A 220,518-nucleotide genomic window follows, 5' to 3' on the forward strand; every position below is an offset into this window, starting at 1 on the left:
TCGAGGAAGGCGGCCGCGACGCGCAGCTCGTCCGGGCTGAAGCGCCGCAGCGCGTTGTCCGTGCCGCGGCCGAGCGGCCGGAAGAAGGCCGCGGCGAACTCCTTGGCCGCGTCGAGGTAGTGCAGGTGGATCACGCGCCGGTCGTGCACGTCGCGGACCCGGCGGATGTGCCCGGCCCGTTCCAGCCTGTCCAGGCACGCGGTGACCGCGCCCGAGGTCAGGTTCAGCTCCTGCCGTAGCCGGCTCGGGGTGATCGGCGACGGGGAGTCGAAGATCGTGACGAGGGCCTGGACGTCGGTGATGTGCAGCCCGTGCTCGTGGGCGAACTCGTGGGCGATGCGGTTGAACTCGGTGTTCATCCGGCGCAGCCGTACCGCGAAGGAGTGCAGGTCGATGCCTTCCCCGCTGTCGCCGGTCATGAGGCCATGCTACATTAACTCAATCATTGGCTATCTCAATCATTGAGTTATATGGCGTCACGAAAGGACGGTCTCATGGCGCGGCGATCGATCCGCCTGCTCGTACCGGCACTGCTGGTGCTGGTCTGGCTGGCCGTCGGCGGGGGGCTCGGCCCGTTCGCCGGCAGGCTCGCCGAGGTGTCCACCGACGACCAGGCCGCGTTCCTGCCCCAGAGCGCGGAGTCGACGCGCGTGCTGGAGACGCAGGAGCGCTTCCGCGAGGGCATCGCACAGCCGCTCATCGTGGTGTGGACGGCCGAGGGGAACGTCACCCCCGGGCAGACCACCGAGGCGACCCGGGCGCTCGCCTCGCTGCGCGGGACGGCGGGCGTCGTCGGGACGCCCACGCCCGCCATCGGGTCCGACGACGGCCGGGCGCTGCAGGGCGTGGTCCAGCTCAGCCCCGACCTCGGCGACTCGCTCGAACAGACCCTGGACCGGATCGGCTCGGCGGTGGCGGTCGACGGCCTGCAGGCCAGGCTCGCGGGACCGGCGGCCACCCGGGCCGACCTGTCCGACGCCTTCGCCGGGATCGACGGCCTGCTGCTCGGGGTGGCACTGATCACCGTGCTGGTCATCCTGCTGGCGGTGTACCGGAGCGTGCTGCTGCCCCTGATCATCATCGCCGGTGCGGTCTTCGCCCTGGGCCTGGCGTGCGCCCTGGTGTACGTCCTGGCCGACCGCGACATCGTCCGGGTCGACGGCCAGGTACAGGGCATCCTGTTCATCCTGGTCATCGGCGCGGCCACCGACTACGCGTTGCTGCTGACCGCCCGCTTCCGGGAGGAACTGGCCGCGACCGGCGACCGTGTCGCCGCGGGCCGCGTCGCGCTGCGGCGCTCGTTCGAACCGATCGTCGCCAGCGCCGCCACGGTGGCCCTGGCCCTGCTCGCGCTGCTGCTCAGCGGCCTGACCAACAACCGCGCGCTCGGCCCGGTGGGCGCCATCGGCATCGTGTGCGCCGCCCTCAGCGCCCTCACCTTCCTGCCCGCCGCGCTCGTCCTGCTGGGCCGAGTCGCCCTGTGGCCGACGAAGCCGCGCCCGGCCGACCTCCCTGCCGGCTTCTCCACGGACCACCCGGACGCCCCTTCTGCTTCTGCGGACCACTCGGACGACCGTTCGGTGGAGCACCCGGACGGCGTCCCTGCGCGCCACCCGGACGGCTCCCCGGCGGGCCACCGGGCCCGTCGATCGGCCGGGGGCGGGGCCCGCGGGATCTGGGGCCGGGTGGCCGGCCTGGTCGACCGCCGTCCGCGCCGGCTCTGGATCGCGACCGTCCTGCCCCTGATCGGCCTCGCCCTCTTCGCGCCGCAGCTGAACGCCGCGGGCGTACCGCTGGACGAGACCTTCGTGAACGACGCGCCGTCGGTGGCGGCGCAGGCGGCGCTGAGCGAGCACTTCCCCGGAGGCTCGGGACAGCCCGCGGTCATCGTCGTCCCGGCCGAGCGCGCCACGGCCGTACGGGACGCGGCCCGCGGCGTCGAGGGCGTGTCCGACGCCTCGGTGGTGAGCCGGAGCGGGCGCCCGGGCGATGACTCCCCCAAGGTCGTCGACGGGCTCGCGCTGGTGGAGGCGACGCTGAAGGACGCGCCGGACGGCGACGCCGCCCAGGACACGGTCAGGCGGCTGCGCACCGCGCTCTCCGCCGAGAACGGCGTCCTGGTCGGCGGGTACAGCGCCCAGCGGTACGACACGACCGAGACCGCGGAGAAGGACACGCTGCTCATCGTCCCGGTCGTGCTGGCGATCATCCTGCTCATCCTGATCGTCCTGCTGCGCTCGCTGGTGACGCCCGTGCTCCTGGTGGTCACCGTGGCGCTGAACTTCCTGGCCACCCTCGGCGTCTCCACCCTGGTCTTCACGCACCTGTTCGGCTTCACCGGCGTCGACGCGTCCGTGCCGCTGTACGGCTTCGTCTTCCTGGTCGCGCTGGGGGTGGACTACAACATCTTCCTCATGTCCAGGGTGCGCGAGGAGACCGCGAACCACGGGGCGCGTCAGGGCGTGCTGCGCGGGCTGGTCACCACCGGCGGAGTGATCACCTCCGCGGGCGTCGTGCTCGCCGCCACCTTCGCCGCGCTGGTGGTGATCCCCCTGGCCTTCCTCGCCCAGATCGCCTTCATCGTGGCCTTCGGCGTCCTGCTCGACACCCTGGTGGTGCGGTCCCTGCTGGTACCGGCACTGGTCCGGGACCTGGGCCCCCGAGCCTGGTGGCCCAGCCGCCTGGGCCGTACCGGGACACGGCAGGAGTCCAGGGAACCGGCCGGGGTGTCGGGGTGAGTGCCGGTCCGTGCGACGGCGGCGTCCCCCGTGGACGCCGTCCCGCCCGATGAACCGCCCTGGACGCGTCCCCGGAAGGCGTCCAGGGCGGACATCTCGTCCCGTCGACCGCTGGCGGGCGGAGGGCGGCGGACGGTAGAACGAGATCATGGACAGTCGCACGCTCACCGACCGCCTCGCCCGCGCCGTCGAACAGGACCGGGTGCCCGGCCTGCACGCCGTCGTCGTCGCCCACCGCGGCAGGGTGGTCCTGGAGCACTACGGCGAGGGCGAGGACTTCAGGCTCGGCGAGCCGCTCGGCCACGTGCGCTTCACGCCGGACACCCTCCATGACGTCCGCTCGATCTCCAAGAGCGTCGTCGGCCTCCTGTACGGCGTCGCCCTGGCCGACGGCCACGTACCCGAACCGCGCGAGCCGCTGCTCCGGCACTTCCCCGAGTACCCCGACCTCGCCGAGGACCCCCGGCGCGCCGCGCTGACGGTCGAGCACGCGCTCACGATGACCCTCGGCCTGGAGTGGGACGAGAACGTCCCCTACACGAGCCCGGCCAACAGCGAGCTCGCGATGGAGCTCGCCCCCGACCGCTACCGCTACGTCCTGGAACGGCCGATCGTGGACGAGCCCGGCGTCCGCCGCTCCTACTGCGGGGGCGCCACGGCGCTGCTGGCGCGGCTCATCGAGAAGGGCACGGGGTCGGCGCTGGCGGACTACGCCCGCGAAAGGCTGTTCGAGCCGCTGGGGATCACGCGCTTCGCGTGGACGACCGGCACGGACGGGACGGCCATGGCCGCGGCCGGTCTGCGGCTGACCCCCCGCGGCCTCCTGGCGATCGGAGGGCTCGTCCTCGACGGGGGCAGGGACCTCGTACCCGCGTCCTGGCTGGCGGCGGCACTGCACCCGCACGTACGGCGCGACGAGAACTCCTGCTACGGCTACCACTGGTACACCGGTGAGGGATGGGTGGGCGCGTTCGGCAACGGCGGCCAGCGGATCCACGTGGCGCCCCCGCTGGACCTCGTGGTCGCCATCACCGCCGGAGAGTACGACCACCCCGACCAGCGGACCGCCCCGGCCGTGCTCGACGAGGTGATCCTCCCGGGAGTCGAGCGCTGAACCGCACCGGCGACGCCACCGTCCCACCTCGCCCGGCCGCAGCGAAACGTGGTCGCGGCCCCCTCGTTCACCAGGGTGCGAACCTGCCGCGCGGTCCGGCCCTGTGGTGCGACCCCCGGTGACGGAATCCGAGGCCTTCACCCGCCCCTCGCCGGGTGGGTCCGGCCCGGCTGGACTCTCCCACCGTGGGAGACCCCATGCTGTCTCCAGCGGTCCTCGGCAGTTGATCATGCAGGTGTCAGGGGTGAGGACGGTGTGACCATCCGCGCGTCGGCCGAGGAGAGCGACCCATGACCATCGTGAAGGGCGTCGAGGCCCGCGGCACGCACCACTGCGAGACCACGGCGCTGGGGGTGCTGCTACGGCACGAGGGACTCGACCTGTCCGAGCCCATGCTGTTCGGGCTGGGCTCGGGGCTGTCCTTCGTCTACTGGGACCGCAAGGACATGCCACTCCCCTTCGTCGGGGGCCGCGTCAAGCCCTTCGACCTCACCAGGAACCTGGCCGCCAGGCTGGGGCTGAGGTTGACGGTCGAGGAGACCACCTCACCGCGCAAGGCGTGGGAGAACGTGGCCGCCCCCATCGACGCCGGCCGGCCGGTCGGCCTTCAGCTCGACTGCTACCACCTGGACTACTTCCGCTCCAAGGTGCACTTCGGCGGCCATGTCGTCGCCATGTACGGCTACGGCGAGCACGACGCCTACCTCGTGGACACCGAGCAGCAGGGAGGAGCCGTGCGCACCTCCCTGGCCGGCCTCGCCATGGCGCGCGCCGAACGCGGCCCGATGACCGCCAGGAACCGATCCTTCACCGTCACCCTGCCGACCCGCCCGCTCTCCTGGCAGGACCGGATCATCCCCGCCGTCAAGGACTGCGCCGACGCCTTCCTCGCCGCTCCCATCGCGAACCTGGGCCACCGCGGCATCGAGAAGGCCGCCGGGCTGGTGCCCGGATGGCTGCTGCGCGCCGGCGAACCGCGACAGGACCTGCCGCAGGCCGCTCTCCTCATGGAGAGGGGCGGCACCGGCGGCGCCCTGTTCCGCGTCCTCTACCGTGACTTCCTCGACGAGTGCACCCGGCTGATCGACGACGACGGCCTCCGCACCGGTCACCGGCTGTACGCCGAGGCCGCCACCCTGTGGACGGACGTGTCCGCCCTGATCGAGAAGGCCGGGGAGAGCGGCGACGCGGAGTACCTCACGCGGGCCGGCGTCATCCTCCACGATCTCTCACGCATCGAGAGGGAGGCCATGCAGGTGCTGAGCCGGTTGTAGGCCGGAGGACGGCCGTGGCCGAGGGCCGTGAGCCGGTCCGTGCGGGACGGCGCCGGCCGGTGGAGGTGCCGGCGGGATGGTCGGCACCTCCGCCGGTTCGTCGTCGAGCACGGCGCGTGTCCCATCTCCGAGGAGACCGGGATCAGAAGGAGCGGCGGTGGTAGGTGCCCCAGTCGAAGTCGCCGGAGCGGCCCTCGCCGATGCGGACGCGGAAGCCGTCGAAGCCGCCCTTGGCGCTGTAGCTGAACTTCCACTCGCGGTGGCCGCCGGTGCTGAAGCGGCGGTTGTGCCAGCCACGGTCGTCGTGGTGGGAGAAGTCGATGAAGGTGTTCTCCCGGTCGCGGTCGCGGTCCCAGGTCTTGATGTCGAAGTGGTAGCGGCCGTTGGAGTAGTACCAGTAGCCCTTGTAGTAGGAGCGCTCGCCGCGCGACTCGCCGCCGCCGAAGCCGGAGTAGCCGGAGAACCAGTGCTTGGTGTACTGGGCCTGGGCGACCGCAGCCGTACCCGCCGTGGCGGTGGTGGCGGCCTGGGCGGGGGCGGCGGCGACACCGGTGGCCAGCGCGCCGGCCAGAGCCGTGCCGACAAGGATGCTGCGAAGCTTACGCATGAGGGATTTCCTTCGGGTGAGCGATCCGTGTTGTCTGCGCCCGGTGCGCTTTCTCGGTGCTGCGCGTTCCGGACAGCACCGACATTAGGCAGGAGAGAAGTCCCGTTCTGCGTACAAACGCACACACAAGAGCGAGCGTGCACTACGACACAAACGGCCCCACTCTTCCCCTGAGCAACACCCCGCACGACCGGACGCCCTCCGGCGAAGCCGGAAGTCCCCGCACGATCCCCGCCCGGTATGTCTGTTCTCGGCCTGGAGCCGTAAGCGGAGGGGACTTCGGGAAGAAATCCGGCGGATCCTGTCGAGGACCGGTGCCCGCCGTTCGTCACACGGACGAAGCATCCCTTCCACCCATGAGGAGCGACGATGAGGTACGCGATGCTGATCTGCGGTGACGACCGCGAGTGGGCCACGCTGTCCCCGGCCGACGAGGAGGACGTGATGAAGCAGGTCTACGCGTGGTTCGAGCGGTGGCAGCCGACCGGCAAGATCATCGATGGTGGTGCCGAGCTGCAGGCCCGGCAGACGGCCAAGACGGTACGCGCCGACGCGGACGGCCGGCCGGTGATCACCGACGGGCCGTACCTGGAACTCAAGGAGGTCATCGGCGCGATCGTCCTGCTGGAGTGCGACGACGTCGACGAGGCCACGCGGATCGCGGCCACCTGGCCGTTCGCCGCCGGGATGAGCGCGCTGGAGGTCCGCCCGGTGATGAGCCACGAATAACGGTGCGGTGGGATCCGTCCGGTCGTGAGCCGCGAACAGCGGTGGAGACCCGTCCGATGGTGAGCCGCGAACAGCGGTGACGCTGAGGCGCCGGTCTCACGACCGGCGTCTCAGCTCACCCACCCGGCGCGACATCAGCTCCCGTTCGGCCGGGTTCGTCGCCAGCTCCAGAGCCCGCTCCGCCGCCGTCAGCGCCTCTGCCGGACGGCCGAGCGCGGCCAGCAGGTCGGCCCGGGCCGCGTGCCACAGGTGGTAGCCGGCGAGCCGGTCCCCGAGCGCGTCGACCTCGTCCAGCGCCGGGGCCGGGCCCACCGCGAACCGCGTGGCCACCGCCCGGTTCAGCAGCACCACCGGCGACGGGTCCAGCGCGTACAGCCGGTCGTACAGCGCCCGCACGTCGGTCCAGCCGGTGGCCTCGTACGAGGTGGCGAGGGCGTGCAGCGCGGCGATGCCGGCCTGCAGCTGGTACGGCCCGGTCCGGCCCTGGCGCACCGCCGCCCGCAGCCGCAGCGCGGCCCGTTCGATCGCCGCCCTGTCCCACAGGCGCCGGTCCTGCCGGTCGAGCAGGACGATGCGGCCCCACGAGTCGAACCGCGCGCCGGCACGGGCGTGGTGCAGCTCCAGCAACGCCGCGAGGCCCGCGGCCTCCGGCTCACCGGGCAGCAGTCCGGCGAGCCGGCGCGCCAGCTCGACCCCCTCGAGGGCCAGCTCGCGCCGCTGGGCGGACCGGCTCGCGGACAGATACCCCTCGTTGAACACCAGGTAGATCACCGAGAGCACGGCCGGCAACCGGTCGCCGTACTCGTGCGGCTGTGGCACCTCGAACCGGACGCCGCGCTCCCGCAGCCGGCGCTTGGCCCGGGAAAGCCGCTGCGCCATCGTCGTCGGCGGCACCAGGAACGCGGCGGCGATCTCGGCCGTGCTCAGGCCACCGGCGGCGTACAGCGTCAGCGCGACCCGGGCCGGCTCGGCGAGGTCCGGGTGGCAGCACGCGAAGATCATGGCCAGCCGATCGTCCACGCCCGGTTCCGGCGGCGGTTCCGCGGCCAGCCGTGCCACCTTCTCGCGGCCGACGGCGTCGCGGCGCAGCCGGTCCAGCGCCTTGCGCCAGCCCGTGGTGACCAGCCAGCCGGTGGGGCTGTCGGGCACCCCCTCACCGGGCCAGCGCTTGAGCGCCTCGGCCAGCGCGTCCGACAGCGCCTCCTCGGCCCGGTCGAAGTCGCCGAGACGCCTGCTGAGCGCGCCGAGCATGCCGGCCGCGTCCGTCCGCCAGATCCGGTCCAGCAGTTCCGCCACATCACCCACCCCACCAGGGTGCAGCACCCGCGGGACCGAGACGTCCCTTCCCCGCCCGTGACCCTCCGCCCGGGGCCGCGCTCTCGGCTCACCGCGGTGACCTCGCGCGGCTCGGCGCTGCTCCGACGCCACCCGGCCGACGGCGGAGAGGCTCATGCGTTCCGCGCCAGCCGGGCGGCCCGGCCGTGGAGGTAGCGCTGCTGCGGGATGCTGGTGCTCCGCCGGGCGGCCTCGGCGTACGCGGTCCGGGCGGCCTCGACGTCCCCGGCCATCTCCAGCAGGTGGGCCGACACGGCGTGAAACCGCGGGTGGTCGGCGATCCGCGGGTCGGCGGCGACCTCGGTCAGCCGTGCCCTGGCCACGTCGGCGCCGTCGGCCATGGCCATGGCGACGACATGGTTCAGCGCGACCACCGGATTGTCCGACACCCGCAGCAGCGCCTCGTACAGCGCCCGGATCTGGGCCCAGTCGGTGGCCTCGGCCGTCGGGGCCTCGTCGTGCAGGGCCGCGATGGCGGCCTGGATCTGGTACGGCCCGGGGTTGTGGTGGGCCACGGCGGCGGTGAGCAGGGCGACGCCCTCGCGGATGTACGCGGCGTTCCACCGGCCGCGGTCCTGTTCGTTCATCGGCACCAGGTCGCCGTGCTCGTCGGTCCGGGCCGGCCGGCGCGCGTCGGTCAGCAGCATCAGCGCCAGCAGGCCCGTGACCTCGTCGTCGTCCGGCAGGCTCCGGTGCACCATCCGGGTCAGCCGGATGGCCTCCGCGGTCAGGTCGCCGCGCTGCAGGTTCTCCCCGGCGGTGGTCGCGTAGCCCTCGTTGAAGATCAGGTAGAGCACCTGCAGGACGACCCCCAGGCGCTGGGCGTAGGCGTCGCCACCGGGCATCGAGAAGCGCGCGCCGCTGTCCCGGACGGCCTTCTTCGCCCGGGTGATCCGGCGGGTCATCGTCGCCTCGGACACCAGGAAGGCCCGGGCGATCTCGGCGGTGGTCAGCCCGCCGACCGCTCGGAGGGTGAGGGCGATCTGGGCCGCCGGGTCCAGCGCGGGGTGGCAGCACAGGAAGAGCAGGACCAGGCTGTCGTCCTTGTCCGCCGGGACGGCCTCGTCGACCGCGGCCGTCTCCAGGGGATAGGTCCACGCGGCCGCGGTCTCCTCCCGCCGCCGCCGGGCCAGCTCGGCCCGTAGCAGGTCGGTCATCCGGCGCGAGGCGACCGTGGTCAGCCAGGCGCGCGGGTTGTCCGGTACGCCGGAGCGGCTCCACTCCGCGGCGGCCTGCAACAGCGCCTCCTGGGTGGCGTCCTCGGCCACCGCGAACTGCCCGTACCTCCGGACGAGCGTGCCGAGCACCTGGGGCGCCAGCCGGCGCCACAGGTCCTCGGTCACTTCGGTCCCGGTCATCGCCTCAGACGTCGTCGGCGACGTACTCGTCGATCGGGCGGACGTCGGCGAACGCCGCGGCCCGGACGTGCTCCGGTACCGGGCAGTTGGCGAACTCGGCCGCGATCTCGGTGGCTCGGTCGAAGCTGTCGCACTGAACGATCCAGTAGCCGGCCAGCACCTCCTGGGTCTCGGCGTACGGGCCGTCGGTGACGATCGGCGCACCGGCGGAGCCGTTCTGCACCCGGCGGGTGTGCACCGGCGCAGCCAGGGCCCGGGTCTCCACCAGTTCGCCGGACTCGGTGAGCCGCCGGTTGAGTTCGCCCATGAAGGCGCCCATGGCGGCGAAGTCCTCCGGGGTCCACGCGGGAAGGCCCGTGTCCTGGCCGGCCATGCCGTCGTAGTCCTGCTGCGAACCGTAGGTCAAGATCATGTACTTCATCGTCCGTGGTCCTCTCGTGTCGTCGCGGTGGTCAGCGGGTCGGAGTGGGGCGGCCGAGCCGCCGGGCCGCCAGCCCGACGAAGCCGAGTTGGAGCACCGACGCCACGACGATGCGGATCGGGAACGAGTCGAGATGGGGAAAGGCCACCAGGGCGATGACGATCGGCACCGCCGCCACGCAGGCCCGGGCCCAGCCCCGGTCGGCCCGGCGGGCGAACCGCGTACGCAGCACGAAGCATAGGGCGATCCAGGCCGTGACCACCACCAGGTGGCCGGCCTCGTGCAGGACGCCGTGCCAGCTCAGCACCGGCGTCCCCTCCGGCGCCCCGGCCGGGAAGCCGGCTCCGGGGTCGGTCGTGAACACACCGGCCGCGATCAGGCCTCCGCCGATCACGGCGGTCAGCCGGGGGATCCAGCGGGCGCCCGGGCCGTCCTTCAGGGTCCGGCGAAGACCCGCGGCGCAGCCGATCATCAGGCCGCCGGTGACGCAGAAGGCGGCGATCTGGACCCAGCCGCCCTCGCCCAGGGCGAGCAGGCTCACGGGATGGCGGGTGAAGTCGTAGCCGTCCCTGACCAGGCCCTGAACCAGCCAGGTCAGGCCGAGCACGGGCCCGGCGAGGAGGCCGGCGGTCAGCAGCCGGTCGGTTCGGGTGCCGTCCGCGGTGGACGGAGTGGTGAGAGTGGTCATGCCTCGACTCCTCGGACGATGGACGCCGGTCGCGTCCGGTCATGGAGTAGTCGAGGCCGGATCTCGGAATCGGACAGCCAAGTCGTCACCACCTGGGGCGCTCCCCGGTCTGCTCAAGCGCGTGATGGTGGATGCCGACGTAAGGGGTTGCGCGGCCCTGTTGCCATGCTTCCGTGCTGTACGGCACGCCGCCCCGGGCTACGGCACAGCCGCCCGATCACCGCTCGGCGTACAGGATCTCCAGGGCCTGTGGCACGTCAGTGACGACAAGATCAGCGTCGTGGTCGTGGTCAGGCCACCTACCTCGGTCGCCCCCCGCCCCGTGGCCCTCCGCCCGGGCCCGCGCCACGAGCCCCGAGGCGGCCCCGGTCCCCGCGGCGCCGTGCTGAGAACGATCACGAGGTGGTGAGAGGCCCGTGCCGGACGGCCGGCGCCGGCACGAGGGCCACGGTGGCGGGATGTTCAGCGAACGGTACGGAAGAAGGTGCGCAGTTCGTCCACGAACAGGTCGGGGACCTCGAGCGCGGCGAAGTGCCCGCCGCGGTCGTACTCGGCCCAGTGGGTGATGGTGTTGAGCGGTTCGGCGAATCGGCGGATCGCGACGTCCTCGGCGAAGTTGGCCACGCCGGTGGGCACCCGCGAAGGTGTGGGCCAGTCACCGGTGTGCATGGACTCGTAGTACATCTGCGCCGAGGAGGTGCCGGTGTTGGTCAGCCAGTAGATCATCGCGTGGGTGATGACGTCGTCGGGCCCGATCGAACCCGCGGGGTGGGCCCAGTCGTGGAACTTCTCGCCGATCCAGGCGAGCTGGCCGAGCGGGGAGTCGGCCAGGCCGAAACCGAGCGTGTGCGGGCGCGTGGCCTGGATCTGGAAGTAGCCGTTGCCCTCGGAGAGGAACCGGTTCATCCGATCGAGCCGGATCTGCTCGGCGTCGGTGAGCTCCGTGCCCTCCGGCACACCGCCGAACGGGATGAACCCGACGGTGGCGGCGTTGACGTGCACGCCCGCGACGTGCTCCGGATCCACCCGGCCGAGATCGGGTGCGATGAACGCGCCGAAGTCACCGCCCTGTGCCCCGTACCGGTCATGGCCGAGCCTGGCCATCAGCTCGGCGTAGGCGGTGGCGATGCGGCGTGAGTCCCAGCCCGCCGCGGCCGGTCCAGTGAACCCGAAGTTCGGGTGCGACGGGATCACGAGGTGGAAGGCGTCGTCGGGATCGCCGGGGTCGGTCAGCGGCCCGATCACCTCCAGGAACTCCGCGATCGACCCGGGCCAGCCGTGCGCGAGGAGCAGCGGGAACGCCTGCCGGTGGCGCGAGCGGACGTGCAGGAAGTGGATGTCCTGCCCGTCGATCAGGGTGGTGAACTGCGGGTACCGGTTGAGCCTCTCCTCGGTGGCACGCCAGTCGTACGTCGTCGTCCAGTACTCGATCAGATCCTTCAGGTGGTCCACCGGCACGCCACGGCTCCAGCCCACGCCGGGAATCTGGCGGGGCCAGCGAACGGCCGACAGGCGCCGCCGCAGATCGTCCAGGTCGGCCTGCGGGACGTGGACGCGGAACGGCTTGATCTCGCTGGTCATGAAACGGCTCCTTCTGGTCGGCGTGACGTGCTCGGCCTCGCGTACGGGGTCGGCGCTCTGGCCGCGCCCGGTCGTCGGCCCCGGTCGTCGGCCCCGGTCGTCGGCCCGCTCCGAGGCCGGGACGACCGTGATCGTGGGCACAGAGCGGGTCGACACCATCGTGTCGGCCAAGGAGGTCAGCCACGGTCCTCGTTGACGTGCACAATGCAGGAATGCTCGAAACATCCGCCCGCCTGCTCCGACTGTTGTCGTTGCTGCAGCAACACCGGGACTGGCCCGGTCCGCAGCTGGCCGACCGGCTGGGCGTGACGGTGCGTACCGTGCGCCGTGACGTCGACCGGCTGCGCGAACTCGGTTACCCGGTGCACGCCACGATCGGGAACGTCGGCGGGTACCGGCTGGAGGCCGGGGCCGCCATGCCCCCGCTGCTCCTCGACGACGAGGAGGCCGTCGCGGTCGTCGTGGGACTGCGCACCGCGGCGAACGGTACGGTCGCGGGGATCGAGGAGACGTCGGTGCGGGCCCTGGCGAAACTGGAACGGATCATGCCGTCACGGCTGCGGTACCGGGTCTCGGCGTTGGACGCGGCCACCGTGGCGCAGCACCGGCCGGGCGCGGTGGTCTCGGCGGAGACGCTGACCACGATCGCCGCGTCCTGCCGCGACCACCAGCGGCTGCGCATGGACTACCGCGACCACGACGGTGCCGACACCGTCCGTACGGTGGAGCCGCACAGGCTGGTCCACGCCGAGCGCCGCTGGTACCTGGTCGCCTACGACCTCGACCGGGCCGGCTGGCGGACGTTCCGGGTCGACCGGCTACGGCCGCGGACCCGGGCCGGTCCGCGCTTCACACCGCGCGAGCCGCCGTCCGGCGACATCGGCGGGTACGCGTCCTGGGCCGTGGGGGTCGACCGCTACCGCTACCGGGCGCGGTTCACCATGTACGCCGCGGCCACGCAGGTGGCCGAAAGGGTGCCGTCCGACGCGGGGACGGTCGAAGCCGTCGACGAGCACACCTGCACCCTGCGGGCCGGCTCGAACTCCCTGGACGGGCTCGCCCTGTACGTGACCCTGCTCGGCTTCGACTTCACCGTCCACGAACCGGCCGAGCTCGTCGAGCACTTCGGGACGTTGCACGCGCGCATCGGCAACGCGATCGGGAAGCGGGGTGAGGGCGGCCCACCGGCCGGATGACCGGGCGGCCCGGCCTGCGTCGCCGACAGCGCCGTCCCCTGCTTGTCACCCGATCAGGACGGTGGCATCACGCCGTCGGGCCGTGTCGGTGGCGTACGTTCCGTCGAGATCGTAGGTGCGTCCCGGTGGGTGATCGAGGCGACCTGTCCGCCGGCGGCCGTTGTGGAGGCCGTTCTTCTCCGCCCGTCCCCACGTAGTCGGTCCGTTGATTCATCGGTCGGGTCCGGCCGCACGCCGGCCCTCCCGGACATGCCGCGTACGCGGGGAGGGGACGTCATTCCACAGCGGACGGCCAGGCCCACCCGTTCACGGCCGACCGGTGAGGATCACCAGGCAAGATCGTCGTCGGTCCTCAACGGGGAACGACCTGCGCCCGGACCCCGGGCAGGTCGTCGAACGCGGCGGACGAATCCATCGCGATCACGACTCTGGCGGTGGTGGCCGCCGTCGCGGCGATCAGCAGATCGTACGCTCCCCGCGTCTTTCCCGACCGGCGCACATGCGCCATGAGACGAGCGTGAACCCTGGCGACGTCCACCGTGTACTCCTCGACCGGGATCAACGCCAGAACCTCGTCCACGAAAGCCTGTCGCCCGGGACGGCGCGCCTCATCCGCCAGCTCCACGCCGACGAGCAGCTCGGCCACGGTGATCGCGGCGACCGCCACATCGTCGGTATCCCCGATCACCGCGTCCACGGAGGCCTTGCCCCGCTCCGCCGCGATCAGTACGCCGGTGTCCAGGATCAGACGTCGGGCCACGTGCTCCTCATCTCGTCGTCGACGGCCTCCCGGGCCGCCGCGACATCGGCCTCGAAATCGGCGTCCAGCGTCTCCGCGGCTCTGGCCAGGAAGGCTTTGACCACACGTCCCGGCGCCGTGGGCGCGGGACCGATCACCGCGATCCGCTTACCTCCCCGAGTGACCACGATCGTCTCCCCTCGCTCTGCCTCGTCTAGAACGACCGCGAAGCTTCGGGACGCCTCGGTGGCAGTCATCACCTTCATGAAATCAGATTATCTGATTCTCGGTGAGGATTCGCTGATTGTTCTTACCGGCTGTTGAACACCTTGGACCACAGTGAACAGGGCATGTGATTGAGAAATTAAAAAAGCCCCGAACGATAGTCGCTCGGGGCGTTCGTGCTGCTCAGTTGCTGTGGTCAGGGGCGGGGTCGAACCGCCGACCTTCCGCTTTTCAGGCGGACGCTCGTACCGACTGAGCTACCTGACCTCGGTGGTGGATCGAACACCTACCAGAGCGGTCCTGACGGGACTTGAACCCGCGACCTCCACCTTGACAGGGTGGCGAGCACTCCAAACTGCTCTACAGGACCTTGCTTGCCGGGGCTTTGCCCCGTCCTTCTTGCCGTGCTTAGCCTACCAGTTTTCCGGAGGTCTTCGACCTGCCGTTTCCCCGGTGAGCCTTGGCCCGGCCGTGCCCCCAACGGGATTCGAACCCGTGTCGCCGCCTTGAAAGGGCGGTGTCCTAGGCCACTAGACGATGGGGGCTCGGGACTCGCGTCCCGTTCCTTCGCCGTGCTCCGCTGGAGACCTCTGAAGCATAGGGGACTTTTGCCTCGATGCCAAAGCGGTTTGCGGTCACGGTGTCGGTGTGACGCTGACGGACCCCGTTGGAGACGGAGCGGTCGTCGGCACAGGAGAAATTGTACGGCCAGGGTCGGCCTCGACGTGACGCTGGATCTGAACCGACTGCTCGCCCAGCCCCCCGAGGGTGATGTCGTCCCAGGCCCGCAGGCGGTGCGTCTGCGCGTCGAAGTAGAGGACCGAGGCCTCCACCGGGGTCGGCTCGTCGTGTTCGAGGGCCCGCAGGCCGGCTCCGCCGGTGGATCCCTGGACCAGGACCCGGGTCCCGGAGGGCAGCAGCTCGGTGGAGCGCTGGTGCGAGTGACCGGTGAGGACCAGCGAGGCCGAGCCGGAGAACCCCCTGGCGATCGTGGGGTCGTGCACGGCGACCAGGTCGACCTGTTTGGGCAGCCGCGCCAGCCTGGCGGCGTGCGTACGTCCCAGGGCCGCCAGGGATTCCAGGTTGGAGTCGACCGGGACGGTCTTGTCGGGGGTGAAGCGGGGGTCGCCGAGGCCGTAGACGCGCAGCCCGGCCACGGTCGCGGCCTGGCCGTCGAGGACGACCGCCCCCTTCTGCCGGGCCACGGCCCGCTGGGTGGTCGCGGAGTCGTGGTTGCCCCTGACGAAGACGTACGGGACGCCGAAGGTGCCGATCTCCTCGACGAACCTGTCCTCGGGGCCGGTGCCGTGGTCGGTCAGGTCACCGGTGTCGACGATCGCGTCGATCTTGAACTGGGCGGTGACCGAGCGGATGAGGTTCCACGCGATGGGGCTGAGGTGGATGTCGGAGACGTGCAGCACCCGGATCGAGGTGGGGTCGGCGTCGTAGACGGGCAGGGCCGAGACCACGTCGTAGAGCTGGGAGACGTTGTTGACCAGCTTGGCCAGCTGCACCCGGTAGGACTCGAACCTGGTCACGATCGACTCGGCGTCGCCGACCAGGGAGGGCGCCCCGGCCAGCAGCCCGGTGTACTTGGGCTCCACCACCGAGTCGGGCCGGAAGGTCAGGGCGACGGCCGCGCCCGTACCGGCGATCGCCACGGCGACGCCCGTCAGTCCGGCCAGGGCCGGTCCGGGCCTGCGGAAGACGATCAGGGACGCGACCAGGGCGCCCGCCAGGCCGCAGAACGCGGCGCGCGCGACCAGCGTCCTGACCCCGGCCCCCAGCTCCTCCTCCAGGAGCGCGGGAAGCCGGTCCGCGGAGAACCTGGGGTCGTCCAGGAAGCCCCGCGCCCGGTCGGGGTTGATGTTCTCCAGGGTCACCCGCAGGCCCACCGGGGCGTTGTGGGTGTCGAACAGCAGCGTGCCGAACGGGTGGGCGTCCACGACGGTCTCGCCGCTCCAGGAGGGCTCGGCCGACATGCCCAGCTCCACCGGGCCGACGTTGGACCGTACGGTCCCGCCGAGCATGATGCCGAGCCAGGTGCCGGCCAGGGCGACGGCGGCGACGGCCACGGCGCGCGCGACGCCGCGGGCGATCCGCCCGCCGGCGAGACGGCGGGCCCGGGGGGCCAGATCAGTGAGTTTCATTCGCCTCCACCTCTACCCCGGAATACGCGGGCAGAATGACATGTGTGATCGAGATCTCGCGGGAGAAGTTCGAGGAACTCGTGGCCGAGGCTCTGGACAGCATTCCCCCCGAGCTGACGAAGGTCATGGACAACGTGGTGCTGGTCGTCGTGGACGATCCCCCCGAACCAGGACTCCTAGGTCTGTACACCGGCATTCCGCTCACAGAGCGCGGCGACTGGTACGCGGGAGTGCTACCCGACCGGATCGAGATCTACCGGGGGCCGATCTGCGCGATGTGCGAGACGGAGGACCAGGTCGTCGAGGAGGTACAGATAACCGTCGTTCACGAGATCGCTCACCATTTCGGGATCGATGATGACCGGCTGCACGAGCTGGGTTGGTAGGTACCCCCGGAACACGCACCAAATGCCACCGTTCTCGAAATGTCGTCGCTTATCGTTACGGTTTGCATGCGTTTGATTGCTTTAGGTTGCGCGCGGGCCTCACAGAAGGCACCGTAGGTCACACGGTGAACACCCACAGTCAGTGTGCCTGCGAACTCAGCGGAGTCCTATGGCGGCCACCAAGTCCGGCCGACTACCCGGTCGGCACCGCCGTCCGGCGGAACGCCGAGCGACCTACGGCGAGGTCATCGCCATCAGGGAGTTCCGCGCGCTCTGGATCGGCCAGGGGCTCTCCCTGCTCGGCGACCAGCTCTCGCGGGTCGCGCTGTCCGTCCTCGTCTTCGAGCGGACGGACTCGCCCCTGGCGACGGCGTCGGTCTACGCCCTGACCTACCTGCCGCCGATCGTCGGCGGGCCGCTGCTCGCGGGCCTCGCCGACCGCTACGCCCGCCGGCGCGTCATGATCACCTGTGACCTGCTCCGGGCCGCCCTGGTCGCGCTCATGGCGGTCCCCGGCACCTCGTTCTCGGCGCTGTGCGTCCTGGTCTTCTGCGTGGTGCTGCTCAGCGCGCCGTTCTCCGCGGCGCGGGCGGCCCTGCTGCCGGAACTCCTGGAGGGCGACCGCTACGTCGCGGGCTCGGCCCTGCAGAACATGACCAACCAGGGCGCGCAGATGCTGGGCTTCACCCTCGGCGGCATCCTGATCATGGGGATGGGCCCGTACCGGGCGCTGGCGCTGGACTCGGCCACCTACCTGGCCTCCGCGCTCATCCTCGTCGCGGGCGTACGGCGGCGTCCCGCTCCCGGCTCCCCCGACGAGAACCGGCCCTCGATGTGGAAGATGACCCGCGCCGGCGCCGTGCTGGTCTTCGGCGACCCCCGGCTGCGGACGCTGGTGCTGTTCGCCTGGCTCTGCGGTTTCTACGTGCTGCCCGAGGGGATCGCGACCCCGTACGCCGACGAGCTGACCGGTGATCCGCGGCAGCTCTCCCTGGTGACCGGCCTGCTCATGGCGGCCATGCCCACCGGGACGGTGGTGGGTGCGTTCCTGTTCAGCCGTTACGTCAGTCCGTCGAACCGGTTGCGGTCGATGGGCTGGATGGCGATGCTGACCTGCGCGCCCCTGATGCTCTGCGCGGCCAGGCCGCCGCTCGTCGTGGTCCTGCTGCTCTGGTTCACCTCGGGGCTGGGCGGGGCGTACCAGCTCGCGGCCAACGCCGCGTTCGTGCAGTACGTACCGGCCGGGCAGCGAGGTCAGGCCTTCGGGCTCGTCCAGTCCGGCCTGCTGGCCTCCCAGGGCATCGGCATCCTGATCGGCGGGGTCGCGGCCGACCACCTCGGCCCGGAGATCGTGGTGGCACTGGCCGGCGCGGCCGGGCTGGTGACCGCGGCCGCGCTGGCCGTGCTCTGGAGGCGGTCCCGCAGGGAGGTCATCGAGAGGGTTCGCGTGGAGGCGAACACCTAACTCAGCCCTGGGGACGGAGGTCGTCGCCCTGCCTGGGCGCCTGGTACGGCGCCGGGGTGACGACGGGCTCGGGGGCCGGCGGGAAGGGTTCCTGGTGGGTGGGGTGGTCCGGGGCCGTCCGGTGCGGGGCGCGCTGGCTGGTGGCCTTGGCCCAGCTCTGCTCGGCCTTGGTCCTGGCGTCCACCCAGATCGGGTTGTCCTTGTTCTTGTCGATCACGTCCTGCAGGACCGACCGCTCGTGCCCCTCCTCGGGCAGGAGCACCCAGCCGATCGCGTAGACGGCCACGCCGAGCCCTCCGAAGAAGGTGGCGACGGCGAGGGCCGCGCGGATGATGTTGGGGTCGATACCGGTGTACCGTCCGAGACCGGAGGCCACACCCGCGACGATGCGCCCGTCCCTGGTCCGCTGGAGCTTCTTGACGCCTGAGAAGTCGTTTTCGTTCATGTATCGAGAATGCCCGGCCGAGGGGCGGTCCCACATCGGGATTCCCCCTGGCAGGACCCTGACATGCACCCCGTCCGGGGCCGCAATACCCTGACAGGGCCGACGAGAGAGGGACACCATGGACGATCTCCTGCGCATCGACGACGAGCTCTCCGAGGAGCAGAGGCTCATCCGCGACACCGTACGGGACCTCGTCGCGGACAAGGTGCTCCCGTACGTCGGTGACTGGTTCGAACAGGCGGCCTTCCCCGCCCGCGAGCTGGCCCCGGCGCTCGGCTCGCTCGGCCTGCTGGGCATGCACCTGGACGGGTACGGTTGCGCGGGCCTGGACGCGGTCTCGTACGGCGTGGCCTGCCGCGAGCTGGAGGCCGGGGACTCCGGGCTGCGGTCGTTCGTGTCCGTCCAGGGCTCGCTCGCGATGTTCCCGATCTGGAAGTACGGCTCGGACGAGCAGAAGGAGGAGTGGCTCCCCCGGATGGCCTCGGGCGAGGCGATCGGCTGCTTCGGGCTCACCGAGCCCGACCACGGTTCCGACCCCGCGGGCATGCGCACCCACGCCGAGCAGGACCCCTCGGGCGACTGGATCCTCAACGGCGCCAAGATGTGGATCACCAACGGCTCGATCGCCGACGTCGCCGTGGTCTGGGCGCAGACCGGGGAGGGCGTCCGCGGCTTCGTGGTACCGGCCGGCACCCCGGGGTTCACCGCCCCGGAGATCCACAAGAAGATGTCCCTGCGGGCCTCGGTGACCTCCTCCCTCTACTTCGACGACGTCCGCCTGCCCGCCTCGGCCGTCCTGCCCGGCGTACGGGGGCTGAAGGGCCCGCTGTCGTGCCTGTCGGAGGCCCGCTTCGGCATCGTCTGGGGCGTGGTCGGCGCCGCCCGCGCCTGCCTGGAGGCGGCCGTCGACTACTCCACCTCCCGCGTCCAGTTCGGCAGGCCCATCGGCGGCTTCCAGCTGACCCAGGAGAAGCTCGCCTGGATGTACGTCGGCCTGGGACAGGCACAGCTCACCGCACTGCACCTGGGCCGCCTCAAGGACGCGGGGACCCTCACGCCGCGTCAGGTGAGCTTCGGCAAGCTCGCCAACGTCCGCGCCGCCCTGGACATCGCCCGCCAGTCGCGCTCCATCCTGGGCGGCAACGGGATCACGCTGGAGTACCCGGTGATCCGGCACATGAACAACCTGGAGAGCGTGCTGACCTACGAGGGCACCCAGGAGATCCACACGCTGGTCCTCGGCGAGGCCCTGACCGGCATCGCCGCCTACCGCTGACGTCCACGCGGACCGGCGCCCGGACGGGCCGGTCCCGTCCTCGCCACCCTGGTCACCGCGGGACGGTTCCACACTCGCCCCTCAGGTCCCACGGGACGGCGACGCCCGCCCGGGGTCACCTCGGGCGGGGATGCCTCTGGGGCAGGCCGGAGGGCCGCCACTCGGGGGTCTCGGCGGCCTTGCGGAGCTCGTCCTCCCAGGAGGCTCCGCAGGCCATGAAGAAGCGGAGCAGCTCGGCGGTGGCGCGGGCGTCGGCCAGGGCGGCATGGGCACGGGTGAGCGGGATGCCCGCGCGCTCGCAGCACGCGGCCAGCGTCCACCTGCCCTCCGGCAGGAAACCGGGGGCCAGCCGCTGCGTGCACAGGGTCTCGCTCACCCACTCGCTGCCGGGAAGCGGCCGCAGGAAGCGCAGGTCGAAGGAGGCGTTGTGGGCCACCAGGACCCGGCCGGCGACCCGCCGCCAGATCTCGTTCAGCAGCTCCTCGATCATCGGCGCTCCCGCGACCATCGCGCCGGTGATCCCGTGGACGTGCACGGCTCCGGTGGGGCGGCGGGGGTCGACCAGCGAGTGCCACTCGTCGACGGTCTCGCCCCGGGCGTCCAGCGAGACGAGCGCGATCTCGCAGATCCGGTCGCCCCTCGACGGGGAGAATCCGGTGGTCTCCACGTCCACCACGACATACCCTTGCCGCGTGGAGACGGTGGAGACGTGGGCACCGCGGGCGGGCTCAGGCCCCGAGCTCGTCATGCCTGCCACTCTAGGAGCCGTCCCGACCCTCCACCTGCCGTTCCGCAAACAGGTGACCTTGAATGGGCCTGGCGACGGACGTTAGTGGACACTATCCTCGGTACGCTGTCACCTGCGGGGCGTTAGCTCAATGGTTAGAGCTGCGGACTTTTAATCCGTAGGTTCTGGGTTCGAGTCCCAGGCGCCCTACCTCAATGACCTGGGCAGACTCCCTATTTTCATGATCGGGAAGTCTGCCCGGTTGCATTTCCGGCTGCGGTCACGGCCGGTCCGTCGCCGTCAGGGGATCCACCGTGCCCGCCCCCTCCGGCCCGCCGCCTCGATCGAGGGCGTCTCGGTGATGCGGGTGTACCGCTCGGTCGCGGTGAGCGGGGAGTGGCCGAGGACCGCCTGAATCACCCGGATGTCCACTCCCAGTTCAAGGGGACGGCACTCCGCGCCACCGCAGACCCCTGCCACCCACCCCGCCGGGCACCATCGCGCAACCCGATCGGTTGCAGTTCCCCGGGATCTTCCGGTACTCGAATGGCTTCTAGACGGTGGTACTCATCCTCTGCGTTGCGTCACCGGGATTCTCGGTGCGAGTTACGGTGGCAAGAGCCAGGAGGACGCCCCACGCGACGACCGATATCGCGACCAATGAGTTCCACCAGTTCGGTGTCAGCCAGGGAAAAGAGCCGACGATGAATGCGGCTGCGGCAAAGATGCCGACGGCTCGCCCGACCGGTCCGGCGCGTGTCGACCAGCCGAGCGCGACCGCAGCAACGGCGAAACCCAGGAACGCCAGATGCAGGGCGCCGAACGCCGAACTGACGACCAGCGCTAGAGCCTCGGCTGACAGCTGAATCTCAGACACCGGGTAGACCAGACGCCCCACTGCGAGCAGCAGGACGACGAGGGCGACGAGGGCGGCCGTGAGAGCGGTCAACCCTCTGCCTCCCGCAAACGGGTCGCGTCCTCGGAGCGGTGTGAATTCCTCGACGAGGCAGGTGCCGCAGATCTCGGGCGGCCTCGGTCACGGATGCCAAGGCCGGCTCCTCGGCCGGACGAAGCTGTGCGGGTGGGTGGAGTAGTGCGCGGCGGAGGTCCTGCAGAATGCGTAGGCCCTTGCTGGTCAGGGCGAAGTCGGGCGTTCCCACCGAACGAAGCCGGTGATCTACCCTTCGCCACGACAGGGACCGCGTGCCGCGGGCGTGCCGGGCGCAAGGGGAACGAGCGGAGAACCAGGGGAGCAGCGGTGTCCTCTCGGTTCGTCTCAGCTTCCTTACAGGATCTTCCGCGTACATTGCGGGAACATGGCGAACACGCGGCGCGCCGCGGGGGTGCGGGGGCCGGGGGCGGCGGGGTGGCGTCGCGACTTCCGGTTGCTGCTCGCCGCGCGGGTCGTCTCCTCGGCGGGAACCGGCTTCGGGCCGGTCGCGCTCGCGTTCGGCGTCCTCGGCCTGCCCGGGGCCGACACCGGCACGCTGTCGCTGATCGTGGCCTGCCAGACGGTTCCCCATCTGCTCCTGGTCCTCCTCGGCGGCGTGCTGGCCGATCGCCTCCCGAGGACCGTCCTGCTGGCCGCCGCGGAGGTGACCGCCGGGCTCGCGTGGGGCGGCATGGCGGTCATGGTGGGCACCGGCGCCGCGCCCGTCCCCCTTCTGTCGGCCTGCGCGGTCGTCGCCGGTGTGGCGGCCGCCCCGGTGGGACCGGCGTTGACCGGGATGGTGGTGCACGTCGTGCCCGCATCCGAGCGGCCCCGGGCGAACTCCGTGCTGCGGTCCGCCACGTACACGGCGCGGACCGCAGGACTCGTCGCCGCCGGTCCGACGGTGGCGTGGGCCGGTGCCGGCTGGGCGCTGGCCGTCGACGCCGCCACGTACCTGCTGGCGGCCGTGCTCCTCGCCGCGCTGCGGCCGGCCGTCCCGACCTCGGCTTCGACCTCGGTCTCGGTCTCGGTCTCGACCGAGACCCCGGGGCCCGGTCTCGCCGGGGAGCTCGTCGCGGGGTGGCGGGAGTTCACCGGCCGCCAGTGGCTGTGGGTCCTCGTCACGGGCTACTCGGTCGGCTACGCCGTCACCTCCGCCGTCACCGGGGTGCTCGGGCCGTCGGCCGCCCAGTCCTACCTGGGCGGGCCGCGGGCGTGGTCCGCGGTCCTCGCAGCTCAGGCCGTCGGCACCCTGGCCGGTGCGTTCGTCGCCCGCTGGGTCCGGCCTCGTCGTCCCGCCCTCGTCGCGGCGCTGCTCCTGCCCGCCGGTGCCGTCCCCATCGCGTTGCTGGCGGCCGCGCTGCCCGCGCCGGTCGTGGTCGCCGGTGCGGTCGTCGCCGGTGTCGGCGGCGGCCTGCTGATGGTCCTCGCGGACACGGTCATCCAGCAGCACGTTCCCGCTCACGCGGTGTCGAGGGTGAGCGCCTACGACTGGTTCGGATCGCTGGCGCTCGCTCCCGTGGCGGTGGTGGCGGCCGGTATCGGGGCGCGAGAGCTTGGTCTCCGGCCCACTCTCGCGGGGTGTGCCGTGCTCGTCTGCGCGGCCGCCGCGTTCACCGTCTGCGCGCCCCAGGTACGCACCCTGAGGTCGGCTCCCCCCGGACCCGAGCAGACGGGAGGCGGTCCGGCGACCGGCGGGCCGGCCGGTTGACGCGGTGTGGGCGACGCGGGCGGACCACCCCGGACGCCAAGGACATCCCGGGAAGGCCGGTGGCCCCCCCTTGAACACAAGGACACCTACGACACCAAGAACATCCCGGACAGGCCGGACACCGGGCGGCGCGGTCTCCCCGGTGAGGAGCGGCACGACACGGCCGCTAGTCGGGCCCGGCCAGGACCATCGTCCCCGGTCCCTGCGCGGCGCCGGGGCCGGCGACGACCGTGATCGTGTCCGCGTCGGCGGGGCCACCGCAGTGCGGGCACGTCACGGTGGGCGTGAACCGCTCGCCGCAGGAGTGGACCAGCAGGGCGGGTGGCCCGCCGGGCGGCGTGGACCACCGGTCGCCCCAGGCCATCAGTGTGATCAGCGCGGGCACGATGTCGCGTCCCGCCTCGGTCAGGTGGTACTCGTGGCGGACCGGCCGTTCCTGGTAGGCCACTTTCTCCACCACGCCCGCCGCCTGCAGGCGGTCCAGGCGCTGGGTGAGCAGGTTCCGCGAGATCCCGAGGTCCTCGCTCAGCTGGTCGAAGCGGCGCAGCCCGAGGAACAGGTCCCGCAGGATCAGCGGCGTCCACGGCTCGGCCACCACGCCGACGGCCTGCGCGATCGAGCAGTGCATCTCCCCGAACCTGTTCATGACCCCAGCATAGTCAGTTGCTAAAGTGAACCCACTCAGTTCATTTTCAGGACTCACCGGAGGCTCCATGAACGCCATCACCCAGCGCTACCGCGAGGCCGGCGAGGCCAGGGACGTCGACGCCCTGATGTCGACACTCGCCCCCACGGTGGTCTTCCGCTCCCCGCTCAGCGGCAGGGCCGGCTTCGCGGGGCACGCCGAGGTCCGCCGGCTCTTCGGTGTCGCCCTCGGAACTCTGCGGGACCTTCGCTATCACACCGACGTCGGCGACGACCGCACCCGCATGCTCGCCGCCACCGCCCGTCTCGGCCACCACGAGCTGGAGGAGGCCGCCCTGGTCCGTCTCGGCGACGACGGACTGATCGAGGAGGTCACCATGTGGGTCCGGCCGTTGCCCGCGCTCACCGCGCTGATGGCCGCGCTGGGACCCGGCCTGGCCAGGGCCTCGGGCAGGCCCGCGCTGGCCGCGTTCGTCGGCGCCTCGGTGAGGCCGCTGGCCTTCATGACCGACTTCGGCGACCGTACCCTGGTCCCCCTCGTCACCCCGAAGAGCGGCTGATCTCGGCCCGGAGGCCACCGACCTGCGCCCGGGAGGCCGAGGGTCTCCGCTCGGAAAGGCCACGATCTCCGCCCGGAAGGCCGAGGGTCTCAGCACGGAAGGCCGACGGTCTCAGCATGGAAGGTCACGGTCCCCGCCCGGAGGCCGCGGGTGACGACGTCACGCTCATCCGGTCGGTCACCGGGTCCCGGCGACGGGCGAGCCCGGTCGGCCGTGGTGGCTCGACCGGGCTCGTCGGGTGGAACGGATCAGGCGGAACGGATCAGGCGAGGTCGAACCGGTCGAGCTCCATGACCTTGGTCCAGGCCGCGACGAAGTCGTTCACGAACTTGTCGGAGGCGTCCTGGCTGGCGTAGACCTCGGCGAGGGCCCGCAGCTCGGAGTTGGAGCCGAAGACGAGGTCGACCGCGGTGGCGGTCCACTTCACCTCATCGGTGTTCACGTCCCGGATCTCGTACACGTGCTCCTCGGACTCCGACGCCTTCCACCGGGTGCCCGGGGAGAGCAGGTTGGTGAAGAAGTCGTTGGTGAGCACGCCGGGCCGGTCGGTGAGGACGCCGTGCCGGCTGCCGCCGAAGTTGGCCCCGAGGGAGCGCAGGCCGCCCAGGAGGACGGTCATCTGGGGCGGGGTCAGGTTGAGCATGTAGGCACGGTCGACGAGCAGCGTCTCCGGCTGGATCTTCACGCCGTCGGCCAGGTAGTTGCGGAACCCGTCGGCGCGGGGCTCCAGGACCTGGAAGGACTCGACGTCGGTCTGCTCCTGGGTGGCGTCGGTGCGACCCGGGCGGAACGGCACCGTCACCGTCACGCCGGCGTCGCGCGCCGCCTTCTCGACGGCGGCCGAGCCGGCCAGCACGATCAGGTCGGCGAGCGAGATCTTCGCGCCGCCGGCCTCGTTGAACTCGCGCTGGATGCCCTCGAGGGTGTCCAGGACCTTTCCGAGCTGCTCGGGCTGGTTGACCTCCCAGTTCCGCTGCGGCTCCAGGCGGATCCTGGCGCCGTTGGCGCCGCCGCGCTTGTCGGTGGACCGGAAGGTCGCGGCGGAGGCCCAGGCGGTGGAGACCAGCTGGGCGGTCGTGAGACCGGACTCCAGGACCTTGGCCTTCAGGGCGGCGATGTCGTCGTCACCCACCAGCTCGTGGTCGACGGCCGGCACCGGGTCCTGCCACAGCTGGGGCTCGGGGACCCACGGTCCGCGGAAGCGGCTGACCGGACCCATGTCGCGGTGCAGCAGCTTGTACCAGGCCTTGGCGAAGGCCAGCGCGAACTCGTCGGGGTTCTCCAGGAAGCGGCGGGAGATCTTCTCGTACGCCGGGTCGACGCGCAGCGACAGGTCGGTCGTGAGCATCGTCGGCTTGTGCTTCTTCGACGGGTCGTGGGCGTCGGGGATGATCGCCTCGGCGTCCTTCGCGACCCACTGCTTCGCGCCGGCGGGGCTCGTGGTGAGCTCCCACTCGTGGCCGAAGAGGATCTCGAAGAAACGGTTGCTCCACTGCGTCGGCCGGTCGGTCCACGTCACCTCGAGACCGCTGGTGATCGTGTCCTTGCCCTTGCCGGTGCCGTAGGTGCTCAGCCAGCCCAGCCCCTGCGTCTCCAGCGGCGCGGCCTCGGGCTCCGGCCCCACGTGGCCGTCCGCGGGCCCGGCGCCGTGGGTCTTGCCGAACGTGTGGCCGCCGGCGATGAGGGCGACGGTCTCCTCGTCGTTCATCGCCATCCGCTTGAAGGTCTCGCGGATGAAGTACGCCGCCGCGAGCGGGTCCGCGCTGCCGCGGGGCCCTTCCGGGTTGACGTAGATGAGGCCCATCTCGGCCGCGCCGACGTCCGGCGCCATCTCGTTGTCGGCGACGTAGCGCTCGTCACCCAGCCAGGCGTCCTCCGGGCCCCAGAAGATCTCCTCCGGCTCCCAGATGTCCTCGCGGCCGAAACCGAAGCCGAAGGTCTTGAAGCCCATGGACTCCAGGGCGACGTTGCCGGCCAGCACGAGCAGGTCGGCCCAGGAGATCTTCTGGCCGTACTTCTGCTTGACCGGCCACAGCAGCCGGCGGGCCTTGTCGAGGTTGGCGTTGTCGGGCCAGCTGTTGAGCGGGGCGAAACGCTGGGAGCCGTCACCGGCACCGCCGCGACCGTCGTGGATGCGGTAGGTGCCCGCGGCGTGCCAGCTCATCCGGATCATCAGGCCGCCGTAGTGGCCGAAGTCGGCCGGCCACCAGTCCTGCGAGGTGGTGAGAACCTCGGCGATGTCCCGCTTGAGGGCCTCGACGTCGAGCTTCTCGAGCTCCTTGGCGTAGTCGAAGTCCTCCCCCAGCGGGGTGCTCTTGGAGGAGTGCGAGCGCAGGATCGACAGGTCGAGCTGGTTGGGCCACCAGTCCCGGTTCGTGTGCGGGCGACCGCCGGTCTTCGGGGTCGGCGAGTCGATGGCCGGGTTCTCGCTCTCGCTGCCGTGCGCGGTCACGGAGTCGTGCGCGACCGGGCAACCGCCTGCTGCACCCCCGCTCTTCGGGTCGAAGCCGGTCGCGTCGTTGTTCTCGGTCATGAAAATCCTTCCGGATCAGCTGGCGGTGGAACAGTTGAGGCACACGCCCCAGTAGATGATCTCGGCCTCGTCGATCACGAAGCCGTGATCGTCGGACGCGGTCAGGCAGGGCGCCTCACCGACCGCACAGTCGACGTCGGCGACGACACCGCACGATCGGCACACGATGTGGTGGTGGTTGTCGCCGACCCGCCCCTCGAACAGGGCCGGACTGCCCGGCGGTTCTATACGGCGGACGAGTCCCGCGGTGGTGAGCGCGTGGAGGCCTTCGTACACGGCCTGGAGGGACACCTGGCCGATACGATCACGGACTCCGGAGGTGAGCGCCTCGACACCGAGATGGTCACCGTTTCGGACGGTTTCGAGCAGCGCGACACGGGCCGCAGTCACCCGTAGGCCGGCACCTCGCAGCTCCTCGGCGATGGTCGGGGGCTGGGATGCGGTCATGACTCCAATATACCCCCACAAACATGAACAATTTAAGATATTGAGTGATTCAAGTCTTGGGAGTTCCCTGGACGTCCGGCCGACCGTCCGGGGACGTCCGGGGCGATCGGTGCTGCAGTGGGGCACGGCGCGCATGCCCGGGATCTCCGAGGCCACGGTCCCGAGGCCCGGGATCCTTGCCCCGCGCGTCGGGAAGCGCGGGGGCTCAGGACCGGCCGCAGGTCGCCGGGCAGAAGCCGGCCTCGGGGTGCCTCGGCGACGGCCCGTCCAGAAGGGGCTGTGGCCGTGATCCCAGGTGCCGGTCGAGGAAGGCCGCCACGTAGGTGCGGGTGAGCTCAGAGCCACGGGCCGCGGGCAGCATGCCGGGGAGGGGTTCGAGGCCGAGGACGCCCGCCAGCAGGGGGATGTCGGTGAAGGACTGGTGTTCGGCGCCCGACAGCACGAGCCAGCGCTTCCAGCCGGTCAGCAGCCTCCAGTCGCGGTCCCAGGAGGTGTCGCGACCGCCCGGGACGTGCTCGCGCGATCCCAGGAACATGAACGGCCGGGAGAGACCGCCCTTGGGGATGCGGGCGTAGGTGGTGCCGTCCATATTGATCCCGGCGCGTACGCGCGGGTCTTCGATCATGGCCGCCACGGTCGCGGCCCCGCCGATCGACTGGCCCGCCATCGCGATCCTTCTCCGGTCGATCAGGCCGGAATGACCCCACGTGGAGGTCAGCCGGTCGAGGACGAAGGAGACGTCGGCGGCCCGGCCCCGGACCAACCCGGCGCCGAAACCGGGGTCGGTGCTGCTGTCGCAGGCGAGACATTCGGCGACCCGGCCGCCGGACAGGGTGGTGGCGTGGCTCTCGTGGGTGTGGTCGATCCCGGCGACGACGTACCCGCGGCCGGCCAGGTCCTCGGCCAGGGAGGTGAGGGTGCTCACCGGCTTGGTGAAGCCCGGGGAGAGCACCACCAGCGGCAGCCCGCGCCCGGAGGGGGCGGCGTCCTCGACGGCGTTGGTCCGGGTCCTGCTCAGCGTGCCGGACGGCGCGGTCGAGGTCCCGGAGCCCTTCAGGAGGAGTTCCGCCTCCTTGGCCGTCATGTAGGGCGCGCGCCGCCCGTGACGCCGCCCGGCCGGATACCACAGGGTGACCTTGAGCTCCCTGGCGTCCGCGTCGGGGTTCCAGGGATCGGGGCGGGAGGTGTCGGTCAGGTGCAGGACGGTGGTGCCGACCGGATGGGGGCCGGTGGGGGCGGGCAGCGTCACGGGACCGGGCGGTTCGGCCCGCGGCGCGTCGGAGCGGGGCGGCGCGGGCGCGGAGCAGGCGGACGCGGCCAGGACGGCCAGTCCCGCGACCAGGGTCGAAAGTCTTCTCATGGCGAGGTCCCTCACGTGCGCAGCAGGGTCAGGGCCTTGGCCAGTGCGGGGTCGCGTCCGGCGGCCGCGTCCTTGGGGGTGAGGGGCACGCGGTGGTCGGGCGGCACGCCGATCCGGTCGATCACCTCGCGGTTCGGCCCGAGGTGGTGCCTGGCGGGAAGGTGCAGGAAGGTGTTGTCGGCGAGCAGGTACGTACGTGCCGGGCCGGAGATCACGCCGGCGGTCCTGGTGCCGACCAGCGGGGCGATGCGCAGGTCCTTGATCGCGGAGCTGAAGTGCTCGCACGCAGAGGCGCAGCCGCGGTCGACGAGCACCACCGACGGCAGGTGAAGCAGCTCGACGGTGTCGTCGGTCGGCGTGGCCTGGCAGGTGCCGTCGGCGGTGCACTGGTAGGCGGTGTTCCTGCCGTGGGCGAACGCGCTCAGCAGCCGGGTCGCCTCCACGGGACTGCCGCCGCCGTTGCCGCGCAGGTCCAGCACGACGCCGGACAGGGTCCGGCCGACGCGCAGCCTGGCGATCGCCCGCAGGACCCGGTTCGCTGAGTCGGGGGTGAACCCGGTCATCCGTACGTGGGCGACGCCGCCGTCGTCGCCGTCCTCCAGCAGTTCCGATCGCACCACCCGCAGGTCGGCCGGGTCCCGGGGGAAGAGGCCGGGTTCGAGCGTCACGGTCCAGCGGCGGCCGGTGGACTGCCGCAGCAGCCGCAGCCGGACCGGCCGCGCCTCCGGGTACTCGGGGTGGAGGGCGGCGACGGCGGGGGTGGCCTTCGCGTCGACGAAGGGGGCGGAGCCGTTGATCGACTCGATGACGTCCCCCGGACGCAGGCCCGCGGCCCGCGCCGCGCCGCCGAGCACGCCGGTGACGAAGAGCGGGGGAAGGGCGGTACCGGGATCGGTGTCCGCCTGCGGGCCGGTGACGTTCGCCTGCAGGCCCAGGCCGTAGCCGTCGCCGTCGTAGTGGCCGGGCGGCCGCCTGTCCTGGCGCGTCCAGCGGGCGTGGTCGTCGCCGAGGGCGGCCACGAGCGCCCGCAGGGTGACGGCGGCCAGCCTGTCGCGCAGGTCGGGCACCCGATCGACGATCTTCCGGTAGGCGGTCTCGAAGGCGGCCCAGTCGGCTCCGCGGTCGCCGGTCAGCGCGGGCATGACCGCCTCGGGCATGTCGCGCCCGTCGCGGTCGAGCTCCCGCGTCAGGGCGGCGAATCCGGCGGTCAGCAGCGAGCGGGCGTCCAGCGGCGCACCGCTGTAGTACCTGCCGAGAATGCAGAGGTACGCCTGCTCGACGACGTCGATCGTGGTGGCCTTCTCCGCCTCGACGGGACCCGAGGGCGGCGCGCAGACCGTATCGGCCGCCGTGCCCGCCTGGACGCGCGGCGGCTCCGGCGTGGTGCAGGCCGCCGCAAGAAGGAGGGCGAGCCCGCAGGCCGCGGTCCTGATGAGGGTCATGACAGGCGTCTCCGGATCCACCAGAAGGACGACCAGGCCAGACCGAGGGTGAGCAGGGCGTAGATCCCGGTCTCGATCCACTGGAAGGGCCAGAACCGCTCCAGGGGCTGGTAGCTCGCCCGCTGCCGGTAGCCGAGCCGGTTGATCTCGGCCACGCATCCCCCCGCGGGGAGTCCCTGCGGTGAGCAGGGTCCCGACGTCGTGGGGACCGGGACGGCCCGCACGATCGTCGACGACGGTCCCGAGCTCCCGTCTCCGCCGGAGATCGTACGTCCGGACGGATCGACCAGTCTGCTGGACAGCACCCAGGCGCCCGCGTGGCCGGGGACGGCCGACGTCCTCAGGAAGATCTGCAGGGATCCGCCTCTCGGCGCGCCGAGGCCGTCCATGTTCTCCCGGTTGATCTCGAAGGTGCCGGTGACCGGGGGCATCAGGTGGGGACGGACCAGCAGCGGCACGGCGAGCTGGATCACGGCGAAGACGGCCAGGGTCAGGGCCATGGCCGGCAGCGTGCGGCGCACCAGCATGCCCACGGTCACCCCCAGGACGAAGGCGAAGGCCGCGTACCCCATCGGGGCGATGCCGCGCGCGCCGAACACCAGCGGGGCCATCATCGCCAGCTCCGGCACGGCCGACCTGTCCAGCGGATCGGACCACCAGGTCACCACCAGACCGCACGCACCGGCGGCGATCACGGCCGCCAGGCCGATGAGCCCGAGCTTGACCGCCAGCCAGCGGCCGCGGGTGACGCTCTGGTTCCACACCAGCAGGTGCGTGCCCGCCTCCAGCTCACGGGTGACCAGCGGCGCCCCCCAGAACAGCCCGATCAATGCCGGCAGGACCAGCACGACGAGGGTGAGGGCCAGGAAGGGGATGTCGTACTCGCCGAAGAACCGGTCGAAGAAGTCGTGGCAGGTGCCGTCCGGGGTGCAGGCGGTGATCCCGGCGGCGTAGCGGGAGGCCAGGTCCGGGCCGGTCAGGGTCAGGACGGTGGCGAGGACGACGAGGACGGCGGCCGTCATCGCGGCCGAGCCGCGGAACTGGCGCCAGGTCAGCCAGATCATCGCCGTACCTCCGTGGCGGCCGGCCGGTTCCCCGTGGGCCGCTCGTCCATGTAGGCCAGGACGAGGTCCTCCAGGCCGAGGGGGGTGACCGTCCAGGCGGGGTCGTGGATCGGGGAGTCGGTACGGACCACGTACGTGCTCTGCCGGTCGGTGTGGCGCGCGGAGATCACGTACTGGTCGGCGGGCAGGCGGTCGGGGTCGCGGCGCGGGCCGGTGAGCCGGTGGTGGCCGACCAGCAGCCGGTCGACCTCCCCCGCCACCCGGACGTGGGAGCCGACGAGGACGACCAGGAAGTCGCAGACCTTTTCCAGGTCGGAGATCAGGTGGGAGGAGAGCACGACGCTGAGCCGGTGCTCGGCGACGGCCTCCGTCAGCTCCCGCATGAACTCGCGGCGGGCCAGCGGGTCGAGCGAGGCGACGGGCTCGTCCAGGATCAGCAGCTCGGGCCGCTTGGCCAGGCCCAGGGTGAGGGCGAGCTGGGCGCGCCGGCCGCCCGACAACCGGCCCGCCCGATGAGCGGGATCGAGGCCGAGCCGCGCGATCCGGTCCCGCGCCAGGGCCTCGTCCCAGCCGGGGTTGAGCCGGGCCCCCAGCCGCAGGTGCTCTGCCACGGTCAGCGCGGCGTAGACGGGGGTGTCCTGGGCGACGAAGCCGACCCTGGCCAGCTGCGAGGGAGTGCTCCCCGGACGGCCGCCGAGCACGCTGATGCCGCCCGCCGTCGGCTCCAGCTGACCGCTCGCGAGCTTCAGCAACGTGGTCTTGCCGGCCCCGTTGGGACCCACCAGCCCGACGACGCGACCCGCCGGGATGTCGACGGTGCACTCGCTCAGCGCCCAGCGCCTGCCGTACTTCTTGCCCAGTGCCCGGGCTTCCAGGACAGCGGTCACGCTGCGTCCTCCTGATGGGGGTCCGAAAGGTGGTCGTGTACAGCGCCGCGTGCCTTCGGTGGGATCGTGGTTCCGAAGCGGCGTGACGGTGGGAACGAAACTAGGCACCGCCCCCGCCGGTGCGCGTCGGCCGTCCTGCCGAGATCGCGTACCTCCCGGGGACCAGTGGCCGCCGGGTCATCCCTGCGATGTACTCCCCGAGACCACGGGCCCCGTCACGACGGCCGATGTGGGAGAGGCGGGCAGGCGTGACAATGTGCCGGTGGAGACCGATGAGCGACCGGCCGGACGACCGGCGTGGTGGCGGCACCTGCTGGACCCGGACGGCCGGACGGACGAGGACCGCCCGGACCGGCGCGACGCCCGGGACACGCCGGGGCCGGGTGGCGACGGCCTCCCGGGACCGTCGCGCCGGGCCCTCACCGCCGACGTGGTGGTCGCGCTCGTCCTGACGGCCGTCGCGGTGACCGTGTCGGTGAGATATCCGGTGACCGGTCCCGCCGCGGACCAGCCCGAGGTGATCGAGTACCTGCGGCTCCGGCCCACCGCCTCCCCCCTGCCGCCGACGGCCGACCTCCCCTCGATGCCCGACCTGCCGTCGATGCCCGACCTGCCACCGATGGCCGACATGCCGTCGATCCCGGATTCCCCGTCCGAAGGTCCGTCCCCGTCCTCCGGTGATCCGTCCGGCATCGTGCCCGCCTGGCTCCTGTCCCACGTCCTGCCCGTGTTCCTCGTGGCGCTGACGGCGTTGCCGCTGGCGGTGCGGCGCCGGTACCCGCTCGTCACCTTCTGGGTGGTGCTGGCCGCGGCGCTGGCCACGTACCGGGTCGCGACCTGGATCACCGTTCTGACCTGCGCCGTCGCCGCGTACGGTGCCGTCGTCCACGGCCGTAACCGGTTCCTGGCGATGGGAGGTCTCGTGCTCGCGGCCGGGCTCGCCGGGGGCGCCTTCCGGGACGTCGCGCCCGGGCTGCCGGACTGGATGGTGCCGTTCGCCGTCCTGCTGGGCGTCGGCGTCTTCGGGAGCTTCGTCCGTTCCTGGCGACGACAGCTGGGGGCCGGCCGGCGTCGGCTCGCCGAGCTGCGGCGGGAGCAGGAGAACGCCACGCGCAGGGCCGTCGCGGAGGAGCGCTCCCGGATCGCCGCCGAACTCCACGACGTGGTGACCCACAATGTCAGCGTGATGGTGATCCAGGCCGGCGCGGCCCGCAAGGTCATGGACATGGAGCCGGAGCAGTCGAAACAGGCCCTGCTCGCGATCGAGTCCGGTGGCCGGGCCGCCATGGCCGAACTGCGCAACGTCATGGGCCTGCTCGCGGGGCCGGGCGGCGAGCGCCTCGACGGCCCTTCCGGCGGGTCCTCCGACGGGCTCTCCGACGGGCTCGAACCCCAGCCCGGGCTCGACCGGCTCGACGCCCTGGTAGAACGGGTCCGCGCCGCCGGCGTGCCGGTGAGCGTCGAGGTGTCGCCGACCGGGCCGCTTCCTCCCGGGATCGACCTCGCCGCCTACCGCGTCGTGCAGGAGGCCCTCACCAACACGATCAAGCACGCGGCCGGGGCCGCCGCGTCCGTGACGATCGGTCATGACGGCGACCGGCTGGAGATCGAGGTGACCGACACCGGCGGGACACGCAGCGCCGGACCGCGTACCGATGGCGGCAGGGGGCTGATCGGGCTGCGCGAGCGGCTCGCCGTCTACGGCGGGACCCTGGACGCGGGGCGGACGGCCGGGGGCGGATTCCGGATCAGGGCCCGTATCCCGTGGAGGACGACATGACCGAGCGGTTGCGCGCCGTCATCGCCGACGACCAGGCGCTGGTACGCACGGGATTCCGCATGATCCTCGCCGCCGACGGCATCGACGTGGCGGCCGAGGCCGCCGACGGGGAGGAGGCCGTCGCCGCGGTCCGCCGTACCAGGCCCGACGTCGTGCTCATGGACATCCGGATGCCGAGGATGGACGGCCTCGAAGCCACCCGGCGGATCCTCGCGGACGGCGCCGAGGGCACCCGCGTGCTGATCCTGACCACCTACGACCTCGACCACTACGTGTACGCCGCGCTCGCCGCGGGGGCGAGCGGGTTCCTGCTCAAGGACGTCACCCCCGAGCACCTGGTGGCCGCGGTACGCCTGGTGCGCTCCGGCGACGCCCTGCTCGCGCCCACCATCACCCGCCGCCTGGTCGAACGTTTCGCCCGCCACGACACCGCGCGGCCGGACCTGCACCGTGACCTGTCCCGGCTGACGCCCCGGGAGGTGGACGTGCTGCGCCTGCTCGCCACCGGCCTGAGCAATGCCGAGCTCGCCGACCGGCTAACCCTCAGCATGGCCACGGTGAAGACCCACGTCGCGCGCATCCTGTCCAAGCTCGGCCTGCGCGACCGTGTCCAGGCCGTGGTGGTCGCCTACGAGACCGGCCTGATCTCCCCCGGCGGCTTCCCTCAGGAGCCGGGCCGGGCCCGCGGACCGGCGGATCGCTGACGGCGTCCGGGCGGTAGTTCGCCCACCGGCGCGACGGTGTGCGTCCCGCCGCCCGTGCAGCGCCACACGACGGCCCCGTCCCCCGGTTCGGCGCGCAGGCCCCGGTCGTGCACCGGGCAGACCGGCCACGTCCTCCAGAGGACCTCCATGACCACCTCCTGGGTGGCGTCGGCCACGGACCCCAGCCCCCCGTTCCGCGATCCGAGGCCGTTTCCCTGGCAGACGCCCCGGAACTCCACCCATGCCAGGCCCACGCCGTCCCAGTCGGGAAGGATCATCCGAAGCTTCCCGGTGATCCCTGCGGCGCGCACGTCGCGCTCCACGATCCTCAGCGCCTCCTCCAGCGGCGCCAGCAGGCCCGGATCCAGCGCGAAGGACGGCTCGAAGCCGACGTCGCCGAGAAGGGCCTCACCCAGCCGGGCCAGATCGGCGGCCGTCAGTTCGGCGGCGGGACGTTCGAGGAGCTCCCGCGTGACAGCGGTGGACACGCCCTGCTCCTCCACCAGGCAGGCCAGCTCGACGAGAGGCCCGGCGTCGAGCCCACCGTCGCGCAACCGCGTGTGGACGCGGGCGCCCAGCTCGTCGACGATCCGCCTGAGCTCGTCGTCCTGCTCGTAGGGATGCATGCCGCAGTGTCTCCCGCCCCCCATGTCCCGGCAAGCGGGATTCCGGGCCCGGATTCCAGGCGCCGCCTCATGACCTGCGCGCACCGTGGTCTTCGGAACGGCGGGGCGGTGAAGGCGTACGAAACATGGACTTCGGTGGGATGTGTGATCGTGGCGGGCTGCACTAGATTGCCTGCCATGGTGCTCGCCGGCATTCCCAGCCCCTCCGAAGGAGTCTGGCATCTGGGGCCTCTGCCCATTCGCGGTTACACCATCTGCATCATGCTCGGGGTCGTGGTGGCCGTCGCCGTCGCCGATCGCCGCTGGCGGAATCGCGGTGGGGCACCGGGCACCATGCTGGACCTGGCGACGTGGGGAATTCCGTTCGGCCTCGTGGGCGCGCGGCTGTACCACGTCATCACCGACTGGCAGCTGTACTTCGGGCCCGGCGCCCCCCACCGGCCGATCGACGCGGTCCTGGTCTGGAGCGACTCCGGACCGGGCTGGCGCGGTCTGAGCATCTGGGGCGCCATCGCCCTGGGCGCGGTGGGCGTGTGGATCGGCTGCCGCCGCCGGGGCATCGCGGTGAGCGCGGTCGCCGACGCCGTGGCCCCGGCCGTCGCCATCGGCCAGGCCATCGGCCGGTGGTGCAACTACTTCAACCAGGAGCTGTTCGGCGGCCCGACCGACCTGCCCTGGGGGCTGGAGATCGACGCGGGCCGTCCGGGAACCGTGCCGGGCGTCACCACCTACCACCCCACGTTCCTGTACGAGTCGCTGTGGAGCCTGGGCCTGGCGCTGGCACTGATCTGGATCGGCGGCCGCTTCGCGCTGCGGCACGGACGGCTCTTCGCCCTGTACGTGGCGGGCTACACCGCGGGCCGGTTCTGGATCGAGGGCATGCGCGTCGACCCGGCCAACGAGATCCTCGGGATGCGGCTGAACCAGTGGACGTCGGTCGCCCTGTTCCTGGGCGCGCTGGCCTACGTGTACCTGACCCGGAACAAGAGATCCGAGGAGTCCCTGGGCGACGAACGGGTTCTCACCGGGGTGAAGTGAACCCCGGCCGTCCGGGGGCCTGTCGAAGCACTCCCGCAGGACCGTGCGATGCGCCGGGCGGGGACACGGCGGGTCCGCGCTCTCCCAGCGGCGGATCCGCCGGGCGCTGAACCGTACGTCACGCGGCAGCCTGCCGTCCCTCCGCATCGCCCCGGCCGGGTCCGAGGGCTTCTCCGCCGATCCTTCCCGGGTGAGGTGAACGTCCCGCCCGCCGTCGCCGGCGTCATCACGCTGGGGACCTTGTGGTGGGAGACGATGTGGAACCTGTCCGCGGCCGTGCGTACCGGCAGGCCGTCCCTGCCGTCCCCCTACCGGTCAGGGTACGACTACCTGGCGGACGACCCCGGCGCCCAGCACCTGTTCGACCGGTTCATGACCCACCGCAGCGCCCCGATCGCCGAACGGCTCGGCGCCTGGGCCACCCCGGAGAACGTCCCCGACGGGAGCGTCGTCGTCACCGTCCCCGTCTGAGCCCGTTCCGGCGTCCCCGTCCCGCACCTCGGCCCCGGCGTTCACGGGATCACCACCGTATCGCCGGGTCCCGGTCCGGGGACCGGGGCGGGCGCGGCCGGCACCGGATCCCCCTGGAGCGGCGGTCGCCGCCCGGGCCTCGTACGTCATCGCGTCCTGTCGTCCAGGTGGACGCGGACGGGGAGCGACTCCCAGGCCCGCAGGGTGTTGTTGTGGTGGCGCCGGGGTGTCCCGGCGAGCTCGAAGCGGTCGACGCGGCGCGTCAGGGCGGCCAGCAGCGCCTCGGCCTCCAGGCGGGCGACGTGCTGGCCGACGCACTGGTGCAGGCCCATGCCGAAGCCGACGTGCCCGGAGGGGTCGCGGGACAGGTCGAAGGCGTCGGGGTCGTCCCAGCGGCGCGGGTCGCGGTTGGCCGCGGCGAGGAACAACAGGACCTTCCTGCCCTCGGGGACGACCGCGCCGCCGATCCGGACGTCGCGGTCGGCGGTGCGGAAGAAGGTCTGCACGGGCGACTGCCAGCGCACGGCCTCGTCGAACGCGACCCGTGCCAGGCCGGGGTCCTCGCGCAGCCGCCTCCACTGGCCGGGGTGGACGGCGAAGGCGTACAGCACGGCGGCCAGGCCGTGCACGGTGGTGTCGACCCCGGCCGACAGCAGGGAGCGCACCACCAGCGGGGCCTGCTCGGGGGTGATGTCGCCGCGGTCGGCCGCCGCCCAGATCCGCGCGCCGAACCCGCCGGGCGCCAGCACCTCACGGCGGCACCGGTCGTTCACCCAGGCCGACAGCTCCCCCACCCGGGCGTCGCCCCTGGCCACCAGGTCGTTGGCCGGGCCGAAGGCGTTGAAGAGGTGGTCCCCGTAGGGCAGCAGGTTCTCCCGGCCCTCGCGGGGGATGCCGACCGCGTCGGGGAACACCCGCAGCGGGAAGGCCTCGGCCAGCGACGTGACCGCGTCGAACTCGCGCTCGGCCAGCACCCGGTCCACCAGGTCCTCGGCCTCGGCGAACCAGCGCTCGCGCAGCCCGCGCAGTGCCCGCGGTCCCAGGATCCGGGTCAGGACGGCGCGCGGGGCGTCGTGCCGGGGCGGGTCGGCCTCCAGCAGCAGGCTGGGCGGGCGCCACGGCCTCTCCCGGCGGAAGTTGCTCAGCCCCACCCCGGCTCCGGAGGGGAGGTTCTGCCAGTCGGCCAGCGCGGCGTGCACGTGCTCGTGACGGGCCAGCGCGTAGACGTCGTAGCGGGGCAGGTGGACCACCGGACCGGCCGCGAGCAGGGCGGCGTGCAGGGGTGCGGGGTCCTCCAGCACCTCGTGGGCGAAGGGGTCGGCGTCGAGCACGGGCAGCGTGGGTGACGCGGGTGACGCGGGTGACGCGGGTGACGCGGGTGACGCGGGTGACGCGGGTGGCACGGGTGGCGTGGGTGGCGTGGTCATGGCGGGATCCTTCACAGGTCGAGAACGAGGCGGTCGGAGCGGGATCGGGAGACGCAGACGAGCATGCGGTCCCCGGCCGCCCGCTCGGCGTCGTCCAGCAGCGCGTCCCGGTGGTCCGGTTCGCCCTCCAGCACGTCGGTCTCGCAGGTGCCGCACAGGCCCTGCCGGCAGGAGGACAGCACGCCGGCCCCGGCGTCGTTGATCGCCTGCAGGACGGACCGGCCGGGCGTGACCGTCACCGACACCCCCGAGCGGCGCAGCACGACCTCGAAGGGCTCGTCGCGGGCGGGCGCGGCCGGCTCCCCGGTCACGAACCGTTCGGTGCGCAGCGACCCGGCGGGCCAGGCCGCTGCGCGCCGTTCCAGGGCCTCCAGCAGTCCGGCGGGTCCGCAGCAGTAGACCCTGGTGCCCGGTGGCGGCCGGTCGGGCAGGACGAGCGGGCCGCGCTCGTCCTGCGGGACGACCGTGACCCTGTCGCCGTAGCGGGCGAGCTCGCCGGTGAACGCCATCGACGCCCGGGTCCGCCCGCCGTACAGCAGGTGCCAGTCCGCGTCCAGCAGCTCGGCCTGGTGGACCATGGGCAGCAGCGGCGTGATGCCGATGCCTCCGGCGACGAACAGGTACCGCTCGGACGGCACGAGGGGGAAGGCGTTGCGCGGCCCGCCGATCGAGACCGTGTCGCCCTCGGCCAGCACGTCGTGCACGTACGCCGATCCACCCCGCCCGTCCGGTTCGCGCAGCACGCCGATCCGGTAGGTGCGCGGGTCCCAGCGGTCGCCGCACAGCGAGTACTGGCGGGTCGTCCCGTCCGGCAGGACGAGGTCGATGTGCGCGCCGGGCGTCCAGTCCGGCAGCCGTCCGCCGTCCGGGCGCTCCAGGGTCAGGGCCACGACGCCGTCGGCCACCCGCGTCTTCGCGGCGACTCTCAGGTCCAGTGAGGTCATCGGTCCTCCTCGGCCGGGATCACGGAACGGGTTCCCGTACGGAACGGTGATGGGTGGTCTATTCGGCGGAGGCGGTGTTGAGCGGCGTCGTCGGGACGGTCAGGACCGTGGCGACGAGACCGGCCAGGACCAGCGACGCCACGCCGATGACGGCCAGCGACGCGCCGAACCCCCCGGTCGCCGCGATCAGCGCGCCGACGATCAGGGGCGACAGGAACTGCCCGAGGAACAGCGCGGCCGTCCACAGGCCGGTACCGCGGCCTCGCTGGGCGAACGGCAGCCTGTTGACCGCCCAGGTGACCAGGGTCGGCAGCAGCAGGCCGGTGGCGAAGCCGGTGAGCACGGCCCCCGCCACGATCACGGGGACGGCCTCGGTGGCGAAGATCAGGAGCAGGCCGAGCCCGGCCAGGACGAACTCCACGACGAGCAGCGCCTTCGCCCCGTGGAAGGCGACCCTGGCGAACAGCCCGGCGCCGACGGCGGTCGCCAGCGACATCAGCGCGGTGATGCCGCCGATGACGGCGGTGTCGGTGACCCCCACACCGTCCAGGACGTAGGAGAGCTGGACGATCAGCGTGTAGAAGACGACGCCTCCGCCCACGGTGACCAGGCCGGGGAGGGCCAGGGCGCGCCAGGGCCATGGCCGCCGTGCCTCGCGTGCCGCGATGTCGGGCTGCCACAGCAGGAACGCCATGGGGATCGCGGCCGGCGCGGCGGCGCCGTACAGCCAGAAGGGCGTGCGCCAGTCGTCGGCTCCGAGGAGGCCGCCGAGCACGATGAAGGCGGTCGCGGCGATCGTGGTGACCAGGGTCTGCATGCCCAGGTAGCGGACGCGACGCGTGCCGGACCAGTAGTCGGCGATCAGGGTGGTGCAGCACGTCATGATGGCCGCCTCGCACACGCCGACCAGCATGCGGCTGACCAGGATGCCCTGGATCGAGTCCAGGTACAGGGGTGCGGTGCCGAAGACCGAGTAGGCGACCATGCCGGCGATCAGCAGCCGCTTGCGGTCGAACCTGTCGGCGACGGCTCCCGCGAAGGGCGCGCCCAGCGCGATGAACAGGGCGGGGACGGTCAGGATCACCGGGACCAGGACGTCGGCGCCCGGCGTGGTGGCGAAGTGCCGGCTCATCCGGGGCAGGACCGGTGACAGCAGGACGGCGCCGAGCACGGGCATGCAGCTGCCGACGAGCAGCAGGACGAGCTGGGGCAGTCCTGCCCGGCGGAGGGTGAGCGGCGGGGACATGGGGCCTCGCAGGGTGCGGGGATGTGGCACACATCACTGTGGGCACTGGACCCGGTACGCGGAAGACGGGATTTTCTGATAACCCCCATCCATCCCGTGGATCTCCCCGGGCGCCGTCACCGCGTGCGCGGCCAGGCCCGCCGGGTGACGGGCCCGGTCGCGCGTACGGGCACCGTGAGCGCCGCGGTCCCGGCGGCACCGTGCGAAGCGGCACGCGCGTCATCTAGCATCGTGCCGTGCTGGTCGTACTCGTCAACGGCCTTCCGGGCTCGGGGAAGACGACCCTGGCCAGGGATCTGGCCCGGGAGCTCGGGTTGCCGCTCTTCAGCAAGGACGGCATCAAGGAGACCCTCGCCGATGTCATCGGCGCCACCCCTCCCGAGGGGTACGGCTCGCGGCAGTGGAGCCGGATCCTGGGGGCCGCGGCCGCGGAGAGCCTGTGGACCCTGCTGTCGGACGCGGGCCGGGGCGCCGTCCTGGAGAGCCCCTGGCCGGCCGGTCTGCGGCCGGTGGTGATCTCCGGGCTGGACCGGGCGGGCGCCGGGGACGTCCACGAGGTGTGGTGCGAGGTCCCCCTCTCCGTCGCCCGGCGGCGGTACACGGAACGAATCGCCGACCGCCATGCAGTCCACCACGACGCGCACGTCGACGACGCGCAGTGGCGGGAATGGGCCAGGACGGCCGGGCCCCTGGGGCTGGGCCCGGTGTACCGGGTGGACACGACGGAGCCGGTGGACGTTCCCAGCCTGGTGGAACGGATCACCGCGCGCTCCCGCGGCCCCGCCTCCGGCAGGGGTACCGCGGGTCCTTGAGGGGCGGCCGCGAGGGTCACGAGGCCGGCCCTGCGGGATCCCGGGAGGTGCTGTGGGCCTCGGCGCGCCCGGACGGGCGGTCACGGCCCGGTTCCCGTCACCGGTGGCCGGTCAGCCGTCGTCCAGGGTGAGCAGGCCGCGGCGGAAGGCCACGGCGACGGCGGCCGCGCGGTCGTTGACGCCGAGCCTGGCGTAGATGTGCAGCACGTGGCTCTTGACCGTGGCCTCGCTGATGAAGGCGACGGCCCGCGCCGAGGCCAACGCGGAACTCGTGAGGGAACGCCCGAGGAACCGGCCCGTCCCCGTGGCCTCTCGCTGACCCGACCCGTTCCCGACCCCTTTCCGACCCGGCTCCCCGGCCCGCCTTCTCCCTGCAAGAACCGGGGCCGGGGGTGGGAGCCGGGGTCAGGGTCGGGGCCGGGGGTGGGAGCCGTACAGATTACTCGCCGGTAATGAGAATTGCACCGCCTTCTCATTCTCGGTGCCGGCCCATACGCTGCCGTCACTGAGGCGCTGCGGCCGGTGCCGTGCCCGGGACCGGAGCCCGGACGAGCCGTCGTCACGCACGCCGCCGCGCCTCACACCCCCCGCCCCGAGCCCGTCCAAGGAGTGCGCGCATGTCGCGACGCCGCTCGACCCTGCTCGTCCACCTGCTGTCGGCCGTGACCGCCACGGCCCTGGCCACCACCGTCCTCGCCGGACCCGCCGAGGCCGCCCCGGCCGCGGCCTCCCTCGCCGCTCCCGCCACAACCTCCCTCGCGGCCCCCGCCACCGTCCGGGCCGGCGCGCCCGTGGCCACGACCGGGTTCCGGTTCGTCGACGTCCCCGGCGCCGACGTCACCCTCAAGGCCAACGTCATCGCCCCGGCCGCCGCCGGGCGGTACCCGGCCGTCATCCTCCCGTCCAGCTGGGGACTGAACGACCTGGAGTACCTGGCCCAGGCCAGAGCGCTGGCCGGACGCGGCTACGTCGTCGTCTCGTACACGCCCCGGGGGTGGTGGGCCTCCGGAGGGGAGATCGACACCGCCGGTCCCCGGGACATGGCCGACCTGTCCAGGGTCGTCGACTGGACGATCGCCCAGACCGCGGCCGACCCGGCCCGCATCGGCGCGGCCGGCATCTCCTACGGGGCCGGGCTCAGCCTGCTGGGCTCGGCGTTCGACCGGCGGATCCGGGCCGTCGCCGTGATGAGCGGCTGGACCGACCTGGTCCACTCCCTCTACGGCGACTCCACCCGCCACCGGCAGTCGTCCGGGCTGCTCCGGCTCTCCGCCGACCTGCTGGGCAACGCCGGTCCGGAGCTGACCGAAAGGCTCGGCGACTTCGCCGCGGGCCGCGACCTGGACGAGATCGTCGCGTGGGCGAACGTCCGCTCCCCGGCGACGTACCTCGACGCCATCAACGCCAACCGGCCCGCGGTGCTGATCGCGAACGCCTGGAACGACTCGTTCTTCCCGCCCAACCAGCTCGCGGACTTCTACGCGCGGCTGACCACCCCCAAGCGCCTGGAGCTGCGGCCCGGGGACCACGCGATCGCCGAGTTCACCGGCGTGCTGGGCCTGGAGAACGACGTCTGGACCAGCGTGTACCGCTGGTTCGACCAGCACCTGGCCGGCATCGACACGGGCATCGGCGGGGAGCCGCCGGTCCTGGTGAAGCCGCACAACGCCGCCCGCGAGGGGTACGCCGACTGGTCCGCGCTCACCTCCGCGACCCGCCGGTACGGGCTGGGGCAGATCCGCAGGCTGGACCGCACCGGCCTGCTCGGCGGGGAGCCGCAGGCCGGCTGGAGCAAGAGCCTTCCCACCGACCTCGACACCACGGCTAACGGCGGCCAGGTGCTCGTCTCCAACGGCATCGCCGCGTTCACCGGCAGGCGTCCGCAGATCTGGCTGCCCACCGTGGACCGGGGCCGGGCCGGGGTGTGGGCGTCGGAACGGCCGTCCACGGCGCAGCGGATCCGCGGCATCCCGACGCTGCACCTGGAGCTGGGCGACACCGCGGCCCGCGGCACCGTCATGGCGTACCTGTACGACCTCGACGCGCTCGGCAACGCCCAGCTCATCACCCACGCCCCGGTGAGCTGGCTGGGCACCGAGGGCGGCGACCGCGCCGTCGACGTCCGCCTGCCCGCGACCGCCTACGACCTTCCCGCGGGCCACTCCCTGACGCTGGCCGTCGACACCGTCGACCCGCTGTACTACGACGAGAACGCGCCGGGCGGCACGGTGACCGTCAAGGGCGGGTCCTACCTCGACGTCCCGCTGAAGTAGACGCCCGGCCCCGTCGCCGGCCCCGTCGCCGGCCACGGGCCGGCGCCGGCGTCGTGTCACGCCCTCGCGCTCCCGGTGGCCGGTGGCCGGGCCGGCTCCGGCGCGCGAGCCGCGCGGTCGTCCCGGGCGTCCGTCCCGGGCGCGGGCGCGCCGCCGAGGAACAGCCCGTCCAGCATCAGCTCGATCGACCGGTGGGCGGCGGCCTGCGCCGTGGCGACGTCCCCGTCGCCCCGCAGGACGCCCTCCACCATGCCGAACAGCAGCGCCAGGTCGTGGGCGCGCAGGTCGCCGCGCACCTCGCGGCGTTCCTGGGCGCGCCGCAGCGGCCCGGTCAGCGCGACGACGATCCTGCGCTCGTACCGCTCCCGCGTGCCGGTGTCCATGCGGTACGCGAGCGTCACCAGCGAGCGCATCCTGACCTGCGCGTACAGCACCTGTCCGAGCAGGTCCCTGAAGGGCGGCCACGGTCCCGGGCCGCCGGCGCAGTCCTCCAGCCGTGACAGCTCGGACGCGATCACCGCGTCGGCGAGCGCGGTGCGGTCCGGGAAGTGGCGGTACAGCGTGGCCTGGCCGACGCCCGCCCGCCGGGCGATCTCCGGCATCAGGCCGGGCGACCCCGGGGCGCACATCATGTCCGCCGCGGCCTGGATGATCGCCAGCCGGTTCCGCCGGGCGTCCTGGCGACGCGGCCCCCGCGCACCGTAACCCATGACACGCTCCTCAACCACCGATGTTACCGACTGGTAAAGATGATGACACCGGCCCCGGGATACGGCCACCCTCTCCGGCCGGATCGGTATGCCGCGCACGCCCCGGCCCGGCCCGGCTCGTCCCGTCCCGGCTCGTCGCGGCCGGTCCGCCGGGTCTCCGCGGGTCAGCGGGACGCCGCGGCGCCGACGCCGTAGATCGCGCTCAGCAGGGGCATGGTCAGGGCGGCCATCTCGGCCGGGGACCGCGGGCACCCGCGCTGGAGCCAGTCGGTGACCACGCCGATGAGCGCCCCGGCGGTGAACGCGGCGGGGACGTCGTGCGGGATCTCCGGCGACGACCCGTCGCGCTCGGGAAGGTCGCCACCGGCGAGGGCCTGGCGCACGCGGTCGTGGACGCCCGCGGTGACGCGGCGGCGGATGTGGTCGGCGACGCGCGCGCTGCCCTGCGGTCCCAGCAGGCCGCGGTAGAGCCCGGAGTGCTCGGCGAGGCTGGCGAAGAACGCCTCCAGCGACCGGCTCGCGTCCCGCGTCACGTCCACCGTGCCGGGACCGGGGCCGGGCAGGGACCCGATCAGATCGTCGATCATCGCGGTGCAGGCGGCCTCGGCCAGCTCGTGGACGTCCCGGTAGTGGTCGTAGAAGGTCGAGCGGCTCACCCCGGCGCGTTCGGCGACGTCGGCGACGCTGATCCGGGACAGGTCCCGCTCCTCGACCAGCCGGATGAGCGCGCGTTCCAGGGCCGCCTGGGTGCGGCGCACCCGCCGGTCACCCGAGGGGGCGCCGCTCGCCCTGGTCGTGGCCACGTCCCTCACCCTACCTTCTCACTACATATGTAGGCTTTCCTACACCTGTCGGTTAACCTGACGGCAGGACGAGCCAGGGAAACGACGACATCCACCCCGTCCGTTCACGAGGAGACGCCGAATGAGTCCCAGCGAGCAGGTCCTGAGCTACCCGATCCTCGGTGACGCGGCCCTGGAGCCGCCCGCCGAGTGGGCGGAGCTGCGCCGGCGGTGCCCGGTCGCCCCCGTGACGCTGCCCAGCGGCGACCGGGCGACATTGCTGACCCGCCACGAGGACGTCAAGCGGGTGCTCGCCGACCCGCGCCTCACCCGCCAGCTCAACGCGCCCGACGCGGCCCGGCTGTCGGCCGACGGGGGCGGGGTCTTCAGCAGCGAGATGGCGCAGATCATCCCCGACGGGGGCGAGGAGCACCTGCACTGGCGGCGCCTGGTCGGCAGATGGTTCACCGCCAAGCGGATGGCCGCCCTGCGGCCCGCGATGACGGAGATCGCCGACCGGCTCGTCGACGACATGGTCGCGCAGGGCCGGTCCGGCGACCTGCGGGCCGGGCTGGGCTTCCCGCTGCCGGTGTACGTCATCTGCGACATGCTCGGCGTGCCCGCGGCCGACCGGGACCGGTTCGCCTACTGGTCCGACACCCTGCTCAACCTCACCCGCTACGGCCAGGCCGAGATCGAGGCCGCCCAGGTCGAGTTCTTCGAGTACATGGCCGGCCACGTCGCCGCCAAGCGCGCCGAGCCGGGTGAGGACCTGCTGAGCGAGCTGATCGCGGTCGGCGGCCCCGAGGACGGCGGGCTGTCGGACACGCAGATCCTGGTCACCGGCATGGCGCTGCTGGTCGCCGGGCACGAGACCACCGCCAACATGATCGGCAAGATGGTCTGCATGCTGCTGGCCGACCGCGGCCGGTGGGAGCGGCTGCTGGCCGACCCGTCGCTGGTGCGCACGGCGGTGGAGGAGTGCCTGCGGTTCGACGCCAACGCGGGCATCGGCCTGCCGCGGTACCTGCCCGAGGAGATCGAGGCCGGCGGTACGGTCCTGCCCCGCGGCACCACCCTGATCTGCAGCATGGCCGCGGCCAACCGCGACGAGGACGTCTTCGACGCCGCCTCCGAGATGGACCTCGGCCGCAGCCCGAACCCGCACCTGGCCTTCGGCACCGGCGCCCACTCCTGCCTGGGCCAGGCCCTGGCCCGTACCGAGCTGCAGGTCGTGCTGGAGGTGCTGCTGCGCAGGCTCCCCTCCCTGGAGCTGGACGTGCCCGCGCATGAGCTGGAGCGCGTGGAGGGCCTGGCCGTCGGCGGCCTGCGCACGGTCCCGGTCCGTTGGTGAGCGGGCACCGGCCGGGGCGTCGCGGACGTCACGCGCCGGGAAGCCGGGCCTCCAGGCCGTCGAGGAGGGCTTCGAGGCCGTACTCGAAGGTGCGGTCGGGGGCGGCGGCGTAGTCCAGGGCGGGCGGCGTCTCCAGGCGGGCGCGCAGCCGGGGGAACCCCATGGCGACCTCGCCCGCCCTGGTGACGGTGTCCTGGATCAGCGCCTCGGCGTCCGCGCCGTTCCGGCCGAGCCTTCGCCTCAGGGACACGGTGGCCGACGCGCCGAGGACGGCGCCCATGACGAAGGTGAAGACGGTGGCCGCGGCGCGGTCGGCCTGTGCGCCGGTGAAGCCGGCCGCCTCGTAGACGGCCAGGCTGTGGTCGTCGTGGCGCGCCTTGCCCGGCCCGTAGAACAGGTGGGAGCCGAAGGCCTGGACGAGCCACGGGTGCCGGGTGAGCATCGCGTGCAGGCCGGTCGCCATCGCCGTGGCCGCGGCGCGCCAGCCGGCCGTCCCGGGGTCGGGCAGCCCGATCTCGTCCCAGACGCGGTCGCCCGCGAGCAGGAGCAGGTCGTCCTTGTTCTTGACGTGCCAGTAGACCGCCGTCGCCGCGGCGCCGAGCCGCTTTCCCAGGGCGCGCATGTTCAGGCCGTCCAGGCCCTCCTCGTCGAGGAGCTCGATCGCGGTCCGGATGATCTGTTCCTTGGTCAGCGTGTCGCGCGGCATGCGCTCACGATAGGGCACCCGAACCGACTTGAACAAAGTTCAGGAAAGTTGTTGAACTTAGTTCAGGTGGTGGGTTACGTTCTCCTTGAACTTAGTGCAAGCCGATCGCGGCGCCACCGGGCGCCCGTTAGAGGAGACCTCTCGTGAACACTCTCATCGCCGTCATGCAGCTGCTCGTCGCCGCGGCCTTCCTGAGCATCCCGCTGGTGCGTCACCGCTACGGGGCCACCGCGACGGCCGGCGCGCAGGCGGAACTGGAGCGCCAGGGGGTACGGCCCACCGTCCTGGCCGAGAACGGGATGAGGTTCGACGCCGGTGGCCACGAGACGGCGATCCCGGCGACGGTCGCCGCGGTGATGACCGTGCTGGCCGGGCTCAACCTGGCCGGGAGCGGCCACGCCCCTCTGCTGAACGTGATCTTCCAGTCGATCGTCCTGGCCGGGAGCTGCCTCATCCTGTACAGCCAGGTGACGGCCACCCGGTCCGTACAGGCCGCCTTCCGGCGCAAGGGCGACCCGATGCTCGCCCGTATCGACGTCCCCGCCCTGCTCAAGGCGGCCGAGGACGGCTTCCCGGCCTGGACGTGGACCCTGCAGAAGGTGCGGCACGTCGTGGCGTTCGGCGCCTCGATCCTGGTGCTGGCCGCGGTGTTCGCCGCCTGACGGACGAGCGCCCCGCTCCGCCGCCCTCGTCGCCCTTCCCCCGCTCCGCCCCAGCCGTCCCCGTCGCTCCCGCCGCACCGTCGCCGGTGCGGCCCGCCCCTTCCTGGAGACCCACCGTGCCACCCTCCGTCGCCGCCGCCGTCACGCTGCAGCTCCTGCTCGCCGCGACCTTCGTCGTCATCCCGGTCACCGCCGGGGTCACCGGGGCCAGGGCCCAGCGGGCGGCCGAGGCGGAGATGGCCGGGCAGGGACACCCGGCCACGCTGCTCGCCCGGCACGGGATCAGGTTCGAGGAGAGGCCCTGGGAGTTCGCGCTCGCCCTGGGCATCGCCGCCTGCCTGGCGATCCCGGCCTGGCTCAACCTCACCGCGAACGGGACCGGCCGCGTCCTGTCGTGGATCGTCGAACCGCTCGTCCTGCTCGCCGTCGGCTCCGTCACCGCCGGGCAGGTGTTCGCCGTCCGCTACACCGAGGCCGCGCTCGCCAGGTCCGGCGACCCCGCCGCGCGGGACGTCGACGCGCGAGCCGTGCTCGCCGCAGCGAACACCGGATTCCCCTCCTGGCTGCGCCCCCTCGTCCTGGCGCGCTTCGCGCTCACGACCGTGGGCTCGCTCCTGGTCATCGTCCTGCTGGCGACACCCGAGGCCGGCGCGTACTTCCGCTGACCGGTGCACGCCCCTTCCGTGACCCACGTGACGCCATCGTGACGTCACCGCGCCCCGGCACTTCGGGTCCGTTTTTTCACAGGTGAGAGCGACATGACATGCCCTCGTACGGAGAAGCGCGCCCCGCGGACGAGTGCGGCGACCGGCGTGACGCCAGAAAAAACCGTTCGCGACTTGAAATGGCGTCACCATGACGCCATAGTGGCGTCATGGACCTCACACCATATGTCGACACCCTCCGCCGCGATCTGGCGGTCGCCGCGGAGGCGGGTGGCCCGGACGCTCGCGCGCTCGCCGAACGTCTCGTCGCACCGCTCGAATCGTCCGTCCGGCTCGCGCTGCTGGAGGCCCTGTCGGCCGCCGCGGGAGAGATCACCCGCGACCTCGCGCCGGGCTCGGTCGACGTACGGCTGCGCGGGCGCGACCTCGACTTCCTCGTGACCCCCCCGGCGGCCGACCGGGCTCCGGAGGAACCGCGGGCGAGCAGCCTCAGGAGCGCGCTGGCCGGCGCGGTGGAGGTCGCGATGGGCGTCCGGGCGCCCGTCCCGGAGGAACCGGCCGAGAGCGACGAGGGCGGCACGTCCCGGATCTCGCTCCGCGTCCCCGACCACCTCAAGCCACGCATCGAGCGGGCGGCCGGGCGGGAGGGGCTCTCGATCAACGCCTGGCTCGTCCGCGCCGTGTCCGCGGCGCTCGAACCCGGTGACGCGGGCCGCCGCCCCGGCCAGGCCGACGATCCGGGAACCGGCCGGCACTACACCGGCTGGGTACGCTGACGCGATCCGCGCACCCCACCGGCCCGTCCACACCGGCCCGTCCCCGCTCATCGCCCGTCCCCGCCGCCGGGACACCCACCACCGTTCACCGTGAGGGCACCGCCATGCCGACTTTCGACACCCCGGAACCGATCCACGCCGTCATCGAGCTCATGACCGCCGACGTCCGGATCCACGCCGGCGACCGCACCGACACGGTCGTGGAGATACGCCCGAAGGACGGTCTCGACGACACCGGCGCACAGGGCGCCGAACAGATCCGGGTGGAGTACTCCCGGGGCCGGCTGCTGGTGAAGGCGCCCGCGCCCACGCTCCGCTCGTGGTTCCGGTGGAGCGGTTCGGTCGAGGTGACGGTCGAGCTGCCGGAGGGCTCCCGCGTCGACGCGAAGACCACCGGGGACTTCCACTGCGAGGGCCGCCTCGGGGACTCCCGGTTCGAGACGGCCGACGGCGACATCTGGCTCGACCGCACGGGCAGGCTGCGGCTGAACACCGCCGACGGCGACGTCACGGTGGTCCGGTCGGCCGGGCACACCGACGTCACCACGGCCAACGGCGAGATCCGGATCCACGAGATCGACGGCGCGGCGGTGATCAGGACCGCCAACGGCTCCATCACCCTCGGCGAGGTCACCGGCGACCTGCGGCTGAAGACGGCGTACGGGGACATCACCGTCGACCGCGCGCTGGCGGGCGTCGACGCCAGGACCGCGACCGGCAACGTCCGGGTCGGCGAGGTGACGCGCGGCCCGATCGTCCTGGAGACCACCTCCGGAGAGATCGAGGCCGGCATCCGCGAGGGCACCGCCGTCCTGCTGGACGCGAGGACCGACCACGGCACCGTGAACGTCCTGCTGGACCCCAGCGACGGCCCCCGGCGCGGCGACGAGACCGCCCAGCTGCGCGCCCGCACCTCCGACGGCGACATCGTGATCCGCCGCACCCCCGGCTGACCTCCCCGTCGGGTCACCCGGTCCACAGACTTCCGACACAGGAGAAGCCATGCCCCCCGCGATAACGGCCGAAGGCCTCGTCAAGAAGTACGGCGACGTGATCGCCCTCGACCGGCTGGACCTGTCCGTCCCCGAGGGCACGGTGTTCGGGCTGCTCGGGCCGAACGGCGCCGGCAAGACCACCACGGTGCGGATCCTGACCACGCTGCTGAGGCCGGACGCCGGCCGTGCCACGGTCGCGGGGTTCGACGTCGTCCGCGACGCCCAGCGGCTGCGTTCCCACATCGGGGTCTCCGGGCAGTACGCCGCCGTCGACGACCACCTCACCGGCGCCGAGAACCTGGAGATGGTGGGACGGCTCTACCACCTGGGCACCGGGCGCAGCAGGGAGCGCGCACGCGAGCTGCTGGAGCGCTTCGACCTGGCCGGGGCCGCGGACCGTCCCGTACAGGGCTACTCCGGTGGCATGCGGCGGCGGCTCGACCTGGCCGGGGCCCTGGTCGCCGACCCGCCGGTGCTGTTCCTCGACGAGCCCACCACCGGCCTGGACCCCCGGGCCCGCGCGGCGCTGTGGGACGTCCTGTCCGAGCTCGTCGCCGCCGGCACGACGCTGCTGCTCACCACCCAGTACATGGAGGAGGCCGACCGGCTGGCCGACCGGCTCGCGGTGATCGACCATGGCCGCGTCATCGCGCTCGGCACGCCCGACGAGCTCAAGGACCGGGTCGGCGGCGACCGGATCGCGCTGACCGTGACGCGCCCGGAGGACCTGGAGAACGCCCGGCGGACGCTGGCGCCCCTGGCCGTGGGAGAGACGCAGGTCGACGCCCCCGCGCTCCAGGTGATCGTCCCGGTGGCCCACGGCGCCGCGTCGCTCGCCGACGCCCTGACCAGGCTGGCCACGGAGCGCATCGCCGTGAAGGACGCCGGCCTGCGGCGGCCGACCCTCGACGACGTGTTCCTGACCCTCACCGGACACGAGACGACGCAGAACGCGAAGGAGCACGGCCGATGAACGTCCTGCAGGTGGCGATCGCCGACGGAATGACGATCACCAAGCGCGACGCGCTCAGAGTCAAACGCGCCCCCGACCAGCTCGGGGGCGTGATCATCCTCCCGATCGTGTTCATCCTGCTGTTCGCCTACGTCTTCGGCAGCATGATCCAGATACCGGGGATGTCGTACCAGGAGTTCATGATCCCCGGGATCTTCGTGCAGACGATCGTCATGAGCGCGCAGATCACCGGGTACACCCTGACCCACGACCTGCAGAAGGGCATCTTCGACAGGTTCCGCACGCTGCCCATGGCGCCGTCGGCGGTGCTGATCGGCCAGACCGTCTCCGACGTGCTGATGAACGTGAGCAGCATCGTCGCGATGTCGGTGATGGGACTGGTCGTCGGATGGCGGATCCACTCCTCGCCGCAGGAGGCCGTGCTGGGCTTCGCAATGCTGCTGCTGTTCTCCTACGCGTTCTCCTGGGTGACGGCGACGGTCGCGCTGGCCCTGCGCACCCCCGAGACGTTCAACAACATCGCCACCGTCGTGTCGATGCCGCTGGTCTTCCTCTCCAACGCCTTCGTCGACAGCGCGCGGCTGCCCGGGCCGCTGAAGGTGATCGCCGAGTGGAACCCCGTCTCCACGATCGTCCAGGCGGCGCGCGAGCTCTTCGGCAACACCGGCCCCGGTCTCCCGGTCCCCGACGCGTGGCCGCTCCGGCACGCCGTCCCGGCGTCGCTGCTCTGGTCGGCGCTGCTGCTGGTCGTGTTCGTCCCGCTGGCCACGCGGCTCTACAAGAGGGCGGTCAGCCGGTGACGACTCCGGGGAACGACGGTCCGCGCCTGTCCGACGAGGACCGCGACAGGATCGTCCAGCGGCTCCAGCACGCGTTCGCCGAGGGGCGGCTGAGCCCCGAGGAACTGGACGAGCGCCTCGAACGGGCCCTCACCGCCATCTCCGGCGGCGACCTGATGCCGGTGACCGCCGGTCTGCCCGACCCCGTCGCGGAGGACGTGGTCCAGCTGAGGTCCACGGGCGGGCGCATCAAGCGGACGGGCGAGTGGCGGGTCCCCCGGCGGCTGCGGGTCGAGTCGGAGTACGGGGGCGTGCTGCTCGACCTGTCCCAGGCCGTCGTCGACCACCCGGAGATCGAGATCGACCTCCGGCTCGCGTACGGCTCCGCCACGATCGTCCTGCCGCCCGGCGCGACCGCGGACGTGGACGGGGTGGCGACCGAGTGGGGCGGCGTGACGTGCAAGGTGCCGGCACGTGCGCACCCGGGCAGGCCGCACGTCCGGGTCACCGGCGAGCTGGCCTACGGCAGCGTGCGCGTCCGGTACCCGCGCCCGTGGTCCTGACCGGTCGCGTCCGTCGCCGGTGGCCCCGGTCGTGCGCGTCCGTCACCCCGGTCCCGGTCGCGTCCGTCACCCGTGGCCCCGGTTTCCCCACCCCGGTTCCCCACCCGGGGCGGGGAGCCGGGGCCCGGCCCGTCCCGGGGCCGGGGAGGTCTCAGCGCCGGCCGCGGAAGGTGCGGCGCAGGTCGTCGACCCAGGCGCCGGGGATCTCCCAGGGGATGAAGTGGCCGCCGTCCTCGTGGGCGGTGAGGTTGACGTGGTGGTACCAGGCGGCGCGGTCACCGGAGAGCCAGCTCTGGATCCGCTGCTCGGGGGTGGTGACGCCCGGCGGGTTCTCGTGGCCGACGAAGGTGATGCCGGTGGGGGCCTCGACGACCGGCCACCGGTCGTGGGAGGGGGTCCAGGGGTAGCGGTTGGCGTTGGCGTAGTAGCGCATCGAGGTGCCGACGGCGTTGTTCACCCAGAAGATCATGGCGTGGGTGAGCAGGTCGTCCTTGGAGAAGACGTTCTCCACGTCGCCGCGGTTGTCGCTCCAGCGGTCCCAGCGCTCCAGCAGCCAGGCGAGCAGGCCGACCGGTGAGTCGGTGAGCCCGTAGGCGAGGGTGTCGGGATCCAGGACCTGGGCCGCCAGGTGGACGGCGAAGCGCCGCTCCAGGGAGACGAGCCGGCGGCGCGCGGGCTCGGGCAGGTCGTCGGGGATCGGCCGCCCGCCGCTGAGGTCCCAGGCCCGGTCGCCGTTGAACAAGGTGAGCTTCTGGCCGGAGCCGATGTGGACGGCGTGCAGCGCGTCGGCGTACCTGTGGCCGAGCTGGCCGGTGACCAGGGCGCCGATGTCGCATCCCGCGGCGGCGTACCTGTGATGACCGAGGACGTCGGTCATCAGGGTGTGCCAGAGGTCGGCCACCTTCCAGAAGTTCATGTCGTGGTGGTCCCGCAGCGGGGTGGAGAAGCCGAAGCCGGGCAGCGAGGGGACGATGACGTCGAACGCGTCGGCCGGGTCGCCGCCGAAGGCCGCCGGGTCGGCGAGGGGGTCGACGACCTTCGACCAGTGCCAGAACGTCCACGGCCAGCCGTGCGTGAGGATCAGCGGTACGGGGTCGGGCCCGGCCCCGGGCCTGCGCATGAAGTGGACCGGGACGCCCTGGACGTCCACCCGGTAGTGCTCGTAGGCGTTGATCGCGGCCTCGGCCTCGCGCCAGTCGTAGCGGTGGAGCCAGTGGTCGGCGAGGTCCCGCAGGTAGGCGCGGTCGACGCCGTAGCGCCCGTCGTGATCGCCCGTCCCGTCGTGATCGCCCGCGACGTCGGGCCACTCGGGCCACCGCGTGAGGCGCAGCCGTGCCCTGAGGTCGTCCAGCACGGCGTCGGGGACGTGAACGGGCGTGGGCTGCAGGGAGGAGCGTGCCGTGGCCGTCATGGGGTTCCTTTCGAGGTCGCGAGGGGACCGGCCCGGGTCAGCGCTCGTCGTCCATGAGCGCGGCCATCCGTGCCAGTGCGGGCAGGGCGGCGCCGATGGCGTGCCGTTCCTCGGGGGTCAGGGTCTCGGCCAGCCGCGCGAGCCGGTCGACGCGGTCCCGGCGCCGGGTGTGGACGATCCGCGCACCGGCCGGGGTGACCTGGACGAGCACCGCACGGCGGTCGCCGGGGTCCGGGCGGCGCTCCACCAGCCCGTCGCGTTCCAGCCGGTCGACGAGCTGGGTCACGGCGGGCTGGGTGATCTGCTCGGTCGTCGTCAGCGCGGTCAGCCGCATCGGGCCCCGGTGGGTCAGCGTGTGCAGGACCGACAGCGTGGTGAAGGTGTGCCTCTCCGCCGAGGGGAGCCGGATGAAGCTCCGGATGAACTCCTCCAGCACGGCGGCGAGGTCGCCGGCGTCGAGCTCCTGCCGTCTCCGCGGTGTCATGGGCCGAATGTATCACCGATTTATATAAGTTGCTTATATGAGCCGGTGATACGCGGACGAGACAGGAGTGCCGTGCGGCCTCACCCGTACCTGTGGACGTCTTGACCATCGTGAGTTACTTTTCCCGACATGAGGCTTAGATCGTTCATGCGCTCACTGTCGGTTCTGTCGGCACTTTCGGCGGTGTCGGTGTCCTCGCTGCTCTGCGCGACCGCCGCGACCCTGCCCGCGGGCGCGGAGACCGGTGCGCGGGCCGGCACGGAGACCGGCACAGGGACCTGGACGGAGACCTGGACGGAGACCGGTGCGGGGGCCGGTGCCTCGGCGTTCCCGCGGCTCGGCTGGGACGTGAAGCAGACCGGCGTGACCTCCCGCCTGCGCGGCCTGTCCCCCGTCAGCCGTGACGTCGTCTGGGCCTCGGGCAGCGAGGGCACGGTCCTGCGCACCGCCGACGGCGGGCGGAGCTGGTCCGACGTCGGCCCGCCCGGCACCGAGACCCTGCAGTTCCGCGACGTCGAGGCCCTCGGCCCGCGCGAGGCGGTGGTCCTGTCCATCGGCGAGGGCACCGACTCCCGCGTCTACCGCACCGACGACGCCGGACGGACCTGGGCGGAGACGTTCCGCAACGACGAGCCCCGCGCCTTCTACGACTGCATGGCCTTCTTCGACCGCGAGCACGGGCTGGCGATGAGCGACCCGGTGGACGGGAGGTTCCGCATCCTGTCCACCGGCGACGGCGGCCGGAGCTGGCGTGTGCTGCCCTCCGACGGGATGCCCGCGGCGCTCCCGGGTGAGGCCGGGTTCGCCGCGAGCGGCCAGTGCCTGACCACCTCCGGGGAACGCGACGTCTGGCTCGCCACCGGCGGCGCCGACCGTTCCCGGGTGTTCCACTCCCGCGACCGCGGCCTGACCTGGACCGTGAGCGACACCCCGATCCCGGCCGCCGACCCCGCCCGCGGCGTCTTCGCCCTCGCCTTCCGCGGTCCCCGCCACGGCATCGCGGTGGGCGGCGACTACCGGCCCGACCAGCGGTCCCCGATGGCCGCGGCGCTGACCCGGGACGGCGGGAGGACCTGGCGGCCGGCCGCCGCGGCGCCCCCCGCCTACCGGTCGGGGGTGACCTGGCTTCCGTTCCCGCCGTTCGCGGCCGTCGCGGTGGGCCCGTCCGGCAGCGACGTGACGCTCACCTCGGGGCGGACGTGGACGACCTTCGACACGGGCTCGTTCGACACCGTCTCGTGCACGCTCCGCGCGGGCTGCTGGGCGTCGGGAGAACAGGGCAGGGTGGCCCGCCTGCGGCTGGGCTGACCCCGCCCCGCTCCCCCGGCGCCCCCGGCGCCCCACCGGCCCGGCCCGGTCCGCGGTACGGGGCCGGACCGGCGGGGCCCGCCGGACGCCGGGTCAGGCGTGGCCGCTGAACCGGCCGAAGCGGCCCCGGTGGTACAGCAGCGGACGGTCCGGGCCGTTCGCGACCGCCTCGGCGACCAGGCCCACCACCAGGATGTGGTCGCCCACCTCGGCGGTCTGGTGGGGCAGGCAGATCAGGTGCGCCGAGACGTCCCGCAGCAGCGGCGCCCCCAGCGGCCCGGGGCGCCACCGGGTGGGTTCGGCGAAGCGGTCGATGCCCTTGCGGGCGAACCGCGAGGCCAGTTCCGCCTGGTCACCGTTCAGGATGTTGACCGCGAAGTGGTCGGCCGCGCGCAGCAGGGGCCAGGTGGTGGAGTGCCGGTCGACGTAGAAGGAGACCAGCGGCGGGTCCAGGCTCACCGACGAGAACGAGGTCGCGGTCAGCCCGGCGGGCACGCCCTCGGTCTGCGCGGTGATCACGACGACGCCCGCGGCGTGCGCCCCCAGGGCCAGCCGGAAGGTCTCGCCGTCCACGCCCAGGACGGGCGGATCGAGCGGATCGGACGGGACCGGGTGCGGGGTGGTGACGTTCTCCGCGGGACCGGGCGCGGCCGTACGCGGGGCTTCGGTGATGGTGTCCGTCATGCCTGCGCTCCCTGTCCGAGCGTCTCCCTGAGCGCGGCCGTCACCTGGGGGGCGACCCGGTCGGCCCAGGGGCCGAGGCGGGCGTCGAGGGCGGGGATCTCGGCCTCGGCCAGTGCCAGGCCCGGGGTGGGCACGAGCGCGCCCAGTTCGACCAGTACGGGCCGCAGGTGGATCTCGACGGCCAGGGCGTGCCGCGGATCGCCCATGACCAGCAGCGGCAGTGCCACGGTCCCGGTCAGCGCGCCCCCGGGCAGCCGGTCGAGGAACACCTTGAGCAGCCCGGTGTAGGTGGCCTTGTAGGTGGGGCTGGCCACCACGAGCACGCCGGCCCCCCTGACCAGCTCCAGCGCCACCTCCACCTGCGGGGACGCGGCCGGGGCCGGCAGGTGCGGCGCGAGCGCCGCCAGGTCCACGACCTCGGGCGGGTCGTCGTACCCGATGCGCCGTCCGAGCGTCTCGGCCGCGGCCACGGCCACGGTCCGCGTCCGGGACCCCTCGCGGGGGTTGCCGACCAGCGTCACGACGGAGCTCATGACGCCACCACCGCCTCGGGCCGCGCGGCGACCGCGGACGGCTCGTAGCGGGAGGCCGGACGCGGCAGGCCGTAGTTCTCGCGCAGCGTACGGCCCTCGTACTCGGTACGGAACAGGCCCCGCAGCTGCAGTTCGGGGACGACGTGGTCGACGAAGTCCTCCAGGCCGCCGGGCAGGATCGGCGGCATGATGTTGAAGCCGTCGGCCGCGCCCGCGGTGAACCACTCCTCGATCTGGTCGGCGATCTGTTCGGGGGTCCCGGCCACGACCCGGTGCCCGCGCCCGCCCGCCAGGCGCCCGAGGAGCTCCCGGACGGTGAGGTTCTCCCTGCGGGCCAGGTCCACGACGAGCTTGCGACGGCTCTGCGCCCCCTCGGTCTCGACGGAGACGTCGGGCAGCGGCCGGTCCAGCGCGTCATGCGTCAGCTCGATGCCCGTCAGGGTGGAGAGCTGGGCCAGGCCGTAGGCGGGGGTGATGAGATCCTGCAGCTCCCTCTCCAGCCGGTGCGCCTCCGCCTCGGTGGAACCGATGATCGGGGAGATGCCGGGCAGGATGAGCAGCTCGTCGTGACTCCTGCCGTACCGGGCCAGGCGGCTCTTGAGGTCGGTGTAGAACTCCCGGCCCTCGGCGAGGGTCTGCTGTGCGGTGAAGACCGCCTCGGCGTGCCGCGCGGCGAACTCCTTGCCCGCCTCGGAGGAGCCGGCCTGCACCAGCAGCGGGTGTCCCTGCGGCGGGCGGGAGGTGTTGAGCGGGCCGCGGACGGCGAACCGCTCCCCGGCGTGCTCGATCGGGTGGATCCTGGTCGTGTCCGCGTAGACGCCGCCGTCGCGGTCGCGGACGATCGCGTCGTCCTGCCAGCTGTCCCAGAGCTTGGTGACCACGTCGAGGAACTCGTCGGCGCGGGCGTAGCGGTCGGCGTGCGCGGGGCGTTCGATGCCGAAGTTGCGTGCCTCGGCCTCACCGGCCGAGGTGACGATGTTCCACCCGGCCCGGCCGCCGCTGATGTGGTCCAGGGAGGCGAACTTGCGGGCGACGTGGAACGGCTCGTTGTACGTGGTGGAGACGGTCGCGATCAGGCCGATGTGGTCGGTGACCGCGGCGAGCGCGGACAGCAGGGTGAGGGGTTCCAGGCCGCCGAGCGCGTTGTGGCGGACGTCGCCGTGCAGGGCCAGGCCGTCGGCCAGGAAGACCGAGTCGAGACGGCCGCGCTCGGCGACGCGCGCCAGTTGCTGGTAGTGCCGGACGTCGTTGAGCCGGGCGGGTTCGGTGCGCGGGTGGCGCCAGGCGGCCTCGTGGTGGCCGACGCCCATGAGGAAGGCGTTCAGGTGCAGCCTGCGGGTGGTCATGAGGTGGTCCTCCACGTCGAGAAGCGGCGCTCCACAGCGAGCAGGAGCAGGTTGAACAGCAGGCCCAGCGCGGAGATCGTGATGATCCCGGCGTACATGTCGGGGATGCGGAAGCTGAACTGCGAGTCCTGGACGAGGTAGCCCAGGCCGGCCTTGGCGCCGACCATCTCGGCGAACAGCAGCACCAGGATGGAGGTGGCCCCGGCCAGCCGGATGCCGGTGAAGATGGTCGGCACGGACGCCGGGAGGATCACCTTCTGGAACAGCCGCAGCGGGCTGAGCCCCATGGACCGGGCGGACTTGATCAGCAGCGGTTCCACGGTCCTGACCCCGCTGACGGTGTTGAGCAGGATCGGCCAGGAGCAGGCGTAGAACACGAAGATGATCTTCGAGGGTTCGCCCAGGCCGAGGACCAGGATGAAGACCGGGAGCAAGGCCACGGCCGAGGTGTTGCGGAACAGCTCCAGCACCGGGCTGAGGAAGTCGGCGACCGGCCGGTAGCGGCCGATGGCCAGGCCGAGCGGGACGGCGGCCAGGATCGCCAGGCCGAAGCCCGAGACGGAACGGATCAGCGACGCCTGGAAGTGGTCGACGAGCTGCCCGGAGACGAGCAGGTCGTACCAGGCGACGAGCACCTGCGAGAGCGGCGGCACGAACACCGCGTCCACCACTCCGATCCGGGGCAGCACCTCCCAGATCCCGGCCAGCAGGGCGACGGCCGACGTCCTGCGCAGCAGCAGTCCCAGCCACGAGACCGCGGACGTCCGCGCGGCGCCGGTGACCCTGAAGAAGTTCGTGGCCCGGTCCTCGGCGGTGGGCACGTCCCCCCTGACCGGCTCCCCGCCGTTCCCCGTCGCGGGCAGGACCGGCGGGGCGCTCGCCGGGCCGGTCCCGGCCGGGTCCGCGGTGACGGCGCCCGGCCGGTCCGCGGTGAGGGTCCCCGGCCGGTCCGCGGAGGCCGACCGTGCGGGGGCACCGTGTGCGGTCCCGGTCGCGGTCCCGGTCGTGGTCCCGGTCGTGGTCCCGGTCGTGGTCGTGGTCCCGGTCGTGGTCGTGGTGGGGATCTGGGATGCGGTGGCGGTCCTGGGGACCTCGGATGTGGTGAGCGCGTCAGCCAACGGTCCGCTCCTGTTCCTGAGCCGTGGCGACCTCGTCGCGCAGCAGTGTCCAGACGTGATGGCGGTACTCCCCGAAGACGGGGTCGGCGCGCAGGTCGCCCTCGCGCGAGTCGAAGGCGATGTCGACGATCCGCTTGATCCGGCCGGGCCGGGACGTCATCACCGCGACCCGCTGTCCGAGGTAGACGGCCTCGTCGATGCCGTGGGTGATGAACACCACCGTCTTCTTCGTCTTCTCCCAGATGCGCAGCAGTTCCTCCTGGAGGGACTCGCGGGTCTGCGCGTCCAGCGCGGCGAACGGCTCGTCCATCAGCAGCACGTCCGGGTCGAAGGCCAGGCTGCGGGCGATCGCGACGCGCTGGCGCATACCGCCCGACAGCTCGTGCGGGTAGCGGTGCTCGAACCCGCCCAGCCCGACCAGGTCCAGGTAGTGCCGTGCCCGCTCGCGCCGCTCCTTCCTCGGCACGGCCTTGGCCTCCAGGCCGAACTCGATGTTGCCCAGGGCGGTGCGCCAGGGGAACAGCGCGTACTGCTGGAAGACGACGCCGCGGTCGAGACCGGGGCCGTTCACGACCTCGCCGTCGATGAGGATCTCGCCGCCGGTCGGCGCGGTGAGGCCCGCGATGAGGTCCAGCAGGGTGAACTTGCCGCAGCCGCTCGGGCCGACCAGGGTGAGGAACTCGCCCTCGCGCACGTCCAGGTCGACGCCCTGGACGGCGGTGAACGGGCGGCTGGATCCCCTGATCCGGAAGACCTTGTCCACGTCCCGGATCCCGATCTTCACCGGCCGGGCGGCGGGGTCCCCGCGTCCCGCCTCGAAGGTCTCCAGGTCGGCGGGGCCCTGGCCGACGTCCCCGCCGACGTCCCCGCCGGTGCTCCTGCCGGCGGTCCTGTCCTCCGCGACGCGCGGGCTCATGACGCGCTCCCCTTCGCGAAGGGGTTGAACTCGTTGGTGTAGAGGTCGGACACCCTCACCTGGCCGGGCTTGATCTCGCCCTCGCGCTCCAGCCAGTCGACCCAGGTGGTGAACTCCTTGTCGGCGATCACGCCGCCCTTGCCGCTGATCCCGCTGCTCTTCCAGAACTCGACGGTCGTGGCGTCCTCGTTCCGCCCGCGTGCGGCGATGATCTCCTTGTACTTGGCGACCACCTCCTCGCGGGAGTGGGTCTGCGTCCACTCGACGGCCTTGGCGAAGGCGCCGACGAACGTGGCGGTGGTCTTCGGGTTCTGCTCGATGAACTTCTCGGTGAGCACGACGCTGCCCGCCGTGAAGGAGCCGAACAGGTCGATGTCCTTGAACAGGGGCTTGATGCCGCCGCGCTCCAGGGCCTTGTCGCGCAGGATGCCCGAGAGCGCGGCCACGTCGATCTGCCCCTGGCGCAGCGCCTGCTCGGTGTTGACCGGCGGCACGACCACCAGCTCGACCTTCTCGATCTCCTGCGGCGTCAGGCCGCCGCGCTTGAGGTACTCCTTGAGCACGGCCTCCAGGTGGGCGCCGAGGGTGTTGACGCCGATCTTCTTGCCGATCAGGTCCCGCGGGCCCTTGATCGGTGATCCGTCGGCGACGAAGTAGCCGATGTAGCTGCCCTCGTCGCTGCCGTAGTAGCCGACCACGGCCTTGATGGGGGCACCGGCCGCCTTGAGCTTGACGATCGCGCCGTTGAACGCGCCGCCGAAGTCGGTCTGGCCGGTGGCGGCCGACTGGATGTCCTGGGGACCGGAGATGGTGTTGCCGACCCACTTGAGCTTGACGTCGCCGAGGTAGCCCAGCGCCTGGGCGAGCTCGGGGAAGGTGACGGCGCCGACGCTGCCCTGGTAGCGCAGCTCGGTGACCTCGGAGGCACCCGTACGGGACGATCCGGCGGCGGAGCCGCAGGCGGTCAGGGACAGGGCCAGCAGTACGGGCAGGAGGGCGTGTCTGGTTCTGATCACGGAGGTTGTCCTCGGAGAGGAAGGGCATGCTCGCGCGGCGCCGTGGCACGGCGGGACATGCCGGTGGGACGGGACGGGACATGGGGAAGGCGTGGGCACCGTCGGCCACGCGAGGGGTGAGGGTCGGGAAGGCGGCGGGAGGCCGCGTCCCTCACCGGCAGGGCGATCGTCAGTGATCCGTGATCAACGACACTGCGCGCTGGCGACGTGACAGAGGTCCACGTGCGGGCGGCGGGTCAGGTGAAGCCCATTGCTCATGTCCCGAACCTACGATCCGGTGGGACAGAAGTCAACATTTCCTACTTGCTTTACATGAAATATGTCGGCCGCCTCCCCCTGCGTGCCGCGCGCGGCACGGCGGGACAGGGCCTCCGTGCCCGTGCCGGAACCGCTTGACCCTCACGTGACGTCAGTCCCTACGGTCGGCGCCATGAACGACAGAAGAATCCGGTCCCCGCTCACCCCCGAGGAGAAGCGCGAGGTGTGGGGCGAGTTCGCCGACCGCGAGGAGGAGTACCTCGACGAGGTGGAGCAGCGGTGGGGGGACTCCACCGCGCACGAGCAGTCGGCGAAGCGCGTCGCGGCCTACGGCAAGGAGCAGTGGGAGCGGATCAACCGCGACAACGCGGCGATCGAGGCGCGGATCCGCGAGCTGATGGACGCCGGTGAGGACCCGTCGGGCGAGGCGGCGATGGACGTGGCCGAGGCGCAGCGGCGGCACATCGCCCGTTGGTTCTACGACATGACGCACGAGTTCCACGTGCGCAAGAGCGACCTGTACGTCGACGACCCGCGTTTCCGGGCGGGCATCGAGGCGAACACCCGGCCGGGCGCGGCGGAGTGGCTGCGGACGGCGATCAGGGCGAACGCCGACCGCGCCTCCGGGACCGCAGGACCGTAGGGGCACCGGATCCGCCACCGGATCCGGCGGCGGGGCCGGGAGAGTCCGGGGGTGGGCACGGCGGGGGCCCGAGCCCGTCGCGGAACACCGCAGCGAGGATCGCGCCTGCGGGCCTGGTCGCGAAGTACGATCGGCCAATGACCGAAATGACCGAAACCACGCCCGGCTGGCTCTCCCCCGAGGAGCTGGAATCGGCCCGCGAGCGGATGCCGATCCTCTACGTCGACGCCGTACCGGTACGCCTCGACGAGGCGGGGGTGGTCACGCACGTCGGCCTGCTCCTGCGCATCGGGGGCGACGGCGCGGTCAGCCGCGCGCTGGTCTCGGGGCGCGTTCTCCTGCACGAACGCGTCCGGGACGCGCTCATGCGCCACCTGGAGAAGGACCTCGGTCCGACGGCGCTGCCGCAGGTCCCCGCCTCCCCGCAGCCGTTCACCATCGCCGAGTACTTCCCCTCCCCCGGGGTCACGCCCTACCACGACCCCCGGCAGCACGCCGTGTCCATGGCCTACGTCGTGCCGGTCACGGGTGACTGCCGTCCCCGCCAGGACGCCCTCGACCTCGTCTGGTTCACGCCGCGGGAGGCCTCGTCGCCGATGGTGCAGCAGGAGATGACCGGCGGCCAGGGCGTCCTGCTGAAGCAGGCCCTCGCCCACGTCGGCTGCCTGTTCTGACCGGCGTCCGGGACCGGGGACCGGCGTCCGGGGACCGGGACCGGGGACCGGGCCGGTCTCCGGCGCGGCCCCCGTTCTCACCCGGCCGGTCACTCCGGCGCGGCGGTGTCCTGGCCGGTGGCGCCGTCGCGGAGGTTGACCGGACGGTAGGCGCGGAAGTCGTCACCCGGCACCAGCCCGTGCCGGACGACGCGGTGGTCGGTGCCGTACTGGGCGCGCTGCTGGTACGCCCAGTACGAGGTGCGCCCGGAGTCGGCCCATCTGTCGAAGATGACCACCGCGCGGGCGGTGTTGCCGCCCACCGGGTCGATCACCAGGTCCCCGCGCATCAGCTCGGACATCTTGATGCGGCGGCTCAGGCCCGGTGAGGCCAGGCTGATCGTGTTCGGGCCGGGTTTTCGGAGCCCGAGCGCCATGGAGGCGTATCCCGAGCCGTCGGTCCGGTACCCGTCGTGCTTCTTGAGCTGGCTGTAGGGCACGCGCTGCTCGGTGCCCGGACGCCAGCTCTCGGCCCGCTCGATCACCGTCTCCCGGTCGATGGCCGCGGCCCTGCCCGCGGTGGTCACCGTGGCCTGGCCGGTGGCCGCGCCCGGGGGCTCGGGGTCCTCGTCCTTCCGGTTCATCAGGACCGACCCTCCGATCGCGACCCCGGCGGCCATGCCCAGGGACAGGCCCACCGCCGTCCCGATCAGGAACCGCCGTCGCGAGCGGCCCGACGGCGGCCGTGACACGGCCATGCCCAGCCCCGGCTCGGTCACGTCGAGATCCCGCACCGTCACCCCGGCACCCGTCGGGGGCGCGCCGTACCCGGGGACGGGCGTCCCGGGCCCCGGCACGACCGGGCCGCGCTCCACCAGGGTCACGCCGAGGTCCGGCCCGCTCCCCCCGTGAACGGGCACGGTCGACCCGGCCCCGGCCCCGGCCCCGGCGACGGTCACGCCGGCTCCGGGGACGGGCGCGCCGGCTCCGGAGCCGGACACGGACCCGGTCCTGGACAGGGGCGCCGCCCCGGCCTCCGGTACGGGCGCGTCCCACTCGGGCACGGTCGTCCCCGGCCCCGGTACGACCGGCCCCGGATCCGGTACGGGTGCGCCGGACGCCGACGCCGGCGCGCCCCGCTCGGCGGGGGTCGACCCGGCCCCCGGCACGGACGCTCCGGGCTCGTCCCCGGCGGTCTCGCGCACCCGTTGCCCCGTGTCGGGGAGGTCGGCCGCCCGCCGGTCCCGTTCGGCCGCCTCCCACAGCCCCCGGAACCTTCTCTCGTCCTCCCGGCAGAGCCGGGCGAGTCCCTCCACGGCGTCCAGGGGGATCCACGTCTCTCCCGAGAGCCACCGTCCCCAGGACGACCGGCTCGCGTGCGTCGCCTGTTCCAGCGCGCGCAGATCCAGCCCCGCCCGTTCCCTCAGAGCTCTCAGCTCCTGCAGAAGAACACGGGTCGGCTCAGGCAGATCGTCCGACAACGGTCGCTGCCGCCGGTTCCGGCTCGTGTTCCCGGTTCCATTCACCACGGTGATTCGTCCCAACCTTGTCTCAGCGGTCTGAGTCATTGCAGGTCACGTCGGTCCCATTAGTAGCTATTGTCCCGACTTCATCAATTTCACGATGTGTTTCAGGAATTTCCTGCCAACGTGTGTCCTCGTCCGACCGAACGATCAACGGCAGGAACAAGGAGAGCACATGTCCTCGACCCGAAACTCCTGGATCACAGCGGGATATCTGGCGCTGGCCACCGCGGTGGTCTGCGGAGGCGGTCTGGTGACGGCGACGTCCGCACAGGCGGCGCCCCTCGCCCTCGCCGAGCAGCCGGCCGTCGCGGCGACCACCCCCGCCCCGACCCCCACGCCGACCCCGACCCCGACGCCCACGAACACGACGGCGCCGGACCCCGACGACGAGACCGAGAAGCCCCCGCCCGGCACCCCGGCGGACGAGTACGGCGAGCCCGACGTGACGACGGAGGAGGAGGCGACCACCTTCGCCGCCTCCACCATCACCCGCTCGCAGATGATCGCCCGGGCCAAGACCTGGAACCCCGGTACCTCCAAGCGCGTGCCCTACAGCCAGAGCAAGACGCGCGGCGGCTACCGTACCGACTGCTCCGGCTACGTCTCCATGGCGCTCGGCCTCGGCAAGCCCGGCCCGAACACCGTCGGGCTCGCCAAGAGCACCCACACCAAGCGCATCACCATGTCACAGCTGCGCAGGGGCGACCTGGTGATCGACGCCATCGGCACCAACACCACCCGCCACGTGGTCATCTTCGACAAGTGGGTCAACACCAAGAAGACCTCCTACTGGGCCTACGAGCAGCGCGGCGGCTACGGCACGGACTACCGGACGCGCACCTACGGCCTGTCGTCGGGAAGCCAGTACAAGGCCTACCGGGCGAACAAGATCCGTGAGGACGCGCCCAAGCCGCCCGCCACGGTCACCCGCGCCCAGGTGATCACCCGGGCCAAGAGCTGGAAGCCCGCCACCGCGCAGCGCGTTCCCTACAGCCAGACCAAGCTGCAGGGCGGCTACCGGGCCGACGGCTCCGGCTACGTCTCCATGACGCTCGGCCTGGCCAAGCCCGGCCCCAACACGGTCGCCCTGGCCAAGAGCACCTACACCCGTCCCATCAAGATGACCGAGCTGCTCCAGGGCGACCTGGTCATCGACCCGGTGGGCGGCACCACCGCCCGCGCGGTGGTCATCTTCGACAAGTGGGCCGACGCCAAGAAGACCTCCTACTGGGCGTACCAGCAGCGCACCGGCTACGGCACGGACTACCGCGTGGTCAAGCACGGCCTGACCGCCGGCACCCAGTTCAAGGCCTACCGTTCGCTGAGGATCCGCTAGTGCCCCGGTCACGACCCCACGCCGCCCCGCCCGCACCTGCCGGGATCGCGGGGGCGATCCTGCTGGCGACGGCCGTGGCGGCCACGGTGGTGACCGCCTCCGGCACACCCGCGGGGGCGGCCGCCTCCGCCACGCCCCTGCCGGCCGTGCTCGGCGCTCCCGCGGAGGCGGCGTTCTCCGCCGCCCCCCTGCCCACCTCCCCGTGCGATCCGGCCGGGGTGACGGCGGACGACACGGCACTGGCCGGGGTGCTCAACACCCGGCTGACCATGAAGATGCGGGGCTACATGGACGGCTACCGCGTCTCCTGCGCCCGGGCGGTGGTCGGGGCGGTCCGCGCCCGCGGGCTTCCCCGGGAGGCCGCGGTGATCGCGATCACCACGGCCGTCATCGAGACGGGCGTGCGGAACATCAACCGGGAGGTCGACCATGACAGCCTGGGCGTGTTCCAGCAGCGGGCGTCGTGGGGAACCGCCGCCCAGCGGCTGGACGTGGCCTGGTCGACCGGGGCGTTCCTCGACAAGATGCTCCGCAAGTACCCCGACGGGTCATGGCGGACGGCCGTGGTGGGTGACGTCTGCCAGCGTGTCCAGGTGTCGAAGTACCCCGAGCGCTACCAGCCGCAGGCGGCGGACGGGCAGATGATCGTCTCGGCGCTCTGGCCGGCGAGCGGTGTGACACGGGCCGAGGTCGTCGCCCGCGCGAAGACCTGGAAGCCGGGCACCGCGCAGCGGGTGCCGTACAGCCAGACCGGGCTGCACGGCGGCTACCGGACCGACGGCTCCGGCTACGCCTCCATGGCGCTGCGGCTCGCGGCCCCCGGGCCCGACTCGCGCGGGCTGTCCTCCGCCCGCCACAGCAGGCCGATCCCGGTCGCCGAGCTGCGCTCCGGTGACCTGATCATCAGGTCCACCGGCCCGGCCACCGCACGACGGGTGATCATCTTCGATCGGTGGGCCGACGCCAGGCGCACCTCCTACTGGGCGTACCAGCAGCGCCGGGACTACGGCACCGACCACCGTCGCCTGACCGACGGCCTGTCGGCGGGGACCGGTTTCACCACCCACCGTCCCCTGACCATCCGCTGATCCCCCGCGAGAGCCCGGTCACCCCGTGACCGGGCTCTCGTCCCGTACGCGGGAGCGTCCCGCGGTCGCCGGCTCCCCGACCGGCTCGGCACCGATACCGGCACCGGCGTCAACGGCGGCCGAAGCGCTCGGCCGTCCAGGCGTCCCACGCGGCCTGCTCGTCGCGGCCCGTGAAGTTCTGGTGGCCGAGGTAGAGCACGTCACCGCGGTCGTCGCCCGAGTGGACGAACCGGTACAGGCCCTGGCCGGTCCGGACCCCCAGGCCGGCGTGCGGGATCACGTGGTAGACGACCCCGGTGGAGCCGTCCGGAAGGTGGACCTCGTCGCCCTCGCCGACGTCCGGGGTGACGCCCAGCGCCTCCGTGACGGTCTTCCACGTGGCGTCCGCGCCGCCCGCACCGGGCCGGAAGACCGTCGTGACCGACGGCGTGCGGCCGGTGAAGTGGGCGAGGTACTGCCCGAGGGTCCGCAGGTAGAGGGGCCAGCCCGCCTTCATCGCCTCGAACTCGGTCTCCCAGTCGTCGCCGAGCACGCCGCTGTGCACGATCCGCAGCACGGTCGTGCCGCTGCCGCGCCCCTCGATGAGGTACTCGGTCGCCATGAACCGGCCGTCGGGGGCCTCCTCCCCGCGCATGCCGAGACGGGCGCCCGGCTCGTACGCGGTGATCGTGGACTGCTCGGTGCGTCCCATCACCGTGAGGAAGGCGGGCTCACCGGCGGACGTGCCGAACTCGGAGTGCCCCATGAACCAGGAGTCGACGCCCGGCCCGGTCGCGATCGCGTCCCAGACCTGTTCGGGCGTGGCCGCGAGCTCGATCTCCTGGTTCAGCTCGAACGGGTGGGTCATCGAGGCTCCTTCAGGCATCGAGGCTCCTTCACGCTCGGGTGGACGGCGGCGTCACGCTCGGGTGGACGGCGACGACGATCCGGTGGTCACGGCCGCCCTCCGCGGACTCGTCGTGGTACTTGGCCACGAGGGCCGTGACGGTCCCGGCGAGCTCCCTGGCGAACGCGGCCCGGTCGGCGGCCGAGGCGAAGCGCACCTCCCCGTCGATCGCGAAGGTGGCGACGCGCTTTCGCGCCCGGGCGGCACCACCGATGAGCGCCCCGACGTCGCGGACCAGCCGGGCCGCGACGGCCAGCAGCCAGCTCGCCGAGAGCTGGTCGGGGGAACGGGCCGGATCGGGCTCGACCGACGCCAGCGCGGTCGGTGAGATCACGTACGAGGCCGCGGTCGCGCGCATGATGCGCTCGTTGACGTTGCCCTTGCGCCGCTCCTCGACCATCTCGACGAGCCCGTGCGCCTCGAGGGTCTTCAGGTGGTAGTTGACCTTCTGGCGAGGCAGGCCGACCTTGGCGGCCAGCATGGTCGCGGAGCCGGGCTCGCTCAGCTCGGCCAGCAGCCGGGCCCGGATGGGATCCAGTGAGACCTCGGCGGCGGCCGGGTCCTCGATCACGGCGATCTCCTGCATGACCGAAGACTATCCGCCGACAAAATTAATTGTCAAAGCAGCATTGTTTGCCGGTTCTCCTCGGCCCGGTTCCCCTCGTCCCGCTCTCCGTCCCGACTCCCGTCGTCCCGATTCCCGTCGTCCCGGTGTTCGGTGTCCTCGGGCCGGGTGGCGTCCGGACCGGAGCCGGGGATTCGGCCGTTGAACAATCCCGCGGCCTCACCTGTGGCCCCACCCGCGGATACGCTGCCCCCGGGGGTCCGCACAGCCGCCGCTCGAAGGGGACGTCATGGTCTGGCTCGTCACCGGAGCGAACGGCATGCTGGGCCACGAGGTCGTCGCGCGGGCGCGCGAGCGGGGGCACGACGTGGCCGCGCTGGGCCACCGGGACCTCGACATCTGCCGCCCGGACCGGATCGACGCCGCCTTCCGGGCGCTGGCCCCGAGGGTCGTGGTCAACTGCGCCGCGTGGACGGCCGTGGACGCGGCCGAGGACCACGAGCCGGAGGCGCACCGGGTCAACGCCGACGGGCCACGGTTCCTCGCCGCGGCCTGTGCCCGCCACGGCGCCCGGCTGGTCCACATCTCCACCGACTACGTCTTCCCGGGCGACGCCACCGTTCCCTACCGCGAGGACCACCCGGCGGGCTCGCGGACCGCCTACGGGCGGACCAAGCTGGCCGGGGAGGAGGCCGTGCTCGGCCTGCTGCCCTCCGCGGCGATCGTCCGGACGGCCTGGCTGTACGGCGCCCACGGATCGAACTTCGTGCGCACCATGCTCCGGCTCATGGCCGAGCGGCAGACCGTCGACGTGGTCGACGACCAGCGCGGGCAGCCGACCTGGGCGGCCGACCTCGCCGACCGGCTGGTCACGATCGGCGGCCTGGGCTCGGCGACCGGCAGGTTCCACGCCACCAACTCCGGCGACACCACCTGGTTCGAGTTCGCCCGGGAGATCTTCCGGCTGGCCGGCGCCGATCCGGACCGGGTCCGCCCGACGACGTCGGCGGCCTTCGGCAGCCCGGTCGACCGGCCCGCCTTCAGCGTCCTGGACGACACGCGGTCGCCGGAGATGGGCCTGGAACCGCTCCGTCCCTGGCGGGACGCGCTCCGCGCGGCCCGGCTGGACCCGTCGGGCCGTCTCGTCCGGCGGTGACCCGCCCGCCGGGCTACGGGTACGACCTCGACGCGTAGAAGGCCAGGCACTCCTCGTACGAGGGGAGCAGTCCGCGGTCGCGTGCCTCGGCGAGGGTGGGCGCCGCGGCGTCCTTGGGCGACAGGAGCGGTTCGACGCCCGCGGGCCAGGCGATGCCCAGCTCGGGGTCGAGCGGGTGCACGCCGTGTTCCCTGGCCGGGCGGTAACCCTCCGAGCAGAGGTAGATCACGGTCGCGTCGTCGGTCAGCGCCAGCAGGCCGTGTCCCAGCCCCTCGGACAGGAACACCCCGCGGTGGTCCTCGTCGTCCAGCCGCACCAGCTCCCAGCGGCCGAACCCCGGCGAGCCGACGCGGACGTCCACGACCACGTCCAGCACCGCTCCCCGCACGCACTTGACGTACTTCCCCTGGCCCGGCGGGACGTCGGCGAGGTGGATTCCGCGCAGGGTGCCGCGCCGCGAGACGGAACAGTTCGCCTGGGAGAGCCGCAGGTCCCTGCCGGTGGCGGTGCGGAAATCCCCCTCACGAAACCATTCATGAAGACCTCCGCGATCGTCGACGTGCATTCTCGGAGCGTCGATCCACGCGCCTTCGATCTCCATGGGTTTCATTCGGGCTGCTCCTGCTCCATGTCGTACGGCCGCGCCGCGAGGAAGGCGCCACGGCCTTTCCCGTCGCGACCCGCCGCCGTTATACGGTAACCCGGATCACGTCCCGGGCGACCGAAGTCGGAGCGCCTCATACTTTCGTCGGAGAATCCCTCCCGTACGGCCACCTTGGTCGGGCCGGAGAATCCCAACGACCGATTCCCCCTGTGACGAACACCCCTAACCTCGGAACGTGCGGAAATCCATCCAGTTCATCGGTCTGGTCCTCGCCCTCCAGGGGGTCAGCGGGACGATCGACCATCTCGTCGGCCAGCCCTTCTTCGGTCCGGTGCTCAACTTCTTCAACCGTGTCGTCGTCGGCAACGTCGCCTTCCTCGAAGGCCGCGAGATCTACGCGAATCTGATCCTGGCCGCGCTCGGCCTCATTATGATGATCGCCGCAGAAAGGGCTCCGTCATCATAGGGCGAACCCCCTCCCGGCCCGATGCCCTCCGTACCGAGGCCGTCGGTTCCGTGAACGCACGGCCGCCATTGAAAGGGGTCTTTCCGGAAGGCCGGAAAAGAACGGCGTGCCGATGCCCCCGGAAGAAAAGAACGGAAATCACGGCCGGAGGGCGGGAAAGAGGCCGATACCGAACGGGGCATGCGCCCGGCGGCCTCCCCGGAACGGTCGCCGTGTGCCGCGATGTTTTAGGGTGACGGCATGGCCGAAATCTTCGTCCCGAGCGGTTCGTGGACGTTCGACAGCGAGACCCTCCGGATCGTGCCGGGAGGGGGCGGTGACACGCACGAGCTGCGCAGGACCCTCGGCGAGGTGACGATCCCCCTGGTGGCGATCGCCGGTGTCTCGTTCGAGCCCTCGCGCAAGGGCGGCGACCTCCAGCTCCGGCTGCGACCGGGAGCCGATCCGCTGAGCGACGTGGTCGCCGGGAGGCTCTCGGGTTCCGCCGACCCCTACCGGCTGGCCGTCCCCAGGGACCGGGCCTGGACCGCCGAGTACCTGGTCGACGAGGTGCGTTCGGCGCTGGCGCTGGAAGGGGTGCCGGGCGGCCCGTGCGAGGAGTTCCTGCTCCCAGGCCCCGCCGTGCCGGTGTCGGCCTCGGCGGGCGACGGCACGGTGAGCTTCGACGGCGAGCGGGTCCGCATCGACTGGACCCTGTTCGCCACGTCGATCAAGCAGACGGCGGGTTCGCAGACGTTCCTGGTGAGCGACCTGGAGGGCGTGGAGTGGGCCCCGCAGAGCGGGGTGGGGTACGGGCGCCTCCGGTTCCGGCTCCGGCAGGCCGTTCCGGCCCGGTCACCGGAGAACGACGTCCACTGCCTGTCGTGGGGCCTGCAGCGCTACGGCGGGGCGAGCGCCCTGGTCGCCGCCGCGGTGCTGGCCAGGCTGCCGCGCCACGCCGGGACCCTGGCCGCGCTCCCGGCGGCACCGGACGACCGGCGTTCCCCGGACGGGCCGGAGGACGGGCGGGTCCCGGCGCGGGGCGCGGCCGGACTCGACGAGCACGACGCCGTGGTGCGCCGCCTGGGCGAGCTCGGCGAGCTGCACCGCTCGGGGGTGCTCACCGACGAGGAGTTCACCTCGGCCAAGCGGTCACTGCTGCGCCGTCTCGAAGAGACCTGAGCGGGGAGGGGCCCGTGCCGTCCGCCTCCCGGCGCAGCGTCCGCGACTGGCTCGTGGACATCGGCCTGTTCCTGGCCGCGGCGGCCGTCGGGGCGCTGACGCTCTCCGACCGCCTGGCCGCGCCTCCGCTGGACATACCGCTCTGGGCCTTCCGGCTCGACCAGCTGGTCGGCGCGCTGAGCTGCGTCGCGCTCTGGGCGCGCCGGCGGTGGCCGGTCGGCCTGGTCCTGGTCCTCATCGTCCTGTCGGCCTTCTTCGAGCTGACCGCGGGCGCGCTGCTGGTGGCCCTGTTCACGGTGGCGGTGCACCGGTCGACACGGACCACGGCGCTCGTCTTCGCGCTGAGCATGGTCTCCAGCGTGATCTTCGTCATGACCCGGAGCATGCCCGGCACCCCGGGCGTGGTGCTGTTCACCATAGGCTTCGTGGCCCAGAGCGCCGCCACCGGCTGGGGCCTGTTCGTGCAGCACCGGCGCCGGCTGCTCGTCTCCCTGCGGGAGAGCGCCGCCAGGGCCGAGGCCGAGGCGCAGCAGCGCGTCCGCGAGACGATCGCCAGGGAGATCCACGACGTCCTCGGGCACCGGCTCTCCCTGCTGAGCGTGCACGCCGGCGCCCTGGAGTTCAACCCGGACGCCCCGGCCGAGGACGTCGCCCGCGCCGCCGGCGTGATCAGGCAGAGCGCCCATCAGGCGCTGCAGGACCTGCGGGAGGTCATCGGCGTCCTGCGAGCCCCGGCCGGTGAGCTGCTGCAGCCGTCCCTGGCAGACATCGAGGAGCTCGTCGCCGAGTCCCGGCGGGCCGGGATGCGGGTGCACCTGAGCCGGCAGGTCGCCGAGCCCGTCCCCGCGCGGGCGGGCGGGACGGCGTACCGGATCGTCCAGGAGGCCCTGACCAACGCCCGCAAGCACGCCCGGGGCGCCGAGGTGTCGGTGCGCACGGCCGGGAGGCCCGGTGAGTGGCTCACGGTCGAGGTGCTCAACTCCGCCTCCGGGGTCCCGGCGGCCCCGCGCGGCGGGAGCCCGGGACGCGGGCTGCTCGGCCTGGCCGAGCGGGTCGACCTGGTCGGGGGGCGACTGGAGCACGGCCCCACCGCCGAAGGTGGCTGGAGGCTGTCGGCCTGGTTACCCTGGCCGACATGACCTCTCCACCACCGCCGCAGGTCACCGTGCTCATCGCCGACGACGATCCCCTGGTACGGGCCGGGCTGGCGATGATGCTGGGCGGCGCCCCGGACCTGCGGGTCGTCGCGCAGGCGGGAGACGGCAGGGAGGCGATCTCCCTCGCGGGCCTGCACGGCCCCGACGTCGTCCTGATGGACATCCGGATGCCCGTGATGGACGGCCTGGCCGCGACCAAGGCGCTCCGGGCGGGCCCCGGCGGGCCGGAGGTCATCGTGATGACCACCTTCGACGCCGACGACCACGTCCTGCGCGCGCTGCGCGCCGGAGCCGCCGGTTACCTGCTCAAGGACACCCCGCCCGCCGAGATCGTGGCCGCGGTGCGCCAGGTCGCCCTGGGCAACCCGGTGCTCTCCCCCTCGGTGACGCGCCGCCTCATCGCCCGGGTCGCCGACGCCGACGGCGACGAGCGCCGCGCCCGGGCCAGGGAGCGGCTGGCCCGGCTGGCGGACCGGGAGCGCGAGGTGGCGCTCGCGGTCGGCCGGGGCATGTCCAACGCGGAGATCGGTGTCCTGCTGCACCTCACCCTGGCCACGGTGAAGACGCACGTGTCCAGCATCCTGACCAAGCTCGACCTCAACAACCGGGTGCAGGTCGCATTGCTCGTCCACGACGCGCGCCTGCTCGACCCCCCGTGACCGGGGCCCGTCCCTCACGACCGGGACCCGTCCCTCATGACCGGGGCTCGTCCCGCTGTGACCGGGGCCCGTCCATCACACCGGGGCCCGTCCCCCGTGTGACCGGGCCCGTCCCGCGCGTCCGGCCGGGTGAGGACCCGGCCGCTCAGCCGGTCTGCCGCTTGCCCTTCCACCAGGAGGGGTTGTCGGCGTACCAGCGGACGGTCTCGGCCAGGCCGTCGGTGAAGGCGATCCGCGGGCGGTAGCCGAGGGCGCGCAGCCTGGTGTCGTCGAGCGAGTAGCGGCGGTCGTGGCCCTTGCGGTCGGCGACCCGCTCGACCATGTCCCATCCCGCGCCCAGCGCCTCCAGCAGCCTCCCGGTGAGCTCCAGGTTGGTCAGCTCGGCGGTGCCGGCGATGTGGTACACCTCCCCGGGCTCACCGCGTTCGGCGACCAGGCGGATGCCGCGGCAGTGGTCGTCGACGTGGATCCAGTCGCGGACGTTGCCGCCGTCGCCGTACAGCGGGACCCTGCGCCCCTGGAGCAGGTTGGTGACGAAGAGCGGGACGACCTTCTCGGGGAACTGGTACGGCCCGTAGTTGTTGCCGCACCGGGTGATCGACACCGGCAGCCCGTGCGTGACCGCGTAGGAGCGGGCGATCAGGTCGCCGCCCGCCTTGGAGGCCGCGTACGGTGAGCGCGGGCGGAGCGGGGCGTCCTCGTCCCAGGAGCCGGTCTCGACGGACCCGTACACCTCGTCGGTGGAGACCTGCACGATCCTGGGCGTGCCCGCCTCCAGGCAGGCCTGCATCAGCGTCTGGGTGCCCAGCACGTTGGTGCGGACGAACTCCGCCGCCCCCTCGATCGACCGGTCGACGTGCGACTCGGCCGCGAAGTTGACCACGAGGTCGTGGCCGGGCACCACCCGGCCGAGCAGTTCGGCGTCACAGACGTCCCCGTGCACGAAGTCGTGCGGCACCCCCTCCAGGTTGGCCCGGTCACCGGCGTAGGTGAGCCGGTCGAGCACCGTGACCCGGTCCTGGCCGAGGGTACGGACGAAGTGCGAGCCGATGAACCCGGCGCCGCCGGTGACGAGGACTCTCATGGACGGGCTGCGCCTTTCGCTGGGAACCGGCCGCGGCCGGGGACCGGACCTGGCACGCGCCGTCCGCTCCCCGCCCGCCGGCCTCCCGCCACCGGCCGGTACCGGGCGCGGTACGGTTCCGGCCGGTGGTGGCCGGGAAGGACGACCGGTCGCGGATCGTTCCGACGCGACGTCCTCCCCCTACCCCCGGCCGGGGCAAGCGCCGTACCGCGAGGGCCAGGGCGCCGTAAAACTTGTCCCGGCCCCGGCCCCGGCCCCGGCCCCCGACCCCCGGCCCTCCGGCTCGCACGCCGGTCCGCACGCCGGTCCGCACGTCGGTGCGTCACCGTTCGGCGTCACCGACCGGCGTCACCGACCGGCGGCACCGGTCAGCGACGTCCGACGACGGCGAGGATGGCGGGCAGGGTGAGGTCCACGGGGACCTCCTCCTCGTCCCCGTGGCGCTCGGGCCGCCACGCCTGCACCGGTACGACCCCCGGCTCCAGCATCTCCAGCCCGTCCATCAGCTCGGCGAGCCGCTCCGGGCCGCGCGAGGTGAGCCCTCCGGCGCCGGTCAGCCGGTAGGGCCGCTGGCCGGCCTCGCGCGTCTCGTCGTCGACGTCGCCCTCGAAGGCGTGCGAGAGGACCACGTGGCTTCCCGGGACGAGGCGCCCGCGGAGCACGCTCATCAGGCGGGTGACCAGGGCCTCGTCGGGGACGAAGTGCAGCACCGACGCCAGCAGCACGGCGACCGGCCGGGTGAGGTCGAGGACGTCCCCGATCTCCGGGTGCGCCAGGAGCGCCTCGGGCTCCCGCACGTCGGCCCGGACGACCGAGGTGAGGGGGGTGTCCTGCAGCAGCGCGCGGCCGTGCGCCAGGACGATGGGGTCGATGTCGACGTAGACGACCCGGGCCTGCGGCGCGACGCGGTGGGCGACCTCGTGCACGTTCTCCCGCGTCGGCAGCCCCGACCCGACGTCGAGGAACTGGTGCACCCCCTGGTGCGCCAGGAGGGTGACGGCCCGCGACAGGAACGCCCGGTTCGCCCAGGCCATCTCGCGGATGCCCGGCAGCACCCGCATGAACTCCTCCGCGGCCGCCCGGTCCGCGGCGAAGTTGTCCTTGCCCCCGAGATAGTGGTTGTACATCCGTGCGACGCTCGGAACGCCCGGATCGATCCCCTCCGGCATGACGTCGTGATCGGTCATGTCCCTCCTCCCCGTTGACCCGGAATGATAGGGAACACCTACGACCTTCTGGATCTTTATCGAAAAATCCTGACTTCGCAGGACAGAAGCGGCAGCCTTCTCCCCGTCGTCCGCGAGGCCGTCCCCCCGCCCCGCTCCCTCGGGCAGGGGTGAGGGCGGGCACGGATGAGGGCGGGCACGGGATGAGGGCGGGAGCGGGCGAGGACGGGCACGGCGCCCGGCGGGCCGTCGGCCGCCCCTGTCGCACTGTGGCAAAGTGTCATGATGCGTTTCCATGCCGACCTGCACATCCACTCCAGGTACGCCCGGGCCTGCAGCAAGGACAGCGATCTGGAGCATCTGACCTGGTGGGCGCAGCGCAAGGGCATCGCGCTGATGGGCACCGGCGACTTCACGCACCCGGTGTGGTTCGAGCGGCTGCGCGAGAGCCTCGTACCGGCCGAGCCGGGGCTCTTCCGGCTCCGCGAGGACCTCGCCTCGGGCCCGGCCGCCGACGTCGGCGGTGCGCTGCCGGCCGGCGTGGTCCCCGGCCAGGTGCGGTTCATGCTCTCCAGCGAGGTGTCCACGATCTACCGGCGCGGCGAGCGTACCCGGAAGATCCACCACCTGATCTACATGCCGGGCTTCGACGAGGCCGCGGCGTTCAACCGCGAGCTCGAACGGGTCGGCGACCTGGCCGCGGACGGCCGTCCCGTCCTCGCGATGGACTCCCGCGACCTGCTGGAGCTCACCCTGGGAAGCGGTGACGGCGCCTACCTGGTGCCCGCCCACGTCTGGACGCCCTGGTTCGGGGTGTTCGGGTCCAAGGCCGGGTTCGACACGGTCGAGGAGTGCTACGGCGACCTGTCGGAGGAGATCTTCGCGCTGGAGACCGGCCTGTCCAGCGACCCGGCGATGAACCGGCGGGTCTCCGCCCTGGACCGCTACCGGCTGGTCAGCCACTCCGACGCGCACTCGCCGCCCATGCTCGGCCGCGAGACCACGGTCTTCGACACCGACCTGGACTACTTCGCCGTGCTGCGGGCCCTGCGGACCGGTGAGGGGTACGCGGGCACGACCGAGTTCTTCCCCGAGGAGGGCAAGTACCACCTCGACGGGCACCGCGTCTGCGAGGTCCGGCTCGACCCCGCCGAGACGCGTGAGCTGGGCGGGAGATGTCCCGTGTGCGGCAGGCCGCTCACGGTCGGGGTGCTGAGCCGGGTCGAGGAGCTGGCCGACCGGTCCGAGGGGTTCCGCCCGGACGACGCCGTGGAGTTCCGCAGCCTGGTGCCGCTGCCGGAGATCGTGGGGGAGGTCCTGGGGGTGGGACCGAAGAGCAAGAAGGTCGTCAAGCTGCTCGACGAGCTCACGACGGCGCTGGGCCCCGAGCTGTCCATCCTGCAGGACGTGCCGGTCGACGACATCGCCGTTCACTCGTCACCGCTCGCCGAGGCCGTCGACCGGCTGCGCCGCGGCGAGGTGATCCGCGACCCCGGGTACGACGGCACGTTCGGCACGATCCACCTCTTCGCGCCGGACGAACCGAAGGGGGCCGGCACGGCCGCCGCCCCGACCCTGTTCTAGGTGTACCGACGGTCCTCGCCCGGGTCCCGCCCCGCACCGCTTCCGGGCGGGGCGGGGTGGTCAGTGGTCTTCCCTGATCCGCTGTTCTTTGCTCTTGCTGCTCTGGTACGCCTCGTACCCCGGCCTCCACGTCCAGGTCTCGGTGAGGTCGCCGTTCTTGACGGTCAGCGTTCCCGAGGGCGGGTAGCCCTCCTCCGAGACCGGTCGCGGCGGCATGGGGTCGGCGCAGGCCACCGGAGCGGCGAGCGACACCGCCGCGGCGGTGAGGGTCACGGCAGTGAAAAAGCGGGCAACGGACATGTGTCCCCCCATGGTGTGCGAACGGTACGGCGGGGGTATTACCGGGCGCCGGTCACAGCGAACCACACCGATGATCAAGACTCGGACCGAGCCGCGTTCGGCCTCCGGACCGCGCCGTCGACCGGCCCCCGGACCCGGCACCGGGACGCACAGGTCAGCCGGCCGTCGCCTCAGGGTCGCCGATCGAGCGCAGGACCGCGTCGGGCACGACGAGGTCGGCGCGCGGGCGGGTGGCCGCGACGAGGTCGGCGTTGCGCTGGTCGGTCCCGAGCGTCCAGGCCAGGGCGGTGCCGGCGTCCTTGCCGAAGCGCTCGTGGCGACGGACCAGGCGGCGCACCCGTTCGTCCTGGACGAGGTCGCAGTACCAGGTCTCGTGCAGCAGGGGACGTACCCGCGCCCAGTCGCCCCGGTCGAGCAGCAGGTAGTTGCCCTCGGTGACGACGAGCCGGGCGGCCCGCGGGACCGGGATGCTCCCGGCGACGGGCTGCTCCAGGTCGCGCTCGAACGCGGGCGCGTAGACCACCTCGTCCTCGTCGTCGCGCAGGCGGCGGAGCAGGGCCGCGTAACCGGCCGCGTCGAAGGTGTCCGGAGCCCCCTTGCGGTCGCGCCGGCCGAGCCTGTCGAGCTCGGCGTCGGCGAGGTGGAAGCCGTCCATCGGCACGTACGCCACCCATTCCCCGGCCGGGAGCCCCTCGGGGGGCGCCGGGCGCAGCAGGGCGACCAGATGCTCGGCGAGGGTGCTCTTGCCGGCCCCCGGGCTCCCGGTGATGCCCAGCAGCGCGCGCCGCCCGTCGCGGACGAGGGAGCGGGCCCGGACGGCCAGGTCGTCGAGGGACGTCATCCCCCGAACGTAGCCCAGCCGCCCTCCGTCCTCCAGCACGCCCCGTCCGCCCCGTCCCGCGGGACCGCGGCCCGGCCCGGAGGTCACCCGGAGTCGGCGTTGAAGGACAGCTCCGAGGTCACCCGGTAGCGGTCGCCGCGGTAGATCGAGCGGGTGAACTCGACGATCCGGCCGCCGACGTCGCGGGCGGTGCGCTCGAAGAGCAGGGCGGGGGCGTGCTGGGGCACGTGCAGCAGCTCGGACTCGGTCTCGTCGGTGACGGTGGGCTCTATCGTCTGCACGGCCGTGCGGACGTCGACGCCGAAGCGTTCCCGCAGGAACCGGTAGAACGAGCCGGACTCCATGTCCGCCGGGACGAGACCGGCGACCAGGGCGTACGGCAGGTGGATGCGTTCGATCGCCATGGGCTCGTCGTCCACGACGCGCAGCCGCACGACCCGCAGGACCGGGTCGGCCGGGGAGAGCTGAAGCCTGGCGGCGAGCCGCGCGCCCGCCGGGGCGGAGCCGAACTCCATGATGCGGCTGAGCCAGGTGCCCTCGGCGGGCGGCGCGTAGAACGAGTTGTCCGTCGTCGAGGCCAGCGCCTGGGTGACCCGGTGCGGGCCGGTGAACGTGCCGCGCCCGTGCTCGCGCACCAGCAGCCCCGACCTGACCAGGTCGTCGATCGCCGCGCGGACGGTGGGCCGGGAGACGCCGAGTTCCCGGCACAGATCCCGCTCCGAGGGGATCGCCTCGGCCGGTCTCATGTCGGCGATGAGGTCGAGCAGGACGTCGCGCACCCGGTCGCGCTTGAGCCCGGACCTCATGTTCAGTGTCACGTTCCCAGCCTACCAACCTCTTACCTATTTCTTACCAGTTGCCCGGGAAAAATCAGGTCTTGACGGGGGAACTGGTAAGAGCCACCCTATGCGGAGCAAGCCAATTAGTTACCAATATCTGACCTGTGGGAGCACCGATGAGGCACCGTCTCCGCGCCACCACGGCAGTGCTGGCGCTCGTCGCCGGCCTCGCCGCGTGCGGCTCCTCCGAACCGTCCTCCTCGTCCGGCCCGCCCGGCTCGGCCGGCGAGGGCAAGGACGGCGCGAACCTGACCGTCTGGGTGATGCGGGACAGCTTCTCCGACGCCCTGCTCGACCGCTTCCGCACCCGCTACCAGGCGGCCCACCCCGGCGTCACGCTCGACATCCAGATCCAGGAGTGGGACGGCATCGGGCAGCGGGTGACCAGCGCGCTGGCCAGCAACGACGCCCCCGACGTCATCGAGGTCGGGAACACCCAGGTCGCCGAGTACGCCGCCAGCGGCGGGGTGAAGGACCTCACCGACAAGGTCGCCGACCTGGGCGGCTCCGACTGGCTGCCCGGCCTGGCCGAACCGGGCAGGATCGAGGGACGCCAGTACGGCATCCCGTGGTACGCCGCCAACCGGGTGGTCATCTACAACAAGGACCTGTTCGCCAAGGCGAGGATCACCGCCCCGCCGAAGACCAGGGACGAGTGGCTGGAGGTCACCGCGAAACTCAACAAGGGCGGTGACCAGGGCATCTACCTGCCCGGCCAGAACTGGTACACCTTCGCCGGGTTCGTCTGGGACGAGGGCGGCGACCTCGCGGTCAACGAGGGCGGCACCTGGAAGGGCGGCCTCGGCACCCCCCAGGCGCTGGCCGCGATCGAGTTCTACCGAAAGCTCCAGGCGCTGGGCAAGGGCCCCAAGGACTCCGACGAGGCCAGGCCGCCGCAGGCCGACGTCTTCGCCAAGGGCGACGTCGCCCAGCTCATCTCCGCCCCGGGCGGCGCGGTGGCGATCGAGAAGGCCAACCCCGAGCTCAAGGGGAAGCTCGGCTTCTTCCCGATCCCCGGCAAGACCGCCGACAAGCCGGGCGCGGTGTTCACCGGCGGCTCCGACCTGGTCATCCCCGAGGCCTCGAAGAACCCCGACGCGGCGTACGAGGTGGTCAAGGCGCTGGCGGGCGAGGAGTTCCAGACCGACATGGCCAAGGAGATGAGCTACGTGCCCAACCGCCTCTCCCTGGCGGGCGTGCTGGACGGCAACGAGGCCACGGCCGCGATGGCCGCGGGCGCCGCCAACGGTCACGCCACCCCCAACTCCCCCAACTGGGCCGCGGTCGAGGCCAAGAACCTCATCAAGGAGTACATGACCCGGGTGCTCACCGGGGGCACTCCGGCCACCGAGGCCGCCGAGGTGGACCGGAACATCGCCGAGATCCTCAACACCACGTCCTGAGGAGCTGAGGAGCGTCATGTCCGCCCCCTCCCGGGCCCCCGACCGGCGGCACGCCCCCGACCGGGACGTACCGCCACCGGCGCCGCCCGCGGCGCGGTCCGGGGCACGGCCGTCCCGGATCGCCGGCCTGTGGCCCTACCTGCTGATCGCGCCCACCCTGGCGGGCACCGCCTACCTGCTGCTCTACCCGCTCGTCCGCAGCGTCGTCATCTCCTTCCAGCACTTCAGGACGGGCGAGCTGATCCGCGGCGGGGCGGAGTTCGTCGGCCTGGGCAACTACGCGGAGGTGCTCGGCGGGGCGGAGTTCTGGGCCGTGGTGCGCAGGACCCTGATCTGGACGGCCGTCAACGTCGTCCTGATCATGGTCATCTCCACCGCGGTGGCGCTGATGGTCGCCCGGCTGGGCCGGACGATGCGGCTGGCCGTGCTGGGCGGCCTGGTGCTCACCTGGGCCACCCCCGTCCTCGCCGCCACCACGATCTTCCAGTGGCTGTTCCAGTCGCGGCTGGGGGTGGTCAACTGGCTGCTGGTCACGCTGGGGTTCGAGTCCTTCAGGGACTACACCTGGTTCGCCGACGGCACGTCCACGTTCGCCATCCTGGTCGCCCTGGTCGTCTGGCAGTCCGTGCCGTTCGCCGCCCTCACCCTGTACGCGGGCCTGACCACCATCCCGTCGGAGCTGTACGAGGCCGCGCGGATCGACGGCGCGAACGGGCGGCAGGTCTTCACCGCCGTCACCTTCCCCATCCTGCGGCCGCTCTTCGGCCTGATCACCTCGCTGGAGGTGATCTGGGTGTTCAAGTGCTTCGCCCAGATCTGGGCGATCAGCAAGGGCGGCCCCGGAGAGGCCACCACCACGCTGCCCGTCTACGCGTTCCAGGTCGCGCAGTCGCTCCACAAGTACGACCTCGGCTCGGCGATCTCCACCCTCACCGTGCTGATCCTGATCGCCCTGCTGGTCGTCCACCTGCGGCGGATGCTCAAGCACGAAGGGGAGGAACCGTGACCACGCTGGCACCGGCCCGGCCGGCCCGGCCGATCCGGCAGGCCCGTCCGGCACCCGTCCGTCTCCTGCGCCGCGTGCCGCTGAACCTGGCGGCCCTGGCCGTGCTGGCCGTCTCGGTCTTCCCCGTCTACTGGATGGTGCTGACCGCGTTCAAGCCCACCAGGGACATCCAGTCGCAGACCCCGACCTTCTGGCCCGCCCATCCCACCCTGGAGCACTTCGCGACCGCGGTGAGCGCGGACGGTTTCTGGACGTTCTGGCGCAACAGCCTCGTCGTCACCGTGAGCGCGGTGCTGCTCGCCCTGGTGGTCGCGCTGCTGGCCGCGTTCGCGGTGGCCCGGATGCGCTGGCGCGGGCGCAAGGCGTTCATCCTGATGGTCTTCATCGCCCAGATGGCCCCCTGGGAGGCACTGCTGGTGTCGATGTTCATCATCGCCCGTGACACCGGGATGCTCGACAAACTGTCGATGCTCAGCCTGATCTACTTCATGACGACGCTGCCGTTCACCATCGTCACCCTGCGCGGGTTCCTCGCCGCGATCCCTCCCGAGCTGGAGGAGGCCGCGATGATGGACGGGTGCGACCGGCCGGCCGCCTTCCGCCGGGTGGTCCTGCCGCTGCTCGCCCCCGGCCTGATGTCCACCTCGTTGTTCGGCTTCATCACGGCCTGGAACGAGTTCGCCTTCGCCAACGCACTGATCATCAAGAACCAGGACGACCGGACGCTGCCCGTCTGGCTCTCCTCGTTCAGCAACGTCTTCGGCACCGACTGGGGGGCCACCATGGCCGCCTCGGCCCTGTTCATGCTCCCGGTGCTGCTGGTCTTCCTCGTCCTGCAGCGCAGGGTCACCTCGGGGATGATCGCCGGTTCCGTCAAGGGGTGAGATCCCGCCCCGCACCGCCTGCAGGCGTGCCCGTCAGGGAGCGCCGTGAAGGGAAGACAACGTGATCATTCCGAGACCGCGGGACGTCGTGGCGACCGGCGGGGACCCCGTCCCGTTCCGGCGCGATCTCCTGCGGCCGATGCCCGACGACCCGTCCCTCGGTGAGGAGGGGTACCGCATCGCGGTCTCCCCCTCGGGCGTCGAGCTCACCGCGGGCGGCCCGGCCGGCCGCTTCTACGGCTCGCGGACCCTCGCCCAGCTGGGACCGGCGATCCCGGCCGGGATCATCGAGGACCGGCCCGGGTTCGCCTGGCGCGGGGTGATGCTGGACGTCGCCCGCCACTTCATGCCCAAGGCGTTCGTGCTGCGCCTCGTCGACCTGCTCGCCGAGCACAAGCTCAACGTGCTGCACCTGCACCTGACCGACGACCAGGGGTGGCGGCTGGAGATCGAGCGCTACCCCCTGCTCACCGAGGTCGGCGCGCGGCGCGGCGGGTTCTACACGCGCGAGGACATCCGGGAGATCGTCGCGTACGCGGCGGAACGCTTCGTCACCGTGGTGCCGGAGATCGAGATGCCCGGCCACGCCCAGGCCGCCATCGCCGCCTACCCCCGTCTGGGCAACGACCCGGACCGGAGGGTGGAGGTCTGGACCGAGTGGGGGATCAGCGAGCACGTCCTCAACCTGGAGGAGTCCACCGTCCGCTTCTGCCAGGACGTGCTCGACGAGGTGTGCGAGCTCTTCCCCGGCCCGTACGTGCACGTCGGCGGGGACGAGTGCCCCACCGCCGAGTGGGAGGCCTCCCCGGCGGCGCGGCGGCGGCTGGCGGAGCTGGGCCTGGCCGGGCCGCAGGACGCGTGCGCCTGGTTCATCGGCCGGATGGCCGCCCACCTGGAGAAGCACTCGCGCAGGCTGGTCTGCTGGGACGAGCCCGACCGCGAGCCCACCCCCGGCACCACCGTCATGATCTGGCGGGACGAGCAGGCCGACCGCGGTGACAACGAGATCATCCTGGCGCCGCACACCCGGACCTACTTCGACTACCGTCCCTCCGCGGGCCCCTTCGAGACACGGGACGACGGTCCCGGCGGTTCCGGTGACGGGCCCGCCGGTGACGAGCGGAAGACCGTCCAGGAGCACGTCCTCACCCTGGCCGACACCTACGCGTTCGCACCCGACCCGGCCGCGCGGGGCGTGCAGTGCCAGCTGTGGACCGAGTACATGCCCACCCCCGAGCGGGTCGAGTTCATGGCCCTGCCCAGGATGTGCGCGTTCGCCGAGGTCGCCTGGGGCACGGCCGGCGACTACCCCGGCTTCCTGGCCCGCCTCGGCCCGCACCTCGACCGGCTCGGCGCCCTGGGCGTCCGGGGCGGCCCGCTCATCCCCTGACCCCCGCGCCGGCCCGCGGCCCGCTCCCCGCGGGCACCCGGACCGCCCCGGACCACCGAGATCACCGAGACCACCGAGACCCTGGAGACCATCGAGACCCTGGAGAACCCCCAGACCCCCGACCCCCACGCACGGGACCGCAGGCCACCCGGCCCTTCCGTCCGGTACCCGCAGACCTCGGAAAGCACCGACGAAAGGAAAGAACGTGCGCGGAAAGTTGTTGATCGGCGGGCTCCTGCCCGTCCTGCTGCTCGCGCTGGTGGGTGTCACGGCCGGCCCGGCCGCCGCCCAGCAGTCCCTGCGGCTCCAGTACAAGACGAGCGCCACCGGAGCCACCGCCGACCAGGTCGAGCCCTGGTTCAACCTGGCCAACGACGGCACCTCGGCCGTACCGCTGAACGGTGTGAAGATCCGCTACTACTTCAAGGCGGACGCCGGATCGCCGCAGTACCGCTTCGCGTGCTCGTGGGCGACGATCTCCTGCTCCACGATCACCGGCGCCTTCGGCACCCTGTCCCCCGGTACGGCCACCGCGGACCGCTACCTGGAGGTGGGCTTCACCTCCGGCACCCTGGCCCCCGGTGCGCGCACCGGTGACCTGCAGCTGCGCTTCCACCGTGCCGACTGGCAGCGGATCACCCAGAGCGACGACCACTCCTTCGGCCCGGCCCGCACCACGTACGGCGACTGGACCAAGGTCACCGTGCACCACAACGGCGCCCTGGTCTGGGGCACCCCGCCCGCGGGCGGCGGCGGCCCGACCCCCACTCCCACGCCCACGCCCAGCAACCCCGGGGGTGCCGGGGTGGTGTTCGACGACTTCGCCTACACCAGCGCCGACGACCCGGCCATCACCGCGCACAACTGGACCGTGCGCACCAACAGCGGCGGTCCCGGCGTGCCCGGGGCGAGCTGGCCCAAGCAGAACGTGAGCTTCCCCACGCTCTCCGGCAGCAACAGGGCGCTGCAGCTCAAGGCCGGTACCGACGGCACGGCGGCGGGGACCCGGCAGTCGGAGGTGCTGCACCAGCGCAAGTTCCTGGAGGGCACCTACGCGGCCCGGGTGAAGTTCTCCGACGCCCCGATCAGCGGGCCCGACGGCGACCACATCGTGCAGACCTTCTTCACGATCACGCCCCTGGCCTTCGACATGGACCCCGACTACAGCGAGCAGGACTTCGAGTACCTGCCCAACGGCGGCTGGGGAGAGCCCGCCAACATCATGTACACCACCTCGTGGGAGACGTACCGTAACGAGCCCTGGGAGGCGGTGAACGTCCACACCGAGGTCAGGCAGAGCTACGCGGGCTGGCACGACCTGGTCCTCCAGGTCTCCGGCGGCCAGATCAGGTACTACATCGACGGAGCCCTCTTCGCCGAGCACGGCGGCATCTACTACCCGGAGACGGCGCAGTCGGTGAACTTCAACCTCTGGTTCATCAACGGCGGCCTGGTGGGCTCGGCGACCCCGCGCGAGTACATCCAGCAGGTCGACTGGTTCTACCACTCCAAGAACGAGGTCGTCGCACCGGCCGACGTGCTGAACCGCGTCAACGGCTACCGCTCGTCCTCGACCACCTGGGTCGACACCGTTCCCGCCTCCTAGATCCGCACGCACGGTCCCGGGGCCACCGCACGGCCGGCACCGAGCCGTGACCGCGCGGCCCCCGGGGGCACCGCGTGATCTTGAGGTCGCGCACGCACGGCCCGCGCCACCCCGGCGCGGGCCGTGCCCTTTCCCGCGCCTCTCGATCGGAACAGGGCGGAGGAGCAGAGGGTCAGGGGGCCGGGGAGCCGGAGGGGCGAGAGGCCGGGGGGGCGGCGCGGAGGGCGGCCAGGGCGAACTCGGCGGCCTCCCGGCCGGCACGCAGCATCTCCTCGGCGGAGGCGCCGTGACTCATGCGCACGAAGGCGGCGAGCTTGGCGCCGCCGATCACCGCGCCGACGGCGGCCGACGCCTCGGTCAGGTTCAGCTCGTCGGGACAGGCCCGGTGCAGGGCCTCGGCGAGCTCCCGCTGGACGTCGAAGAGGAGCAGCAGGCCCCGCGCCCGGAGCGAGGGGACGGTCAGCGTGAGGTGGTTGATCGGGGCGATCTCCCGGCGGATCCGGTCGTCCGGCTCGATCGCGGCGAAGCCGGTGGCGAGGACGCGGCCCAGTAGGTCGGCGGCCCGCTCCCCGGGCGCGGCCTCGGCGAGCACCGTCAGGGCGCGGTCGATGCCCTCGCGCGCGTTGTGGAAGATCACGTCTTCCTTGCTCGCGAAGTAGCTGAAGAAGGTGCGGGTGGAGACGTCGGCGGCGGCGGCGATCTCCGAGACCGTCGTCTGCTCGTAGCCCTTCTCCATGAAGAGTTCCAGCGCCGCCTCGACGAGGGCGTGACGGGTGCGCAACTTCTTGCGCTCGCGCAGGCCCGTCCCGTCGTCCATGCGGAACAGCCTAATCCATTCCTAAGATTATGCATCTGTTGCAATTTTACACTTGATGTAGTTTTCTGGAGGGGACGGAGCGCATCACGAGAGGAACGACGGCGGATGACCCAGTCCCGATCCGAGGCGATCACCTTCCCCACCGGACGCCCCGGGCCCTTCGACCCGCCCGAGCGGCTGGCCTCGCTGCGCGAGGAACGGCCCATCGCCCGGCTGGCCTATCCCGACGGCCGGATCGGATGGCTGGTGACCGGCCACTCGGCCGTACGGGCGATCCTGGCCGACCCCCGGTTCAGCTCCCGCCGCGAGCTGCTGAACATCCCGGTCCCCTTCCCGCTGATGCAGGAGATGCGCGGACCGGCCGAGCCGGGGATGTTCATCCGGATGGACCCGCCCGACCACACCCGCTACCGCAAGCCGCTCACCGCGCAGTTCACGGTGCGGCGGATGAAGGGGCTGGAGCCCCGGATCCGGGAGATCACCCGGGAGCGGCTGGACGCGATGGAGAAGGCCGGGCCGCCCCTGGACCTGGTCAGCGAGTTCGCACTCCCCATCCCCTCGCTGGTGATCTGCGAGCTGCTCGGCGTCCCGTACGCCGACCGCGACGAGTTCCAGCACGCCACCTCGGCGCTGCTGAACCTGGAGTCCTCGCCCGAGGAGATCCGCACGGCGCTCGCCGGCATCGCCTCCTTCTTCGCACGGCTCATCGCCCTCAAGCGCGCCGACCCCACCGACGACCTGCTCGGCGGCCTGATCGAGGACGGGGAGCTGACCGACGAGGAACTGCGCAACGTGGGGTTCCTGCTGCTCGCCGCGGGACACGAGACCACGGCCAACATGCTCGGGCTCGGCACGTTCGCCCTGCTGGAGCACCCCGACCAGCTCGCCACGCTGCGCGCCGACCCCTCGCTGATCGACAACGCGGTCGAGGAACTGCTCCGCTTCCTCAGCGTCATCCACATCGGCCCGACGCGGGCCGCCCTGGAGGACGTCGAGGTGGAGGGCGAGCTCATCAGGGCCGGCGAGGTGGTGGCGCTCTCGGTGCCGGGCGCGAACCGTGACCCCTCGCGCTTTCCCGACCCCGACCGCCTGGACGTCACCCGCTCCGCGAGCGGGCACCTGACGTTCGGCCACGGGCTGCACCAGTGCCTGGGGCAGCAGCTCGCCCGCGTGGAGATGCGCATCGCCTTCCCGATGCTGTTCGACCGTTTCCCCGGGCTCCGTCTCGCCGTACCGGCCGAACAGGTGGCCATGCGCGACACCATGTCCATCTACGGCGTGCGAGCGCTGCCGGTCGCGTGGTAGGCCACGGCATGAGGGTCACCGCGGACGCGGCGTCGTGCATCGGGGCGGGCATGTGCGCGCTCACCGCGCCCGAGGTCTTCGACCAGAGCGAGGAGAGCGGAACCGTCGTGCTCCTGGACGAGACGCCCCCGCCCGGGCTGCACGCCGCCGTCCGCCGGGCCCGGCACCTGTGCCCCGCGGGCGCCGTCTCGGTGAGCGACGGCCCTGCGGTACGGGGCTCCGCAGGGACCGGGCCCAGAGACCGGCGAGGCTGAGGTTCCCCAGGTGGAGACGGGCGTCGTCATCGGCGCGGTTCCCAGCGGAAGATCCGGGAGGCCAGCACGACGGCGACGACCACCCAGCCCAGCGTGGGCGCCAGGAGCATCAGGGACTCGGTGACGGGAACGCCCCCGTTCCAGGCGGTGACGGCCAGTTCGGTGGCCGAGCCGCCGGGAAGCAGCCGCTTGAGCAGGGTGAGTTCCCCGGTGCCGGTGATGCCCACCCAGCTGGCCACGGCGATGGTGCCGAGACTGACGGGCAGCGTGGTCACCTGCGCGTGCTCGGGGGAGTTCGTCAGTCCCGCCGTGGCCAGCGCCAGGCCGAGCATCATGATCATCATCGAGAGGACGGCCGCCACCAGGAGGAGGACGTTGTCCGGCCCGCTCGCGACCGTGGCCAGCACGGTCATGATCACGGCCACCTGGACCAGCGAGATGACGGTGATCGGGAGGAGCAGCCCGGACAGGATGCCGGCGTCGCCCTCCGCGGTGGAGCGCAGCCGCTTGAGGAAGAGGTTCTGCCTGCGGGAGGCCAGGGTGGTCACCGCGGTGGTGTAGAGCCCGAACGCCCCGACGGTGAACATCGTGATCGCCGCGATGTACCCGAGGCTGCCCAGGGTCGCGAAGGCCTCGTGCCGGTGGATGAAGAACCCGCTGACCACCGCGGGCATGACGAGACCGGTGACCAGGACCAGCCGGTTCCGGAAGATCTGGATCAGCTCGCCGAGAGCGATCGAGAGCATGACGAAGGTCCTTTCGTTGGAGGGTCCGGCCGGTCTCAGCCGTTGCCGATGGCGCGGAAGACGTCGTCGAGCCGGGTCGGTCCGGCCTGGAGTCCCCGCAACTCCACCGAGTGCTCCTGCGCCCAGCCCAGCAGAACGTGCAGGTCCTTCTGCAGGCCGAAGGTCTCGACGAGGAACGTCCCGTCGCCGTCGCGTACGGCCGGCAGCGGCAGCGGCACCGCCGGGGCGGGGACCGGCAGGGAGAAGCGGACGGCGGCGGGCATGGCCTGTGTCAGCTCGGAGACGGTCCCCTCCCGGTGGAGGACGCCCCCGTGCATGAGACCGATGCGGTCGGCGTGCTGCTGCGCCTCCTCCAGGTAGTGCGTGGTCAGGACGACGGTGGAGCCGGCTTCGCGCAGCCTGCCCACGGTGTCCCACAGATCGTCCCGGGACCGGATGTCCAGGCCGGTGGTGGGCTCGTCCAGGAAGATCAGCTCAGGTGTTCCGTACACGGCGGTGGCGAAGTCCAGGCGCCGCTTCTCGCCGCCGGAGAGCTGGGCCACCTTGGTGCCGGCCTTGCGGGTGAGGTTCACGACGCCGAGCACGCGCTCGACCGTGTCCGTGCGCCGGGTGAGCCGTCCGATCAGCCGGACCGACTCCCTCACCGTCAGGTCCGGGGAGAACCCGCTCTCCTGCAGCATGATGCCCATCCTGGGCCGCACGGCGCGCCGGTCGTGCGGGCTCCGCCCGAAGACCCGCACGGTGCCCGAGGTGGCCCTGCGGTGACCTTCGACGGCCTCCAGGGCCGAGGTCTTCCCCGCCCCGTTCGTGCCGAGCAGCGCGTAGAGCTCCCCCTGCCGTACCTGGAAGGACAGGTCCTTCACGGCGTGGAAGTCGCCGTAGGTGAGATTCAGACGTTCGACGTCGATGACCGGTGTGGAGGACATGTCGTCGATCCCATCAGCCGGCGCGCCCACCGGGCAGTGCGGCCACGTCATGACCGGACATGACGTGGCCGGCGTGAACGCATGACGTGGTGTCACGGGTGCCACCGTCGTCGCGGCGACCCGCCGTCGACCGGCCCTCGCCGTACGCCGTTCCGGTTCCCGAACGGCGGAGGGCTAACGCGGCCCCGAACGGAACTCCGTCCAGAGATCCACGGCTTCCTCCAGGCCGAGCGCGGCCACGTCCTCCCGGGCCATGCCGACCGTGTAGATCAGGCGATCGGCGAGCCAGTCGGGAACCGGCTCCCGCGCGGGCGTCTCGGCGACGTGAAGGTGGCCGGTCAGAGTTCCCAGGCGGTCGATGACCTCGCCCAGCCGCACGATGTCGGGACGAGAACCACCGGCCGCTCGGATCCGCGCCGTGGCTTCGGCATAGACCTCGGCGTCGGCCCTCTCCCCGACCGCCCAGATCTCACAGATCTCGACCGTCTTGTCATCGGTGATCCGGTAGACGACCCGCCACGTGTTCCGCCCGACGACGAGCTTGCGGAACCCGGTCAGTTCGCCGCCCAGCGGGTAACCGGCCTCGGGGTTCTCGAGGAGCAGGAGGATCTTCTTCAGGATCTCGGGGACGGCGTCCGGACCGATCCTCCGGAGATCGTCGACGGCCGGATCGGTGAATACGACGTCGGACATCGCTATTCGTCGTCGTCCGGGATCGCGGCCAGCGATTCGCGGGTGTGCCCGAAAGCGGAAAGGACATCGTCGATCGGCGTCCGCCGTCCGCTGTCGGTGGAAGCCCTGACGAGAACCAGAGCCAGATCCCGCAGATCAGCCGCGGCCTCTTCCAGCTCGTCGAGACGTCGCATGCTCACGACGGCCGCGACCGGCCGGTGCCGACGGGTCACCACCAGGTCCGCGCCTTGCTCCGCGTCGGCCACCAGACGAGCCACCCCGCGCTGCGCGGCCTCGGTGACCGTGAGTTCGGTCGCGTCATGAAGAACAGCCATGCACGAACTATATAGAGAACTGTACAGAATGACGAGCGTCGGCTCCGGAGCCTCGGTCGTCGAAGCTCCGGACCGCCGGAGACGTCTCAGGTACGCGGCCCCGGGGCGCGGCGGAAGGCGAAGGGCTGGCTCTCCCGGCCGGGGATCACGAACCAGCACTCGCCGGTGCCCTCGCTGTCGAGCAGCCGCATGAACGTCTCCACCACGTCCGAGACCTCCAGGACGGGGAAGCCGAGCTGTTCCAGCACCGCCTTGCCCTCGCCCAGGATCGCGGTGTCGGCGAAGGAGGGGCAGAGCGCCTGCACCCTCACCCCTCGCGACCGGAGGTCCTGGCCGAGCGTGCGGACCAGCCCGACGACCGCGTGCTTGTTGGCGGCGTAGATCGGGTCGGACGGGATGCCGACGATGCCGGCCATGCTGGCGGTGGCCACGATGGTGCCGCCGCCCGCCGCCAGCAGCGCGGGCAGGGCGGCGTGCACCCCGAACACCACGCCGTCGAGGTTGACGCCCATCGCCAGGCGGTAGCGCCGGAGGTCGAAGTCCTCGCCCACCCCGCAGCCCGAGGAGACGCCCGCGTTGAGGAAGGCGAGGTCGAGCCTGCCGTACCGCTCGACCGCGGTCGCCACCGCCGCCTCGTTGTCCTCCAGGCGCGAGACGTCACAGTGGACGTACGTCGCGTCCAGCTCGCCGGCGAGCTTCTCGCCCGCGGCGTCGTCGATGTCGGCGAGGACGAGGCGGGCCCCGCCGGAGGCCAGGCGCCGGGCCACGCCCGCGCCGATGCCGTTGCTCCCGCCGGTGACGAGGGCGACCCTTCCCTCCAGGTCGTCGCCGCGGACCATGTTGGACGCCTGTACCGGAGGCTGCGGGACCAGGCCGCTGAGCAGCCCGCCCCCCGTGCCGTCGTTCCCGGCGGTTCCCGTGTTCGTCTCCTGCGTGCTCACAGCGGCAGTCCTCCGGTGGCGGCGTTGGTCGATCCCGTGCTCCGGTACGCCGCGATCGTACGCTCGGCGATGCGCATCTGGTGGATCTCGTCGGCGCCGTCCGCGAAGCGGGCCCAGCGGGCGTGCTGGAGCATGTTCGCCAGCGGGGTGTCGGTCGAGTAGCCGAGCGCGCCGTGCACCTGGACGGCGCGGTCCACGATCCGGTTGAGGCTGTTGGCCACGAAGTGCTTCGCCATCGAGACCTCGGTGCGGAAGTCCTCACCCTTGTCGATCTTCGAGGCGGCGTGCAGGACCATGAGCTTGCACTGGTAGAGCTCCATGGCAGAGTCGGCGATGAGCCACTGGATGCCCTGCTTCTCGGCCAGCAGCGACCCGTGGCTGTAGCGGTTGAGCGCGCGGTCGACCATCATGTCGAGCGCGGTCTCGGCCTGGGAGATCCAGCGCATGCAGTGCGCCAGCCGCGCCGGGCCTAGCCGGTACTGGCCGAGCCGGTGGCCGTTCCCGCGCCCGCCGAGGATCTGGTCGTCGTGCACCCGCAGGTCGGTGATGACGATCTCGCTGTGCCCGGTGGAGCCGTGCATCGTCTCGACCTCGCGGACGTCGTTCCACCCCTGCTGCGGGAGGTCGACGAGGAAGGCGGTGTTGCCGCCGCGCGAGCCCTCGGGCACGTCGAGCTCGGTCTTGGCGATGAGGATGGCGAAGCTCGCCCGGCGGGCGTTGGAGATGAACCACTTGTGACCGTTGATCACCCATTCATCGCCGTCCTTGACGGCGTGGGTACGGATGAGCGTGGGGTCCGACCCGGCCACCTCGGGCTCGGTCATCGCGAAGCACGACATGGCGTGGCCCTTGAGCAGCGGCCTGAGGTACCTCTCCTTCTGCTCGTCGGTGCCCCAGTGCAGCAGCGTGTGCATGTTGCCCTCGTCGGGCGCCGAGCAGTTGAGGACCCACGGCCCGAGCCGGGTCCTGGCCGCCTCCGACTGCACCATGGCGAGCTCGACGTGACCGAGCCCCATCCCGCCCCACTCGACGGGCATGTGCGGCAGCCACAGCCCCTCGGCCTTCGCCTTGGCGCGCAGGTCGAAGATGACGCGGAGGTACTCGTCGCGTCCGGTCCCCTTCTCCACGTCGAGGCCCTCGACGGCCGGGACGACGGTCTCCTGGATGAAGACCCGCACGCGGCGGCGGATCTCCTCGTGCTCGGGTGCGAGGGTGAAGTCGATGGCCATGCTCTCCCCTTGACCGGTTACCGGTTCCGTGACGTGTCGGCAGGTCGCGGAAGGTCACCGGGAGTCCCGGGAGGCACGGGCGTCACGCCGATCGCCTCTATCCTGTGCCGTGGGCCGCGACCTTTGATGCGGCTGATCGACGTTTTCAGACACGTGCATTATTACCATAGTCATCGGCACATCCACCGGCAAGGCAGGAGTTCCCATGCCCCCCAACCCGGAGGCCACCGGCAGGCGGCTGGTGGCGGCGGCCGAGCTGCTCTTCGCCGAGCGGGGCATCGACGGCGTGTCGCTCCGCGAGATCAACGCCGCCGCCGGGCAGCGGAACTCGACCGCGCTGCAGTACCACTTCGGGGACCGCGCCGGTCTGCTGGCCGCGGTGCTGGCCAAGCACCATCCCGAGATCGAGGCCCGCCGCCACCAGCTCCTCGACGAGTACGAGTCCAGGGACGAGCCACCCGGCGCCGGGGCCCGCCGTGCCCTCGCGGGCGCGCTGGTGCGGCCGATGGCCGCGAAGCTGGCCGACCCCGACGGCGGCCGCGCCTACCTGAGGATCATGGAGCAGCTCGTGCACCGCGCCGGCGTGCCCGCCCTGCGCGGCAGGCAGGCCGATCCCGGGCAGAGCATCAACCGGTGGCGGGAACTGGTGGCCCCGCTCCTGCCCGAGGTCGCCGTCACCCGGCTGCACCAGCGCTTCATGGCCATCCGGGTGACGTACGTGGAGCTCGCCCGGCGCGCCGCCGGGCCGGAGGGGAAGGACGACCGGCTCTTCACCAGCCACCTGGTCGACGTCGTGTCCGCCGTGCTGGCCACCGAGGTCTCCCCGGAGACCGCGCGGCTCCTCGGTGAGCGCGACAGTCGCCAGGCCACCGGCCGGACGTCCCGCTGAGCCTTCCGGCGAGTGCGGTCAGACCCCGGCGTGGGCCTCCTGGAAGGCGCCCCCGGCCGAGTAGGTGACCAGCGTGGTCAGCACCTCCTTGACCGACTCGCGCCGGCGCACGTCGCACAGCACGATCGGGGCCACGCCGTCCAGGCCCAGGGCCCGGCGGATCTTGGCCGGGTCGTGCCGCCGCGCGCCGTCGAAGCAGTTGACCGCCACCACGAACGGCAGGCCGCGCTGCTCGAAGTAGTCCACCGCGGGGAAGCAGTCCTGCAGGCGGCGGGTGTCGGCGAGCACGACCGCGCCGAGCGCGCCCACGGAGAGCTCGTCCCACATGAACCAGAACCTGTCCTGGCCCGGGGTGCCGAACAGGTAGAGCCAGAGCCCCTCGCGAATGGTGATCCGGCCGAAGTCCAGCGCCACGGTGGTGGTGATCTTCGACTCCACGCCCGAGAGGTCGTCCACGCCGACGCCGCGCTCGCTCAGCAGTTCCTCGGTGTGCAGCGGCCTGATCTCGCTGATCGTGCCCACCATGGTCGTCTTCCCGACTCCGAAACCACCGGCCACAAGGATCTTGATGGCCATCGCCGGAGTGTCTGCCGGGCTCGTTCCCGGCTCAGAGGCCGCGTATTCCATGGAGCACTTCCCTGTATATACGTTCGTCGATCGTCTTCCCCACCGGGCGGGGCCGGTCGATGGTGACCAGGCCCTCTCGCCTCAGCTCGCTGAGGAGGACGCGGGTGATGTTGAGCGGCAGCCGGAGGTGCGCGGCCACGTCGGCCACCGGGGTGGGACGGCGGCACGAGGAGAGCACGTCGAGATGTTCGGGCATCAGCCCGACCGGTTCGGCCGGCACGTCGACGGTCGTGACGATGGCCACCAGGTCGAAGCTCTCCCCGACCGGGCGGGCCCTGCCGCCGGTCACCCCGAACAGCCTGATCAAGGGCCCGGGATCCTCCCCCGTCATGACCTCACACCGTTCCAGGCGGGCGCCGGGGCGGCCCCCCTCGGCTGCGCGGACAGGTGCTCGCCGACGCGCTTGACCAGCAGGGCCATCTCGTACGTCACCATGCCCAGCTCGGCGTCGCCCGCGGCGAGCACGGCCAGCCTGGCCCCCTGCCCCGCCGCGGTGACGAACAGGAAACCGCCCTCCAGCTCGATGATGGTCTGCCGTACGCCGCCGAGGCCGAAGTGCCGGCCCGCGCCCAGCGCGAGGCTGTGACTTCCCGCGGAGATCGCGGACAGGTGCTCGGCGTCCTCCCGGGTCAGCTGCCGGGAGCCGCCCATCGCCAGCCCGTCGGAGGACAGCACGATGGCGTGCCGGATGCCCGGGACCCGCTGGGTCAGGTCGTCGAGCAGCCAGCTCAGTTCAGATCTGGGGTCGGGCATCGGGGCGACTCTCCTTTCGGGTCCACACGTCCTGGTCCTGCTCACACCGGCTACGGCCCTGCTGCCAGCCCTGCTGCATGGACGACATGAGGTTCGAGAGTTCCTCCGGCGTCCGCGTGGAGACCTCACCACGCCGCACCGGGGAACGCGTCTGGCGAAGCTGTGGCGCCAGATTGGCCTGCCGTACCCGGACGGGGAGCCCGTCCAGGTCGTCGTCGTCGGCCTCCGGCACGGCGGCCGGTTGCCGGACGGGCACGGTGGAGGGCTGCTCCTGCCGCTCCTGGGCCGGGAACCACCCGGTCACCGGCTCGGGCACCGGCGCGGCCGGCTGCCGCTCCGGCACGCCGGGCAGCGTCCTGGGCCACGACTCGGGCTGCATGTCCAGCGCCCGGGGCTGCCCGGCCGCGTGGGCGCCGCCCTGGCGGGAGCGCTGCGAGACCTCGAAGACCGGCACCTCCTCCACCGCGAGCAGGGTGGACGGCAGCAGCACGATCGCGGTGGTCCCGTCGTAGGGCGAGGGCCGCAGCACGACCTTGATGCCGTGCCGGGACGCGAGCCTGGCGACGACGAACAGGCCGAGCCGGTCGCTGTCGGCCAGGTCGAACTCCGGCGGTTCGGCCAGCTTGGCGTTGAGCTCGTCCAGGGTCGCCCGGTTGAGCCCCAGGCCCCGGTCCTCGATCTCCAGCGCGAAGCCGTTGGCCGCCGACATGCTCCGGATGTGGACCACGGTGTTCGGCGGCGAGAAGGCGGTGGCGTTCTCCACCAGCTCGGCGATGAGGTGGATCAGGTCGGTGACCGCGCCGCCCACCAGCATCGGGGCCTGCGGCATGGGCAGGACGGTGACGCGGGTGTAGTCCTCGACCTCCAGCACGGCGCTGCGCACCACGTCGAAGATCGGCACCGGGTCGCGCCACCTGCGGGCGGGCGCCGCGTCGGACAGGATGATCAGGTTCTCCGCGTGCCGCCGCATGCGGGTGGTCAGGTGGTCGAGCTTGAAGAGGTCCTCCAGGATCTCCGGCTCCTCGATGCGGCGCTCCATCGCGTCCAGGAGGCTGAGCTGGCGGTGCAGCAGCGCCTGGTTGCGCCAGGCGAGGTTGAGGAAGACCTGGCCGACGCCCTTGCGGAGCGTCGCCTGCCCGACCGCGGCCTCCACGGCGGTGCGCCGCACACTGGAGAACGCCTGCACGACCCGGTCCACCTCGGCGGTCTCCGCCGGTTCCAGCTCGGGGGCCTCGGTCGCCGGGTCGACGTCGTCGCCCTTGCGCAGCCGCTCGACCAGCCGCGGCAACCGCTCCTCGGCCAGTTCCACGGCCGAGGCCTGCAGCCGCCTCAGCTCGCCGATCATGGATCGGCCGAACCGGTAGGAGACCAGCACCGAGGCGACGATGGCGAGCAGGCCCAGGCCGAGGACCAGGCCGATGCGCAGCAGGGCGTCGCGCTTGAGCGTCTCGCCCTTGGCGGTGGCCCTGGCCAGCTCCTCCTGGGTCTGCCGGGTGATGGTGTCCAGGACCGTCTGGGAGTCGCGCTTCCAGGCGGCCGCGTCCAGCGGCGGCCTGCCCTTCAGGTCCCACGCGAAGATCGTGTTCTCCGCCGCCTGGAGCCGCTGGTGGGGCGCGTCCCCGACGACCTGCTGGTAGCGCGCCTTCAGCTCGGGGCCCATGTCGCGGTCCGCGTTGGCCTGGAAGTTCCTGCGGCTGGTCATCGCCGCGACGAAGGCGGCGTGCTCGGCCTGCGTCATCTCGCCGCGCTTCAGCACGGGGATGAGGATGGCCTGCTCCCTGCCCAGGTACTCGGCGGTGCTGCTGTAGGCGCCCAGGCCGCGGACGACGCGGAAGGAGGAGACCTCGGGGAGCGACACCGGGTCGCCGAACTGCCGGTTGGCCGCGCCGATGAACGCGTTGTAGGCCTCGGTCACCTGGATCGCGCTCATCGAACCGCTGTCCGCGGAGACGCGCAGCGCGTCCAGCCCGTCCATCGCCGACTCCAGCACCCGTACGTCGGCGGGGGCGTTACCGGGCTCGTGGGCCGCGGCGGACGCGATCACCTCGCGCACCACCTCCACCTTGCCGTCGGTGATCCTGCGCTGGTCGGCCAGCGCCCTGTCCTGCCCGGTACGGTCGGCCGCGCTCGCGCTGAGCCTGCGCTCGTTCTGGAACTCGACGATCAGCTGCCGGATCGGCGCCCCGATCGACTCCCAGCGGTTCAGGGTCGTGGAGAGGCCGCTGACCTCCACGACGGTCGAGTAGGCCATGAACGACCACAGCGCGACCAGCGCGAGGATCGGGATGATGAGAATCTTGAGGATCTTGGAGCGGATCGGCGGGGGGGAACTCATTCGACCTGTCCAATCCGCGGTTCCTGCAGGGGGCTCACGGCCGGGGGAACGGTGTCCCGCGGTCGCACGCCGTAACCGTTGCGTATGTGATTCGACACACTATGCCCATGGGACAGATCCAGCTTCAAGCCACAGGAGCGAACTTTAAGTATCAATGTTCACACCGGTTCGGGTGAGCAATTCCCGATAAAATACCGCTTCTGGCGCATTATGCCTGTTCATCCGGGTGGGGCCTCCGCCCGGACGATCCACCGCCGCCGGCGCGGCCCGGGACCCCGCCGCCCTCGCCCGCGCGTCCCTCCCCTCCTGTCGTCACCGTCCGCCCGGACCCCCGGACGGTACCGGGGATCCGGGCGGCGCCGCGGGTCCGGACGGGTCAGCGGCGGGCCGCCTCCAGCACCCGTCGCGCGTCACGCTCGAAGAAGCCGCGCGCGGACAGGGTGATCAGGCCGCCCACGACCATCGGCACGATCAGGGCGTACATGGCCGAGACCAGCGAGCCGGTGCCGTCGGAGACGATGCCGACGATGAGCGGGCCGAACGCCACGCCCCCGGTGAGGAACAGCTGCAGGATGGCGAACCCGATCCCCCGGGAGGCGGCGGGGACCACGTCGGCGAGGGAGGCGGTCAGGTTGGGGATGGCCATCGACATCAGCACGCTGGAGAGGGTCAGCACCACGCAGAACAGGGCGAGGGAGTTCATCGTGAGCGCGGCGGCCAGGGTGGCCGAGCCCACCGTGATGCCACCGCCGCCCGCCAGGAGCCTGCCTCCCTTGCGGGTGCCGTGCCAGACCCGGCCCAGCCAGGAGCCGATCAGCGTCCCGCCGACCACCCCGACGATGGTCATCAGGCCGCTCAGCGAACCCGCGGCCCCGATGCCGATGCCGAAGTTGCGCACCAGCAGCGAGGGGAGCCAGTAGAAGACCCCGCCCAGGCCCAGGCTGACCAGCATCAGGCCGAAGGAGACCGCGAGCAGGGTGGGGATGGTGATGACCTCGCGGAACTGGCGGGCGAACGGCTGCCTGGCGGACGCCGGACGGGTGGAGCCGCTCTCGGAACCGCCGCCGACGCCCCCCAGGTCGGAGGTGCCGGCACCGATGCCGGAGCCCCCCGCGACGTCGAGGGCGGGCTCGGGACCGAGACCGTCGGGGGCCTCGGCCCCGGGACCGGAACCGGAACCGGCGCCGGCGCCGGCGCCGGTCCGCTCGGCGAACAGCCGGTCGAGATGCCCGCGCTCGGGCTCGCGGAGCCGCCAGACGAGCAGGGCGGTGAGCACGCCGGGCACGACCATGATCAGGAAGGCGCTGCGCCAGTCGCCGAACGCCTCCGCGAGCACGCCGCCGAGCAGCGTGCCGATGCCGCCCAGGTAGGCGGTGATACGGGTCCAGCCGTAGGCCTGGGCGCGGGAGGCCGGCGGATAGTAGTCGGCCAGCAGGCTGCCGGCCGCCGGGTTGTCGATGCTCTCGGCGGCGGCGAGGAAGACCCGCATCATGTAGAAGAGCGCGAAGCTGGTGGCCAGGCCCGAACCGAGCGTGGCCAGCGCCCAGCAGAAGACGACGACGGTGATGATCCGGGTGCGGCTGCGCCGGTCGGCGATGTACCCGGCGGGAAGCGCCACCAGGGCGGCGGCCAGGGCCGAGGCGGTCGGGATGGAACCCGCCACGGTGTCGCTGAAGCCCCATTCGGCCTGCAGGAGCGGCAGCACACCCGCGAGCAGGTTGTGCTCGATGCGGTCGACGAGCCCGACGACGAAGAGCACGGCCAGGGGCGCCCAGCCGTAGGGGGCCCGGGAGGTCGCGTCGATCTCTCCGTTGCGGGGTGCTCCGAGTTTCAGGCGGGGGGTGGTGGGCGTGTCGACCATGCGCCGGCCTTCCTGTAACCAAAATCTAGAATCCGCTTCTAGAGCTTTGTTAGGGAGGGTGGCACACATCACAGCGGCCGTAAATGGGCCGGACACCACCTGTCACGGCCGGGCACGGATCGACTCGGAGCCGGACCCCGCGCCCCGACCCCTTTCCCGAGGTGATCGAGGGCCGGTCCCCATGACCGGCCCGTGACCGAACCCGTGACAGGGCCCTGTGAATCGTCCCCATCCCCGGCGCGGTGAACGGTCAAACCCGGCGAAACACCCCCTTACCGAGATGGCCGGATGCGGCCGGGCGGCGGGAGAGCGGCCCGTCCCCTCAACCGCCGAAAGCCCTGCGGCCGAGAACGGAGTGGATCTCGAACGAGGGGGCGCTGAATCCGGGGGCCGACATCACCTCGCGGACCTCGCGGAGCCGGTCGGGGGTCATCCCGGCCTCCACCAGCCGGTCCTGCAGGTGACGGCTGTTGCTGATCATGAGGTCCAGCCCGGCGGAGCCCGGCCTCCACACCTCGGTCCAGCGCACCGGATCGACGTCCACCAGCCCGGCCCGGGCCATCTCTCCCCCGACCCGCGCGCCCCAGGTCGGGTCGCTCCCCGCCGCTCCCAGGACACGGGCCATGGCCCGGACGTAGGCACCGTAGACCTCGTGGCCGTCCGGGACGGACGGCTCCGCCCACCGGGTGATGTCGATCTCGTCGAGCTGCAGCAGGCCACCGGGGCGCAGCGCGGCGCACAGGCGCCGCAGCACCAGGTCGCGCCGCGGCAGGTGGCTGAGCACGAGGCGGGCGTGGATCAGGTCGAACGCGCCCTCCGGCAGCGGGTCGGCGACGATGTCGTGGCGGACGACGGTCAGCCCCTCCCGCGAGGGGATCAGGCCGGGCTTGATGTCGGTCGCCAGCACGTGCCCGTGCGGCGCCACCCGCTCGGCCAGCCAGAGCGCCACGCTTCCCCCTCCGGCACCCACCTCCAGGCAGTTCCAGCCGGGCCCGACCCCGGCCGACTCCAGGCGTCCGAAGGTCAGCGGGTCGAGCAACCGGGCGAGGTGGCGATGCTGGTCGCCCGAGTGGTCGCCGTCGTTGTCGAACACGTAGGTGGACGCGTCCGCGGACACGTTCACGACGTTCTGGCCGGTCATCGGACCCTCCCGGGGTGTTGAGCTCGACCGCATGGTAAGCGCGGTGACACGGGAGGTGACAGCACATGGCCGGACCCGGACGCGTCCCTCCGGCGCTCCCATCGTCTACGCTCCGGTGTGTCCGGATAAGGAACTCATGTTCGGTAGGTGAACATGCTGCATCACGAGATCGCGGGTCCCGCCGACGCCCCGCCGGTCGTGCTGGCCGGTTCGCTGGGCACCACGCTGCGGATGTGGGACCCCCAGATGGAGGCGCTGACCCCCCGCTTCCGGGTCGTCCGCCTCGACCATCCCGGGCACGGGGGTTCCCCCGAGGGCGGTGCCGGCTCCATCGCCGAGCTGGGCCGCGGCGTGCTGGACCTGCTCGACCGGCTGGAGATGCCCCGGGTCTCCTTCGCCGGGCTCTCGCTCGGCGGCATGATCGGCATGTGGCTGGCCGCGCACGCGCCGGAACGGATCGACCGGCTCGCGCTGCTGTGCACGTCCGCGAGACTGGGCACCCCCGCCTACTGGGCGGAGCGGGCCGCCACGGTCCGCGAGGCGGGCACCGCCTCGCTGGCGGAGGCGGCCGCGGCCCGCTGGTTCACCCCCGGCCACACCGGGACGGAGCCGTACGTGAGGATGCTCGGCGAGGTCTCCGCCGCCGGGTACGCCGCCTGCTGCGAGGCGATCGGGGCCATGGACCTGCGACCCGACCTTCCGCTGATCACCGCGCCCACGCTGGTGCTCGCCGGGGCCGAGGACCCGGCCACGCCCCCCGAGCACGCGGAGCTGATCGCCGCGGGCATCCCGGGCTCCAGGCTGGTCGTCGTGGCCGGGGCGGCGCACCTGGCCGGCGCCGAGCGGCCCGAAACGGTCTCCCGGCTCCTGCTGGACCACCTCCTCGGGGAGTGACCCGAGAGCGATCTCGAGGCGAACGGAGTGATCCGCCGAAATACGGTGACGTACCCCGGTGACGCCGTACACGAGGGGGCACCATGGCGACCGTCGCGGAACAGTTCATCGAGGTCCTGCGCCAGACCGGGGTGGAGCGGATCTACGGGGTGGTGGGCGACAGCCTGAACCCGGTGGTCGACGCCATCAGGAAGACGGGGGGCGTCAACGGGGGCATCGAGTGGGTCCACGTGCGCAACGAGGAGGCCGGGGCGTTCGCCGCGGCGGCCGAGGCGCAGGTCACCGGGCGCCTGGCGGTCTGCGCGGGAAGCTGCGGGCCCGGTAACACGCACCTGCTGCAGGGACTCTACGACGCCCACCGCAGCGGCGCCCCGGTGCTCGCGCTGGCCGCCCAGATCCCCTCCACGCAGATCGGCACCGGGTTCTTCCAGGAGACCCACCCCGAGCGGTCGTTCGTGGAGTGCAGCCACTTCTGCGAGACGATCGCCTCACCCGGCCAGATGCCCAGGGTGCTGCGGACCGCCGTCCAGCGGGCGATCGGCCTCGGCGGCGTCTCGGTGGTGGTCCTGTCCGGCGACGTGGCCGACCTGGACGTCCCGCAGTCGCTGGGCGAGCACGACCTGCTGACCCGCACGGGCACCGTGATACCGCCCGCCGACCAGGTGGCCGAGCTGGCCGCCGCGCTGAACCGGGCCGAGAAGGTGATGCTGTTCTGCGGCGCCGGGACCCGGCACGCCCGCGACGAGGTCATGGCGCTGGCCGGCCGCACGCTCGCGCCGGTCGGGCACGCGCTGCGCGGCAAGGAGTGGATCCAGTACGACAACCCCTACGACGTGGGGATGAGCGGGCTGCTCGGGTACGGTTCCTGCTACGAGGCGATGCACGAGGCCGACCTGGTGGTGCTGGCCGGGACCGACTTCCCGTACGACGACTTCCTGCCCGGCGCGCGCACGGTCCAGATCGACCACGACGCGGCGCGGCTGGGCCGCAGGACCCCGCTGGAGCTGGCCGTGCACGGCGACGTCGGCGCGACGGTCCGCGCGGTGCTGCCCCACGTCACGCAGAAGACGGACCGCCGGTTCCTGGACAGGATGCTGTCGCGTCACGTCAAGGCGCTGGAGGACGTCGTGGAGGCGTACACCCACGACATCGGGAAGCACCGGCCGATCCACCCCGAGTACGTGGCGAACCTGGTGGACGAGCTGGCCGCCGACGACGCGGTGTTCACCGCGGACACCGGGATGTGCACGGTCTGGGCCGCCCGCTACCTCACCCCCAACGCCCGCCGCCGGGTCATCGGCTCGTTCTGGCACGGGAGCATGGCCAACGCGCTCCCGCACGCCATCGGCGCGCAGTTCACCGACCGGGGACGGCAGGTCGTGTCCCTGTCCGGGGACGGCGGGCTGGCCATGCTCCTGGGGGAGCTGCTCACCGTCCGGCAGCACGACCTGCCGGTGAAGACCGTGGTGTTCAACAACTCCTCGCTCGGCATGGTGAAGCTGGAGATGCTGGTGAACGGGCTGCCCGACCACGGCACCGACAACGCCCCCGTCGACTACGCGGCCATCGCCGCCGCGGCCGGCATCGCGTCCCTGCGCGTGGAGGACCCCGCGGACGTGCGCGAGGCCCTCCGGACGGCGTTCGCCACGCCCGGCCCCTTCCTGCTGGACGTGGTCACCGATCCGGACGTGCTGGCGATGCCGCCGCACGTGAGCGCGGGGCAGGTGAAGGGGTTCGCGCTGGCCGCCGGGAAGATCGTTCTCACCGGCGGGGTCGGACGCATGATCGACATGGCGAGGGCGAACCTGCGCAGCGTCCCGCGCCCCTGACCCGTGGCGTCCCGCGTCCCTGGCACGCGGTGTTCCGTGTCTCCCCGCGCGCGGTGTCCGGCGTCGCCGGCGCGCGGCGTCCCGGCGTCCCCGGGCGGGGGGCGTCCCGGCGTCCCCGGGCGGGGGCGCCGGAACTGTCGGTGGCGGGGCCCACAATGACGCCATGGACGGTTGGCGCGAGGTCCGCGAGACGCTGCGCGAGTTCGCGCTGCGACTGCCGGAGGCCTACGAGGATCACCCCTGGGGCGACACGGTCGTCAAGGTGAACAAGAAGATCTTCATCTTCCTCGGCGTCGAGGAGCCGACGGAGAAGTGGCGTCCGAGCGTCGGCGTGAAGCTGCCGGAGTCGAACGGGCACGCCCTGGCACTCCCGGGCGCCCGGCCGTCGGGGTACGGGCTGGGCAGGGCGGGTTGGGTGACGATCCCGCTGACCGGCCCGCTCCCGGAGACCGAGGTGCTCCTGGACTGGGTCGAGGAGAGCTACCGTGCCGTCGCCCCCAAGAGGCTCGTCGCCCGCCTCGACGCCTCCTGACCCGGCGCCTTCCGGCCCGGCGCGTCCGGCATCGGCGGAGCGGACGGCCCCCGGAGCGGATGCTCAGGAAGGGCAGGCGGAAGGAGCGGGGCGGGCGTGCCGGAGGTCAGGGGACGTCCCGCGGGCGGGCGGCGAGGATCCGGCCGAGCAGGCCGGTGAGCTCGTCGCGCTCGCCGGGCGCCAGCGGGGAGAACCACTCCTGCTCCCGGCGCGTCTGCTCGGCGAAGATCTCCCGGACCGCGCTCTCGCCCGCTGAGGTGAGCTCGACCACCACGGCCCGCCCGTCGCCCGGGTCCGGGCGGCGCCGGACCAGGCCGTCGCGCTCCAGCGTGTTGACGGCGTTGGTCACCGCCGAGCGGGACATCGCGGAGATCTCGGCGAGCCTGACGGGCCGGGTGGGGCCGAGCAGCCAGAGCTTGAACATCAGGCGGAAACCGGGGAGGGTCCAGCCGCGCGGGCGGTGGATCCGGGTCTCCAGGTCGGTGACGAGCAGGTAGGCCAGCTGAAGCAGGTTGTACGCCAGCGCGAAGGCCTCCGCGTCGGCCGGGGGCGGCATGGCCGCCAGGCGTTCCCTGGCGTAGGCGGCGTACCGCAGATCTGCTCTGTCCACCGGCCAAGTCTTGCGCAGGTGAGGTACGGCGTGAATATTGTTATGGCCATAACAACATTCACCGGAGGCGCCCGTGCGGGTGGTCATCGCCGGAGGCGGCATCGGCGGGCTGGCGACGGCCCTCAGCCTGCACGCGGCCGGCTTCGAGGACGTGGTCGTGCACGAGGCGGCCGAACGGATCCGCCCGCTGGGCGTGGGCATCAACCTGCTGCCGCACGCCGTGCGCGAGCTCACCGAGCTCGGCCTCGCCGACCGGCTGGCCGGGACCGGGGTGGCCACCGCCGAGCTGGCCTACTTCAACCGGTACGGCACGCCGATCTGGTCCGAGCCCCGGGGGATCGACGCCGGTTACGCCTGGCCCCAGTACTCCGTCCACCGCGGGCGCCTGCAGATGCTCCTGCTGGAGGCCGTGACCGAGCGCCTGGGCCCACGGGCCGTGCGCACCGGCAGCCGCGTCACCTTCACCGGCACCGGCACCCCGCGCGCCGGGACGGACGAGGTGCCGATCGGCCCGGACGACCTGCTGGTCGGCGCGGACGGCATCCGCTCGGCCGTCCGGGCCCACCTGTTCCCCGGCGAGGGCCCGCCGCCGTGGAACGGCCTTCTCCTGTGGCGGGGCACGACGTACGGGGAGCCGTTCCTGACCGGGCGATCCATGATCATGGCCGGTGACGGCACCCAGAAGTTCGTGGCCTACCCGATCGCGACGGGCGAGCGGACACTGATCAACTGGATCGCCGAACGGCCGGTGGACGGCGCGGCCTCGGGACCCGCCGACTGGAACCGTCCCGCGGACCCGGCGCGGATCGCCGCGCACTTCGCGGACTGGCGCTTCGACTGGCTGGACGTGCCCGGGATCATCACCGGCGCCGAGGCGGCCTACGAGTACCCGATGGTCGACCGCGACCCGCTGCCGTACTGGACGGCGGGCAACGTCACCCTGCTGGGCGACGCCGCCCACGCCATGTACCCGATCGGCTCGAACGGCGCCTCCCAGGCGATCGTCGACGCGCGGGTGCTCGCCCACTTCCTCGCCCGCGGCGACCTGGCGGCGTACGAGGCGACCAGGCGCCCGGTGACGACCGCCCTGCAGCTCTCCAACCGGAGGATGGGGCCCGAGGTCGTCATGAAGCTCGCCCACGACCGGGCGCCGGACGGTTTCGACGACGTGGAGAGCGTCATCCCGTTCGCCGAGCGGGCCGAGATCGCCGCGTCGTACAAGCGCACGGCGGGCTTCGACCCGGTCTCGCTCAACGAGCGCCCGTCCTGGAGCGTGGACCGTTGAACCTCGAACCGCTCGCCACGTTTCACGTGGAACTCGACCCGATCCTCGACCTGGGCGACACCCCGTGGGGCAGGCGCCGGGTGATCAACATCGTGGGCGGCTCGTTCGAGGGGGCGCGGCTGTCCGGGACCGTGCTGCCCGGCGGGGCCGACTGGCAGATCCTGCACGCCGACGGCACGGCCAGCATCGACACCCGCTACACCCTGCGCACCCACGACGGCGCGCACCTGTACATCTCCACCAGCGGGGTACGGCACGGCCCGCCCCCGGTCATGGAACGCCTGTCCAGGGGCGAACCCGTCGATCCCGCCGAGTACTACTTCCGGCTCTTCTGCCGCTTCGAGACCGGTGACGCGCGGTACCTGTGGCTCAACCGCACCCTGGCCGTGGCCTCGGGGAGCCGCACCGCGAACGCCGTCCGCTACGAGGCCTGCACCCTGACCTGAGCCGGCCGAGCCACCCTCACCTAGCCGTCCTCACCGAGCCACCCGAGCCACCCGAGCCGTCCGAGCCGTCCGAGCCGTCCGAGCCACCCGAGGAGCCCCGATGCCGAACCTCGACCGCGCGCCCCTGCCGCTCGCCTCCGAGCACGACACCCCGTTCCGGATGCGCGACGGCACGATCCTGCGCGGCGACGTCCACCGCCCGGCCTCGGGCGGCCCGTTCCCGACCCTGCTCGTCCGCTCCCCGTACGGCGAGGGCTCGTTCCGCGCGGTGCCGAAGATCCCCGCGCTGGAGGCCGGGTTCGCGGTGGTGTTCCAGCACTGCCGGGGGCGCGGGAGCAGCGACGGCGTCTTCCGGCCCTGGCGGGACGAGGGCACCGACGGCTACGACACCATCGAGTGGATCACCGCCCGGCCGTGGTCGAACGGCGAGGTCATGGCGTACGGGATGTCGTACCTCGCGGGGTGCGCGCTGCAGGCGGCGGCGCTGCGCCCGCCGGGGTTGAAGGCCGTGGTCGCGACCATGACCCCGCACGACTTCCACGACGGCCTGAAGTACCACGGCGGCGCCTTCGCGCTGGGCTCGGCGCTGTACTGGGGGTCGATGCAGGCGATGCTCACCCTGACGCACGCGGCCCAGGCGGGCGAGGACGTGAGGGCCGGGTTCGCCGAGCTGCGGCCCGTCATCGGCGCCCCCGCGCGGGCCGCGCGGACGCTCCCGCTGCGCGACATCCCGGGCATCCCGTGGTGGGAGGAGTGGATCTCGCACCCCGAGCGGGACGACTACTGGCGGGAGCTGGCCGGGACCATGCGGCACGAGGACATCGAGGTGCCGGTCATGCACACGGCCGGCTGGTTCGACGTGTTCCTCGCCGGGACCCTGGAGAACCACCGCCGCCTGGGCGGGCCGCTGGTCGTCGGGCCGTGGTCGCACGGCGCGAGCACGGGCGCCCTCGACTTCGGCTTCGCCGCCTCGGCCCCCGCGGCCCGGGTGGAGGCGCGGCAGCTCGACTTCCTGCGGGGTGCCGACCGCGGGCCCGCGGTGAGGATCTTCGTGATGGGCGACGACGTGTGGCGGGACGAGGAGGAGTGGCCCCTGGCCCGCGCGGTCGGGACCCGCTACCACCTGCACCCCGACGGCGGGCTGTCGACCGACGTCCCGGCCGGGGACACCCCCCTGACGTTCGTCTTCGACCCGCGCGACCCGGTCCCCACGGTCGGCGGCCCGGTGCTGTTCGCCGACGCCGGCAACGTCGGCCCGCAGGACCAGCGCGAGGTGGAGCGCCGCCCCGACGTGCTCTGCTTCACCACCGAGGTCCTGGACGCCGACATCGAGGTGACCGGACCGCTCAGCGTCACGCTGCGCGCGGCGACCTCCGCGGTCTCCACCGACTGGACGGCCAAGCTGGTCGACGTCCACCCCGACGGCCGGGCGATGAGCGTGATCGACGGCATCCTCAGGGCCCGTACCGAGCCCGGCCGCCCCGCCGAGTTCGTGATCGACCTGGTGGCCACCAGCCAGGTCTTCAAGGCCGGGCACCGCATCCGGGTGGAGATCTCCAGCTCCAACTTCCCGCGCTTCGACCGCAACCCCGGCAACGGCCGCACCGGGGCCGAGACGACCGAGGACGAGCTGGTCGTCCAGCACCAGACCGTCTTCCCCGGCTCCTTCGTCACCCTGCCGGTCGTCCCCCGCCGGGGAAAGGGTGACCGGGCGGGCGGGGAATCGGTGTAAACGCCTTTTCACCTGCCCTTTCCCTATTTCATGGGGTGGGGCACGGCGTGGCACCACATAGGCATCAATCGTGACTGTAAGCATCATCAGTGTCACGCTGAGCCGCTCGGCGCGCCGACAGAGAGCAGCCGTCCCGCGGCCCGCGAACCGATCGCGGCCACGGACCGCGCCTCGAAAGGAACGGTGTCCCATGTCCACACCCGGCCTCCAGACGAACACCGCGGTTCCCCGCGTCCGGTGCGGGGGGCACCGGACGGTGACACTCCCGGTGGCGGGACTCCTTTCCCTCGCGCTGGCCGTCACCCTGTCCGCGCCCGCCGCCGCCTCGGTGACGGGCGCCCCGCGCGACCCGGACCCGTACGTCAGCGACGGCCTGGCCCCGGCCGGCACGGTCCGGGGAGAGGCGCAGCGCGTCTGCCGGCCGAAGTCCTACTTCAGCTTCCACCACCTGCGGCCGAGGAACTTCTTCGTGCCGCGCACCCGGTTCATCGACGGTCCGGGCGGCACGATGACGGCCTCGGTCAACCGCCAGCACCGGGTCTACGCGGAGATGGAGATCGAGCGGGAGAGGGTCGGCTCGGTCGACAGGGCGGAGCTGGTCCGGCAGTTCCGGAACATGCTGAACCCGCTGGTCGCCGAGGAGTACGTGGTGGAGACCGGCCACGAGTACACGCAGGAGATCAGCGACGGCAAGTACGGCAACCTGTGGTACCGCGTCTTCGGCTACCGGACGGCCTTCACGGCCTGGCGCAGGGTCTACAACTGCCGGGTGCACCGGGTCGCCGCGGGCATCGCCAACATCCCCGCGCGGGTGGAGGGCTGGAGGTACTGGGAGACCAGCCACCCGATGTACAGGGGACGCAAGCTGAGCGAGCGCTGAGCCCCGCGGCGCCGCGTCCTCAGGTGACGGCGAGGCGCCGGCCGTACCGGTCGTCGCGCCAGTGCTCCTTCTCCAGCACCTCGGCCAGCAGCGCGGCCGCGTCGTGGACGTCGGCGAAGCGGATGTAGAGCGGCGCGAAGCCGAACCTGAGGACGTCGGGTGCGCGGAAGTCGCCGTGGACGCCCCGGTCGATCAGGGCGCGCATGACGGGGTAGCCGTCGGGGTGGCCGAAGCTCACCTGGCTGCCCCGGCGCTCCGGGTCCCGGGGCGAGACGAGCCAGAGCCCGTACGGCGCGCAGAGCTCCTCGACCAGCTCGATGAAGAGCGAGGTCAGCGCCACGCTCTTGGCGCGCACGGCGGCCAGGTCGACGTGCTCCCAGATGTCGAGCGAGGCGTTGAGCGGGGCGAAGGACATCACCGGCGGGGTGCTGACGGTGAAGCGCCGGATGCCGTCGGCGGGGCGGAAGCCGGGCTCGAAGGCGAACGGCGCCGCGTGCCCGTGCCAGCCGGTCAGCAGGTGACGGGCCTCGTCCTGGTGACGCGGGCTGACGTAGACGAAGGCCGGGGCCCCCGGGCCGCCGTTCAGGTACTTGTAGGTGCAGCCCACCGCGAAGTCGGCCGCCGAGACGTCCACCTGGTACGCGCCGACGCTGTGGCACAGGTCCCAGATCATCAGCGCGCCCGACTCCTGGACCAGCGCGGTGATCGCCTCCGTGTCGTGGCGGGCCCCGGTCCGGTAGTCCACCTCCGACAGCAGCACGCACGCGACCTCGTCGGAGAGCGCGGCCGGGAGCGCGTCGGGGCCGCTGACGTCGCGGATCTCGTAGCCGCCCAGGGCGCCCGCCAGCCCCTCGACCACGTAGCGGTCGGTGGGGAAGTCGGCCGGGTTGGAGACGATCACCCGGCGTCCGGGGCGCAGGCCCAGTGCCGCGGAGACGGTCTTGACGATGGCGATCGAGGTGCTGTCGCCCACCGCCACCTGACCGGGTCCCGCCCCGATCAGCGGGGCGATCCGGTCACCGGTGGTCAGCGGCAGGTCGAACCAGCCCGAGGTGTTCCAGGCCCCGACCAGCCTGCCTCCCCACTCCTGCTCCACGGTCCTCGCCACCGCGGCGGCGGCCGCCCTGGGCGGGGCGCCCAGCGAGTTGCCGACGAGGTAGATCGTCCCGTCGGGCAGGACGAACTCGTCCCTGAACCGGCTGAGGGGATCGGCGGCGTCGAGGGCGACGCACTCCGCACGACTGAGGGCCACGGGTCATCTCCGGGGTAGGCGCCTGGCGACCGGTCCATCATGCCGTGACCGGTGGGACTCCCCGCATGCGGGCCCGCGACGGGCCCGCGGTGGGCCCGTGGCGGGGGTCCGGTGGGTTCAGTGGGTTCAGTGGGTTCAGTGGGCTCAGTGGGTTCGGCGGCGGGTCAGCGGCCCAGGAAGCGGAGGGCGTTGCCGCCGAGCAGCTTGGCGCGGGCGGTCTCCGACAGGAACCCCGCGCCGCGGACCAGCGCCCCCACCGGGGACTCGCCCAGCGGGTAGGGGAAGTCCGAGCCGAGCATGACCCGGTCCTCCCCCATGGTGTCCACCAGCAGCCGCAGCGCCCGCTCGTCGAACACCACCGAGTCCACGCTGAACCGGTCGAGGTAGTGCGACGGCGGGAACTCCGAGACCCCGACCAGGTCACCGCGGCGGTGCCAGGCGTTCTCGAACCGGCCGAGCCAGAAGGCGAACGAGCCGCCGCCGTGCGCGAAGCACAGGCGCAGCGTCTCCGGCACCCGGTCCAGGACGCCGCCCAGGATCAGCGCGAGGATCGACAGGTGCGTCTCGGCGGGCATGCCGACCAGCCAACGCGCCATCCACCGGTCCAGCCGGGGCCCGCCCGCCATGTCCCACGGGTGGACGAAGACGGGCGCGCCCACGTCGGCGCAGTGCCGCAGGAACTGGACGACGCCCTCGTCGTCCAGGTCGCGGTCCCCGACGTGGTTGCCGATCTCGACGCCCGCGTGACCCGCGGCCAGGCACCGGTCCAGCTCGGCGCAGGCCAGGTCGGGATCCTGGAGCGGCACCTGGCAGAACGGCACCAGCCGCTCGGACGCGCAGATCTCCAGCGCCAGGTCGTTGAAGATCCTCGCCACCCGTACGGCCTCGGCCGCGGGGCGGTCGTAGCAGAAGAAGACCGGGGTCGGCGAGACGACCTGCACGTCCACCCCGTCGGCGTCCATCCGCTCCAGCCGGACCGAGGGGTTCCAGCAGTCGTCGGCGATCCGGCGGAACTCCCGGTCGCCGAGCAGGATGACGGCCTCCCGCTCGGAGTCGATCCGCAGCCGGGGCGCCCCCGGCCAGCCGAGGTCCGGCCAGCCCGCGGGGACGTGGTGGGTGTGGACGTCGACGATCACCGGCTATCCCTTGCCCGGGTGCAGGGCTCCGCAGCCGCCGCAGGTGCGCGCCTTCTCGTCGTCGTAGAACGCCTGGAAGATCGGCGGCAGGTCGGTCACGATGTTCCGGACCTGCAGTTCCACCTCGTGGACCACGGCGCTGCACTCGGGGCAGTACCACAGGAACCTCTCCAGCACCCCCTCCGGCCGGATCCGCTCCACCACCAGGCCGACGGAGCCCTCCTCGGGACGCTGCGGCGAGTGCGGGGTGTTCGCCGGGAGCAGCCACATCTGGCCCTCGCGGACGTGCACGGTCTCCGGTCCCTCCGGCGTCATGACGTTGACGTGCATGTTGCCGCGGATCTGGTAGAAGAGCTCCTCGTACGGGTCGATGTGGAAGTCGGTCCGCGCGTTCGGGCCGCCGACGACCATGACGATGAAGTCGTCGCTGCGCTCGAAGACCATCTTGTTCCCCACCGGGGGCTTGAGCAGGTGGGCGTGCTCGTCGATCCATGCGGTGAAGTCGATGGGGCTGATCACGGGCGATCCTCCGGTCGGTGGGCGACGGCCTGAATCTCGATGAGCAGGTGCGGGTGCGGCAGCTCGCGGACGGCCACGGTCGTGCGGGCCGGGCCGCTCTCGTCGAAGTACTCCGCGTAGACGGCGTTGTAGCCGCCGAAGTCGTCGATGTTCACCAGGTACGTGGTGATCTGCACGAGGTTGCTCAGGTCGGCCCCGGCCGCCTTGAGGATGTCGCCGATGTTCTCTATCACGGCCCGGGTCTGCTCGGCGATGTCGAGCGTGATCTTGCCGGACGCGTCGGTCCGGACCCCGGCGATCGTGTCGTCCGGCCTGCGCGCGCTGGTGCCCGACACGTACAGGAAGTCACCCGCCCGCTTGACGTGCGGGAACCGGCCCCGGGGGACGGCCTTGCCGGGGACGACGAGTCCTTCGTTCATGGTGTGTCCCTTTCCTTCGCGGTGAACGAGACCGAGCCCAGGTGCTGGATCTCGGCCCGTACCCGCGCGCCCGGCAGGAGCGGCTCGGCGGGCGTGGCGGCTCCGGCGAGCAGGATCCACCCCTCCTCCAGGACCATTCCCACCTGAGCGGCCAGGCGCGCGGCCTCGGCCAGGGCTCGGCGCGGGTCCCCCAGGATCGCACCGGTCGACCCGGCGTGCACCACCCGGTCGTCGATCTCCAGGACGACGCCCAGGTTCCACCGGGACGGGTCGTGGGGCTGCCACGGGCCGACGGCGTACCCGGCGGCCGAGGTGTTGTCGGCGATCACGTCCGGCAGCGAGAAGCGGAAGTCCTCGTAGCGGGAGTCGATGACCTCGACGCCGACCGCGACGGCCGCGACGGCGTCCGGCGCGAGCGCGTCGGCGGGCGAGGCGATGCGCCGGCCCAGCAGGTAGACGATCTCCGGTTCCACCCTCGGGTGGACGAGGCCGGACACGTCCGCGGTCGAGCCGTCGGCGACGGCGGACGACGCGGGGAGGCGGCCGAAGATGACGTCGTGCACGCCCATCTGGCGGCGCTTGCCCTCGCTGGTGAAGCCCAGCTTCACCCCGGCGAGCCGGTCGCCCCGCTCCAGGCGGAGCCGGATCAGCTCCTCCTGGACGCGGTAGGCGTCGGCCACGTCGTAGTCCTGCTCGGGCCTGGGCACGGCGCGGCCGGTGCGGGCCGCCTCGTCCAGGACGGCCGCGAGCCGGTGCAGGTCGGTCATGCCCTCTCCTCCGAACGGGTGCCCGGCCCGGAGAGCACCGGGTCCGCCGGACGCGCGGGTTCCCGCGGACCGGCCGCCCCGCCCGAACCCGCCGGGCTTCCCAGAGCCACCGAACCCGCCGGGCTCCCCGGAGCCACCGGACCCGCCGGGGACGCCGGGCTCTCCGGGGCCGCCGAGCGGGCCAGGTCGAGTGCGATGTCCACGATCATGTCCTCCTGGCCGCCCACCATCCGGCGGCGGCCCGCCTCGGTCAGGATGGCCCTGGTGTCGACCCCGTGGCGCGCCGAGGCGGCCTCGGCGTGCCGCAGGAAGCTGGAGTACACCCCGGCGTAGCCGAGCGTCAGCGTCTCCCTGTCCACCCGGACCGGCCGGTCCTGCAGCGGCCTGACCAGGTCGTCGGCCGCGTCCATCAGGGCGTACAGGTCGCAGCCGTGCTCCCAGCCGGTCAGGTCGGCCACCGCGACGAACGCCTCGATCGGGCAGTTGCCCGCGCCCGCGCCCATCCCTGCCAGGGAGGCGTCCACCCGGCAGGCGCCGTTCTCCACCGCGACGACCGAGTTGGCCACGCCCAGCCCCAGGTTGTGGTGGGCGTGGATGCCGATCTCGGTCTCCTGGCGCAGCACCGAGCGGTAGGCCCGGATCCGCTCGCGCACCCCGTCCATGGTCAGCCTGCCGCCGGAGTCGGTCACGTAGACGCAGTGCGCGCCGTAGGACTCCATGAGCGCGGCCTGCCGGGCCAGCTCGTCGGCGGGGGCCAGGTGGGACATCATCAGGAACCCGGCCACGTCCATGCCGAGCTCGCGCGCGACCGAGATGTGCTGGGCCGAGACGTCGGCCTCGGTGCAGTGGGTGGCGATCCTCACCGAGGTGACGCCGAGGGCGTGGGCGCGCCTCAGGTCCCGGACGGTGCCGATGCCCGGCAGCAGCAGGGTGGTCAGCCTCGCCCGCCGTACGACCCCGGCGACCGCCTCGATCCACTCGTCGTCGGTGTGCGCGCCCACGCCGTAGCTGAAGCCGCCCCCGGCGAGGCCGTCGCCGTGCGCGATCTCGATGGCCGCCACCCCGGCGGCGTCGAGGGCCGCGGCGATGGCGGCGGCCTGGCCGACGGTGTAGCGGTGCCGGATGGCGTGCATGCCGTCCCGCAGCGTCACGTCCTGCACGTACAGCCTCATGCCCCCACCTCCGCGCCCCGCGTCGAGGCGGCGGCCGGGGCGACGGCGGTGACGGCCGGGGCGGTGGCGGCGGTGGCGGCGGTGGCGGCGGTGGCGGCGGTGGCCGGGGCGGCGAGGCGTTCGGCCGTGCGCAGTGCGGCCGAGGTCATGATGTCGAGGTTGCCGGCGTAGGCGGGCAGGTAGTGGGCGGCGCCCTCCACCTCCAGGAAGACGGTCACCTTGACGCCGCCGTCGCGGGTGCCGTCGGGCAGCGGCTCCCCGGCCCCGATCTCCTCGAACTGCACCTCCTGCTTGAGCCGGTAGCCCGGCACGTACGTCCTGACCTGTTCCACCATGTCCAGCACCGCCCCGGTCACGGCGGCCTCGTCGCAGTCGCCGACCAGGCAGTAGACCGTGTCACGCATGATCAGCGGCGGCTCGGCCGGGTTGAGCACGATGATCGCCTTGCCCCTGGCGGCCCCGCCGACCCGCTCGATCGCGCGGGCGGTCGTCTCGGTGAACTCGTCGATGTTGGCCCGGGTGCCCGGACCGGCCGACCGGGACGCGATCGAGGCGACGATCTCGGCGTACCGGACGGGCGTCCGCGAGGCGACCGCCGCCACGATCGGGATCGTGGCCTGCCCCCCGCAGGTGACCATGTTGAGGTTCGGCTCGGCCAGGTGGGCCTCCAGGTTGACCGAGGGCACCACGTAGGGGCCGATCGCGGCCGGGGTCAGGTCGACGACCCGCTTGCCGTGCGCGCGCAGCACCCGGTCGTTGTGCCGGTGCGCCCCGGCCGAGGTCGCGTCGAGGACCACGTCCACCTCGCCGAAGACGGGCAGCGCCACCAGCCCCTCGACGCCCTCGCTGGTCGTGGCGAGGCCGCGGCGGCGGGCGCGGGCCAGGCCGTCGGAGTCCGGGTCGATGCCGGCCATCGCGACCACCTCGACCTTCTCCGAGAGCAGGGCCTTGAACATCAGGTCGGTGCCGATGTTCCCGGAACCGATGATCGCGACTTTCACGAGAAGACCGTCCTTACCGACCCCAGGCCGTCGATGTGCACCTCGAAGGTGTCGCCGGGTTCGACGTCCACCACCGGGCCGAGCGCTCCGGTGAGCACGACGTCCCCGGCGCCCAGCGAGAAGTCCGTGCGGCCCAGCGCGTCGGCCAGCCAGACCGCGGCGTTCAGCGGATGCCCCATGCAGGCGGCGCCCGCGCCGGTGGAGACCTCCTGGCCGCGCCGGCTCATGGTCATCCCGGCCAGGCGCAGGTCCAGGTCGCGCAGGCCGACCGGGGTGTTGCCGAGGACGAACGCGCCGCTGGAGGCGTTGTCGGCGACCGTGTCGACGAGCGTGATGTCCCAGCCCGCGATGCGGCTGTCGACGATCTCGATGGCGGGCAGCACGAAGTCGACCGCGCGGATGACGTCCGCGACGGTGAACGGGCCGCCCTTCAGGTCCCTGCCCAGGACCAGCGCGATCTCCGCCTCCACCCGGGGCTGCAGGAAGCGGTCGACCGGGACGGTCAGGCCGTCCAGGTAGGCCATGTCGGCGAAGAGCATCCCGTAGTCCGGGCTGTCCACGCCGAGCTGGCGCCGCACCGCCTGCGAGGTCAGGCCGATCTTCCTGCCCACTGGGCGGCGCCCCTGCTCCAGCGCCCGCCTGGTGTTGACCTCCTGTACGGCGTACCCGACGGCCTCGGCGTTCCCGGCCGGGAGCATGTCGCGCACCGGGGGGCACGGCTTGCCGCTCCGGGCCGCCTCCAGCAGCCGGTCGGCCGCCTCGGCGTACACGTCGGTGGCCTCGCTCCACTCAGTCATGTTCGGGCTCCAGCTTGATGGTGATCGTGGTGGGCTCGGAGTAGAAGTCCAGGGAACACGTGCCGCCCTCGCGGCCGATGCCCGACAGCTTCACCCCCCCGAACGGGGTGCGCAGGTCGCGCAGGTACCAGGTGTTGACCCAGACCAGGCCGGCCTCCAGCGACTGCGCGACCCGGTGGGCGCGGCTCAGGCCGGAGGTCCACACGGTCGCCGCCAGGCCGTACTCGCTGTCGTTGGCCAGCGCAACGGCCTCGGCCTCGGTGTCGAACGGCGCGACGTGGCAGACCGGGCCGAAGATCTCCTCCCGGTTCACCCGGGAGTCGTGCGGCAGGCCGGTCAGCACGGTCGGCTCGACGTAGTAGCCGCCGTCGCGGTCGTCGCCGAACGTCGGCACCCCGCCGCCGGCGCGGATCTCGGCGCCCTCGCGCGCGGCCAGCTCGTAGTAGGAGAGCACCTTGTCGCGGTGCTCGGCGGAGATCATCGGCATCATGGTGGCGTCGGGGTCGGTGGGGCGGCCGAACCGCAGCCGCCCGGCCCGGCGGGCCAGCCGCTCGGTGAACTCCTCGAAGACGGGCCGCTGCACGTAGAGCCGCTCGGTGCACAGGCACACCTGGCCGCCGTTGGTGAAGACCGACCGCACGCTCCCCTCGACCGCGGCGTCCAGGTCGGCGTCGGCGAAGACCAGCCCGGCGTTCTTGCCGCCCAGCTCGAACGAGACGGGCTTGACCCGGTCCGCCACCGCCTTCATGATCGCCGATCCGGTGCGGCTCTCCCCGGTGAAGGTGACCGCGTCCACACCCGGGTGCTCCACCAGGAACTCCCCGGCCGATCCGGCTCCGAAGCCGTGCACGACGTTGAGGACGCCCGGCGGCAGCCCGATCGAGGCGGCGATCTCGGCGAGCACCGCCATAGAGCCGGGGGTGTGCTCCGACGGCTTGACCACGACGGTGTTGCCCGCCACGAGCGCCGGCCCGAGCTTCCAGGTCGCCAGCAGGAACGGCAGGTTCCACGGCACGATCACCGCGACCACCCCCAGGGGCCTGCGCACGGTGTAGCTCAGCACGTCCGTCAGGTGGAACGCGTTCTCCGGATGCTGGGCCGCGATCTCGGCGAACGACCGGAAGTTGGCGGCGCCGCGCGGGATGTCCAGGGTGCGGGCCTGGGCGACCGACTTACCGGTGTCGGCGATCTCCGCGGCCACCAGGTCCTCGAACCGCTCCTCGATCGCGTCGGCGAGGCGGCGCATCCAGGCGGCGCGCCCGGCCACCGGCAGCGCCGCCCACCCGGTCAGGGCGGCGCGGGCCGCGGTCACCGCGCGGTCGACGACCGCCCGATCCGCCTCCCGGACCTCCCGGACGGCCGACCCGGTCACCGGGTCGTACACGGTGAACGTCGCTCCCTCGGCGACCGGCACCCCACCGATGAAGTGGTCGACCTGGTCGGACACGGCTGCTCCCTGGGGATCGCGTTTTCATGAGGTCACTACGTACGGGTATAGAGCGGAAGGCCGCACATAGGCAACAATGCGTTCCGTGAGACGGAACCCCGACCGGCTCTCCATGCTGGAGAAGTCATGGCTCGTCCTCGACGCGTTCCGCCCCACGGGAGGACCCCTGCGGCTGAGCGACGTCACCGAGCGCTGCCACCTGCCCAAGACCACCGCCTTCCGGCTCCTCACCGAGCTGACCGAGATCGGTGCGATCACCCGCCGCCCGGACGGCTACTACCTCGGCCGCCGGCTCTTCGAGCTCGGAAGCATCGTGCCCGGGGAACGCGACCTGAGACACGCGGCCCTGCCCTTCATGCACGATCTGTACGAGGCCACCCACGAGACCGTCCACCTGGGGGTGCGCGACGGCCTGGACGTGGTCTACGTCGAGAAGATCCAGGGCCAGGAGGCGTTCGCGCTGCCGTCCCGCGTCGGCGGTCGTCTCCCGCTGACCTGCACCGGCATCGGCAAGGTCCTGCTGGCCTACTCCGGTCCCGAGCTGATCGAGGAGGTCCTCGGCCGTCCGCTGCGCCGGCTCACCCCGCACTCGATCGTCGACCCGCGGCGGCTGGAGGAGGCCCTCGGCCAGGTCCAGGCCTCGGGACTGGCGTACGAGCGCGAGGAGGCCCAGGCGGGCGGCGCCTGCATCGCGGCCCCGGTGTTCGGCGACGGCGTGGCCGTGGCCGCGCTCTCGGTCTCGGTCCCGCTGGCCCGCTTCCACCCGGCCCGGCTGGCCCCCGCGGTCAAGGCCGCCGCCCTGGGCATCTCCCGCGCCCTGGCCAGGACCATCTGACGGCCCGCGGGCTCGCGTGGCGGGGCCCCACATCTGTCCGCGCCCGGCGGGTATGCGATTCACTGCTCGTTGACGATTCCGGACCCGCCAGGAGGATTCTCGTGGAAGCTCGCACCGAGACGGTCACCGTCACCGACGGCTCGTTCGATCTGCATCTCTGGCTGCCCCCGAGCGGCCGGGGACCGGTCGTCCTGCTGGTCCAGGAGATCTTCGGGGTCGGGCCGTACATCAGGAAGGTCGCCGAGAACCTGGCGGCGCTCGGGTACGTCGTCGGCGCCCCCGACATGTTCTGGCGGATGCGGCCCAACTGGGTCGCCGAGCACGACGAGGCCGGCACGGCCAGGTCGATGGAGATGGGCGGCGCGTTCGACATGCCCCAGGGGGTGGCCGACGCGGCGATGGCCCTGGCGCACCTGCGGAAGCTGCCCGAGGCCGCCGAAGGGTCGGCGGTGGTCGGGTTCTGCCTGGGCGGTTCGATCGGCTACCTCCTCGCGGCCACGATGGAGGTGGGCACGGTCGTGTCGTTCTACGGCTCCGCCGTGCCGGAGGCCACGGGCATGATGGAGAAGATCACCGGTCCGCTCCTGCTCGTCTTCGGCGGTTCGGACCCCTTCATCCCGCGTGAGCAGGTCGCCGCGGTGGAGGAGGCCGCGGCCGGGCGGCCGAACGTCGAGATGTACGTCGCCGAGCAGGCCGGTCACGCCTTCCACAACCACGAGGCCCCGCGGTTCCACGACCCCGTGGCGGCGGAGGCCGCCTGGGCGCGGACCGTGGCCTTCCTCGGCCGCCACCTGAACCCGGACTCATCGTGGACGTCCACCCCGGAGCCGGACGCCCGGCCCTGAGGCCACAGCCCGCCCTGGGTCGCCCCGCCCGGCCCTGAGGCACCCGCCGGCTTTGAAACACCGCCCGACCCTGAGGCACCCGCCCGGCCCTGAAGCACCGCCCGGCCCTGGGTCACCCGTTCGGCCCTGCGCCGGCTGGGGGAAAGCGGCCCTGGGGAAGGCGGCCCGGTAAAGGCCGCCGGAGAAGACGGCCGTCGGCTCCGGGAGCCCCGAACGACCTTCGAGGGCTCCCGGAGCCGGCGGAAGGTCCTCCCAAGGCCCCCGGAAGCCCCCGGAAGGCCACCGGAAGCCCTCGGGAGCCCCCGGGAGGCCACCGCGGGCCCTTGCCGGAAGGTCACCTTCCCGTACCCCCGCCGTTCGCCGGACCGTCCCGCGGACCGGCATCATCGCCTCATGTACCAGACGTGGCAGATGTGGGGAGACGTCGTCGTGGCGACCCTCCTCGCGGTCCCGGTGGCCGTCGTGGCCGTCCGCCTTCTCGCGCTCCGCCGCGCCCGCGCGGGTCACCCCCACCCCGTCCGCACCGCCCTGGCCGACGTGGTCGCGACGGCCGGGACCGCCCCCTGGATCTGGATGATCCTCACCCCCGCCCCGGGTCCCGGCGGTGTCAGCCCGATCCCCTTCGCGGACCTGCGGACGGTCCTCGACGGGCCGCCACAGACGGCGTCGGTGCAGGTCGGAGGCAACCTTCTGGTCCTCGCCGCGCTCGGCGCCATGCTCCCGGTCCGCTCGGCGCGGTTCGCCTCACCCGCCGGGGTCGGGGCCGTTGCGGCGGTGGCGGCGACCGCGTCCCTCACCGTGGAGACGCTCCAGTACGTCCTGAGCCTGGGGCGGGTCAGCTCCGTCGACGACGTGATCGTCAACACGGCGGGGGCCGTCGTGGGCGCCCTCGTCACGCGACGATGGTGGGCGGTGCGGATACCGGCCGGGACCGTTCCACGGTAACGGTCCGGGAAAACCCGTGGAGATCGCCACAGGGGCACGATTCTCCCAAAAGAAGCACGTTACCAACCTCTGTATCTGTGCGATCGTGGACAAGGCGGGGCAAGTTCTCTGGAGACGCCAAACCCGGTTGGTGACAGAGGGTGATCGAACGTGCAGCAGTCCCCGGTACCTCCCGAGCCCCCGATCTATCGGCGCATCGCCGACGGGCTTCGCCAAGCGATCCTGTCCGGTGATCTCCGAGACGGGGATCGGCTTCCGGGCGAGAACGCCCTGATGGCCACGCACGGCATAGCCCGTGCGACCGCCAGACAGGCTCTTTCCGTACTGATCAACGAAGGACTGGCCGTCCCCAAACGCGGGTCGGGGGTGTACGTCAGGCAGTTCCGCCCCATCAGGCGGCACGGCTCCCGGCGGCTCTCCCGGGACGGCTGGGGGCGCGGTGAGGCCATCTGGGACTCCGACACCAGGGGCCGCCCCTACACGGTGGACGAGGTGGAGATCGACAGGGAGACGGCCGAGGAGGCCGTGGCCCGGGTCCTGGGCGGTCCCGAGGTGTGGGTCCGCAGGCGCCGCTACTCGGTGGACGGGCGGCCGGTGCAGATCTCGGTCTCCCACTTTCCCGCCGGACTGGTCGAGGGGAGCGCCATCACCCGGCCGGACACCGGAGCGGGGGGCGTCTACGCGCGCCTGGGCGAGCTCGGACACCTTCCGGCGCACTTCACCGAGGAGATCCGTGCACGGATGCCCCATCCGCACGAAACCGTCCTGCTCGACCTGCCCGCGGGCACCCCGGTCATCGCCATCGCCCGGGTCGCCTACACGGCCGAGGGCACGGCGGTCGAGGTGAACGAGATGGTGCTGGACGCCGCTTCTTACGTACTTCAGTACGACTTCGACGCATAGATCAAGACCGTCCGTCAACCGATAGGTTGACCTGTCCCCCGCGATCATTGATTTCTCTAGAGAACTGCCTCACCGTCGAAGGTGGAACGTCGAACGGGCGAACCTGGGCGCGGGGAAGGTGCACGGATGTCTTTCGACCGACATCTCGCGGAGATCGCCCGGGAGTTTCCCGACTGGACGATCTGGCGGAGCGACGCGGGCAGGTGGTGGGCGACCCGCCACCACCCGCTGACCTCCGCCCAGCGTGACATCGGCTGCGCGATGACCATCGACGCGGACGATCCGGAAGGGCTGCGCGAGCAGCTCCTCGAACAACGGGAACGTTCCGGCGGAACAGGGCCGGTGACGGAGACCTGAAGACCGCCCGGTGCCGGGATGAGCGGATCCGATGCGGTCCCGGCGCCGGGCCCCAAATCGCGGAAGCCCCCGACCCGATCGGGGGCGGGGGCTTCCGCTCAGTGACCCGGTGACCCGGTGATCCGACGCCTCGACGTCCCGGGGACCCGGCGGTCACCCGCCGCGGCCCCCTTCCGGACGAGCCGCTACCTGCGCGGGTTCGCGTACCGCTGGTTCCTGCGTCCGGGCGCGGGAGCGATCACCGTGTCGGCGCCGGCGTCAGGACCCGCGTCGCCGTCGGTCCCCGTCCCCGTCCCGGTCCCGGCCTGCGTCTCGTTCTGTGTCCCGTTCTGCGTCTCGTTCTGCGTCTCGGCCTCCGTCCCGGTCCGCGTCCCGGCTTCCGGACCGGTGGCGGCGTCGGCCCCCTTGTCGGCGTACGGGTCGGCGTGCCGCTCACCGGAACGCTCATCCCCGGTGGGGGCCGCGTCCCTGGCGGGGAGGTCGTCGTCCACGATCACGCGGACGGACTCGTAGTCAGGCGAGGCGTCGGCCGGGTCGCCGTCCCCGGCCGCGTTCCCGGGGCCGTTCCCGGCCGTCCGGGCGGAGCCGTCCCCTGCCTCGTGATCGGAGCCGGTCCGTCCGGACCCGCGCCCCGGCCCGGCGCTCCCGGGACCCTCGTCACCCGGCCCGTCACCGCCGGGTCCGGCGTCCCCGGCCGGCTTCCCCGCGCCGCCGGGCCCGGTCGCCGTCCCGTCGTCGGCCCCGGTCCCGCCCGGGGTCTCCGCGGAGGGCTCACCAGAGGCCGCGCCGGAGGCTCCGGCGACCCGACCGGCGGAGGTCGCGGCCGCCACGTCCGCGGAGGGCTCGCCAGGGGCCTCACCAAAGGCCCGGCCGGAGCCGTCGAAGGTGCCGTCCGTCCCCTCCCTGTCGCCCTGGTCGCCCTGGTCACCGGGGACGGCCGGGGCGGCGGGAGCGGCCAGCGCGGGCTGGACCCGGGCCGGGGGCAGCACGGCGTCCTCGTCGATCAGCGGCCCGGCGCTGCCCTCGCGGTGCAGCAGGTCGCCCAGGACGGCGCCCATCTCGTGCAGGCGGCGCATGACCTCGTGGTGGGTGTCGGTGAGGTACACCACCCGGCGGCCGGTGGTCTCGTCCAGCACGGCGGCGCGCCGCTGGGCCGCCGAGAGCGTGGACTGCGCCTCGGTGTCGGCGGCCAGCACGGCCGCCCGCGCCTCGGCGTGCGCGGCGGCCAGCGTGGACTCGGCCTCGGCGCGGGCGCCCTCCACCGTCCGCTCGGCCTCGCTCCTGGCCGAGGTGACCATCCGCTCGGCCTCGTCGCGGGCGCCGCGCAGCGTCTCCTCGGCCTCGGCACGGGCCGCGTTCAGCGTCTCCTCGGCGTCGCTCCCGGCCTGGGAGAGCATCTGCTCGGCCGCGGCGGTGGCCTCGGCCACCCGGCGCTCGGCCTCCTGCTGGGCGGCGTTCAGGATGCCCTCGGCCCGCTCCTGCGCGGAGGTGAGCAGCCGCTCGGACTCGGTGGCGGCCTCCTCCCTGACCCGGGCGGCCTCCGCCTCGGCGACCTGTTTCTTGGAGGCGGCCTCCTCCTCGCCCAGCTTCAGGATCTGGCTGAGCCGCTCGCCGAGCTCGTCGTAGCCCTGCGGGGCGTCCGAGATCCTCCGGCGGGCCTCGGCCAGCTCCATCCGGCTCTGCTCGACCTGCTCGGCGGCGTGCGCGAGCCGCTGCTCGAGCTCGCGGATCTGGTGGCGGTGCCGGTCCATGTAGTCGTGGACCTGGCGACGGCTGTAACCGCGCATGACGACCTCGAACGAGTCCTCATGCATCAGGTCGGGAAAGCTCTCGTGCTGATTTGTCATGGCACTGCCCGTGGAGATCGTGTGGCGGAAAAGGAGACGTCAGGACACGACTTTCCTGCTTAACGCCCTCGTCCGCAACCTGAACGCTCCGCTGTCCGCCGAAACACCGGACAAATCCCTCCCCCCGTACCATCGCTCCCATGACCTCTGCGCCCTACGTCGCCGCGCTCGGCGACGACGCCGCCCCGCTGATCCACCCGGACGCCTACGTCGCCCCCGGGGCGGTGGTCGTCGGCAGGGTCCGGCTCGGCCGGGCCGCCAGCGTCTGGTACGGCTCGGTGCTCCGCGGCGAGGACGAGGACGTCGAGGTCGGCGAGGAGTGCAACGTCCAGGACCTGTGCTGCCTGCACTCCGACCCGGGCGAGCCCGCGGTGCTGGAGCCCCGGGTGAGCCTGGGGCACAGGGCCATGGTGCACGGGGCGTACGTGGAGACCGGCGCCCTCGTGGGCATCGGCGCGATCGTGCTGGGCGGCGCCAGGATCGGCGCGGGGACGCTGGTCGCGGCGGGCACCGTGGTCCCGCCCGGCAAGCGGATCGCGGCGGGGGTGCTGGTCGCGGGCGTGCCGGCGAGGGTCGTCCGCGACCTCACCGACGACGACCGCGCCCTGTTCGCCGAGACGGCGGCCCGCTACGTCGACAAGGCCGCCCGCCACCGGGCCGCCGTCCCCCTGCCTCAGGCCTGACCCCGCCCGCCCCTCACCGGCCTGGCTCCGCCCCCCCTCTCGGGCGGTTCCGTCCGGCGGCCGGGCCGGGTCGTACGATCGGTGCAGGCCCGCTCGGGGGATCGCGGGACCGCAGACCACCTGACCGAAGGGAGGCAGGGGCGTCCCGCCCGCGGCCGAGGCCGGGGCCCGCCCCGGAACGCCCATGACCGGCATGTGGCAGTGGGACGGGTTCGACGCCGTGGAGAACGACGTGCGGATCATGGTGACCGATCCCCGGTGGGCCGGGCTGCCGCCGTTCGCGCGCGCCCAGGCCCTGGCGGAGCGCACGCTGTCCACCCCCGACGGCGGACGCTGGCTGTTCGGCGCGCACGCCCGCTGGTACCGCCAGGACCCCGTCGACGGCCGCTGGTACCTGACCGCGCCCCCGGCCGACCGGGGCTTCCGCGCGGCGGCGCACCGGTCGCGGTCCTCCTCGGCGATCCTGCCGCACCTGATCCCCACCGGCCTCGACTTCACCGTGGACCGCGGGTCGGTCCAGGGCTTCGTCGGCCCCGACGTGCCGTACGAGATCACCGAGCGGGTCCGCGAGCTGGTGATCGCCCAGCGCGGCAGGCGCCGGGAGGACTTCCCGCTCACCGTGCCGTTCACCGGGCTGTTCGCGCCGGAGGTGGCCAGTCCCGTCGCGGCGATCTGGGGCACGCTCATGTGGTGCGCCTACGCCCCGGCCTTCGACGGCAACGAGGTGCTGCTGTCGATGTTCGGGGAGTTCCTGGCCCGCCCGCTCCCGGGCGACGAGTGGGTCCGCTGGCTGCCGCCGACCCCGCTGGACGATCTGGTCGCGCTCTACGGCGAGCGGGTCAGGGCCGCCCATCCCGAGGCGGGCCTGCGGCTGGTCGCGCTGATGGCCGACACCGCGGCCTCCGTCCGTGGCGACCGGCGGTTCGGCCCGCGGGCGGACGCCCTGCTGTGCATGCTCCAGCCGCTGCTCCGGCGGGCCTGCCAGGACCCCGTCCTGGCCCACCACGGCGACGAGGCGGTGCGGGACGCGTGGCTGGCGCGCTGCCCGTCCCATGTGACGCTGCCCGACGCCCTCCCCGGCGAGCACCTCCAGCACATGATCTACGACCTGGTCGGGACGCTGGGCTTCGTCGCGCCGATGGGGGCCGATCCCCGGGCGGTGGCCGCCTCGCTGCTCGCCGCGGACCTGGCGGCCTGTGCCCCACGGGCGGCCGACGGGCTCTACCCGTGGCTGGACCCGGAGCTGCGGCACATCCTGCACGTGGTGCTCACCGACGCCTCACATCCGCTGCGGGGGTGCTGGCCGCGCTCGGGGGAGCTGCCGTCGGCGCTGCACCCGCCGGACCGGTCCACCGCCGCGGCCCTGCTCGGCGCCGCCTACGCCACCGGGCTCGCCTGGTGCCGTCTCACCGGCACCCAGGTACCGGAGCGCGGGTTCGCGACGGCCTCGGCCGTGGTGCACCGGCTGACGCACGAGCGGGACGACCCCGTCCCGGGAGCCTCGGGAACCCATCCCCGTCACTTCTGACACGCGCCCGTAGGCTTAAACCACAAATATAGTTATTTTATCCTTACTGCCCCTATATCCTTCTCGCCCCGTATGCATCAGACAATTGGCTGAATTGTGATCTCGTAATCGGGAAATGATCCTCCTTGAGGACGCATCGGGCGGGGCGAGGAATGGTCCCGATGGGCCATGGGCACCGATGACCGCCCGCCGTAACCTCGAAGTGGGTGTGGGCTGCGGAAGGAAGGACGACGCGGTGGGGCACGACGACCTGGACTCTAGGGTCCACGACCGTGTCGCGTTGGACGAGATCGCGCTCTATGCCGAGGTGCTGTCCGCCGTCGCGATCAGCGAACGGCCCCTCACCTTGGTGGAGCTCGACAACGCGCTCGGGTTGAGCGCCTCGGCTGTCTGCTGAGGCCACGGCAGGAACGGTTTCCGAGACCTGGTCCCGGACCCTTCAACGGGGTCCGGGACGCGGTCGGAAAAGATAGTCCTGTGACTAGTCACGAACGGACGAGCCGGGCGATCGCGGCCGAGGCCTCCTTCACCTTCTCCTGGGCCTCCGGCCCTCCCGCCTCGATCGCTCCGGTGACGCAGTGCCCGATGTGGTCCTCCAGGAGTCCGAGCGCCACCGCCTGGAGCGCCCGGGTGGCGGCCGAGACCTGGGTCAGCACGTCGATGCAGTAGGCGTCCTCCTCGACCATCCGCTGAAGGCCCCTGATCTGCCCCTCGATACGCCGCAGGCGGGTCAGGTACGCCTGCTTGTCACCGCTGTACCCATGCATGTCCCAACGGTACCCGCGTCAGGCGGGGCGGGAAGTGGCCGCGAACAGTTTCTCCCACCGCTCCGCCACCGAGGGCGCCCCGTACGTCGTCGCGGCCTCCAGGGCGCCCGCGGAGAGCGTCCTGCGCCGCCGCTCGTCGTCGATGAGGGTCAGCAGCGCCGAGGCGTACGCCTCGATCTCACCCTCCCCCTCGGCGACCAGCACGCCGCTGCGGCCGTCGGTCACGAACTCCCCCGGCCCGCGCGGGCTGTCGAACGCGATCACCGGCACCCCGCTGGCCATCGCCTCGATCACGGTCATGCCGAGCACCTCGGTCCTGGAGGTGGTCGCCACGATCGAGGCCTTGGCGAACTCACCGGTCAGGTCGGAGGTCGTGCCCATGAAGTACACGTGGTTGTGCAGGTCCAGGTCCCCGACCAGGGCGCGCAGCCGCTTCTCCTCGGGCCCTCCGCCGTACAGGCGCAGCCGCCAGTCGGGGCGCTTGCCGGCGACGGCGGCGAACGCCCGGATCAGCCGGTCGTGGGCCTTGACCGGGACCAGGCGCCCGCCCGCGGCGACGATGCGGTTGTCCATCCGCGAGCGCGGCCACGGCCCCGCGGGCAGCGCGTCCGGGATCGCGGTGACCGGGACGGTCCCGGCCAGCAGCCCGTCCCACTCCTGCCTGGCCGTCTCCGTGGAGGTCACCACCGCGTCCAGGCGCGGGTAGAACCTCTTGATCGGACCGGGTACGGGTGGACGTCCCCACTCACGGGCGACGCGCAGCAGGGAGCGCGGCGCGTGCCGGGCGACCTGGACGCTCAGCCCGGGACGGGTGCTGACGATCACGTCGGCCCTCAGGCCCCGCAGTCGTCGCCACAGGGCGACCTCGGCGCGCATCCGGCCCCCCGGGAGCAGATGCCTCACCCCGGGCCTGCCGTCGACCACCCAGGACAGCTCGACGCCGGACGCCACCGGGAAGAACGGCCTCTCCCGGTGGCGGCGGACGCTGATGATCTCCACGTCGTGACGTTCTGCCAGCTCCCCCGCGAGGTTGACGATCGAGCGGACGTCACCGCGCATCCCGTACGCGGAGGGGACGAGCAGGCAGATCCTCACCCGCCGACCTCGATCCGCAGTTCGTCGTCGGCGGTGTAGCAGGGACGGATCGGCACCCCGTCGATCTGCGCCGCCGGGTAGTGCAGCCGCCGGCGTTTGCCGTCGACGTCGTCCAGCCGGGAACCCAGCCGGAGCGGGGTGGAGACGCCGCGCACCCGCAGGGAGGGCTCCCAGGTGCCGGTCTGGCCGGGTGCGGCGGCGATCACGTCGCAGAGCGAGAGCGCGGCGTGGAAGCGGACCCCCTGGACCGTTGCAACCGACGTCAGCTCGGCGTCGGGCCGGCTGCGGTGCAGGGTGAGCCGGGCGTCGTGCCGGGACTCGTCGTCCTCCAGCCCGGTGAAGGCCAGCAGCCCGGTCACCTCGAAGCGGCCCTCCCGGAACCAGACCGACCTGACCTCGGCCGTCGGCCGGGCGTCGTCGATCTTCAGCGCCAGGAAACCGTTACGGGTCCGGTACGCGCGGTAGGCCAGCGTGCGCCGGCTCAGCGCGTACGCCTCCAGGTGGTCGAGGGAGAAACCGGGGTCGACGCTGCGCAGGCGGGTGCGCGAGGAGCCCTGCTGCAGATAGGTGTCCCAGCGGCCGGGGCCGAGGTCCAGCGGCGCGAGCGAGACCGCGAGCGCGGCGTCGCGCACCTCGGCCCCCGGTCCGCCCAGCGGCACCCGGCTCTCGGCCAGGGTGGCCCGGTTGCGCAGGACCAGCTCGGCGCCTTCGGCCAGCGGTTCGTCGACGGCCAGCCGAAGTGAGAGAACGTCGGCCAGGGTAACCTCGGCATCGCTGACGACGACGGGCATCGTCGAGCCCCCTCCCCGTTGAATGAGCCACGCGACGTTGAGGCTACCGTGATTTTCCCGTTATGTGGAGAAAGGTTTTTGGACCTTCCCCTCTTTTCCAGGACACTTGACCAAATGTCAGATACGAACCGTTGAAATGGCTCGTATCTGACATCACAGGGACGGTCAGGACGCCTCGACGGGCTGGCCCTTGATCGACTTGATCAGCAGCTGGGAGACGTCGACGACCTCCAGCGTCTCCTTGGCCTCGCCGGTGTTCTTCTTCTCGTTGATCGAGTCGCCGAGCATCACCAGGCAGAACGGGCACGCCGTGGAGATCGTGTCGGGCTCGGTGGTCAGCGCCTCGTCCACCCGCTCGGTGTTGATGCGCTTGCCCAGCCGCTCCTCCATCCACATCCGCGCGCCGCCCGCGCCGCAGCAGAAACCCCGGTCCTTGTGGCGGTGCATCTCCTGGGTCCGCACCCCGGGCACCTTGGCCATGATGTCGCGCGGCTGGGAGTACACCTTGTTGTGGCGGCCCAGGAAGCACGGGTCGTGGTAGGTGATCTTCTCCTCGATCGGGGTGACCGGCACCAGCCTGCCCTCGTCCACCAGCCTCGCCAGCAGCTGGGTGTGGTGCACGACCTCGTAGGTCCCGCCGAGCTGCGGGTACTCGTTGGCCAGGGTGTTGAAGCAGTGCGGGCAGGTCGCGACGATCTTCTTGGCCCCCACCTCGTTCAGCGTCTCGATGTTCTGCTTGGCCAGCATGTCGAACAGGTACTCCATGCCCAGGCGCCGGGCAGGGTCCCCGCTGCAGGCCTCCATCGGGCCGAGCACCGCGAACCTCACCCCGGCGACGTGCAGCAGCTCCGCGACCGCCTTGGTGGTCTTCTTGGCCCGGTCCTCCAGGGCACCGGCGCAGCCGACCCAGAACAGGTACTCGACGTCCTCGTCCAGCTTCTCGTCGACCAGGGTGACCTCGATGGGATCGACCTCGCGCCCGGCGAGCTCCTCGATCCAGTCGGCCCGCTTGGTCTCGGCCATCCCCCAGGGGTTGCCCTTGTTCTCCAGGTTCCTGACCATGACGCCGGCCTCGGAGGGGAAGTTCGACTCCACCATCGCCTGGTAGCGGCGCATGTCCAGGATGTGGTCGATGTGCTCGATGTCGACCGGGCACTGCTCGACGCAGGCTCCGCAGTTGGTGCAGGACCACAGCACGTCGGGGTGGATGACGCCGTCCTCGCCGACCAGCGGCTTGTCCAGCAGGGCCAGCACGTCCTCGTGCAGGTCGGCGCGCTGCTCCTGGGTGGCCGACAGGTACGGCGCGACCTTGAAGGCGTGGTCGCGCTGCTGGAGGATGAGCATCTTCGGCGAGAGCGGCTTGTCGGTGTTCCAGGCCGGGCACTGGTCCTGGCAGCGGCCGCACTCGGTGCAGGTGTAGAAGTCGAGGAAGCCCTTCCACGGGGTGTCCTCGATCTTGCCCCGGCCGAGCCGGTCACCGTCGAGCTCCTCGTCCTCGAAGTCCACGACCTTGCCGTCGATCCGCAGCGGCTGGGCCGGGCCGTTGCCGTTCGGGCGCCGGGAGAAGGCCACGTTCAGCGGCGCGGTGAAGATGTGCAGGTGCTTGGAGTTCACCACGATGACCAGGAAGACCAGCATCACGCCGATGTGCAGCAGCAGGCCGACGTGCTCGATCGTCTCGTTGGCCGAGGCGCCCAGCGGCCGCAGCAGGGCGGCCGTCGCCTCGGAGGCGAACGCCCCCGAGGCGTAGGGGAGGTTGCCGGTGTTGGCCGCGGCGCCGCGGAAGAGGAACATCGTCCAGATCACGTTGAAGATCATGAACAGGACGAGCCAGGCACCGCCCAGGTGCGAGCCGGAGAAGCGCGACCTGCGGCCCAGCCTCTTGGGCGAGTTCCTGATCCTGATGACCGCGAAGGCGATCAGGCCGCACAGGGCCGCGACCGCGATGAAGTCCTGCAGGAAGCCCAGCACCGGCCACGTCCCCACCAGCGGGATGTGGAAGTCCGGGGTGCCGGTGATCGCGCCCTGGATCAGCGCGCCGTAGGCCTCCAGGTAGACGGTCGCCAGGATGAAGAACGCCCACATCACGAAGAAGTGCGCGGCGCCGGGCGCCGTCCACTTCAGCAGCTTGCGCTGGCCGAAGACCTCGACGAGCTGGGCCTTGATCTCCTCCCCGAGGTGGTTCCTGGCGTACTCGACGCGTTCGGGCGCGGGTGGCCCGACGGTGGCGAGCCGGTACAGGAACAACACGCGGCGCGCGGCAAGCGCGACCGCGACGGCTGTCATGACCAGCCCGATGATCGCTACCCAGAGCACGGGTCCTCCCACAGACGGCGTTGGCTGCCAGCGTACGACCGCCGGTCACCCATGATGACGACGGGTCCCCACGAATCCTACCCACGGGTAACTTACCCGCGCGCAGCACCCGGGCCGACCGTGGTCACCCTATGGCCGACCCAATGCCCAGAACAATGCTCTGTACGCCTCCGGACGGTACCGAAGTGATCACTACGGCCGCGCCGGGTCGAGGTAACGCTGGATCGTGGGCGCGAGCAGCTCCACCAGGTCCTCGACGTCGGTGGAGGCCAGCGGCTCCAGCTTGAGGACGTAGCGCACCAGCACCACGCCGAACAGCTGGGCGAAGGCCGCCTCCATCCGCAGCGGCGGGATCTGGAGCAGCTCCGCGACCCGGTGCAGCAGCGCCCGCGTCATGAACTCGCGGATCATGACGACCATCTGGTCGTTGGTCATCGCGGTCCGCACCAGCGCCAGCAGCGGCTGGCGGGCCGCGGCGTCCGAGGTGATCGTCAGGATGAGCCTGGTCAGCCGCTCGCCGACCTCGTCGCGCGGACCCGCCAGGATCGCCGCGACGACGTTCTCCGGGTTGATCGGCAGCTCCATCGCCGCGACGAAGATGCCCTCCTTGCCGGCGAAGTAGTGGTGGACCAGCGCCGGGTCCACCCCGGCCTGGCGGGCGATGCCCCGCACGGTCGCCTTGTCGAACCCCTTCTCCGCGAAGATCTCGCGTGCCGCCGCCAGGATCTGCCCCCGCGTGTCGGCCGACCCCGGCCTGCGCCCCGGCCTCCTCCTCGCCGCGTTCCCGCCGTTCCCGCCGTTCCCGCCGGACTCCCCGTTCCCGCCGAGTGCGTCCGCCGCTTCCGGCGCGCCGGACGCGGCGGGCTCGCTCACGACGGGCTCGCTCATGCGCTGGTGGAGGCGGCCAGGTGCAGCCGGGCGAAGGCCAGCGCCTCGGCGAGGTCGTCGATCCGCTCGCTGCGGCTGGCCGCCTTGCGCGTGTTGATCTCCAGCACCACCAGCCCGGAGTAGCCGTTGCCCGCCATCCGCTCCAGGATCGGCGCGCACGGCTGGGTGCCCCGCCCCGGAACCAGGTGCTCGTCCTTGTTCGGCACGCCCACGCCGTCGGCCAGGTGCAGGTGGGCGAGCCGGTCGCCGAGCTTGGTGAACATCTCCAGGGCGTCGGACCCGGACACCGCCGTGTGCGAGAGGTCCAGCGTGACCTGGGGGAAGTCGTGGTCGACCGGGTTCCAGTCGGGGGAGTAGGGGACGACCTCGTTGCCCCTGGCCTTGAGGGGGAACATGTTCTCCACCGCGAACACCACGTCGGTCTCCTCGCGCATCCTGGCCAGGCCGATCTCGAAGTCCCTGGCGTAGTCCCGCTGCCAGCGGAACGGCGGATGCACCACGACCGTGCGGGCGCCGACCCGCTCGGCCGCACGCTGGGCGCGCTCCAGCTTGGCCCAGGGGTCCTTGCCCCAGACCCGCTGCGTCACCAGCAGGCACGGCGCGTGGATGGCCAGGATCGGCATCTGGTAGTGGTCCGACAGCCGCTCCAGGACGTCGACGTCCTGGCTCACGGGGTCGGCGCCCACCATGATCTCCACACCGTCGTACCCCAGGCGCGCGGCCAGCTCGAAGGCGTCGGGGGTACGTTCGGGGTACACCGACGCGGTGGACAGCGCGATCTTCGCACTGGATACACGGACGCTCATACCGCTTCCTCGTCTCCGGCTCGGAGCACACGCTCGCGAACACCGCTGGGCCGACCGGCCCGCTCGCTCATGTCGCTCACCTTTGCCAGCCTAAGCGGGTCCGGAGAGCGGTGCTGTACGCCGCCGCCCGACGCGTCCGGGATCACACCGTTACGGTGAGGGCATGCCGAGGTACGCCAAGGGCGCCATCCCCAGCCCCAACATCTGGAACACGCCCCGGACCTACGAGCTGGAGAACCGGGCGGTGGACCCCGAGGGCCGTGCCGAGGCCGCGATGGCGGCCATCCGGCCCTGGCGCGGGGCGACGGTCCTGGACATCGGCTGCGGCACCGGCTACCACCTGCCCTCCCTGGCCGCCACCGCCGCCCGGGTCGTCGGCGTCGAACCGCACGAGGACCTGGTAGGTCTGGCCGGCCGCCGGTGCCGCTCGCTGCCGAACGTGGAGGTCCGCGTGGGCACCGCCCAGGCGCTCCCGCTGCCGGACGCGAGCGTGGACGTGGCCGTCGCCCGCTGGGCCTACTTCTTCGGACCCGGCTGCGAGCCCGGCCTGGCCGAGCTCTCCCGGGTGCTGCGGCGCGGCGGCGCGGCCTTCGTCATCGACGTCGACGCCGGTCGCGGCGCCTTCGGCCGCTGGTTCTCGCGGTCGATCCCCTCCTACTCGGCCAGGTCCGTCGAGGAGTTCTGGAGCCGCCAGGGCTGGCAGGCCGCCGAGCTGGACCTGAACATGCGCTTCGAGCGCCGCGCCGACCTGGAGGCGGTGCTCCGCATCGAGTTCACCCCCGCGGTCGCCGAGCAGGCCATCGCGGAGACCGACGGCCTGGAGATCGCCTACCCCAACGTGCTGCGCTGGAAGCTGTTCTGAGCCGTTCCCCGCGGATCCCGTCGCCCTCCTGAGGCGATCCGGGAACCTCCCCGCGGGGCGTGCGGGAACCGTCCGGGAACCGTCCGGGAACAACGCGTGGCGGCTTGACCTTGACGCTGGTGTCACGGTTTATCGTCGTCCCATCGGGAGGGACGGATGCGGATCGGCGAGCTGGCACGGCGCGCGGGGGTCAGTCCCCGGGCGCTGCGGTACTACGAGCAGCAGGGCCTGATCTCGGCCCGCCGCTCGGCCAACGGCTACCGCGAGTACGGGGAGGCGGACCTGCGGCTCGTCTCGGAGATCCGGTCGCTGCTCGCGGTCGGCTTCACCCTGGACGACGCCCGCCCGTTCGTGGCCTGCCTGCGGGCCGGGCACGACTCCGGGGGGTCGTGCCCGGAGTCGGTGGCCGTCTACCGGCGCAAGCTCGCCGAGATCGACGACGAGATCCGCACGCTGCTCGCCCGCAGGGCCGAGGTGGCGGCACAGTTCACCACGGCCTGCCCGGGCTGCGTACTGAGGAAAGCAGGAGAAACATGATCACATTGACCGCCGAGAACTTCGACGAGCAGGTGCTGCGGAGCGACAAGCCCGTCCTGGTCGACTTCTGGGCCGAGTGGTGCGGGCCGTGCAAGATGATCGCCCCGGTCCTCACCGAGATCGAGGCCGAGTACGGCGACCGCCTCACGATCGCCAAGCTCAACGCCGACGACTACCCCGAGATCTCCGCCAGGTACGGCGTCCTCGGGCTGCCCACGCTCAACCTCTACAAGGACGGCGAGGTCGTGCAGCAGATCAAGGGCGCCAAGCCCAAGCGCCTGCTGCTGGCCGACCTGGAGGGCCACATCTGACACGCCCGCGAACCGGGCCCCGGCGGGCCCGGCGCGCGGCGGCTCTCCCCCGGCACGGCCCGGCCGTGCCGGGTGAAAGTTGTCGGTGCGGACGGGTAACGTGCGGCCATGGTGAAAAAGGCTGGCGGCTACCGCTGTGCCGAATGCGGGTGGCAGACGGCCAAATGGGTGGGGCGCTGCGGCGAGTGCCAGGCCTGGGGCACGGTCGAGGAGGAGACGGCCCGCGCGGGAGTGCGGGTGGCCTCCGCCGGGGCGGTGTCGGCCCCGGCCGTGCCGATCGGCCAGGTCAAGGCCGAGGTGGCGCACGCGCGTCCCACCGGCGTGCCCGAGCTCGACCGGGTCCTGGGCGGCGGCCTGGTCCCCGGGGCGGTGGTGCTGCTGGCCGGGGAGCCCGGCATCGGCAAGTCCACCCTGCTGCTGGAGGCCGCGGCCAAGATCGCCCGCCAGCAGACGGTCCTCTACATCACCGGTGAGGAGTCGGCCGCCCAGGTGCGGATCAGGGCCGACCGGATCGGCGCGATCCAGGACCGCCTCTACCTGGCGGCCGAGACCGACCTGAGCGCGCTGGTCTCGCACGTCGAGAAGGTCCAGCCCGACCTGCTCATCGTCGACTCCGTGCAGACGATCGGCTCCATGCAGGCGACCGGCGTGCCCGGCGGGGTGACCCAGGTCAGGGAGGTCGCGGGAAACCTGGTGCGGCTGGCCAAGGAGCGCGGCATGTCCACCGTGCTGGTCGGCCACGTCACCAAGGAGGGCTCGATCGCCGGCCCCCGCACCCTGGAGCACCTCGTCGACGTCGTGCTCCACTTCGAGGGCGACCGGCACTCCCGGCTCCGCCTGGTCCGCGCGATCAAGAACCGGTACGGCCCGGTGGACGAGGTCGGCTGCTTCGACCTGCACGAGAGCGGCATCGAGGGCATCACCGACGCCAGCGGCCTGTTCGTCTCGCACCGCACCGACCCGGTGCCGGGCACCTGCGTCACCGTCACCCTGGAGGGCACCAGGCCGCTGCCCGCCGAGGTCCAGGCGCTGGTCGCCAGGACCGAGGCCCAGCAGCCGCGCCGCTCCTCCTCCGGGCTCGACACCTACCGGGTGACGATGGTGCTCGCCGTGCTGGAGCGGCGGCTCAACGCCAAACTGGGCGGGTGCGACGTCTTCACCGCGACCGTCGGGGGGATCAAGCTCAGCGACCCCGCGGTCGACCTGTCGGTGATGCTCGCGGTGGCCAGCGCGGCCGGTGACAAGGCGCTGCCCTCGGGGCTGGTGGTGCTCGGCGAGGTGGGCCTGGCCGGGGAGCTCCGCCCGGTCCGCGACGTGCGGCGCCGCCTGTCGGAGGCCGCACGGCTGGGCTTCACCCGCGCCCTGGTCCCCTCGGGCTCCCTGGAGGGGGGCAAGCGGCGGGGCGGCGACAACTCGCTGGTCCCGGTGGCCGGGCGCGGCTCGGCCTTCGCCCCCGGCTTCGACGTCGTCGAGGCGGAGAACGTCTGGGACGCCCTCACCCACGTCACCTGACCCCGCAGATCCCGTGATCGACCGGCCCGCAGGCCCTGCGGTGCACCGGCATCCGGCGATTCCGGGCCCTGCGGGGCCTTCGCCGGTAAGCTGGGTGGTATAGGCAGACCACGGGGGTCAGGTGGCAGCAACCTACAAAGGGCTCGACGAGCGCCGCAGGAGCATCCTGGCCGCGGTCGCCCCGGGCACCGCTCTACGCGACGGCCTGGAGCGCATTCTCCGCGGGCACACCGGCGGCCTGATCGTCCTGGGCTACGACCGGACGGTCGAGGAGATCTGCAGCGGCGGGTTCGAGCTGGACGTCGAGTTCTCCGCGACGCGACTGCGCGAGCTGGCCAAGATGGACGGCGCCATCGTCCTCAACGCCGGTGACCTGCGGATCGTGCGCGCGGCCGTGCACCTGATGCCCGATCCCTCCATCCCGACCGACGAGTCCGGGACCCGGCACCGCACCGCCCAGCGGGTGGCCCTACAGACCTCCCTGCCGGTCATCTCCCTCAGCAAGTCCATGCGGATCATCGCCCTGTACCTGGAGGGCATCCGCTACGTGGTGGAGGAGTCGGCGGTCATCCTGTCCAAGTCCAACCAGGCCCTGGCCACCCTGGAGCGCTACAAGCTCCGCCTGGACGAGGTCTCCGGCACGCTGTCCGCGCTGGAGATCGAGGACCTGGTCACGGTGCGTGACATCGCGGTGGTCGCCCAGCGGCTGGAGATGGTCCGGCGCATCTCCGAGGAGATCGCCGGTTACGTGGTCGAGCTCGGCACCGACGGCCGGTTGCTCTCCCTGCAGCTGGACGAGCTCGTGGCCGGCACGGAGAGCGACCGCGAGCTGATCGTCCGGGACTACCTGCCCGCGGCCGGTCGCAGGCCGCGCAAGTTCGCCGAGGCGCTGCAGGAGCTCGACCGGCTCTCCTCCACCGACCTGCTCGACCTCTCGATCGTCGCCCAGGTCCTCGGCCACTCGGGCAACGACGCGCTGGAGCAGCCGGTGAGCCCCCGGGGGTACCGGCTGCTGGCCAAGGTCCCCCGGCTGCCGAGCACCGTGGTCGACCGCCTCGTCGACCAGTTCGCCAGCCTGCAGAAGCTGCTGGCCGCCAGCATCGGCGAGCTCCAGGAGGTCGGCGGGGTCGGCGAGGCCAGGGCCCGCCACATCCGCGAGGGCCTCTCCCGGCTGGCCGAGTCGTCCATCCTGGAACGCTACGTCTGAGGACGCCCGGACGGGACCGCGCCGGACGCGGGGTCATACGCGTCACGCGGGTCACACGGGTCACGTCGGGCATGAGGTCACATCGAGCCACGCCGGGTGCGGGTCACGCCGGGCATGAAGGTCACGCCGGGCGCGAGGCCGAGCCGGACGCGGGGTCAGCGCAGGTGGAAGACGGCCTTGCGGCTCCGCAGGCCGGGGGCGTGGGCCACGGCCACGTAGGTGCCGGGGCGGGCCGCGACCCGGTCGGACGCGCAGTCGTTCCCGGAGCGGCGGCGGTCCCACACCAGCTCCCGCACGTAGGGGACGCCGCGTTCCAGCCGGTCGACGTGGTCGGTCTCGCCGCTGATGCAGTCGGAGGACGACCACACCCGGTCGGGGCCGGAGGTGATGCGGACCTCCAGGGAGCGCGGTCCCACCTCGGCGGTGCACATGACCTTGCCGACGTTGACCAGCGTCAGGATGAACCGGGGACGGATGCCCGCCGGGTAGACCGTCCCCTGGCCCTCCATGCTCAGCACGAGCTGCCCGGGGGTGCAGGCCTGTCCCGGCCGCCTGTGCCGGACGGCCGTCCCGGCCGCTCCGGTCGCCCTGGAGGTCCCCGGGGACGGTGTGCGGCTCCAGGACGCCGAGGGGGTGACCTCGGAGGGCGGCAGGACGCCCGGCACCGCGTCCGGCGTCTCCTGCGCGGTGGTCCCGCCGCGCTTGCGGACGTCGTCCGGGCCTCCCGTGGCCGAGCACGCCCACGCCACCACGGCGACCACCATGAGCACGGCGATCAACGCGGTCATCCGGCGCCGCCAGTAGACATCGGCTCCGAGGTCGTCACGGAACGTGTCGGGATCCATGCTCACAGTATGGTCGGCCCGCACGGCCCCGAGGAGGCGACCCGCCGCTTCCCCGGGGCTTCGGCGCCGTTCCGGCCGCGGTCGGGCGGGCGAAAGGCGGACGAAGGAGAAGGAGCCGGATCGGGGACACCGCAGGCGGCACTATCGTCGAAAGGTGCCCGAGTCGAACCGTCTGCTCGAACCCGTCCTCGACTGGTACGCCGGCAACGCCCGCGACCTTCCCTGGCGGACGCCCGGCGCCTCACCGTGGTCGATCCTGGTCAGCGAGATCATGCTTCAGCAGACCCCGGTCGTGCGGGTGCTGCCGGTGTGGACCGAGTGGATGGAGCGCTGGCCCACCCCGGCCGACCTCGCCCGGGAGACACCCGGTGAGGCCGTACGCCACTGGGGCCGGCTCGGTTACCCGCGCCGGGCGCTGAACCTGCACGCGTGCGCCCGCGCGATCACCGGCCGGCACGGCGGCGAGGTCCCCTGCGACCACGACACCCTGCTGACGCTTCCCGGTGTCGGCGAGTACACCGCCGCCGCGGTCGCCAGCTTCGCCTTCCGGGGCCGGCACCCGGTCCTCGACACCAACGTGCGGCGGGTCCTGGCGCGGGCCGTCGGTGGCGAGGAGTACCCGCCGAAGGCCACCACGCCGGCCGAACGCAGGCTCGCCGCCTCGTTGCTCCCCGACGCCGACCGGGCCCCGGTCTGGGCGGTCGCCGTGATGGAGCTGGGCGCCCTGGTCTGCACGGCCCGCGCGGCCCGCTGCGCCGACTGCCCGATCAGCGACCTGTGCGCGTGGCGGCTGGCGGGCAAGCCCGCCTACGACGGTCCCGCGCGCAGGGGCCAGACGTACGCGGGCACGGACCGCCAGTGCCGCGGCCGTCTCCTGGCGGTGCTGCGCCAGGCCCACGGCGCCGTCCCCAAGGAAGCCCTCGACGTCGTCTGGCAGGACGTCCCGCAGCGCGAGCGCGCCCTCGACGGCCTGGTGGCGGACGGCCTGGCCGAGGTGCTCGACGACGGCACCTACCGCCTGCCCGGCTGAGACGCCGCCGCTGAGACGACCGTCACTGAGACGCCGCCTCTGAGACGCCGTTGCTGAGACGACCGTCCGGGCCCTGGATCGCGCCTCCCGGCCGAACCGGCCGGTCCCGACCGCATCGAGCCCCCCTCCGGGAGTCGCGGAGGGCTCCCGGATCGTCCCCTGAGAGGCTCCCGGGCGGGCCGCGGAGGGTCTCCGGGACCGTTTCTCAGGCGGCCAGGCGCAGGCCCAGGGCGGTGAGGTTGCTCCGGGCCCAGTCGAGCTCCTCGGCGATCATGTTGACCAGCGCGCCGGGCCCCCGGGCCCGCAGCGGCACGGCCAGGTCGTGGGTCTCCACCTCGATGTGCGCGGTTCCGTTCACCGCGCCGGAGAGCATCGCGGTGAGGGTGTCCTCCAGGATCGGGCGGGTGCTGGGCAGCTCCTGGCAGGCGGCTGTCAGGTGGTTGTGCACGTGACCGAGTTTGACCACCGGGGCCCCGGCCGCCGCCAGGCCGCGCAGGGCGGCTCCGGGCTCCTCGGCGCCTCCCGACAGGTGGCAGGCGTCCAGGCAGACGCCCAGGTGCTCGGAGTCGATGCCACCGACCCGATCCAGGGCCTGCTCGGTGGTCTCCAGCACGCAGCCGGGCCACGGCTCGAAGCCCACCCTGACCGTCTTTCCAGTGACGCTGTAGAGCCCGCGCAGCTCCCGGGCCAGCCGCTCCAGGCGACGCGAGGCGATCGCGTGCAGGTCGGCCGGCCAGTCCCGGCGCCAGCCGATCGGGATGGTGGAGATGCTTCCGAAGCGGACGTCGTCCGGGAGCAGGAAGGCCAGGATCCTGGCCAGCGCCATCGTGTAGCGGTAACGCTCGGGCTTGGCCCAGTCGGGACCGGGCGACTCCTGGTTCCTGCCGCCGGTGCCGTTGAGGCTGACGACCTCCAGGCCGCGCTCCTCCAGGGAGCGGCGCAGGCGCACCAGCTCGATCCGGTCGGCGCTGAGATGGTCGGCGACGCTCGGGGAGAGCCACAGGCCCACGCCCATGCGCTCCACGCCCAGGCGCTTGCGCACCGGCACCGCGTACCTGGTCAGGTGCGCGATCAGGTTCTCCAGGTCCTCGGCGGGGTGGACACCCGCGTTGTAGGCCAGGTGAACGAGCGTCCCGTCCTCGTGCCGTAAACGCATGCGGTGCCTCCCAGGCGTACTTCTCGTGGGTCCCCGATCGCCCCGCGCCGCCCGTTCGCGGCGCCGGAGGCTCTCTCCAGCCGGGAGCTCGGCCCCGGCTCGTGCAGCATCCCGTGCGGGCAGCGACCTCCGCATCATTCCCGGAGCCGATACGTCGCTACGTCGCGAGGCTGACATCGTCGGCGATCCACGGTGGCCGGTGTGGTTCGAGGATCACGCGGTGAGGCCCCGCCGAGCTCACTCTACACAGTGTAGTACTACCTGTCGTGGCGTAGACACCCTCTTTGGTAACAAATAGACAGGCCCCGCCGTGAGTCTCCTCACGGCGGGGCCTGCCGGGTGGCCCCGGAGGGCCTTGCGTCCTAGTTCTGGATGGGCTCCGCGATGGCGGCGGCCGAGTCGGGGACCCGGTCGACCGGCGCGTTCTCACCGACGAAGGTGAACTTCGCGTTCTCGCCCTCGCCCTCGACCGCGATCTTCACGATCTGGCCGGGACGGAGTTCGCCGTACAGAATCTTCTCGGACAGGGTGTCCTCCAGCTCGCGCTGGATCGTGCGCCGGAGCGGGCGGGCGCCCATCACCGGGTCGTAGCCACGGTCGGCCAGCAGCTGCTTGGCCTCCTGGGTGAGCTCCATCCCCATGTCGCGGTCCTTCAGACGCAGGCCCACCTGGGCCAGCATCAGGTCCACGATGCGGATGATCTCCTTCGGGGTCAGCTGGTGGAAGACCACGATGTCGTCGACACGGTTGAGGAACTCGGGCCGGAAGTGCTGCTTGAGCTCCTCCTGGACCTTGGACTTCATCCGGTCGTAGTTGGACTCGGCGTCGTTGTTCTTGGCGAAGCCGACCCCCTGGCCCTTGGAGATGTCCCTGGTGCCGAGGTTCGTGGTCATGATGATGACGGTGTTCTTGAAGTCGACCACCCGGCCCTGGGCGTCGGTCAGGCGACCGTCCTCCAGGATCTGCAGCAGCGAGTTGAAGATGTCGGGGTGGGCCTTCTCGATCTCGTCGAACAGGACGACCGAGAACGGCTTGCGCCGCACCTTCTCCGTCAGCTGACCGCCCTCCTCGTATCCGACATAGCCCGGAGGCGAGCCGAACAGACGGGAGACGGTGTGCTTCTCCATGAACTCCGACATGTCCAGCATGATCAGCGCGTCCTCGTCCCCGAACAGGAACTCGGCCAGCGCCTTGGACAGCTCGGTCTTACCGACACCGGACGGGCCGGCGAAGATGAACGAACCACCCGGGCGGCGCGGGTCCTTCAGACCGGCGCGGGTACGGCGGATCGAGCGGGACAGACCCTTGATGGCGTCGTCCTGGCCGATGATCCGCTTGTGCAGCTCGTCCTCCATGCGGAGCAGCCGCTGGGACTCCTCCTCGGTGAGCTTGAAGACCGGGATGCCGGTGGCGGTGGCGAGGACCTCGGCGATGAGCTCCTCGGTGACCTCGGCCACGACGTCCATGTCGCCGGCCTTCCACTCCTTCTCCCGGCGCTCGCGCTTGAGCTGGAGCTGCTTCTCCTGGTCACGCAGGGCCGCGGCCTTCTCGAAGTCCTGCGCGTCGATCGCGGACTCCTTGTCGCGCCGGACGCCCGCGATCTTCTCGTCGTACTCGCGCAGGTCCGGCGGAGCGGTCATGCGGCGGATGCGCATGCGCGAACCGGCCTCGTCGATGAGGTCGATCGCCTTGTCCGGCAGGAACCGGTCGCTGATGTAGCGGTCGGCCAGCTGCGCGGCGGCCACCAGGGCGCCGTCCGTGATGGAGACGCGGTGGTGGGCCTCGTAACGGTCGCGCAGCCCCTTGAGGATCTCGATCGTGTGGCTGAGGCTGGGCTCGGCCACCTGGATCGGCTGGAAACGACGCTCCAGCGCCGCGTCCTTCTCCAGGTGCTTGCGGTACTCGTCGAGGGTGGTGGCCCCGATGGTCTGCAGCTCACCCCGGGCCAGCATCGGCTTCAGGATGCTGGCGGCGTCGATCGCGCCCTCGGCGGCGCCCGCCCCGACGAGCGTGTGCAGCTCGTCGATGAACAGGATGATGTCGCCTCGGGTGCGGATCTCCTTGAGGACCTTCTTCAGGCGCTCCTCGAAGTCACCGCGGTAACGCGAACCCGCCACCAGGGCGCCCAGGTCCAGCGTGTAGAGCTGCTTGTCCTTGAGCGTCTCGGGCACCTCGCCCTTGACGATCTTCTGGGACAGGCCCTCGACGACGGCGGTCTTGCCGACGCCGGGCTCGCCCACCAGGACCGGGTTGTTCTTGGTCCTGCGGGACAGGACCTGCATGACCCGCTCGATCTCCTTCTCCCGGCCGATGACCGGGTCGAGCTTGCCCTCACGGGCGGCCTGGGTCAGGTTACGGCCGAACTGGTCCAGCACGAGGGAGGTCGACGGGGCGGCCTCGGTCGGGCCTCCCGCGGCGGCCGGCTCCTTGCCCTGGTAGCCGTGGAGCAGCTGGATGACCTGCTGCCGGACCCGGTTGAGGTCGGCACCCAGCTTCACCAGCACCTGGGCGGCGACGCCCTCGCCCTCACGGATGAGGCCGAGCAGGATGTGCTCGGTGCCGATGTAGTTGTGTCCCAGTTGCAGGGCCTCGCGGAGCGACAGCTCAAGGACCTTCTTGGCACGCGGGGTGAACGGAATGTGCCCCGACGGCGCAGACTGACCCTGGCCGATGATCTCCTCGACCTGCTGACGCACACCTTCAAGACTGATGCCGAGGCTCTCCAGAGCCTTGGCGGCAACGCCTTCACCTTCATGGATCAAGCCAAGAAGAATGTGCTCCGTACCGATGTAGTTGTGGTTGAGCATCCGGGCCTCTTCTTGGGCCAGGACGACAACCCGCCGTGCGCGGTCGGTGAACCTCTCGAACATCTCGTCGCTCCTCACAGAGCGGTCAGGCAGGTCCGGGATATCCGGGCCCTGTCATCCCGCATGGTAGCCCCGACCCGGCGACCGCTCTATGCAGAAGACGTTCCCCGAGAGCAGGGCGTTCACCCTCATCCAACTACTTACGGGGGGCGGGATGTTCCCGCTACGCCGCAAGCGAACGACGTTTGTCGGCTCCCCGAACGCATCATGCGGTCATGGCCGCCACCGGACCCCACCGTGACCGCCATAACCGCATGATTCACTCGACCGGCCGTGCCGGTCTAGTGAGCCCGCTCGTAGTCTTCGACGATCTTGGACGCGATCCGGCCGCGCTCGCTGACATTCATGCCGCGGGACTTGGCCCACGCCCGGATGTCGGCGCTCTTCTCGCGGGTGAGTGCCCGCGCCCCGCCCGCACGGCGGCGGCGGGCCGGCAGCGCGCCGGAACGACGGGCGCTCTGCACGAAAGGAGACAGGGAGTCCCTGAGCTTCTTGGCGTTAACGTCGCTCAGGTCAATCTCATAGCTGGTGCCGTCAATCGCGAAGGTGACGGTCTCGTCGGCCTCACCCCCATCGAGGTCGTCGATGAGAATCTCCTGGATCTGCTTGGCCATCTACACAATCCTTTCGCGGAGTATTGTTTCATTCGCAAGCCAAACATATACCCGCGACCCAAGAGCGGCAATTCCAGAAGCCTGGCGATTCTCACAGGGAACCGGGGCCCCCGGTGCGGCTCCGTGGTGGATCAGCTGTTCTGCGTCTCGGCCGGATCGGCCTGTTTTGCCTGGCGCCGACCGGCGGCTTCACTCCGAACCAACTTGACGACTCCGAAGATGAAGGCCCCGCCGACGACCGCCGGGGGTATCAACGCGGACAATACTGCGTACATTCGTCCTCGCTCCGCACCGTGGATGGGCTTTCTGGACCGGGAAAAGTGGCGGCGACCCCGGGCACGGGTGCGTGCCCGATCGGTCCGGAACCGCTCACGGATGACCATAGCGCCACCGACCGGCGACATGCGTCTCAGGGGCGCCACGCCCGTCGGTCTCCAGCCTAATGCTTCTCTCCAGCCGCCTTACCGGTTGCACCCGTAAAGCCGTCAAGAAAAACAGCCGGGGAGATCAAGTGATCATCGTCGTCTCTGGAATACCCGGCCGCGCGGGCGTTCCGGCCGTCACACCACCCCCTCCCTCACGGGGAAGTCCCTGCTCAGAAGGCATCCCGGCAGGAACGGCGCCCCGCCGGTATCCCGGGATCCGCAACGGACGGGTTCATCACGGGAATGCCCGCCGCCGGCGGAACACCCGGGCGGAGAGCCTCCCGCCTCATGGCCCGGCCGGAGCCGATGCGACGCGAGCGCTTGTAACAAGACGGATCTTCAGTGCTTTCTTGCCTGGAGTATGACTCACTCCGACCGGCCGCACATAGTCGTAGACCGTATAACCACCAAAGGCGAGCCCCCCTCGCGCAACCCCGGCAAGACCGCGCCCCCCCGTTCCGGATCCCTAAGAAGGCCTTCATCGGTCGCCCCGAACACACCGTGAAGACGAACGGGAGAAAGCCGTGAGCACCGCGCAGGACACTCCTGGCGGGCGGAAGCGGCCATTCGGTGAGTGGTGGGCTAACTCCCGACGGCGGACGATCCGGCCATTGAGGGGCCATAGCGGTACGAGGACATCGGTGGCGCCGAGGGCGGATATTTTCCTGGACCGGGCCAAGGGACGGTCATAAGTCGCCCCGCGCCCGGGAGTAAATGGGTTCGCGTGTCCACGGCGTCCCGCCCGGCCCGGCCGTTAGGCTCCTCGGGGTTCTCGTTTTCCGGCCCCGACGAAGCCGAGTGCGTCAAGACGCGCCTGTGAAGGCGAGTGCATCAAGGCGTGTGCGTGAAATCCCGCGCGTGTGGACGCGTGAGAACGGGCGTGGGAAGGCCGCGCGTCAGGGTCCGTGGACGACGCCGTGGGGACCGGACGACGCCATGGGGACGAGGAGGTCCGCGGGAAGGTCCACGCGCCTGAAGGCCCGGGGGGCGGAAGGCTCGGGGCAGGAGGCCCGGGGGCGGGGTCGCGGCGAGGGCTCATGGAGGACGCCGCGCGTGCTGGAGGCCGGGTGCGAAGCCGTACGCGAGAGGGCGGCGGGAGGCGCGTGTGCGGGAGCCGGGGGCGGGGGCCGGGGGGCCGGTGCGAGGCCGGCGTCCCGAGGGCCGTGCCTTGAGGGGCGGACCTTGAGGGGCGGGCCTTGAGGGGCGGGCTCGAAAGGCCGCCTCCGAGGGCAGCTTTCGAAGGGCCGGACCGGAAGGGCCGCTTTCGGAGGACCGGGCCGGAAGGGGCTCGCGTCAGGAACCTCGCGTCAGGGATCACGGGGTCGGGGTCGGGATCGGGATCGGGATCGGGATCACGTCGTGTCGCGTCGCGTCGACGACCCTGGTGTCGCGGGACGCGCGCGAAGGCCCTCGCACGAAGAACGGGACCGGCGGTCGAACCACCGGTCCCGTCTCTTCGGGGGAACTACTTGATCTTCACGACGACCGTGTCGGCCACCTTGTCGTGCAGAGCCTGGTGCAGGGGCTGGTCCCAGAGCAGCCACAGGACGTTCAGGAGGGAGAAGATGCGCACGATCCAGTTCAGGAACGGCACCCAGGACAGGAACTGCGGGCCGAAGAACACGCCGGCCCGCTTGAGCGCGACGGCGTTGCTGAGCCCGCCCGGCGGCACGACGTTGCCCACGGGCACGATCTTGATGCCCATGACCATCTTGCCGACGGTCTGCCCGCTCCTGGTCGTCATGAAGAACTCGTAGGCGAAGTACAGCGCCGCTGCGAGCAGGGACGTGAGCAGGGTGGCGAGGAAGAAGCCGCCTCCCGCGTCCAGGGTCCCGGTCGTGCTGTCGAAGCTGGGGGACGTGACGATGACGGCGGCCAGCACGGCGCTGATGATGAACGTCGGGATCCCCAGGATGATCCCGTCGATGAGCCGTGCCACCAGACGCTGCCACCACTCGGCGAGCGGCGCCGGAGCGCCGGGAACGCCGCCGTAGGGCTGTCCGTAGCCCTGCTGGCCGTACGCCGGCTGACCGTAGCCCTGCTGACCGTAGTCCGGCTGCTGGCCGTACCCGCCCTGCTGGCCGTAGCCCTGCTGACCGTAGTCGGGCTGCTGGCCGTACCCGGGCTGGGACGACTGCTGCCCGTAGCCCTGCTGGCCGTAGCCGGGCTGCTGGCCGTAGTCCGGCTGCTGTCCGTAGCCACCGGTCGCGCCCTGCTGGCCGTAACCCGGCTGGCCGTAGCCGCCCGTGCCACCCGTGCCGCCCTGCTGGCCGTAGCCGGGCTGCTGGCCGTAGTCCGGCTGCTGCCCGTACCCGCCGGTGCCGCCCTGCTGGCCGTAGCCGGGCTGGCCGTAGCCGCCCGTGCCGCCGGTGCCGCCCTGCTGGCCGTAGCCCGGCTGCTCGTGGGAGGACTGGCCGTAGCCGGGCTGCTGCCCGTACCCGCCGGTCGAGCCCTGCTGGCCGTACCCCTGCTGCTGGCCGTAGCCCTGCTGGCCGTAACCGGGCTGCTGCCCGTAGCCCTGCTGGCCGTAGCCCTGGGCCTGTCCAGGACCGATGTTCGGCTGTGAGGCCTCCGACCGATATCCCACGACCGTTATGTCGGGGTCGAGTTCACCAGCGGCTCGACCCGCGTTGTGCTGTCCGTATTCAGGCTGCCCCGACGGTGTGCGATCGCGGTCGGGATCATCCTGTGGATACGGCGGCTGTCCGGTGCTCACCGCGTCACCTCACTTAGACTGCGCATGTGGCAGATGTCAGACTCACATGCTTGCTGCAGCACAAGGTATCGACATAGGCAACAACAGTCACCTTTCCGTTGTGTCAGCTCTAAAGTCACTCACGTCGGGCTCACGTGTCAGATGCAGCAGCATCCGCGTATTGCCCAGGGTGTTGGGCTTGACGTGCTCCAGATCCAGGAACTCCGCGACGCCCTCGTCGTAGGAGGCGAGAAGTTCGGCGTACACCTCCGGGGCGACGGGGGTGCCCTGGATCTCCAGGAACCCGTGCCGGGCGAAGAAGTCCACCTCGAAGGTCAGGCAGAAGACGCGGCGCAGGCCGAGTTCGACGGCGGTGCGCAGCAGCGCGGAGACGATGCGGTGACCGATCCCCGCCCCCCGGCGGGCGGGGTCGACGGCGACGGTGCGGATCTCGGCCAGGTCCTCCCACAGGACGTGCAGCGCCCCGCAGCCGACCACCTCCCCGTGCTCGTCGGTGGCGACCCAGAACTCCTGGACGTCCTCGTACAGGGTGACGGTGGCCTTCTCCAGCAGGCGCGGTCCCGCGCCGCCGTAGGTGTCGACCAGGCGCCGGATGGCGCGGACGTCCGGGGTGCGGGCACGCCGGACGGTGACGCCGGCCGCCCCCGGCGGCCCCTCCCGCTCCGTGCCGGTCCGGGATTCACCACCGCTTCCTGCCTCGGCGGGGGCGCGCACGACCGGCGCCGGAGACTGTTCCGCAACCTGCTCCATGACCGATCAGCGTACGTCCTCGCCGTCCCCCCATTACGGCTCACCCCTAACTCGCGCACCACCCCCCCTCTCGTGACCCTTGGTAGTCCCATTACCACGCTGGGCATCGGGAGTCGAAGTGTGTCGCATTTCATCTTCGGTACGGTCCCGGAGCTGGGCGGACCCCCTCGGGCCCGATGAACCCCTGGGCAAAGGGCCCGTAAAGGCCTCAGTGATCATTTTGAGATGTGATCCGTCCGTGACATTTCAGTTGCGAAACCTCTACTGAATTCGAAGTTCTGGTTGAGCAGGAACCAAGGGTGGACTAATCTCCGTCCTCGATGTCAGAGATGTGAAAAGCCTGACCCGCCGAATCTCCCGCAGGGAGAACCGGGGACCCACCCGAGTCCCCCGGGGTGAATCCGAGTGCCACCGGCGCACCCGGTAGGGCTGCCCTCCGGCCCGAACCCGTCAGCTAACCCGGTAGGCGGCCGAGGAGAGGAGTCCATTGGTGAAGCGCACGCGCGACCGCGGAGGAGACCAGGCGGGTGGCGACGCCCACCGTCCACGACGCGCGCCGCGAGGGCTCCGCCACCGCATGGTGGTGATCGGCCTGGCGTTCGCCACCCTCACCCTGGGCACCCCGCTGGTCGCGGCCTCCGCCGACCCCGAGCCCAGCCTCAAGCAACTGGCCGCGCAGGCCGAGAAGCTGCACAACGAGATCGAGACGCTCGCCGAGCAGTACAACGGCGAGCGGGTCAAGCTCAAGCAGGCGCAGCGTGCCGCGGAGAGCGCCAAGAAGACCCTGGCCACCAGCGAGTCCGAGCTGGCGGCGCGGCGGACCAAGGCCGCCCTGCTGGCACAGAGCAGCTACATGTCGGGCGGCCTGAACGCCGGGCTCACCCTCACCCAGACGTCCGACCCCGACAACTTCCTCGACCAGGCCACCACCAGCTACGCCCTGCAGCAGCAGCAGAGCGAGGAGGTCGCCCAGGTGGGCCGGGCGATCGAGGCCGCGGAGCGGGCGCAGGCCGGTGCCAAGGCCAGGACCTCCGAGGTCAAGAAGCTGCTGACGGAGATCGGCGCCAAGCGCGCCAAGATCGAGCGGCTGGTCGCGCGGGTGGAGAGCGACCTGTTCAAGGAGGTACGCGCCCAGGCCATCGGCAACCGTGGCGCCCGGGTGAAGGTCGACGCGCCCATCGTGGGCAGCGGCAAGGGGGCCGAGGCCGCCCGCTGGGCGCTGACCCAGCAGCTCAAGCCGTACGTCTGGGGCGCCGAGGGGCCCGACTCCTTCGACTGCTCCGGGCTGGTCATGTGGGCCTACCAGAAGGTCGGGATCAGCCTGCCGCACTACACCGGGGACCAGTGGACCGCGGGCACGCGCGTCTCCCGGAGCGAGCTGCGCCCGGGCGATCTCGTCTTCTTCTACAGCGACCTGCACCACGTCGGGATCTACATCGGCGCGGGCCTGATGGTCCACGCCCCCCGGACCGGTGACGTCATCCACATCACCACGATCGACAACCGGCCCTTCGTGGGAGGCGTGCGCATCGCCGGCTGACCGCCACCACCCGTTCGACGCGTCCCGCGCCCACCCGGCGCGGGATCGAGCCTCGGCCGAGGACGGACGGAGCGGGCGGCTGAATCCGGGCGGCGGCCGGCTAGATCAGGCGGCGGCGGGCCGCCCAGGCCACGGCCTCGATCGCCGTGGCGACGCCGATGCGGTCGCAGATGCCCCTGAGCCTGCGCCTGACGGTCCGGCCGCTGATGTCGAGCCTGCGGCCCACCCTGTCGACGGTGACGCCCTTGGCGAGCTCAGCCAGCAGCACGAGGTCGTCGGCGCTGAGACCGATATCGCCCATGCCCAGGGGGCTGTCGCCATGGCGCGAATCCACTTCCGGATATGCCATCAAGAGTCACTCCCCCCACTCTGGAAACCGGGCCTAAGGCACCATGAATGAATACCGCCCGCCAGGAACGGTAAACGCCTTGTTCAAAGGTCGTCAAGTTCCGCCCTTCATGGCGTTGCCGCACTATTGACATAGCAGGCCATACGTGAAGTACTCATGATATGTCAGCGCCTTTGCGGTTAAGTCATGATCTGCCTCGGGCGTGGACCCGTAACCGTCCCCTGGCTGCGGCGACCGGCATCTTCACAGAACAAGATTTTGCCGGATCGGCAGGTCCTGCGGCCCTCCGGACGCCGGGTTCGCGACGCGCGTACAGGCCCGTATTTTTCGGGAAATCGGCCCCTGTTCCGCCGGTGCGGCGGTGGTCACGTCCCTCGCCGCCTTGACGGCGTGACGTAAAAACCATGAAATGGTGGGCCACCTCGGCTCTTTGCGGCATTTGCGGAGTTTCATGCACGGCCATCCGCATGCCGTAATATCGGGCGTGCTGGAAAGGGAGTTTCTACACCATGCGGAAACTCGTCCGCATGGCACGAAGGGACGCGAGCACCGCCGTTTCCGGGGGCCGGGATCCTGCCCTTCCGCTCCCGGCTCCCCCGCGCCTTACGGGCACACCTCCGGCCGCGGGAGCGTGGCCGCCGCCGATGCGCGACGCCCGGCCGGTGGGTCGCCGTCCGGGCCGTGTCGCCCCGTTCCGCACCCCTGGAGCCCGGATGATCGACGGGAGGCCCGGGGCGCCGTGGCGCCGGGGATGCCGTGGGTGCCTTGGGTGCCGTCCGAGGGCCCGAAGGCGCGCTTCCGCCCGGGCGCGGCACAGCGCCCGGCCGGGGACATGATCGTGCTCCGGGCGGTGGTACCGGACCCGGCCGTGGTCGGGCCCGGTACCACCGCCCGGCGGGGACGTCGTCTCGCGTGACCCGGTGGCCGCGCGTCGGTCAGGCCCGGCCCGACGGCTTGACCAGCGGGAACAGGATGGTCTCGCGGATGTTCCTGCCGGTGAAGGCCATGATGAGGCGGTCGATGCCCAGCCCCATGCCACCGGTGGGCGGCATGCCATATTCCAGGGCGGTGAGGAAGTCCTCGTCAAGCTGCATCGCCTCGACGTCGCCGCCCGCGGCGAGCAGGGACTGCTCGGTGAGACGACGGCGCTGCTCGATCGGATCGTTCAGCTCCGAGTAGCCGGTGCCGAGCTCGGTGCCGAACCCGATCAGGTCCCACTTCTCGGTGAGGAGCGGGTTGTCGCGGTGGTTGCGGGCCAGCGGGGAGGTCTCCAGGGGATAGTCCATGACGAACGTGGGCTGGACGAGCGTGTGCTCGACGAGAGCCTCGAAGATCTCCTGGACGAGCTTGCCCTGACCCCACGCGGCGTCCCAGTGGATCTCCCGCGCGTCCGCGAGGGCGCGGACGCGCTCCAGCGGCGTCGCGGTCGTGACCTCCTCGCCCAGCGCCTCGGAGACCGACCCGTAGAGGGTGATCCGCGGCCACTTGGCCAGGCCCAGATCGATCTCCTGACCGTCGTGGACGACCACGGAGTGACCCAGCGCGGCCACCACCGCCTTCTGGATCATCCGCTGGGTCAGGTCCGCGATGTCGTTGTAGTCGAGATAGGTCCCGTACGCCTCGAGCATGGTGAACTCGGGGTTGTGGGTGGAGTCCGCGCCCTCGTTGCGGAAGTTGCGGTTGATCTCGAAGACCTTCTCGATCCCGCCGACCACGAGCCGCTTGAGGTAGAGCTCGATCGCGATGCGGAGGTAGAGCTCCATGTCGTAGGCGTTGATGTGGGTCTTGAAGGGCCGGGCCGTGGCTCCGCCGTGGATCGGCTGGAGCATCGGCGTCTCGACCTCCAGGTAGCCCTCCTCGTGCCAGAAGTCGCGGACCGACCGCACCACGGCGCTGCGGGTGTGCGCCAGCTTCCTGGCCTCGTCGTTGACGATGAGGTCGACGTAGCGCTGGCGGACCCGCGCCTCCGGGTCGGTCAGGCCCGCGTGCTTCTCCGGCAGCGGCCTCAGGCACTTGGAGGTGATCACCCAGCGGTCGGCGAGGATGGACAGCTCGCCCCTGCGCGAGGTGATGACCTCGCCCTCGACGCCCACGTGGTCGCCGAGGTCGACGTCGCGCTTCCACGCGGCCAGCGACTCCTCGCCCACCCGGTCCAGGGAGATCATGACCTGGAGGTCGCCGGAGCCGTCCCGCAGGGTGGCGAAGCAGAGCTTGCCGCCGGTCCGGGACAGCATCACCCGCCCGGTGACGCCCACCCTGTCGCCCGTCGCGGTGTCAGCGGAGAGATCGGCGTATTTGCCGCGGATCTCGGCGTTGGTCGCGGTACGCGGGAAGTTCACCGGATAGGGGTCGACGCCCTCGGAGCGGAGGCGGTCGAACTTCTCCCGGCGCACGCGCATCTGCTCGGGCAGGTCCTCGGCGGGGTTGGTCACGTCATCGGTCACAGTTCCAAAGGGTACCGATGCGGCGAACCCCGCGAGGTCACCCACCGTGCCCGCCGCCCGCCCGGGTCGCGCCCTCCGGGCGGGCCCGCGGGACGGCTCAGGCGGTGTTGCGGTGGTAGATCAGGCGCAGGCCGATCAGCGTGAGCCACGGCTCGTGCATGTCGATCGAGCGCGCCTCGCTCACCACGAGCGGCGCCGCGCTGCCGGTGGCCACCACCGTGACCTCGTCGGGGTCGTCGGCCAGCTCGGCCGCCATCCGCTCGACGATCCCGTCCACCTGCCCGGCGAAGCCGTAGATGATGCCCGCCTGGAGCGCCTCCACGGTGTTCTTGGCGATCACCGACCTGGGGCGGATCAGCTCCACCTTGTGCAGCTGCGCCCCGGCCGCGGCCAGCGCGTCCACCGAGATCTCGATGCCGGGGGCGGTCACCGCGCCCACGTACTCGCCCTTGGCCGAGACCGCGTCGAAGGAGGTGGCGGTCCCGAAGTCGACGATCACGCACGGCCCGCCGTAGAGCTGGATGGCCGCCAGCGCGTTGACGATGCGGTCGCTGCCGACCTCCTTGGGGTTGTCCATCCGGACCGGGACCCCGGTGCGGACGCCTGGCTCCACGATGACCGCGTTCACGTCCCCGTAGTAGCGGCGGCACATCTCGCGCATCTCGTTCAGGACCGAGGGGACGGTCGAGCAGATCGCGATGCCGTTGACGTCGGCGCCCTTGAGCAGCGGCGACTGCCCGAGCAGTCCCTGCAGCACGACGGCGATCTCGTCCGCCGTGCGCCGGGCGTCCGTGGCGATCCGCCAGTGCTCGATGACGTCCTCGCCCTCGAAGAGGCCGAGAACGGTGTGCGTGTTGCCGACGTCGATGGCGAGCAGCATCAATTCCCCCGAAGGTCCAAGGCGATGTCCAGTGCCGGCGCCGAGTGCGTGAGCGCGCCCACGGCAAGGTAGTCAACACCCGTCTCGGCCACATCACGAGCCGTTTGCAGGGTCAGCCCGCCGCTGGACTCCAGCCGCGCCCTGCCGTCCACCAGCCGCACGGCCCGCGCCAGCTCCTCGACGGTGAAGTTGTCCAACAGGATCTCCTCGGCTCCCTCGGCCAGCACGGGCTCGATCTGGTCGATCCGGTCGACCTCGACCTCGATCGGCAGGCCGGGGCAGGCGTCACGGACCGCCCGGAACGCCTCGGCGACCCCGCCCGCGGCCACCACGTGATTGTCCTTGATCAGCGCCGCGTCCGAAAGGGACATGCGGTGATTGACCCCTCCGCCGCACCGCACCGCGTACTTCTCCAGGGCGCGCAGGCCGGGCAGCGTCTTGCGGCTGTCCCTGATCGCGGCCCCGGTCCCCTCGACGGCGCGGACCCAGCGTCCGGTCAGGGTCGCCACGCCGGACAGGTGGGTGAGCAGGTTGAGCGCGGTGCGCTCGGCGGTCAGCAGGTCCCGGGTGGGGCCGGTGACGGTCATCAGCACGTCGCCCGCGGTGACGCTCTCGCCGTCCTTGATCCTGCGCTCGGCCGTCAGGCGGCCCCGGCTGAGGTGACAGAAGGCCGCCTCGGCCACGGCCAGCCCGGCCACCACGCCGCCCGCGCGGGCCACCACGTCGGCGGTGTCGGTACGGTCGGCGGGGATGGTGGCCAGGCTGGTGACGTCACCGCCCTGCCGCACGTCCTCGGCCTCGGCGGTCTCCAGGAGGGCGGTCACCGCCGACGGGTCCAGCCCCGCCTCGGCGAGGTCGGCCTCCACCCTGGCCGGCAGCGTCGTCTCGCGCCGCCCGTGGGGTACGTACGTCATGCTCGGTCCCTCCGCTGTCAGGGTCACGTCGAGGTGGCCCAGCCATTCGGCGTCGTCACGTTCGGAAAAGTCCTCGCGCCAGTGCGACCCCCGGGTCTCCTGGCGGTGCCGGGCCGCCTCCACCAGTACGGAGGCGACCGTCAGCAGGTTGGTGGTCTCCCACGACTCGGTGCACGGCCCGACCGCCACCGGGGTCCACCGGACGTTCAGCAGGGCCCTGGCGACCTCTCCCAGGGACTCCCGGCTGCGCAGCACGCTCGCCCCCCGGCTCATGTGCCCCTGGATCCTGGTACGGGCCCTGGGGTCGATCAGGCCGAAGGGGCGGTCGTCGGGGACCGGCACGCCCGCCACAGCGTCCACGGCGTTCCTGGAGCCCTCGGCGTCCACGGCGGGCGCGGCGGGCGCGGCGTCCATGGGGTCCGCGCCCCTTCCAGGCGACGCGGCGGCCGTGGCCTTCGCGGTGGCCGCGGTGGCCGCGGCGGACGGGCCGCGGCCGGTCGCCGCGGCGTGGACGTCGGCGGCGATCCGCGCGGCGAAGACCAGCCCCTCCAGCAGGGAGTTGGAGGCCAGCCGGTTGGCGCCGTGCACGCCGGTGCACGCGACCTCGCCGCACGCGTACAGGCCGGGGACGCTGGTGCGGCCGTGCAGGTCGGTACGGACGCCGCCGCTGGCGTAGTGGGCGGCGGGGGCGACCGGGACGAGGCCGGTGACCGGGTCGATGCCGTGCTCCCGGCAGACCGCGTGGATCGTCGGGAAGCGGGTGCGCCACTTCTCCTCGCCGAAGTGGCGGGCGTCGAGGTACACGTGGTCGGCGCCGGTGGCGCGCATCCGCCGCATGATCGCCTTGGCCACCACGTCGCGGGGGGCGAGATCGGCCAGCTCGTGGACGTCCCGCATGAACCGGACGCCGTCGGCGTCGACCAGCACCGCGCCCTCGCCCCTGACCGCCTCGGAGATCAGCGGCTGCTGGCCGGTGGAGTCCTCGCCGAGCCAGAGCACGGTGGGGTGGAACTGGACGAACTCCAGGTCCCTGACCACGGCACCGGCGCGCAGCGCGAGCGCCACCCCGTCCCCGGTGGAGACGACCGGGTTGGTGGTGGCGGCGTAGACCTGCCCCATGCCGCCGGTGGCCAGCACCACGGCCCCGGCGGTGACCGCGCCCACCCCGTCGCGCTCTCCCTCGCCCATGACGTGCAGGGTCACCCCTGCGGCGTGGCCGCGCGCGTCCTTGAGGAGGTCGAGGACGAGCGCGTGCTCGATCACCTCGATCCCCGACTCTCCGACGGCCTGCACCAGCGCCCTCTGCACCTCGGCGCCGGTGGCGTCGCCGCCCGCGTGCACGATGCGGTCGCGCCGGTGGCCGCCCTCCCGGGTGAGCTGGAGCGCGCCGGAGGCGTCGGTGTCGAACCGGGCGCCCGTCGCGATCAGGTCGCGCAGCGCGTCCGGCCCCTCGGTCACCAGGACCCGTACGGCCTCCTCGTCGCAGAGGCCCACCCCGGCGACGAGCGTGTCGGACAGGTGCTCGGCCGGGGTGTCGGCGGGGTCGAGCACGGCGGCGATGCCGCCCTGGGCCCAGCGGGTGGAACCGGACGACAGGACGTCCTTGGTGACGACCAGGACCTTCGCCCCGGGGGCCAGGCCGGCGTAGCGCAAAGCCAGGGTGAGACCCGCGATGCCGGAGCCCACCACGACCACGTCCGCCTGGACCGTCCAGCCCGGAGCGGGCGCGGTCAACCTCTGGGGGATGGCCGGGATGCTCATTGCCGCCTCCTCGCGGGGGTTCATAGAGGCCGTTCATTTCGTCACTCTGACGATAACGTGGGGTCCGGGGCGGCCTCACCCCGGGGTGGGCATCGCGCGGCCGGCGCCGATCCCGGGCGCGCCCTGGCCGGTCCCGGCCACGGTCACCGCCCCGTCGGCCCCGACCCCGGGATCATGTTCCCTGGATCATGAGACCCGCCCCGGCCGCGGGCATCGCGCGGCCGGCCCCGCCCCGGGGACCACGAGACCGCCCCGGCCGCGGGCGCCCCGGTCAGCCCAGGGTGAGCGTGACGTTGTCGATCAGCCTGGTGGACCCCACCCGTGCCGCCACCGCCAGGATCGCCTCGCCCGCGTGGTCGTCGCCGACCTCCGCGAACGTCGCCGGATCGACCAGGACCAGGTAGTCCAGGGCCAGCGACGGCTCGGCGTCCAGCACCGCGCGGGCGGCACCGCGGACCCGCGGCGCCGTACGCTCCGCCGACCCCTCGGCCAGCGCCCTGGACAGGGCCAGCGCCACCTGGCGGTCCCGCGGCGACAGGTAGCGGTTGCGGCTGGACAGCGCCAGCCCGTCCGGCTCGCGGACCGTGGGCGCCCCCACGACGGTGACCGGCACGTTCAGGTCGGCGACCATCCGGCGGATCATCGCGAGCTGCTGGGCGTCCTTCTGCCCGAACACCGCCACGTCCGGCCGGACCAGGTTGAACAGCTTCAGCACCACGGTCAGCACCCCGTCGAGGTGGCCGGGCCGGAACTCCCCCTCGACGATCGACCCCATCGCCCCCGCGGAGACGCCGACCTGCCTGCCGGGCGGGTACATCTCCTCGGCGGAGGGGGCGAAGACGATCCCCACCCCCTCGGCCCTGCAGATCTCCAGGTCGGCCTCGAACGTACGGGGATAGCGGGAGAAGTCCTCGGCGGGACCGAACTGGAGCGGGTTCACGAAGATGCTCACCGCCACCTGGTCCGCCCGCTCGCGCGCCAGCCGGACGAGGGAGCGGTGCCCCTCGTGCAGCGCGCCCATGGTGGGCACGAGCGCCAGCGTGCCCGCGCCGGAGAGGGCGCCCGCGCCGATCCCCAGGGTCTCGCGCGCCTTGACCAGTCCTGCGCGGTCCTCCACCACGATCACTGCGACCTCCGGGGGTGACGCTCCGGCTCCCTGGCCGGAGGGGGGGTGACGTCTGCGAAACGGCCGCTCGCGGGCCTCAGGTCCATGTCAGGTCCACGTGTTGCCGCCCAGCGCGTCCAGCAGGCGCTCGGCGGCCTCGGGCTTGAGCAGCCCGGCCGCCAGGGCCCGGTCGGCGGTGAGCCTGGCCAGCGCCACGTAGGCGTCCGCCGCCTCGGGGGCGGCGAGGATCAGCGCGTCCACGTGCCTGCGGACGGTCCCGGCGTCGCCGCGCACCACCGGCCCGGTCAGCCCGGCGATGCCGAGCCTCAGCACGTTCTCCAGGGCCGCGCCGAGCAGCGGGCCGAGCATCCGGCCCGGCTGCTCCACGCCGATCCGTCCCAGCAGTTCGGAGGACTCCGCGATGAGCGTCACCATGTGGTTGGCCGCCCCGGCCAGGGCCGCGTGGTACAGCGGCCGGTCCTCGTCGGCGATCCAGACCGGCTCGCCCTCCATCTCGATGACCAGGGCCTCGGCCACCGCGCGGAGCGGGTCGGGCGCGGTCACCCCGTAGGAGATGCCGGTCAGGCGGCGCAGGTCGTCGTCGCGGCCGGTGAAGGTCATCACCGGGTGCAGCGCCAGCGGCAGCGCCCCGGCCTTGATCGCCGGGTTCAGCACCGCCAGCCCGTACGCGCCGCTGGTGTGGGCCACCAGCTTGCCCCGCAGGTCGGCGCCGGTGCCCACCAGGCCGGAGACCAGGTCGGGCAGTACGTCGTCGGGGACCGTCAGCAGGACCAGGTCAGCGCCGGCCACCACGTCCTCGGGCCGGACCGGGACGAGCCCGAGCCGCTCGACCGCCCGCTCCCTGGAGGCGTCCGAGACGCCGCTCGCCGCGACGACCCGGTGCCCCGCCCTGACCAGCGCGGCACCGAGCGCCGAACCGACCCTGCCCGCTCCGACCACTCCGACGGCCAGGCGTGCCGGGCGATCGACTGCGTCCATGACGTCCCGTCCTTCGACCATGTGGGGGCTCCGTGCCCGATTGACCAGCGTAACGGGCCGTGCCGTGGTGACCGCCTCAAGGCGCTCGTTCGGTCCCGGCGGCGAGGTTCCCCCACAAGAGTGCCAAACCGGATCTCCGGCGGGGCGCCGGGACCCGCGGAAGGTATCGCGGTGACGGGAACCGGACGACCGGGGACGCGCCGACGCGGCCTCGTCCGCCGCCACGCGGGCCGGTGACAGAATGCGGTCATGTGTTCACTCCAATCGTCGGCACGAGTCGATCTCGTCCCCCCGCCCCGCCGGGTAGCGTCTGAGGACGTGTGGCTCACCTGGCGCGCCGCGATGGAGCATGCGCTCTACGGCGAGAGCGGTTTCTACCTCCGGGAGCGTCCCTCGGGTCACTTCCGTACCTCGGTCGGCGTCTCCCCGGTGTTCGCCGAGGCCGTGCTGCGCGAGCTGGTCGCGGTCGACGAGGAGCTCGGCGGCCCCGAGGCGCTCGACCTGGTCGACATCGGCGCGGGCGAGGGCGTTCTGGCGACCGGCGTGCTCGCCGCGGCCCCGGCCTCGCTGCGGCGGAGGCTGAGGGTGACCGCGGTCGAGCTGGCGCCCCGCCCCCCGGCGCTGCCCGAGGAGATCGTCTGGGCCAGGGCCGCGCCGGACGGGATCTGCGGCCTGGTGATCGCCAACGAGTGGCTGGACAACATCCCGGTCGACATCGTCGAGCAGACGGCCACCGGGCCCCGGCTGGTGCTGGTCAACGTCATCGACGGCGAGGAGCGGCTGGGCGGCAGGCCGGGCGAGGCCGATCTCGCCTGGCTGGACCGCTGGTGGCCGATGCGGGTCACCGGTGAGCGGGCCGAGATCGGCAGGCCGCGCGACCGGGCCTGGGCGTCGGTGATCGTGCGCCTGGCCCGTGGCCGGGCGATCGCGATCGACTACGCCCACTCGGCGGACGACCGGCCGCCCTACGGCACGCTGGCCGGGTACCGCGACGGGTCGACGGTGGCGCCGGTGCCCGACGGGTCCTGCGACATCACCGCCCACGTGGCGCTGGACGCCTGCGCGGCCGCCGGCGAGAGCGCCGGGGCCGTCACCACGGCGCTGACCACGCAGCGCCGGGCGCTGCGCGCCCTCGGTGTCACCGGACGGCGCCCACCGGCCGAGCAGGCCGGCCGCGACCCGCGCGGCTACCTGCGGGCCCTCGCCAGGTCCTCGGAGGAGGCCGAGCTCATCGCGCCCGGCGGGCTCGGCGGGTTCGGCTGGCTCTCCCAGACCCGCCACGCCTGAGACGGTGAGCACCGGGGCCTCCGAACCCGTCGGCGTACGACCGCGAAACCGGTTCAGATCCGTACGTCGAGTGAGGTCAGGCCCCGGATGACGTAGCCCGGCCCCCAGGTGGGTTCGGCGACCGGCTCCATCCTCGGTGCCCTGCGCAGCAGCGTGCCGAACGACTCGATCAGCTCGATCCTGGCCAGCGGCGCGCCCAGGCAGAAGTGGATGCCCGCGCCGAAGGAGATGTGCGGGTTGTCGGCCCGGCCCACGTCGAGGCGGCCGGGGTCGGCGAAGACCTCGGGATCGCGGTTGGCGGAGCCGAACAGCAGGGCCACCTCGGCACCCCTGGGGATGTCGACCCCGCCCACCGAGACGTCCTCCAGCACCCAGCGCTCGAACATCTGCAGCGGCGTGTCCCAGCGCATCAGCTCCTCGATCGCGGTGGGCAGCAGCCCCGGATCGGCGCGGAGCCGCTCCAGCTCGGCCGGGTTGCGGAAGAGCGCCCACCAGCCGTTGCCGGTGACGTTGACGGTCGCCTCGTGCCCGGCGTTGAGCAGCAGCACGCAGGTGCCGACCAGCTCCTCCTCGGTGAGCCTGTCGCCCTCGTCGGCCACCAGGGCGAGCGCGCTGATCAGGTCGTCACCGGGGTCGGCCCGCCGGGCGCGGGCCAGGTCGACGAGGTAGGCGGAGAACTCCTCGGCCGCCCGTACGGCCGCGTGCTGGGCCTCGACGGACGGCCGCAGCTCGTACATGCCGCAGATCCGGGCCGACCAGGGCCGGAGCAGGTGCCGGTCCGCCTCGGGCACGCCGAGCATCTCGGCGATCACGGCGACCGGGAGCGGCTCGGCCACCTCGGCGATCAGGTCCCCGCCACCGCGCTCGACGAAGTCGTCGACCAGCCGTCCGGCCATCCGGGCGACCTTGGGCCGGAGCGCCTCGACCATGCGCGGCGTGAACGCCTTCGACACCAGCCGCCTGAGCCGGGTGTGCACGGGCGGCTCGACGTCGAGCATGCCCGCTCTGATCACCCGCCAGAAGGGGTCCTGGAACTCGGGGTCGTCCGGCCTGCCGAACTCGGCGTGGGTGGCCACGTGCAGGTAGGAGCGGCCGAGCCTGCGGTCGCGCAGCAGCGCGTTGACGTCGGCGTGCCGGGCGACGAGCCACTGGCCGGTCGGCTCGAAGAAATCGACCGGCCGCTCCCGTCGCAGTTCGTCGTAGGCGTCGTACGGGTGGGCGACGAATTCCGGATTCCAGGGATCAAAGCGCACGTGAGCATCGTAATCCCCCACCTGGAGACCGGGCCGGTCCCCCGATACCACCGGCCCGGTCTCACCCGCCCCGCTCACCCGGCTGCGCTCACCCGGGCGGCCGTCCACCGGCCGCCCGCCCGGCTTCACGCGGGACGATCCGTCCCGTCCGGTCGCGCGTCGGTCCCGGTCCCGGCTCCGGTCACGGTCCCGGACCCGGTTCCCGTCCCGGCTCCGGAATGCGTACCGGCCTCCGCCGCGGACTCCGGGTGTCCCCGCGTCCCGGACACGGCCGGCTCGCCCTCCCGCGAGGAGGCGTCCGGCTCGGCCTGGTAGCGGGAGTGCAGCTCGACCGGCTTCTGTGCCGTCTTGCGGCGCATCCGGATGTTCAGCAGCTCCACCAGCAGCGAGAAGGCCATCGCGAAGTAGATGTAGCCCTTGGGGATGTGCTGCTCGAAGCCCTCGGCGATCAGCACGACGCCGATCAGCACCAGGAAGGACAGCGCGAGCATCTTGATGCTCGGGTGCTGGTCCACGAAGCGGCTGATCGGACCGGAGGCGAACAGCATCACCAGGACCGCGACGATGACGGCCGCGATCATGACGCCCAGCTCGTCCACCATGCCGACCGCGGTGATCACCGAGTCGAGCGAGAAGACGATGTCGAGGATCATGATCTGAATGATCACGGAGGCGTAGGAGGAGGCCATCCTGCCCCCGCCGTGGCCTGAGTCGCCCTCCAGGCTGCCGTGCATCTCGTGGACGCTCTTGGCCAGCAGGAACAGGCCGCCCAGTATCAGGATCAGATCCCGCCCGGATATCCCCTGCCCGAACACCTCGAAGAACGGCTCGGTGAGCCTGACCACCCACGCGAGCGCCACCAGCAGGGCGAGGCGGCTGAGCAGGGCCACGAGGAGACCCAGCCTGCGCGCCCGGTCCCGCTGCTCGGGAGGGAGCCTGCTCACCAGGATCGAGATGAAGATGATGTTGTCGATCCCCAGCACGATCTCCAGAGCGACAAGGGTGAAGAACCCTATCCATATCTCCGGGTTGGTCACCCAGTCCATTGCTTCCTCCTTTGTCGGCCCGCGGGGGAACAGAGCCGGCCGGCGGCCAGAACGGTTCTTCGGCTGACTCCCAGGACGACCGGGAGCCTCCAGGAGTTCCTTGCGGGCCCTTCCGTGTCGAAAGTCACCCCAGGTGCCGACTCGCGGCGCGTGCCCGGACTTGCGAAAGGGCGGCGGCCGTCGGTTATAGTTCCCCCGTAGGTCATGAGTGCCAGTGACAAGCCCCGGCTCGCTGGCCGGCAACCCTCGCGTCCGCGGCGGGGTGCCCCGGGTGAGGACCTGGTCCGGCACGAGGTGTGCCGGGCAAGCGCGGGCTTCGGGTGCCTATGTCTCATGGGTCGAGGTCCGATGACCTCGAAGGAGCACCGGCATGTCCACCCTGACGATCTTCGCCTCCACCACCGCTTCCGCCACGGACGCCCCCACGGCCCACGCGGGCGCCACCCCGGCGGCTCCGGCCACCGCGACCGGCGGACGGCCGATCCCCGCCGTGCTCGGCTCGGACCTGGAGGTCCCGGTGAAGGGCGGCAGGCTCGTCCGCTACGCCAACCTCGACTACGCCGCCAGCGCCCCCTGTCTGGAGCCGGTCAGCGCCGCCGTCGCCGCCGCGCTCCCGGCCTACTCCAGCGTCCACCGCGGCGCCGGGTACGCGTCCCAGCTGACCACGGCCCGCTACGAGCAGGCCCGGCACACGGTGCGCGCCTTCGTCGGAGCCCGCCCGCACGACTCGGTGATCTTCACCCGCAACACCACCGACGCGACCAACCTGCTGGCCCGGAGCCTGCCCGAGGGGACCACCGCGGTGGTCTTCGACACCGAGCACCACGCCTCGCTGCTGCCCTGGGACCGCGCGGTGCGGCTGCCGGTGCCGGCGTTCCCCGGCGAGGCCGTCCGCGCCGCCGACGAGGCCCTGTCCTCGATCGAGGGCCCGGCGCTGCTGGTGGTGACCGCCGCCTCCAACGTCACCGGCGAGCTCTGGCCGATCGCCGCGCTGGCCCACATCGCGCACCGCTACGGCGCGCGCATCCTGGTCGACGCCGCGCAGCTCGTCCCGCACCGCCGCCTCAACCTGACCGCGCTCGACCTGGACTACGTGGTCTTCTCCGGCCACAAGCTCTACGCCCCCTTCGGCACGGGCGCGCTGGTCGGCCGCTCCGACTGGCTGGCCGACGCCGAGCCGTACCTGCGGGGCGGTGGCGCGGTGAGGGCCGTCACCGACGACGGGGCCGAGTGGCACGACGACCCCGAGGCCCGGCACGAGGCCGGCACCCCGAACGTGCTGGGCGCCGTCGCCCTGGCCGCGGCCTGCGACGCCCTGTCCGCCACCGGCTGGACCCCGCTGATCCGCGAGGAGGAGCGCCTGCTCACCCGGCTGCGCGCGGGCCTGGCCTCGATCCCCGGCGTGCACGAGCTCTCCCTGTGGGGCCCGGACCACCCGCGCGTCGGCATCGTCTCCTTCGTGGTGGACGGCCTCACCGCCCGCGAGGTCGCCGAGACCCTCTCGGGTGACCACGGCATCGGCGTCCGCGACGGCAAGTTCTGCGCCCACCCCTTCGTCCGCCACCTGCTGGGCGCCAAGGACGGCGGCTGCGACGACGTCACCGCCTCGGCGGTACGCGCCTCCATCGGCATCGGCACGACCGAGGAGCACGTGGACCGGCTGATCGGCGCCCTGCGGGATCTTGCCTCGCGCCCGTGACGTGACAGCATGGACCCATGACCGAACCTCGTGCCGAAGGCGCTCCCCGTGAGCTGAGCGTGGGGATGGGGGCGGGGGCCGCCGCCGTGGGCGGCGCGCACGGCAAGGAACTCGCGACCGAGGACATGATCCTCAACATCGGGCCGCAGCACCCCTCCACGCACGGCGTGCTGCGGTTGCGGCTCACCCTGGACGGGGAGCGGATCGGCTCGGCCGAGCCGATCGTGGGCTACATGCACCGGGGCGCGGAGAAGCTGTTCGAGGTGCGCGACTACCGGCAGATCATCGTGCTGGCCAACCGGCACGACTGGCTGTCGGCGTTCGCCAACGAGCTGGGCGTCGTGCTCGCGGTGGAGCGGATGCTCGGCATGGAGGTGCCGGTCAGGGCGGTCTGGACGCGCACCCTGCTGGCCGAGCTCAACCGGGTGCTCAGCCACCTGATGTTCCTCGGCTCCTACCCGCTGGAGCTCGGCGCGATCACGCCGGTCTTCTACGCGTTCCGGGAGCGCGAGACCCTGCAGGCCGTGATGGAGGAGATCTCCGGCGGGCGCATGCACTACATGTTCAACCGGGTCGGGGGCCTCAAGGAGGAGCTGCCCGAGGGGTGGACGGGCCGGGTCTCGACGGCCGTGGCCGACGTGCGCCGGAGACTGCCCGACATCGAGGACCTGATCGCCGGGAACGAGATCTTCCTCGCCCGTACCCGCGGGGTGGGCGTCCTGGACCGAGAGACGATCATGCAGTACGGCGTGAGCGGCCCGATCGCCCGCGCCTCCGGCGTCGACATGGACCTGCGCAGGGACGAGCCCTACCTCGCCTACGGCGAGCTGCCGGTGAAGGTCGTCACTCGCTCGGCCGGGGACTGCCACGCCCGGTTCGAGGTGCTGCTGGAGCAGGTGAAGGTGTCCCTGGAGCTGGCCGACGCCTGCGTCGAGCGGCTCCGCGACCTGCCCCCGGGGCCGATCAACCAGCGCCTGCCCAAGGTGCTCAAGGTCCCCGAGGGCCACACCTACGCGTGGACGGAGAACCCGCTCGGCGTCAACGGCTACTACCTGGTCTCGCGCGGGGAGAAGACGCCGTGGCGGTTGAAGCTCCGCTCGGCCTCCTTCAACAACGTCCAGGTGCTCCGCGAGCTGCTCCCGGGTCATCTGGTGCCCGACATGGTCGCCATCCTGGGCTCGATGTTCTTCGTCGTCGGCGACATCGACAAGTGAGGGACGGCCCGGAACACATGATCGAACCCGCCCGGGACGGGGAGCGGACGAGCTCCCCCTCGGACACCCCCGGCCCTCCCGCGGACGCCCCGGACTCCCCCGGCACCCACGGCTCCCCCGACACCTCCGGCTCTCCCGCGGACATGCCCGCCGGCACCGCGGGCGCCTCCGGCCCCGCCACCCCGCAGGACCGGCCCCCCCTGCGGCGGGACCGGTACGTCGACTGGCTGCGCGCGGTCAGCCTGGTCGTCGTGGTGGTCTGGCACTGGGCGTTCACCATCCTGGAGTGGGGACCGGACGGCCCCTCGCCGACGAGCCCGCTGGGCTTCACCTCGGGCCTGTGGATCCTGACCTGGCTGCTGCAGGTGCTGCCGCTCTTCTTCTACGTGGGCGGGCACGTCCACCTGCTGTCGTGGAACCGCGCCCGCGAGCGCGGGGTCGGCATCGGCGCCTTCGTGTGGCGGCGCATCCGCAGCCTCGCGATCCCGGCACTGGCGCTGGCCGGGACCTGGGCCGTGCTGGGCGCGTTCGTGACGTGGGCGTTCGGCATCGGCTGGATGGACCGCGTGGTGCTGCTCGTCATCAGCCCGCTCTGGTTCATCGGCGTCTACCTCGTGCTGATCGCCCTGCTCCCGGTCGCGCTCTGGCTGCACCGGCGCTACGACGTGCTGGCGCTGATCTGGTTGGCGGGGGCGGCCCTCGTCGTCGACGTGCTGCGGCTGCGCTACGGGTACGAGGCCGCGGGCTGGCTCAACATGATCATCGTCTGGGGGCTGGCCCACCAGGCCGGGTTCTTCTACGACCGGGTGGTGGCGCTGCCCCGACGCTTCGACGCGGCGATCCTGTGGACCGGGCTGTTCTCCCTGTTCGGCCTGGTCTACTCGGGGATCTACCCGGGCTCGATGGTGGGCGTGCCCGGCGACAAGCTCTCCAACATGGCGCCGCCCACGTTCGTCATCGTGGCACTGCTGATCTTCCAGATCGGCCTGGTGGAGGTGGTGAGGCCGTCCATGGAGCGCCTCCTCGCCCGCCCCCGGTGGCAGGGCGTGAACGAGACCGTCAACCGGTTCGCGCTCCCGCTGTTCCTCTTCCACACCACGGGCATGGCGATCTGGGTGGCGCTGACCTGGTGGCTGGCGGGCGGCAGGCCGGCCGCCCTGGTCCGGCCCGACCTGTCCTGGTGGCTGGAGCGGCCCCTGGCCGTCGCCGGGGCGCTGGTGTGCACGCTCCCGGTCATCATGCTCTTCGGGCGCAGATGGGCCGCGAGACGGCACTAGCGGCCCCGCCGTCGCCTCCGCGGCCGGTTCCCGGCACCCGTACCGGGCCCGCCGGGACGCGCCGGCGGTCGCGGGCGGGGGACCCGGTGCCCCCGTGCCCCGGTGCCCGCGTCAGCGCTCGTCGTCGGAGGGGTCCTTGGGCACCTTGCAGCAGTGCTCCAGGTACAGGGCCGCGCAGACCAGCAGCACGCAGGCCAGCGTCGACCCGCCGGTGATGAAGAAGTCCCGGCGGGGAACCTCCTGGTCCAGCAGCGTGGCCGTGTAGAAGGCGAACCCGGCGAAGATCCCCCCGAAGACCGCCCCGCCGTACGCGGACGCCTTGGCCAGCGCCGCCAGGCGGGCCACGGCCAGGGGCTCGACGGGCTCGGTGCCGGGCCTGCGCCCGATCCTGGCCTTGGTCATCCACCCGCTGTAGAACTCCCCGACCGCCAGCAGCAGCACCGTCGGGATCGCCGTCCACGGCACGGTCGGCAGCTCCGAGTAGAACCGCCTGACGAGCGCCCAGGTGAGGATCGCGAACACGGCGACGAGCCCGGCGAGGACGCCGGGACGGGTGGGCCTCACACGGGCCTGCCCAGGACGAGGTCGGTGCGCGGCCGTACGTACGCCTGGTCCAGGCCGGCCAGCAGGTCGGCCACCCGCCGCCCGGACAGGACGGCGCCGGGGTCGGCCCGTACCCACGGGACCAGCACGAAGGCGCGCTCGTGCGCCCGGGGATGCGGCAGGGTGAGGTCGGGGTCGTCCATCACGACGTCCCCCACGGTGATCAGATCGACGTCCAGGGTGCGCGCTCCCCAGCGCTCCACCCGGACCCGGCCGAAGGCGTTCTCCACACTCTGAGCACGATCGAGCAGGCTCCGGGGTTCCAGCCCGCTGTCGGCGATCACCACCGCGTTGAGGTAGGCGCCCTGTTCGGGGCCGCCGACCGGGTCGGTCTCGTAGACCGGTGAGACCGCGACGAAGGTGAGGTCCGGGCCGGCGAAGAGCGCGTCGACGGCGCCCCGCAGGGTGGCGAACCGGTCGCCCAGGTTGCTGCCGAGCGCCAGGACCACCCTCATGCCCGGCTCCGGGTGATCGTCACGACCACGTCGTCGAACGGCAGCGGGATCGGCGCGGACGGCTTGTGCACGCTCACCTCGGCCGCCAGGACGGGCTCGCGGGCCAGGCAGACGTCGGCCAGCCGCTGCGCCAGGGTCTCGATCAGGTCGACCGGCTCGCCCTCCACGACCCGTACCAGCTCCTCGGCGAGCTCGCCGTAGTGGACGGTCCTGGAGAGGTCGTCGGTGGCCGCGGCGGGCGCCGTGTCGAGGAAGAGCGTCACGTCGACGACGAACTCCTGGCCGAGCTCCCGTTCCGCCGCCAGCACGCCGTGCCGCCCGCGGGCCCGCAGTCCCCTGACGCTGACCCGGTCGGCCACCGGCCCCGCTCCGGCCGTCCCGTACGGCCCCCGCCGTGCCGGGTCGCGGACGGGGTCGCCGAACACGTCGCGGCCCGGGTCCCGCAGGGGGTCGCCGAACGGGTCGGCGGGCGGGTCCGGGAACAGGCCGTCGACCGGGTCCCCGATCAGCTCGCTGACCCCGTCGTGGATCCGCAGCGGCTCCCGGTCGTGGGCCGGGTCGTGGGCCCCGTCACCGGCCCCCTCGCCGGCTCTGCCCCCGGCAGGAGGGAGATCGCCCTCACCGGGCCGTCCGCCGGCGCGCTCGCTCACGCGTCCTCCTCGTCCTCGTCCTCGTCGTCGCCCTGCAGCACGGGGGAACCGTGGTGCAGCCAGAGCCGCCACCCCGCCGACGTCCGCACGAAGGTGTTGCTCGCCACCACCTTGCCCGCGGCGAAGCTGGAATCACCTTCGTCGCCCGCGGTGAGGATGTTCTCCTCACAGGTGAGGACGGCGACGTCGCCGAGGACCATGACGCGGACGTCGGTCAGCACGAACTGGATGTAGGGCGTGTTGGCCATGATGAGCGCCCAGGAGCGCAGCACCTCCTGGCGGCCGTTCACGATCGGCCAGCCCGGATGCACGCAGCTGATCTGCTCGCCCTCGATGTCCTCGGCCCAGATCTCGGTCATCCGGTCCAGGTCGGCGTTCTCGATGGCGGTGTAGAACTCCTGGTTGACCGTCTCGACGGCGGTGGTGTCGACGCTCATGATCTCGCTCCCTGAACTGCGGCAGCCACACGGACGGCGTCCGCGTTCGGACGGACGTCGTGCACGCGCACGCACCACGCCCCCGCCTGCGCGGCGAGCGCGGTCACGGCGAGGGTGGCGTCGTCACTACGGTCGAAAGGGCGGGGCGTGCCGTCCGGGGCCGCCAGCAGGCGTCCCAGGAAGCGTTTGCGCGACGCCCCGACGATGAGCGGGTACCCCAGCTCGGCGAGACGGTCGACGCCCGCGATCAGCGCCCAGTTGTGCTCGGGGTTCTTGGAGAAGCCCAGCCCGGGGTCGAGCACGATCTGCTCCTCGCCCACCCCCTCGGCCAGCACCGAGGCGACCCGCTTGGCCAGCTCCTCGCGCACCTCGGTCACCACGTCGCCGTACACGGCCCGGCGGTCCATGGCGTGGCTGTGCCCCCGCCAGTGCATCACCACGTACGGCACGCCCGAGGCCGCGACCACCCGGGGCATCTCCGGGTCGGCCAGCCCGCCGCTGACGTCGTTGACCAGCCTCGCCCCGGCCTCCACGGCCATCTGGGCGACCTCGGCCCGCATCGTGTCGACGCTGACGACGACGCCCTGGCGGCTCAGCTCGCGGATGACGGGCCCGACCCTGGCCAGCTCCTCCTCCAGGGGCACCCGCGCGGCACCGGGCCTGGTGGACTCGCCGCCCACGTCGACGATGTCGGCGCCCTGCTCGACCAGATCCAGGCCGTGGCGTACGGCCTCCTCGGGGTCGAACCACCGGCCGCCGTCGGAGAAGGAGTCGGGAGTCACGTTGACCACGCCCATCACGAGGCACCGGCCCGCGTCCGGCAGCCCGGGCACACTCCACGTAGTCATGCGGACAAGCCTAGGCGTTGTCCGCCGCCCGCCTGTGTCGTGGGTCCGGCTTGCGCCATAACGAATCCGCACACCCGCCGCGGAACGTGCCACCCCCGGGCGTTCCCGGACGCGGGGGTGACGAGACGGCGCCGCTCCCGGACGGGCGCGCAGAGTGACAAGAGGCCCCGCTCCCGGACGGGCGCGCAGGGTGACGAGAGGCGCTTTTCCCGGACGGGCGCGCAGGATGACGAGACGCCGCCGCTCCCGGACGGGCGCGCGGGGCGAGGTCCGGGAGCGGCGGCGACGATGATCGGAGAGGTGAGGCGGTCAGCGGATGATCAGGGCCATCGCCTCGGCGCGGGTCTTGTCGCTGCTGCGGAAGTCCCCGCGGACGGCCGAGGTGATCGTCTTGGCACCGGGCTTGCGGACGCCCCGCATGGTCATGCAGAGGTGCTCGCACTCGATCACGACGATCACCCCGCGCGGCTCCAGCACGTTCATCAGCGCGTCGGCGATCTGCGAGGTCATCCGCTCCTGCACCTGGGGGCGCCGGGCGTAGACGTCGACCAGGCGGGCCAGCTTGGACAGGCCGGTGACCTGTCCCTTGGCGTTCGGGATGTAGCCGACGTGGGCGACGCCGTGGAACGGCACGAGGTGGTGCTCGCAGGTCGAGTAGACCTCGATGTCCCGCACGAGCACCATCTCGTCGTGATCCACGTCGAAGACCGTGGTCAGCACGTCCTCGGGCGTCTGTCCCAGTCCGGCGAACTGCTCGGCGTACGCGCGGGCCACCCGGGCCGGGGTCTGCTGGAGGCCGTCCCGGTCGGGATCCTCACCGATGGCGATGAGGATCTCCCGGACGGCGTTCTCCAGCCGGACCGTGTCGACCTGGAGCGGCTTGACGCCTCCCACGGTCAGTTCCCGTCCCTGGGCACCGAGTCGGAGTGACCCGTTCCCGCGGGCAGGGCGCCGTTGCCGCCGGCCACCTGCTCGCCCGCCGGGAGCGAGCCGTTGCCGGACTGCTCCTTGCGGGTCAGGATCGGCGGGCGGTTGGAGGGCAGCCGCTTGCCGTAGCCGGAGTAGGAGGGACGCTTCTCCTTGATCACGACCGGGGCGAAGATCTCCAGGACCTGGCTGCGGGAGAGGGTCTCCTTCTCCATCAGCTCCAGGACCAGGTTGTCGAGCACGTCGCGGTACTCGACGAGGATGTCCCAGGCCTGGTCGTGCCCGGCCTCGATGAGGCGGCGGACCTCCTCGTCGATCGTGGAGGCGATCTTCTCGGAGTAGTCGCGCTCGTGGCCCATCTCGCGGCCCAGGAAGACCTCGCTGTTGCCGCTGCCGAACTTGCGGGCGCCGAGCTGCTCGCTCATGCCGTACTCGGTGACCATGCGGCGGGCGACGGAGGTGGCCTTCTCGATGTCGTTGGAGGCACCGGTGGTGGGCTCGTGGAAGACGAGCTCCTCGGCCGCGCGGCCGCCGAGCAGCATCGCGAGCTGGTCCAGCATCTCCGAGCGGGTCGCGAGGAACTTGTCCTCCATCGGCAGCGTCATCGTGTAACCGAGGGCGCGTCCGCGGGACAGGATCGTGATCTTGTGGACCGGGTCGGAGTTGGGCAGCGCGTGCGCGACCAGGGCGTGACCGCCCTCGTGGTACGCGATGATCTTCTTTTCCTGGTCCGACATGACCCGCGACTTGCGCTCGGGACCGGCCATCACGCGGTCGATGGACTCCTCCAGGAGCTCCATCGTGATCAGCTTCTGGTCGGCCCGCGCGGTGAGCAGCGCGGCCTCGTTGATCACGTTGGCCAGGTCGGCACCGGTGAACCCGGGCGTCCGGCGGGCGATGATGTCGAGGTCGACGCCCTCGGCGAACGGCTTGCCGCGCCCGTGCACCTTGAGGATGCCCTTGCGGCCCTCCAGGTCGGGGCGGTCGACGGTGACCTGCCGGTCGAAACGGCCCGGGCGCAGCAGCGCGGGGTCGAGGATGTCGGGCCGGTTGGTCGCGGCGATCAGGATCACGCCGCCCTTGACGTCGAAGCCGTCCATCTCGACCAGGAGCTGGTTCAGCGTCTGCTCGCGCTCGTCGTGCCCGCCGCCGAGACCGGCGCCACGGTGGCGGCCCACCGCGTCGATCTCGTCGATGAAGATGATGGCCGGGGCGTTCGCCTTGGCCTGCTCGAACAGGTCCCGGACACGCGAGGCGCCGACACCGACGAACATCTCCACGAAGTCGGAACCGGAGATGGAGTAGAACGGCACCCCGGCCTCACCGGCGACGGCCCTGGCGAGCAGGGTCTTGCCGGTTCCGGGCGGGCCGTAGAGCAGCACGCCCTTGGGGATCTTGGCGCCGATCGCCTGGAACTTGGCCGGGGCCTGCAGGAACTCCTTGATCTCCTGGAGTTCCTCGATGGCCTCGTCGGCACCCGCGACGTCGGCGAAGGTGGTCTTGGGGGTGTCCTTGGTGATGAGCTTCGCCTTCGACTTGCCGAAGTTCATGACCCGCGAGCCGCCACCCTGCATCTGGTTCATGACGAACAGGAAGATCAGCACGATGACGACGATCGGCAGGAAGCTCACCAGCAACCCGACGAGGAAGTTCTGCTGGGGCACCTCGACGTTGTACCCGCCGGGCAGCTTGTTGGCCGCCCTGGCCGCCTGCAGCCTGTCGGTGAGCTGGACGCCCTGACCGGTCACCCAGGAGGAGTAGTAGCGCTTCTTGTCGGTGAGGGTGACCTCGACGCGCTGGTCCTTGTCGATGACCTTGGCGTTGGAGACCTTGCCCTCGTCGATCCAGCTGATGATCTGGGAGGTGTCTCGCTTCTCGTAGTTGCCCTCCCCACCCAGCATGGTGGAGACGAGAAGGAGCAGTACGACGATGCCCAGGATCCACAGCAGTGGCCCACGTGTAAATCGCTTGAGATCCATCCGATGCGGAACCCCGGCGGGCCCGTCCCTTCCTGACCAGAGCCTGGCAACCCCGGGCGAACCCGGGGTTCGCGGTATCCCTAACCGCTCCAACTGACTACCCCGGAGGGGGCCACAGGCCACCTCTTCGGTCGTCCGAAGGTACACCGGCGCGACGCGCGGAGTTACCGCGCGGTCCGCACCGGCTTTGCCTTACCAACGTACGTCAGGTAGGTCCGTGTTCCCCGCCGCTATGGGCAATGTCGCGTTTGTGAATGACACTCTTCGCGCAGGGCGTACTTTTCCGCCCGCTCCGCCTCAGCCGGCCCCGTACACGTGCGGGGCGAGGGTCCCGATGAAGGGCAGGTTGCGGTAGCGCTCGGCGTAGTCGAGGCCGTAGCCGATCACGAACTCGCCGGGGATGTCGAAGCCGATGTACTTCACGTCGATCGGCACCTTCACCGCCTCGGGCTTGCGCAGCGCCGCGCAGATCTCCACCGAGGCGGGATTGCGCGACCGCAGGTTCTGCACCAGCCACGACAGGGTCAGGCCGGAGTCGATGATGTCCTCCACGACGAGCACGTGGCGTCCCGCGATGTCGGTGTCGAGGTCCTTCAGGACCCGCACCACCCCCGACGACCTGGTGCCGGCCCCGTAGGACGACACGGCCATCCAGTCCATCTGCACGGGCAGGTGCAGGGCCCTGGCGAGGTCCGCCATGACCATGACCGCGCCCTTGAGCACCCCCACCAGCAGCAGGTCCTTGCCCGCGTAGTCCTCGTCGATCCGGCCGGCGATCTCCTTGATCTTGGCTTGGAGCTCTTCCTCGGGAATCAGGACCTTCGCGAGATCCCTGCCCATGTCGGCTGCGTCCACCTGGGATTTCCTTACGAAAAGGGGCTGTCCGTCTGTCTGGCGAATATCAGGGTGTCATACCGCCGGACGACGGCCACCCCCCCGGGCACCTCTATGCGCCGCTGCCCACGCCAGGCCGTCACCAGAGTGTCGATCTGCAGGACGTGCGAGGCCGCGAGCGTGCCGGGCGGGGCGCCCGCGTCGATCACCGCCCGCCGCAGCACACGGCGGCGCACCGCCACGGGCACGCCCTCCAGCTCCGGTACGGCCACCGCCACCGCGCCGATATCGCTAAGAGCGCAATCCGGGACGGCCGAGCGGGCGTAGACCTCGTCCGCCCACGCGTCGAGCGCGTCGGCGTCGTCCCGGCACAGGTCCGCGGTCCTGGCGAGCGCCTCGGCCATCCCCGGGCCGAGCTCGTCCTCCAGGACGGGCAGCAGCCGCCTCCTGACCCGGACCCGGCTGTAGCGGGCGTCGAGGTTGTGCGGGTCCTGCCACGGGGTCAGGCCGAGCGCCGCGCAGGCGGCCACGGTCGTGACGCGGCCGAGGCCCAGCAGCGGCCTGCGGTAGATCCCGGTCAGCGCGGGCATGCCGGCCAGCGAACGGGTGCCGCTCCCCCTGGCCAGGCCGAGCAGCACGGTCTCGGCCTGGTCGTCCCTGGTGTGCGCCAGCAGCACGGCCGCGGCGCCGAGCCGCTCCGCCGCCCGTGACAGGGCCGCGTACCGTGCCTGCCGGGCCGCCGCCTCCGGCCCTCCCGAGGTGCCCACCGAGACGGTCAGCGCCTCGGCGGGATCCAGCCCCAGGCCGGGCGCGAGCCCGACCACGTCGGCCGCGCGGTCGCCGGAACCCGGCTGCAGGCCGTGATCGACGGTCAGCAGCCCGGCGCGCAGCCCGGCACGGGGCGCGACGAACCCCAGCGCGGCGGCCAGGGCCAGGGAGTCGGCGCCGCCGCTGCACGCGGCCAGCACCAGCCGCCCCGGCTCCAGGTCGCCCAGCGCGAGCCGTACGGCACGGCGGACGTCGGCGACGGCGGGATGCGGACCCATGACGGCCATTGTCCGGCCTGCGGCGGGCGGACGTGCCGCCCCGCCGGTGGGTCATGCCGGTCCGGGCGGATGTGCCGGCCGGGATCGACCGGCCGGCCCGTCCGGTCAGCCGACGGTGCCGCCCGCGGGGATGGCCGGGGTGCCGATGACCCTGGCGATCCAGCGTTCCGGAGAGGCGATCTCGGCCTGGCTCGGCAGCGTCGTCGGCGAGGTCCAGATCTTGTTGAAGCCGTCGATGCCCACCTGACCCACGACCGTGCGGACGAAGGCCGACCCCTCGGCGTACTGCTTCATCTTGAGGTCGAGGCCGAGCAGCCTGCGGACCGTGCGGTCCAGGCGGGAACCGCCCTCGCGGCGGTGGTGGAACTTGGCGCGGATGTCGGCGACCGTGGGCACCACCGAGGGGCCCACCGCGTCCATCACGTAGTCGCCGTGCCCCTCGACCAGGGTCATCACCGCGGTGAGCCGGTCGAGGATCACCTTCTGCTCGGGCGTCTGGATGGCGTCGATCAGGTTGCCCTCGCCGCCCCTGACCACGTCGGTGAACGTCCCGGCGGCCGAGCGGAGACGCTCCAGCAGGACGGGCAGGTCGATGTCGGAGGCCAGCAGGAAGTCGGTCGTCTGCGACCTGACGTACTCGCGCAGCCAGGGAACGCCGGTGAACTGCACCCGGTGGGTCTCCTCGTGCAGGCAGACCCAGAGCCGGAAGTCACGCGGGTTGACGTTGAGCTCCTGCTCGGCGTGGACGATGTTCGGCGCGACCAGGGTCAGCCGCCCGGTGGGCGCCTGGCCGGTCGGGTCCGGCGGCAGGAACAGCTCGTACTGCCCCAGCACGCGGGAGGCCAGGAAGGCCAGCACCGCGCCCACCTCGACGCCGGTGACGCGCGAGCCCACCGCGCTCACGATCGCCGGTGTCTGGTCCCTGCGGGCGGCCATCCGCTCGGTGAACGGCTCCAGCACCACCCGGAACCCCTCGACGTTGGCCTTGATCCAGCCGGGCCGGTCGACGATGGTCGCGGTCTGCGGCGCGGTCTCGGTGTCGATTCGGGTGAAGTCGCGGACGTGCCCCTCGGCCTCGCGCGAGAGTCGTCGCAGATCGGCGACTGCCTGGCGGGCCTCCTCTCGGCTCACTTGCGGCCCGGGGCGCACCAGGCGCGTTCCGGTCGCTACGGCAAGATCCCAGTCGATCACCTGCATACCGTCCACCGTACGTGCTGTCCCGTCCGGCCGCGCACCCGGAGCCCGCGATCAGCCGGAGGCGACCACCGCGGCGAGCCGGTCCAGGGCCGCCTCCGCCTTTCCCCAGCCGGGCGGGACGTCGTCGGCCATGAACGCGAAGGTCACCAGGCGCCCGCCCCGCGTGGTGGTCATCCCGGCCAGGGTGTTGACCCCGTCCAGGGTGCCCGTCTTGGCGCGGACCAGCCCGTGGGCGGAGCGGAGCCGGTCGAACCGGTGTCCCAGGGTGCCGCTGAAGCCGGAGATGGGCATGCCGGCGACGATCGCGTGCAGGCCCGGACGGTCCGGGGACGCCGCCACCGCGACCAGGCGGGCCAGCGCCTCGGGGGTGATGCGGTTCCTCGGCGAGAGCCCGCTGCCGTCGAAGACCCGCACGCCCTCGGCCGCGCCGAGCCTGGCCAGCACCGCGCCCACGGCCGCGGCGCCGCCGTCGAAGGAGGCGGGCCTCCCCTCCTTGATCGCCACGTGCCGGGCCAGCGCCTCCGACAGGTCGTTGTCGCTGAGCGTGAGCGCCCGCTCGACCAGGGCGTAGACCGGGGCGGAGTCGACACGGGCGATCTCCCGCGCGCCGGCCGGGGCCCTGGAGCGCCTGGCCGAGGACGAGACCTTGATCCCGTTCTTCGACAGCAGCGACACGAACGCGGCGTGCGTCGCGCGCGAGGGGTCCGCGACCCGGCCGCTCTGCCCGGGCGAGACCCTGCCCTCGTCGAGCATGAGCGCCGTGACCGGGGCGACGCTGCCCTCGGGCACGTACCCGGGCTTCCACGTCGCGGCGGTACGCGGACCGGTGTAGAGGAAGTCGTCGTAGGCCACCGTCACCCTGGCCGTCCCGGCCGCCTTGAGCGCCCTGGCGGTACGCGAGGCGAGCGTGGCGAGCGTGGCGGGCCGGGGATGGACCTGACGGGCCGCCGCCCGGGGACTCGCCAGCGTGGGGTCGCCGCCGCCGACGAGGACGATCGTGCCGGGCGAGGCCCCCCGCACCACGCGGGTGCTCAGCCGGGCGTCCGAGCCCAGGGAGGCCAGCGCGGCCACCGAGGTGACCACCTTGGTGGTGGAGGCGGGGGTGATGCCCTCGCCTGCGCCGCTGCCGAACAGCACGGCGCCGCTCTGCGCGTCGAGGACCGCTGCGCCGACGCTTCCGCCCAACGCCGGGTCACCCAACGCCTTGGTCAACCGCTGCGCCAAAGTACCCTTGGCAGGGAGAGGCCCGTTCCCCCCCGCGGCCAGCACCGGACCCGCGGTGATGACCGGGACGGGGGGCGGCTTCGCCGACGCCACCGGCTCCGGCTCCCTGCGGACCAGCGCATCACCGGTGAGCAGGTGCGCGCCGGCCGCGACGACGAAGATCTGCAGCAGGACGAGAGTGACCAAGGCCACCCACCGATCACGCCGCATCACGCCGCCGACCTCTCATCGTCCATAACCATCAGGCATAAAACGCTTACGAGACATTAACGCCCAACCGGGGGTGCCCGGAGGGTTGAGTGGAGGAACCGCGGTGGAGTTCGACGTTCTCGTTGAGATTCCCAAGGGGCAACGGAACAAGTACGAGGTGGACCACGAGTCGGGCCGCATCAGGCTCGACCGCATGCTCTTCACCTCCACGCAGTACCCCGCCGACTACGGCTTCATCGAGGACACCCTCGGCGAGGACGGCGACCCGCTCGACGCCCTGGTGCTCCTGCAGGAACCGACCTTCCCCGGCTGCCTGATCAAGTGCCGCGCGGTCGGCATGTTCCGGATGACCGACGAGAAGGGCGGCGACGACAAGGTCCTGTGCGTCCCCGCCACCGATCCCCGGATGGAGCACATCCGCGACATCCACCACGTGCCGGAGTTCGACCGGCTGGAGATCCAGCACTTCTTCGAGGTCTACAAGGACCTGGAGCCCGGCAAGTCCGTCGAGGGCGCCAACTGGGTCGGCAGGGTGGAGGCCGAGGAGGAGATCGTGCGCTCCATCAAGCGGGCCGCGGACGAGGTGGCCGGCGGGCACGCTCCCGGCCACTGAACGACGGCCACCGAACGACGGGCACCGGACGACGGGCACCGGGGCCGGGACATCCGACGGGACGTCCGCCGGACGTCCACCGGCGGGTCCCGGGCCGTCAGACCGGACGGGTCGCGCCGACCAGATCGCTACGCCACATCGGCGCGACCCGGACCACGTCACCCGTCTGCGGGGCGTGCACCATCAGCCCCTGGCCGATGTAGATCCCGACGTGGTGGATGTCCCCGGGGTTCCGGGTGATCTGACCGTAGAAGAGCAGGTCGCCCCGGCGGAGCTCGCTGAGCGGGACGTGCGGCCCCGAGGTCCACTGGGTGCCGGTCCAGTGGTCGATCCTGATCCCGACCCGCTCCCAGGCCCGCATGGTCAGCCCCGAGCAGTCGTAGGCGGCCGGGCCCGCCGCCGCCCAGACGTAGGGCTTGTCGAGCTGGGTGAGCGCCCAGTCCGCGGCGATGTCGCCCCTGGCCGACCCCGCCGCCACGTTCAGCGCCCAGCGTGAGGCGTTCTGCCCCGAGGCCACCCGCGCCCGTGCCGCCTCGCGGCGGAGCGCCTCCTGCTGGTACCGGGCCCGCTCGGCGTTCTCCCTGGCGATCCTGGCCCGCTCCAGGGCCGCGGCGCGCTCCCTGGCGATCAGGTCGGCGGCGCTGCGCGCCTCGTCGGCCAGTTTCTCCAGCCGCGCCTGCTCCCGCTCGATCCGCCGGGTCTCCTCGACCTGTTCGGCCACGGCCTCCTCGGCGGCCCGCTTGGCCTCCTCGGCCGCGACCGCCGCCTCCCGCTGCAGGGCGTAGGCGTCCTCGGCCTGTTCCCGCAGGATGGCGAAGACCTCCTGGGCCTCGCGCAGCTGTTTCAGCCGCTCGGCCTGGCCGCCGCCCATGTGGGCCAGGATGCTGGCCCGGCGCAGGTAGCCGTCGTCGGCGGTGCCGCCGCCGGCCAGCACGGTCATCATCGGGTCGCTCAGGTCGACACCGCCGTAGTTCTGGGTGGTGATCGCGGCCACCGCCCGGCGGGACTCCTCGACCTCCGAACCGGCGGTCCTGGCGCGTTCGGCGGCCTGCTCGGCCACCTCCCTGGCGCGGGTCGTCCTGACCAGTTGCCCGTTGTAGGACTCGACGAGCCGCTCCGCGCGGATCGTCAGCGCCTCCAGCCTGGCCTGCGCCTCGGCGACCAGGGCCGTGGCGGTGCCGAGCCGCTCACCGCGCTCGCGGGCCCTGGCCCGCGCCTCGGCGACCTCGGCGGCCGACGGGCCCCGCACGCCGGGCGCGACGTCGTCGGGCGGGGCCGAAGGACCGGGCACGGCGCCGGCGGGGAGCCCCGGCCCGGTGATCAGGCAGCAGGCCAGGCCCGCCACCGCGGCGACATGACGGCGCCGTCCGATTGAACGCATGCGTCTCCCCCCGGAGTCCCCCGTGAAATACCGCGTGACGCGGTGCCGCCCCCCAGAGCGGCGTGCCGGCCGCTCAGGCGGCCTCTCTCAGCATTCCCGCCGATCACTCGAAGCACACATGACGCTCACGCACCGTGACGACCGCCTGCCACGACACCCCCGTCCACGGGCCCGCGGTCTCATTCGTTCGGGCCGGTACCGCCCCCGGTACGCGCCGAGTCCCGGTCGGTGGCGCCGGGACGGGTGGTGTCCGGGCGGGTGGTGTCCGGGCGGGTGGTGTCCGGGCGGGTGGTGTCCGGGCGGGTGGTGTCCGGGCGGGTGGTGTCCGGGCGGGTGTCGGGGCCGGTCGTGCCGGGGCCGGTCGTCTCGGGGCGGGCGGTGTCGGCGCGGGCCGTCTCCTCGCGGGCCATCCCCTCGCGGGCCGGGCCGGCGGGAGCGGATCCGGGACCCCCGCCGGGACGGCCGGTACTGGCCCGGCCTCGGCCGTGGCCTTCCCGCCGCCCGGAGCCGGTGTCCGGGGAGGAGGCCGCTCCCCCGCGGGACCGGTGACCGCCGGGCGCGGGCCGGGAGTCGTCGTGCGAGCGTCCCGCCTCCCGGTGCCACCGCCGGGCGCCGTCCGCCGGGAGCCCTCGTCCCGCCCGTGGGGAACCCGGATCCGCCCGGCGGGACTCCGGCCGCCCGGACGGCCGCTGGACGAGCTCGCAGAAGCGCGACGACCGGTGCCCGTGGTGGTGACGATGCGGGAGACGGCCCGGGGGGCGGTGCGAGCGGCGCCCGTCGGGCCCGGACTCCGAGGACGGCGGCGCGGGCGGGAGCCGTACGGGTGGCGGGGCCGGAGGGTCCACCGGCGGGGGCGGGCCTCCCGGCCGGTCGGGCGGGCCGTCACCGGGCGGGCGCGGGGACTCGCGCGGATCGTCCGCCGGAGGCTCGGCCGGGTTCCTGGGGGAACGCTCTGCGGGGTTCCTCGGGGAACGCTCGGCCGGTGACGCCGGATCCTCGGCCCCTTCCCCGGCCGGGCCCCGCCCCGGGGGCCGCGAGCCGTCCCGCGGCCCGGATCCGGTGGTGCCGGACGACCACGCCGACCCCAGCGAGCCGACCAGCTCGACGGCCGACCCCTCGTCGGCGTGACCGGGCAGACCCCCTCCCCTGCCGGGCTCCCACGGCCGGTCGCCGGACGGAGGTTCCACCACCGCCGGGAGACCGCCCGCTGCGACGCCGGGGCCCGCGGGGTCGGCCAGGGACTGCACGACGACCAGGACGATCGCGGCCGCCGCCGCGGCGATCGCCACCGCCGTCCCGGCCGCCACGCGGGACCGGCGCGCGCGGGGAGACCGGCGCGCGGGGAATCCGGCGTCGTCCAGGGGGCCCGCGCGGTGGGCGACGTCGCGCCGGTAGGGGACCTGGGCGGGGTCGCTGAAGCAGTCCATCACCCGTTCGCGCAGGGCGGGCGGCAGCGTGTCCACCGGGAGCAGGTCGAAGACCTTGGCCGCCGAGACCTGCCTGACCCGGTGCGGAGCGCAGGTGTCGCACCGGTTCACGTGCCGGATCACCCGCTCGCGCGCCTCCGCGGTGAGCTCGCCGCCGAAGCCGGTCAGCAGGCGGGCCCGGCTCGCGCAGTCGTAGGGCCCCTTGCGGACCAGGACCTCGGCGGTGACGACGTCGCGCAGACGTTCCCTGGCCGATTCGTACAGCGCTCCGGCGGCCTTGGTGCCGACGCCCAGGACCGCGCCGAGGTCGAGGGGGCCGAAACCGTGCCGGCAGCTCAGGTCGAGGACCTCACGGTCGCCGGGGGACAGGCTCCGGGTGGCGTTCCAGGCCATCACCCGCAGGTCGGCGTCGCCGCCGGTGACCTCCGGGGCGGGGGCCCGCGTCCCGGGCGCCTCGGCGAGGGCGCGCCGGACGCACTCCTGCCGGGCGAGCGCGTACAGCCACGCCTCCAGCCGCCGGGGGTCGGCGAGGGCGTGGACGTGGGCCTCGGCGGCGACGAAGGCGCCGAGGAACGCCGCCTGCGCGTCCTCGGGGGTCGCGAGCATCGAGCGGCAGTAGCGGTAGACGCCCTCGGCGTAGGCGTCGTAGAGGGCGACGAGGGCCCCGGGGTCCCTCGCACGCAGGGCTTCGACCAGGACACTGTCAATCATGTGACCGACGGTAAAGGATCCGTCACACCACGTTCCAGTGGTTCACCGACAATGACGGGAACTGTCTCCGGCCGGTCAATCGAATCCGTAAGAATGACCTTTAGAATTGCAGTAATAAATATTGATGAATGGTTTTATGACCGAATCGTTCGTCTCGGTCAGGGCCCCATGACCCCGGCCAGCTGCGCCTGCCTGCCGCGGTCCTTGGCGAACGGCGGCATCTTCGGCTTGACCGTGTGCAGCGGCAGCGCGCCGCCCAGGGCGAGCTGCTCGAAGGGACGGCTGCTCGACCCCCAGGTGCGCGCGGTCACCTCGGCCGAGGCGATGTCGCGCGGGTCCTCGACGCTCCTGATCTGCAGCACGAACCGTCGCCGCTCACCCGCCTGGACGTTGTCCACGAAGGTGCTCCCGCCCCCCAGCAGCTTTCCCTGCCGGTCGCGCAGCAGCGCGGTGACCGCCAGGCTGCGGGCGGGCATCACGTACGGGGTGCCGACGTAGCCGGTGACCAGGTAGTCGCCGTCGGTCGTGCGGTCGGTCAGCACGTCGTACACCGGGAAGGGCTGGAAGGCCGAGACGATCCGGCCGGCCCGGTGCCAGCGGGCCGGGCGGTAGGAGACGTTCACCGCGACGGGCCGCTCCTGGGTCACCACCTGGCCGGTGAAGGGAAGGACGCCGCCCGGGGGCACCGCGTCCAGCGGCTGGTCCAGCCGGACGACCTCCTTGCCCTGGGAGTCGCTGGCGACGACGGTGGCCACCACGTGCTCGCCGAAGTGCCACGGGTTGGCGTTCGCCAGGACCCCGGCCCAGTTCACCACGTACCCGTCGTCGCCCTTCACGATGGACGACGCCTGCTCCCTGACCGCGAGCGGCTGGAGCGGCGCGACCGGATCCTTCTCCTCGCCGGAGCATCCGGGGCCTCCGGCGAGCAGCAACAGGGCCAGGGCCGCGACGATTCGGGTGCTGTGCTTCACCTAGCCGTGATAACCGGCCGGGCCACCCCTCCCACCCCGACACGCCGACGGCGGCCCGACTCTTTACCTCTGCCGGACCACCCTGGTCTCATCCCATACCGGTTCAGATGATTCGTATACCTTTCCATCGGAACCGAAGACCAGATACCGGTCGAAGTCATCGGCGAACCAGCGGTCGTGGGTGACCGCGACCACGGTCCCGTCGAAGGCGTCCAGCCCCTCCTGCAGCGCCTCGGCACTGGCCAGGTCGAGGTTGTCGGTGGGCTCGTCCAGCAGCAGCAGCGTGGTGCCCGACAACTCCAGCAGCAGGATCTGCAGCCGCGCCTGCTGACCTCCGGAGAGGGTCTCGAAGCGCTGCTCGGCGATGCTCCCGGCCAGCTCGTAGCGGGAGAGCGCCTTCATCGCCTCGTTCTTGAGCCGGGCGTGCTCGGTCATCACGATCTCGCAGGGCGTACGGCCGAGGAGTTCGGGGCGGGCGTGCGTCTGGGCGAAGTGACCCGGCACGACGCGGGCTCCGAGCCTGGCCACCCCGGTGTGCCGGACCTCCTCACCGGCGATCAGGCGCAGGAAGTGCGACTTGCCCGAGCCGTTGGAGCCCAGGACCGCCACCCGCTCGCCGTACCAGATCTCCAGGTCGAACGGCTTCATCAGGCCGGTGAGCTCGAGACCCTCGCAGATCACCGCCCGCTTGGCGGTCCGGCCGCCCTTGAGCCGCATGCTGATGAACTGCTCCTTGGGGGCGGCCTCGGGCGGCCCGGCCTCCTCGAAGCGGCGCAGCCGGGTCTGGGCCGAGTGGTAGGCCGCGGCCATGGTGTCCATGTACTTGGCCTTCTGCTTGAGCATCAGGACCAGCCGCTTGATCTTGGCGTGCTCCTCGTCCCAGCGTTTCTTCAGCTCGTCGAGCCGCTCGTTGCGCTCCCGGCGCGCCTGGGCGTACGAGCGGAAGCCGCCGCCGTGCACCCAGATGTTGCCGGACTCGACGGTGATGATCCGGTCGGCCGCGTTGGCGAGGAGCTGCCGGTCGTGGCTGACCAGCAGCACGGTCTTGGGCGTGTCCCGCAGCGCTCCCTCCAGCCAGAGCTTGCCCGGCACGTCCAGGTAGTTGTCGGGCTCGTCGAGCAGCAGCGTCTGGTCGGGGCCGCGCAGCAGCGCCTCCAGCACCAGCCGCTTCTGCTCGCCGCCCGACAGGGTGTTGACCTCGCGGTACTTGCAGTCGTCGTAGGCCATGCCGAGCGCGGCCATCGTGCAGGTGTCCCAGAGGACCTCGATGTCGTAGCCGCCCGCGTCGGTGTAGTCGGTGATGGCCTGCGCGTAGCGCATCTGCGCCTTCTCGTCCTCGCGCTCCATCATCACCAGCTCGGCCGCCTCCAGCTTCCCGGCAGCCTCCCGTACGCGCGCCGGGGCCACGCTGACCAGCAGGTCGTGCACGGAACGGCCGTCGCGGATGCTGCCGATGAACTGCCGCATGATCCCCAGGCCGCCGGAGCTCGCGACGTTGCCGTCGACCGGCTGCAGGTCACCGGCGATCAGCCGCATCAGCGTCGTCTTGCCCGCCCCGTTGGGACCGACGAGCGCCGCCTTGACCCCCTCGCCCACCCGGAAGGAGACGTCCTCCAGCAGCGGCCGCCCGTCCGGCAGAACGTACGTCAGATGGCCGACCTCAACGTGTCCCACGGCTATTCCCTTTCAAAAGGTCCTCGCGCAGGGTACATGCCGCTTTCACGGTCCGGCATCCGGGTTTCCGGTCGGTACGGCCCGGCGAGCGGGCCGTCACACCCGGGCGGGCGGGTCTCCTCGGTGCTCGTGCGCTGGCCGCCCCTCCCCGAGGCGCGTCACCGTCGGGCCGGACGGGATCCCGCGCGGGCCGCGTCGTGTTCACGAACGAGCATCGCGTCTCCCGGCGGCGAGAACCTGTTCCGGCTCTCCGGGAGACAGCAGGCATGGAACCACGAGGATCGAGATGACCGCCCAGCCGGTGGACACGGATCAGGCGGACGACGCCGAGCTGATCCGCCGCTCGCGCGACGACCCCGAGCAGTTCGCCGCGCTGTTCGACCGCTACGCCCGCCCGATCCACCACTACGTCGCCCGGCGGCTGAGCACCCAGGCGGCCGACGACATCACGGCGGAGACGTTCCTGACGGCCTTCCGCCGTCGCGACTCCTACGACCTGGCCCGGCCGCCTCATGAGGAGTCCAGGGAACAGCGGCTCTTCCAGGCGATCTACCAGCTCATGGGCGAGCAGGCACTCAGCCCCGAGGTGCGTGCCGCCCTGTTCCGCGCACTGCCCTTGATCGAGGGAGTGACCGTACGTCCCGATGCCGTGGACGCCGAGGGCAGGCACGGGATTGCCTTCAGCCACACCGACGACTGGGCACGCTACGAACTCATCCTGAGCCCGGACGACTTCCGCTACCTGGGGACGTACGGGGTCACCGTCGCGGACCGCACGATGAGGTACACGAACGTGGACCCGATCTTCGTGCCGGCGGGCACCCCTCTCGTGCTCAGCGCCCAGCTGGAAACCCACCTGGTCGACAAGGCCGGGCAACGACCTTAGGACACTCTGGCGACCCCCTTCCGAGCAGGAAGGGGGTCGCGGTTCGCAGGCAGACCGCCCTTGAGATGTCCCGCAACCATTCCGTCGTCCTTCAAAGGGTCCTCTGTCCCTCAAAGGGTCCTCGCGCAGCGTTGCCCACCGACCTCGCCCTGCGGGCACTCGGATTTTTCGCCGGTACGGCACGGTATCGCGACCGGGTCCCCCTCCGGCAGCTCCCTCGCTTCCACGAACAGGAACGCTTTGAGATGGATCGATGACACAGCGCTACTAGCATGCTATAGATGCATAGTACTATTCATCTATGAGGGAAACTCCGCCGTTGCTGCTTCCCCTGTTCCGGTCCAACGCCGTCGGTGAACTACTCGCCTGGCTGTATCTGCACCCGGAGAAGGAGTACTCGACGACCGATCTCGCCAAACGGACAGGTGTGTCCCAGCCGACCGTGAGCCGTGAGATGGACCGGTTCGCCGCCGCCGGGCTGACCGAAGAGAGACGGCACGGCAATCTCCGCCTCATCCGTGCCGACACCGACACGATCGTCGCCAAGCCGCTCACCGACCTGCTGGCGGTGACCTTCGGCCCGGCGGCCGTCCTGCCGCCCCTCCTCCAGCCGATCCCGGGCATCGACGAGGCGTACATCTACGGCTCCTGGGCCGCCCGGCACGCGAATCAGACCGGGCCGTCCCCGCGTGACATCGATGTCCTCGTGGTGGGCGCCCCGGACGAGGACGAACTGTACGACGCGGCACGAGCGGCAGAACGCGTTCTCGGTCGCGAGGTGAACATCAACCGGATCTCGCCTGCGTCGTGGCACGCCGACCAGGGCGACCCGTTCGTGACGTCCCTGCGGAACAAGCCCCTCCATCTTTTGATTCAGAACCGGAGAACACCGTGAGATGGATGCAGGGACGCGACCGGATCGACGCGATGCTGACCGCCGGTCAGTTGGAGCGGGTACCGCCGAGCCGGGAACATGCCGATACCATGATCGCCCAGGCCGAGCGGCACATTGTTCTCGCCCGCAGCGGTGTCGGGACAGACCCCACAGGGGCCTACCAACTCGTCTACGACGCCTCGCGGAAGGCTCTCGCGTCGATCCTGGAAAATCAGGGCTTACGTGCCACAAGCAGGGGCGGGCATCTCGCGGTGCTGGACGTGGTGACGGCTCAGTTGGATCCTCCGCTCGGACAGACACTCCGCTCCTTCGACCGGATGCGCCGCCGTCGCAACAGCGCTGAATATCCACGCCCAGACACCCCGGAGATCACTCCCGATGACGTGCTGCAGGACCTGGAGAAAGCCGAGCGGCTCATAGCCCTCGCCGCCAAGGTATTAGGCCAGATGAGCCCGTACTGAGATGCCCGCGAGAGTTCCGAGCACTTCCCAGGGGTCACGACACCCACGTCGGACGGCCGACCTCAACGTGTCCCACGACTATTCCCTTTCAAAAGGTCCTCGCGCAGGGTACATGCCGCTTTCACGGTCCGGCATCCCGGTTTCCGGCCGGTACGGCCCGGCGAGCAGGCCGTCACCCCCGGGCGGGCGGATCGCCCCGGTGCCGGTGAGCCGGTGAGCCCTTCCCGGGACACATCGCCGCCGGGCCCACCGGGTCCGCCGGGTCCACCGGGTCCGCCGGGTCCGCCGTCACGTCGCACGACGGCCGAGCATCCGGGTGGCCGAGAGACCGGCGGCCGTCCTCAAGACCCTCGGTGACCGCAGTTCAGAGCCACGTCCGCTGGACTTTCGCCGTTCGCCACGAGACCCCTGTCGGTCCATCGACTCCGCCATACGGCGCAAAACGCATGAATCACCCTTTTCATGGACATGAGTGATTAAATCAACATAAGCCGCCCTATGGGGATTCTTAAGAAAAAGATAGCCGACCGAAACCGTTATCAGCACTACCTTTTTGATTGCGGCAAACCCGATATCCGGGCAAGACCGCACGTTTATTGATTAGTCCGAAAATATTGAAAATGAGGTATTTGTTTCGTCAGTGGCGCTGATTAGTCTCCCGATCATGGGTTCTCAACGGGAGGAACACCTTTGTCACTGAAACTGCGTCGCATCATGTCGGCGATCGCCGCGGGGGGACTCGTCGTCCTGGCGATGGCGAGTCCGGTGGCCGCATTCGCGCCGCCGTACCTCGACGAACCCACCGGTCCGTACGCACTGCCGGTGGACGCCGCCGTTCCCAAGCGTGGCTGCACCACGACGCTGTCCGACCCCAAGAACGCGAGCGGGAGCACCCCGGCCATCCAGGTGATCTACGCCTGGCACGACGGCGGCGGGAACAACTACGAGACCCACGTCGAACAGATCGCCAAGCTGGTCGACCGGATGGACCTGGAACTGGACGAGTCCACCAACTACGACCAGCACCTGAAGCTGAGCTGCCGCACCGGCTACGACACCGGCACCTACTCCGGTTACGCCCGCGCGCTGGTGGTACCGGAGAAGATCGAGGCCGGCGTGATCGGCGGCGAGACCACGGTGGACAAGATCACCGATGATCTCGGCGCGGCGGGGTACGACAACGCCAACCGCAAGTACGTGGTGTTCGAGGACTTCAACGGGACCGCGACCGCCTGGTGCACGACGACGTGCGCGGCGACCGCCGACGAATGGTCCAGCGCCACCCAGCTGCACGAACTGATCCACCTCGGCGCGGACGGTTTCTACGTGGACCATCCCAAGGTCACCGAGGCCGTCGACCACCTCAGCTATCCCGACGTCATGTCCAACCCGAGATACGACTGGCAGCTGGACCATGACTTCAACAACTACTACGACCCGAGCGAGACCACGGCGACCTTCTACACCGGCAACGAGGCCGGTGACACCCGCAAGGTGAACGTCGCGGCCTGGCCCTACTTCACCGCCCCCACCTGCTGCGACATCGGCTACAGCAACGACCTGCTGACCGCGCAGGAACGCACCGTCGAGGCCGACGCGCCGTACGCCACCCCGACCGGGTTCAGCGTCTCGGGCGGCGGCTGGATCCAGGTGACCCCGCCCGGCCCGACGTCACAGATCTCGGCCAAGCACTACGACGGCCGCCGGTCGCTCACCATGAGCGTGCAGTCGCACGCCGCCGGCGTCGTGTCGGTCACCCGCAAACCCGCGGTGACCGCCGGCCAGACCTACAGGTTCTTCGCCAAGATGACCACCGCCACCTCCGGCAACGTGAAACTGCGCCTGTCGTGGTACAACTCGTCCAACACCCTGATCTCCGCCAGTGACGGTCCGGCCATCGCGCTGACCGGCACCTGGACGGAATACCGGCACAGCGCGACCGCCCCGGCCGGAGCGACCGGCGTCCAGATCTCGGTGGTCAGCCCCGCAGGCCAGACCTTCGCCTACCAGCTCGACTCCCTCCAGCTCAACCACTGCAACAACGGCAAGACCGCCGACGGCTGCCGTCTGGACACCTGGCAGTGACCTCCGGGTGACGAACCGACCCGGCGCCTCCCGGCGGTGACCCGGTACACCGGAGCCCGCCGGGAGGCGCCGGGTCGTCCCTTGCCACGTCGTCCCTTGTCGCGCGGCGGGGCCCGCGGGGGCGGGGCGAGAACAATCCGATGGGAAACCGTCGGGGGCCGGTGATAGAAAGCAGGTCCGACCCCCGTCCTCGACCCGTCCGGGAGCCAAGCCGTGTCCAGCAGCAGCGCGGAGTTCTCCGTCTCCGGCCGCCCGTACGACAGGCGGAGCCCGGTGCGCTGGATCTGGTCCCACGTCCGCCGTCACCCGCTCCAGCTGACCGGTTTCCTCGGCTCGTCGCTGGTCATGGTGGTGCTCAACGGCTTGGTCCCCGGGCTCACCGGCAGGGCGTTCGACGTCGTGCTGAACGGTGGCGGCGGCGCGGCACGGGCGCTGGGCCTGATCTCGCTGGGGCTGCTGGCGATCGTGGTGGCCCGCGGCGCCTTCGACGTGGTCGCGCGCCTGTCCGGCGAGGTCCTGGCCAAGCGGCTGGAGCGCGACGCCCGGGACGAGCTGTACGTCAGCCTGCTGGGCAAGAGCCAGACCTTCCACAACCGGCAGCGCGTCGGCGACCTGATGGCGCGGGCGGCCAACGACATCCGGCAGCTCTCCGCGATGATCAACCCGGGCGTCGACCTGATCGTCGACTCCGGCCTGACCGGCCTGGTGCCGCTGGTCTTCATCGCCGCGATCGACCCGCGCCTGCGGCTGGTGCCCTGCCTGTTCGGGGTCGTCTTCGTCATCGCGCTCCGGCACTACATGGGGCGGCTCAATCCCGTGGCGACCCGCATGCGGGAGGAGTTCGGCGACCTCAACGCCGGGCTGAACGAGGCCGTCCGCGGCATCGAGGTGATCAAGGTCACCGCGCAGGAGGACCAGGAGCGACGGCGGTTCCGGACCCGCGCCCGGCGCTACCGCGACTCCTTCGCCGCCAACGGCCTGGTCCAGGCCCGCTACCTGCCGACCCTGCTCTTCGCCTTCGCGATGGCCGGGGCGCTCTGGCACGGCCTGTACCTCCAGGCCGCGGGCGCCCTGACGATCGGCGAGCTGGTCGCCTTCATGGGCCTGATGGGCATGCTGGGCTTTCCGACCTCGATCTCGATCTTCACCTTCTCGCTGGTGCAGCTCGGCATCGTGTCCTCCCGCCGGATCCTGAGCATCATGAACACCGAGACCGAGCTCGGGCAGCGCGCCGACGGCCACACCGCGCCGATCGACGGATCGATCGTCTTCGAGAACGTGACGTTCGGCTACGGGGACGGCGATCCGGTGCTGCGCGACGTGACGTTCGGCGTGCGGCCGGGAGAGACCGTGGCCGTCGTCGGCGAGACCGGTTCGGGCAAGAGCACGCTGGCGAAGCTGGTCCCGCGGATCTACGACGTCACCGCGGGCCGGATCCTGGTGGACGGCGTGGACGTGCGCGAGTGGGACCTCGACTCGCTGCGCTCCCAGATCTCCACCATCGAGCAGGACATCGTGCTCTTCTCCCGCTCGGTGGCCGAGAACATCGCCTTCGGGCTGGGCCCGCGAGCGGACCGGGAGGCCGTCGTCCGGGCGGCGGAGGAGGCCCAGGCCGCCGAGTTCATCGGCGAGCTCGACGAGGGCTACGACACGGTCATCGGGGAGCGCGGCATCACCCTCTCCGGTGGCCAGCGCCAGCGCCTGGCCATCGCGCGGGCGCTGCTGACGAATCCGGCGATCCTCGTGCTCGACGACTCGACGAGCGCGATCGACTCCGCCACGGAGGACAGGATCCAGCAGGCCATCGACCGCGTCCAGGACGGGCGCACCACGCTCCTGATCACACATCGGCTCTCCCAGATCCGCTGGGCCGACAAGGTCCTGCTGCTCCGCCGGGGCGAGCTGGTGGACTTCGGCACGCACGACGAACTGATCTCCCGGAGCCGTCTGTACCGGCGGATCTTCGCCCACTACGACGAGGTCGACCTGCCGGGCACCGGGGCCGCGGACCCGGCCGTGGTCGTGGCGAGCGAGCAGGGAGGGCACGCCTGATGGGCTTCGTCATGGACGGTCTCGACGCCGAGGACTACGACCGCACCTACAGCGATCGTGACCTGCTCCGCAGGATCCTGTCGTACTTCCGGCCGAGGCTGGGGTCGATGGTCCTGGTCGCGGTCATGATCGTGCTGTTCTCGCTGACCCAGGCGGCCATGCCGTTGCTGATCAGCGAGGGCGTGGACGGCATCCAGAACGGCACGATCGCCGACGTCGGCCTGCGGCTCAGCGCCGGCCTGCTGCTCGCCGGGGTGCTCGGCTGGCTGTTCAACTTCGTCCGCCAGTGGTACAGCGCGAAGGTCACCGGCGACGTCGTCCTGCGCCTGCGCGAGGACGCCTTCGACGCCGTGCTCGAACGCGACCTGTCGTTCTACGACGAGACCCCGTCGGGCAGGATCGTCAGCCGGGTCACCTCCGACACCGACGACTTCGCCACCGTCTCCACCCTCACGATGGACCTGATCAGCCAGGTGCTGATGGTCGGCTTCGTGGCGGTCCTGCTCTTCCAGCGCAGTGTCGGGCTCGCCCTGCTCACCCTTGTCGTGGCGCCGGTCGTGATGGCCGTGGCCCTGCTGTTCCGCAAGGTCGCCCGCACCAGCACCCGCAGGGCACAGCGCTCGCTGAGCCGCGTGAACGCCACCCTGCAGGAGACCATGGGCGGGATCACCGTCGCCAAGAACTTCCGCCAGGAGCAGCGGATCTACGACGAGTTCCGCCCGATCAACCAGCAGAGCTACCGGGTGACGCTCCGCCAGGGCTTCGTCTTCTCCAGCATCTTCCCCGTGCTCTTCCTGGTCGCCGGGCTGGCCACGGTCGGTCTCGTCCAGGTGGGCGGCACCCGGGCGCTCGGCGGTGAGCTGTCCGCCGGTGACTGGTACCTCTTCCTGCAGAGCGTGGCGCTCTTCTGGATCCCGCTGACCTCCATCGCCGCGTTCTGGTCCCAGTTCCAGCAGGGCCTGTCCGCGTCCGAGCGGGTCTTCGCCCTGATCGACGCGCCGCCCCGGGTCGTGCAGACCGATTCCCGGCCGGTCGGCAGGCTCGCGGGCCGCATCGAGTTCCAGGGCGTCACGTTCGGCTACGAGGCCGGCAGCACCGTCCTGCGGGACTTCGACCTCGTCATCGAGGCGGGCGAGAGCGTCGCGCTGGTCGGCCACACCGGTGCGGGCAAGTCCACGCTCAGCAAACTGATCACCCGGTTCTACGAGTTCCAGGACGGCCTGCTGACGATCGACGGCCGTGACATCCGCACGCTGGACCTGGCCGGGTACCGGCGGCAGATCGGCGCGGTCCCGCAGGCGCCGTTCCTGTTCAGCGGCACCGTCGCCGACAACATCCGCTACCCGAGGCCGGAGGCGACCGACGAGGAGGTGCTGGCCGCCGCCGCGGCGGTCGGTGGCGGCGACTGGATCGACGCCCTGCCCGACGGCCTGCGGACCGACGTCGGCGAGTACGGCCGTGCCCTGTCCATGGGCCAGCGCCAGCTCGTCGCGCTGGCCCGCCTGCTCGTCCAGGATCCGGCGATCGTGGTCCTGGACGAGGCCACCGCCAGCGTCGACCCGCTGACCGAGGCCCAGATCCAGGAAGGGCTGGACCGGGTGCTGGCCGACCGCACCTCCATCGTCATCGCCCACCGGTTGTCCACGATCGAGCACGTCGACCGGATCATCGTGCTGGATCACGGCCGGATCGTCGAGGAGGGCGACCACGCCACGTTGCTGGCCCGGGGCGGTCACTACTGCCAGGTCTACAACACCTACTTCCGCCACCAGTCGCCCGACTACCGTCCCGGTTCCGGGTTCGTCTCCGTCACCGGTTCCACGTGACCGGAAACGCGGTCCGGCCGGGCCGGTCCCGCACACCAGGGCGGGATATCCGTAAACGGTGAAACGTCGCGCAAATATTATTAAGAAAGTCCTAAATTAGGATAAGACGTTCTTCTGGATGCGTATTCTTGATTTAATCCTTTAACACCCTTCATAAAGGGTGATGATGTTGCGATGAGCGGCGATGAGAGCGGCGGCCGGGTCCGGCGGGGGTCGCGCCCTGTCACTCGCCCGAGGATCCCCCCGGGACCGCTGCGCGAGCTCAAGGATCTGCTGTACGAGCTGTACCTGGAGGCCGGCGCGCCCGCTCCCGGTGCCGTCGCAGCCATGATCGTCGCCGACGACGGCCTTCCCGCCGCTCCCGGGCCCGACGCCGTGCACCACATGCTGACCTCGGTCCGGCCGCCTCCCGTGCAGGCCGACGTGATCGCCGTCGTCACCGTGCTGGCCCGCCTGGCCGGGCAGGATCCCGGTCCTGCGGCCGGGCGGGCTCGTGAGCTGTGGGCGCGCAGCCGCCTGGCCGTCGCGGCGGGGGTGCCGATCCGCTCGCTGACCGACCCGTTCGCGCTCGGGGTGCACCCGTCGATCGACCGGGGGCCCGAGGCGACCGGCCCGGGAACAGGGACGGCGGGCCCGGGGGCCGGGACGACCGGCCCGGGAACCGGGACGACCGATCCGGGGGCCGGGACGAAGGGCCGGGGAGCCGGGACGACGGGCCCGCCGGGACTGCCCGTCTACGTACCGCGCCGGCACGACGAGGAACTGGCCGCCCTGGTACGGCGGGCGGCGGCCGGGCAGAGCGGCATCGCGATGCTGGTCGGCGACTCCTGCACCGGCAAGACCCGGACCTGCTGGGAGGCCGTACGGCTGCTGCCCGGCGGGTGGCGGCTGTGGCGACCGGCCGACCGGGACCGTCCCGAGGAGACCGCCGACGCTCTGGCCTTCGTCACGCCGAGGACCGTCGTGTGGCTCGACCGTTCCCAGCTCCACCTGCTCACCCCGGACGAGCAGGGCGAGCGGGTAGCCGCCGGGCTGCGGGCCCTGGTGCGCGACCCCGAACGCGGCCCCGTACTGGTCCTGGGCACCATCTGGCCGGAGTACTGGACCGCGCTGACCGCCGCCCCCGCCGGTGCCGCGACCGGTACCGCCGCGGACGGCCCCGCCGGCGGTTCCGTCGGCGGCCCTTCCCGTGCTCCCGCCGACCCCCACGCCCGGGCGCGGGCGCTGCTGACCGGCACCGCGGTCCACGTGCCCGGCCGTTTCACCGGGCCCGCGCTGGAGGCGGTGCGCGCGGCGACGGCGCGCGACCCTCGGCTGGCGCGCGCGTACGCCCAGGCCCGTGACGGCCGGATCGCCCAGTACCTCGCCGGCGCGCCCGCCCTGGTCAAGCGCTACCGCGACGCGCCCGCGCCGGTCAGGGCCCTGATCGAGGCGGCCATGGACGCCAGGCGCGCCGGCCACGGCCCGGTCCTGCCGGACGCCCTGCTCAGGGCCGCCGCACCCGGTTACCTGACCGGTCCGCAGCAGGAGGACCTGCCCCGGGACTGGTTCGACCGGGCCATGGCCCACGCCTGCGCGCGCCATCGAGGGGTCGGCGGCCCGCTCGTCCCGGTTCGTCCCCTTCCCGGCGTACCGGCCCGTTTCCGGCTGGCGGACCACCTGGAGCAGCTCGGCCGCGCCGGTCGCCGTACGCGTCCGGTGCCCGCGGCCGTGTGGGACGCGCTGATCCTGCACGCAGCCCCCGGAGAGCAGTTGTCCGTGGCCGTGCAGGCCCATGCCCGCGGCCTGCACCGCCACGCCCTCCGGCTGTACGGGAGCGCCACCGCCGCGGGCGATCCGGAGGCGGCCGGGCAGGCGATCACCCTGCTCCGGGAGGCGGGACGGGCCGGTGAGGTGCTGGCCTGGCTGCGGGCCCACGACGGGCTGGACGACGCCCGGGTCCTGCGCCGGATCACCCCCCTGCTGCGCGACGTGAGGCACCACGAGGAGGTGATCGCCGCCTACCGGCGCGCCGCCGAGGCCGGGAACACCGACGCGCTGAGGGAGGCGATCGAGCTGCTGGTGGAGACGGGACGGATCGGCGAGGCCGTCGTCCTGACGCGGGACCTCGCCCGGGAGGCCGACGCCGGTCTGCTCGGCTGGGCGGCGGCCCTGCTGGACCGGGCGGGACACCCCGAGCGGGCCCTCGCCGTCTACCGGCGTGCCGCCGAGGCCGGGAACCTGGACGCCCCGGCGTGGCTGGGCTCCCTGCTGCTGCGGACGGGCCGCGAGCAGGAGGCGATCACCGCCTACCTGCGCGCCGCGGAGACGGGCGACCGGCACGCCCTCGAACGGGCCGTCGCCCTGCTGGTGCGGACGGGACGGGCCGGGGAGGCGATCGCCCGGACGCGGGGCCTGGCCGAGCGCGGCGACCACCGCGCCCTGCGGCAGGCGGTCCGGCTGCTGGTGGAGGCGGACCGTACCGACGAGGCCGTCACCTGGCTGCGCGCCCGCGCCGAGCGCGGCGACCATCGCGCCACCGCCGAGCTGGTCGAGCTGCTCCGGCGGCGGGGCCGGACCGAGGAGGCGGTCGGCTGGCTGACCGGGCGGGCGCGGGACGGCGACACCTACGCCTTCTGGCGGATGGTCGGGCTCCTGCGGCAGACCGGGCAGGTGGACCGGGCGATCGCCCGGCTCAGGGCACGGGCGCGGACCGGTGACGACCTCGCGCTCGAACAGGCGGCCCGGCTGCTGCGGCACACCGGCCGGACCGGGGAGGCCGTGGCCTGGCTGGCCTCCCGCGCCCGGGACGGTGACCGGCACGCCGTCGAGCTGGTGCCCTCCTTCCTGAGCGAGGCGGGACGCGTCACGGAGGCCATCGCCGCCCACCGGCGCGCCGCCGAGGCGGGCAACGCCGGTGCCCACTGGCCGATGGCCGTCCTGCTGTACGGGCAGGGCCGGTGGGAGGAGGCGCTGGACGCCTACCGCCGCGCCGCCGGGGCCGGCCGTGTCGGCGAGGGCTGGCGGATGGTCGAGCTGCTGGAGCGGACGGGCCGGACCGGCGAGGCCCTGGCCGCCTACCGCCGCGCCGCCGAGGCGGGGAACACCGACGCGGGCTGGCGGATGGTCGAGCTGCTCCAGCGGGCGGACCGGACCGGGGAGGCGATCGCCTGGCTGCGCGCCCGCGCCGGGAACGGCGACACCGACGCCCTGTGGAAGGCCGTCGAGCTCCTCCAGGAGTCCGGACGGACCGAGGAGGCCGTCACCTGGCTGCGCGCCCGCGCCGGGGACGGGGACCTCGACGCCCTCGAGCGGCTCACCGCGCTGCTGCACCAGACCGGACGATCCGGCGAGGCCGTCGAATGGCTGCGGGCCCGCGCCGAGCACGGCGACGGAGCCGCCCTCGGGTACGCGGTGGACCTGATGCGCGAGACGGGCCGCGCCGAGGAGGCGATCGCCTGGCTGGACGCGCGTACCGAGGCGGGCGACCTGGAGGCCCTGGTCTGGTCGGCGGCCCTGCTGCGCGAGGTCGGCCGTCCGGACGGGGCGGTCCTCACCTATCTCAGGGCCGCCGAGCTGGGGATCCCCGGGGCCCTGCGGCAGGTGACGGACCTGCTGAGACGGCTCGGCCGGACCGGCGAGGCCGACCGGCTGCGCAGGTACGGGATCACCCCCGGCGGGACCTGAGAGCCCGGGCGGTCGGGAGAGAACCGGACGGTCAGACGAGGACCGGGGGGTCAGACGAGAGCCCGGCGGTCAGACGAGAGTCCGACGGTCGGGAGAGAACCGGGCGGTCAGGCCCCTCCGGGACGGACCAGGCCGCTCTCGTACGCGATGACGACCAGCTGGGAGCGGTCGCGGGCGTCGAGCTTGGCCAGCAACCGGCTGACGTAGGTGCGCGCGGTGGCCGGGCTGATGAAGAGCACGGCGCCGATCTCCGCGTTCGACCGGCCCGCCCCGACCTCGGCGAGCACCTCGCGTTCCCGCTCGGTCAGCCCCGCGATCAGGCCGGCGTCGAACCGCTCCGACGACGCCGCGACCGCGTTCAGGACCCGCTGGGTCACCGATGGCGAGAGCAGCGCGTCCCCGGAGGCGACGGTGCGCACGGCCTCCCGGAGCTCACCGGGCCCGGCGTCCTTCAGCAGGAAACCGGCCGCGCCCGCCCGGATCGCCGCGAAGAGGTACTCGTCGGTGTCGAAGGTGGTGAGCACGATCACCCGGACCGCGCGCAACCGCTCGTCCGCGACGATCCGCCTGGTCGCCTCGACACCGTCGAGGCCGGGCATCCGCACGTCCATCAGGACGAGGTCGGGACGCTCGGCGCGGACCAGCGCCACACCCGCCTCACCGTCGGCGGCCTCGCCGACGACCACGATGTCCGGTGCCCGTTCCAGCAGCGCCCGGAAACCCGCCCGGACGAGCTGCTGGTCGTCGACGAGCACGACCCGGATCGGCGTCCCGGCGCTCACCGGGCTCCCCCGGTGGTGTTCACGGTGGTGTTCACGGTGGTGTTCACGGCGGTGTTCGCGGAGGTGTTCGCGGCGGGGGTCTCGACGGGAGGCCCGGCGGGAGCGGGGACGATGTCCGCGGCGGGACGGTCCGTCACCGCGAGCGGGAGCGTGACGTCCACCCGGAACCCGCCGCCTCCGCCGCCCGCCCGGACCGTGCCGCCGAGCAGTTCCACCCGTTCCACCATGCCGCGCAGACCGTACCCACCGCTCGTGACGCCCCGCGCGGCGTCCTTCCCGGCGGCGACGTCCGCAGCGAAGGGGACGGTGGTGTCAGCGGGGGACGCGAAGGGCTCGCCGCCGCGGCCGTCGTCGGTCACGCTGACCCGCAGCTCGTCCCCGTAGCGGACCACCACCTCGGCGGCGGTGGCGCCCGCGTGGCGCAGCGCGTTGGTCAGCGACTCCTGGACTACCCGGTAGGCCGTCGCCTCGACGACGTGCGGCACCGTCACCGGCTCGCCCAGGACCCGCACGGTCACCGGCAGCCCGCTCTCGCTCGTGGTGCGGGCCAGCCGTTCCAGCTGGGCCAGCCCGCCGACCGGCGCGAGCGGGGTCGTCACCCCGCCTCCCTCGCGGAGCAGCCCGAGGGTCGCGCGCAGTTCCTTCATCGCGTTCCCGCTCGCCTGCCGGATGACCTCCAGCGCGGACCCGGCCGCGGGCGGATCGTCACCGAGCGCCTCGGCGGCGACCGCGGCCTGCACCGAGATGACCGTGACGGTGTGGGCGAGGACGTCGTGCAGCTCGCGGGCGATGCGCAGCCGCTCCTCCTCGGTCCTGCGCGCCGCCACCCGTTCCCGCTCCTCGGCCGCCGCCGCCTCCCGGTGGCGCATCTCGGCCCTGAGCAGGCGGCGGGTACGGATGCCGTCGCCCACCGTGATCATCGCGATCATCAGCGCCGCGGCCGAGGTCAGCTCCTGCCCGAAGAGGTAACCGGGGTCGTCGCCCTCACGGAGCCTGAAGAAGCCGGACACCGCGATCGTCGCCACGGTCACCCCGGCCGCCCACCGCCACCTGCCGGCCTCGGCCGCGGAGTACAGCGCGCCGGCCAGCGGGAGCGCCAGGCCGATCGGCGGGAAGTCCACGGCGTAGTACCCGATCAGTCCAGCGGTGGTGGCCAGCAGCACCAGGACCGGGAAGCGCCGCCGCAGGAGCATCAGCGCGCCGAACGCGGGCGCGAACAGGTAGGCGGCCACCGGTGGTGCCGGGCCGCCACCGAGGCCGGCGTCGAGGTCGGCGGCGATCGCGACGGTGACCACGGCCGTGACGGCCGCTCCGACACCCGCGTCGGCGACGCGGGCGTGGATCCGCACTGTCTGCACCCGGGCAGTGTACGAAAGGCGCACCGTCCGGCACCGCCGTCTGCGGGCGTATCCGTCGGGCGTCCCGGTACGTCGGGAGGCGACCCCGGGACGGGATCCCGGCCGGACGACCGGGCACCCCGCCGCCTCCTAGCCTCGTCCCGTCCCCGGACGAACGACCACTCGTCCCGTCCCCGGACGACCGACCACCCGAACGGACGGAACGGAGTTCCCTGATGATCCGCGCGCCGCGTGTGACGACCGCAGTCCTGATCGTGCTCGTATGGACCTCGATGATCTCGATGGGAGGTGTCATCGCCGAGACCGTGATGCTCTACCCGAACATCTTCCGGGACCCGCCCGCCTCGCTCGTCCTGACCCGCGAGTTCATCGTCGCCGCGGGTCCGTCCGACTTCTTCCCGCCGCTCGGGCTGACCACCGTGATCGGCGCCGTGCTGGCGTCCCTGCTCACCTGGCGTACGCCGTCGGTGCGCCGGTGGATCGTCCCCGCCACGGTCGTGTTCGTCTGCGCAGAGTTCCTGTTCTCCGCGCTCTTCTTCTGGCCGCGCAACACGATCATGTTCGTGGACCCGGTCGGCACCCACTCCGCCGCCTACCTGCGTACCGTCGCCGCCGAGTTCGAGACCGGCCACTGGGTACGGGTCGTCGGGGGCGTGGTGACCTCCGGGCTGGCCTTCACCGGCCTGCTCCGCTGGCACCGTGACCGGGTGGCCTCCGTCGCCGGCGTCGTCCGGCCGGGCGTGACGGCCTCCCCGTGAGACGGGTCGTCCTCGTGCGATCGGGCCTTTCTGTGAGAGGGGCCTTTCCATGGGAGCGGCCTTCCCGCCGGAGTGGCGTTCCCGGTGTCGCGGCCGGATCGCGATGGCCGCCCCTCCGCGGCGGCATCTAGGATCATCGTCATGCCCGACGTGACCCTCCGACCGTCCGCGCGCATCCTGCTGGTCGACGGCGAAGATCGAATCCTGCTCTATCGCGGGCTGGGGATGACGGATGCCGCCGAGTACTCGTGGTTCACCCCGGGTGGCGGCATCAACGACGGCGAGCCCCTGAACCACGCCGCGGCACGAGAGCTCCGCGAGGAGACGGGGTACTCGGTCCCGCCCGAGGAGCTCGGGCACGTCGTGGCCGCCGCCGAGGGTCACTGGCGCAGGGCCGACGGCCGGTTGTTCTTCTCCCGCGAGTCCTTCTTCTTCCTCCGCGGCCGACAGCTGGAGGTCGACGTCTCCGGCATGGAGGATCACGAACGGTCGCTGATCGACGGTTTCCGCTGGTGGTCCCTGCCCGAGCTCCGGAGCACCGACGAACAGGTGATCCCGTTCGGCCTGGCGGACCTGCTGGAACGCCTGCTCGCCGGTGACGTCCCCGACGAGCCCGTCACCCTCCCCTGGCACCATCCGGACCTCTTCGACCAGGTCACCGACCCGGGTCCGACCGGCCGCCGATGACCGGCAGGGCCGTGCCCGTCCCGATGAGCCGCGGCTCCCCGTCCCGACGAGTCGTGACGGGTGGTCACGAGCGGACCCGCGCGGGGTGGGCGCGTCCGTGCGCCGCGGACGACGCCGGGTCAAGGCTCGCCGCCTCCAGCCGGCGCCGGTAGGGGACGAGCCTGCCGGTACGGCCGACGGTCAGGGCTCCGACGAGCCTTCCGTCCCGGTGGTAGGAGACCTCCAGGTGCCGGCCCGGGAGGTCGTGCTCGTGGACGCGCACCTCGTCCGCCAGGGCGGGCAGGCCCGCCGACCGGATCCGGGCGCCGTGCAGGTCGAACCAGAAGCCGGGAACGCCGGTGAACGGGCGGGGCTCGTCCGGGTTCAGCAGGGTGTGCGCGGCCGCGGCGCCCTGCTCGGCGGCGTTGGTCCAGTGGCCGAGGACGATCGAGGTCCCGCCGGCGAGGCGGTGCGGGACGCGGGCGACGTCGCCGGCCGCGACCACGCCCGGCACGACGGTCCCGTCCGGGGCCAGGGCGCGCAGGTGGACGTCGCAGCGCACGCCGTCGCCGATGTCGATGCCGGACCCGGCCAGCCAGCCGGTGGCGGGTACGGCGCCGAGTGCCTGCACGGCCATGTCCGCGGGCGTCTCGGTGCCGTCGGACAGGCGGACACCGGACAGGCGGCTACGGGTGAACAGGAAGTCGGTCACCGTGGTGCCGGTCCGCAGGTCGATGCCCGCCCGGCGGTGCAGCTCGGCCACGAACGCGCCGGGGACCGACCCGATCGCCCGCTCCAGGGGCAGGCTCGCGGCCTCGACCAGGGTGACGGCCAGGCCGCGCGTGCGGGCGGCGGCCGCGATCTCCCCGCCCAGGAAGCCCGCGCCGGCGACGACGAGCCTGCGCCCCGGACGGAGTTCGGCCCGCAGCCTCAGCGCGTCGTCCCGGGTCCGGAGGGTGAGGACCCCGCGGTCCGGGTCGGGCCGGCCGCGGGCCGTCGCGCCGGTCGCGACGAGCACGCCGTCGTAGGCCAGCCGGGTGCCGTCGGCGAGGGTGACCGTCCTCTCCCGCGGGTCGAGGCGGACGGCCGGACGCCCGAGTTCCCACCGCGCGTCCAGGCCGTCCGGCAGCGGCAGGTCGTTGTCCCACGTCAGGCCGGGTGCCGGGTCGTGCGCCGGGTCCGCCGTCAGGATCCGCTTCGACAGCGGTGGCCGGTCGTAGGGCAGGTGGGGTTCGTCCCCGACGATGGTGAGGTCGCCGGTGAAGCCGCCGGCGCGCAGGGCCTCCGCCGCCCTGAGACCGGCGAGCGAGGCTCCGACGATCACCAGCCGGCCGGTGGTCGCGTTCACCGGGGGGTGACGCCGATGGCGCGGACGGGACAGCTCGCCGCGGCAGCCTCCACCGTGGCCCGCAGGGCGTCGGCGGGGGTGGCGTCGTACAGCAGGTGGTCGTCGTCGTCGAACGAGAAGACTCCGGGCGCCGCGAAGACGCACTGTCCGTGGCTCTCGCAGAGGTTCATGTCCACGGTGATCTGCACGGGTGGCTCCATTACGGGGTCGGGTACGCCGCGCGCCGAGCGGAAGACGCTCAGCGCACCGGCGGGTTGAATCGGGAGTAGGCCGGGGCGCTCCACCGCAGGGGGCTCGCGGCGGAGATCTCCCGTACGGCCTCGATCGAGAACTCCACCAGGCGCCGGGCTCCGGGGATCCGGGCGGCCTCCGCCGGATCCCACAGGGTGCGGGCCGTCCCGGTGAGGTGCAGCGCGGAACCCGTCTCCCAGCCGGGGAGGACGATGCCGGCCGCGGGGTTGAGGACCAGGTTCCCCAGCGTCAGGAACATGGCGTTCCCGACGTAGTCGGGCCAGCGGAGCAGGGTGGGCGAGAGCACCTGGACGAAGCCGGGGTTGCCGCCGCGGTGCGAGGCGTCGGCGTCTCCGCGGTCGGAGACGGTGGCGACGAAGAAGGTGTCGGCCTCGCGGACGGCGCGCCGCTGAGCCGCGTCGAGCGCGGTGCCGTCGGTGACGGTACGGACCGGAGCCGCCTCGGCGTCGTGTTCGAGGACGCGGTGGTCCCGCTTCTGCAGGTACTTGGGGCAGTTCGCGATGACCTGGTCGATGTCGACGCGCAGGCCGTCGCGTTCGACGACGGCGCGGCCGTTGATCCGCATCCGCCGCCGGGTGGCGGGCTCGATGGCGATCATGCCGACCGGGACGGACCCGTGGTGCCCGGCGGCCCCGGCCAGGACGTCCTCCAGGGGGTCGCCGGGCGCTGGGAGCGCGCCGACGGTGAGGACCCGGGGCGTGGGCGTGCGCAGGAACCCGGGCGGGCCGGTGAGCTGGCTGGCCCAGACCCGTCCCGAGGCGTCCGCGCCGCCGACGACGATCATCGGCTGCTCGGCGAGGAACGCCGCGGCCACCTCCGGCACGGTCTCGCCGATACCGCCGAGGGAGAAGCCGGCCTGTTCGCCGAGCCCGGCACGGTTCTGTACCGCGATCTCGCCGCTGTGGTAGGTGGCCACGGTGATCCTTTCTCCGTGAGTCGTACGGCCGCGAGGCGGTCCTTTGGAAGGGGTGCTCCGCGGGACGGTCCTTTCAGAAGAAGCCGCAGGTCGGGGCGCCGGGGACGGGGGCGGCCGCGGGGTCGGCGCCGGTGGGCGCGTAGATCTCCAGGCGGATGCCGTCGGGGTCGGTGAAGTAGACGCCCCCGGAGACGCCCTGCTCGCCGTGCGGGACCACGCCCTCGTAGGCGAACTCGGCGCCCAGGCCGCGCAGTACCTCCGCCGTCGCGTTGACCTCGTCGATGGTGTCGACCTGGAACGACAGGTGGTGCAGGCCCGGGGTGTTCACGCCGAACGTGCCCTCGCTCTGCTGCCACAGGGTGACCAGGAGCCGGCCGTCCCGCCCGAGGAAGGCCCAGCGGCGGTCGGTCTCGCTGCCCTCGGCCATGACCTCGAAGTCGAAGACCGTGCGGTAGAAGGCGAGCGAGCGCTCCAGGTCGGTGACGTTCAGCCCGACGTGCCCCGTCACCAGATTCGTGATTGTGCTCAAAGTCGTCACATGCCCTAGGTCGAGGTCGCGAGACGCTCCCGCAACCACTGAAAAGGACTTTAAGGGTTAGGTACGGGAGCGTCAACCTGTCATCTGCTCGTAAGGGGTTAGGATGGGGACGTCAACCCAGACCAGCCCCGTTCCCAAGGACCAGTTCAGTGCCGCGAGACCTCCCGGCGGACCCCCGGCCCCTGACCGGCGAGCCCCTGTCGATCGACCTGCTCAACACCCGCTGGATCGACGCCGCCGGCCATCACGACCTGCTGGACGGTGTCGGCGGGCTCGCGATCTGGCTCGGCTCCGCGCCCGTGCGCGACGCCCTGGGCGAGATGAACGCGCCCGCCGACGAGGACACGCTCGACCGGCTGCTCCAGGCCAGGACGGCCCTGGACGGTCTCGTCCGCACCGTGCCCGCCTTCGGCGACGACGCGCTCCGGGCGGCGAACGCCGTGCTGGACCGCGGCCGGATCCACCGCTCGCTGCGACCGGACGGGCCGGCCACCGAGGTCCGGGTCGACCTGCCGTCGTGGGGACCGGCGTGGACGGCGGTCGAGGACTTCCTCCGGTTGCTGGCCGACCGGCCCGAGCGCGTCAGGCCCTGCGCGAACCCCGAGTGCATCCTGCACTTCTACGACGTGTCGAAGAACGGCACGCGTCGCTGGTGCTCCATGGCCGGTTGCGGCAACCGCGCCAAGGCCATGCGCCACTACCGGCGTACCGGCCGCGGCTGAGCGGCGGACGGGCCGCGCGCGGGCCGCGCACCGGCCGTCCACGAGGTTCGAGCAGGGCCTACCGGCCGGATTGTCGTACCCCCCGCGTAGCATCCACGCACGAGTGGTCGGACGATGCTCCACGGTCGGAAAGGACGTGCGGATGACGGAAGCGGCCTACGAGCCTATAGCGGTGTCCCGGCGCATCGAGGCTCCGGCGGGTGACATCTTCCGGATCCTGACGGATCCCACGCGGCACCTCGACCTGGACGGTTCCGGGATGTTGCGGGGGCCCGCCTCGGACGCGGTGATCTCCGGCGCCGGGGACGTCTTCGTCATGAGGATGTACTACGAGCTGCACGGCGACTACGAGATGAACAACCACGTCGTGGAGTACGAACCGGACCGTCGCATCGGCTGGGAGCCGGAGTCCGGGCTCGGCCACCCGGACGCGTCCTCGCCCGAGGCGCGGTGGGGGCATCGGTGGGTGTTCGACCTCGTCCCCGACGGCCCCGGGGCGACGATCGTGACCGAGATCTTCGACGCTTCCCGCCTGACCGAGAACAAGCGCGCCGAGCTGGACGGCGACCCTTCCTGGTGGATCGAGAGCATGTCGACGACGCTGGAGCGGCTCGACGCGCTGTGCACCGGAAGGTCGTCGCGCCGGGAGGAAGGATGACGCGGCCGTCCCTCCTCCCGTCCCTCTGACGACTCTGACGACCCTGGCGACTCTGACGACCCTGGCGACTCTGACGACCCTGGCGACTCTGACGACCCGGTCGGCTCCCTCGCGGACACGTCCCGGAACACTCGTCCCGCCTCCATGGAACGTTCCATGAACGTCACCCGCGCCGTACGGACTTGCCGTCAGAGGGGATAACCGTTAGACATAGGGGCTAACGGTTATAGGAGGGCGCGATGCAGCAGGAAGTGGTCCTGGCCATGCTGGCCAAGGAGCCGTCGCACGGCTACCAGCTGCGCGCCCGGCTGCGCGACGCGCTCGGCCCTCTCGGGGACGCGATGAACGCCGGCCAGATCTACGTCACGCTGACCCGGCTGGAGAAGGCCGGCCTGCTGGCGGTCGAGAGGTCCGCCGACGGCACCGACCGGTCGGACCGCAAGGTGTACGCGCTCACCCCCGACGGCCGGGAGCGGGTCGCCGAGTGGATCGCCGATGTGAGCTGGCCGAAACCCGGCCTCGCGGAGTTCCATCTCAAGCTGATCGCGGCGGCGTCGGCCCGGCTGGCCGACCCGCTCGCCCTCCTCGACGCCCAGCGCCGCGAGCTGCTGCGGCGACTGCGTGACGCCCAGCGCGCCGCCATGGCCGAGCCCGAGCACTCGGACGCGGCGCTGTTGCTGGAGGGCGTCGTGCTCCGGCTTCAGGCCGACCTGCACTGGCTCGAGGCGTGCGAGAAGAACTGGACCCACCGAAGGAGTGGATCGTGAGCAACGCCACCGGCACGCCCCTGCTTCGCGCCCGCGGGCTGCGAAAGGAGTACGGCGAGGGGGAGGGATTGGTGCGCGCCGTCGACGAGGTCGATCTCGACGTCGCAGCGGGAGAGACGGTGGCGATCATGGGGCCGAGCGGCTGCGGGAAGTCCACGCTGCTGCATCTGCTCGGCGGGCTGGACCGCCCCTCGGGCGGAGAGGTGTCGCTGAACGGCCGTCGTATCGACGACATAGGCGAGAAGGCCCTGGCTCGGATGCGGCGGACCGCCGTCGGCTTCGTCTTCCAGTCCTTCCACCTGATGGAGGAGCTCACGGCCGTGGAGAACGTCGAGCTGTCCGCGCTGCTGGCCGGACGCTCGCCGCGAGCCGCCAGACGGCGCGCGGAGGAGCTGCTGGAGCAGGTCGGGCTCGCCGGCCGGGCGCGTTTCCTGCCCTCCGCGCTGTCCGGTGGCCAGCGGCAGCGGGTCGCGGTCGCCCGGGCGCTGAGCAACGAACCGCTGGTCGTCCTGGCCGACGAACCGACCGGGAATCTGGACAGCGCCGCCACCATGGACGTCCTGCGGCTCTTCGAGGGCCTGCACCGGGCCGGCCAGACACTGGTCATCGTCACCCACGACGCGCGGATCGCCGCCACCGCGGACCGGCTGATCTCGATGCGCGACGGCGCGTTCGTGGACGAGACCAGGCTGACCGGTGGCACCACCGGCCGGCTCGGCGCCCTCGCCGGGCTGGAGGACTGACGGCGATGGGCCGCATCCTGCTCGTGTGCCGCCTCGCCGTGCGCGACCTGCGGCGGCGCCGCGCCGAGACCGTGCTCCTGCTGCTCGCCATCATGGCGGCCACCACGACGTTGACGCTCGGGCTGGTCCTGCGGGACGCGGCCGCCGACCCGTACCGGAGCACCCGGGAGGCGACCGGCGGGCCCGACGTGGTCGTCGTCGGCGGTGACCGGACCGCGAGGCTTCCCGGTCTCGCGGAACTGGAGAAGCTGGCCGGTGCCCCCGGCGTCGTCGGCCACAGCGGACCGTACCCGGTCGTCCCCGCGAAGTTCCGGGCGGCCGATCGGACCTCGGACGTGCAGGTCGTGGGACGCGACACCGCGCCCGCGCCGGTCGACCAGCCCGAGATCGTGCAGGGCGGCTGGGTCGGCGACGGTGGCGTGGTGGTCGAGGCCGCCTTCGCGGCCGCGCTCGACGTGCGCGTCGGTGATCCGGTCACCCTGGACGGCCGGTCGTTCACGGTCGTCGGCACGGCGGTCACCGCAGCCCTGTCGCCCTATCCGGGGGCGTCCTGCATCGTCCCGGCCGGTTGCATGAGCGACGTCGTTCCCGGTGACCCGGCCGGTGCCGGACAACCCGCGGGGTTGTTGCACGAGCCGGGCCTGGTCTGGCTCACCCGGGCGGACCTGCGGAGCCTCACCCCGGATCCGGGTTCCCCTGCCTACGTGATGAACCTGAGGCTGGCCGACGCGGACGAGGCCCGGGCGTTCGTCGACGCGCACCAGCGTGGACACGGCGGCGCCGCTCTCATGCAGACCTGGGAGGACATCCGCGACGACGCCACCGAGCTGGCCGCGGACTCCCAGATCCTTCTGCTGATCGGGGCCTGGCTGCTCGGTCTGCTGGCCGTGGCCGGTCTTTCGGTGCTGGTCGGCGGCCGGACGGCCGACCAGACCAGGCGTGTCGGGCTCCTGAAGGGGGCCGGGGGCACACCGGGCCTGATCGCCGTCGTACTGCTCGCGGAGTACGTCCTGGTGGCCGTCGTCGCGGCCGCGGCCGGGCTGGTGGCCGGATCGCTGGCCGCCCCGCTGCTCACCGGGCCCGGCGCGGGCCTCGTCGGCGGCGCGGGCACGCCGTCGATGACCGTGTCCACGGCCGTTTCGGTGACCGCGGTGGCACTCGGGGTCGCGGTGGCCGCGACCATCGTCCCGGTCGTGCGCGCCGCCCGTTCCAGCACCGTCGCCGCGCTGGCCGACGCGCCGCGCCCGCCCCGCCGCGTCGGCCCGCTGATCGCGGTCTCGGCGCGACTGCCCGTCCCGCTGCTTCTGGCCCTGCGGGTCGCCGCCCGCCGGCCGCGACGGACCGTGCTGGGCGCGGTCAGCATCGCGATCACGGTCAGCGGGATGTACGTCCTGCTGGTGCTCGACGCCTTCCTCGCCGCCCAGCCGCTCGCGGGCGCGTACGACGGCGCCCAGGTGGAGGTGCTGCGCCGGGTGCTCCTGGTCTGGACGGTCGTACTGCTCTGCCTGGCGGCGGTCAACGCCGTCGCCGTCACCTGGGCGACGGTGCTCGACAACCGGCATTCGTCGGCGCTGGCACGCGCCCTCGGCGCGACCCCCGGCGAGGTGAGCGCGGCACTGGCGGCCGCGCAGGTGCTGCCCGCGCTCGCGGGCGCCGTCGCGGGCGTCTTCCCGGGGGGTCCCGCGCTGTTCGCCGCGATCAACGCGATCACCGGCGGTGACGGCGGCAGGGTCGCGGCTCCCTCGCCCTGGCAGCTGCTCGCCCTGGTGTCGGCGACCGTGCTCACGGTGGCGGCGCTCACCTCCGTTCCCGCCCGTCTCGGCGGCCGTCGTCCCGTGGCCGAGACCCTCTAGGCCGGGCCGGGCCGGCGCGACGCGGGGTTGAGACCGCCCAGCCCGCCGAGGCTCGCGAGCCGGCCACCGTGGCCGCGGTGCAGAACCGCTTCCACCTCCTCGTGCTCGCCTGGCTGCTGGCCCGCTCCCCGGTGACCTTCGCCGTCCCCGGGACCTCCTCCGTCGCCCACCTGGAGGAGAACGTCGCCGCGGCCGGTCTGCGGCTGGACGAGGACGACGCCGCCAGGCTGGACGGGCTCGCCTGACCTCGGGGCGAGCCGGTGGGGCGTCACCGTCATCCGGGAGAGGGACCGTCCTTCACGCCTGGACCGTCCGCCAGACCGGCCTCGTGCGCAAGAAGCACCGCGTTGGCCCGGTTGGCCAGCCCGAGCTTGGCCAGCAGCCTGGAGACGTAGCTCTTGACCGTCGTCTCGGACAGGAAGCGGTCCGCGGCGATCTCCCGGTTCGTCAGGCCCTGCCCGACCAGGCCCAGCAGGTGGCGTTCCCGGTCGTTCAGCACGGCGATCCTGCCGAGCGCGGCCTCCCGGCCGGCCGCAGCGCGGGCCGACCGCTCCAGCAGGTGTCGCGCGGCCACGGGTGACAGCACGCTGTGCCCGCCCGCGACCACCTTGATCAGGCCGAGCAGGTCCTCGGGCGGTGTCGTCTTCACCAGGAAGCCGACCGCGCCCGCCTCCAGCGCCTCCAGCACGTGGACGTCCGAGTCGAAGGTGGTCAGCGCCACGACGGCGGGCGGCCCCGGCAGCCTGTTGATCTCCTTGGTGGCGGTGACACCGTCGACCCCGGGCATCCTGATGTCCATCAGCACCACGTCGGGGCGGGCGCGCAGCACCTCTTCGACGGCCTCGGCCCCGTCGTACGCCACACCGACGACGTCGATCTCGGCGGCCGATCCCAGGATGGTCCGCAGGTGACCGAGGACCATCGGGTCGTCGTCGACGAGCAGGACCCTGATCACCGGCGACACGCCGGTGTCGTCGGCCGGGCCGGTGTCGTCGGGTGGCCCGGCCCGCCGGGGGGTGGTCATGTCCCCAAGCGTATATATCCGTGCCGGACGCGCCGAGAAGGCCGACGAGGGCTCCGCCGTCCGTACCGGGCTCACGGCGGGGGCGAGCCCGGGGCTCGCGGCGGGGGCGAGCGCGGGGAGGCTCGCCGTGACCAGGTACCCGCCCTGCTCGGTGGGCCCGCTCCGCAGGGTGCCGCCGAGCAGGGACACCCGGCGCCGCAGGCCCGCCAGCCCCGTACGCGATCCGCTGGCGACCAGCGACGGATCGGCGGGCTCGGTGGGCGCGGTGTTGCGGATCTCGACGCGCACCGCGTCGGCACCGTGACGCAGGTCGACGGTCACCCGGGCTCCCGGTGCGTGTTTGCGGACGTTGGTCAGCGCCTCCTGCACCACCCGGTACGCGGCACGGGAGATCGCGGGAGACGCCGTGCCGGGATCGCCGCCGACGTGCAGCGACGCCCCGGCGGAGCCGGTCAGCTCGGCCAGGTCCCCGCCCCGGTCGTCCGTGCTCCGTGCCGCCCTCCGCGGGCGGTCCCGGCCACAGGTCCCGGGTGCCGCCGTCCCGCGGCAGTCCCGGTCACAGGTCACCCCTGCCGGCGCGGCCCGCTCGCCGCTCCGCATGACACCGATGAGGTCCCGCAGTTCGACCATCGTCCGGGAGCCGAGGTCCCCGATCCGCCGTGCCGCCGCCCTGACGGCCTCGTCGTCGGTCGACGTCCGCAGGGCTCCTGCGTGCAGGACGATCTCGGTGACGTGATGGGTGACGACGTCGTGCATCTCGGCGGCCAGGTGCTGGCGTTCGGCCACGATGGCCCGCTCGTTGAGCAGATGCCGTTCGCGTTCGGCGATCTCGACCCGCTCGCGCAGCGAGCTCAGCAGGCTCGCCCGCGCCCGCACGTACATCGCGATCACGGCGGGCAGCACGGCGTAGACCGCACCGACGTAGAGGCCGGTCCAGGTCGGCGCCCACGGCTGGGCGTTCAGCAGCGCCAGCGCGCCGACGCAGGCGAAGGCCGTGGGTGTGGGCGTGGGCGTGGGCGTGGGCCACAGGTAGACCAGGATCCACACCGCGACGGGCGTCGCCAGCGGCACCGGGCCCGCGTAGAGCGCGTCGGTGGAGGTCAGCAGCCCGGGTGCGGCCAGAGCGGCGACCCGTGCGATCACGGCGGCGAGGACGACCAGGACACCGACCGCCCGGGGGCGGGCCGGTGCGAGCAGCAGGAGCCCGTCGACGACGAGGTTGAACACCAGTTCGGCCGCCGGACCCAGCGCCCCGGACGTCCGTTGTCCCGCGGCGTGGAGCAGGACCTGCAGGCCCGCGTGGGCCACGACGACGGTGAACACCACGGCATGTCCCGCCCACCCGGGACTCCGGTCGCCGGCGAACGTCGATCCCGCTGTCATACCGCGCACCTTCCCCGCCGGGGAACGCCGTCACCCCGTCGTGGCGGCCGGAGAACCGAGCCGATGAAAACGCAACATCGGCGACGTACGACGCAACCCGGTTGCCGGGTCCGCGGGGGTGCCGAGGAATAGATTGTTCATTGTCCGTACGGCGATCCGGCAGGTCGACGACGCCGATGCCGATGGCGTCCATGCGCGACCGCGCGACCGCGCGATCCGACCTGCCGCCCCGTCGCCGTAGACCGTCTTCCGTGAGGACAACGGATGTCGAAGAACACGTCCCCCTCCGATCCCGTTCCCCGAACCCGGCCGGCCGACGACGCGCCGGAGCCGAGACGACGGCGGTGGGCGCCGGTCGTCTCCCTGCTGCTGCTCGCCCCGTTCGTGGCGGAGTTGCTGCTCGGCGACATCGCGCTGACCTCCGTGGGCTTCGTGGTGGTCCTCGTCCCGCTCTACGGCTGCGGGGCCCTGCTGGTGCGTGAGCTGGCGCGGCGCACCGGCCGGGGCTGGCCCACGATCGCGCTGCTGGCGGGGGCCTTCGGCGTGCTGGAGGAGGGCTTCGCCACGATGTCCCTGTTCAACCCGGACTTCGCCGGCTACCGTCTGCTCGACGAGTCGCCCCTGCCCTTCCTCGGCATGGGCGCGGAGTGGACGGTCTACGTGCTGTCGCTGCACGTCGTCTGGAGCATCTGCACGCCGATCGCGCTCACCGAGACCCTGTTCCCGGACCGGGCGCGGGTGCCGTGGCTGCGCACCCGCGGCCTGGTGGTCACCTCCGTCGTGTTCCTGCTCACCGTCGCGCTCTACGGGGCCGGGACGCTCTACTCGACGTGGACGGGTACCGGAGTGCCGATGTTCCGTCCCTCCGCGGCCCAGATGATCGCGACCGCGGTGGCCGCCGTGGTGCTCGTCCTGGCCGCGTTCGCCGTCCGGCCGGGCGCGGTGACGTCCCGCCTGCCCGGTTCCGTCCCGTCGCCCGTGCTCGTCCTCGCGGGTTCGCTGCTGCTGGCGAGCGTCGTCCGGCAGAGCGCCGACCACCTGCCCGGCTGGGTGAGCGTCGTCGTCTGCCTGTCGGCCGAGGTCGCGGCGGTGGCCGCGCTCCGACGGTACGGCCACCGGCGAGGGTGGGGGCCGGCGCACGTCCTCGCCGCCGCGTCGGGGGCCGTCGTCGCCTACGCGTGGTCGGGCTTCCTCCTGACGCCCATCGTCGGCACGACCGATCCGGTCGTCGCCCGCGCCGGCAACGTGCTGTTCACGCTGGTCGCCGTCGCGGTCCTCGCCCTCGCCGCACGACGCCTTGGCACGACCACGCCGGCCCGGCCGTGACCCGTGCCCTGCGGCTCAGGAGGAGCGCACCGGTCCCGGCCCGGCCGGCGTCCCTTCGAGCACGGCGCGGTAGACCGCGAGCGTCTCGTCGGCCGCCCTGCTCCAGCTCAGGCTCTCCCGGACGAACCTCTCCCCCCGGGCGCCGAGCGTACGGCGCAGTTCCGGGTCCGTCATGACCTCGATCACGACGCGGGCGATGTCGCCGGGGTCGGCGCTCCGGACGTAACGGACGGCGGGACGGTCGGGGTCGCCGAGGAAGATGCGGGAGAACCCGTCGCCGAGGATCGTGGGCCTGGCCAGTGCCATCGCCTCGGTGGCCACCAGGCCGAACGGCTCGAAGAGCGAGGGGAAGACGCAGGCGTCGGCCATCTCGTAGAACTCCAGGAGCGCCCGGCCGTCGACGAACCCGCCGGACGTCAGGACACGCCCCTCCAGGCCCGTCTCGGCGACGATCCGCGCCACCCCCGCGTCGTCGCCCTCCCCCACGATCACCAGGCGCAGGCCGGGAACGGCGGGCGCGATCGTCCGCATGGCCTCCAGCAGCGGGTAGACGCCCTTCTGGCGTTCGATGCGGCCGACGAACAGCAGCACCGGGTCCCCGGCGGCGATGCCGAGCCGGGCCCGCAGGGCGGCGGCCCCCGCGCGGAGCCCGTCGCGGTCGAACGCGGGGTCGGCGAGCACCCGCTCGTACGTGCCGCCCAGGCGCACGACGTCGATCGGCGTCCGGTCCCAGCCCGCGGCGATCAGCTCCGCGCGCACCTCCGGGGTGGCGACGACGACCCGCCGGGAGATCCGCGCCAGCCACCGTTCGACGGCGGCGAACACGTTCAGCGGGTCGTTGACGGTGCGCTGCGCCGCGACGCCGTACTCGGTGGTGTGCACGTGGAAGACGACCGGCAGCCGCAGCACGTAGTGGCAGAGCAGTCCGCACAGGAAGTTCGTCGAGTCGTGCACGGCGACCAGGTCGGGCCGCTCGTCCCGGCCCGCACGGCGCAGCCGCAGGAAGTACCGCCAGTTGCTGACCACGACGTTCAGCGCGAGCAGGGCGAACTCGGCGCCCCGGGTGCGGTTGAGCCGCCGGCGCCGGCCGATCGCGCCGAGGACGCGGCCGCGCGGGCGGTGAACGGTGACGCCGTCGCCCCGCTCGTGCACGGTCTGGTTGCCGTCGTTGAGCGTGAAGACGGCCAGCCGGTGGTCGCGGGCCAGGTACGGCGTGATCAGCTCGACGTAGCGGCCCAGCCCGGCGGTGATGTTCGGCGGATACTGGTTGATGACGCAGGCGATCCTCATCGCTCGGCCTCCCGGGTGGATGGGGTGACCGCCACCGGGCCGTCCGGCCGGTACACCCGGCCGACGGCGACCACCACGACGGCCACCAGGATGAGATTGCTGACGGCGAACGCCACCAGCCCGCCGACCAGCCCCCACCAGGCGATGAACGCCGCCTGGCAGGCGAGCGCGGCGGGCGTCCCGGCGGCGAGACAGGCGATGAACACCTTGGCGCCCCGCACCCCGTCCATGGACAGGGCGACGAAGTAGAGGTTGAAGACGGTGTGCAGGCCGATGCCCACGGCCGCCAGCGCCATCAGCCCGACCGAGTACGGGTACTCCTCGCCCATCACGAGGAAGAACACCAGGCTGGCCGCGAAGGAGAAGACCGCGGTGGCCGCCGCGACGGCCGGGGCGAGCCGCGCGATCCTGCGCATCAGGGCGGGCTTGGCCATCGTGGCCATCATGGGCAGCAGCACCAGGCCGATCCCGTCGATGAACACCACGCCGAGCAGTCGCTTGGGGAAGCCGTTGTACAGGGAGTACACGCCGACGTCGGCCCGTCCGGCCCAGTGGTTGAGGAAGATCACGTCGACGCCGAAGAGCACGGCGGTGAACGTGGCGATGACGGTCACGTACGCGCCGTGCCGGTAGAGCGACCTCGCGAGGGCCGGCGACCAGGAGCGCGGCGCCACCCCGGACCCGGCCACGGCCACGACGGCGAAGACGAGGTTGGTCACGATGAGCGCGCCCAGGTACACCTCGGCGTCCTCGATCCCCAGCGCGAGCAGGCAGTACGCCGAACCGGTCAGGTAGACGACGGCGACGGCCAGCTTGAGCCCGGCCACGAGCGTGAACCTCTTCAGCCCGCGCAGGAAGCTCTCGGTGAGCTGGTTCAGGGTCATCGACAGCGCCAGCGCCAGGCCGAAGGCGAGCGTACGGGTGTCGACGCCGAGCGCCGCGGTCAGCAGCGGCGCGGCCAGCATCCCGGCGGCGAACAGGACCGTCCCGAGCACCAGCGTCGACAGGAGCGCCGTCGTCACCAGGGCCGGCCGGTCCGCCGGTTCGGCGCGCGGCAGCTCCTGGAACATGACGTAGTTGAGGCTGGTGAGCATGCCGACGGTGGCGATCAGCGCGATCGACAGGACGACGGTGAAGTGGCCGAACGCGGCGGCGCCGATCCCCCTGGCGATGACCAGCGTGGTGGCCGCCGCGGTGCCGCTGGCCAGGGTGCTCACGATCGTGGGCCCGGCCGCCCAGCGGTGCCCGTCGACGAGCCGCGCGACGCGGGCACGCACGTCCTTACCGGCCATCACGCCGCCCCTCCGGTGCGGAACGCGCGGACGAGCCGCGCGGCGCGGGCGCGCACGTCCCCGGCCGGTCGCCGGCGCGTCACCGGGCCGGCTCGGCGTACGCGGCCGGAGCGAGCTCGGCGTACGCGGCCAGGGTGAGCTCGGCCGTCCGTGCCCACGTGTACCGCTCGCGGACGTGGGCGGCGCCGCGCTCGCCGAGCCGGGACGCGGCCCGCGGGTCGTCCAGGCACCGCAGCAGGGCATCGGCCAGCTCCCGCGGCGAGTCGTTCCCGCACCGGACCGCGCCGTCCCCCACCACCTCCGGGGAGTAGCCGGGGCCGACGACCACGGGCCGGGCCAGCGCCATCGCCTCGATCGCGACCAGGCCGAACGGTTCGTACGTGGAGGGGAACACGCACACGTCGGCGGCCAGGAAGTGGGCGAACACCTCGGCCGAGCCCAGGAAACGGTACCCGGCGACCACGTGGCGGCCGACGCCCGTCTCGTCGATCAGCCGTGCCACCTCCGCGTTCTCGCCGGTGCGCGGGGACTGCGCGCCGATGAGCACGATCCGCACGTCGTCGTGCTCCCCGGCGACCAGCGGAGCCGCCCGGATCAGGGTTCGGACGCCCTTGTGCGGCGACAGCCGGCCCGCGAACACCACGAGCCGTCCCTCGCCGCCGGGCAGGTGACGGCGCCGGACCTCCGCGCGGAGCCGGTCGCGCTCGTCACCGCCCAGAGCGGCCAGCCGCAGCAGCTCGGGGTCCTCGAAGCCGTGCGGGATGACCCGCAGCCGGTCGGAGGGCCATCCGCACGCCACGAGCTCGTCGCGCATCCCGGCGCTCGGCACCACGATCAGGCGTGCCGTCCGCGCCTGGGCGGTCTCCAGCGCGGCGATGCCGGCCGCCACCGCGGACCGGCGCCGGGTGGGGGCGGCGTTGAGCTCACGGCTGTGCACGTGGAACACCACCGGGGTGCGGGCGAGCAACCGGCAGAGGATCCCGGCGACGCAGCCCATCCAGTCGTGCACGACGACGACCGACCCCGACGACCGGGCGCCGGCCCTGATGATGCGGGCCGCGACCCGCACGTTGAACGCGAGGATCCCGATCAACCGGGTGATCTGCAGGACGGCCGCCGGTGCCCGGGTGAGGCCCTCGGCCCCGCCGCCGGGTACGCGCACCCGGTGCAGGGTGACGTCGCCGATCCGCTCCGTCCGCGGCACCGTGTTCCGCGTGGTGGCCCCGAACACCTCGACGGGCGTGCCGAGATGCCGCATGGCGGCCATCATCCGCTCGGCGTACCGCCCGAGCCCGCCGACGACGTCCGGCGGCGTCTCGGCGCAGACGACGTAGACGGGGCGCGGCCGGGCCGCGGGCTCGCTCGGCTCGCTCGGCTCGCTCATCGGCCGCCGGCCTCGGCGTCGCGCAGGTACGCCCGCCGGGCGAAGTCGAGGTCGTCCTGGGTGTTGATGCCGCGCGCCTCGTCGGGGTCGTCCACCGGCACCACGGTCAGCGGCCGGCCGGCCCGCGACAGGTGGGGAAGGAACGGCAGGAAGTTGACCTCACCGGTGAGGGCGCCCGGGGCGGCGTCGCGCAGGTAGCGCGTCCACTCCTCGCGCAGCCCGTCCGTGCCGAGGCAGAACACGCCGACGTCGCTGAGCCCGCCGGGACGGCACTCGTCGCCCTCGCGCGACTGCCGCACCCGCACCAGCGAGGAGCCGTCGGCCTCGTACTCGACGTACGGGTCCGCCATCGGCACCAGCGGGATCGTGAGCCCGCCCGCCCGGTGGGCGTCCACGACGCGGCCGACGGTCGCCGGGGACAGGTTCGCCTGGTCCCCCCAGACCACGAGGATCGCGTCGTACGCCTCCCAGTGCGGGGCGGCGCCGAAGATGGCGCCTCCCATGCCGGTCGGCTCGTCCTGGACGCTCACCGAGACGGCGCCGCTCTCGATCTCCCCGGCCGCGAGGTCCCGGAAGGGGGCCTCGCCCTCGGGGGAGACGACGACGTGGACGTGCTCGGCCCGGGGCCGCAGCCGCCGGTGGAGCAGGTGCCAGACGGTGACGCCGCCGGCGACCTCGACCATGATCTTCGGGATGCCGAAACCGAGCCGGGTGCCACGCCCGGCCGCCGGGATCACCGCGCAGACGCGCTCACTCACCGCTGCTCCTGGTGCAAGAGGGACACGATCTCGTCGAGGTCCGGTACGGCGATCGCCCCGGCCGCGGGCTCGGCGGCGTGGACCTGGAGCGTCACCAGCCCGGCGCCGACCGCGGACGCCACCCCGTGCGCGGAGTCCTCCACGACCACGGCGTCGGCCACGTCGACGGCCCAGCGACGGCAGGCGTACGCGTAGAACTCCGGGTCGGGCTTGCTCACCGGGACGTCGTCGCTGGTGAGCACGGCCCGGAAGCAGCCGTCCAGGGAGCGGGCCGCCAGGACCCGCTCGACCGACCCGCGGCTGCCGCTGGTGACCAGGTAGAGGGTGCGGCCGTCCCGCGTGAGCCGGTCGAGGAGGCGGCGGGCGCCGGGCAGCACGTCGACCATTCCCGCCTCGGCGTACTCGCGGTAGAGCCCCTGCTTGCGCCGGGCCAGCCGTCCGGCCGCGACGGCGTCGCCGGGGACCAGGCGGGAGGCCACCTCGGCGGTGCTCGCGCCGGCGTGGTCGGCGTACCGGAACGAGGCGAGCGCGCCGGGCGCGATCTCCGCGATCGCCTGGCGGAACGCGGCCTCGTGCGCCGGGCACGAGTCCACGAGCGTGCCGTCGAGGTCGAACAGCCACGTCCGGCGACCGGCGACCACGCTCGCCCGCGACGGGATCACTCGGCCCCCGCCAGTGCCGCCTCGCCGCAGATGGCCGTCAGGGCGTCGACCGTGCTGCGTCCGCCGTGCACGCCCGGACGGCCGGGATCCTCCAGGTCGGCCGTGACCCACCGCGCCCCGGCCCACTCGCCGCAGTCGATCACGGACCGCGGCACCGGGGGCACGGCCGGCAGGCCGTCCGACGGCGTGACCGGGCGGGGGCACAGGACATGGGTGACGGTGCGCCGCTCGTTACGCGGGTCGCCGAGGTAGGACAGGGTGAGGTCGACCAGGTCGGGCGCGGTCAGCCCCTGGATGTCGTGGTCGTCCCGGGCGTTGACGACGAACACCTTGGCCACGGCCCGGCTCGCCGCGATCGCGTCCGCGACGCCCGGCGTCAGGTAGCTCGGCAGGAGCGACGAGTGCGGGGTGCCCGGCCCGTACACGAGGAGGTCGGTGTCCCTGATCGCCTCCAGCGCCTCCGGGTTCGGCGTGAGGTCGGCGCGGTGACGGGCCAGGACCTCCCGCACCCGCGCGGCGGGCAGCGCCTCCAGGTCGGCCCGGTGGTGGGGGCCGATCGGCCGGCGGAGCAGGAACAGGTCGGTGATCGGCTCGTCGTCCTGCGGCGCGACGATGTCGGCCTCGTCGGCCAGGAGGCGGCCGTTCCGCTTGAGCGCGGCCAGGAAGGCGTTCTCGCCGCCGGTCACGTTCAGCAGCCGGACCGGGGAGCCAAACGTGCGGGCGCAGGAGCGGACGGCGGCGTTGAAGTCCTCCCCCGTGCGGAGGTACGCGCCGGCGAACACGAGGTTGCCGAGCGCGCAGTCGCCCAGGTCGATCCCGTACGGTTCCGCGCCGAGCCGGCCCGCGAACAGGCGCAGGTCCCGCGTGATCTCCTCCCGCGCCTCGGGCCGCAGCGCGTCGAACGGCGTACCGGGGACCGGACCGGACGGCGGGCGGCCCGCGTGCCGCCCGGACGAGGCGATCTCGTCGATGAGGTCCCCGAGGCGCTCCGGCGTGGTCCCGGCCGGAAGGCGATGTTCGAGGACGGAGATCAGCGCGGCCTGCTGCGGATCGCCGCGGTCCAGGTGGAGCAGGCAGTTCTTGCGGAAGTCGGACGGGCCGAGCATCCCCGGCAGGTACCGTCGCAGCGCGCCGGTGGACATCCCGTTGTCGTACCCGTTGATCACCAGGGACAGGTCGAGCCCGGGGATGTCCAGCAGCCGGCGCGCGATGCTGGCCCCGCCACGCCCGCCGCTGAACATGGTGACCGAGCTCAGGGGGCGTGGACGAGTGCTCATCGGATCTCCTCGGTCACACGGGACGTCACCGGCCGTGGCGGGGGCGCCCCGGACGGGTCCGGCGCGCGCAGGACCCCCCGGCGCAGCAGCCAGTTGCGGTATCCCACGTAGCCCACGAACAGCGCCCGGTCCCGCGCTCCCTTCCAGAACCGCCACCCGCGGCTGCCGCCGCCGCGTTCCCGGTGCTCGATGGGGAGCTCCGTCCAGGTGTGGCCCAGCTCGGCGACCTTCGCCGTGATCTCCGTCGAGCAGTTCATCCCGCCGGACTCCAGCGGCAGGGCGCGGAACAACGGGCCGCTGACCACCTTGAAGATCGAGTTGAAGTCGCGGTAGCGGGTGCCGAGCAGGGTGTTGCTGACCGCGCCGCTGGCCGCCGATCCCCACCGGTACGCCAGGCCGTCGGCCTTCCTGATCCGCGCGCCGGAGAAGGCGAGCGCCTCACCGGCCTGGATGCGCGGGATGAACGTGTCGAGGTTGGCTATCGGGAACTGGCCGTCCGAGTCCAGCAGCACGACCCAGTCCAGCCGGGTGTGGGCGATCGCGGCGGCGATCGCGGCGCCCGCGCCCCGGTTGCGGTCGAACGAGACGACGACGAGTTCGGGGCAGTCGGCCTGCAGATCCTTGAGGATGGCTCCGGTCGCGTCGGCGCTCCCGTCGTCGCACACGACGATCTCCCACGTGCCGACCGCCGGGTGCCGCTCCAGGTAGTCGCGCCACTCCGTCACCGCCGCCACGATGTTGTCCGCCTCGTTGTACGCGGGCGCCGCCACCGAGATGTCGACGGTGCGGGCCCCGACATGCGTGTTCGGCAAATCTCATCTCCCGTAAGGGCTTCGGATGCGGGCGTGACGGCCAGGACGAGACGGCCGCCGGAGCCGGTTACCGGACTACCGGACCGGCGTGGGCTCCCCGGCCCCCAGCAGGCGGGTGATCCAGCGGTCCAGGGGGAGCAGGTTGATCACGACGGCGATCGGGACGTGCGCGAGGGCGAACAGGATGGTCGCGCCGTACGAGATCGGACCGCCGGTGAACAGGTTGATGTGGGGCGCGTCGATGACCGGAGGGATCGCCACCGGGTTGACGGCGAACCACATGAGGTCGAGGAACCCCGAGAACAGGATGACGACACCGGTCGCCATGATCTTCAGGCAGCGCCCCGGGCTGCCGCCCCCGATCCGGTAGGCGGCGGCGACCGTCAGGACGATCGCCGGATAGAACAGCATGTACAGGTGCGTGTAGAAGACGTCGCCCTGCGCGCGCGAGACGTCGCCGTAGTAGAACCAGCTGATCCTGGGGATCAGGTAGCCGGTGAAGAAGACGAACGGGATGTAGACCAGCCACTGCAGACGCTGCGACACCCACGGGAAGAACGCGATGGCCACGCACAGGCAGGCGAACGCGAGCAGTTTGGCCGCGAGCTCCCCCGCCGTCTGGGTCTCCCGCCCGTGAGGGGTGGCCAGCCAGACGAAGGCGGCACCCGCCGCACCGGCGACCAGGGCCGTCCACCACAGGTGCCGGGCCCACCGACGCTGCCCGCGCAGAACGACGTCGGCGACGTTCCCGGGTAGGGTCGTGGTGACGTTCCCGTCCAGAAGCGACGGGGACGGCGGGCTTTCGTCACGTGCCGTCATGGAGAATCGGTACCTTTCTTCCAGACGACGGGTGATCCGAGATGGTTCATGAGCCCCGGCCACCGGCAACGGGAGCGCTCCCACTCAGTATGGCAGCAACCTCCCCAATGGTGCCTAAGTATATAAAAATGGGATCTTTCTAAGCATCGTTCTCCGGAAGAGGGATTCAGAGATGCGCACGAATCCCCAGGTGAAAGGTCATAGAAAATTCAACTGCCGAACATATTCCTGGACGGAGAGTCCAACATGTGGGCCCCCGCCGAATGGTGATTCCGCAACTCGACTTTCGGACAATTCGTCGCGCGTTCCGTAAGGAACGTGCTTCTCCGCCCGGAGCGCCGCCCCTTCGCCTACCGTGCGTGACCGTCGGGCCCCGTTCCCGGCGGCGTACGGATACGACACGGGCCCGTCCCGCGTCGAGAGCGAGGTGCTCTCCGGCCGGCGGTCACCTCCGGTCTCCCCGCAGGGGGCTCGGCGGGCACCCGACAAAGGCGGTGCGGGAAATGTCGGGCGGCCGGGACCGGTGTCGTCGCACGATGGTGGCATGGACGACACGACCTTGGTATCCCGCTTCCTCCGCGACGGCTTCGTGAAGGTGGAGGGCGCCGTCGCGCCGCGCGTGGCCGCGGACTGCGCGCGGCTGCTGTGGCGGGAGACGGGCTGTGACCCGGACGATCCGGCGACGTGGACAAAACCCGTGCACTGGGTGCCCGGCCTGGCGCAGGGGCCGTTCGCCGCCGCGCCCAACTCCCCGTTCCTGCACCACGCGTACGACCTGCTCGTCGGCGCGGGACGCTGGGAGCCGCGCTACTCGCTGGGCACGTTCCCGCTGCGCTTCCCGCACGAGGAGGAGCCGGACGACGCCGGCTGGCACATCGAGGGGAGCTACCTGCCGGAGGGCGAGAGCTGGTACTTCACGAACCTGCGCTCCCGGGGCCGGGCCCTGCTGATGCTGTTCCTGTTCAGCGAGGTCGGGCAGGAGGACGCCCCGACCAAGATCCGCGTCGGCTCACACCTCGACGTGCCGAAGGTGCTGGAGAAGTACGGGGAGGACGGGGCGAGCGGGCTGACCCTCGCGCCCGATCTGGTGGCCGCGTCCGACCACCGTCCGCTCGCCCTCGCCACCGGCTCCCCGGGTGACGTCTTCCTGTGCCACCCGTTCCTGGTGCACGCGGCCCAACCCCACCATGGGGTACGGCCGCGCTTCATGGCCCAGCCCCCGCTGATGCCGGCCGCGCCGTACGAACTGGAGCGGGCCGACGGCGCGTACTCACCCGTGGAGATCGCGATCCTCCGGGGCCTGGGACAGGACGTCCCCGGCCCGGACGGGGACGGCACCGACCACGACGCCGGGTAGGGGACACCGCTCGATCGCTCACCCCGGCGAACACCTCCGATCACGGCACTAGCGTGGTGCTCGTCGATCGGAAGGGGACCGGGCGTGCTGGAGCGGCTGAACCAGGCCATGGAACACATCGAGCGCCATCTCGACCGGACCGTCGAGGTGGAGGAGGTGGCACGCATCGCCGCCACCTCGGAGTACCACCTGCGCCGGATGTTCTCCGCGCTCGCGGGCATACCGCTGTCGGAGTACATCCGGCGCCGTCGCCTCACCCTCGCGGGCGCCGAAGTGCTCGCGGGGCGGGAGACACTGCTGGAGATCGCGGTGCGCTACGGCTACGGCTCCGGCGAGGCGTTCGCACGGGCGTTCCGTGCCATGCACGGCATCGGACCCGGCGAGGCCCGGCGTACCGGCGCCGCGCTCAACTCCCAGTCCCGGATGACCTTCCGCCTCACCATCGAAGGGCGGAGCAGCATGCGATACCGCGTCGTGGACAAGGCGGACTTCACCGTCGTCGGCCTCAAGACCCGGGTGCCACTGGTGCACGCGGGGCCGAACCAGGCGATCATCGACTTCGTCCGCGGGATCGACCCACGGACCCTGGAACGCCTGGAGGAACTGTCGGACCAGGAGCCGCACGGCATCGTCGCGATCTGCGACGACCTGGACCCCAGCCGCGCCGAGGGCACCGACCTCGACTACTACCAGGGCGTGATCACCTCCGTGGCCGCTCCGGAGGGCATGACCACGCTGGCCGTCCCGGCCGGCACCTGGGCGGTCTTCACCACCTCCGGGCCGGTCCCGCAGGCCATCCAGGAACTGTGGCGGGACGTGTTCACCGAGTGGTTCCCGTCGAACCCGTACCGCACCCGCACCGGCCCCGAGATCCTGCGCACCTGCCTGTCGCCGGACAGGACCGAGGCCGACGCCGAGCTGTGGCTCCCGGTGGAACCCGAGCACGGCTGAACGAAGCGGCATGGACGGACCGCCCTCGCCGCGTACGTCCTCTTCTCGCGGCGGGGCGGGGTGCCCGGACCGACCTGGATCATCCATCAAGCTTCCGCTGTCGTTCCGATCCGGTGTCGAAGAGGGCCGTCAGGTAGGCGTCAGACCCGAGGTCACTGTCCCGCAGGAGGGAGAACACCTCCGTGCCCTGCCCGATCGCGGCATCGAAGATCCTGAAGGACTGCGCGAAGTGCAGGTACTCGAAGCCCTGCCCGTCGGCGTACTCGGCCGCCTCCCGCTCGGCCAGCAGGATCGCCGCCTCGGCCGAGCCGGCCCGCCACAGGGTGACGCGTTCCTCGTACGTGTTCCGAGCGTCCCACCGGAAGAGACAACGGAAGCGGTGTGACCGGAGACATCGCCTCTCGTCTCTTTGATCTCAACGGAGAGCGCAACGACCCCGAGAACACCATCGGGCTGATCTGAGGATCGGCCAGAAGCTCCGCGACCCCTTCGGAGAAATGGCACGGCCATCCCTCCGCTTGGGGTTCACTCAAGGGGCAGTCCTTGCTGCCCTCGGCGGGCAAGGACGTCATCGAGCGTGGCGACGGGCAAGGTACCCTCCAGCGCGGCCCTACGGATCTGGTCGGCCTCGGGATCTGTGTCGAGCATCGCCTCACACCACCAACGACGCAGGATCGTCTCCACCTGATCCAGAGATGCTGTCCCGAGCTCCCGGTAGAACTCCATCCGCCGACCACCCTGCAGGGCCTCAGCGATCCCATCAACGGTGCGCTCCACCCGGGGCTCCCGGGGAGCGTGCGGATGGACAGGCTGAGCAGTCATACCGTGAGAATAACCAGAGGGGAGGCGTCACATCGGGAAAAGGCGCGATGGATTCCAGAACCGAGCATGCCCCTGACCGCGCACATCACCTGTTCAGAGAGCTTACGGACGCAGAACCGACCAGGAGACCCGGCTTCGCGGAAGCGCTCCGAGCACTCCGCGAGCAGCAGTCCACCGAACGCTCCGACCGCCGGAACGACGGGAGGAGCACGGCCTCGGACGAGTCGACTACGTTGCGGTACGGACACGACAAAGGCCCTCCGGGATGATCCCGGAGGGCCTCTGACCTGGAGCCGCCTTGGGGAATCGAACCCCAGACCCCTTCATTACGAGTTAGAACACGATCGTCCAGGACCGTCCACGGTCGTCTTCCGGGCCTGCTCAGACGGGGTTCACGAGCTCCCTCGGTCATGGTCGTCCAGGTCCGTCCAGACCTGCTTGTTAGCATCGGCGTTAGCAAGATCACCAATCGTTGGAGTCGTAGGTCTCGGGGTCGTGGGCGCTCTGCCAGATCGCTTCATCGGTCTTGGCAGCCTGGCGCTGGCGCTGGCGGTTCTGGTACTCGGGGGTGCCGGCGGTGTTGGCCCTGGCGCGCATGAACTTGCCTTGCTGCGCCCGGAGTGCTCGCTCCTCCTGAGTGACCTTCAGTGTCTTCCCCTCTTTCTCGGCCGCGGCTCGCTTAGAGCCGCTAACACAATGAGTTCTGCTGTGCTTTGATCTCTCGCTGTAGCGATGGTGAGAGGGGTGGCGGGTGGCGCGGCTAAAGCCGTGGGAGGTCAGCGACGAGTTG

General features: G+C 72.2%; 209 protein-coding genes, 4 tRNA genes, 2 pseudogenes and 2 riboswitches (1 of these 217 cut by a window edge). Of the genes and pseudogenes, 90 read left to right on the forward strand and 125 right to left on the reverse strand.

Features of this window, described 5'->3' with window-relative positions:
- Window positions 1–419: the 5' portion of a MarR family winged helix-turn-helix transcriptional regulator gene (locus tag ACIBCT_RS17610; RefSeq protein ID WP_399189639.1), read on the reverse strand. Its footprint begins 52 nt before the window's first position; only the first 419 of its 471 coding nucleotides appear in the window; it begins with the start codon at window positions 417–419; its stop codon lies beyond the left edge, outside the window.
- 75 nt (window positions 420–494) lie between these two features.
- Here ACIBCT_RS17610 and ACIBCT_RS17615 point away from each other — a divergent pair, with 75 nt between their 5' ends.
- From ACIBCT_RS17615 to ACIBCT_RS17625, 3 genes are all read left to right on the forward strand, one after another.
- A complete protein-coding gene (locus tag ACIBCT_RS17615) occupies window positions 495–2,738 on the forward strand; it encodes an MMPL family transporter (RefSeq protein ID WP_399189641.1) in 2,244 nt (747 codons plus the stop codon).
- Window positions 2,739–2,886: 148 nt separating this feature from the next.
- Window positions 2,887–3,852 (forward strand): serine hydrolase domain-containing protein, encoded by a 966-nt coding sequence (locus ACIBCT_RS17620; RefSeq protein WP_399189643.1) that lies wholly within the window; start codon window positions 2,887–2,889, stop codon window positions 3,850–3,852.
- A gap of 290 nt (window positions 3,853–4,142) precedes the next feature.
- Window positions 4,143–5,126, forward strand: a complete 984-nt coding sequence (locus ACIBCT_RS17625) for a BtrH N-terminal domain-containing protein (protein ID WP_399189646.1) — start codon at window positions 4,143–4,145, stop codon at window positions 5,124–5,126.
- A 142-nt stretch (window positions 5,127–5,268) separates the two neighbouring features.
- On the opposite strand, the gene ACIBCT_RS17630 is transcribed toward ACIBCT_RS17625, so the two are convergent.
- The gene (locus ACIBCT_RS17630; protein WP_399189648.1) at window positions 5,269–5,733 is read right to left on the reverse strand and encodes a hypothetical protein; all 465 of its coding nucleotides are present in this window, start codon (window positions 5,731–5,733) and stop codon (window positions 5,269–5,271) included.
- A 369-nt stretch (window positions 5,734–6,102) separates the two neighbouring features.
- Between ACIBCT_RS17630 and ACIBCT_RS17635 the strand changes: the two genes are divergently transcribed.
- Window positions 6,103–6,462 (forward strand): YciI family protein, encoded by a 360-nt coding sequence (locus ACIBCT_RS17635; protein WP_399189651.1) that lies wholly within the window; start codon window positions 6,103–6,105, stop codon window positions 6,460–6,462.
- 96 nt (window positions 6,463–6,558) lie between these two features.
- Here ACIBCT_RS17635 and ACIBCT_RS17640 read toward each other — a convergent pair whose 3' ends face one another.
- The 5 genes from ACIBCT_RS17640 to ACIBCT_RS17660 all read right to left on the reverse strand — a co-directional run bounded on the left by ACIBCT_RS17640 (window position 6,559) and on the right by ACIBCT_RS17660 (window position 11,845).
- Complete coding sequence (locus tag ACIBCT_RS17640; RefSeq protein ID WP_399189654.1) at window positions 6,559–7,767, reverse strand: RNA polymerase sigma factor; 1,209 nt, start codon at window positions 7,765–7,767, stop codon at window positions 6,559–6,561.
- A gap of 143 nt (window positions 7,768–7,910) precedes the next feature.
- Window positions 7,911–9,155, reverse strand: a complete 1,245-nt coding sequence (locus ACIBCT_RS17645) for an RNA polymerase sigma factor (protein ID WP_399189656.1) — start codon at window positions 9,153–9,155, stop codon at window positions 7,911–7,913.
- Between the two features lie 4 nt (window positions 9,156–9,159).
- A complete protein-coding gene (locus ACIBCT_RS17650; RefSeq protein ID WP_399189658.1) occupies window positions 9,160–9,567 on the reverse strand; it encodes a YciI family protein in 408 nt (135 codons plus the stop codon).
- A 40-nt stretch (window positions 9,568–9,607) separates the two neighbouring features.
- Entirely contained in the window at window positions 9,608–10,264 is a 657-nt protein-coding gene (locus ACIBCT_RS17655; protein ID WP_399189660.1) for a DUF998 domain-containing protein, read from the reverse strand.
- A gap of 462 nt (window positions 10,265–10,726) precedes the next feature.
- Entirely contained in the window at window positions 10,727–11,845 is a 1,119-nt protein-coding gene (locus ACIBCT_RS17660) for an epoxide hydrolase family protein (protein ID WP_399189662.1), read from the reverse strand.
- Here ACIBCT_RS17660 and ACIBCT_RS17665 point away from each other — a divergent pair.
- Together ACIBCT_RS17665 and ACIBCT_RS17670 are read left to right on the forward strand one after the other, a co-directional pair.
- Window positions 11,844–12,041, forward strand: a complete 198-nt coding sequence (locus ACIBCT_RS17665) for a hypothetical protein (protein WP_399189664.1) — start codon at window positions 11,844–11,846, stop codon at window positions 12,039–12,041. The two genes, ACIBCT_RS17660 and ACIBCT_RS17665, sit on opposite strands and share 2 nt — an antisense overlap.
- A gap of 16 nt (window positions 12,042–12,057) precedes the next feature.
- Window positions 12,058–13,041, forward strand: a complete 984-nt coding sequence (locus ACIBCT_RS17670) for a helix-turn-helix transcriptional regulator (protein ID WP_399189666.1) — start codon at window positions 12,058–12,060, stop codon at window positions 13,039–13,041.
- 352 nt (window positions 13,042–13,393) lie between these two features.
- Here the strand turns inward: ACIBCT_RS17670 and ACIBCT_RS17675 are convergent, their stop codons facing one another.
- The 6 genes from ACIBCT_RS17675 to ACIBCT_RS17700 form a co-directional block, all read right to left on the reverse strand.
- A complete protein-coding gene (locus tag ACIBCT_RS17675; protein ID WP_399189668.1) occupies window positions 13,394–13,801 on the reverse strand; it encodes a PIN domain-containing protein in 408 nt (135 codons plus the stop codon).
- Window positions 13,786–14,046 (reverse strand): type II toxin-antitoxin system Phd/YefM family antitoxin, encoded by a 261-nt coding sequence (locus ACIBCT_RS17680; protein ID WP_399189670.1) that lies wholly within the window; start codon window positions 14,044–14,046, stop codon window positions 13,786–13,788. The genes ACIBCT_RS17675 and ACIBCT_RS17680 overlap by 16 nt, the downstream gene beginning before the upstream one ends.
- Before the next feature lie 152 nt (window positions 14,047–14,198).
- Window positions 14,199–14,272: transfer RNA gene (locus ACIBCT_RS17685), tRNA-Phe, on the reverse strand.
- Window positions 14,273–14,300: 28 nt separating this feature from the next.
- A tRNA-Asp gene (locus ACIBCT_RS17690) sits at window positions 14,301–14,375 on the reverse strand.
- A gap of 102 nt (window positions 14,376–14,477) precedes the next feature.
- A tRNA-Glu gene (locus ACIBCT_RS17695) sits at window positions 14,478–14,550 on the reverse strand.
- Window positions 14,551–14,640: 90 nt separating this feature from the next.
- On the reverse strand, window positions 14,641–16,155 hold the full coding sequence (locus ACIBCT_RS17700) for a metallophosphoesterase (protein ID WP_399189672.1): 1,515 nt from the start codon (window positions 16,153–16,155) through the stop codon (window positions 14,641–14,643).
- A 35-nt stretch (window positions 16,156–16,190) separates the two neighbouring features.
- Between ACIBCT_RS17700 and ACIBCT_RS17705 the strand changes: the two genes are divergently transcribed.
- The gene (locus ACIBCT_RS17705) at window positions 16,191–16,541 is read left to right on the forward strand and encodes a metallopeptidase family protein (protein ID WP_399189675.1); all 351 of its coding nucleotides are present in this window, start codon (window positions 16,191–16,193) and stop codon (window positions 16,539–16,541) included.
- Window positions 16,542–16,710: 169 nt separating this feature from the next.
- The gene (locus ACIBCT_RS17710; protein ID WP_399189677.1) at window positions 16,711–18,006 is read left to right on the forward strand and encodes an MFS transporter; all 1,296 of its coding nucleotides are present in this window, start codon (window positions 16,711–16,713) and stop codon (window positions 18,004–18,006) included.
- A 1-nt stretch (window position 18,007) separates the two neighbouring features.
- Here ACIBCT_RS17710 and ACIBCT_RS17715 read toward each other — a convergent pair whose 3' ends face one another.
- Window positions 18,008–18,451, reverse strand: coding sequence for a PspC domain-containing protein (locus ACIBCT_RS17715; RefSeq protein WP_399189679.1), 444 nt, complete (start codon window positions 18,449–18,451; stop codon window positions 18,008–18,010).
- A 118-nt stretch (window positions 18,452–18,569) separates the two neighbouring features.
- Here ACIBCT_RS17715 and ACIBCT_RS17720 point away from each other — a divergent pair, with 118 nt between their 5' ends.
- Complete coding sequence (locus ACIBCT_RS17720) at window positions 18,570–19,727, forward strand: acyl-CoA dehydrogenase family protein (RefSeq protein WP_399189681.1); 1,158 nt, start codon at window positions 18,570–18,572, stop codon at window positions 19,725–19,727.
- A 115-nt stretch (window positions 19,728–19,842) separates the two neighbouring features.
- Here ACIBCT_RS17720 and ACIBCT_RS17725 read toward each other — a convergent pair whose 3' ends face one another.
- Window positions 19,843–20,475: an exonuclease domain-containing protein gene (locus ACIBCT_RS17725; protein ID WP_399189683.1), complete on the reverse strand. Its 633-nt coding sequence runs from the start codon at window positions 20,473–20,475 to the stop codon at window positions 19,843–19,845.
- Between the two features lie 116 nt (window positions 20,476–20,591).
- On the opposite strand from ACIBCT_RS17725, the gene ACIBCT_RS17730 reads away from it, so the two are divergent.
- A tRNA-Lys gene (locus tag ACIBCT_RS17730) sits at window positions 20,592–20,664 on the forward strand.
- A gap of 343 nt (window positions 20,665–21,007) precedes the next feature.
- Here ACIBCT_RS17730 and ACIBCT_RS17735 read toward each other — a convergent pair.
- Window positions 21,008–21,403: a hypothetical protein gene (locus ACIBCT_RS17735; RefSeq protein ID WP_399189685.1), complete on the reverse strand. Its 396-nt coding sequence runs from the start codon at window positions 21,401–21,403 to the stop codon at window positions 21,008–21,010.
- Between the two features lie 367 nt (window positions 21,404–21,770).
- On the opposite strand from ACIBCT_RS17735, the gene ACIBCT_RS17740 reads away from it, so the two are divergent.
- Window positions 21,771–23,096 (forward strand): MFS transporter, encoded by a 1,326-nt coding sequence (locus tag ACIBCT_RS17740; protein ID WP_399189687.1) that lies wholly within the window; start codon window positions 21,771–21,773, stop codon window positions 23,094–23,096.
- A gap of 166 nt (window positions 23,097–23,262) precedes the next feature.
- On the opposite strand, the gene ACIBCT_RS17745 is transcribed toward ACIBCT_RS17740, so the two are convergent.
- Window positions 23,263–23,742: a winged helix-turn-helix transcriptional regulator gene (locus ACIBCT_RS17745; RefSeq protein WP_399189689.1), complete on the reverse strand. Its 480-nt coding sequence runs from the start codon at window positions 23,740–23,742 to the stop codon at window positions 23,263–23,265.
- A 67-nt stretch (window positions 23,743–23,809) separates the two neighbouring features.
- Here ACIBCT_RS17745 and ACIBCT_RS17750 point away from each other — a divergent pair, with 67 nt between their 5' ends.
- Entirely contained in the window at window positions 23,810–24,301 is a 492-nt protein-coding gene (locus ACIBCT_RS17750) for a nuclear transport factor 2 family protein (protein ID WP_399189691.1), read from the forward strand.
- Window positions 24,302–24,563: 262 nt separating this feature from the next.
- On the opposite strand, the gene katG is transcribed toward ACIBCT_RS17750, so the two are convergent.
- The 6 genes from katG to ACIBCT_RS17780 all read right to left on the reverse strand — a co-directional run bounded on the left by katG (window position 24,564) and on the right by ACIBCT_RS17780 (window position 32,034).
- On the reverse strand, window positions 24,564–26,834 hold the full coding sequence (gene katG, locus ACIBCT_RS17755; protein WP_399189693.1) for a catalase/peroxidase HPI: 2,271 nt from the start codon (window positions 26,832–26,834) through the stop codon (window positions 24,564–24,566).
- 15 nt (window positions 26,835–26,849) lie between these two features.
- Entirely contained in the window at window positions 26,850–27,281 is a 432-nt protein-coding gene (locus tag ACIBCT_RS17760; RefSeq protein WP_399189695.1) for a Fur family transcriptional regulator, read from the reverse strand.
- Window positions 27,282–27,486: 205 nt separating this feature from the next.
- Window positions 27,487–28,641, reverse strand: coding sequence for an alpha/beta hydrolase family protein (locus ACIBCT_RS17765; RefSeq protein WP_399189698.1), 1,155 nt, complete (start codon window positions 28,639–28,641; stop codon window positions 27,487–27,489).
- 11 nt (window positions 28,642–28,652) lie between these two features.
- Entirely contained in the window at window positions 28,653–30,083 is a 1,431-nt protein-coding gene (locus ACIBCT_RS17770) for a S41 family peptidase (protein ID WP_399189700.1), read from the reverse strand.
- Window positions 30,080–31,147 carry an ABC transporter permease gene (locus ACIBCT_RS17775; RefSeq protein WP_399189702.1) on the reverse strand — a complete coding sequence of 356 codons (1,068 nt, stop codon included), beginning with the start codon at window positions 31,145–31,147 and terminating at the stop codon, window positions 30,080–30,082. Before ACIBCT_RS17775 ends, ACIBCT_RS17770 begins: the two co-directional genes overlap by 4 nt.
- Window positions 31,144–32,034, reverse strand: a complete 891-nt coding sequence (locus ACIBCT_RS17780) for an ABC transporter ATP-binding protein (protein WP_399189704.1) — start codon at window positions 32,032–32,034, stop codon at window positions 31,144–31,146. The genes ACIBCT_RS17775 and ACIBCT_RS17780 overlap by 4 nt, the downstream gene beginning before the upstream one ends.
- A 262-nt stretch (window positions 32,035–32,296) precedes the next feature.
- Here ACIBCT_RS17780 and ACIBCT_RS17785 point away from each other — a divergent pair, with 262 nt between their 5' ends.
- Complete coding sequence (locus tag ACIBCT_RS17785; RefSeq protein WP_399189706.1) at window positions 32,297–33,814, forward strand: sensor histidine kinase; 1,518 nt, start codon at window positions 32,297–32,299, stop codon at window positions 33,812–33,814.
- Entirely contained in the window at window positions 33,811–34,518 is a 708-nt protein-coding gene (locus ACIBCT_RS17790) for a response regulator (RefSeq protein WP_399189708.1), read from the forward strand. The genes ACIBCT_RS17785 and ACIBCT_RS17790 overlap by 4 nt, the downstream gene beginning before the upstream one ends.
- On the opposite strand, the gene ACIBCT_RS17795 is transcribed toward ACIBCT_RS17790, so the two are convergent.
- Complete coding sequence (locus ACIBCT_RS17795) at window positions 34,479–35,144, reverse strand: hypothetical protein (protein WP_399189710.1); 666 nt, start codon at window positions 35,142–35,144, stop codon at window positions 34,479–34,481. The genes ACIBCT_RS17790 and ACIBCT_RS17795 overlap by 40 nt on opposite strands.
- Before the next feature lie 261 nt (window positions 35,145–35,405).
- Between ACIBCT_RS17795 and lgt the strand changes: the two genes are divergently transcribed.
- Entirely contained in the window at window positions 35,406–36,182 is a 777-nt protein-coding gene (lgt, locus tag ACIBCT_RS17800; protein WP_399189712.1) for a prolipoprotein diacylglyceryl transferase, read from the forward strand.
- Window positions 36,183–36,377: 195 nt separating this feature from the next.
- Window positions 36,378–36,653, forward strand: coding sequence for a hypothetical protein (locus ACIBCT_RS17805; protein WP_399189714.1), 276 nt, complete (start codon window positions 36,378–36,380; stop codon window positions 36,651–36,653).
- 146 nt (window positions 36,654–36,799) lie between these two features.
- Here ACIBCT_RS17805 and ACIBCT_RS17810 read toward each other — a convergent pair whose 3' ends face one another.
- From ACIBCT_RS17810 to ACIBCT_RS17820, 3 genes are read right to left on the reverse strand one after another with little or no spacing between them, the layout of a single operon-like run.
- The gene (locus tag ACIBCT_RS17810; RefSeq protein WP_399189716.1) at window positions 36,800–38,080 is read right to left on the reverse strand and encodes a cytochrome P450; all 1,281 of its coding nucleotides are present in this window, start codon (window positions 38,078–38,080) and stop codon (window positions 36,800–36,802) included.
- Window positions 38,081–38,091: 11 nt separating this feature from the next.
- Window positions 38,092–39,024, reverse strand: a complete 933-nt coding sequence (locus tag ACIBCT_RS17815) for a PDR/VanB family oxidoreductase (RefSeq protein WP_399189718.1) — start codon at window positions 39,022–39,024, stop codon at window positions 38,092–38,094.
- 58 nt (window positions 39,025–39,082) lie between these two features.
- On the reverse strand, window positions 39,083–40,270 hold the full coding sequence (locus ACIBCT_RS17820; RefSeq protein ID WP_399189720.1) for an MFS transporter: 1,188 nt from the start codon (window positions 40,268–40,270) through the stop codon (window positions 39,083–39,085).
- A 236-nt stretch (window positions 40,271–40,506) separates the two neighbouring features.
- Here ACIBCT_RS17820 and ACIBCT_RS17825 point away from each other — a divergent pair, with 236 nt between their 5' ends.
- The gene (locus ACIBCT_RS17825; RefSeq protein ID WP_399189722.1) at window positions 40,507–41,082 is read left to right on the forward strand and encodes an AAA family ATPase; all 576 of its coding nucleotides are present in this window, start codon (window positions 40,507–40,509) and stop codon (window positions 41,080–41,082) included.
- A 111-nt stretch (window positions 41,083–41,193) separates the two neighbouring features.
- On the opposite strand, the pseudogene ACIBCT_RS17830 reads toward ACIBCT_RS17825, so the two are convergent.
- Window positions 41,194–41,328, reverse strand: a pseudogene (locus ACIBCT_RS17830) (LuxR C-terminal-related transcriptional regulator); the annotation flags it as partial.
- Window positions 41,329–41,699: 371 nt separating this feature from the next.
- On the opposite strand from ACIBCT_RS17830, the gene ACIBCT_RS17835 reads away from it, so the two are divergent.
- Complete coding sequence (locus ACIBCT_RS17835; protein ID WP_399189724.1) at window positions 41,700–43,355, forward strand: CocE/NonD family hydrolase; 1,656 nt, start codon at window positions 41,700–41,702, stop codon at window positions 43,353–43,355.
- Between the two features lie 56 nt (window positions 43,356–43,411).
- Here the strand turns inward: ACIBCT_RS17835 and ACIBCT_RS17840 are convergent, their stop codons facing one another.
- Complete coding sequence (locus tag ACIBCT_RS17840; RefSeq protein ID WP_399189726.1) at window positions 43,412–44,065, reverse strand: TetR/AcrR family transcriptional regulator; 654 nt, start codon at window positions 44,063–44,065, stop codon at window positions 43,412–43,414.
- Between the two features lie 164 nt (window positions 44,066–44,229).
- On the reverse strand, window positions 44,230–44,868 hold the full coding sequence (locus ACIBCT_RS17845) for a TetR/AcrR family transcriptional regulator (protein WP_399189728.1): 639 nt from the start codon (window positions 44,866–44,868) through the stop codon (window positions 44,230–44,232).
- 121 nt (window positions 44,869–44,989) lie between these two features.
- Here ACIBCT_RS17845 and ACIBCT_RS17850 point away from each other — a divergent pair, with 121 nt between their 5' ends.
- On the forward strand, window positions 44,990–46,201 hold the full coding sequence (locus tag ACIBCT_RS17850) for a cytochrome P450 (protein WP_399189730.1): 1,212 nt from the start codon (window positions 44,990–44,992) through the stop codon (window positions 46,199–46,201).
- A gap of 28 nt (window positions 46,202–46,229) precedes the next feature.
- Here the strand turns inward: ACIBCT_RS17850 and ACIBCT_RS17855 are convergent, their stop codons facing one another.
- Entirely contained in the window at window positions 46,230–46,907 is a 678-nt protein-coding gene (locus ACIBCT_RS17855; protein WP_399189732.1) for a TetR/AcrR family transcriptional regulator, read from the reverse strand.
- 143 nt (window positions 46,908–47,050) lie between these two features.
- Here ACIBCT_RS17855 and ACIBCT_RS17860 point away from each other — a divergent pair, with 143 nt between their 5' ends.
- The 7 genes from ACIBCT_RS17860 (at window position 47,051) to ACIBCT_RS17890 (ending at window position 52,320) form a co-directional block, all read left to right on the forward strand.
- Window positions 47,051–47,569 (forward strand): hypothetical protein, encoded by a 519-nt coding sequence (locus ACIBCT_RS17860; RefSeq protein WP_399189734.1) that lies wholly within the window; start codon window positions 47,051–47,053, stop codon window positions 47,567–47,569.
- A 116-nt stretch (window positions 47,570–47,685) separates the two neighbouring features.
- On the forward strand, window positions 47,686–48,234 hold the full coding sequence (locus tag ACIBCT_RS17865; protein ID WP_399189736.1) for a hypothetical protein: 549 nt from the start codon (window positions 47,686–47,688) through the stop codon (window positions 48,232–48,234).
- Window positions 48,235–48,443: 209 nt separating this feature from the next.
- On the forward strand, window positions 48,444–49,010 hold the full coding sequence (locus ACIBCT_RS17870; protein WP_399189738.1) for a hypothetical protein: 567 nt from the start codon (window positions 48,444–48,446) through the stop codon (window positions 49,008–49,010).
- Between the two features lie 104 nt (window positions 49,011–49,114).
- Window positions 49,115–49,963 carry a DUF4097 family beta strand repeat-containing protein gene (locus ACIBCT_RS17875; protein ID WP_399189740.1) on the forward strand — a complete coding sequence of 283 codons (849 nt, stop codon included), beginning with the start codon at window positions 49,115–49,117 and terminating at the stop codon, window positions 49,961–49,963.
- Between the two features lie 49 nt (window positions 49,964–50,012).
- On the forward strand, window positions 50,013–50,978 hold the full coding sequence (locus ACIBCT_RS17880) for an ATP-binding cassette domain-containing protein (protein WP_399189742.1): 966 nt from the start codon (window positions 50,013–50,015) through the stop codon (window positions 50,976–50,978).
- Window positions 50,975–51,778 carry an ABC transporter permease gene (locus tag ACIBCT_RS17885; protein WP_399189744.1) on the forward strand — a complete coding sequence of 268 codons (804 nt, stop codon included), beginning with the start codon at window positions 50,975–50,977 and terminating at the stop codon, window positions 51,776–51,778. Before ACIBCT_RS17880 ends, ACIBCT_RS17885 begins: the two co-directional genes overlap by 4 nt.
- Window positions 51,775–52,320, forward strand: a complete 546-nt coding sequence (locus tag ACIBCT_RS17890) for a DUF1707 domain-containing protein (protein WP_399189747.1) — start codon at window positions 51,775–51,777, stop codon at window positions 52,318–52,320. Before ACIBCT_RS17885 ends, ACIBCT_RS17890 begins: the two co-directional genes overlap by 4 nt.
- A 151-nt stretch (window positions 52,321–52,471) precedes the next feature.
- Here the strand turns inward: ACIBCT_RS17890 and ACIBCT_RS17895 are convergent, their stop codons facing one another.
- Both ACIBCT_RS17895 and ACIBCT_RS17900 read right to left on the reverse strand, forming a co-directional pair.
- Window positions 52,472–53,731, reverse strand: a complete 1,260-nt coding sequence (locus tag ACIBCT_RS17895; RefSeq protein ID WP_399189749.1) for an epoxide hydrolase family protein — start codon at window positions 53,729–53,731, stop codon at window positions 52,472–52,474.
- A 37-nt stretch (window positions 53,732–53,768) separates the two neighbouring features.
- A complete protein-coding gene (locus tag ACIBCT_RS17900) occupies window positions 53,769–54,215 on the reverse strand; it encodes a MarR family winged helix-turn-helix transcriptional regulator (protein WP_399189751.1) in 447 nt (148 codons plus the stop codon).
- Window positions 54,216–54,344: 129 nt separating this feature from the next.
- Here ACIBCT_RS17900 and ACIBCT_RS17905 point away from each other — a divergent pair, with 129 nt between their 5' ends.
- Window positions 54,345–55,523 (forward strand): WD40/YVTN/BNR-like repeat-containing protein, encoded by a 1,179-nt coding sequence (locus tag ACIBCT_RS17905; RefSeq protein WP_399189753.1) that lies wholly within the window; start codon window positions 54,345–54,347, stop codon window positions 55,521–55,523.
- Window positions 55,524–55,616: 93 nt separating this feature from the next.
- Here ACIBCT_RS17905 and ACIBCT_RS17910 read toward each other — a convergent pair whose 3' ends face one another.
- From ACIBCT_RS17910 to ACIBCT_RS17940, 7 genes are all read right to left on the reverse strand, one after another.
- Window positions 55,617–56,207 carry a flavin reductase family protein gene (locus tag ACIBCT_RS17910; protein WP_399189755.1) on the reverse strand — a complete coding sequence of 197 codons (591 nt, stop codon included), beginning with the start codon at window positions 56,205–56,207 and terminating at the stop codon, window positions 55,617–55,619.
- Window positions 56,204–56,740, reverse strand: coding sequence for an NADPH-dependent FMN reductase (locus ACIBCT_RS17915; protein ID WP_399189757.1), 537 nt, complete (start codon window positions 56,738–56,740; stop codon window positions 56,204–56,206). The genes ACIBCT_RS17910 and ACIBCT_RS17915 overlap by 4 nt, the downstream gene beginning before the upstream one ends.
- Window positions 56,737–58,086: an LLM class flavin-dependent oxidoreductase gene (locus ACIBCT_RS17920; protein WP_399189759.1), complete on the reverse strand. Its 1,350-nt coding sequence runs from the start codon at window positions 58,084–58,086 to the stop codon at window positions 56,737–56,739. The genes ACIBCT_RS17915 and ACIBCT_RS17920 overlap by 4 nt, the downstream gene beginning before the upstream one ends.
- Window positions 58,083–59,204, reverse strand: coding sequence for an ABC transporter permease (locus ACIBCT_RS17925; protein ID WP_399189761.1), 1,122 nt, complete (start codon window positions 59,202–59,204; stop codon window positions 58,083–58,085). Before ACIBCT_RS17925 ends, ACIBCT_RS17920 begins: the two co-directional genes overlap by 4 nt.
- Window positions 59,197–60,120, reverse strand: a complete 924-nt coding sequence (locus ACIBCT_RS17930) for an ABC transporter ATP-binding protein (RefSeq protein WP_399189763.1) — start codon at window positions 60,118–60,120, stop codon at window positions 59,197–59,199. Before ACIBCT_RS17930 ends, ACIBCT_RS17925 begins: the two co-directional genes overlap by 8 nt.
- Window positions 60,117–61,136, reverse strand: a complete 1,020-nt coding sequence (locus ACIBCT_RS17935) for an ABC transporter substrate-binding protein (protein WP_399189765.1) — start codon at window positions 61,134–61,136, stop codon at window positions 60,117–60,119. The genes ACIBCT_RS17930 and ACIBCT_RS17935 overlap by 4 nt, the downstream gene beginning before the upstream one ends.
- A gap of 183 nt (window positions 61,137–61,319) precedes the next feature.
- On the reverse strand, window positions 61,320–61,394 hold the full coding sequence (locus ACIBCT_RS17940; protein WP_399190033.1) for a putative leader peptide: 75 nt from the start codon (window positions 61,392–61,394) through the stop codon (window positions 61,320–61,322).
- 172 nt (window positions 61,395–61,566) lie between these two features.
- Here ACIBCT_RS17940 and ACIBCT_RS17945 point away from each other — a divergent pair, with 172 nt between their 5' ends.
- Window positions 61,567–62,037: a TipAS antibiotic-recognition domain-containing protein gene (locus tag ACIBCT_RS17945; protein WP_399189767.1), complete on the forward strand. Its 471-nt coding sequence runs from the start codon at window positions 61,567–61,569 to the stop codon at window positions 62,035–62,037.
- A gap of 137 nt (window positions 62,038–62,174) precedes the next feature.
- The gene (locus ACIBCT_RS17950; RefSeq protein ID WP_344893202.1) at window positions 62,175–62,711 is read left to right on the forward strand and encodes an NUDIX hydrolase family protein; all 537 of its coding nucleotides are present in this window, start codon (window positions 62,175–62,177) and stop codon (window positions 62,709–62,711) included.
- A gap of 89 nt (window positions 62,712–62,800) precedes the next feature.
- Here the strand turns inward: ACIBCT_RS17950 and ACIBCT_RS17955 are convergent, their stop codons facing one another.
- On the reverse strand, window positions 62,801–64,171 hold the full coding sequence (locus tag ACIBCT_RS17955) for a helix-turn-helix domain-containing protein (protein ID WP_399189769.1): 1,371 nt from the start codon (window positions 64,169–64,171) through the stop codon (window positions 62,801–62,803).
- A 217-nt stretch (window positions 64,172–64,388) separates the two neighbouring features.
- Here ACIBCT_RS17955 and ACIBCT_RS17960 point away from each other — a divergent pair, with 217 nt between their 5' ends.
- Window positions 64,389–65,552, forward strand: coding sequence for a hypothetical protein (locus tag ACIBCT_RS17960; RefSeq protein ID WP_399189771.1), 1,164 nt, complete (start codon window positions 64,389–64,391; stop codon window positions 65,550–65,552).
- Window positions 65,552–66,640, forward strand: a complete 1,089-nt coding sequence (locus ACIBCT_RS17965) for a hypothetical protein (protein WP_399189773.1) — start codon at window positions 65,552–65,554, stop codon at window positions 66,638–66,640. Before ACIBCT_RS17960 ends, ACIBCT_RS17965 begins: the two co-directional genes overlap by 1 nt.
- Before the next feature lie 109 nt (window positions 66,641–66,749).
- On the opposite strand, the gene ACIBCT_RS17970 is transcribed toward ACIBCT_RS17965, so the two are convergent.
- Complete coding sequence (locus tag ACIBCT_RS17970; RefSeq protein ID WP_399189776.1) at window positions 66,750–67,505, reverse strand: SRPBCC domain-containing protein; 756 nt, start codon at window positions 67,503–67,505, stop codon at window positions 66,750–66,752.
- Window positions 67,506–67,515: 10 nt separating this feature from the next.
- On the reverse strand, window positions 67,516–68,112 hold the full coding sequence (locus tag ACIBCT_RS17975) for an ArsR/SmtB family transcription factor (protein ID WP_399189778.1): 597 nt from the start codon (window positions 68,110–68,112) through the stop codon (window positions 67,516–67,518).
- A 268-nt stretch (window positions 68,113–68,380) separates the two neighbouring features.
- Here ACIBCT_RS17975 and rfbD point away from each other — a divergent pair, with 268 nt between their 5' ends.
- Window positions 68,381–69,247, forward strand: coding sequence for a dTDP-4-dehydrorhamnose reductase (gene rfbD / locus ACIBCT_RS17980; protein WP_399189780.1), 867 nt, complete (start codon window positions 68,381–68,383; stop codon window positions 69,245–69,247).
- A 13-nt stretch (window positions 69,248–69,260) separates the two neighbouring features.
- Here rfbD and ACIBCT_RS17985 read toward each other — a convergent pair whose 3' ends face one another.
- Window positions 69,261–69,857 carry a dTDP-4-dehydrorhamnose 3,5-epimerase family protein gene (locus ACIBCT_RS17985; protein WP_399189782.1) on the reverse strand — a complete coding sequence of 199 codons (597 nt, stop codon included), beginning with the start codon at window positions 69,855–69,857 and terminating at the stop codon, window positions 69,261–69,263.
- 229 nt (window positions 69,858–70,086) lie between these two features.
- Between ACIBCT_RS17985 and ACIBCT_RS17990 the strand changes: the two genes are divergently transcribed.
- The 4 genes from ACIBCT_RS17990 to ACIBCT_RS18005 all read left to right on the forward strand — a co-directional run bounded on the left by ACIBCT_RS17990 (window position 70,087) and on the right by ACIBCT_RS18005 (window position 73,294).
- The gene (locus ACIBCT_RS17990) at window positions 70,087–70,317 is read left to right on the forward strand and encodes a hypothetical protein (RefSeq protein ID WP_399189784.1); all 231 of its coding nucleotides are present in this window, start codon (window positions 70,087–70,089) and stop codon (window positions 70,315–70,317) included.
- A gap of 240 nt (window positions 70,318–70,557) precedes the next feature.
- Complete coding sequence (locus ACIBCT_RS17995) at window positions 70,558–71,478, forward strand: DUF4429 domain-containing protein (protein ID WP_399189785.1); 921 nt, start codon at window positions 70,558–70,560, stop codon at window positions 71,476–71,478.
- A 14-nt stretch (window positions 71,479–71,492) separates the two neighbouring features.
- A complete protein-coding gene (locus tag ACIBCT_RS18000; protein ID WP_399189787.1) occupies window positions 71,493–72,617 on the forward strand; it encodes a sensor histidine kinase in 1,125 nt (374 codons plus the stop codon).
- Complete coding sequence (locus ACIBCT_RS18005; protein ID WP_399189789.1) at window positions 72,614–73,294, forward strand: response regulator; 681 nt, start codon at window positions 72,614–72,616, stop codon at window positions 73,292–73,294. The genes ACIBCT_RS18000 and ACIBCT_RS18005 overlap by 4 nt, the downstream gene beginning before the upstream one ends.
- Window positions 73,295–73,439: 145 nt before the next feature.
- On the opposite strand, the gene rfbB is transcribed toward ACIBCT_RS18005, so the two are convergent.
- Together rfbB and ACIBCT_RS18015 are read right to left on the reverse strand one after the other, a co-directional pair.
- Window positions 73,440–74,378, reverse strand: a complete 939-nt coding sequence (gene rfbB, locus ACIBCT_RS18010; RefSeq protein ID WP_399189791.1) for a dTDP-glucose 4,6-dehydratase — start codon at window positions 74,376–74,378, stop codon at window positions 73,440–73,442.
- Between the two features lie 368 nt (window positions 74,379–74,746).
- Window positions 74,747–75,565, reverse strand: a complete 819-nt coding sequence (locus ACIBCT_RS18015) for an SAM-dependent methyltransferase (protein ID WP_399189793.1) — start codon at window positions 75,563–75,565, stop codon at window positions 74,747–74,749.
- Window positions 75,566–75,826: 261 nt separating this feature from the next.
- Here ACIBCT_RS18015 and ACIBCT_RS18020 point away from each other — a divergent pair, with 261 nt between their 5' ends.
- Window positions 75,827–77,128, forward strand: coding sequence for an endonuclease Q family protein (locus tag ACIBCT_RS18020; protein ID WP_399189795.1), 1,302 nt, complete (start codon window positions 75,827–75,829; stop codon window positions 77,126–77,128).
- A gap of 60 nt (window positions 77,129–77,188) precedes the next feature.
- Here the strand turns inward: ACIBCT_RS18020 and ACIBCT_RS18025 are convergent, their stop codons facing one another.
- From ACIBCT_RS18025 to ACIBCT_RS18035, 3 genes are all read right to left on the reverse strand, one after another.
- Window positions 77,189–77,401 carry a hypothetical protein gene (locus ACIBCT_RS18025; protein WP_399189797.1) on the reverse strand — a complete coding sequence of 71 codons (213 nt, stop codon included), beginning with the start codon at window positions 77,399–77,401 and terminating at the stop codon, window positions 77,189–77,191.
- A 181-nt stretch (window positions 77,402–77,582) separates the two neighbouring features.
- A complete protein-coding gene (locus ACIBCT_RS18030) occupies window positions 77,583–78,269 on the reverse strand; it encodes a nucleoside/nucleotide kinase family protein (protein WP_399189799.1) in 687 nt (228 codons plus the stop codon).
- Window positions 78,270–78,352: 83 nt separating this feature from the next.
- Window positions 78,353–79,087, reverse strand: coding sequence for a GntR family transcriptional regulator (locus ACIBCT_RS18035; RefSeq protein ID WP_399189801.1), 735 nt, complete (start codon window positions 79,085–79,087; stop codon window positions 78,353–78,355).
- Window positions 79,088–79,224: 137 nt separating this feature from the next.
- Here ACIBCT_RS18035 and ACIBCT_RS18040 point away from each other — a divergent pair, with 137 nt between their 5' ends.
- The 5 genes from ACIBCT_RS18040 (at window position 79,225) to ACIBCT_RS18060 (ending at window position 85,397) form a co-directional block, all read left to right on the forward strand.
- Complete coding sequence (locus tag ACIBCT_RS18040; protein WP_399189803.1) at window positions 79,225–80,511, forward strand: extracellular solute-binding protein; 1,287 nt, start codon at window positions 79,225–79,227, stop codon at window positions 80,509–80,511.
- Window positions 80,512–80,527: 16 nt separating this feature from the next.
- Window positions 80,528–81,517, forward strand: a complete 990-nt coding sequence (locus tag ACIBCT_RS18045; protein WP_399189805.1) for a carbohydrate ABC transporter permease — start codon at window positions 80,528–80,530, stop codon at window positions 81,515–81,517.
- Complete coding sequence (locus tag ACIBCT_RS18050) at window positions 81,514–82,401, forward strand: carbohydrate ABC transporter permease (RefSeq protein ID WP_399189807.1); 888 nt, start codon at window positions 81,514–81,516, stop codon at window positions 82,399–82,401. The genes ACIBCT_RS18045 and ACIBCT_RS18050 overlap by 4 nt, the downstream gene beginning before the upstream one ends.
- A gap of 61 nt (window positions 82,402–82,462) precedes the next feature.
- Window positions 82,463–83,791, forward strand: a complete 1,329-nt coding sequence (locus tag ACIBCT_RS18055; protein ID WP_399189809.1) for a beta-N-acetylhexosaminidase — start codon at window positions 82,463–82,465, stop codon at window positions 83,789–83,791.
- A 205-nt stretch (window positions 83,792–83,996) separates the two neighbouring features.
- Window positions 83,997–85,397, forward strand: coding sequence for a cellulose binding domain-containing protein (locus ACIBCT_RS18060; RefSeq protein ID WP_399189812.1), 1,401 nt, complete (start codon window positions 83,997–83,999; stop codon window positions 85,395–85,397).
- Window positions 85,398–85,569: 172 nt separating this feature from the next.
- On the opposite strand, the gene ACIBCT_RS18065 is transcribed toward ACIBCT_RS18060, so the two are convergent.
- Window positions 85,570–86,214, reverse strand: a complete 645-nt coding sequence (locus tag ACIBCT_RS18065) for a TetR/AcrR family transcriptional regulator (RefSeq protein WP_399189814.1) — start codon at window positions 86,212–86,214, stop codon at window positions 85,570–85,572.
- Window positions 86,215–86,319: 105 nt separating this feature from the next.
- On the opposite strand from ACIBCT_RS18065, the gene ACIBCT_RS18070 reads away from it, so the two are divergent.
- Together ACIBCT_RS18070 and ACIBCT_RS18075 are read left to right on the forward strand one after the other, a co-directional pair.
- Window positions 86,320–87,519, forward strand: coding sequence for a cytochrome P450 (locus ACIBCT_RS18070; RefSeq protein WP_399189816.1), 1,200 nt, complete (start codon window positions 86,320–86,322; stop codon window positions 87,517–87,519).
- Between the two features lie 8 nt (window positions 87,520–87,527).
- On the forward strand, window positions 87,528–87,773 hold the full coding sequence (locus ACIBCT_RS18075) for a ferredoxin (protein WP_399189818.1): 246 nt from the start codon (window positions 87,528–87,530) through the stop codon (window positions 87,771–87,773).
- 26 nt (window positions 87,774–87,799) lie between these two features.
- On the opposite strand, the gene ACIBCT_RS18080 is transcribed toward ACIBCT_RS18075, so the two are convergent.
- The 6 genes from ACIBCT_RS18080 to ACIBCT_RS18105 all read right to left on the reverse strand — a co-directional run bounded on the left by ACIBCT_RS18080 (window position 87,800) and on the right by ACIBCT_RS18105 (window position 92,622).
- Window positions 87,800–88,519, reverse strand: a complete 720-nt coding sequence (locus ACIBCT_RS18080; protein WP_399189820.1) for an ABC transporter permease — start codon at window positions 88,517–88,519, stop codon at window positions 87,800–87,802.
- 35 nt (window positions 88,520–88,554) lie between these two features.
- Entirely contained in the window at window positions 88,555–89,445 is an 891-nt protein-coding gene (locus ACIBCT_RS18085) for an ABC transporter ATP-binding protein (protein WP_399189822.1), read from the reverse strand.
- 174 nt (window positions 89,446–89,619) lie between these two features.
- Entirely contained in the window at window positions 89,620–90,138 is a 519-nt protein-coding gene (locus ACIBCT_RS18090; protein ID WP_399189824.1) for a type II toxin-antitoxin system RelE/ParE family toxin, read from the reverse strand.
- Window positions 90,139–90,140: 2 nt separating this feature from the next.
- Window positions 90,141–90,452, reverse strand: coding sequence for a type II toxin-antitoxin system Phd/YefM family antitoxin (locus tag ACIBCT_RS18095; RefSeq protein WP_399189826.1), 312 nt, complete (start codon window positions 90,450–90,452; stop codon window positions 90,141–90,143).
- A gap of 86 nt (window positions 90,453–90,538) precedes the next feature.
- Window positions 90,539–91,393 (reverse strand): SDR family NAD(P)-dependent oxidoreductase, encoded by an 855-nt coding sequence (locus ACIBCT_RS18100; protein ID WP_399189829.1) that lies wholly within the window; start codon window positions 91,391–91,393, stop codon window positions 90,539–90,541.
- The gene (locus ACIBCT_RS18105; RefSeq protein WP_399189831.1) at window positions 91,390–92,622 is read right to left on the reverse strand and encodes an acyl-CoA dehydrogenase family protein; all 1,233 of its coding nucleotides are present in this window, start codon (window positions 92,620–92,622) and stop codon (window positions 91,390–91,392) included. The genes ACIBCT_RS18100 and ACIBCT_RS18105 overlap by 4 nt, the downstream gene beginning before the upstream one ends.
- A gap of 205 nt (window positions 92,623–92,827) precedes the next feature.
- Between ACIBCT_RS18105 and ACIBCT_RS18110 the strand changes: the two genes are divergently transcribed.
- Entirely contained in the window at window positions 92,828–93,511 is a 684-nt protein-coding gene (locus tag ACIBCT_RS18110; protein ID WP_399189832.1) for a TetR/AcrR family transcriptional regulator, read from the forward strand.
- Between the two features lie 18 nt (window positions 93,512–93,529).
- Here the strand turns inward: ACIBCT_RS18110 and ACIBCT_RS18115 are convergent, their stop codons facing one another.
- From ACIBCT_RS18115 to ACIBCT_RS18140, 6 genes are all read right to left on the reverse strand, one after another.
- Window positions 93,530–94,138, reverse strand: coding sequence for an ATP/GTP-binding protein (locus ACIBCT_RS18115; RefSeq protein WP_344893112.1), 609 nt, complete (start codon window positions 94,136–94,138; stop codon window positions 93,530–93,532).
- Window positions 94,119–94,445 carry a DUF742 domain-containing protein gene (locus ACIBCT_RS18120; protein WP_344893109.1) on the reverse strand — a complete coding sequence of 109 codons (327 nt, stop codon included), beginning with the start codon at window positions 94,443–94,445 and terminating at the stop codon, window positions 94,119–94,121. Before ACIBCT_RS18120 ends, ACIBCT_RS18115 begins: the two co-directional genes overlap by 20 nt.
- A gap of 20 nt (window positions 94,446–94,465) precedes the next feature.
- Window positions 94,466–94,891, reverse strand: a complete 426-nt coding sequence (locus tag ACIBCT_RS18125; RefSeq protein WP_344893106.1) for a roadblock/LC7 domain-containing protein — start codon at window positions 94,889–94,891, stop codon at window positions 94,466–94,468.
- A complete protein-coding gene (locus tag ACIBCT_RS18130; protein ID WP_399189833.1) occupies window positions 94,872–97,226 on the reverse strand; it encodes a nitrate- and nitrite sensing domain-containing protein in 2,355 nt (784 codons plus the stop codon). Before ACIBCT_RS18130 ends, ACIBCT_RS18125 begins: the two co-directional genes overlap by 20 nt.
- 376 nt (window positions 97,227–97,602) lie before the next feature.
- The gene (locus tag ACIBCT_RS18135; protein ID WP_399189834.1) at window positions 97,603–99,087 is read right to left on the reverse strand and encodes an MFS transporter; all 1,485 of its coding nucleotides are present in this window, start codon (window positions 99,085–99,087) and stop codon (window positions 97,603–97,605) included.
- A 322-nt stretch (window positions 99,088–99,409) separates the two neighbouring features.
- Window positions 99,410–100,228, reverse strand: coding sequence for a class I SAM-dependent methyltransferase (locus tag ACIBCT_RS18140; protein WP_399189835.1), 819 nt, complete (start codon window positions 100,226–100,228; stop codon window positions 99,410–99,412).
- 153 nt (window positions 100,229–100,381) lie between these two features.
- Between ACIBCT_RS18140 and pcaD the strand changes: the two genes are divergently transcribed.
- The 3 genes from pcaD to ACIBCT_RS18155 all read left to right on the forward strand — a co-directional run bounded on the left by pcaD (window position 100,382) and on the right by ACIBCT_RS18155 (window position 103,483).
- Window positions 100,382–101,122 (forward strand): 3-oxoadipate enol-lactonase, encoded by a 741-nt coding sequence (pcaD, locus tag ACIBCT_RS18145; protein WP_399190035.1) that lies wholly within the window; start codon window positions 100,382–100,384, stop codon window positions 101,120–101,122.
- A gap of 83 nt (window positions 101,123–101,205) precedes the next feature.
- A complete protein-coding gene (locus ACIBCT_RS18150; RefSeq protein ID WP_399189836.1) occupies window positions 101,206–102,951 on the forward strand; it encodes a pyruvate dehydrogenase in 1,746 nt (581 codons plus the stop codon).
- 163 nt (window positions 102,952–103,114) lie between these two features.
- A complete protein-coding gene (locus ACIBCT_RS18155) occupies window positions 103,115–103,483 on the forward strand; it encodes an MmcQ/YjbR family DNA-binding protein (protein ID WP_399189838.1) in 369 nt (122 codons plus the stop codon).
- Between the two features lie 106 nt (window positions 103,484–103,589).
- Here the strand turns inward: ACIBCT_RS18155 and ACIBCT_RS18160 are convergent, their stop codons facing one another.
- The gene (locus ACIBCT_RS18160) at window positions 103,590–104,093 is read right to left on the reverse strand and encodes a MarR family winged helix-turn-helix transcriptional regulator (RefSeq protein WP_399189840.1); all 504 of its coding nucleotides are present in this window, start codon (window positions 104,091–104,093) and stop codon (window positions 103,590–103,592) included.
- Window positions 104,094–104,166: 73 nt separating this feature from the next.
- Between ACIBCT_RS18160 and ACIBCT_RS18165 the strand changes: the two genes are divergently transcribed.
- The 4 genes from ACIBCT_RS18165 to ACIBCT_RS18180 all read left to right on the forward strand — a co-directional run bounded on the left by ACIBCT_RS18165 (window position 104,167) and on the right by ACIBCT_RS18180 (window position 108,436).
- Window positions 104,167–105,378: a flavin-dependent oxidoreductase gene (locus tag ACIBCT_RS18165; protein ID WP_399189842.1), complete on the forward strand. Its 1,212-nt coding sequence runs from the start codon at window positions 104,167–104,169 to the stop codon at window positions 105,376–105,378.
- On the forward strand, window positions 105,375–105,824 hold the full coding sequence (locus ACIBCT_RS18170; protein ID WP_399189844.1) for a DUF3237 domain-containing protein: 450 nt from the start codon (window positions 105,375–105,377) through the stop codon (window positions 105,822–105,824). Before ACIBCT_RS18165 ends, ACIBCT_RS18170 begins: the two co-directional genes overlap by 4 nt.
- A gap of 100 nt (window positions 105,825–105,924) precedes the next feature.
- The gene (locus ACIBCT_RS18175; RefSeq protein ID WP_399189846.1) at window positions 105,925–107,556 is read left to right on the forward strand and encodes a CocE/NonD family hydrolase; all 1,632 of its coding nucleotides are present in this window, start codon (window positions 105,925–105,927) and stop codon (window positions 107,554–107,556) included.
- Window positions 107,557–107,824: 268 nt separating this feature from the next.
- Window positions 107,825–108,436, forward strand: coding sequence for a hypothetical protein (locus tag ACIBCT_RS18180; RefSeq protein ID WP_399189848.1), 612 nt, complete (start codon window positions 107,825–107,827; stop codon window positions 108,434–108,436).
- 19 nt (window positions 108,437–108,455) lie between these two features.
- On the opposite strand, the gene kynU is transcribed toward ACIBCT_RS18180, so the two are convergent.
- From kynU to ACIBCT_RS18225, 9 genes and pseudogenes are all read right to left on the reverse strand, one after another.
- Window positions 108,456–109,688: a kynureninase gene (gene kynU, locus ACIBCT_RS18185; RefSeq protein WP_399189851.1), complete on the reverse strand. Its 1,233-nt coding sequence runs from the start codon at window positions 109,686–109,688 to the stop codon at window positions 108,456–108,458.
- Window positions 109,689–109,852: 164 nt separating this feature from the next.
- Window positions 109,853–110,824 (reverse strand): amidohydrolase family protein, encoded by a 972-nt coding sequence (locus ACIBCT_RS18190; protein ID WP_399189853.1) that lies wholly within the window; start codon window positions 110,822–110,824, stop codon window positions 109,853–109,855.
- A 3-nt stretch (window positions 110,825–110,827) separates the two neighbouring features.
- Window positions 110,828–111,343, reverse strand: coding sequence for a 3-hydroxyanthranilate 3,4-dioxygenase (locus ACIBCT_RS18195; RefSeq protein WP_399189855.1), 516 nt, complete (start codon window positions 111,341–111,343; stop codon window positions 110,828–110,830).
- Complete coding sequence (locus ACIBCT_RS18200; protein ID WP_399189857.1) at window positions 111,340–111,762, reverse strand: RidA family protein; 423 nt, start codon at window positions 111,760–111,762, stop codon at window positions 111,340–111,342. The genes ACIBCT_RS18195 and ACIBCT_RS18200 overlap by 4 nt, the downstream gene beginning before the upstream one ends.
- Window positions 111,759–112,529, reverse strand: a complete 771-nt coding sequence (locus ACIBCT_RS18205) for a 2-keto-4-pentenoate hydratase (protein ID WP_399189859.1) — start codon at window positions 112,527–112,529, stop codon at window positions 111,759–111,761. The genes ACIBCT_RS18200 and ACIBCT_RS18205 overlap by 4 nt, the downstream gene beginning before the upstream one ends.
- A complete protein-coding gene (gene dmpG, locus ACIBCT_RS18210) occupies window positions 112,526–113,701 on the reverse strand; it encodes a 4-hydroxy-2-oxovalerate aldolase (protein WP_399189861.1) in 1,176 nt (391 codons plus the stop codon). Before dmpG ends, ACIBCT_RS18205 begins: the two co-directional genes overlap by 4 nt.
- Window positions 113,702–113,811: 110 nt before the next feature.
- Window positions 113,812–114,702: pseudogene (locus ACIBCT_RS18215) on the reverse strand (acetaldehyde dehydrogenase (acetylating)); the annotation flags it as partial.
- Entirely contained in the window at window positions 114,699–115,499 is an 801-nt protein-coding gene (locus ACIBCT_RS18220) for a 2-keto-4-pentenoate hydratase (protein ID WP_399189863.1), read from the reverse strand. The gene ACIBCT_RS18220 and the pseudogene ACIBCT_RS18215, both read right to left, overlap by 4 nt.
- A complete protein-coding gene (locus ACIBCT_RS18225) occupies window positions 115,492–116,946 on the reverse strand; it encodes a 2-hydroxymuconic semialdehyde dehydrogenase (RefSeq protein ID WP_399189864.1) in 1,455 nt (484 codons plus the stop codon). Before ACIBCT_RS18225 ends, ACIBCT_RS18220 begins: the two co-directional genes overlap by 8 nt.
- 76 nt (window positions 116,947–117,022) lie before the next feature.
- Between ACIBCT_RS18225 and ACIBCT_RS18230 the strand changes: the two genes are divergently transcribed.
- From ACIBCT_RS18230 to ACIBCT_RS18250, 5 genes are all read left to right on the forward strand, one after another.
- Window positions 117,023–117,781: an IclR family transcriptional regulator gene (locus ACIBCT_RS18230; protein ID WP_399189866.1), complete on the forward strand. Its 759-nt coding sequence runs from the start codon at window positions 117,023–117,025 to the stop codon at window positions 117,779–117,781.
- Window positions 117,782–117,882: 101 nt separating this feature from the next.
- Window positions 117,883–118,626 carry a dienelactone hydrolase family protein gene (locus ACIBCT_RS18235; protein WP_399189868.1) on the forward strand — a complete coding sequence of 248 codons (744 nt, stop codon included), beginning with the start codon at window positions 117,883–117,885 and terminating at the stop codon, window positions 118,624–118,626.
- A gap of 393 nt (window positions 118,627–119,019) precedes the next feature.
- Entirely contained in the window at window positions 119,020–119,571 is a 552-nt protein-coding gene (locus tag ACIBCT_RS18240; RefSeq protein WP_399189870.1) for a VanZ family protein, read from the forward strand.
- A 150-nt stretch (window positions 119,572–119,721) separates the two neighbouring features.
- Window positions 119,722–120,474, forward strand: coding sequence for a GntR family transcriptional regulator (locus ACIBCT_RS18245; protein ID WP_344893040.1), 753 nt, complete (start codon window positions 119,722–119,724; stop codon window positions 120,472–120,474).
- 126 nt (window positions 120,475–120,600) lie between these two features.
- Window positions 120,601–120,831, forward strand: coding sequence for a hypothetical protein (locus ACIBCT_RS18250; RefSeq protein ID WP_399189872.1), 231 nt, complete (start codon window positions 120,601–120,603; stop codon window positions 120,829–120,831).
- Between the two features lie 185 nt (window positions 120,832–121,016).
- Here ACIBCT_RS18250 and ACIBCT_RS18255 read toward each other — a convergent pair whose 3' ends face one another.
- Window positions 121,017–122,678 carry a hypothetical protein gene (locus ACIBCT_RS18255; protein ID WP_399189874.1) on the reverse strand — a complete coding sequence of 554 codons (1,662 nt, stop codon included), beginning with the start codon at window positions 122,676–122,678 and terminating at the stop codon, window positions 121,017–121,019.
- A gap of 140 nt (window positions 122,679–122,818) precedes the next feature.
- On the opposite strand from ACIBCT_RS18255, the gene ACIBCT_RS18260 reads away from it, so the two are divergent.
- The 3 genes from ACIBCT_RS18260 to ACIBCT_RS18270 all read left to right on the forward strand — a co-directional run bounded on the left by ACIBCT_RS18260 (window position 122,819) and on the right by ACIBCT_RS18270 (window position 125,286).
- Entirely contained in the window at window positions 122,819–123,361 is a 543-nt protein-coding gene (locus ACIBCT_RS18260) for a gamma carbonic anhydrase family protein (protein WP_399189876.1), read from the forward strand.
- Window positions 123,362–123,545: 184 nt separating this feature from the next.
- On the forward strand, window positions 123,546–124,889 hold the full coding sequence (locus ACIBCT_RS18265) for a hypothetical protein (RefSeq protein ID WP_399189877.1): 1,344 nt from the start codon (window positions 123,546–123,548) through the stop codon (window positions 124,887–124,889).
- 115 nt (window positions 124,890–125,004) lie between these two features.
- Window positions 125,005–125,286 carry a hypothetical protein gene (locus ACIBCT_RS18270; RefSeq protein ID WP_399189879.1) on the forward strand — a complete coding sequence of 94 codons (282 nt, stop codon included), beginning with the start codon at window positions 125,005–125,007 and terminating at the stop codon, window positions 125,284–125,286.
- Between the two features lie 88 nt (window positions 125,287–125,374).
- On the opposite strand, the gene ACIBCT_RS18275 is transcribed toward ACIBCT_RS18270, so the two are convergent.
- From ACIBCT_RS18275 to ACIBCT_RS18300, 6 genes are all read right to left on the reverse strand, one after another.
- The gene (locus tag ACIBCT_RS18275; RefSeq protein WP_344893025.1) at window positions 125,375–125,656 is read right to left on the reverse strand and encodes a metal-sensitive transcriptional regulator; all 282 of its coding nucleotides are present in this window, start codon (window positions 125,654–125,656) and stop codon (window positions 125,375–125,377) included.
- Window positions 125,657–125,674: 18 nt separating this feature from the next.
- Entirely contained in the window at window positions 125,675–126,751 is a 1,077-nt protein-coding gene (locus tag ACIBCT_RS18280; RefSeq protein ID WP_399189881.1) for a glycosyltransferase, read from the reverse strand.
- Window positions 126,748–127,542: a hypothetical protein gene (locus ACIBCT_RS18285; protein WP_399189883.1), complete on the reverse strand. Its 795-nt coding sequence runs from the start codon at window positions 127,540–127,542 to the stop codon at window positions 126,748–126,750. Before ACIBCT_RS18285 ends, ACIBCT_RS18280 begins: the two co-directional genes overlap by 4 nt.
- 165 nt (window positions 127,543–127,707) lie before the next feature.
- Window positions 127,708–129,858: a (Fe-S)-binding protein gene (locus tag ACIBCT_RS18290; protein ID WP_399189885.1), complete on the reverse strand. Its 2,151-nt coding sequence runs from the start codon at window positions 129,856–129,858 to the stop codon at window positions 127,708–127,710.
- Between the two features lie 192 nt (window positions 129,859–130,050).
- The gene (locus tag ACIBCT_RS18295; RefSeq protein ID WP_399189887.1) at window positions 130,051–130,746 is read right to left on the reverse strand and encodes a TetR family transcriptional regulator; all 696 of its coding nucleotides are present in this window, start codon (window positions 130,744–130,746) and stop codon (window positions 130,051–130,053) included.
- Entirely contained in the window at window positions 130,743–131,552 is an 810-nt protein-coding gene (locus tag ACIBCT_RS18300; RefSeq protein ID WP_399189889.1) for a sugar phosphate isomerase/epimerase family protein, read from the reverse strand. Before ACIBCT_RS18300 ends, ACIBCT_RS18295 begins: the two co-directional genes overlap by 4 nt.
- Before the next feature lie 163 nt (window positions 131,553–131,715).
- On the opposite strand from ACIBCT_RS18300, the gene ACIBCT_RS18305 reads away from it, so the two are divergent.
- From ACIBCT_RS18305 to disA, 5 genes are all read left to right on the forward strand, one after another.
- Window positions 131,716–132,414: a class I SAM-dependent methyltransferase gene (locus ACIBCT_RS18305; protein WP_399189891.1), complete on the forward strand. Its 699-nt coding sequence runs from the start codon at window positions 131,716–131,718 to the stop codon at window positions 132,412–132,414.
- A 156-nt stretch (window positions 132,415–132,570) separates the two neighbouring features.
- Window positions 132,571–132,951, forward strand: a complete 381-nt coding sequence (locus ACIBCT_RS18310) for a MerR family transcriptional regulator (protein ID WP_399189893.1) — start codon at window positions 132,571–132,573, stop codon at window positions 132,949–132,951.
- Window positions 132,948–133,262, forward strand: a complete 315-nt coding sequence (gene trxA / locus ACIBCT_RS18315) for a thioredoxin (protein ID WP_344893001.1) — start codon at window positions 132,948–132,950, stop codon at window positions 133,260–133,262. Before ACIBCT_RS18310 ends, trxA begins: the two co-directional genes overlap by 4 nt.
- Before the next feature lie 108 nt (window positions 133,263–133,370).
- Window positions 133,371–134,774, forward strand: coding sequence for a DNA repair protein RadA (gene radA / locus ACIBCT_RS18320; RefSeq protein ID WP_399189895.1), 1,404 nt, complete (start codon window positions 133,371–133,373; stop codon window positions 134,772–134,774).
- 121 nt (window positions 134,775–134,895) lie between these two features.
- Entirely contained in the window at window positions 134,896–135,981 is a 1,086-nt protein-coding gene (gene disA, locus ACIBCT_RS18325) for a DNA integrity scanning diadenylate cyclase DisA (protein ID WP_399189898.1), read from the forward strand.
- Between the two features lie 155 nt (window positions 135,982–136,136).
- Here the strand turns inward: disA and ACIBCT_RS18330 are convergent, their stop codons facing one another.
- Window positions 136,137–136,826: a hypothetical protein gene (locus tag ACIBCT_RS18330; protein WP_399189900.1), complete on the reverse strand. Its 690-nt coding sequence runs from the start codon at window positions 136,824–136,826 to the stop codon at window positions 136,137–136,139.
- Between the two features lie 154 nt (window positions 136,827–136,980).
- Here ACIBCT_RS18330 and ACIBCT_RS18335 point away from each other — a divergent pair, with 154 nt between their 5' ends.
- The gene (locus ACIBCT_RS18335) at window positions 136,981–137,856 is read left to right on the forward strand and encodes an A/G-specific adenine glycosylase (protein ID WP_399189902.1); all 876 of its coding nucleotides are present in this window, start codon (window positions 136,981–136,983) and stop codon (window positions 137,854–137,856) included.
- Between the two features lie 205 nt (window positions 137,857–138,061).
- Here ACIBCT_RS18335 and ACIBCT_RS18340 read toward each other — a convergent pair whose 3' ends face one another.
- From ACIBCT_RS18340 to ACIBCT_RS18360, 5 genes are all read right to left on the reverse strand, one after another.
- Window positions 138,062–139,012: a TIM barrel protein gene (locus ACIBCT_RS18340; protein ID WP_399189904.1), complete on the reverse strand. Its 951-nt coding sequence runs from the start codon at window positions 139,010–139,012 to the stop codon at window positions 138,062–138,064.
- A gap of 362 nt (window positions 139,013–139,374) precedes the next feature.
- A complete protein-coding gene (locus tag ACIBCT_RS18345) occupies window positions 139,375–141,882 on the reverse strand; it encodes an ATP-dependent Clp protease ATP-binding subunit (protein ID WP_362799434.1) in 2,508 nt (835 codons plus the stop codon).
- Between the two features lie 278 nt (window positions 141,883–142,160).
- Window positions 142,161–142,493: an Lsr2 family protein gene (locus ACIBCT_RS18350; RefSeq protein ID WP_399189907.1), complete on the reverse strand. Its 333-nt coding sequence runs from the start codon at window positions 142,491–142,493 to the stop codon at window positions 142,161–142,163.
- A gap of 1,890 nt (window positions 142,494–144,383) precedes the next feature.
- Window positions 144,384–145,505, reverse strand: a complete 1,122-nt coding sequence (locus ACIBCT_RS18355) for an RDD family protein (protein WP_399189909.1) — start codon at window positions 145,503–145,505, stop codon at window positions 144,384–144,386.
- A gap of 216 nt (window positions 145,506–145,721) precedes the next feature.
- The gene (locus ACIBCT_RS18360) at window positions 145,722–146,384 is read right to left on the reverse strand and encodes an amino-acid N-acetyltransferase (protein ID WP_399189911.1); all 663 of its coding nucleotides are present in this window, start codon (window positions 146,382–146,384) and stop codon (window positions 145,722–145,724) included.
- 336 nt (window positions 146,385–146,720) lie between these two features.
- A riboswitch (cyclic di-AMP (ydaO/yuaA leader) is annotated at window positions 146,721–146,869 on the forward strand.
- Between the two features lie 5 nt (window positions 146,870–146,874).
- On the opposite strand from ACIBCT_RS18360, the gene ACIBCT_RS18365 reads away from it, so the two are divergent.
- Window positions 146,875–147,924: an NlpC/P60 family protein gene (locus ACIBCT_RS18365; RefSeq protein ID WP_399189913.1), complete on the forward strand. Its 1,050-nt coding sequence runs from the start codon at window positions 146,875–146,877 to the stop codon at window positions 147,922–147,924.
- Between the two features lie 100 nt (window positions 147,925–148,024).
- Here ACIBCT_RS18365 and ACIBCT_RS18370 read toward each other — a convergent pair whose 3' ends face one another.
- The 6 genes from ACIBCT_RS18370 to ACIBCT_RS18395 all read right to left on the reverse strand — a co-directional run bounded on the left by ACIBCT_RS18370 (window position 148,025) and on the right by ACIBCT_RS18395 (window position 156,376).
- On the reverse strand, window positions 148,025–148,225 hold the full coding sequence (locus ACIBCT_RS18370) for a LuxR C-terminal-related transcriptional regulator (protein WP_344892971.1): 201 nt from the start codon (window positions 148,223–148,225) through the stop codon (window positions 148,025–148,027).
- 983 nt (window positions 148,226–149,208) lie between these two features.
- On the reverse strand, window positions 149,209–150,717 hold the full coding sequence (gene lysX, locus ACIBCT_RS18375; protein ID WP_399189915.1) for a bifunctional lysylphosphatidylglycerol synthetase/lysine--tRNA ligase LysX: 1,509 nt from the start codon (window positions 150,715–150,717) through the stop codon (window positions 149,209–149,211).
- A gap of 97 nt (window positions 150,718–150,814) precedes the next feature.
- A complete protein-coding gene (locus tag ACIBCT_RS18380) occupies window positions 150,815–151,597 on the reverse strand; it encodes a type III pantothenate kinase (protein ID WP_399189917.1) in 783 nt (260 codons plus the stop codon).
- Window positions 151,597–154,272, reverse strand: coding sequence for an L-aspartate oxidase (locus ACIBCT_RS18385; protein ID WP_399189919.1), 2,676 nt, complete (start codon window positions 154,270–154,272; stop codon window positions 151,597–151,599). Before ACIBCT_RS18385 ends, ACIBCT_RS18380 begins: the two co-directional genes overlap by 1 nt.
- Before the next feature lie 271 nt (window positions 154,273–154,543).
- Window positions 154,544–155,392, reverse strand: coding sequence for a pantoate--beta-alanine ligase (panC, locus tag ACIBCT_RS18390; RefSeq protein ID WP_399190037.1), 849 nt, complete (start codon window positions 155,390–155,392; stop codon window positions 154,544–154,546).
- A 93-nt stretch (window positions 155,393–155,485) separates the two neighbouring features.
- Entirely contained in the window at window positions 155,486–156,376 is an 891-nt protein-coding gene (locus ACIBCT_RS18395) for a DUF2520 domain-containing protein (protein ID WP_344892961.1), read from the reverse strand.
- Window positions 156,377–156,694: 318 nt separating this feature from the next.
- Between ACIBCT_RS18395 and ACIBCT_RS18400 the strand changes: the two genes are divergently transcribed.
- On the forward strand, window positions 156,695–157,663 hold the full coding sequence (locus ACIBCT_RS18400) for an SAM-dependent methyltransferase (RefSeq protein WP_399189921.1): 969 nt from the start codon (window positions 156,695–156,697) through the stop codon (window positions 157,661–157,663).
- Window positions 157,664–157,716: 53 nt separating this feature from the next.
- On the opposite strand, the gene ACIBCT_RS18405 is transcribed toward ACIBCT_RS18400, so the two are convergent.
- Both ACIBCT_RS18405 and ACIBCT_RS18410 read right to left on the reverse strand, forming a co-directional pair.
- Window positions 157,717–158,916 (reverse strand): cytochrome P450, encoded by a 1,200-nt coding sequence (locus ACIBCT_RS18405; protein ID WP_399189923.1) that lies wholly within the window; start codon window positions 158,914–158,916, stop codon window positions 157,717–157,719.
- A 125-nt stretch (window positions 158,917–159,041) separates the two neighbouring features.
- Window positions 159,042–159,962 carry a TerC family protein gene (locus tag ACIBCT_RS18410; RefSeq protein WP_399189925.1) on the reverse strand — a complete coding sequence of 307 codons (921 nt, stop codon included), beginning with the start codon at window positions 159,960–159,962 and terminating at the stop codon, window positions 159,042–159,044.
- 200 nt (window positions 159,963–160,162) lie between these two features.
- Window positions 160,163–160,278, forward strand: a riboswitch (SAM riboswitch).
- A 54-nt stretch (window positions 160,279–160,332) separates the two neighbouring features.
- Here ACIBCT_RS18410 and ACIBCT_RS18415 point away from each other — a divergent pair.
- Genes ACIBCT_RS18415 through ACIBCT_RS18425 form a run of 3 tightly spaced genes read left to right on the forward strand, consistent with a single transcriptional unit; the run spans window position 160,333 to window position 164,152 of the window.
- Entirely contained in the window at window positions 160,333–161,661 is a 1,329-nt protein-coding gene (locus ACIBCT_RS18415) for an aminotransferase class V-fold PLP-dependent enzyme (RefSeq protein WP_399189927.1), read from the forward strand.
- A gap of 17 nt (window positions 161,662–161,678) precedes the next feature.
- The gene (locus tag ACIBCT_RS18420) at window positions 161,679–162,875 is read left to right on the forward strand and encodes an NADH-quinone oxidoreductase subunit D (protein WP_399189929.1); all 1,197 of its coding nucleotides are present in this window, start codon (window positions 161,679–161,681) and stop codon (window positions 162,873–162,875) included.
- Between the two features lie 17 nt (window positions 162,876–162,892).
- Window positions 162,893–164,152 (forward strand): acyltransferase family protein, encoded by a 1,260-nt coding sequence (locus tag ACIBCT_RS18425; RefSeq protein WP_399189931.1) that lies wholly within the window; start codon window positions 162,893–162,895, stop codon window positions 164,150–164,152.
- A 111-nt stretch (window positions 164,153–164,263) separates the two neighbouring features.
- On the opposite strand, the gene ACIBCT_RS18430 is transcribed toward ACIBCT_RS18425, so the two are convergent.
- The 11 genes from ACIBCT_RS18430 to dacB all read right to left on the reverse strand — a co-directional run bounded on the left by ACIBCT_RS18430 (window position 164,264) and on the right by dacB (window position 174,544).
- Window positions 164,264–164,716 (reverse strand): DUF3180 domain-containing protein, encoded by a 453-nt coding sequence (locus tag ACIBCT_RS18430; RefSeq protein ID WP_399189933.1) that lies wholly within the window; start codon window positions 164,714–164,716, stop codon window positions 164,264–164,266.
- Window positions 164,713–165,210, reverse strand: coding sequence for a 2-amino-4-hydroxy-6-hydroxymethyldihydropteridine diphosphokinase (folK, locus tag ACIBCT_RS18435; RefSeq protein ID WP_399189935.1), 498 nt, complete (start codon window positions 165,208–165,210; stop codon window positions 164,713–164,715). The genes ACIBCT_RS18430 and folK overlap by 4 nt, the downstream gene beginning before the upstream one ends.
- Window positions 165,207–165,569 carry a dihydroneopterin aldolase gene (folB, locus tag ACIBCT_RS18440; RefSeq protein WP_399190039.1) on the reverse strand — a complete coding sequence of 121 codons (363 nt, stop codon included), beginning with the start codon at window positions 165,567–165,569 and terminating at the stop codon, window positions 165,207–165,209. Before folB ends, folK begins: the two co-directional genes overlap by 4 nt.
- A gap of 287 nt (window positions 165,570–165,856) precedes the next feature.
- Window positions 165,857–166,297: a nuclear transport factor 2 family protein gene (locus ACIBCT_RS18445; protein WP_344892943.1), complete on the reverse strand. Its 441-nt coding sequence runs from the start codon at window positions 166,295–166,297 to the stop codon at window positions 165,857–165,859.
- A complete protein-coding gene (gene folP / locus ACIBCT_RS18450; protein WP_399189937.1) occupies window positions 166,294–167,145 on the reverse strand; it encodes a dihydropteroate synthase in 852 nt (283 codons plus the stop codon). The genes ACIBCT_RS18445 and folP overlap by 4 nt, the downstream gene beginning before the upstream one ends.
- Before the next feature lie 309 nt (window positions 167,146–167,454).
- Window positions 167,455–168,039, reverse strand: coding sequence for a GTP cyclohydrolase I FolE (gene folE, locus ACIBCT_RS18455; RefSeq protein ID WP_399189939.1), 585 nt, complete (start codon window positions 168,037–168,039; stop codon window positions 167,455–167,457).
- Window positions 168,040–168,041: 2 nt separating this feature from the next.
- Window positions 168,042–170,051 carry an ATP-dependent zinc metalloprotease FtsH gene (gene ftsH / locus ACIBCT_RS18460; RefSeq protein ID WP_344892937.1) on the reverse strand — a complete coding sequence of 670 codons (2,010 nt, stop codon included), beginning with the start codon at window positions 170,049–170,051 and terminating at the stop codon, window positions 168,042–168,044.
- A 297-nt stretch (window positions 170,052–170,348) separates the two neighbouring features.
- The gene (hpt, locus tag ACIBCT_RS18465; RefSeq protein WP_344892935.1) at window positions 170,349–170,906 is read right to left on the reverse strand and encodes a hypoxanthine phosphoribosyltransferase; all 558 of its coding nucleotides are present in this window, start codon (window positions 170,904–170,906) and stop codon (window positions 170,349–170,351) included.
- Between the two features lie 11 nt (window positions 170,907–170,917).
- The gene (gene tilS, locus ACIBCT_RS18470; protein ID WP_399189942.1) at window positions 170,918–171,931 is read right to left on the reverse strand and encodes a tRNA lysidine(34) synthetase TilS; all 1,014 of its coding nucleotides are present in this window, start codon (window positions 171,929–171,931) and stop codon (window positions 170,918–170,920) included.
- A gap of 105 nt (window positions 171,932–172,036) precedes the next feature.
- A complete protein-coding gene (locus ACIBCT_RS18475; RefSeq protein WP_399189944.1) occupies window positions 172,037–173,128 on the reverse strand; it encodes a zinc-dependent metalloprotease in 1,092 nt (363 codons plus the stop codon).
- 51 nt (window positions 173,129–173,179) lie between these two features.
- Window positions 173,180–174,544, reverse strand: coding sequence for a D-alanyl-D-alanine carboxypeptidase/D-alanyl-D-alanine-endopeptidase (gene dacB, locus ACIBCT_RS18480; RefSeq protein WP_399189945.1), 1,365 nt, complete (start codon window positions 174,542–174,544; stop codon window positions 173,180–173,182).
- Window positions 174,545–174,665: 121 nt separating this feature from the next.
- Between dacB and ACIBCT_RS18485 the strand changes: the two genes are divergently transcribed.
- Window positions 174,666–175,175: an inorganic diphosphatase gene (locus ACIBCT_RS18485; RefSeq protein WP_399189947.1), complete on the forward strand. Its 510-nt coding sequence runs from the start codon at window positions 174,666–174,668 to the stop codon at window positions 175,173–175,175.
- Between the two features lie 97 nt (window positions 175,176–175,272).
- On the opposite strand, the gene ACIBCT_RS18490 is transcribed toward ACIBCT_RS18485, so the two are convergent.
- From ACIBCT_RS18490 to ACIBCT_RS18505, 4 genes are all read right to left on the reverse strand, one after another.
- Window positions 175,273–176,556, reverse strand: a complete 1,284-nt coding sequence (locus ACIBCT_RS18490; RefSeq protein ID WP_399189949.1) for an NlpC/P60 family protein — start codon at window positions 176,554–176,556, stop codon at window positions 175,273–175,275.
- Between the two features lie 179 nt (window positions 176,557–176,735).
- Window positions 176,736–178,694, reverse strand: a complete 1,959-nt coding sequence (locus tag ACIBCT_RS18495) for a hypothetical protein (protein ID WP_399189951.1) — start codon at window positions 178,692–178,694, stop codon at window positions 176,736–176,738.
- A 158-nt stretch (window positions 178,695–178,852) separates the two neighbouring features.
- On the reverse strand, window positions 178,853–179,665 hold the full coding sequence (locus tag ACIBCT_RS18500; protein WP_399189953.1) for a hypothetical protein: 813 nt from the start codon (window positions 179,663–179,665) through the stop codon (window positions 178,853–178,855).
- 63 nt (window positions 179,666–179,728) lie between these two features.
- Window positions 179,729–181,339 carry an ABC-F family ATP-binding cassette domain-containing protein gene (locus ACIBCT_RS18505; protein WP_399189955.1) on the reverse strand — a complete coding sequence of 537 codons (1,611 nt, stop codon included), beginning with the start codon at window positions 181,337–181,339 and terminating at the stop codon, window positions 179,729–179,731.
- Window positions 181,340–181,625: 286 nt separating this feature from the next.
- Between ACIBCT_RS18505 and ACIBCT_RS18510 the strand changes: the two genes are divergently transcribed.
- The 7 genes from ACIBCT_RS18510 to ACIBCT_RS18540 all read left to right on the forward strand — a co-directional run bounded on the left by ACIBCT_RS18510 (window position 181,626) and on the right by ACIBCT_RS18540 (window position 193,210).
- Window positions 181,626–182,225 carry a sigma factor gene (locus ACIBCT_RS18510; RefSeq protein WP_399189957.1) on the forward strand — a complete coding sequence of 200 codons (600 nt, stop codon included), beginning with the start codon at window positions 181,626–181,628 and terminating at the stop codon, window positions 182,223–182,225.
- Between the two features lie 301 nt (window positions 182,226–182,526).
- Window positions 182,527–183,120, forward strand: a complete 594-nt coding sequence (locus ACIBCT_RS18515) for a MarR family transcriptional regulator (protein WP_399189959.1) — start codon at window positions 182,527–182,529, stop codon at window positions 183,118–183,120.
- 5 nt (window positions 183,121–183,125) lie between these two features.
- A complete protein-coding gene (locus tag ACIBCT_RS18520; RefSeq protein ID WP_399189961.1) occupies window positions 183,126–183,581 on the forward strand; it encodes a hypothetical protein in 456 nt (151 codons plus the stop codon).
- Between the two features lie 690 nt (window positions 183,582–184,271).
- Window positions 184,272–185,666, forward strand: a complete 1,395-nt coding sequence (locus ACIBCT_RS18525) for a carbohydrate binding domain-containing protein (protein WP_399189963.1) — start codon at window positions 184,272–184,274, stop codon at window positions 185,664–185,666.
- Between the two features lie 213 nt (window positions 185,667–185,879).
- Complete coding sequence (locus ACIBCT_RS18530) at window positions 185,880–187,718, forward strand: ABC transporter ATP-binding protein (RefSeq protein ID WP_399189966.1); 1,839 nt, start codon at window positions 185,880–185,882, stop codon at window positions 187,716–187,718.
- A complete protein-coding gene (locus tag ACIBCT_RS18535; RefSeq protein ID WP_399189968.1) occupies window positions 187,718–189,544 on the forward strand; it encodes an ABC transporter ATP-binding protein in 1,827 nt (608 codons plus the stop codon). Before ACIBCT_RS18530 ends, ACIBCT_RS18535 begins: the two co-directional genes overlap by 1 nt.
- 174 nt (window positions 189,545–189,718) lie before the next feature.
- The gene (locus ACIBCT_RS18540) at window positions 189,719–193,210 is read left to right on the forward strand and encodes a hypothetical protein (protein ID WP_399189970.1); all 3,492 of its coding nucleotides are present in this window, start codon (window positions 189,719–189,721) and stop codon (window positions 193,208–193,210) included.
- A 107-nt stretch (window positions 193,211–193,317) separates the two neighbouring features.
- Here the strand turns inward: ACIBCT_RS18540 and ACIBCT_RS18545 are convergent, their stop codons facing one another.
- Both ACIBCT_RS18545 and ACIBCT_RS18550 read right to left on the reverse strand, forming a co-directional pair.
- A complete protein-coding gene (locus ACIBCT_RS18545; protein WP_399189972.1) occupies window positions 193,318–193,992 on the reverse strand; it encodes a response regulator in 675 nt (224 codons plus the stop codon).
- On the reverse strand, window positions 193,989–195,350 hold the full coding sequence (locus tag ACIBCT_RS18550) for a sensor histidine kinase (protein WP_399189974.1): 1,362 nt from the start codon (window positions 195,348–195,350) through the stop codon (window positions 193,989–193,991). Before ACIBCT_RS18550 ends, ACIBCT_RS18545 begins: the two co-directional genes overlap by 4 nt.
- A gap of 233 nt (window positions 195,351–195,583) precedes the next feature.
- Here ACIBCT_RS18550 and ACIBCT_RS18555 point away from each other — a divergent pair, with 233 nt between their 5' ends.
- Entirely contained in the window at window positions 195,584–196,108 is a 525-nt protein-coding gene (locus ACIBCT_RS18555; protein ID WP_399189976.1) for a hypothetical protein, read from the forward strand.
- Between the two features lie 141 nt (window positions 196,109–196,249).
- Window positions 196,250–196,795 carry an NUDIX hydrolase gene (locus ACIBCT_RS18560; protein ID WP_399189978.1) on the forward strand — a complete coding sequence of 182 codons (546 nt, stop codon included), beginning with the start codon at window positions 196,250–196,252 and terminating at the stop codon, window positions 196,793–196,795.
- Window positions 196,796–196,859: 64 nt separating this feature from the next.
- On the opposite strand, the gene ACIBCT_RS18565 is transcribed toward ACIBCT_RS18560, so the two are convergent.
- The 4 genes from ACIBCT_RS18565 to ACIBCT_RS18580 form a co-directional block, all read right to left on the reverse strand.
- Window positions 196,860–198,122, reverse strand: coding sequence for an NAD(P)/FAD-dependent oxidoreductase (locus ACIBCT_RS18565; protein WP_399189981.1), 1,263 nt, complete (start codon window positions 198,120–198,122; stop codon window positions 196,860–196,862).
- On the reverse strand, window positions 198,119–198,310 hold the full coding sequence (locus tag ACIBCT_RS18570) for a ferredoxin (protein WP_399189983.1): 192 nt from the start codon (window positions 198,308–198,310) through the stop codon (window positions 198,119–198,121). The genes ACIBCT_RS18565 and ACIBCT_RS18570 overlap by 4 nt, the downstream gene beginning before the upstream one ends.
- A gap of 50 nt (window positions 198,311–198,360) precedes the next feature.
- On the reverse strand, window positions 198,361–199,290 hold the full coding sequence (locus ACIBCT_RS18575; protein ID WP_399189985.1) for a pyridoxamine 5'-phosphate oxidase family protein: 930 nt from the start codon (window positions 199,288–199,290) through the stop codon (window positions 198,361–198,363).
- 73 nt (window positions 199,291–199,363) lie between these two features.
- Entirely contained in the window at window positions 199,364–199,819 is a 456-nt protein-coding gene (locus ACIBCT_RS18580) for a VOC family protein (RefSeq protein ID WP_399189987.1), read from the reverse strand.
- A 158-nt stretch (window positions 199,820–199,977) separates the two neighbouring features.
- Between ACIBCT_RS18580 and ACIBCT_RS18585 the strand changes: the two genes are divergently transcribed.
- The 6 genes from ACIBCT_RS18585 to ACIBCT_RS18610 all read left to right on the forward strand — a co-directional run bounded on the left by ACIBCT_RS18585 (window position 199,978) and on the right by ACIBCT_RS18610 (window position 204,816).
- Complete coding sequence (locus tag ACIBCT_RS18585; RefSeq protein ID WP_399189989.1) at window positions 199,978–200,550, forward strand: CGNR zinc finger domain-containing protein; 573 nt, start codon at window positions 199,978–199,980, stop codon at window positions 200,548–200,550.
- 142 nt (window positions 200,551–200,692) lie between these two features.
- Entirely contained in the window at window positions 200,693–201,208 is a 516-nt protein-coding gene (locus tag ACIBCT_RS18590; protein WP_399189991.1) for a hypothetical protein, read from the forward strand.
- Window positions 201,209–201,447: 239 nt separating this feature from the next.
- Window positions 201,448–201,975, forward strand: coding sequence for a PadR family transcriptional regulator (locus tag ACIBCT_RS18595; RefSeq protein ID WP_399189993.1), 528 nt, complete (start codon window positions 201,448–201,450; stop codon window positions 201,973–201,975).
- Window positions 201,972–202,718, forward strand: a complete 747-nt coding sequence (locus tag ACIBCT_RS18600) for an ABC transporter ATP-binding protein (protein ID WP_399189995.1) — start codon at window positions 201,972–201,974, stop codon at window positions 202,716–202,718. The genes ACIBCT_RS18595 and ACIBCT_RS18600 overlap by 4 nt, the downstream gene beginning before the upstream one ends.
- Window positions 202,719–202,723: 5 nt before the next feature.
- A complete protein-coding gene (locus ACIBCT_RS18605) occupies window positions 202,724–204,571 on the forward strand; it encodes an FtsX-like permease family protein (RefSeq protein WP_399189997.1) in 1,848 nt (615 codons plus the stop codon).
- 77 nt (window positions 204,572–204,648) lie between these two features.
- A complete protein-coding gene (locus ACIBCT_RS18610) occupies window positions 204,649–204,816 on the forward strand; it encodes an aldo/keto reductase (RefSeq protein WP_399189999.1) in 168 nt (55 codons plus the stop codon).
- A 29-nt stretch (window positions 204,817–204,845) separates the two neighbouring features.
- Here ACIBCT_RS18610 and ACIBCT_RS18615 read toward each other — a convergent pair whose 3' ends face one another.
- On the reverse strand, window positions 204,846–206,978 hold the full coding sequence (locus ACIBCT_RS18615; protein ID WP_399190002.1) for a response regulator: 2,133 nt from the start codon (window positions 206,976–206,978) through the stop codon (window positions 204,846–204,848).
- Between the two features lie 264 nt (window positions 206,979–207,242).
- On the opposite strand from ACIBCT_RS18615, the gene ACIBCT_RS18620 reads away from it, so the two are divergent.
- Window positions 207,243–208,304, forward strand: a complete 1,062-nt coding sequence (locus tag ACIBCT_RS18620) for a hypothetical protein (RefSeq protein WP_399190004.1) — start codon at window positions 207,243–207,245, stop codon at window positions 208,302–208,304.
- A 15-nt stretch (window positions 208,305–208,319) separates the two neighbouring features.
- Here the strand turns inward: ACIBCT_RS18620 and ACIBCT_RS18625 are convergent, their stop codons facing one another.
- The 8 genes from ACIBCT_RS18625 to ACIBCT_RS18660 all read right to left on the reverse strand — a co-directional run bounded on the left by ACIBCT_RS18625 (window position 208,320) and on the right by ACIBCT_RS18660 (window position 216,598).
- Entirely contained in the window at window positions 208,320–209,594 is a 1,275-nt protein-coding gene (locus tag ACIBCT_RS18625) for a glycosyltransferase family 4 protein (protein WP_399190006.1), read from the reverse strand.
- A complete protein-coding gene (locus ACIBCT_RS18630) occupies window positions 209,591–210,886 on the reverse strand; it encodes a lipopolysaccharide biosynthesis protein (RefSeq protein WP_399190008.1) in 1,296 nt (431 codons plus the stop codon). Before ACIBCT_RS18630 ends, ACIBCT_RS18625 begins: the two co-directional genes overlap by 4 nt.
- Before the next feature lie 79 nt (window positions 210,887–210,965).
- Window positions 210,966–212,270 carry a glycosyltransferase family 4 protein gene (locus ACIBCT_RS18635; RefSeq protein WP_399190010.1) on the reverse strand — a complete coding sequence of 435 codons (1,305 nt, stop codon included), beginning with the start codon at window positions 212,268–212,270 and terminating at the stop codon, window positions 210,966–210,968.
- Window positions 212,267–213,028 (reverse strand): NTP transferase domain-containing protein, encoded by a 762-nt coding sequence (locus ACIBCT_RS18640; protein ID WP_399190012.1) that lies wholly within the window; start codon window positions 213,026–213,028, stop codon window positions 212,267–212,269. The genes ACIBCT_RS18635 and ACIBCT_RS18640 overlap by 4 nt, the downstream gene beginning before the upstream one ends.
- Window positions 213,025–213,690, reverse strand: coding sequence for an HAD family hydrolase (locus ACIBCT_RS18645; RefSeq protein ID WP_399190014.1), 666 nt, complete (start codon window positions 213,688–213,690; stop codon window positions 213,025–213,027). The genes ACIBCT_RS18640 and ACIBCT_RS18645 overlap by 4 nt, the downstream gene beginning before the upstream one ends.
- A complete protein-coding gene (locus ACIBCT_RS18650; RefSeq protein ID WP_399190016.1) occupies window positions 213,687–214,967 on the reverse strand; it encodes a 2-phospho-L-lactate transferase CofD family protein in 1,281 nt (426 codons plus the stop codon). The genes ACIBCT_RS18645 and ACIBCT_RS18650 overlap by 4 nt, the downstream gene beginning before the upstream one ends.
- Window positions 214,964–215,779, reverse strand: coding sequence for a glycosyltransferase family 2 protein (locus ACIBCT_RS18655; protein WP_399190018.1), 816 nt, complete (start codon window positions 215,777–215,779; stop codon window positions 214,964–214,966). The genes ACIBCT_RS18650 and ACIBCT_RS18655 overlap by 4 nt, the downstream gene beginning before the upstream one ends.
- Before the next feature lie 75 nt (window positions 215,780–215,854).
- Complete coding sequence (locus ACIBCT_RS18660) at window positions 215,855–216,598, reverse strand: hypothetical protein (protein ID WP_399190020.1); 744 nt, start codon at window positions 216,596–216,598, stop codon at window positions 215,855–215,857.
- 544 nt (window positions 216,599–217,142) lie between these two features.
- Here ACIBCT_RS18660 and ACIBCT_RS18665 point away from each other — a divergent pair.
- On the forward strand, window positions 217,143–217,955 hold the full coding sequence (locus ACIBCT_RS18665; protein WP_399190022.1) for a phytanoyl-CoA dioxygenase family protein: 813 nt from the start codon (window positions 217,143–217,145) through the stop codon (window positions 217,953–217,955).
- 84 nt (window positions 217,956–218,039) lie between these two features.
- The gene (locus ACIBCT_RS18670) at window positions 218,040–218,906 is read left to right on the forward strand and encodes a GyrI-like domain-containing protein (protein WP_399190024.1); all 867 of its coding nucleotides are present in this window, start codon (window positions 218,040–218,042) and stop codon (window positions 218,904–218,906) included.
- A 525-nt stretch (window positions 218,907–219,431) separates the two neighbouring features.
- Here the strand turns inward: ACIBCT_RS18670 and ACIBCT_RS18675 are convergent.
- Both ACIBCT_RS18675 and ACIBCT_RS18680 read right to left on the reverse strand, forming a co-directional pair.
- Window positions 219,432–219,683: a hypothetical protein gene (locus ACIBCT_RS18675; protein WP_399190027.1), complete on the reverse strand. Its 252-nt coding sequence runs from the start codon at window positions 219,681–219,683 to the stop codon at window positions 219,432–219,434.
- A 507-nt stretch (window positions 219,684–220,190) separates the two neighbouring features.
- Window positions 220,191–220,518, reverse strand: a 328-nt coding sequence (locus tag ACIBCT_RS18680) for a hypothetical protein (protein WP_399190029.1), incomplete at its 5' end; no start/stop codon positions are given.

This window comes from Streptosporangium sp. NPDC050855, assembly GCF_044456585.1.
Classification (GTDB): Bacteria; Actinomycetota; Actinomycetes; order Streptosporangiales; family Streptosporangiaceae; genus Streptosporangium; species Streptosporangium longisporum.

Coding starts and splice junctions, on each gene's coding strand:
- ACIBCT_RS17615 (WP_399189641.1), top strand. CDS start 495: ATGGCGCGGCGATCGATCCGCCTGCTCGTACCGGCACTGCTGGTGCTG.
- ACIBCT_RS17620 (WP_399189643.1), top strand. CDS start 2,887: ATGGACAGTCGCACGCTCACCGACCGCCTCGCCCGCGCCGTCGAACAG.
- ACIBCT_RS17625 (WP_399189646.1), top strand. CDS start 4,143: ATGACCATCGTGAAGGGCGTCGAGGCCCGCGGCACGCACCACTGCGAG.
- ACIBCT_RS17630 (WP_399189648.1), bottom strand. CDS start 5,733: ATGCGTAAGCTTCGCAGCATCCTTGTCGGCACGGCTCTGGCCGGCGCG.
- ACIBCT_RS17635 (WP_399189651.1), top strand. CDS start 6,103: ATGAGGTACGCGATGCTGATCTGCGGTGACGACCGCGAGTGGGCCACG.
- ACIBCT_RS17645 (WP_399189656.1), bottom strand. CDS start 9,155: ATGACCGGGACCGAAGTGACCGAGGACCTGTGGCGCCGGCTGGCGCCC.
- ACIBCT_RS17650 (WP_399189658.1), bottom strand. CDS start 9,567: ATGATCTTGACCTACGGTTCGCAGCAGGACTACGACGGCATGGCCGGC.
- ACIBCT_RS17655 (WP_399189660.1), bottom strand. CDS start 10,264: ATGACCACTCTCACCACTCCGTCCACCGCGGACGGCACCCGAACCGAC.
- ACIBCT_RS17665 (WP_399189664.1), top strand. CDS start 11,844: ATGAAACGGCTCCTTCTGGTCGGCGTGACGTGCTCGGCCTCGCGTACG.
- ACIBCT_RS17660 (WP_399189662.1), bottom strand. CDS start 11,845: ATGACCAGCGAGATCAAGCCGTTCCGCGTCCACGTCCCGCAGGCCGAC.
- ACIBCT_RS17670 (WP_399189666.1), top strand. CDS start 12,058: ATGCTCGAAACATCCGCCCGCCTGCTCCGACTGTTGTCGTTGCTGCAG.
- ACIBCT_RS17680 (WP_399189670.1), bottom strand. CDS start 14,046: ATGAAGGTGATGACTGCCACCGAGGCGTCCCGAAGCTTCGCGGTCGTT.
- ACIBCT_RS17700 (WP_399189672.1), bottom strand. CDS start 16,155: ATGAAACTCACTGATCTGGCCCCCCGGGCCCGCCGTCTCGCCGGCGGG.
- ACIBCT_RS17705 (WP_399189675.1), top strand. CDS start 16,191: ATGACATGTGTGATCGAGATCTCGCGGGAGAAGTTCGAGGAACTCGTG.
- ACIBCT_RS17710 (WP_399189677.1), top strand. CDS start 16,711: ATGGCGGCCACCAAGTCCGGCCGACTACCCGGTCGGCACCGCCGTCCG.
- ACIBCT_RS17715 (WP_399189679.1), bottom strand. CDS start 18,451: ATGAACGAAAACGACTTCTCAGGCGTCAAGAAGCTCCAGCGGACCAGG.
- ACIBCT_RS17720 (WP_399189681.1), top strand. CDS start 18,570: ATGGACGATCTCCTGCGCATCGACGACGAGCTCTCCGAGGAGCAGAGG.
- ACIBCT_RS17725 (WP_399189683.1), bottom strand. CDS start 20,475: ATGACGAGCTCGGGGCCTGAGCCCGCCCGCGGTGCCCACGTCTCCACC.
- ACIBCT_RS17740 (WP_399189687.1), top strand. CDS start 21,771: ATGGCGAACACGCGGCGCGCCGCGGGGGTGCGGGGGCCGGGGGCGGCG.
- ACIBCT_RS17745 (WP_399189689.1), bottom strand. CDS start 23,742: ATGAACAGGTTCGGGGAGATGCACTGCTCGATCGCGCAGGCCGTCGGC.
- ACIBCT_RS17750 (WP_399189691.1), top strand. CDS start 23,810: ATGAACGCCATCACCCAGCGCTACCGCGAGGCCGGCGAGGCCAGGGAC.
- katG (WP_399189693.1), bottom strand. CDS start 26,834: ATGACCGAGAACAACGACGCGACCGGCTTCGACCCGAAGAGCGGGGGT.
- ACIBCT_RS17760 (WP_399189695.1), bottom strand. CDS start 27,281: ATGACCGCATCCCAGCCCCCGACCATCGCCGAGGAGCTGCGAGGTGCC.
- ACIBCT_RS17765 (WP_399189698.1), bottom strand. CDS start 28,641: ATGAGAAGACTTTCGACCCTGGTCGCGGGACTGGCCGTCCTGGCCGCG.
- ACIBCT_RS17770 (WP_399189700.1), bottom strand. CDS start 30,083: ATGACCCTCATCAGGACCGCGGCCTGCGGGCTCGCCCTCCTTCTTGCG.
- ACIBCT_RS17775 (WP_399189702.1), bottom strand. CDS start 31,147: ATGATCTGGCTGACCTGGCGCCAGTTCCGCGGCTCGGCCGCGATGACG.
- ACIBCT_RS17790 (WP_399189708.1), top strand. CDS start 33,811: ATGACCGAGCGGTTGCGCGCCGTCATCGCCGACGACCAGGCGCTGGTA.
- ACIBCT_RS17795 (WP_399189710.1), bottom strand. CDS start 35,144: ATGCATCCCTACGAGCAGGACGACGAGCTCAGGCGGATCGTCGACGAG.
- lgt (WP_399189712.1), top strand. CDS start 35,406: ATGCTCGGGGTCGTGGTGGCCGTCGCCGTCGCCGATCGCCGCTGGCGG.
- ACIBCT_RS17810 (WP_399189716.1), bottom strand. CDS start 38,080: ATGACCACGCCACCCACGCCACCCGTGCCACCCGCGTCACCCGCGTCA.
- ACIBCT_RS17815 (WP_399189718.1), bottom strand. CDS start 39,024: ATGACCTCACTGGACCTGAGAGTCGCCGCGAAGACGCGGGTGGCCGAC.
- ACIBCT_RS17820 (WP_399189720.1), bottom strand. CDS start 40,270: ATGTCCCCGCCGCTCACCCTCCGCCGGGCAGGACTGCCCCAGCTCGTC.
- ACIBCT_RS17835 (WP_399189724.1), top strand. CDS start 41,700: ATGTCGCGACGCCGCTCGACCCTGCTCGTCCACCTGCTGTCGGCCGTG.
- ACIBCT_RS17840 (WP_399189726.1), bottom strand. CDS start 44,065: ATGGGTTACGGTGCGCGGGGGCCGCGTCGCCAGGACGCCCGGCGGAAC.
- ACIBCT_RS17850 (WP_399189730.1), top strand. CDS start 44,990: ATGAGTCCCAGCGAGCAGGTCCTGAGCTACCCGATCCTCGGTGACGCG.
- ACIBCT_RS17855 (WP_399189732.1), bottom strand. CDS start 46,907: ATGCCGCGCGACACGCTGACCAAGGAACAGATCATCCGGACCGCGATC.
- ACIBCT_RS17870 (WP_399189738.1), top strand. CDS start 48,444: ATGGACCTCACACCATATGTCGACACCCTCCGCCGCGATCTGGCGGTC.
- ACIBCT_RS17875 (WP_399189740.1), top strand. CDS start 49,115: ATGCCGACTTTCGACACCCCGGAACCGATCCACGCCGTCATCGAGCTC.
- ACIBCT_RS17880 (WP_399189742.1), top strand. CDS start 50,013: ATGCCCCCCGCGATAACGGCCGAAGGCCTCGTCAAGAAGTACGGCGAC.
- ACIBCT_RS17885 (WP_399189744.1), top strand. CDS start 50,975: ATGAACGTCCTGCAGGTGGCGATCGCCGACGGAATGACGATCACCAAG.
- ACIBCT_RS17895 (WP_399189749.1), bottom strand. CDS start 53,731: ATGACGGCCACGGCACGCTCCTCCCTGCAGCCCACGCCCGTTCACGTC.
- ACIBCT_RS17900 (WP_399189751.1), bottom strand. CDS start 54,215: ATGACACCGCGGAGACGGCAGGAGCTCGACGCCGGCGACCTCGCCGCC.
- ACIBCT_RS17905 (WP_399189753.1), top strand. CDS start 54,345: ATGAGGCTTAGATCGTTCATGCGCTCACTGTCGGTTCTGTCGGCACTT.
- ACIBCT_RS17910 (WP_399189755.1), bottom strand. CDS start 56,207: ATGACGGACACCATCACCGAAGCCCCGCGTACGGCCGCGCCCGGTCCC.
- ACIBCT_RS17915 (WP_399189757.1), bottom strand. CDS start 56,740: ATGAGCTCCGTCGTGACGCTGGTCGGCAACCCCCGCGAGGGGTCCCGG.
- ACIBCT_RS17920 (WP_399189759.1), bottom strand. CDS start 58,086: ATGACCACCCGCAGGCTGCACCTGAACGCCTTCCTCATGGGCGTCGGC.
- ACIBCT_RS17930 (WP_399189763.1), bottom strand. CDS start 60,120: ATGAGCCCGCGCGTCGCGGAGGACAGGACCGCCGGCAGGAGCACCGGC.
- ACIBCT_RS17945 (WP_399189767.1), top strand. CDS start 61,567: ATGAACGACAGAAGAATCCGGTCCCCGCTCACCCCCGAGGAGAAGCGC.
- ACIBCT_RS17950 (WP_344893202.1), top strand. CDS start 62,175: ATGACCGAAATGACCGAAACCACGCCCGGCTGGCTCTCCCCCGAGGAG.
- ACIBCT_RS17960 (WP_399189771.1), top strand. CDS start 64,389: ATGTCCTCGACCCGAAACTCCTGGATCACAGCGGGATATCTGGCGCTG.
- ACIBCT_RS17970 (WP_399189776.1), bottom strand. CDS start 67,505: ATGCCTGAAGGAGCCTCGATGACCCACCCGTTCGAGCTGAACCAGGAG.
- ACIBCT_RS17975 (WP_399189778.1), bottom strand. CDS start 68,112: ATGCAGGAGATCGCCGTGATCGAGGACCCGGCCGCCGCCGAGGTCTCA.
- rfbD (WP_399189780.1), top strand. CDS start 68,381: ATGGTCTGGCTCGTCACCGGAGCGAACGGCATGCTGGGCCACGAGGTC.
- ACIBCT_RS17985 (WP_399189782.1), bottom strand. CDS start 69,857: ATGAAACCCATGGAGATCGAAGGCGCGTGGATCGACGCTCCGAGAATG.
- ACIBCT_RS17995 (WP_399189785.1), top strand. CDS start 70,558: ATGGCCGAAATCTTCGTCCCGAGCGGTTCGTGGACGTTCGACAGCGAG.
- ACIBCT_RS18005 (WP_399189789.1), top strand. CDS start 72,614: ATGACCTCTCCACCACCGCCGCAGGTCACCGTGCTCATCGCCGACGAC.
- rfbB (WP_399189791.1), bottom strand. CDS start 74,378: ATGAGAGTCCTCGTCACCGGCGGCGCCGGGTTCATCGGCTCGCACTTC.
- ACIBCT_RS18015 (WP_399189793.1), bottom strand. CDS start 75,565: ATGACCGATCACGACGTCATGCCGGAGGGGATCGATCCGGGCGTTCCG.
- ACIBCT_RS18020 (WP_399189795.1), top strand. CDS start 75,827: ATGATGCGTTTCCATGCCGACCTGCACATCCACTCCAGGTACGCCCGG.
- ACIBCT_RS18030 (WP_399189799.1), bottom strand. CDS start 78,269: ATGACGTCCCTCGACGACCTGGCCGTCCGGGCCCGCTCCCTCGTCCGC.
- ACIBCT_RS18040 (WP_399189803.1), top strand. CDS start 79,225: ATGAGGCACCGTCTCCGCGCCACCACGGCAGTGCTGGCGCTCGTCGCC.
- ACIBCT_RS18045 (WP_399189805.1), top strand. CDS start 80,528: ATGTCCGCCCCCTCCCGGGCCCCCGACCGGCGGCACGCCCCCGACCGG.
- ACIBCT_RS18065 (WP_399189814.1), bottom strand. CDS start 86,214: ATGGACGACGGGACGGGCCTGCGCGAGCGCAAGAAGTTGCGCACCCGT.
- ACIBCT_RS18070 (WP_399189816.1), top strand. CDS start 86,320: ATGACCCAGTCCCGATCCGAGGCGATCACCTTCCCCACCGGACGCCCC.
- ACIBCT_RS18075 (WP_399189818.1), top strand. CDS start 87,528: ATGAGGGTCACCGCGGACGCGGCGTCGTGCATCGGGGCGGGCATGTGC.
- ACIBCT_RS18080 (WP_399189820.1), bottom strand. CDS start 88,519: ATGCTCTCGATCGCTCTCGGCGAGCTGATCCAGATCTTCCGGAACCGG.
- ACIBCT_RS18085 (WP_399189822.1), bottom strand. CDS start 89,445: ATGTCCTCCACACCGGTCATCGACGTCGAACGTCTGAATCTCACCTAC.
- ACIBCT_RS18090 (WP_399189824.1), bottom strand. CDS start 90,138: ATGTCCGACGTCGTATTCACCGATCCGGCCGTCGACGATCTCCGGAGG.
- ACIBCT_RS18095 (WP_399189826.1), bottom strand. CDS start 90,452: ATGGCTGTTCTTCATGACGCGACCGAACTCACGGTCACCGAGGCCGCG.
- ACIBCT_RS18105 (WP_399189831.1), bottom strand. CDS start 92,622: ATGGCCATCGACTTCACCCTCGCACCCGAGCACGAGGAGATCCGCCGC.
- ACIBCT_RS18110 (WP_399189832.1), top strand. CDS start 92,828: ATGCCCCCCAACCCGGAGGCCACCGGCAGGCGGCTGGTGGCGGCGGCC.
- ACIBCT_RS18115 (WP_344893112.1), bottom strand. CDS start 94,138: ATGGAATACGCGGCCTCTGAGCCGGGAACGAGCCCGGCAGACACTCCG.
- ACIBCT_RS18125 (WP_344893106.1), bottom strand. CDS start 94,891: ATGCCCGACCCCAGATCTGAACTGAGCTGGCTGCTCGACGACCTGACC.
- ACIBCT_RS18130 (WP_399189833.1), bottom strand. CDS start 97,226: ATGAGTTCCCCCCCGCCGATCCGCTCCAAGATCCTCAAGATTCTCATC.
- ACIBCT_RS18135 (WP_399189834.1), bottom strand. CDS start 99,087: ATGGTCGACACGCCCACCACCCCCCGCCTGAAACTCGGAGCACCCCGC.
- ACIBCT_RS18140 (WP_399189835.1), bottom strand. CDS start 100,228: ATGACCGGCCAGAACGTCGTGAACGTGTCCGCGGACGCGTCCACCTAC.
- pcaD (WP_399190035.1), top strand. CDS start 100,382: ATGCTGCATCACGAGATCGCGGGTCCCGCCGACGCCCCGCCGGTCGTG.
- ACIBCT_RS18150 (WP_399189836.1), top strand. CDS start 101,206: ATGGCGACCGTCGCGGAACAGTTCATCGAGGTCCTGCGCCAGACCGGG.
- ACIBCT_RS18155 (WP_399189838.1), top strand. CDS start 103,115: ATGGACGGTTGGCGCGAGGTCCGCGAGACGCTGCGCGAGTTCGCGCTG.
- ACIBCT_RS18175 (WP_399189846.1), top strand. CDS start 105,925: ATGCCGAACCTCGACCGCGCGCCCCTGCCGCTCGCCTCCGAGCACGAC.
- ACIBCT_RS18200 (WP_399189857.1), bottom strand. CDS start 111,762: ATGAACGAAGGACTCGTCGTCCCCGGCAAGGCCGTCCCCCGGGGCCGG.
- ACIBCT_RS18205 (WP_399189859.1), bottom strand. CDS start 112,529: ATGACCGACCTGCACCGGCTCGCGGCCGTCCTGGACGAGGCGGCCCGC.
- dmpG (WP_399189861.1), bottom strand. CDS start 113,701: ATGAGGCTGTACGTGCAGGACGTGACGCTGCGGGACGGCATGCACGCC.
- ACIBCT_RS18220 (WP_399189863.1), bottom strand. CDS start 115,499: ATGACTGAGTGGAGCGAGGCCACCGACGTGTACGCCGAGGCGGCCGAC.
- ACIBCT_RS18230 (WP_399189866.1), top strand. CDS start 117,023: ATGCGTTCCGTGAGACGGAACCCCGACCGGCTCTCCATGCTGGAGAAG.
- ACIBCT_RS18240 (WP_399189870.1), top strand. CDS start 119,020: ATGTACCAGACGTGGCAGATGTGGGGAGACGTCGTCGTGGCGACCCTC.
- ACIBCT_RS18250 (WP_399189872.1), top strand. CDS start 120,601: ATGTCTTTCGACCGACATCTCGCGGAGATCGCCCGGGAGTTTCCCGAC.
- ACIBCT_RS18255 (WP_399189874.1), bottom strand. CDS start 122,678: ATGACAAATCAGCACGAGAGCTTTCCCGACCTGATGCATGAGGACTCG.
- ACIBCT_RS18260 (WP_399189876.1), top strand. CDS start 122,819: ATGACCTCTGCGCCCTACGTCGCCGCGCTCGGCGACGACGCCGCCCCG.
- ACIBCT_RS18265 (WP_399189877.1), top strand. CDS start 123,546: ATGACCGGCATGTGGCAGTGGGACGGGTTCGACGCCGTGGAGAACGAC.
- ACIBCT_RS18270 (WP_399189879.1), top strand. CDS start 125,005: ATGATCCTCCTTGAGGACGCATCGGGCGGGGCGAGGAATGGTCCCGAT.
- ACIBCT_RS18275 (WP_344893025.1), bottom strand. CDS start 125,656: ATGCATGGGTACAGCGGTGACAAGCAGGCGTACCTGACCCGCCTGCGG.
- ACIBCT_RS18285 (WP_399189883.1), bottom strand. CDS start 127,542: ATGCCCGTCGTCGTCAGCGATGCCGAGGTTACCCTGGCCGACGTTCTC.
- ACIBCT_RS18295 (WP_399189887.1), bottom strand. CDS start 130,746: ATGAGCGAGCCCGTCGTGAGCGAGCCCGCCGCGTCCGGCGCGCCGGAA.
- ACIBCT_RS18300 (WP_399189889.1), bottom strand. CDS start 131,552: ATGAGCGTCCGTGTATCCAGTGCGAAGATCGCGCTGTCCACCGCGTCG.
- ACIBCT_RS18305 (WP_399189891.1), top strand. CDS start 131,716: ATGCCGAGGTACGCCAAGGGCGCCATCCCCAGCCCCAACATCTGGAAC.
- ACIBCT_RS18310 (WP_399189893.1), top strand. CDS start 132,571: ATGCGGATCGGCGAGCTGGCACGGCGCGCGGGGGTCAGTCCCCGGGCG.
- trxA (WP_344893001.1), top strand. CDS start 132,948: ATGATCACATTGACCGCCGAGAACTTCGACGAGCAGGTGCTGCGGAGC.
- radA (WP_399189895.1), top strand. CDS start 133,371: ATGGTGAAAAAGGCTGGCGGCTACCGCTGTGCCGAATGCGGGTGGCAG.
- ACIBCT_RS18330 (WP_399189900.1), bottom strand. CDS start 136,826: ATGGATCCCGACACGTTCCGTGACGACCTCGGAGCCGATGTCTACTGG.
- ACIBCT_RS18340 (WP_399189904.1), bottom strand. CDS start 139,012: ATGCGTTTACGGCACGAGGACGGGACGCTCGTTCACCTGGCCTACAAC.
- ACIBCT_RS18345 (WP_362799434.1), bottom strand. CDS start 141,882: ATGTTCGAGAGGTTCACCGACCGCGCACGGCGGGTTGTCGTCCTGGCC.
- ACIBCT_RS18350 (WP_399189907.1), bottom strand. CDS start 142,493: ATGGCCAAGCAGATCCAGGAGATTCTCATCGACGACCTCGATGGGGGT.
- ACIBCT_RS18360 (WP_399189911.1), bottom strand. CDS start 146,384: ATGGAGCAGGTTGCGGAACAGTCTCCGGCGCCGGTCGTGCGCGCCCCC.
- ACIBCT_RS18370 (WP_344892971.1), bottom strand. CDS start 148,225: ATGGGCGATATCGGTCTCAGCGCCGACGACCTCGTGCTGCTGGCTGAG.
- ACIBCT_RS18380 (WP_399189917.1), bottom strand. CDS start 151,597: ATGCTGCTCGCCATCGACGTCGGCAACACGCACACCGTTCTCGGCCTC.
- ACIBCT_RS18385 (WP_399189919.1), bottom strand. CDS start 154,272: ATGAGCATCCCGGCCATCCCCCAGAGGTTGACCGCGCCCGCTCCGGGC.
- ACIBCT_RS18395 (WP_344892961.1), bottom strand. CDS start 156,376: ATGGACGCAGTCGATCGCCCGGCACGCCTGGCCGTCGGAGTGGTCGGA.
- ACIBCT_RS18410 (WP_399189925.1), bottom strand. CDS start 159,962: ATGGACTGGGTGACCAACCCGGAGATATGGATAGGGTTCTTCACCCTT.
- ACIBCT_RS18415 (WP_399189927.1), top strand. CDS start 160,333: ATGTCCACCCTGACGATCTTCGCCTCCACCACCGCTTCCGCCACGGAC.
- ACIBCT_RS18420 (WP_399189929.1), top strand. CDS start 161,679: ATGACCGAACCTCGTGCCGAAGGCGCTCCCCGTGAGCTGAGCGTGGGG.
- ACIBCT_RS18425 (WP_399189931.1), top strand. CDS start 162,893: ATGATCGAACCCGCCCGGGACGGGGAGCGGACGAGCTCCCCCTCGGAC.
- folK (WP_399189935.1), bottom strand. CDS start 165,210: ATGAGGGTGGTCCTGGCGCTCGGCAGCAACCTGGGCGACCGGTTCGCC.
- ACIBCT_RS18445 (WP_344892943.1), bottom strand. CDS start 166,297: ATGAGCGTCGACACCACCGCCGTCGAGACGGTCAACCAGGAGTTCTAC.
- folP (WP_399189937.1), bottom strand. CDS start 167,145: ATGACTACGTGGAGTGTGCCCGGGCTGCCGGACGCGGGCCGGTGCCTC.
- ftsH (WP_344892937.1), bottom strand. CDS start 170,051: ATGGATCTCAAGCGATTTACACGTGGGCCACTGCTGTGGATCCTGGGC.
- tilS (WP_399189942.1), bottom strand. CDS start 171,931: ATGGGTCCGCATCCCGCCGTCGCCGACGTCCGCCGTGCCGTACGGCTC.
- ACIBCT_RS18475 (WP_399189944.1), bottom strand. CDS start 173,128: ATGCAGGTGATCGACTGGGATCTTGCCGTAGCGACCGGAACGCGCCTG.
- ACIBCT_RS18490 (WP_399189949.1), bottom strand. CDS start 176,556: ATGCGTTCAATCGGACGGCGCCGTCATGTCGCCGCGGTGGCGGGCCTG.
- ACIBCT_RS18495 (WP_399189951.1), bottom strand. CDS start 178,694: ATGATTGACAGTGTCCTGGTCGAAGCCCTGCGTGCGAGGGACCCCGGG.
- ACIBCT_RS18510 (WP_399189957.1), top strand. CDS start 181,626: ATGACCGCCCAGCCGGTGGACACGGATCAGGCGGACGACGCCGAGCTG.
- ACIBCT_RS18515 (WP_399189959.1), top strand. CDS start 182,527: ATGAGGGAAACTCCGCCGTTGCTGCTTCCCCTGTTCCGGTCCAACGCC.
- ACIBCT_RS18520 (WP_399189961.1), top strand. CDS start 183,126: ATGCAGGGACGCGACCGGATCGACGCGATGCTGACCGCCGGTCAGTTG.
- ACIBCT_RS18535 (WP_399189968.1), top strand. CDS start 187,718: ATGGGCTTCGTCATGGACGGTCTCGACGCCGAGGACTACGACCGCACC.
- ACIBCT_RS18540 (WP_399189970.1), top strand. CDS start 189,719: ATGAGCGGCGATGAGAGCGGCGGCCGGGTCCGGCGGGGGTCGCGCCCT.
- ACIBCT_RS18560 (WP_399189978.1), top strand. CDS start 196,250: ATGCCCGACGTGACCCTCCGACCGTCCGCGCGCATCCTGCTGGTCGAC.
- ACIBCT_RS18590 (WP_399189991.1), top strand. CDS start 200,693: ATGACGGAAGCGGCCTACGAGCCTATAGCGGTGTCCCGGCGCATCGAG.
- ACIBCT_RS18595 (WP_399189993.1), top strand. CDS start 201,448: ATGCAGCAGGAAGTGGTCCTGGCCATGCTGGCCAAGGAGCCGTCGCAC.
- ACIBCT_RS18605 (WP_399189997.1), top strand. CDS start 202,724: ATGGGCCGCATCCTGCTCGTGTGCCGCCTCGCCGTGCGCGACCTGCGG.
- ACIBCT_RS18615 (WP_399190002.1), bottom strand. CDS start 206,978: ATGACAGCGGGATCGACGTTCGCCGGCGACCGGAGTCCCGGGTGGGCG.
- ACIBCT_RS18620 (WP_399190004.1), top strand. CDS start 207,243: ATGTCGAAGAACACGTCCCCCTCCGATCCCGTTCCCCGAACCCGGCCG.
- ACIBCT_RS18625 (WP_399190006.1), bottom strand. CDS start 209,594: ATGAGGATCGCCTGCGTCATCAACCAGTATCCGCCGAACATCACCGCC.
- ACIBCT_RS18630 (WP_399190008.1), bottom strand. CDS start 210,886: ATGGCCGGTAAGGACGTGCGTGCCCGCGTCGCGCGGCTCGTCGACGGG.
- ACIBCT_RS18635 (WP_399190010.1), bottom strand. CDS start 212,270: ATGAGCGAGCCGAGCGAGCCGAGCGAGCCCGCGGCCCGGCCGCGCCCC.
- ACIBCT_RS18650 (WP_399190016.1), bottom strand. CDS start 214,967: ATGAGCACTCGTCCACGCCCCCTGAGCTCGGTCACCATGTTCAGCGGC.
- ACIBCT_RS18660 (WP_399190020.1), bottom strand. CDS start 216,598: ATGACGGCACGTGACGAAAGCCCGCCGTCCCCGTCGCTTCTGGACGGG.
- ACIBCT_RS18665 (WP_399190022.1), top strand. CDS start 217,143: ATGGACGACACGACCTTGGTATCCCGCTTCCTCCGCGACGGCTTCGTG.